Source organism: Paenarthrobacter nitroguajacolicus, from assembly GCF_029952445.1.
Lineage (GTDB): Bacteria > Actinomycetota > Actinomycetes > Actinomycetales > Micrococcaceae > Arthrobacter > Arthrobacter nitroguajacolicus_B.
Genome location: NZ_JAQPPK010000006.1, coordinates 1 through 186,539 on the forward strand (window position 1 = coordinate 1; position 186,539 = coordinate 186,539).

Annotated in this window: 170 protein-coding genes, 5 tRNA genes and 1 riboswitch; of the genes, 52 read left to right on the plus strand and 123 right to left on the minus strand. The window is 63.2% G+C overall.

Translation table 11 applies throughout. The features are described from left to right. From PJL15_RS05365 to PJL15_RS05390, 6 genes are all read left to right on the plus strand, one after another. On the plus strand, positions 1-245 hold a 245-nt coding region (locus tag PJL15_RS05365), incomplete at its 5' end, for a hypothetical protein (protein WP_281450177.1). A 183-nt stretch (positions 246-428) separates the two neighbouring features. Next, on the plus strand, positions 429-1,673 hold the full coding sequence (locus PJL15_RS05370; RefSeq protein ID WP_281450178.1) for a PucR family transcriptional regulator: 1,245 nt from the start codon (positions 429-431) through the stop codon (positions 1,671-1,673). 88 nt (positions 1,674-1,761) lie between these two features. Beyond that, positions 1,762-2,691 (plus strand): ACP S-malonyltransferase, encoded by a 930-nt coding sequence (locus PJL15_RS05375; protein WP_281450179.1) that lies wholly within the window; start codon positions 1,762-1,764, stop codon positions 2,689-2,691. Then, positions 2,688-3,749 (plus strand): beta-ketoacyl-ACP synthase III, encoded by a 1,062-nt coding sequence (locus tag PJL15_RS05380; RefSeq protein WP_281450180.1) that lies wholly within the window; start codon positions 2,688-2,690, stop codon positions 3,747-3,749. The genes PJL15_RS05375 and PJL15_RS05380 overlap by 4 nt, the downstream gene beginning before the upstream one ends. 117 nt (positions 3,750-3,866) lie before the next feature. Beyond that, positions 3,867-4,112 (plus strand): acyl carrier protein, encoded by a 246-nt coding sequence (locus PJL15_RS05385; protein ID WP_011692310.1) that lies wholly within the window; start codon positions 3,867-3,869, stop codon positions 4,110-4,112. A 131-nt stretch (positions 4,113-4,243) separates the two neighbouring features. Further along, entirely contained in the window at positions 4,244-5,479 is a 1,236-nt protein-coding gene (locus tag PJL15_RS05390) for a beta-ketoacyl-[acyl-carrier-protein] synthase family protein (protein WP_281450181.1), read from the plus strand. Positions 5,480-5,583: 104 nt separating this feature from the next. Here PJL15_RS05390 and PJL15_RS05395 read toward each other — a convergent pair whose 3' ends face one another. The 17 genes from PJL15_RS05395 to PJL15_RS05475 all read right to left on the minus strand — a co-directional run bounded on the left by PJL15_RS05395 (position 5,584) and on the right by PJL15_RS05475 (position 18,943). Beyond that, positions 5,584-6,087, minus strand: a complete 504-nt coding sequence (locus tag PJL15_RS05395; RefSeq protein WP_018776197.1) for a DUF3145 domain-containing protein — start codon at positions 6,085-6,087, stop codon at positions 5,584-5,586. Positions 6,088-6,322: 235 nt separating this feature from the next. After that, entirely contained in the window at positions 6,323-7,222 is a 900-nt protein-coding gene (locus PJL15_RS05400) for a tyrosine recombinase XerC (RefSeq protein WP_432443800.1), read from the minus strand. A 131-nt stretch (positions 7,223-7,353) separates the two neighbouring features. Continuing rightward, complete coding sequence (gene dprA / locus PJL15_RS05405) at positions 7,354-8,559, minus strand: DNA-processing protein DprA (protein ID WP_281450183.1); 1,206 nt, start codon at positions 8,557-8,559, stop codon at positions 7,354-7,356. A 37-nt stretch (positions 8,560-8,596) separates the two neighbouring features. Then, positions 8,597-10,138: a YifB family Mg chelatase-like AAA ATPase gene (locus tag PJL15_RS05410; protein ID WP_281450184.1), complete on the minus strand. Its 1,542-nt coding sequence runs from the start codon at positions 10,136-10,138 to the stop codon at positions 8,597-8,599. After that, positions 10,139-10,504: a YraN family protein gene (locus PJL15_RS05415; protein WP_281450185.1), complete on the minus strand. Its 366-nt coding sequence runs from the start codon at positions 10,502-10,504 to the stop codon at positions 10,139-10,141. Between the two features lie 112 nt (positions 10,505-10,616). Next, complete coding sequence (locus PJL15_RS05420) at positions 10,617-10,961, minus strand: DUF2469 domain-containing protein (protein ID WP_018776202.1); 345 nt, start codon at positions 10,959-10,961, stop codon at positions 10,617-10,619. A 67-nt stretch (positions 10,962-11,028) separates the two neighbouring features. Beyond that, a complete protein-coding gene (locus PJL15_RS05425; RefSeq protein ID WP_281450186.1) occupies positions 11,029-11,799 on the minus strand; it encodes a ribonuclease HII in 771 nt (256 codons plus the stop codon). Next, positions 11,799-12,593 carry a signal peptidase I gene (lepB, locus tag PJL15_RS05430; RefSeq protein WP_281450187.1) on the minus strand — a complete coding sequence of 265 codons (795 nt, stop codon included), beginning with the start codon at positions 12,591-12,593 and terminating at the stop codon, positions 11,799-11,801. Before lepB (PJL15_RS05430) ends, PJL15_RS05425 begins: the two co-directional genes overlap by 1 nt. Beyond that, on the minus strand, positions 12,594-13,271 hold the full coding sequence (gene lepB / locus PJL15_RS05435) for a signal peptidase I (protein ID WP_281450188.1): 678 nt from the start codon (positions 13,269-13,271) through the stop codon (positions 12,594-12,596). 81 nt (positions 13,272-13,352) lie between these two features. Further along, complete coding sequence (gene rplS, locus PJL15_RS05440; protein WP_144649543.1) at positions 13,353-13,706, minus strand: 50S ribosomal protein L19; 354 nt, start codon at positions 13,704-13,706, stop codon at positions 13,353-13,355. A gap of 263 nt (positions 13,707-13,969) precedes the next feature. Then, positions 13,970-14,770 (minus strand): tRNA (guanosine(37)-N1)-methyltransferase TrmD, encoded by an 801-nt coding sequence (gene trmD, locus PJL15_RS05445; RefSeq protein ID WP_281450189.1) that lies wholly within the window; start codon positions 14,768-14,770, stop codon positions 13,970-13,972. Next, positions 14,767-15,303, minus strand: a complete 537-nt coding sequence (gene rimM, locus PJL15_RS05450) for a ribosome maturation factor RimM (protein ID WP_281450190.1) — start codon at positions 15,301-15,303, stop codon at positions 14,767-14,769. The genes trmD and rimM overlap by 4 nt, the downstream gene beginning before the upstream one ends. 130 nt (positions 15,304-15,433) lie before the next feature. Further along, positions 15,434-15,676: an RNA-binding protein gene (locus PJL15_RS05455; RefSeq protein WP_011775119.1), complete on the minus strand. Its 243-nt coding sequence runs from the start codon at positions 15,674-15,676 to the stop codon at positions 15,434-15,436. A gap of 1 nt (position 15,677) precedes the next feature. After that, entirely contained in the window at positions 15,678-16,100 is a 423-nt protein-coding gene (gene rpsP / locus PJL15_RS05460) for a 30S ribosomal protein S16 (protein WP_024817151.1), read from the minus strand. Between the two features lie 237 nt (positions 16,101-16,337). Continuing rightward, positions 16,338-16,775, minus strand: coding sequence for a hypothetical protein (locus PJL15_RS05465; RefSeq protein WP_281450191.1), 438 nt, complete (start codon positions 16,773-16,775; stop codon positions 16,338-16,340). A 134-nt stretch (positions 16,776-16,909) separates the two neighbouring features. After that, positions 16,910-17,782 carry a VOC family protein gene (locus PJL15_RS05470; protein WP_281450192.1) on the minus strand — a complete coding sequence of 291 codons (873 nt, stop codon included), beginning with the start codon at positions 17,780-17,782 and terminating at the stop codon, positions 16,910-16,912. Between the two features lie 78 nt (positions 17,783-17,860). After that, entirely contained in the window at positions 17,861-18,943 is a 1,083-nt protein-coding gene (locus PJL15_RS05475) for an amidohydrolase family protein (RefSeq protein WP_281450193.1), read from the minus strand. 84 nt (positions 18,944-19,027) lie between these two features. After that, positions 19,028-19,135: riboswitch (TPP riboswitch) on the plus strand. Between PJL15_RS05475 and thiC the strand changes: the two genes are divergently transcribed. Beyond that, entirely contained in the window at positions 19,131-20,966 is a 1,836-nt protein-coding gene (gene thiC, locus PJL15_RS05480) for a phosphomethylpyrimidine synthase ThiC (protein ID WP_281450194.1), read from the plus strand. It overlaps the preceding riboswitch by 5 nt. On the opposite strand, the gene PJL15_RS05485 is transcribed toward thiC, so the two are convergent. Further along, complete coding sequence (locus tag PJL15_RS05485) at positions 20,949-21,671, minus strand: alpha/beta fold hydrolase (protein ID WP_281450195.1); 723 nt, start codon at positions 21,669-21,671, stop codon at positions 20,949-20,951. The genes thiC and PJL15_RS05485 overlap by 18 nt on opposite strands. A 64-nt stretch (positions 21,672-21,735) precedes the next feature. Then, positions 21,736-23,316: a signal recognition particle protein gene (gene ffh / locus PJL15_RS05490; protein ID WP_018776214.1), complete on the minus strand. Its 1,581-nt coding sequence runs from the start codon at positions 23,314-23,316 to the stop codon at positions 21,736-21,738. Between the two features lie 170 nt (positions 23,317-23,486). Between ffh and PJL15_RS05495 the strand changes: the two genes are divergently transcribed. Next, positions 23,487-24,887: a glucose-6-phosphate dehydrogenase gene (locus PJL15_RS05495; protein ID WP_281450196.1), complete on the plus strand. Its 1,401-nt coding sequence runs from the start codon at positions 23,487-23,489 to the stop codon at positions 24,885-24,887. 76 nt (positions 24,888-24,963) lie between these two features. Here PJL15_RS05495 and PJL15_RS05500 read toward each other — a convergent pair whose 3' ends face one another. After that, complete coding sequence (locus PJL15_RS05500) at positions 24,964-25,302, minus strand: P-II family nitrogen regulator (RefSeq protein ID WP_167262769.1); 339 nt, start codon at positions 25,300-25,302, stop codon at positions 24,964-24,966. Next, positions 25,299-26,633: an ammonium transporter gene (locus PJL15_RS05505; RefSeq protein ID WP_281450197.1), complete on the minus strand. Its 1,335-nt coding sequence runs from the start codon at positions 26,631-26,633 to the stop codon at positions 25,299-25,301. Before PJL15_RS05505 ends, PJL15_RS05500 begins: the two co-directional genes overlap by 4 nt. 264 nt (positions 26,634-26,897) lie before the next feature. Between PJL15_RS05505 and PJL15_RS05510 the strand changes: the two genes are divergently transcribed. Then, positions 26,898-28,121 carry an MFS transporter gene (locus PJL15_RS05510; RefSeq protein ID WP_281450198.1) on the plus strand — a complete coding sequence of 408 codons (1,224 nt, stop codon included), beginning with the start codon at positions 26,898-26,900 and terminating at the stop codon, positions 28,119-28,121. On the opposite strand, the gene ftsY is transcribed toward PJL15_RS05510, so the two are convergent. Both ftsY and smc read right to left on the minus strand, forming a co-directional pair. Next, positions 28,114-29,319 (minus strand): signal recognition particle-docking protein FtsY, encoded by a 1,206-nt coding sequence (gene ftsY / locus PJL15_RS05515; RefSeq protein ID WP_281450199.1) that lies wholly within the window; start codon positions 29,317-29,319, stop codon positions 28,114-28,116. The two genes, PJL15_RS05510 and ftsY, sit on opposite strands and share 8 nt — an antisense overlap. 20 nt (positions 29,320-29,339) lie before the next feature. Next, positions 29,340-32,948 carry a chromosome segregation protein SMC gene (gene smc, locus PJL15_RS05520; RefSeq protein ID WP_281450200.1) on the minus strand — a complete coding sequence of 1,203 codons (3,609 nt, stop codon included), beginning with the start codon at positions 32,946-32,948 and terminating at the stop codon, positions 29,340-29,342. 348 nt (positions 32,949-33,296) lie between these two features. On the opposite strand from smc, the gene PJL15_RS05525 reads away from it, so the two are divergent. Then, positions 33,297-38,201 (plus strand): DUF4082 domain-containing protein, encoded by a 4,905-nt coding sequence (locus PJL15_RS05525; protein WP_281450201.1) that lies wholly within the window; start codon positions 33,297-33,299, stop codon positions 38,199-38,201. A 43-nt stretch (positions 38,202-38,244) separates the two neighbouring features. Here the strand turns inward: PJL15_RS05525 and PJL15_RS05530 are convergent, their stop codons facing one another. From PJL15_RS05530 to coaD, 9 genes are all read right to left on the minus strand, one after another. Then, positions 38,245-39,285 carry a TolB family protein gene (locus tag PJL15_RS05530; RefSeq protein ID WP_281450202.1) on the minus strand — a complete coding sequence of 347 codons (1,041 nt, stop codon included), beginning with the start codon at positions 39,283-39,285 and terminating at the stop codon, positions 38,245-38,247. Next, positions 39,282-40,583 (minus strand): MFS transporter, encoded by a 1,302-nt coding sequence (locus PJL15_RS05535; protein ID WP_432443795.1) that lies wholly within the window; start codon positions 40,581-40,583, stop codon positions 39,282-39,284. Before PJL15_RS05535 ends, PJL15_RS05530 begins: the two co-directional genes overlap by 4 nt. A 7-nt stretch (positions 40,584-40,590) precedes the next feature. Continuing rightward, positions 40,591-41,310 carry a hypothetical protein gene (locus PJL15_RS05540; protein ID WP_281450203.1) on the minus strand — a complete coding sequence of 240 codons (720 nt, stop codon included), beginning with the start codon at positions 41,308-41,310 and terminating at the stop codon, positions 40,591-40,593. Beyond that, positions 41,307-41,447 carry a hypothetical protein gene (locus tag PJL15_RS05545; protein ID WP_281450204.1) on the minus strand — a complete coding sequence of 47 codons (141 nt, stop codon included), beginning with the start codon at positions 41,445-41,447 and terminating at the stop codon, positions 41,307-41,309. The genes PJL15_RS05540 and PJL15_RS05545 overlap by 4 nt, the downstream gene beginning before the upstream one ends. A 46-nt stretch (positions 41,448-41,493) precedes the next feature. After that, positions 41,494-42,447, minus strand: coding sequence for a bifunctional DNA-formamidopyrimidine glycosylase/DNA-(apurinic or apyrimidinic site) lyase (gene mutM, locus PJL15_RS05550; protein WP_281450205.1), 954 nt, complete (start codon positions 42,445-42,447; stop codon positions 41,494-41,496). A 6-nt stretch (positions 42,448-42,453) separates the two neighbouring features. Next, positions 42,454-43,164 (minus strand): ribonuclease III, encoded by a 711-nt coding sequence (rnc, locus tag PJL15_RS05555; RefSeq protein ID WP_281450206.1) that lies wholly within the window; start codon positions 43,162-43,164, stop codon positions 42,454-42,456. A gap of 22 nt (positions 43,165-43,186) precedes the next feature. Then, entirely contained in the window at positions 43,187-43,390 is a 204-nt protein-coding gene (gene rpmF / locus PJL15_RS05560) for a 50S ribosomal protein L32 (protein ID WP_011775139.1), read from the minus strand. Between the two features lie 33 nt (positions 43,391-43,423). Then, a complete protein-coding gene (locus PJL15_RS05565) occupies positions 43,424-43,951 on the minus strand; it encodes a YceD family protein (protein ID WP_079582429.1) in 528 nt (175 codons plus the stop codon). 166 nt (positions 43,952-44,117) lie between these two features. Beyond that, complete coding sequence (gene coaD / locus PJL15_RS05570; protein ID WP_281450207.1) at positions 44,118-44,618, minus strand: pantetheine-phosphate adenylyltransferase; 501 nt, start codon at positions 44,616-44,618, stop codon at positions 44,118-44,120. Between the two features lie 35 nt (positions 44,619-44,653). On the opposite strand from coaD, the gene PJL15_RS05575 reads away from it, so the two are divergent. Beyond that, entirely contained in the window at positions 44,654-45,907 is a 1,254-nt protein-coding gene (locus PJL15_RS05575; RefSeq protein ID WP_432443796.1) for an aminotransferase class I/II-fold pyridoxal phosphate-dependent enzyme, read from the plus strand. Then, complete coding sequence (locus tag PJL15_RS05580) at positions 45,904-46,692, plus strand: spermidine synthase (RefSeq protein ID WP_281450209.1); 789 nt, start codon at positions 45,904-45,906, stop codon at positions 46,690-46,692. Before PJL15_RS05575 ends, PJL15_RS05580 begins: the two co-directional genes overlap by 4 nt. Positions 46,693-46,713: 21 nt before the next feature. Here the strand turns inward: PJL15_RS05580 and rsmD are convergent, their stop codons facing one another. From rsmD to thiL, 4 genes are read right to left on the minus strand one after another with little or no spacing between them, the layout of a single operon-like run. Beyond that, complete coding sequence (gene rsmD / locus PJL15_RS05585; RefSeq protein ID WP_281450210.1) at positions 46,714-47,280, minus strand: 16S rRNA (guanine(966)-N(2))-methyltransferase RsmD; 567 nt, start codon at positions 47,278-47,280, stop codon at positions 46,714-46,716. A 33-nt stretch (positions 47,281-47,313) separates the two neighbouring features. Continuing rightward, entirely contained in the window at positions 47,314-49,569 is a 2,256-nt protein-coding gene (locus tag PJL15_RS05590; RefSeq protein ID WP_281450211.1) for an ATP-dependent DNA helicase RecG, read from the minus strand. Then, the gene (locus tag PJL15_RS05595; protein ID WP_281450212.1) at positions 49,559-50,566 is read right to left on the minus strand and encodes a DAK2 domain-containing protein; all 1,008 of its coding nucleotides are present in this window, start codon (positions 50,564-50,566) and stop codon (positions 49,559-49,561) included. Before PJL15_RS05595 ends, PJL15_RS05590 begins: the two co-directional genes overlap by 11 nt. A 22-nt stretch (positions 50,567-50,588) precedes the next feature. Then, entirely contained in the window at positions 50,589-51,602 is a 1,014-nt protein-coding gene (gene thiL / locus PJL15_RS05600; RefSeq protein ID WP_281450213.1) for a thiamine-phosphate kinase, read from the minus strand. Positions 51,603-51,724: 122 nt separating this feature from the next. On the opposite strand from thiL, the gene PJL15_RS05605 reads away from it, so the two are divergent. Then, on the plus strand, positions 51,725-52,234 hold the full coding sequence (locus tag PJL15_RS05605) for a DUF3515 family protein (RefSeq protein ID WP_281450214.1): 510 nt from the start codon (positions 51,725-51,727) through the stop codon (positions 52,232-52,234). A 36-nt stretch (positions 52,235-52,270) separates the two neighbouring features. On the opposite strand, the gene PJL15_RS05610 is transcribed toward PJL15_RS05605, so the two are convergent. The 6 genes from PJL15_RS05610 to leuC all read right to left on the minus strand — a co-directional run bounded on the left by PJL15_RS05610 (position 52,271) and on the right by leuC (position 58,843). Continuing rightward, positions 52,271-53,407, minus strand: coding sequence for a D-alanine--D-alanine ligase family protein (locus tag PJL15_RS05610; RefSeq protein ID WP_281450215.1), 1,137 nt, complete (start codon positions 53,405-53,407; stop codon positions 52,271-52,273). Then, positions 53,407-54,459 carry an NAD(P)H-dependent glycerol-3-phosphate dehydrogenase gene (locus tag PJL15_RS05615; protein ID WP_281450216.1) on the minus strand — a complete coding sequence of 351 codons (1,053 nt, stop codon included), beginning with the start codon at positions 54,457-54,459 and terminating at the stop codon, positions 53,407-53,409. Before PJL15_RS05615 ends, PJL15_RS05610 begins: the two co-directional genes overlap by 1 nt. Then, the gene (locus PJL15_RS05620) at positions 54,456-55,229 is read right to left on the minus strand and encodes a lysophospholipid acyltransferase family protein (RefSeq protein WP_281450217.1); all 774 of its coding nucleotides are present in this window, start codon (positions 55,227-55,229) and stop codon (positions 54,456-54,458) included. The genes PJL15_RS05615 and PJL15_RS05620 overlap by 4 nt, the downstream gene beginning before the upstream one ends. Positions 55,230-55,240: 11 nt before the next feature. Next, a complete protein-coding gene (gene murA / locus PJL15_RS05625; RefSeq protein WP_281450218.1) occupies positions 55,241-56,566 on the minus strand; it encodes a UDP-N-acetylglucosamine 1-carboxyvinyltransferase in 1,326 nt (441 codons plus the stop codon). A 207-nt stretch (positions 56,567-56,773) separates the two neighbouring features. Further along, on the minus strand, positions 56,774-57,382 hold the full coding sequence (gene leuD / locus PJL15_RS05630) for a 3-isopropylmalate dehydratase small subunit (RefSeq protein WP_281450219.1): 609 nt from the start codon (positions 57,380-57,382) through the stop codon (positions 56,774-56,776). A gap of 9 nt (positions 57,383-57,391) precedes the next feature. After that, the gene (gene leuC / locus PJL15_RS05635; protein ID WP_281450220.1) at positions 57,392-58,843 is read right to left on the minus strand and encodes a 3-isopropylmalate dehydratase large subunit; all 1,452 of its coding nucleotides are present in this window, start codon (positions 58,841-58,843) and stop codon (positions 57,392-57,394) included. 145 nt (positions 58,844-58,988) lie between these two features. On the opposite strand from leuC, the gene PJL15_RS05640 reads away from it, so the two are divergent. After that, a complete protein-coding gene (locus PJL15_RS05640) occupies positions 58,989-59,708 on the plus strand; it encodes an IclR family transcriptional regulator (RefSeq protein ID WP_014922101.1) in 720 nt (239 codons plus the stop codon). Between the two features lie 2 nt (positions 59,709-59,710). Beyond that, on the plus strand, positions 59,711-60,247 hold the full coding sequence (locus tag PJL15_RS05645; protein WP_281450221.1) for a DUF1697 domain-containing protein: 537 nt from the start codon (positions 59,711-59,713) through the stop codon (positions 60,245-60,247). Positions 60,248-60,277: 30 nt separating this feature from the next. Here PJL15_RS05645 and PJL15_RS05650 read toward each other — a convergent pair whose 3' ends face one another. The 10 genes from PJL15_RS05650 to PJL15_RS05695 all read right to left on the minus strand — a co-directional run bounded on the left by PJL15_RS05650 (position 60,278) and on the right by PJL15_RS05695 (position 70,943). Beyond that, the gene (locus PJL15_RS05650; protein WP_281450222.1) at positions 60,278-61,897 is read right to left on the minus strand and encodes a GTPase; all 1,620 of its coding nucleotides are present in this window, start codon (positions 61,895-61,897) and stop codon (positions 60,278-60,280) included. Continuing rightward, positions 61,894-63,687: a dynamin family protein gene (locus PJL15_RS05655; RefSeq protein WP_432443797.1), complete on the minus strand. Its 1,794-nt coding sequence runs from the start codon at positions 63,685-63,687 to the stop codon at positions 61,894-61,896. Before PJL15_RS05655 ends, PJL15_RS05650 begins: the two co-directional genes overlap by 4 nt. Positions 63,688-63,785: 98 nt before the next feature. Then, a tRNA-Glu gene (locus PJL15_RS05660) sits at positions 63,786-63,858 on the minus strand. A 128-nt stretch (positions 63,859-63,986) separates the two neighbouring features. Next, positions 63,987-64,058: transfer RNA gene (locus PJL15_RS05665), tRNA-Gln, on the minus strand. Positions 64,059-64,196: 138 nt separating this feature from the next. Beyond that, positions 64,197-64,925, minus strand: a complete 729-nt coding sequence (locus tag PJL15_RS05670; RefSeq protein WP_281450223.1) for an HAD family hydrolase — start codon at positions 64,923-64,925, stop codon at positions 64,197-64,199. Positions 64,926-64,939: 14 nt separating this feature from the next. Continuing rightward, the gene (gltX, locus tag PJL15_RS05675) at positions 64,940-66,460 is read right to left on the minus strand and encodes a glutamate--tRNA ligase (protein WP_281450224.1); all 1,521 of its coding nucleotides are present in this window, start codon (positions 66,458-66,460) and stop codon (positions 64,940-64,942) included. 122 nt (positions 66,461-66,582) lie between these two features. Then, the gene (locus tag PJL15_RS05680) at positions 66,583-67,359 is read right to left on the minus strand and encodes a fumarylacetoacetate hydrolase family protein (protein WP_281450225.1); all 777 of its coding nucleotides are present in this window, start codon (positions 67,357-67,359) and stop codon (positions 66,583-66,585) included. Between the two features lie 23 nt (positions 67,360-67,382). Next, entirely contained in the window at positions 67,383-68,177 is a 795-nt protein-coding gene (locus PJL15_RS05685; protein ID WP_281450323.1) for an MBL fold metallo-hydrolase, read from the minus strand. 479 nt (positions 68,178-68,656) lie between these two features. Then, complete coding sequence (locus PJL15_RS05690) at positions 68,657-69,769, minus strand: branched-chain amino acid aminotransferase (protein WP_281450226.1); 1,113 nt, start codon at positions 69,767-69,769, stop codon at positions 68,657-68,659. Between the two features lie 121 nt (positions 69,770-69,890). After that, positions 69,891-70,943, minus strand: a complete 1,053-nt coding sequence (locus PJL15_RS05695; protein WP_281450227.1) for a 3-isopropylmalate dehydrogenase — start codon at positions 70,941-70,943, stop codon at positions 69,891-69,893. 123 nt (positions 70,944-71,066) lie between these two features. Here PJL15_RS05695 and PJL15_RS05700 point away from each other — a divergent pair, with 123 nt between their 5' ends. The 4 genes from PJL15_RS05700 to PJL15_RS05715 all read left to right on the plus strand — a co-directional run bounded on the left by PJL15_RS05700 (position 71,067) and on the right by PJL15_RS05715 (position 76,318). Next, positions 71,067-72,251 (plus strand): sensor histidine kinase, encoded by a 1,185-nt coding sequence (locus tag PJL15_RS05700; protein ID WP_281450228.1) that lies wholly within the window; start codon positions 71,067-71,069, stop codon positions 72,249-72,251. Positions 72,252-72,255: 4 nt separating this feature from the next. Beyond that, positions 72,256-72,969 (plus strand): response regulator, encoded by a 714-nt coding sequence (locus PJL15_RS05705; RefSeq protein WP_281450229.1) that lies wholly within the window; start codon positions 72,256-72,258, stop codon positions 72,967-72,969. Positions 72,970-73,060: 91 nt separating this feature from the next. Continuing rightward, positions 73,061-73,855 (plus strand): ABC transporter ATP-binding protein, encoded by a 795-nt coding sequence (locus PJL15_RS05710; protein ID WP_281450230.1) that lies wholly within the window; start codon positions 73,061-73,063, stop codon positions 73,853-73,855. A 3-nt stretch (positions 73,856-73,858) separates the two neighbouring features. Next, a complete protein-coding gene (locus PJL15_RS05715) occupies positions 73,859-76,318 on the plus strand; it encodes an ABC transporter permease (RefSeq protein ID WP_281450231.1) in 2,460 nt (819 codons plus the stop codon). 119 nt (positions 76,319-76,437) lie between these two features. Here the strand turns inward: PJL15_RS05715 and metG are convergent, their stop codons facing one another. The 8 genes from metG to ilvD all read right to left on the minus strand — a co-directional run bounded on the left by metG (position 76,438) and on the right by ilvD (position 89,226). Beyond that, positions 76,438-77,997, minus strand: coding sequence for a methionine--tRNA ligase (gene metG / locus PJL15_RS05720; RefSeq protein WP_281450232.1), 1,560 nt, complete (start codon positions 77,995-77,997; stop codon positions 76,438-76,440). A 34-nt stretch (positions 77,998-78,031) separates the two neighbouring features. Further along, positions 78,032-78,787 (minus strand): ABC transporter ATP-binding protein, encoded by a 756-nt coding sequence (locus PJL15_RS05725; protein ID WP_281450233.1) that lies wholly within the window; start codon positions 78,785-78,787, stop codon positions 78,032-78,034. Then, positions 78,784-81,594: an FtsX-like permease family protein gene (locus PJL15_RS05730; RefSeq protein ID WP_281450234.1), complete on the minus strand. Its 2,811-nt coding sequence runs from the start codon at positions 81,592-81,594 to the stop codon at positions 78,784-78,786. Before PJL15_RS05730 ends, PJL15_RS05725 begins: the two co-directional genes overlap by 4 nt. Positions 81,595-81,806: 212 nt before the next feature. Beyond that, positions 81,807-83,402 (minus strand): phosphoglycerate dehydrogenase, encoded by a 1,596-nt coding sequence (serA, locus tag PJL15_RS05735; protein WP_281450235.1) that lies wholly within the window; start codon positions 83,400-83,402, stop codon positions 81,807-81,809. 290 nt (positions 83,403-83,692) lie between these two features. Next, the gene (ilvC, locus tag PJL15_RS05740) at positions 83,693-84,718 is read right to left on the minus strand and encodes a ketol-acid reductoisomerase (RefSeq protein WP_281450236.1); all 1,026 of its coding nucleotides are present in this window, start codon (positions 84,716-84,718) and stop codon (positions 83,693-83,695) included. Between the two features lie 81 nt (positions 84,719-84,799). Continuing rightward, positions 84,800-85,312: an acetolactate synthase small subunit gene (gene ilvN / locus PJL15_RS05745; RefSeq protein WP_021470923.1), complete on the minus strand. Its 513-nt coding sequence runs from the start codon at positions 85,310-85,312 to the stop codon at positions 84,800-84,802. Positions 85,313-85,314: 2 nt separating this feature from the next. Beyond that, positions 85,315-87,219, minus strand: a complete 1,905-nt coding sequence (locus tag PJL15_RS05750; protein WP_281450237.1) for an acetolactate synthase large subunit — start codon at positions 87,217-87,219, stop codon at positions 85,315-85,317. A 288-nt stretch (positions 87,220-87,507) separates the two neighbouring features. Next, positions 87,508-89,226, minus strand: coding sequence for a dihydroxy-acid dehydratase (gene ilvD / locus PJL15_RS05755; RefSeq protein ID WP_281450238.1), 1,719 nt, complete (start codon positions 89,224-89,226; stop codon positions 87,508-87,510). 281 nt (positions 89,227-89,507) lie between these two features. Between ilvD and PJL15_RS05760 the strand changes: the two genes are divergently transcribed. The 4 genes from PJL15_RS05760 to PJL15_RS05775 all read left to right on the plus strand — a co-directional run bounded on the left by PJL15_RS05760 (position 89,508) and on the right by PJL15_RS05775 (position 91,995). Beyond that, positions 89,508-90,404 (plus strand): sunset domain-containing protein, encoded by an 897-nt coding sequence (locus PJL15_RS05760; RefSeq protein WP_281450239.1) that lies wholly within the window; start codon positions 89,508-89,510, stop codon positions 90,402-90,404. Then, entirely contained in the window at positions 90,298-91,533 is a 1,236-nt protein-coding gene (locus PJL15_RS05765) for a PQQ-dependent sugar dehydrogenase (protein ID WP_348651473.1), read from the plus strand. Before PJL15_RS05760 ends, PJL15_RS05765 begins: the two co-directional genes overlap by 107 nt. 128 nt (positions 91,534-91,661) lie before the next feature. Then, positions 91,662-91,737: transfer RNA gene (locus PJL15_RS05770), tRNA-Lys, on the plus strand. Between the two features lie 182 nt (positions 91,738-91,919). Next, a tRNA-Lys gene (locus PJL15_RS05775) sits at positions 91,920-91,995 on the plus strand. A 92-nt stretch (positions 91,996-92,087) separates the two neighbouring features. Here PJL15_RS05775 and PJL15_RS05780 read toward each other — a convergent pair. Beyond that, entirely contained in the window at positions 92,088-92,555 is a 468-nt protein-coding gene (locus PJL15_RS05780; RefSeq protein ID WP_281450240.1) for a MarR family winged helix-turn-helix transcriptional regulator, read from the minus strand. Between the two features lie 85 nt (positions 92,556-92,640). Between PJL15_RS05780 and bcp the strand changes: the two genes are divergently transcribed. The 7 genes from bcp to PJL15_RS05815 all read left to right on the plus strand — a co-directional run bounded on the left by bcp (position 92,641) and on the right by PJL15_RS05815 (position 101,743). Next, positions 92,641-93,114 (plus strand): thioredoxin-dependent thiol peroxidase, encoded by a 474-nt coding sequence (gene bcp / locus PJL15_RS05785; protein ID WP_281450241.1) that lies wholly within the window; start codon positions 92,641-92,643, stop codon positions 93,112-93,114. Between the two features lie 63 nt (positions 93,115-93,177). Continuing rightward, positions 93,178-93,259 (plus strand) — tRNA-Leu (locus PJL15_RS05790). 220 nt (positions 93,260-93,479) lie between these two features. Beyond that, on the plus strand, positions 93,480-95,141 hold the full coding sequence (locus PJL15_RS05795) for an ABC transporter substrate-binding protein (protein ID WP_281450325.1): 1,662 nt from the start codon (positions 93,480-93,482) through the stop codon (positions 95,139-95,141). A 79-nt stretch (positions 95,142-95,220) separates the two neighbouring features. Then, the gene (locus PJL15_RS05800; protein WP_281450242.1) at positions 95,221-96,726 is read left to right on the plus strand and encodes a malate:quinone oxidoreductase; all 1,506 of its coding nucleotides are present in this window, start codon (positions 95,221-95,223) and stop codon (positions 96,724-96,726) included. A gap of 67 nt (positions 96,727-96,793) precedes the next feature. Further along, positions 96,794-100,012: an efflux RND transporter permease subunit gene (locus PJL15_RS05805; protein WP_281450243.1), complete on the plus strand. Its 3,219-nt coding sequence runs from the start codon at positions 96,794-96,796 to the stop codon at positions 100,010-100,012. Between the two features lie 139 nt (positions 100,013-100,151). Next, positions 100,152-101,276: an LLM class flavin-dependent oxidoreductase gene (locus tag PJL15_RS05810; protein ID WP_281450244.1), complete on the plus strand. Its 1,125-nt coding sequence runs from the start codon at positions 100,152-100,154 to the stop codon at positions 101,274-101,276. Then, a complete protein-coding gene (locus PJL15_RS05815) occupies positions 101,276-101,743 on the plus strand; it encodes a MarR family winged helix-turn-helix transcriptional regulator (protein ID WP_281450245.1) in 468 nt (155 codons plus the stop codon). Before PJL15_RS05810 ends, PJL15_RS05815 begins: the two co-directional genes overlap by 1 nt. Here PJL15_RS05815 and PJL15_RS05820 read toward each other — a convergent pair. Continuing rightward, the gene (locus PJL15_RS05820; RefSeq protein ID WP_281450246.1) at positions 101,740-102,546 is read right to left on the minus strand and encodes a transglutaminase-like domain-containing protein; all 807 of its coding nucleotides are present in this window, start codon (positions 102,544-102,546) and stop codon (positions 101,740-101,742) included. The genes PJL15_RS05815 and PJL15_RS05820 overlap by 4 nt on opposite strands. A 70-nt stretch (positions 102,547-102,616) precedes the next feature. Next, positions 102,617-103,477 carry a hypothetical protein gene (locus PJL15_RS05825; RefSeq protein WP_281450247.1) on the minus strand — a complete coding sequence of 287 codons (861 nt, stop codon included), beginning with the start codon at positions 103,475-103,477 and terminating at the stop codon, positions 102,617-102,619. Between the two features lie 54 nt (positions 103,478-103,531). Here PJL15_RS05825 and PJL15_RS05830 point away from each other — a divergent pair, with 54 nt between their 5' ends. Next, on the plus strand, positions 103,532-104,206 hold the full coding sequence (locus PJL15_RS05830) for a DUF1684 domain-containing protein (protein WP_281450248.1): 675 nt from the start codon (positions 103,532-103,534) through the stop codon (positions 104,204-104,206). On the opposite strand, the gene PJL15_RS05835 is transcribed toward PJL15_RS05830, so the two are convergent. After that, positions 104,203-105,396, minus strand: coding sequence for an SLC13 family permease (locus PJL15_RS05835; RefSeq protein ID WP_281450249.1), 1,194 nt, complete (start codon positions 105,394-105,396; stop codon positions 104,203-104,205). The genes PJL15_RS05830 and PJL15_RS05835 overlap by 4 nt on opposite strands. 116 nt (positions 105,397-105,512) lie before the next feature. On the opposite strand from PJL15_RS05835, the gene PJL15_RS05840 reads away from it, so the two are divergent. The 3 genes from PJL15_RS05840 to PJL15_RS05850 all read left to right on the plus strand — a co-directional run bounded on the left by PJL15_RS05840 (position 105,513) and on the right by PJL15_RS05850 (position 107,527). Beyond that, the gene (locus PJL15_RS05840) at positions 105,513-106,085 is read left to right on the plus strand and encodes a DM13 domain-containing protein (protein ID WP_281450250.1); all 573 of its coding nucleotides are present in this window, start codon (positions 105,513-105,515) and stop codon (positions 106,083-106,085) included. A gap of 89 nt (positions 106,086-106,174) precedes the next feature. After that, on the plus strand, positions 106,175-107,023 hold the full coding sequence (locus tag PJL15_RS05845) for a fumarylacetoacetate hydrolase family protein (protein ID WP_281450251.1): 849 nt from the start codon (positions 106,175-106,177) through the stop codon (positions 107,021-107,023). An 18-nt stretch (positions 107,024-107,041) separates the two neighbouring features. Continuing rightward, positions 107,042-107,527, plus strand: coding sequence for a GtrA family protein (locus tag PJL15_RS05850; RefSeq protein ID WP_281450252.1), 486 nt, complete (start codon positions 107,042-107,044; stop codon positions 107,525-107,527). An 11-nt stretch (positions 107,528-107,538) separates the two neighbouring features. Here PJL15_RS05850 and PJL15_RS05855 read toward each other — a convergent pair whose 3' ends face one another. The 6 genes from PJL15_RS05855 to PJL15_RS05880 form a co-directional block, all read right to left on the minus strand. Beyond that, complete coding sequence (locus tag PJL15_RS05855) at positions 107,539-108,705, minus strand: cysteine desulfurase family protein (protein ID WP_281450253.1); 1,167 nt, start codon at positions 108,703-108,705, stop codon at positions 107,539-107,541. Between the two features lie 15 nt (positions 108,706-108,720). Further along, positions 108,721-109,617, minus strand: coding sequence for a carboxylating nicotinate-nucleotide diphosphorylase (gene nadC / locus PJL15_RS05860; protein WP_281450254.1), 897 nt, complete (start codon positions 109,615-109,617; stop codon positions 108,721-108,723). Then, positions 109,610-111,367 (minus strand): L-aspartate oxidase, encoded by a 1,758-nt coding sequence (gene nadB / locus PJL15_RS05865; RefSeq protein WP_281450255.1) that lies wholly within the window; start codon positions 111,365-111,367, stop codon positions 109,610-109,612. Before nadB ends, nadC begins: the two co-directional genes overlap by 8 nt. Positions 111,368-111,404: 37 nt before the next feature. Further along, positions 111,405-112,712, minus strand: a complete 1,308-nt coding sequence (gene nadA / locus PJL15_RS05870) for a quinolinate synthase NadA (protein WP_281450256.1) — start codon at positions 112,710-112,712, stop codon at positions 111,405-111,407. Beyond that, a complete protein-coding gene (locus tag PJL15_RS05875) occupies positions 112,709-113,428 on the minus strand; it encodes an NUDIX hydrolase (protein WP_281450257.1) in 720 nt (239 codons plus the stop codon). The genes nadA and PJL15_RS05875 overlap by 4 nt, the downstream gene beginning before the upstream one ends. Before the next feature lie 112 nt (positions 113,429-113,540). Further along, complete coding sequence (locus PJL15_RS05880) at positions 113,541-114,014, minus strand: Lrp/AsnC family transcriptional regulator (protein WP_281450258.1); 474 nt, start codon at positions 114,012-114,014, stop codon at positions 113,541-113,543. Positions 114,015-114,188: 174 nt separating this feature from the next. Between PJL15_RS05880 and PJL15_RS05885 the strand changes: the two genes are divergently transcribed. The 5 genes from PJL15_RS05885 (at position 114,189) to PJL15_RS05905 (ending at position 118,976) form a co-directional block, all read left to right on the plus strand. Further along, positions 114,189-115,574: an amino acid permease gene (locus tag PJL15_RS05885; protein ID WP_281450259.1), complete on the plus strand. Its 1,386-nt coding sequence runs from the start codon at positions 114,189-114,191 to the stop codon at positions 115,572-115,574. A gap of 138 nt (positions 115,575-115,712) precedes the next feature. Further along, positions 115,713-116,762 (plus strand): thiamine pyrophosphate-dependent enzyme, encoded by a 1,050-nt coding sequence (locus PJL15_RS05890; protein ID WP_281450260.1) that lies wholly within the window; start codon positions 115,713-115,715, stop codon positions 116,760-116,762. Next, positions 116,755-117,825, plus strand: a complete 1,071-nt coding sequence (locus tag PJL15_RS05895) for an alpha-ketoacid dehydrogenase subunit beta (protein ID WP_281450261.1) — start codon at positions 116,755-116,757, stop codon at positions 117,823-117,825. The genes PJL15_RS05890 and PJL15_RS05895 overlap by 8 nt, the downstream gene beginning before the upstream one ends. Beyond that, the gene (locus PJL15_RS05900) at positions 117,818-118,147 is read left to right on the plus strand and encodes a biotin/lipoyl-containing protein (protein ID WP_018776287.1); all 330 of its coding nucleotides are present in this window, start codon (positions 117,818-117,820) and stop codon (positions 118,145-118,147) included. Before PJL15_RS05895 ends, PJL15_RS05900 begins: the two co-directional genes overlap by 8 nt. 1 nt (position 118,148) lies before the next feature. Beyond that, positions 118,149-118,976 (plus strand): alpha/beta fold hydrolase, encoded by an 828-nt coding sequence (locus PJL15_RS05905; RefSeq protein ID WP_281450262.1) that lies wholly within the window; start codon positions 118,149-118,151, stop codon positions 118,974-118,976. A 51-nt stretch (positions 118,977-119,027) separates the two neighbouring features. Here the strand turns inward: PJL15_RS05905 and PJL15_RS05910 are convergent, their stop codons facing one another. Beyond that, positions 119,028-119,441, minus strand: coding sequence for a MarR family transcriptional regulator (locus tag PJL15_RS05910; protein WP_281450263.1), 414 nt, complete (start codon positions 119,439-119,441; stop codon positions 119,028-119,030). Positions 119,442-119,512: 71 nt separating this feature from the next. On the opposite strand from PJL15_RS05910, the gene PJL15_RS05915 reads away from it, so the two are divergent. Beyond that, positions 119,513-120,196 carry a phosphoribosyltransferase gene (locus PJL15_RS05915; protein WP_281450264.1) on the plus strand — a complete coding sequence of 228 codons (684 nt, stop codon included), beginning with the start codon at positions 119,513-119,515 and terminating at the stop codon, positions 120,194-120,196. Positions 120,197-120,284: 88 nt separating this feature from the next. On the opposite strand, the gene PJL15_RS05920 is transcribed toward PJL15_RS05915, so the two are convergent. Then, on the minus strand, positions 120,285-121,619 hold the full coding sequence (locus tag PJL15_RS05920; protein ID WP_281450265.1) for an MFS transporter: 1,335 nt from the start codon (positions 121,617-121,619) through the stop codon (positions 120,285-120,287). Positions 121,620-121,742: 123 nt separating this feature from the next. Between PJL15_RS05920 and PJL15_RS05925 the strand changes: the two genes are divergently transcribed. Together PJL15_RS05925 and PJL15_RS05930 are read left to right on the plus strand one after the other, a co-directional pair. Then, positions 121,743-122,489 (plus strand): IclR family transcriptional regulator, encoded by a 747-nt coding sequence (locus PJL15_RS05925; RefSeq protein ID WP_432443798.1) that lies wholly within the window; start codon positions 121,743-121,745, stop codon positions 122,487-122,489. 121 nt (positions 122,490-122,610) lie between these two features. After that, entirely contained in the window at positions 122,611-123,411 is an 801-nt protein-coding gene (locus tag PJL15_RS05930) for a MoaF C-terminal domain-containing protein (protein WP_281450267.1), read from the plus strand. Between the two features lie 71 nt (positions 123,412-123,482). Here PJL15_RS05930 and PJL15_RS05935 read toward each other — a convergent pair whose 3' ends face one another. Beyond that, a complete protein-coding gene (locus tag PJL15_RS05935) occupies positions 123,483-124,958 on the minus strand; it encodes an APC family permease (protein WP_281450268.1) in 1,476 nt (491 codons plus the stop codon). Positions 124,959-125,137: 179 nt separating this feature from the next. Here PJL15_RS05935 and PJL15_RS05940 point away from each other — a divergent pair, with 179 nt between their 5' ends. After that, on the plus strand, positions 125,138-126,097 hold the full coding sequence (locus PJL15_RS05940; RefSeq protein ID WP_281450269.1) for a helix-turn-helix domain-containing protein: 960 nt from the start codon (positions 125,138-125,140) through the stop codon (positions 126,095-126,097). 58 nt (positions 126,098-126,155) lie between these two features. Here the strand turns inward: PJL15_RS05940 and PJL15_RS05945 are convergent, their stop codons facing one another. The 6 genes from PJL15_RS05945 to PJL15_RS05970 are packed head-to-tail and all read right to left on the minus strand — an operon-like array spanning position 126,156 to position 132,930. Further along, positions 126,156-127,760 carry a sulfatase family protein gene (locus tag PJL15_RS05945; protein WP_281450270.1) on the minus strand — a complete coding sequence of 535 codons (1,605 nt, stop codon included), beginning with the start codon at positions 127,758-127,760 and terminating at the stop codon, positions 126,156-126,158. Next, positions 127,757-128,611, minus strand: a complete 855-nt coding sequence (locus tag PJL15_RS05950) for an ABC transporter ATP-binding protein (protein ID WP_281450271.1) — start codon at positions 128,609-128,611, stop codon at positions 127,757-127,759. The genes PJL15_RS05945 and PJL15_RS05950 overlap by 4 nt, the downstream gene beginning before the upstream one ends. After that, on the minus strand, positions 128,608-129,387 hold the full coding sequence (locus tag PJL15_RS05955) for an ABC transporter permease (protein WP_281450272.1): 780 nt from the start codon (positions 129,385-129,387) through the stop codon (positions 128,608-128,610). Before PJL15_RS05955 ends, PJL15_RS05950 begins: the two co-directional genes overlap by 4 nt. Further along, complete coding sequence (locus PJL15_RS05960) at positions 129,384-130,160, minus strand: ABC transporter permease (RefSeq protein WP_281450273.1); 777 nt, start codon at positions 130,158-130,160, stop codon at positions 129,384-129,386. Before PJL15_RS05960 ends, PJL15_RS05955 begins: the two co-directional genes overlap by 4 nt. 27 nt (positions 130,161-130,187) lie before the next feature. Continuing rightward, the gene (locus tag PJL15_RS05965; protein ID WP_281450274.1) at positions 130,188-131,180 is read right to left on the minus strand and encodes an ABC transporter substrate-binding protein; all 993 of its coding nucleotides are present in this window, start codon (positions 131,178-131,180) and stop codon (positions 130,188-130,190) included. A gap of 46 nt (positions 131,181-131,226) precedes the next feature. After that, positions 131,227-132,930 (minus strand): amidohydrolase, encoded by a 1,704-nt coding sequence (locus PJL15_RS05970; protein ID WP_281450275.1) that lies wholly within the window; start codon positions 132,928-132,930, stop codon positions 131,227-131,229. 234 nt (positions 132,931-133,164) lie between these two features. Between PJL15_RS05970 and PJL15_RS05975 the strand changes: the two genes are divergently transcribed. Next, the gene (locus PJL15_RS05975; protein ID WP_281450276.1) at positions 133,165-133,776 is read left to right on the plus strand and encodes a TetR/AcrR family transcriptional regulator; all 612 of its coding nucleotides are present in this window, start codon (positions 133,165-133,167) and stop codon (positions 133,774-133,776) included. Here the strand turns inward: PJL15_RS05975 and PJL15_RS05980 are convergent. The 6 genes from PJL15_RS05980 to PJL15_RS06005 all read right to left on the minus strand — a co-directional run bounded on the left by PJL15_RS05980 (position 133,767) and on the right by PJL15_RS06005 (position 141,321). Further along, positions 133,767-135,122: an MFS transporter gene (locus tag PJL15_RS05980; protein WP_281450277.1), complete on the minus strand. Its 1,356-nt coding sequence runs from the start codon at positions 135,120-135,122 to the stop codon at positions 133,767-133,769. The two genes, PJL15_RS05975 and PJL15_RS05980, sit on opposite strands and share 10 nt — an antisense overlap. Before the next feature lie 86 nt (positions 135,123-135,208). Next, on the minus strand, positions 135,209-138,229 hold the full coding sequence (locus tag PJL15_RS05985) for an SMC family ATPase (protein WP_281450278.1): 3,021 nt from the start codon (positions 138,227-138,229) through the stop codon (positions 135,209-135,211). Further along, positions 138,226-139,401, minus strand: coding sequence for an exonuclease SbcCD subunit D (locus PJL15_RS05990; RefSeq protein WP_281450279.1), 1,176 nt, complete (start codon positions 139,399-139,401; stop codon positions 138,226-138,228). Before PJL15_RS05990 ends, PJL15_RS05985 begins: the two co-directional genes overlap by 4 nt. A 71-nt stretch (positions 139,402-139,472) precedes the next feature. Beyond that, the gene (locus PJL15_RS05995) at positions 139,473-140,384 is read right to left on the minus strand and encodes an MIP/aquaporin family protein (protein WP_281450280.1); all 912 of its coding nucleotides are present in this window, start codon (positions 140,382-140,384) and stop codon (positions 139,473-139,475) included. A 204-nt stretch (positions 140,385-140,588) separates the two neighbouring features. Beyond that, positions 140,589-140,951, minus strand: a complete 363-nt coding sequence (locus PJL15_RS06000) for a DUF202 domain-containing protein (RefSeq protein WP_281450281.1) — start codon at positions 140,949-140,951, stop codon at positions 140,589-140,591. Positions 140,952-140,964: 13 nt separating this feature from the next. After that, entirely contained in the window at positions 140,965-141,321 is a 357-nt protein-coding gene (locus PJL15_RS06005) for a YidH family protein (protein WP_348651474.1), read from the minus strand. Between the two features lie 81 nt (positions 141,322-141,402). On the opposite strand from PJL15_RS06005, the gene PJL15_RS06010 reads away from it, so the two are divergent. Continuing rightward, positions 141,403-142,473: an ADP-ribosylglycohydrolase family protein gene (locus PJL15_RS06010; RefSeq protein ID WP_281450283.1), complete on the plus strand. Its 1,071-nt coding sequence runs from the start codon at positions 141,403-141,405 to the stop codon at positions 142,471-142,473. 6 nt (positions 142,474-142,479) lie between these two features. Here the strand turns inward: PJL15_RS06010 and PJL15_RS06015 are convergent, their stop codons facing one another. Together PJL15_RS06015 and PJL15_RS06020 are read right to left on the minus strand one after the other, a co-directional pair. Next, entirely contained in the window at positions 142,480-143,031 is a 552-nt protein-coding gene (locus PJL15_RS06015; protein ID WP_281450284.1) for a DUF4395 domain-containing protein, read from the minus strand. Positions 143,032-143,097: 66 nt separating this feature from the next. Next, positions 143,098-144,108: an exonuclease domain-containing protein gene (locus PJL15_RS06020; RefSeq protein ID WP_281450285.1), complete on the minus strand. Its 1,011-nt coding sequence runs from the start codon at positions 144,106-144,108 to the stop codon at positions 143,098-143,100. Positions 144,109-144,285: 177 nt separating this feature from the next. Here PJL15_RS06020 and PJL15_RS06025 point away from each other — a divergent pair, with 177 nt between their 5' ends. Further along, entirely contained in the window at positions 144,286-145,050 is a 765-nt protein-coding gene (locus PJL15_RS06025; RefSeq protein WP_281450326.1) for a DedA family protein, read from the plus strand. Positions 145,051-145,153: 103 nt separating this feature from the next. On the opposite strand, the gene rdgB is transcribed toward PJL15_RS06025, so the two are convergent. From rdgB to clpS, 6 genes are all read right to left on the minus strand, one after another. After that, positions 145,154-145,822, minus strand: coding sequence for an RdgB/HAM1 family non-canonical purine NTP pyrophosphatase (rdgB, locus tag PJL15_RS06030; RefSeq protein ID WP_281450286.1), 669 nt, complete (start codon positions 145,820-145,822; stop codon positions 145,154-145,156). Beyond that, a complete protein-coding gene (rph, locus tag PJL15_RS06035; protein WP_281450287.1) occupies positions 145,819-146,577 on the minus strand; it encodes a ribonuclease PH in 759 nt (252 codons plus the stop codon). The genes rdgB and rph overlap by 4 nt, the downstream gene beginning before the upstream one ends. Positions 146,578-146,623: 46 nt before the next feature. Next, positions 146,624-147,421, minus strand: a complete 798-nt coding sequence (locus tag PJL15_RS06040; protein ID WP_281450288.1) for an MBL fold metallo-hydrolase — start codon at positions 147,419-147,421, stop codon at positions 146,624-146,626. Continuing rightward, positions 147,418-148,437 carry a glutamate racemase gene (murI, locus tag PJL15_RS06045; protein WP_432443799.1) on the minus strand — a complete coding sequence of 340 codons (1,020 nt, stop codon included), beginning with the start codon at positions 148,435-148,437 and terminating at the stop codon, positions 147,418-147,420. Before murI ends, PJL15_RS06040 begins: the two co-directional genes overlap by 4 nt. Before the next feature lie 139 nt (positions 148,438-148,576). Then, positions 148,577-149,143 (minus strand): DUF2017 domain-containing protein, encoded by a 567-nt coding sequence (locus PJL15_RS06050; RefSeq protein WP_281450290.1) that lies wholly within the window; start codon positions 149,141-149,143, stop codon positions 148,577-148,579. After that, positions 149,136-149,498: an ATP-dependent Clp protease adapter ClpS gene (clpS, locus tag PJL15_RS06055; protein ID WP_018776321.1), complete on the minus strand. Its 363-nt coding sequence runs from the start codon at positions 149,496-149,498 to the stop codon at positions 149,136-149,138. Before clpS ends, PJL15_RS06050 begins: the two co-directional genes overlap by 8 nt. Before the next feature lie 37 nt (positions 149,499-149,535). Here clpS and PJL15_RS06060 point away from each other — a divergent pair, with 37 nt between their 5' ends. Together PJL15_RS06060 and PJL15_RS06065 are read left to right on the plus strand one after the other, a co-directional pair. Beyond that, positions 149,536-150,864 (plus strand): nicotinate phosphoribosyltransferase, encoded by a 1,329-nt coding sequence (locus tag PJL15_RS06060; protein ID WP_281450291.1) that lies wholly within the window; start codon positions 149,536-149,538, stop codon positions 150,862-150,864. After that, positions 150,864-151,490 carry an isochorismatase family protein gene (locus tag PJL15_RS06065; protein WP_281450292.1) on the plus strand — a complete coding sequence of 209 codons (627 nt, stop codon included), beginning with the start codon at positions 150,864-150,866 and terminating at the stop codon, positions 151,488-151,490. Before PJL15_RS06060 ends, PJL15_RS06065 begins: the two co-directional genes overlap by 1 nt. A 95-nt stretch (positions 151,491-151,585) precedes the next feature. On the opposite strand, the gene PJL15_RS06070 is transcribed toward PJL15_RS06065, so the two are convergent. The 8 genes from PJL15_RS06070 to PJL15_RS06105 form a co-directional block, all read right to left on the minus strand. Next, positions 151,586-153,361, minus strand: a complete 1,776-nt coding sequence (locus PJL15_RS06070) for a DEAD/DEAH box helicase (RefSeq protein ID WP_281450293.1) — start codon at positions 153,359-153,361, stop codon at positions 151,586-151,588. Between the two features lie 112 nt (positions 153,362-153,473). Then, on the minus strand, positions 153,474-153,812 hold the full coding sequence (locus PJL15_RS06075; RefSeq protein ID WP_281450294.1) for a DUF3039 domain-containing protein: 339 nt from the start codon (positions 153,810-153,812) through the stop codon (positions 153,474-153,476). An 8-nt stretch (positions 153,813-153,820) separates the two neighbouring features. Beyond that, the gene (nagB, locus tag PJL15_RS06080; protein ID WP_281450295.1) at positions 153,821-154,603 is read right to left on the minus strand and encodes a glucosamine-6-phosphate deaminase; all 783 of its coding nucleotides are present in this window, start codon (positions 154,601-154,603) and stop codon (positions 153,821-153,823) included. Positions 154,604-154,696: 93 nt separating this feature from the next. Then, entirely contained in the window at positions 154,697-156,268 is a 1,572-nt protein-coding gene (locus PJL15_RS06085) for a transporter (protein WP_281450296.1), read from the minus strand. Beyond that, the gene (locus PJL15_RS06090) at positions 156,250-157,179 is read right to left on the minus strand and encodes an ABC transporter ATP-binding protein (RefSeq protein WP_281450297.1); all 930 of its coding nucleotides are present in this window, start codon (positions 157,177-157,179) and stop codon (positions 156,250-156,252) included. Before PJL15_RS06090 ends, PJL15_RS06085 begins: the two co-directional genes overlap by 19 nt. Positions 157,180-157,217: 38 nt before the next feature. Then, positions 157,218-158,318: an NADH:flavin oxidoreductase/NADH oxidase gene (locus PJL15_RS06095; RefSeq protein WP_281450298.1), complete on the minus strand. Its 1,101-nt coding sequence runs from the start codon at positions 158,316-158,318 to the stop codon at positions 157,218-157,220. After that, entirely contained in the window at positions 158,318-159,301 is a 984-nt protein-coding gene (locus PJL15_RS06100) for a tetratricopeptide repeat protein (protein WP_281450299.1), read from the minus strand. Before PJL15_RS06100 ends, PJL15_RS06095 begins: the two co-directional genes overlap by 1 nt. A 37-nt stretch (positions 159,302-159,338) precedes the next feature. Continuing rightward, the gene (locus tag PJL15_RS06105; RefSeq protein WP_281450300.1) at positions 159,339-161,096 is read right to left on the minus strand and encodes a hypothetical protein; all 1,758 of its coding nucleotides are present in this window, start codon (positions 161,094-161,096) and stop codon (positions 159,339-159,341) included. A 202-nt stretch (positions 161,097-161,298) separates the two neighbouring features. On the opposite strand from PJL15_RS06105, the gene PJL15_RS06110 reads away from it, so the two are divergent. Then, positions 161,299-162,585: an AI-2E family transporter gene (locus tag PJL15_RS06110; RefSeq protein ID WP_281450301.1), complete on the plus strand. Its 1,287-nt coding sequence runs from the start codon at positions 161,299-161,301 to the stop codon at positions 162,583-162,585. Positions 162,586-162,671: 86 nt separating this feature from the next. Here the strand turns inward: PJL15_RS06110 and PJL15_RS06115 are convergent, their stop codons facing one another. Then, complete coding sequence (locus PJL15_RS06115; protein ID WP_281450302.1) at positions 162,672-163,466, minus strand: alpha/beta hydrolase; 795 nt, start codon at positions 163,464-163,466, stop codon at positions 162,672-162,674. Positions 163,467-163,507: 41 nt separating this feature from the next. Beyond that, entirely contained in the window at positions 163,508-163,852 is a 345-nt protein-coding gene (locus PJL15_RS06120) for an ATP/GTP-binding protein (RefSeq protein WP_281450303.1), read from the minus strand. Between the two features lie 49 nt (positions 163,853-163,901). Between PJL15_RS06120 and nucS the strand changes: the two genes are divergently transcribed. From nucS to PJL15_RS06135, 3 genes are all read left to right on the plus strand, one after another. After that, positions 163,902-164,597: an endonuclease NucS gene (nucS, locus tag PJL15_RS06125; protein WP_281450304.1), complete on the plus strand. Its 696-nt coding sequence runs from the start codon at positions 163,902-163,904 to the stop codon at positions 164,595-164,597. A gap of 45 nt (positions 164,598-164,642) precedes the next feature. Then, a complete protein-coding gene (gene nagA / locus PJL15_RS06130) occupies positions 164,643-165,890 on the plus strand; it encodes an N-acetylglucosamine-6-phosphate deacetylase (RefSeq protein ID WP_281450305.1) in 1,248 nt (415 codons plus the stop codon). Between the two features lie 278 nt (positions 165,891-166,168). Next, the gene (locus PJL15_RS06135) at positions 166,169-166,372 is read left to right on the plus strand and encodes a cold-shock protein (RefSeq protein WP_018776337.1); all 204 of its coding nucleotides are present in this window, start codon (positions 166,169-166,171) and stop codon (positions 166,370-166,372) included. Positions 166,373-166,548: 176 nt separating this feature from the next. Here PJL15_RS06135 and PJL15_RS06140 read toward each other — a convergent pair whose 3' ends face one another. From PJL15_RS06140 to rho, 20 genes are all read right to left on the minus strand, one after another. Further along, positions 166,549-169,065 carry a DUF2156 domain-containing protein gene (locus tag PJL15_RS06140; protein ID WP_281450327.1) on the minus strand — a complete coding sequence of 839 codons (2,517 nt, stop codon included), beginning with the start codon at positions 169,063-169,065 and terminating at the stop codon, positions 166,549-166,551. Continuing rightward, the gene (locus PJL15_RS22625; protein ID WP_348651475.1) at positions 169,047-169,847 is read right to left on the minus strand and encodes an alpha/beta hydrolase; all 801 of its coding nucleotides are present in this window, start codon (positions 169,845-169,847) and stop codon (positions 169,047-169,049) included. Before PJL15_RS22625 ends, PJL15_RS06140 begins: the two co-directional genes overlap by 19 nt. A 502-nt stretch (positions 169,848-170,349) precedes the next feature. Continuing rightward, the gene (locus tag PJL15_RS06150) at positions 170,350-170,781 is read right to left on the minus strand and encodes a DUF2550 domain-containing protein (protein WP_281450306.1); all 432 of its coding nucleotides are present in this window, start codon (positions 170,779-170,781) and stop codon (positions 170,350-170,352) included. A 10-nt stretch (positions 170,782-170,791) separates the two neighbouring features. Beyond that, positions 170,792-171,076 carry a F0F1 ATP synthase subunit epsilon gene (locus tag PJL15_RS06155; RefSeq protein ID WP_018776341.1) on the minus strand — a complete coding sequence of 95 codons (285 nt, stop codon included), beginning with the start codon at positions 171,074-171,076 and terminating at the stop codon, positions 170,792-170,794. 1 nt (position 171,077) lies between these two features. Then, positions 171,078-172,529 carry a F0F1 ATP synthase subunit beta gene (gene atpD / locus PJL15_RS06160; protein ID WP_281450307.1) on the minus strand — a complete coding sequence of 484 codons (1,452 nt, stop codon included), beginning with the start codon at positions 172,527-172,529 and terminating at the stop codon, positions 171,078-171,080. Between the two features lie 84 nt (positions 172,530-172,613). Further along, entirely contained in the window at positions 172,614-173,504 is an 891-nt protein-coding gene (locus PJL15_RS06165) for a F0F1 ATP synthase subunit gamma (protein WP_281450308.1), read from the minus strand. Between the two features lie 76 nt (positions 173,505-173,580). Further along, on the minus strand, positions 173,581-175,218 hold the full coding sequence (gene atpA / locus PJL15_RS06170) for a F0F1 ATP synthase subunit alpha (protein ID WP_281450328.1): 1,638 nt from the start codon (positions 175,216-175,218) through the stop codon (positions 173,581-173,583). Between the two features lie 85 nt (positions 175,219-175,303). After that, entirely contained in the window at positions 175,304-176,131 is an 828-nt protein-coding gene (locus PJL15_RS06175) for a F0F1 ATP synthase subunit delta (protein WP_281450309.1), read from the minus strand. Next, positions 176,131-176,688, minus strand: coding sequence for a F0F1 ATP synthase subunit B (locus PJL15_RS06180; RefSeq protein WP_281450310.1), 558 nt, complete (start codon positions 176,686-176,688; stop codon positions 176,131-176,133). The genes PJL15_RS06175 and PJL15_RS06180 overlap by 1 nt, the downstream gene beginning before the upstream one ends. Before the next feature lie 49 nt (positions 176,689-176,737). Further along, positions 176,738-176,956 (minus strand): ATP synthase F0 subunit C, encoded by a 219-nt coding sequence (gene atpE / locus PJL15_RS06185; protein ID WP_011775261.1) that lies wholly within the window; start codon positions 176,954-176,956, stop codon positions 176,738-176,740. An 81-nt stretch (positions 176,957-177,037) separates the two neighbouring features. Further along, complete coding sequence (gene atpB / locus PJL15_RS06190) at positions 177,038-177,838, minus strand: F0F1 ATP synthase subunit A (RefSeq protein ID WP_281450311.1); 801 nt, start codon at positions 177,836-177,838, stop codon at positions 177,038-177,040. Between the two features lie 81 nt (positions 177,839-177,919). Continuing rightward, positions 177,920-178,255, minus strand: coding sequence for a hypothetical protein (locus PJL15_RS06195; protein WP_281450312.1), 336 nt, complete (start codon positions 178,253-178,255; stop codon positions 177,920-177,922). Beyond that, positions 178,242-178,733, minus strand: a complete 492-nt coding sequence (locus tag PJL15_RS06200; protein WP_281450313.1) for a hypothetical protein — start codon at positions 178,731-178,733, stop codon at positions 178,242-178,244. The genes PJL15_RS06195 and PJL15_RS06200 overlap by 14 nt, the downstream gene beginning before the upstream one ends. Before the next feature lie 118 nt (positions 178,734-178,851). Beyond that, a complete protein-coding gene (locus tag PJL15_RS06205; protein ID WP_281450314.1) occupies positions 178,852-179,967 on the minus strand; it encodes an MraY family glycosyltransferase in 1,116 nt (371 codons plus the stop codon). A gap of 233 nt (positions 179,968-180,200) precedes the next feature. Next, a complete protein-coding gene (locus tag PJL15_RS06210; protein ID WP_281450315.1) occupies positions 180,201-181,157 on the minus strand; it encodes a glycosyltransferase in 957 nt (318 codons plus the stop codon). Further along, positions 181,158-181,943 carry a WecB/TagA/CpsF family glycosyltransferase gene (locus PJL15_RS06215; protein ID WP_281450316.1) on the minus strand — a complete coding sequence of 262 codons (786 nt, stop codon included), beginning with the start codon at positions 181,941-181,943 and terminating at the stop codon, positions 181,158-181,160. Then, positions 181,940-182,794 (minus strand): L-threonylcarbamoyladenylate synthase, encoded by an 855-nt coding sequence (locus PJL15_RS06220; protein WP_281450317.1) that lies wholly within the window; start codon positions 182,792-182,794, stop codon positions 181,940-181,942. The genes PJL15_RS06215 and PJL15_RS06220 overlap by 4 nt, the downstream gene beginning before the upstream one ends. A gap of 12 nt (positions 182,795-182,806) precedes the next feature. Continuing rightward, positions 182,807-183,679, minus strand: coding sequence for a peptide chain release factor N(5)-glutamine methyltransferase (gene prmC / locus PJL15_RS06225; protein WP_281450318.1), 873 nt, complete (start codon positions 183,677-183,679; stop codon positions 182,807-182,809). Between the two features lie 43 nt (positions 183,680-183,722). Then, the gene (prfA, locus tag PJL15_RS06230; protein ID WP_281450319.1) at positions 183,723-184,796 is read right to left on the minus strand and encodes a peptide chain release factor 1; all 1,074 of its coding nucleotides are present in this window, start codon (positions 184,794-184,796) and stop codon (positions 183,723-183,725) included. 192 nt (positions 184,797-184,988) lie between these two features. After that, positions 184,989-186,539, minus strand: a 1,551-nt coding sequence (gene rho, locus PJL15_RS06235) for a transcription termination factor Rho (protein ID WP_281450320.1), incomplete at its 5' end; no start/stop codon positions are given.

Genomic DNA, 186,539 nt, shown 5'->3' on the forward strand with positions numbered 1-186,539 from the left:
AAATCCGCCAATTCATCCCCAACGACTTCGCCTCCCTCGGAGCAGACGGCTTCGGCTTCTCCGACACCCGCCAAGCCGCACGCCGCTACTTCAAAAACGACACCCACTCCATCGTCGCCAAAACCCTCCAACTCCTCGCTGCCAAGGGAGAAGTCGAAGAAGGTGCCCTGGAAAAGGCGATCGAGAAGTACCGGCTCCTGGATGTCAACGCCGGCACCACCGGCGGAGCAGGCGGAGACGCCTAAGTCCCTTCCGGGACGTCCCGCGCCACCAGCAATATCCGCGACGGCGGCTTCCACCAGAAGGTGGGGGCCGCCGTCGGGCTTTAATCTGTCCGCGGGAGGCTGCGCGCAACGTGACGGGCAACAAGGCCAGTTGTAGCCTTCTCACAAATGGAGCTTCCCCGGGCTGGGCCGTATGCTCATTCCATGGCAGAGCCCACCAAAACAACTTCAAAGCGCAAGGCAGCAACCCAGGCGTTGTCCCCGGAAAAGGCGGAAACCCTGCGGCAGCTTCGCGCCAACGTGGGGCAACTGTCCACCAGCACCATGCGCAAGCTGGAGAAGTCACTCCCCTGGTACAGCCGGCTGAGCTCCGATGAGCGTTCAGCACTGGGCTTGGTGGCACAGAATGGAATCGCTGCCTTCGTGACCTGGTACGAGCGTCCCAGTTCGCCGTCCTGGATCCTTACCGATGTCTTTGGCAATGCCCCCACTGAGCTCACCCGCTCCATCAGCCTGCAAAAGGCCCTGCAACTGATCCGCATCGTGGTGGAAGTGGTGGAGGACCAGGTGCCTGTGATCGCTCCGGAGTCCGACCAGCCTTCGCTGCGTGAAGCCGTCCTGCGCTATTCGCGCGAAGTGGCCTTTGCGGCCGCCGATGTCTACGCTCGCGCCGCCGAGTCACGGGGTTCCTGGGACACCCGGCTGGAAGCCTTGATTGTTGATGCGATCCTTCGCGGCGAGAACACAGATGCCTTGCGATCCCGGATCGCAGCCCTGGGCTGGAAAGCGCAGGAGCGCTTCACTGTGATGGTGGGCAATTCCCCGTCCGAACCGAGTGCAAGCTACGTCAGCGAGCTGCGCCGCACGGCGGGACGCTTCGCTGAGGATGCGCTGGTGGGAATCCAAGGCGACCGCCTCATCCTGATCCTTGGTGGGGTGCAGGACAGGGACACCGCGTACCTCAAGCTCAGCGAACTTTTCGCTCCCGGCGCCGTAGTTTACGGTCCGGAGGCAGGGTCTTTGCTCGAAGCCAGCAGCTCCGCCCAGGCCGCCTTCGCCGGCCTCACCGCTGCCCGCGCGTGGCCCTCCGCGCCGCGTCCCGTAGCCGCTGACGATCTCCTCCCGGAGCGCGTGGTTTCCGGGGATGACGCTGCCCGGCGGTCCCTGATCAAAAACATCTACAGGCCGCTTCTTGCAGCTTCGAACGGCCTCGTGGAGACCCTGGGGACGTACCTTGAACTGGGGCATTCCCTGGAAGCAACCGCCCGGGAATTGTTCGTCCATGCCAACACAGTGCGCTACCGTTTGAAGCGTGTCTGCGACGTGACAGGCTGGGATCCACTCCTTCCAAGGGAGGCGTTCGTGCTTCAAACAGCCTTGGTGGTCGGCCGGCTTTCGGCCCCTCCCAAAGCCGTTCCCGAACGTCACGCGTCGCGTTCGCAGAACTGAACCGTTGTAGACTTCCTACAAACTGACCCAGTGAGCTTGGTGTACCAAAACACCAGTGGATCACGTGGCAATTTGGAAAGCTGGATACGTGCTTGCAATCGTCTGCCCTGGACAGGGCTCCCAGACCCCCGGATTTTTGGCCCCTTGGCTGGAACTCCCCTCCGTCGAAGGCCAGTTGGCCGCCCTGAGCGAGATCGCAGGCATTGACCTCAAGGCCCACGGCACCACCTCGGATGAAGAGACCATCAAGGACACTGCAGTTGCGCAGCCCCTGATCGTCGCCGCCGGCCTCGTGGCCGCGCAGTCCTTGTTCGACGTCGAGCTGAGCACCTTGCCGGTTGTTCTCGCCGGCCACTCCGTCGGGGAAATCACCGCCTCCGCCCTCGCCGGCGTCCTCACTGAGGCCGAAGCCATGACCTTCGTCCGCGAACGTGCCAACAGCATGGCTGCAGCAGCCGCGGTGACCCCCACGGGCATGAGTGCAGTGGTGGGAGGCGATCCCGCCGACGTCCTGGCAGCAATCGAAGCTTCCGGCGCCACGGCGGCAAACGTCAACGGCGCCGGCCAGACCGTAGCCGCAGGCACCTTCGAGCAGCTGAAGGCTTTGTCGGACAACCCGCCCGCGAAGGCACGCGTGATTCCGCTCAAGGTCGCTGGCGCCTTCCACACCTCGCACATGGCTCCTGCAGTCAGCGCCCTTGAAGCCCTCAAGCCGTCGTTGTCCCCGCAAAGCCCGACTGTCCCGCTGTTGTCCAACTACGACGGCAAGGAAGTCACGGCAGGACCAGCCGCCGTCGAAAGCCTCATCGCCCAGGTATCCCGGCCGGTCCGCTGGGACCTGTGCATGGAAACGCTGGTGGCGCGCGGCGTCAGCGGCGTCATTGAACTTGCTCCCGCCGGGACCCTCGCGGGGCTGGCCAAACGCGGCATGCCCGGCGTCAAGACCGTTGCAGTCAAAACCCCGGATGACCTGTCCGCGGCTCTCGCACTCTTTGCTGAACTGGAGGGACAGGCATGAGCACACCGGTACTCAACAAAGCCACCGTCAACGAGAATGCCCGGATCCTGGGCATCGGCGCGTACCGCCCCGACGTCATCGTCACCAACGAAGACGTTTGCCAGTGGATCGATTCCTCGGATGAATGGATCCGACAGCGTACCGGCATCATCACCCGTCACCGCGCAGCCGCCGACGTCAGCGTCATCGACATGGCCGAAGGCGCAGCACGGGAAGCAATCCAACAGGCAGGCATCGAGCCGTCCCAGCTCGGAGCTGTCATCGTCTCCACCGTCACCCACCCTTATGCGACGCCGTCGGCCGCCGCCGCGCTCACCGAGCGTTTGGGCGCGACGCCGGCACCGGCCTTTGATATCTCTGCCGCCTGTGCAGGGTACTGCTACGGCGTGGCCCAGGCTGACGCGCTGGTCCGCTCAGGCGCTGCCAAGTACGTTCTGGTTGTTGGCGCCGAAAAGCTCTCGGATGTCATCGACAACCACGAGCGCACTATCTCCTTCCTCCTCGGTGACGGGGCGGGCGCAGTAGTAGTGGGCCCGTCGGAGACACCCGGCATCGGCCCCTCCGTGTGGGGCTCCGACGGCAGCAAATGGGATGCCATCGGCATGACCCACTCACTCGAAGACGTCAAGAAGCTCGGCGAGTCGGCCAGGCACTCGGACGAAATTGACGACCCCGCCATCCTTTCCGCGACCCAGGATGTGTGGCCAACCCTGCGCCAGGACGGCCAGACCGTCTTCCGCTGGGCCGTTTGGGAAATGGCCAAGGTAGCCCAGCAGGCATTGGATGCTGCCGGCATCGAAGCCACTGACCTCGCTGCGTTCGTTCCCCACCAGGCGAACATGCGCATCATTGACGAGATGGTGAAGAAGCTGAAGCTTCCCGAGTCTGTTGTGATCGGCCGCGATATTGCACAGGCCGGGAACACCTCTGCCGCCTCCATCCCCCTTGCAACGCATCGCTTGCTCCAGGAGAACCCTGGCCTGAGCGGTGGCCTTGCCCTGCAGATCGGCTTCGGCGCCGGCTTGGTCTTTGGCGCCCAGGTTGTGGTCCTGCCGTAAGACCTGGACCGGCCACCGCGGCCTCCAGCCAACTGAATACGACTTACAAACCCAAACCGTAACCGCGGTTTGCCCCCTTTCCGGCAGCAGCCGGTACAACAAGAAAAGGAGCCAACAATGGCTAGCAACGAAGAGATCCTGGCCGGCCTGGCTGAAATCGTTAACGAAGAGACGGGCCTCGCCACCGAAGCCGTCGAGCTCGACAAGTCCTTCACCGAGGACCTCGACATCGACTCCATCTCCATGATGACCATCGTTGTCAACGCTGAAGAGAAGTTCGGCGTCCGCATTCCCGACGAAGAGGTCAAGAACCTCAAGACCGTCGGCGACGCCGTCAGCTTCATCGCCAACGCACAGGCCTAGTCCTGACACCAGCTGTGCCGGGCCGGGGCGATAACTCCCTGCGCCCGGCACAGCCGCAATAACGCCCAAAGTTTTTCCTGCCGCCCCCGCTGACCGCGACCGGGACGGCTGATCCGACAGAGAGTGATCGCATGGCACGCAAAGTAGTCATAACCGGTCTGGGGGCCACCACTCCCATCGGCGGCGACGTACCCACAATGTGGCAGAACGCGCTGAAAGGGGTCTCCGGTGCCCGCACGCTCGAAGACGAGTGGGTCTCCAAGTACGACCTCCCCGTCCACTTTGCTGCCAGGTGCTCCACGCCGGCCCTGGAGGTCCTGAGCCGGGTTGAGGCCAAGCGCATGGACCCCTCCACGCAGTTTGGCGTCATCGCCGCCCGTGAAGCCTGGGCAGACTCCGGAATAGGCGAGATCGACCACGACCGCTTGGCCGTAGCGTTTGCTACCGGTATCGGCGGCGTCTGGACTCTTCTGGATGCTTGGGACACGCTCCGCGACAAGGGCCCCCGCAGGGTCCTTCCCATGACCGTGCCCATGCTCATGCCCAACGGCGTGGCTGCCGCTGTCAGCCTTGACCTGGGTGCACGCGCCGGAGCCCACACTCCGGTTTCAGCCTGTGCATCAGGCACAGAAGCCATGCACCTTGGTTTGGACCTGATCCGGTCCGGCAAGGCCGATGTTGTGGTCTGCGGTGGCGCTGAAGCTGCGATCCACCCGATGCCGCTGGCTGCGTTCTCCTCCATGCAGGCACTGTCCCGCCGCAACGACGAGCCCGAGCGCGCTTCCCGCCCGTACGACCGCGACCGTGATGGCTTTGTCATGGGTGAAGGTGCCGGAGCACTTGTCCTTGAAGCTGAAGAGCACGCAATCGCCCGCGGAGCACGCATCTATGCCGAGCTCGCAGGTACTTCAGTGACCGCGGACGCCTACCACATCACCGCACCGGACCCCGAGGGCCTGGGTGCCACGCGCGCATTGAAGGCCGCAATGTTCGATGGCCGGATCCAGGCCGAGGACGTCGTTCACGTCAATGCGCACGCTACCTCTACCCCGGTGGGCGACAAGCCCGAGTACACGGCCCTCCGCGCGGCCCTGGGGACGCACGTGGACAATGTGGCGGTCTCTGCCACCAAGTCCCAGATGGGCCACCTCCTGGGCGCTTCAGGCGCCGTGGAGGCCGTACTGACGGTGCTGGCAGTCTATGAGCGCAAGGCCCCGGTCACCATCAACCTCGAGAACCAGGATCCGGAGATCCCCCTCGACGTCGTAACCTCCGTGCGCGACCTGCCCGCCGGCGACATCGTGGCGCTGAGCAACTCGTTCGGCTTCGGCGGCCACAACGCCGTCATTGCGGTGCGGAACGTCTAAACCCGTTTCCTGGCAAACATGAAGAGGGCCCCACCGGCTGGTGGGGCCCTCTTCATTGCTATGGGTGTCTGCTTAGGCAGGCTGTCAGCCGACTTACCGGGCTGTCAGCCAACCTGGTGCAGCCAGCGCACGGGGGCGCCTTCTGCTGCGTGCCGGAAGGGTTCGAGTTCCTCGTCCCAGGCCTCGCCGAGGGCCAGCGACAGTTCGTGGTAGACGGCAGAGGGATCCCCGGCACCTGATTCGTAGGCGTAGCGGATACGGTCCTCGGTCACCATGATGTTGCCGTGCACATCCGTGACGGCATGGAAAATTCCGAGCTCCGGTGTGTGCGACCAGCGGGCTCCATCCACACCTTGGCTTGGCTCTTCGGTGACCTCGTAGCGCAAATGGGCCCAGCCCCTCAGCGCGGACGCCAATTGGGCCCCCGTGCCGGGGGCACCCGTCCACGACAACTCCGCCCTGAACATTCCAGGCGCAGCAGGCTGAGGGGTCCACTCAAGATCGGTCCGCTTATCCACGACCGATCCGATGGCCCACTCAACGTGCGGGCAAAGCGCCGTAGGGGCCGAGTGCACGAACAAGACACCGCGGGTTGTTGCAACAGACATTCCATCCTCCATAGCTGTAGGTACGTCTTCCCCAACGACCTCTGCCTGGATGTTGCTGTTGCTGCCGGATGCCATGAAACTCATGCGGGCCCTGACAGGCTATTCACTTGTGCAGTACTTGTAACGATATTGGCACAGAAGTAACCCTCAACCGTGCATTGAAGGTTTCCCCGTGGTGCTTTCATTTTGCCGTACGCCGCCGCTTTCCGCCAGTGCGGCTTTTGCCTGGCAGGTTTCAGGCACGCGGATGGGCCTGCTGGTAACTTTTCCGGAGCCGGTCAACGGAGACATGGGTATAGATCTGCGTGGTAGCCAGGCTGCTGTGCCCCAGGATCTCCTGGACAGCACGCAGGTCCGCGCCTCCGTCCAGCAAGTGCGTTGCGGCGCTGTGCCGGAGCGCGTGGGGTCCTGTGGCCGAGGTATCGCCGAGAGCCTGCAGCAAGTCACTCACAACGGCACGGATCTGCCGAGGATCCACGCGGTTGCCCCTGACGCCCAAAAACAAGGCAGGGCCGCTGCCGGCGGTCACGACGGCGGGGCGGCCACGCCTGAGCCAGTCATCCACTGCCACGGCAGCTGGAACCCCGAACGGCACCGTGCGTTCCTTGTTCCCTTTGCCCAGCACACGCAGTGTCCTTCGGTCCGGATCCAGATCATCGACGTCGAGTCCGGCAAGTTCGCCGACCCGTACTCCCGTGGCGTAAAGAAGCTCCACCATGGCCCGGTTGCGGATAGCCATCGGGCCGCCCTCCGCCGCGGCGATATTCAAGTCATCGACCATCCGGGTGACTTGCTGTTGCTGCAGCACCCCGGGGAGTGACTTGCTGCGTTTGGGAGCTTGGAGGCGGACCGCCGGGTCCACCGGGATCAATTCTTCCCGAAGGGCCCAGCCGGTGAATGACCTGGCCGTTGCCGCCCGCCGCGCCAGCGTTGCACGGGACATTCCAGCCTCACTCTGCGCACCGAGCCAACGTCGAAGCGATCCCAACTCAAGCTGGCCGAGCTCTTCCACTCCCTCCTGCACGGCAAAACCCAGGAGGCTCTCAACATCAGCGATGTAGGCGCGGACGGTGTGGGCAGAGCGCGCCCGTTCACCTTGGAGGTAGCGGCGGAAACCCTCGACTGCGCCGGCCATGGCTGCTGGTAGTGATTGTGCGTCCACCCTTCAACTGTGCCAGCAGTCTTCGCCCGGCGCTTGCATCAACATGCTGTTTTGGGCCGGGCCAATGCAACGCCTGGCCAATAGAACAACGGGTCTGTTATCAGCTAGGCATTCTTTTGGCGCTTCCATGCCCCGCGCTCCGAAACTGCCAACCCCAACAGCCCCAGCCGGCCAAGGCCCGCCCGAACGGCGTCAGGACTCAAACCTGCCACGACCGTAAGTTTCTCCACGGAGCTGGTGGATCGAAGCGGCAACGCATCCAGGAGAATCAGATCCTCCAACGACAAACCGTCGTGCGCCGCGGAACGCTGTACCTTCTCACCGCTTTCCTTGTCCCCGCTGCCGACCTCACCGATGGCCCCTGCAAGTTCAACGATCTCGCCAACGTCCGTGACGCATACGGCTCCCCCGTCCCGGAGCAGGCGATGGCAACCAGCCGAGTTTGCACTATGGATGGATCCGGGAACCGTGGCAACCGCACGGCCAATGGTCTCAGCATGATGAGCGGTATTCAGCGCTCCGGATCGCCACCGCGCCTCCACCACCACGGTGACCGAAGCAAGGGCCGCAATGAGCCGGTTCCTTTGCAGGAACCTGTAACGGGTAGGCGCAGACCCCGGAGGAACCTCCGAAATCACAGCGCCCTGGGTGCACACCGCCCTCAGGAGGTCCTCATTGCCCGAGGGATAGAAGCGGTCGACTCCCCCGGCCATGACTGCGATGGTCGGCAGGCCGGCAACCCCTCCATTCAGCGCTCCACGGTGTGCATGTGCGTCGATGCCGTAGGCACCGCCGGAGACCACGCTGAAGCCTCGCTGGGCCAGTCCGTAGGCGAAGTCTCCTGTGACGGACGCACCGTAGCTTGTACTGTCCCTTGAACCCACCAAGGCTATAGCGTGGCGCGCCGATGGCAACTTCTGCTCATGTCCCCGCCACCACAGGCACAACGGTTCCTGCAGGCCCAGATCCGACAATTGTTCCGGCCACAGGTCATCGCCTGGAACGATCAACCGGCCACCCAGCCTCCGCATGGTCTCCAGGTCGCGGTCAGGGGCCAAATCGGCAACACGCGGAGCCCATCGTTTGAGGCTGTCTTTCAGGCCTGCCCACGTTGCGGGCCCTCCCCCGTCACTGAGCACGGTAGAGATTTCCTGTTCCAGGGCGGCGCTGGTACCCAGCTCCCCCGTAGCCACTCCCAGTGCGTCAACAGCCCCGGCGACGTGGACCAATGCCAGCCCCACCGAGTCCTGCGGCTCCATGAGCCGGGCCAAGGCGGCCCGGGCAATCCTTTCCTTGTCCTGAACGCTCATTCCTGCCACTCCTGCTTTCCCTTCACGTTGATAGTGCTCATATCGCAGCCGCGGCCTGCCTCAAGCCGAGCGCTTGCCCGATGTGGTCGATGTCCGGTCTGTCACTGCGATCAAGATCGGCGAGAGTCCAGGCGAGCCGAAGGACGCGGTCGTAGCCCCGGGCTGTCAGGATGCCCCGCTCCAGCGCGGTGTCCAGGATCCGCGTTGTCCCCGGAGGCAACCGCAGTTCACCACGCAGGGTCCGTCCAGGCACTTGGGAATTGGTTTCAAGGCCGAAGTCCCACAAGCGGGCTTGCTGCCGATCCCTTGCCGCCAGCACCCGGGCCGCCACCGTGCAGGTATCCTCCTCCTGCCCGGCGTTTCCGAAATCCGCCAACGACACCCGCTCCACTTGCAGCTGGATATCCACACGATCCAGGAGGGGGCCCGACATCCTTCCGAAGTAGCGGCGCCGCATTACCGGTGTGCAGGTGCAGTCCATGCCCTTGCCTGACGCTTTGCCACAGGGACAGGGATTGGCTGCCAAGACAAGCTGAAAGCGGGCCGGGTACGCAGCCGTTCCTGCCGATCGGTGGATCACCAGCTCGCCGCTCTCAAGGGGCTGGCGAAGGGCGTCCAGGACGCGTCGCTCGTATTCGGGAGCCTCGTCCAGGAAGAGCACGCCGCGATGCGCACGTGATGCCGCACCGGGACGCGGAAGTCCCGAACCACCACCAATGATGGCCGCCGCCGTTGCGCTGTGGTGGGGATTCTCAAAAGGTGGCCTGCGCATCAACCGCACGGCGGACGCCTGGACAGCAGCCAGTGAATGGATGGCAGTCACTTCCATGGCGGCCGTGTCCACCAAATCCGGGAGCAAGCCGGGCAGCCTCTCCGCCAGCATGGTCTTACCGGCTCCAGGCGGACCGGTCAGCAACATATGGTGTCCGCCTGCCGCGGATACTTCCAAAGCACGGCGCGCCTCTCCTTGCCCGGAGACATCGCAAAGATCCGGTGTGAAGGGCTCGGTGTCCGGGTCGAGCCCGGGAGTTTCCTCGTCCAACGGATCAAAGTCCAATGCGAGGTCTTTCGGGTCCGCGCCAAGGTCGTAGGCCAGCCGTGCAAGGGTCTTATAGCCGCGGACATTTGCGCCCGGAACCAGGGCGGCCTCCGCAACATTCGCCTCGGCCACCACGATGTCCGGATAACCGGCTTGGACTGCAGCCATGACGGCGGGCAGCATTCCACGGACCGGCCTCAACCTGCCGTCCAAGCCAAGTTCAGCGATAAACACTGTTCCGTCGATGGATCTGATGTCCTCGGCGGCCCGGAGAACTGCCATGGTGATGGCGAGATCGAACCCCGAACCACGCTTGGGGAGGGACGCAGGAATCAGGTTCGCGGTGATCTTCCTGCGGCTCAGGGGTATACCGGAGTTCTGCGCGGCGGATCGAATGCGTTCCTTGGCCTCATTCAAGGCAGCATCAGGCAGGCCAAGAATCACGAAATTGGGAAGAGTCTGGCCGATGTCGGCCTCCACCTCCACGATGTAGCCGTTCAGGCCCACCAGGGCAACACAGTAGCTACGTCCCACCGCCATCTATCCAACACCCCGAAGGTGTTCCAGCACTGGGTGGCCGACGCCGCTGTCAAGCACCGACACCACATCAACACGCTTACGCGGCGCCCTGAACTCGTGGGCGCGGCACCAGGACGAGACGAGCCGATGGAGTCGGGCCAGTTTGGCCGCCCCCACGGCCTCAAACGGATGCCCGTAGTCCAGGCTCCGCCGTGTCTTGACTTCGGCCACCACCAGGGTGTCCCCGTCAAGGGCAACAATGTCGATTTCCCCGTCGGCACACCGCCAGTTGCGATCAATGATCCGCATTCCCTGTTCGGTCAGGAAATCCGCTGCCAATGCCTCACCGTTTTGGCCCAGCAGGTCTTTTGCTCTCATGGCCATCACCTCCACTGACCAGCATTCCGGCTGGTCGGTGGAGCGTCATAGGGCGGCCAGCTGCTATGTGCGTAAACCGGCCGGAATCCTTGCTGTGGAGGAGTAGTGTCCCCCCAAAGGGCTAGTTGCCGAGGTCTCCCAAGTCTCCCAGGCCGCCGTCTTTGGGCAGGGCGAGGTCTTCGCTGCGGGGCAGTTCTTCGACGTTGACGTCCTTGAAAGTAATCACGCGAACGTTCTTGACGAAGCGGGCCGACCTGTAGACATCCCAGACCCAGGCATCCTGAAGGGTCAGGTCGAAGTAAACTTCACCGTCCGCGCTGCGGGCTTGAAGGTCGACGTGGTTGGCCAGATAGAACCGCCGCTCCGTCTCGACAACGTAGCTGAACAGACCGACTACATCCCGGTACTCACGGTAGAGCTGCAGCTCCATGTCGGTTTCATAGTTCTCAAGGTCCTCGGCACTCATGGTTCCATCTTGCACCATCTGCCCGTCGGCATGCGCCAGGCGGTCTGCGGCATGGACCGGATTACGGTTACTCTTGGTCCGGTCCGGTCAGGTGCCAGCTGGTCCGGTGGTATGCGCTGGGGCCCTGAAGGCGGATGACGTCCCTGTGTGCGGCGGTGGCATAGCCCTTGTTGACATTCCATCCATACGCGGGCAGCTCGGAGTGGAGGTCTACCATGATGCGGTCACGTGCCACTTTGGCCAGGACACTGGCCGCGGCAACACTCAAGCAGCTCATGTCCGCCTTCACCCGGGTGTGGACAGGTGCCTCGCAGCTGGGTCCTTCGGGCGCAGCATCAAACAGGGATGCCTGGACGTCCGGGGAGAGCCAGTTGTGGCTGCCATCCAACAAGACCAAGTCAGGTGTGACGCCGCCGTCGAGGATCTCACACCACGCCCGCGTACCGGCCAGGCGCAAGGCCGCAATAATGCCGATCTCATCAATTTCCTGCGATGACGCGTGCCCGACTGCTGATGCCAGTGCCCACTCACGCACCAAGGGTTCCAGCCGGTCCCGGTCCTCGGGTTTGAGCAGTTTGCTGTCGCGGACGTCCGCAAGAAGGTCATGAGCGGCAAGGTCGACCACGGTGATTCCCACGCTGACTGGACCAGCCAAGGCGCCGCGTCCAACCTCGTCCACGCCTGCGAGCAAGCGCACACCGGAGGGCAGGAAGGATCTTTCCACGTCCAGCGTGGGGAAACCGACCGGGTTCTTTGCCTTCGCCTTGGACTGTGGTTTGGGCTTGCCCGTGGCCGATGGCTTGGTCTTGACCTTGGGAGCAGCAGCTGTCGTTGCCATTACTTTGCCGGGGTGCCTTCGGGGACATTACGGAACACGTCCGGATAGTTGTCCAGGACGGTCCAGCGGTTAATCGGCCATGCGATGACGGTGGCCTTTCCCTCTACGTCCTCGATGTTCACGAATCCGCCGTTGATTTCCTGGTGGGCCCGCGAGTCTGCCGAGTGGTTGCGGTTATCGCCCATGACCCAAACCTTACCTTCCGGAACAACGACGTCGAAGGCCTGGGGAGAGGGGATTTCCGCAGGGTTAATGTACGTTTCGTTGAGCGCCACACCGTTGACGCTGACCCGGCCCTGCGCATCACAGCAAGTGACGTGGTCGCCCGGCAGCCCGATGACGCGCTTGACCAGATGCTGCTCGCTGGCGTCCGGGGCCAAGCCCACGAACTCAAGGGTGTCTCCTACCCAGTCCATGGGGCCTGCCGGCTTCTGGGCGACAGGTGGCAGCCAGGCCTGGGTGTCCTTGAAGACCACAACGTCCCCGCGGGAGAGGTCAAACGGTCCGGGAACCAGAAGGTTGATGAAGATGCGGTCGTAAACGTCCAGGGTGTTTTCCATGGACTCGGAAGGGATGTAGAAGGCCTTGAAGAGGAACGTTTTCAGCAGGAAGGACAAGACCAGCGCGATCGCCACGACCGTGGCGATCTCCTTGACCCAAACCAAGACGGGGTTCTTGCGCGGCTTCCCTGTTTCCTTACGGGACTCAGCAGCGTCGTCGGCGGTGGCCGTCCCGTCCGAGAGCCGCGCGTCGTCGTCGTACCGCTCGGGGGTCCCAGGAGCTTTGTCCGGCATCTACTGTCCGTTCTTCATTGATGTTTCGGCCTGCGTGGAGCGAGGCATCCCTGCAAATCTATCAAGTGGCCAGATGATCTGGACCGGCCGGCCAATTACCCTGTCCATGGGCACCATACCTCCGCCCGGCGCTCCCAAGAGGCCCCGGGAGTCGGCGGATCGCGAACGATGGTCACCCATCAGCCACAGACGATCGCGGGGAACCACGACGTCGAACTTCTGCGTGCTGGGTTCATCACCCGGGTACAGATAGGGTTCCTCAAGTACCTGACCGTTCACTGTGAGATGCCCGGAGGCATCACAACACTGGACGTGGTCCCCGGGAACCCCGATGACCCTTTTTACGTAAGTGGTGTCGCTGCCCGTCAATCCGAACCATTGCGACGCGGCAGAGACGGCGTCAACGAAAGGGCCCCGTCCGCTGCTCAACGGCGCGAAGGAACCCCGTCCGTCGAAGACCACGACATCGCCCCGACGGATCGGCTCGACACTGAAGTCGGTGCGCGAGACCAATATCCTGTCACCGGTCACCAGGAGTGGCTCCATGGATTCGGAGGGGATGTAGTAGACGTCGATCCAGAGGGAACGGACCACGCCGCTGATGGCGATCGCGAGGACCAGCGCCAGCAAAACAAAACGCCAGCCCTGTCTCCGGGGCTGGCGTTCTGATGTGTCCATGACTCGTATCCTGTGTTGCGTTGCGGATTGCTCCGGAACTACCGGGCACGAATCCTGGACCCGTTGCGTAAGTCGCAGGACCTACTTGGCGAAGTCGCGCTTTTCCTTGATCTTCGCAGCCTTACCGCGCAGTGCGCGCATGTAGTAAAGCTTGGCGCGGCGGACGTCACCCTTGGTGACGACCTCGATCTTTTCGATGATCGGGGAGTGTACCGGGAAGGTACGCTCTACGCCGACACCGAAGGAAACCTTGCGTACGGTGAAGGTTTCGCGAACGCCGTCACCCTGGCGGCCCAGGACGAAGCCCTGGAATACCTGGACACGGGAGTTCTTGCCTTCGATGATGTTGACGTGAACCTTGAGGGTGTCACCCGCGCGGAACTCAGGAACATCGTTACGCAGCGAGGCTGCATCTACGCTATCGAGGATATGCATTAATCCACTCCTGGTGAACGCCACAGGTCATTCACTTTGGGTTACGGCGGACAAGCCCGCAGCCCGAAGGCCGATAGGAAATCTCCGCCGAAGTTTCTTGGTGTCCGGCTCCGCCACTGATTGGCGTCACCGGGTTGTCGGACTGTTGGCTGAACTCCCCCTGTGGCAGGTGTCAGCCCAGCAGACACAAGGGTTAATTCTGCCATAAGCGCAGCCATCCAGCCAACTGACCCTGGAGGCAACGCTCGACGGCGGCAGCAGCCTTAGTTGGCGGCGTCGCCACCGGGCCGGGCGCGCAGACGGCCGTCCACAACCTCGTAGCCGAGGTCAGCGAGTGCGTTGCGGTCGGCGCGGCTCAACGCACCGGCGTCGAAATCCGCCAAGAGGTCGGGCCTGCGCTCGGCGGTGCGGCGGAACTGCTCGTGGCGCCGCCACTGGGCGATCTTTCCGTGATTGCCGCTGAGCAGGATCTCCGGGACCTCGTGGTCCCGCCATGATGATGGCTTGGTGTACACCGGGTACTCCAGGAGCCCGTCCGAGTGGGACTCCTCGATCAAGGACTCAGGGTTGCCAACAACGCCTGGAAGAAGGCGGCCGATTGCTTCGACCATGGCCAGGACAGCAACCTCGCCGCCGTTGAGCACGTAGTCACCCAGGCTGACGGGACGAACCGTGAAGTGATCGCGGGCCCAGTCCATGACGCGTTCGTCGATGCCTTCGTAGCGGCCACAGGCGAACACCAGCTGCTTTTCCTCAGCGAGCTCGTAGGCCAACGCCTGGTTGAACCGCTCCCCGGCAGGTGACGGGACGATCAGTACGGGCTTGGTGCCGTCATGCCCTTCGGCGATGGACTCCAGGGCCTGCGCCCACGGTTCAGGCTTCATCACCATTCCGGCGCCACCGCCGTAGGGGGTGTCATCCACCGTCCGGTGCTTGTCCGTGGTGAAGGTGCGCAGATCGTGGACGTTGAGCTCCAGCAATCCGTCCTGCCGGGCCTTGCCTATGAGGGAGAGCTCAAGCGGTGCAAGGTATTCGGGGAAGATACTGACAACATCGATCCTCATTCAGCAGGCTCCCCGGCGCCTTCGTCGTTGAGCTCGAACAAGCCCGCCGGTGGAGTGATCAGGATGTAGCCTTCCTCGATGTTAACCTCCGGTACGATCTCATCGACGAAGGGAATGAGGATCTCCTTGCCCTCCGAAGTGGTCACTGTCAGCAGGTCCTGCACTGGCAAGGTGGTCAGCGCCGCGACTTTGCCCACAACCTGCGAACCAACGCGGGCCTCGAGCCCCACGAGCTCGTGCTCATACCAGCCCTCGTCGTCGTCTTCGTCGTCGAGTTCTTCGGTTTCGATGTAGAGCTTCGCGCCACGGATGGCCTCGGCGGCGTTGCGGTCGGCAATTTCTTCAAAGCCGAGCAGCAGGATGTCCTTGTTCCACCTGGCACTGCGGACAGTCAGTGGTCCAGCGGAAGCCGGCTCCACGACGAACTCGGTTCCGGCGACGAAGCGCTCTGCGGGTGCGTCGGTGAGTACCTGTACCGTTACCTCGCCGCGAATGCCATGGGGTTTGCCGATCCGGGCCACCTGGAGCTGCATGGGTTCCTCTGAATTCCTGTTGTTCCGCGCCGCCGGGCAGCCACGAAAATGAAGTAATGGACAAAGCAATCCGGCCCCTCCACCATATTCGGTGAAGGGGCCGGACCTAAGACAAGCAGTGCTGAGCGCGTTACCGGCGGCGGTCGGTGTCGACGACGTCGACCCTGACCTGCTCGCCACCAGCCAAAGCCGCAACCACAGTACGCAGTGCGCGTGCAGTGCGACCCTGACGGCCGATCACCCGTCCGAGGTCCTCTTGGTGAACGCGCACCTCGAGGGATTCCCCGCGGCGGTTGTTCTTGGCACTGACCTTGACATCCTCAGGGCTGTCAACGATCCCACGGACCAAGTGCTCGAGCGCTTCTGCCAGCAACTTACTCAGCCTCGGTGGTCTCTGCTTCAGCCTCGGCCGGGGCCTCAGCGGCCTCGTCCTTCTTGGCCTTCTTGGTGATGGCTTCCGGGATGATGACGGAACCCTTCTCCGGAGCTACGAAAGCTTCCTTCGGAGCTTTGGTCTTCAGGGTGCCTTCCTGGCCCGGCAGGCCCTTGAACTTCTGCCAGTCACCGGTGATCTTGAGGATCGCGGCAACCTGCTCGGTCGGCTGGGCGCCAACGGAGAGCCAGTACTGGGCGCGCTCGGAAGCGACCTCGATGTACGACGGCTCTTCGGTGGGGTGGTACTTGCCGATTTCTTCAATGGCACGGCCATCGCGCTTGGCGCGGGCATCCATGACGACAATGCGGTAGTACGGTGCGCGCATCTTACCGAAGCGCTTAAGGCGAATCTTTACGGCCACTTTTGTGGTCACTCCTGTTTCTGAAACGGGGTTGAACCCGACGTTTTGCACCCGTGGGGCGGGCCATACTAGACGGTTCGAAGGACAAGATACGAGCACGGAGAGAGGGGCCGCACCGATCGAGTACCTGTCTATTGTGCCAGATGCCCGGGGCAATTACGACTTACGCCGCCCGGGGCGTTGAGTTCTTGGTCACACTAAAGGATGGGATGGTCCCCGGATCCTGACGCGTGTCAGTTATTCGGACCACACGTAAAGGCCGGCGCGCTCTGTTTTTTCCACGTCCGTAGCGAGGGCAGCCAACTGTTGGACGTATTGGCGGGACTGTGCGGCATCGAAGGGCATGTCTTCCTGGCCGGCCCAGGCGGCGGCGACGTCGTCAAGGACATTGGCTTCACCCTCGCTCTCGTACGTGAGCAATTCAGCGAGTGCCCTCACCATCGCCTCGGGAACTCCGAGCAGTGCATCACTGGTGACGTCCACCAGTGCGAGTTCGTAGTCGGCACCCGCTGCGTGGACTGCCTGACCGGCAAGATCACCCAACTGCTCCACCTCGAAGTCCGTGATGCCATCGATCCGGACTGCAGGGCCGGAAGCCTCGGCACCTTTACCCAGGGCGGCCGCCCGCTTGAGTGCTTCGTCGTGGGTGGCTACAAAAATTTCGGCAAAGCCCATGGAAAGTACTCTCAATCCTTCGTGCTGACGGGAGGTGAGGCGCAGGACCAATGGCCCTGAACCGTCATGCCCAGCCTAGTGCAGTCGAACCTGTGCAGCGCAGCGTAGTTGCGGGGCGCCCTTCCAGGCGCCTGCTAGCGAACCGCCACCCGCAGCTTGTTCCGCCACGGATCCTCGAACTGCAGTTCAGCACCGGTGTGGTGGTTCTGAACCCCGGCGATCCGCAAACGATCCGCGAGGGCACCGACATCCTCGCCTGAGGGCACCTCAATGAGCACTTCACCCAGTCCGAGCGTGTCCTTGCGGGGACCCGCGCCACGGCTGTTCCAGACATTCATGGCCATGTGATGGTGGTAGCCGCCCGCGGAAACAAACAGTGCCTGGCCATGCCAGCCTGCGGTCTTCTCGAAACCAAGGGTCCCGACATAAAAGTCGTGGGCCGTGGCGACATCGCCGACCTGCAGGTGGATATGGCCGACGCCGGCAGCGGCCTGGTGCTGGCCGCTGACCGCCGCTTCACTCAGGTGCTGCTGCAGGAAGCGCTGCGGCGGAAGCGCCACATTGTCCATCACGACGTTCTTGCCGTCCCACCGCCAGGAATCGCGGGGCTTGTCGTAGTAGAGCTCGATGCCATTGCCCTCGGGGTCGGTGAAGTAGAACGCTTCACTGACCAGGTGGTCTGCGCTGCCAACAAAAGCCCGGGGTTCATACTGGGCTGCCGTGGCGATGGTGGCTGCCAGCGATGGCTGGTCCGAAAAGAGGATGGCGGTGTGGAACAGGCCCGCCTCTCCCCGCCCCGGGATCTGCAGTCCGGCGGCGGGCGCAAGGTGGACCACCGGCTTGCCAATCCGACCCAGATAAAGTCCGCCATCCTGTTCGGCCACGACCTCCAGGCCCAGGGCGCGCTGATAGTAGTCACTCATCACCTTCATGTCACCAACCTTGAGCATGACGGTTCCCATGGTGAGGTCGGCAGGAAGAAGGTCCTGTACGGAGGATGCGGACATGTGAAGCTCCCGTTTGTTGAGGCGGCCGCCTTTCGGCACGTTCTACCTATCTAAATTACTTGAAGCTTCAATTTATTCCTAGCGGATAATGTGACCGCGCAGGACAACATGCTCAAGCGCGGAAACCGCGCTGAGCTCACGCCTCGGATCCTCCCGGCAGATGACGACGTCGGCACTGGCCCCTTCGCTGATGGACTCGGCGCCCAGCCACTTCCGGGCGCCCCACGCAGCGGCGTCAAGGACCGCAGAAGGCGGCAGGCCGGCGTCGTGCAGTTCTTTCATTTCCTCCGCAATCCGGCCGTGCCTGATCACGCTCCCGGCGTCCGTGCCCGCATAAATGGCGACTCCGGCTTCGTAGGCCTCCAACACCCGTTCGCGCCGGCGCTCCCACAAGCGCGTCATGTGGTCCGCATATTCGGGGAACTTCGGAGCCGCCTGGGCAGCGATGTCCGGGAAGGTCGCGATGTTCACCAGGGTAGGAACGATCGGAACGGCCTGCTCCACCAGCCGGGGCACGTGGCGCGGCAACAGCCCGGTTGCGTGTTCGATGCAGTCAATTCCGGCGTCCAGCATGTCGTCGATGGTGTCCTCCGCGAAGCAATGCGCGGTCACCCGGGCACCCTCATCGTGCGCTGCGGAGATGGCATCCTTCACGGTCTTCGCCGGGAAGGAGGCCGCGAGGTCGCCAACGCCGCGATCGATCCAGTCGCCCACCAACTTCACCCAACCGTCCCCGTCACGGGCTTCTTTGCGAACCGTCTCCACCAACTGATCCGGTTCAATCTCATGGCCCAATCCGCGGAGGTACCTGCGGCTTCGGGCAATGTGCCGGCCTGACCTGACAAGGCGCGGCAAATCCTCCCGATGCTGCACCCACCGTGTGTCGCTGGGAGATCCGCAGTCCCGGATCAACAAAGTTCCTGCGTTCAGGTCAGCCTGTGCCTGGGCGAGGGTGGTGGCCTCGTCCACCGCGCCACCGGCGCCAAGCCCGATGTGGCAGTGGGCATCGACGAACCCGGGAAGCACCCAGCCATCAAGAACCGTATCGGGAGGCCCCGATGGCCGCTCGAACGTCAGCACTCCCCCAACGGACCACATTCCGCGCCGTTCCTGATCCGGCGCTACAAGTACAGGTCCGCTGAATTCGATGATGTTGGCCATGGCAAAAGCCTAATCCGCGGAAGCGTTCAGGCAGCTGCGGAATTCATGTGACTGGGCGCCCAGGGGGAGCTGTGGTAGCTTCGTCTACGACCACACGGGGGCCCTTGCAGGGGCTGAGATCGGGCTGAGGCAGCCTGCGACCGTTGAACCTGTCCGGGTAATGCCGGCGAAGGAAGTGAGTAATCCTTTGAGCACCACCAAAACACAGCACAGCCCTGCCCAAAACAGCTCTACGCAAACCAGTCCTGTCCCAAATGAGGTAGTGACCCAGTCACTGAAGTCCCACTCGTTGGCGTACCTCGAAGACCATGAGGCCGGAATCCGGGTGCCGGTCACGGAAATAGCGCTGGAGCCCTCCCCCAACGGCCAGGCCAATGCCCCACTGAGGGTGTACCGGACGGCTGGTCCGGGGAGCGATCCGGTGGTGGGACTGGAGCCGTTCCGCGCGGAGTGGATCGAATCGCGCGGCGACACGGAGCCTTACACCGGTCGTGAACGGAACCTGCTCGACGACGGCAAGTCGGCGGTCCGCCGCGGCGCCGCCTCAGCGGAGTGGAAGGGGGCACAACCGGTGCCCCGCCGCGCCGTCGAGGGTAAGACCGTCACGCAGATGCATTACGCCAGGCAGGGCCTGGTGACCCCGGAAATGCGCTTTGTCGCGCTGCGGGAAAACTGCGACGTTGAACTGGTCCGCAGCGAGGTTGCCGCTGGGCGCGCCATCATTCCCAACAACATCAACCACCCGGAATCCGAGCCAATGATCATCGGCAAGGCCTTCCTGGTAAAGATCAACGCCAACATCGGAAACTCCGCCGTTACCAGTTCCATTGCCGAGGAAGTGGACAAATTGCAGTGGGCAACGCAATGGGGCGCGGACACCGTCATGGACCTCTCCACGGGCGATGACATCCACACCACCCGCGAATGGTTGATCCGGAACTCTCCCGTTCCGATTGGCACAGTTCCCATCTACCAGGCCCTGGAGAAGGTCAACGGAGAAGCCAACAAGCTCACCTGGGAGATCTTCCGCGACACCGTGATCGAACAGTGTGAGCAGGGCGTGGACTACATGACCATCCACGCAGGTGTGCTGTTGAGGTACGTGCCGCTGACAGCCAACCGCGTCACCGGCATCGTCTCACGAGGCGGTTCCATCATGGCCGGATGGTGCCTGGCGCATCACCAGGAGAACTTCCTCTACACGCACTTCGATGAGCTCTGCGAAATCTTCGCCAAGTACGACGTCGCATTTTCCCTCGGCGACGGCCTGCGTCCAGGCGCCACCGCCGACGCCAACGACGCCGCGCAATTCGCGGAACTGGACACCCTGGCCGAGCTCACGCAACGGGCCTGGGAGTTCGACGTGCAGGTCATGGTGGAAGGACCCGGGCACATCCCGTTCCACCTGGTCCGGGAGAACGTGGAACGCCAGCAGGAACTCTGCAAGGGCGCGCCCTTCTACACCTTGGGCCCGCTGGTTACCGATGTCGCTCCGGGCTACGACCACATCACTTCAGCCATCGGCGCCACGGAGATCGCCCGCTACGGCACGGCCATGCTCTGCTACGTCACGCCCAAGGAACATCTGGGCCTGCCCAACAAAGACGACGTAAAAACGGGCGTGATCACATACAAGATTGCTGCCCACGCGGCTGACCTGGCCAAGGGGCACCCCGGTGCCCACGAGCGGGACGATGCTCTTTCCAAGGCCCGTTTCGAGTTCCGGTGGCGGGACCAGTTTGCCCTGTCCCTGGACCCGGTGACGGCGGAGTCCTTCCACGATGAAACGCTCCCGGCAGAGCCAGCCAAGACGGCGCACTTCTGTTCCATGTGCGGACCCAAGTTCTGCTCCATGCGCATCAGCCAGGACATCCGCGACGAGTACGGATCAGCCGAAGCCCAGGCCGCTATCGCGGACATGTACAGCGGCATGCAGGAGAAGAGCGCGGAATTCCTGGCCTCTGGTGGAAAGGTCTACCTGCCTGAGCTTGAAGTACCGGCGAACTCAGGACGCCTGGGCTGACATTGCCCGTCCCACATCCGCGACGAATGATCGGATGATGTGGTCGCCGTCGACCGAATCCTGGGGCCGGTGCCCGCCCGCTGCCACGCGGCGGAGGGCGCCGGTTTCCTGGAGGTAGGCTGCAATTTCCTCGTACAGTGGTTCCCAACCACCCGTAAGAACCAAAGTGGGGACGCCGGGAACGATCTGCAGTGGCGCCTCCCAGGGCGGGGCCTGCAGCCTCAACCGACGAGCGGCGCGCTGTGCCTCCAAGGTTTCCAGTCCGCCGGTTTCGGCAGAAAAGGCGCGCAGGTAATACTCACGTTGGTAATCGGCGTCGTTCAGCTGGCTCCGCACCTCAAACAGCGGTTCCATCAGGGCGCGATACGAAGCGGTGGCGGGAAGTTCGGCAGTCAACGACAGGCAGGCGGGCTCCACCAGGGACAGCGAGTAAACAAGGTCCGGCCGCTCGACGGCCGCCAGCATGGCCGCGATGGCACCTTGCTCGTGAGCCACCACGTGGCCGCCCCCTGAATCGGCCAGCGCGTCCATCACAATGGCGACGTCGGCCGCGACGTTGGATTCCACCGGCTCGGCAACGGGATCAAAACCGTGCCTCCGGAGAAACAGGGCGTCGTAGGCAAGCGCCATGCCGTGCTGCTTGGGCCATGCCGCAGCACCGAAACTGCCCAGGCCGTGAAGGAAGACTACGCGCTGCTTCTGCATTGGTTCAGCCTATTCGACGGCTCTGACATCCCGGCCCCGACGCAGAGCCGGGACGCCGGCGCGGTTATTTGCCGAGGAACTTGTCGAAGCCCTTGGGGAGGTTGAGCGAGGACGGATCGAAGTCCGCTGCGCCCTGGCCAAAAGCCGCACCTGTTGGTGCTGCCGAGGCTGCGTTGGCCCGCTTGGCCTCCGCGTCGCGCAATTCCTGGGCCGCCTTGGCCGGGTTCCCCGAGCGCGCCTTCTTCTTGGGAGCGTTCTTCCCGTTCTTGCGTCCGCCGCCCGGGCCACCGAGGCCAGGCATTCCGGGCATGCCCGGCATGCCGCCACCCTGGGCCAGCTTCTTCATCATCTTCTGAGCCTGGGCGAAGCGCTCCAGGAGGCCGTTGACCTCGGAAACATGGACACCGGAACCCTTGGCGATACGCGCGCGGCGGGAACCATTGATGATCTTGGGAGCGACCCGCTCATGGGGCGTCATGGAGCGGACGATCGCCTCGACGCGGTCGATTTCCTTTTCGTCGAAGTTTTCCAGCTGCTGGCGGATGTTCTGCGCACCCGGCATCATCATGAGCATCTTCTTCATGGAGCCCATGTTGCGGATCTGCTGCATCTGGGCCAGGAAGTCGTCCAGGGTGAAGTCTTCCTGGTCGGCGAACTTCTTCGCCATCCTGGCTGCTTCGTCCTTGTCCCATGCCTTCTCGGCCTGTTCGATCAGGGTTAGGACGTCACCCATGTCCAGGATGCGCGAAGCCATGCGGTCCGGGTGGAAGAGTTCGAAGTCATCCAGGCCTTCACCGGTGGAGGCGAACATGACCGGCTTACCGGTGACCGACGCAACGGACAGCGCGGCACCGCCGCGGGCGTCGCCGTCGAGCTTGGATAGCACGATGCCCGTGAAGTTGACGCCTTCATCGAAGGCCATCGCCGTGTTGACGGCATCCTGGCCGATCATGGAGTCGATCACGAAGAGGACTTCGTTGGGGATGATGGCCTGGCGGATCCGGCGGGCCTGGTCCATCATCTCGGCGTCAACGCCGAGGCGGCCTGCGGTGTCCACGATCACGACGTCGTGCAGCTTCTGGCGCGCTTCCTCGACGCCGGCCTTGGCTACGGCAACCGGGTCACCGGCAGGGTGCTCAAGCTCGGAGGTAGCGCCGGGGTGCGGAGCGAAAACCGGGACCCCTGCGCGCTGTCCAACTACCTGCAGCTGCGTTACTGCATTGGGGCGCTGAAGGTCGCACGCCACCAGCATGGGGCTGTGGCCCTGGGCCTTAAGCCACTTGGACAACTTGCCGGCCAGGGTGGTCTTGCCTGCACCCTGAAGGCCGGCCAGCATGATGATGGTGGGACCGGTTTTCGCCAGGCGGATGCGGCGGGTCTCGCCACCGAGGATCTCCTTGAGTTCCTCGTTGACGATCTTCACGATCTGCTGGCTCGGGTTCAGCGCTCCCGAGACCTCGGCGCCCAGGGCACGTTCACGGATGCGGCCAGTGAACTCGCGGACCACGGACACGGCAACGTCCGCATCCAAAAGGGCACGGCGGATCTCCCGGACGGTGGCATCGACGTCGGCCTCGGTGAGGCGGCCTTTGCCACGAAGGTTCTTGAAGGTTGCTGTCAACCGGTCAGAGAGTGAATTGAACACGCGCCGCGCACTTCTTTCGATGGTCTACGGATGGTGGCCGGTCCGGCACACCAGGGTCTTGCTGATGCCTGCCCCGGCAAACTTGTCTCAACCACAACAAATCTGCGATAACCACGGGACTCGACTATCTAGGGTACCAAGTCACGCTGGCAAGGTGGCATGCTGGCACAGTGACCAGTAAAACAACTGTAAAAACGTTGCTCATCCTCGGCGCGTCCGGGGACCTGACAGGCAGGCTGCTCCTGCCCGGACTTGCCGGGCTGTTGGCGGCCGGGCGCGCGCCCGGGCTGAGGCTGGTGGGGGCCGGTTCGGACCCATGGTCGCCGGAGCAATGGCAGGAACGGGTCAAGGGCGCTTTCGAAGCGGCGTCGAAATCAGCGGATGCTGCCGGAAGCGCGGCGCTGGCCGCCGTCGCCGAAAGCACCGCCTACCACCAGCTTGATGTGACAGCGGATGGCCCCTTGGCCGAACTGCTGGCACAACTGGAGGGCCCCATCGCCGTGTACTTCGCGCTGCCTCCCCACATCAGCCAGAAGGCCTGCGAAGTCCTGAAGCGGGACCAGGTACCAGCCGGCACCCGCCTCGTGATGGAGAAGCCCTTCGGTTCCGGGACTGAATCAGCCCACGAACTGAACAAGACACTGGCAGCGTTGGTGCCAGAGGACCACATCCACCGCGTTGACCACTTCCTTGGCAAAGCCACAGTGCTGAACATCCTGGGCCTTCGCTTCGCCAACAGATTCCTGGAACCCGTGTGGAACCGGGACCACATCGAGAAGGTGGAGGTCATCTTCGACGAGGACCTGGCACTTGAGGGCCGGGCACGCTACTACGACACCGCAGGCGCCTTGAGGGACATGATCCAAAGCCACCTCCTGCACATCATGGCGTTCCTGGCCATCGACGCCCCGGCCACCATCGAGGAACGCGACCTCCGTGATGCCGTGGCCACCGTCCTGCGGGCCAGCAGCATCAAGGCCCCCTTCCCGGAAACCACGCGGCGCGCCAGATACACGGCGGGAACCCTTGGCGAACGAACGGTGCCAGATTACGCAGCTGAGCAGGGCGTGGATCCCGGCCGAAACACCGAGACCCTGGCCGAGGTCCAGGTGGAGATCAACAACTGGCGCTGGGCCGGTGTTCCGTTCATTCTTCGCTCCGGCAAGGCATTGGGACGGCGCCGCAAGGAAGCCGTCATCACCTTCCGTCCCGTCCCGCACCTGCCCACCGGGTTCGCGGGTGTGGACTCCCCCAACCAACTCCGCATTGGATTCGGCCCGGATGTCCTGCGGCTCGACGTCGATGTCAACGGTCCGGGCGACATCTTCACCTTGGACCGCGCCAGCCTGGTGGCTGAGCTCAACGCGGCAGAACTGCTGCCCTACGGTGAAGTACTTGAGGGAATCCTCAACGGCGACCCCCTGCTGTCCGTACGCGGAGATACCGCCGAGGACTGCTGGCGGATCATCGAGCCGGTCCTCCGGGCCTGGGAGAGCGGCGAGGTTCCCCTGGAAGAATACGACGCCGGCAGCGCCGGACCCGCAGCCTGGCCCACCGCCGTCGAGGACTAAAGCCAGCGATAACGCAGAGCGGGCCGGGTACCTGAATGGGTACCCGGCCCGCTTTTGCCTGTCGGTGGTTTCAGTCCTAGATTGCGGCTGCGCCGCGTTCCCCGGTGCGAACCCGGACAGCTTCATAAACATCCATTGTCCACACCTTGCCGTCACCAGCACGGCCGGTGTTCGAACTGGCGATGAGGACATCAAGGATGTCGTCTGCCTGCTCGTCCGTTGCGAGAACCTCGATACGGATCTTGGGAAGCAAATCCACGTTGTATTCAGCTCCGCGGTACACCTCGGTATATCCGCGTTGCCGGCCATAACCGCTGGCCGCGCTGACCGTCAGGCCCTGGACTCCGTAGGCTTCGAGGCCTTCACGGACCGCTTCAAGCTTTTCGGGACGAACGATCGCCGTGATGAGCTTCATGCCTGGACACTCTCCTTGCCTTCTGCGGATGCCTTGGTTGCTGCGCTGTCTGATTTACCGGTCATGGCCTCGTGCAGCGGCTGGAAGCTGCCACCGTGGCCGTTGACGCCGAACTCGTAAGCGGTCTCAGCGTGGAGGCTGAGGTCGACACCGACGTTCTCCTGTTCCGTGGAGACCCGGAAGCCCATGGTCTTGTGGATTGCCAGGGCGATGATGGCCGTCATCACGGCCGAGAAGACAATCGCTACACCGGCTGCTGCGAGCTGTGCCCAGAGCTGGGTGAAGCCACCACCGTAGAACAGGCCGCCGGGCGTGGTGCCCTCGGTCGGCACTGCGATGAAGCCTATTGCCACCGTGCCGATGATGCCGGACACGAGGTGAACACCCACAACGTCCAGGGAGTCGTCGAAGCCCCATCGGAACTTCAGGCCGACTGCCAAGGCCGAGGCCACACCGGCTACGACGCCGAGACCGAGAGCACCCACGGGGCTGACATCTGCGCAAGCAGGGGTAATGGCGACAAGGCCAGCGACCACACCGGATGCGGCGCCGAGCGAGGTCGGGTGGCCGTCACGGATTCGTTCGGTAATGAGCCAGCCGATCATGGCCGCAGCGGGAGCGGCGAGGGTGTTGATCCAGATGAGGCCAGCCTGTTCGGCGGTGGCTGCTGCACCGCCGTTGAAGCCGAACCAGCCGAACCACAGGATGGCCGCACCCAACATGACGAACGGGATGTTGTGCGGGCGGTGGTTCGGGTCCTTGCCGAAGCCGCGGCGGTTGCCAATGATGAGGACCAGGACGAGCGCCGCCACACCGGCGTTGATGTGCACCACGGTGCCACCGGCGAAGTCGATCGCGTGGCCGAGCGCCTTACCGATCACTCCCTCAGTACCAAACAGCCCCCCGCCCCAGACCATGTATGCCAGGGGAGCGTAGACGAGCGTGACCCATACAGGAACGAAAATGCTCCATGCACCGAACTTGGCGCGGTCAGCAATCGCACCGCTGATGAGGGCTACCGTGATGATGGCGAAGGTTGCGGCGTAGCCGACCTTGATGAGTCCATCCGGAGTGGCGTTGACACCTTCAAGGCCGAAAGTGGCGAACGGGTTGCCAACGATCTCCAGGAAACCCTCGCCGGAGCTCATGGACGAACCCCACAGCACCCAGACGACGCCGACGATACCGATGGAGATGAAGCTCATCATCATCATGTTCAGGGCTGCTTTGGCGCGCGTCATGCCGCCGTAGAAAAATGCCAGACCAGGTGTCATGAACAGCACAAGCGCCGCCGCCACCATGACCCATACGTGACCTGCGGTAAGTTCCATGGTGCACGTTCCTCTCTTGCTAGATCTGCGGTTCAACCGCTGTCCTGACGCCTTTTGCGTCCTGCTTAAGAGTTTTGTGCCGCCGTGTTTCACCTGCGCAGGTTTTATATTGCGGGCCGGTTACAACAACCTCCCCAACGTAAATGGTGCATATCTCCGATGTTACGGATATGTTTCAGGCGTCAGACTTCACTGGAAATGCCCAGCTCCACGCCCTGTGCGGCCGCAGGGCTGCCACAACACACTACGAAGGACCAGCACCGAATGACCCAGTCGCCCCGATCCATCAGAGCTCCAAGGATCCGGCAGGAGAAGGCCCCGTTACCGCGGGACGTTAAGGTGATGTTGGCGGCTGCGTTCCTGATTGCCTTGGGCTTCGGGCTCGTGGCTCCTGTCTTGCCGCAATTCGCCACCACTTTCGGCGTCGATGCCATGGCCGCAGGGGTGATCGTGAGCATCTTCGCGTTCATGAGGCTGGTGTTTGCCCCCGCCGGCGGTGTCTTGATCGGACGATTCGGGGAACGGAACGTGTATGTTTCGGGCCTTCTGATCGTTGCCGTTTCCACAGCCGCCTGCGCTTTCGCCCAGGATTACTGGCAGTTGCTGGTCTTCCGTGGCCTGGGCGGAGCGGGATCTGTGATGTTTACCGTGGCAGCCATGGGTTTGCTCATCCGGCTTGCTCCCCCGGAACGGCGAGGCCGGGTTTCAGGTGCCTACGCTTCAGCGTTCCTGATCGGCAGCGTCCTGGGACCGGTGGTCGGCGGCCTGCTGGCCGGATTCGGTCTTCGGGTTCCTTTCCTGGCCTACGCCGGCGCCCTTCTTGTTGCTGCCCTGGTGGTCCGGACCATGCTCAGTGGCGACGGAGGCACCACCCAGGATGCCGAACATGCGCCTGCCATGGCCCTCAAGGATGCGCTGAAGGACTCGGCCTACCGGGCTGCTGTCTTCTCAAGCTTCGGCAATGGCTGGGTGACCTTCGGGGTCCGCATGGCCACCATCCCGCTGTTCGCGGTGGTGGTCCTTGATTCACGGCCCGAAACAGCCGCTTGGGCGCTGGCCGTCTTCGCCGTCGGCAATGCCCTGGCCCTGACGTTCTCCGGCCGTCTGGCCGATGCCTGGGGGCGCAAGCTCATGCTCATCCCGGGCCTCGTTGTTACCGGCCTTGCCACTGGCCTCATAGGCCTGACAACGGACCTCACGGCGTTCTTCATAGCCTCAGCCATTGCGGGATTCGGCTCCGGCTTGCTGGGCCCGGCGCAGCAGGCCGCCGTCGCCGATGTCATTGGACGGGGACGCTCGGGCGGCAAGGTGCTGGCAGTCTTCCAGATGGCTGCCGACACCGGCGCCATCATCGGTCCTGTCGTCGCGGGCCTGTTGGCCGATCGCCTGGGTTATGGATGGGCTTTCGGCATCACAGGAAGCGTACTGCTGCTAACGGCCGCGGGCTGGTTGATGGCCCGCGAGCCGTTGGCAGCCCGTACTAGTTGAGCAGTGCGTCGACGAAGCCCTCGGCTTCGAAGGGCGCGAGATCGTCCGGCCCTTCACCCAGGCCAATAAGCTTGACCGGAACACCGAGTGACCTCTGGATGGCTACAACGATTCCGCCCTTGGCCGTACCGTCCAGCTTGGTCAGCACGATGCCCGTGATGTTGACCACCTCAGCGAAGACCCGCGCCTGGTTGAGGCCGTTCTGGCCGGTGGTGGCGTCCAGGACCAGCAGGACCTCGTCTACCTCTGCCAGCTTTTCAATAACTCGCTTGACCTTGCCGAGCTCGTCCATCAGGCCGGTCTTGTTCTGCAAGCGGCCCGCTGTGTCCACCATGACCACGTCGACTTCCTGGTCGATGCCTGCCTTCACGGCCTCGTAGGCAACAGAGGCGGGGTCGGCGCCGTCGATGTCCGACTTCACTGTGGGAACGCCCACACGCTGGCCCCATGTGGCCAATTGTTCAGCCGCAGCGGCGCGGAAGGTATCGGCGGCGCCCAGCAGGACGTCCTTGTCTTCGGCCACCAGGACGCGGGCCAGCTTGCCCACGGTGGTTGTCTTGCCAACACCGTTCACACCGACAACAAGCACGACGGCGGGACGGTCGGCCTTGCGGTCGACGTTCAGGGAGCGATCCATGCCGGGATCAACGAGCTTGATGAGCTCCTCGCGGAGCATGGCTTTGACGTCTTCGGGGCTTCGGGTGCCCAGGACCTTGACCCGCTCGCGCAGGGCATCCACCAGCTGCATGGTGGGCTCAGTACCGAGATCGGCGAGGAGGAGGGTTTCCTCCACTTCGTCCCAGACGTTCTCATCGATTTTGTCGCCGGACAGCAGGGCCAGCAGGCCCTTGCCGAGGATGTTGTTGGACTTGACCAGGCGGGCGCGCAGGCGGGTCAGCCGCCCTTCCACCGGTGCCGGGGTGTCGATGGCGATGGTTTCGAGCCCAGCGGCGTCATCCGGGACCCCGGCGCCGTCGACTGTTCCGTCAAAGGTGGGTGCGGGTGCCTTCACCGCCTCCGGGCGGTCCTCCACAAGAGTTCCGCCGCTGGCTGCCGAAGACTGCAGGGGATCGTTCGCGTCCCGTGTTCCGGGGTACTTTGCGCCCGACTTGCGGGCTTTCATCAGTACCGGCACGAGTCCGCCGACCACTACGAGCGCAGCGACAATGGACAGAATTATGGGTAGGAAATCGTTCACTCCCCTACCTTCTCATAAAGCTATGCCCCGGCACCGAGCCTCTGGCTGATGACGGTGGACACCCCGTCTCCCCGCATGGTGACGCCATAGAGTGCGTCGGCAACTTCCATGGTTCGTTTTTGGTGTGTGATCACGATGAGCTGGCTGGACTCCCGGAGTTCTTCGAAGATGGTGATCAGCCGGCCCAGGTTGGTGTCGTCCAGGGCGGCTTCAACTTCGTCCATGACGTAGAACGGTGACGGCCGTGCCTTGAAAATGGCAACCAGGAGTGCGACGGCGGTCAGCGAGCGTTCACCGCCCGACAACAGTGACAGCCTCTTGATCTTCTTGCCCGCAGGTCGCGCTTCCACCTCAATGCCGGTGGTCAGCATGTCATCAGGATCCGTGAGCACCAACTTGCCTTCCCCACCGGGGAAGAGCCGGGCAAAAACGTGGTCGAATTGGGCCGAAGTGTCAGCGAAGGCCTCCGTGAAGACTTGCTGTACCCGGTTGTCGACTTCCTTGATGATGTCCAGCAGGTCCTTGCGGCTGGACTTGAGGTCCTCCAATTGGGAGCTCAGGAATTGGTGCCGTTCCTCAAGGGCGGCGAACTCTTCGAGCGCCAGCGGGTTGACCTTGCCCAGCGCGGCCAACTCGCGCTCGGCCTTCTTCAGCCGTTTCTCCTGCTCTGCCCGTACGAACGGGACCCCTTCAAGCACCGGTTCGCCATTCTCGTCCACTGGCGCCCGCAGTTCAGCCCACTTATCCGTGGTGGATCCCGCGGGAAGCGGAACCGGCTGGTCCGGACCGTAGTCCGCAATGAGCTGTTCCGCGGAAAGCCCCAGCTCATCGATGGCCCGGGTTTCCAGGGCTTCGATCCGCAGCCGCTGCTGTGTTCGTGCCATCTCATCCCGGTGCACGGAATCGGTCAGCTCGGCAAGCTCGCGTGCCAGAGCCTCGTTGCCGGAGCGGACTTCTGAAAGTTCTTTTTCCAGGAACTCCCGTGTTTGCTCTGCCTGGTCCCTTTGCTGGGCAGCCAGGTCAACAGAAACATCAAGGTATCGGAGGGTCTGCTCCACCGCCGAAACCACTGCGGCAGCACGTTGCGCCTGGGCCCTGCGTCGCTGGGCTCTTCTGGCGGCCTCCTCGCGCGCCCGGCGTTCCGTTGCCGCAGCCCGTTCCAGGGACGCCGCACGGTTGCTGATGGCTCCCAGCTGTTCTTCTGCGGTGCGAAGGGCCAGCCGGGCTTCTGTCTCAAGTGCGCGGGCCGTCCTTGCTTCAGCGGCGAGTTCATCCCGCTGGTCGGTCGACGGCTCCTCGTCCGGGATCTCCTGGGCAGCGGCAAGGCGCTCTGCGGCAACTTCCAAATCCAACTGCGCTTCGGCGATGTTCGCTTCCGCCTTGGCCATGGACGCGGCGAGACGATCACTTTCGCCCACTGCGCTGCGAAGAACTGAGTTCAAATGGCCCAGTCGCTCGGCGACCGCAGCAAGGCGGGCATCGGATTCGTGCAGTCTTTCCAAGGCGGCATCGGCCCGGTCCTGCGCTTCGGCGCGGCGGGACTGGGCCCCGGCCAGGGCAAAGCGGCCCCGCTCCAGACGCGCAGTGACCTCCTGAAGGCGTGCTCCGGCGTCGTCCACTGCCGCTTGTACCTCAAGCAGCGAGGGCGCACTGGCCGAGCCGCCCAGCACGGTCACGGCGGTAAAGACATCGCCTTCAGTCGTGACAGCCTTGATGCCGGTGTGGTCCGCCACCAGGGCGGCTGCCGCCCGGACATCTTCCACGACGACGGTACCAGCCAGGAGCTGCAGCGCACCGTGCCCTGCAGGGTCGGCGATCTTCACGACATCGGCAGCCCACCGGCACCCGGCGGGCAGTTCGCCAATGCCCGATCCGCCCATGCCTGATCCGCCGGGGCCTGATGCTGCGTCGTCGTCGGCAAAACCATCTGCCAGGAGCAACGCTGCCCTACCGGCGTCGTCCTTTTTCAGCAGCTTGACGGCAGCGACTGCGGCGTCGGCGTCGGCCACCACCAAGGCATCCGATGCACTGCCCAATGCTGCGGCAATGGCGGCCTCATAACCGGGTTCGATGCTGACCAAGCCCGTCAGTGGTCCGAGCACGCCAACGGCTGAGAGAAGATGGCCGGAGCCGTCCTTGCGGTTGAGCCCCAGCTGAAGGGCATCGCGCCGGGCAGTCAGGGCGTCCCGCTCACGGACGGCTTCCCGCTCGGAAGCCTTGAGATCTTCAATCTCTGCGAGCACTGCGTCCAGGGCCGCTGTGGCTTCCTCGTATTCGGCGTCCAGGCTCTCTTCGCCGTCCTCGACGCCGGCCACTTGCGTTTCGAGGGCGGCGAACTCGCTTTGTGCCTTGCGGCGCCGCTCATCGCCCGCACCCAGGGATTCCCTCAGCCGGCCACGCTCCGCCTCAGCGGCCTCGGCACGGGAGCGTGCTGCTGCCAGCTGTCCGGCGAGCCGGGCGAGTCCCTCCCGACGGTCCGCTGCGGCACGCAACATGCCTGTGAGGCGTTTATCCTCTGCCGCTGCGAGCGCCTCGGCTGCGTCCTTGGCAACGGTGGCTTCCATGAGGGCCGCCTGTTTGGCCAGGATGTCGTGTTCCAAGGCAGCCTGTTCTTCCCGGACCCGCGCGGCCTGGCGCTCAAGGTGCTCCGGATCGCGCCCCGAGTCAGCGGCCACCTCCGAGGAACCCAGAAGCCGTTTGCGTTCTGCGGCAAGGGATCCCAGGGAACGCAACCGTTCCCTTCCGGCGGAGAGCTGGTACCAGTTATCGCGTGCGGCGTTAAGGCGGGGGGTTGCCTCGGCGGCTTGCTGTTCCAGGCCCGCCTGGCGGCGTCGTCCGACGTCGAGCCCGGCTTCGACAACCAGGCGCCGCTCCTTGAGGGCAGCTTCGTCGGCGACGTCCTGTTCAAGGGTGGTTGTCAGTTGCACGAGGTCATCGGCCAGGAGGCGGGCGCGGGCGTCACGGACGTCGAACTGGACGGATTGTGCGCGGCGGGCGATTTCTGCCTGCTTGCCCAAGGGAGTCAGTTGGCGTCGGATTTCGGCGGTGAGATCACCAAGGCGTGCAAGGTTGGCCTGCATGGCCTCCAGCTTGCGCACTGTTTTCTCTTTGCGCCGCCGGTGTTTGAGGATGCCTGCGGCCTCTTCGATGAAACCCCGGCGGTCCTCGGGCGTTGCATGCAGGACCCTGTCCAACTGGCCTTGGCCGACGATGACGTGCATTTCCCTGCCGAGCCCCGAATCGGAGAGGAGTTCCTGGATGTCCAGGAGCCGGCATGGCGCGCCGTTGATGGCGTATTCGGAACCGCCCGTGCGGAAGAGGGTCCGGGAGATGGTTACTTCGCTGTACTCGATGGGAAGGGCGTTGTCAGCGTTGTCGATGGTCAGCGAGACGTGGGCCCGGCCAAGGGGCGGGCGGCCCGAGGTGCCAGCGAAGATGACGTCTTCCATTTTCCCGCCGCGCAGTGTTTTGGCGCCTTGCTCGCCCATGACCCAGGCCAGCGCGTCCACTACGTTGGATTTGCCGGAACCGTTGGGACCGACGACGGCAGTGACGCCGGGCTCGAAGTCGAACGTCGTGGCCGACGCAAACGACTTGAATCCGCGGACGGTCAAACTTTTCAAATGCAAGGCGCTTCGGTTCTCCTGGGTGGCCCGGGTGTTTGTGTCCCCCTAAATCTACTGCCGTTTACGTGAAATCCACGGATCTGAAGCGGGAAAGCCTTGCGGCAGCCATGCCACACCCCTACACTCCTGCCAAGGGTTACTTGGTGGATTCGTTCCGGTGATCCGGCTCCGGCTTGAACTTGTGTTCGGCCTTGGCTGGATCCGGTCCCGTAGTAGGAACGCCTGTCCACAGGGCACCGTGTTTTGCATAACTGAAGATCTTGGTTTGACCCTGGCTGGGGAGCGGCAAGCAGGGGCTGCGCATGGGCGCAGGCCCGTCATGGCAATTGGCGTACCACTCCAGGAGTTCTCATGCCCGGTCCTTCAGCAACCCCACCGCAGCGGGCCCTCAAGGGTTTCCTCGTCCCTTTGGTGTTGGCAATGGTGGCAGCTCTGCTTCCGTTGACCGCGCCGGCAGCCGTGGCGGTAGGTCCATGCGATCCCATAGTGAACGCTGTGGCTTGCGAAAATTCGAAACCGGGCAGCCCTCCCTCGGAATGGGACATCACAGGCGCCGGGGATGACACCATCCAGGGATTCTCCACCGACATCAGTGTCAACGCGGGGCAACCCATCCGCTTCAAGATCGACACGAAAGCTCCCAGCTACACCATCGCGATCTACCGCACAGGCTGGTACGGGGGCAACGGTGCCCGCAAGATCGCCGATGTCACGCCGTCGGTACTGCGCCAGACCCAGCCTGCCTGCAAGAGCGATGTCACCACTGAACTGTATGACTGCGGTACGTGGGCGGTCTCAGCGACCTGGCAGGTTCCCGCTACAGCCGTATCCGGGGTGTACATCGCGCTGCTGACCCGGCCGGACACGGGCGGGCAAAGCCATATCACCTTCATCGTCCGCAATGACGGCAACCGGTCATCAATTGTTTTCCAGACTGCCGACCAAACCTGGCAGGCGTACAACACCTACGGCGGCGCCGACTTCTACCAGGGAGCCGTCAACGGCCGGGCATACAAGGTCAGCTACAACCGTCCCGTAAACACGCGCGATGGCATCGGGGGACGCGACTTCTACTTCGCCAACGAATACCCCATGGTGCGGTTCCTGGAGCAAAACGGCTACGACGTCAGCTACGTCAGCGGCCTTGACGCTGACCGCAGCGGCGCGGAACTGCTGAACCACAAAGTCTTCCTATCCGTCGGACACGACGAATACTGGTCCGGCCCGCAGAGGGCCAACGTAACTGCGGCCCGCGACGCGGGCGTCAACCTCCAGTTCCTCTCGGGCAACGAGATGTACTGGCGTACACGGTTTGAGCCCTCCTCCGTGGACGGCGCCGCCGGCCGCACTTTGACGTGCTACAAGGAAACCTGGAGCAACGGCAAGATCGACCCCACGAGCCAATGGACCGGTACCTGGCGCGATCCACGGTACGCTTCCCAGGCAAATGGTGGAGGGCTGCCGGAAAACGGGCTGACGGGCACGGCCTATATGTCCAACTTCACGGACCTGCCGGTGACTGTTTCAGCCGCTGAAGGAAAGTCGCGGCTGTGGCGGAATACCTCGCTGGCTACCCTGGCCGCAGGTTCCACGGCGGCCTTGGCACCACACACAGTAGGCTACGAATCCGACGAGGACCTTGATAACGGATTCCGCCCATCGGGTTTGATCCAGCTTTCCACGACTGTGGGCAGTGTCAGCGAGTATCTCCAGGATTACGGGAATACGGTCAAGCCCGGAACCACCACCCACCACGTCACCATGTACCGTGCGCCCAGCGGGGCCCTGGTCTTCTCGGCAGGCAGCGTCCAGTGGACTTGGGGCCTGGACCAGGAACACGACGGCGACGGCGCCGCGGCCGATGCGCGCATGCGGCAGGCGCAAGTGAACCTGCTTGCAGATATGGGCGCGCAGCCGGCAACCCGCGCAGCAGGACTTGTTGCTGCGAGCGCGAGCAGTGACCTGACCGGCCCCACCGTGACCATCTCCGCCCCCGCCAACGGCGCCACCATCGCGCACGGCAATAGTGTGACAGTTACCGGAACGGCGACGGACAGCGGCGGCGTAGTGGCCGGCGTCGAGGTTTCAACCGACGGCGGTACCACGTGGCATCCTGCCCAGGGCAAGGCGAGCTGGACGTACACCTACATCCAGAAGGGCCTGGACACCGCCGCGATCCAGGTTCGGGCCGTCGATGACAGCGCCAATATCGGAGCTGTGGCCACCAGGAACCTGACCCTCACAGGGCCGTACAGCGTCTTCGGCCAAACGGTACCTGCCACAGTGGATTCCGGAGACGGCGGTGCCTACGAGATGGGCATGCAGTTCACCCCGTCGGTGAATGGCTTCATCACGGGCGTCCGCTTCTACAAGAGCACGGCGAACACTGGAACGCACATTGGTTCCTTGTGGAGCTCCACCGGCACTCGCCTGGCGACCGCTACGTTTGCCAACGAGACCGCATCGGGCTGGCAGAGCGTGCTTTTCAGCCAGCCGGTAGCGGTGTCCGCAGGTCAAAAGTACACGGTCTCCTACTGGGCTCCCAAGGGGCATTACGCCACCAAGGACTACCAGTGGGCAAGTTTTGGGTCCAATGATCCGCCGCTGAAGGTTGCCGGTGGGTTCGGCGCCGAACCTGCGGGCGTCTACAACACCTCTCAAGGCTTCCCGACCACGAGTTTCAATGGCGGCAACTACTTTGTTGATGCCGTGTTCAGCACTGTGGATACGTCCCCGCTGACAGTGAACGGGCAGTCCCCCATCCCGTCGTCGTCCAGCGTCGCCGTGACCACCAAGGTCAGCGCTTCCTTCTCCAAGACCGTGACAGCGGCCAGCGTGCAGCTGTCCTTGAAGTCTTCGGCCGGGACCGTTGCGGGCAGTACAAGCTACGACGCCACCACGCGGAAAGCAACGTTTACTCCGACTTCCCAGCTGGCCTACAGCACCGTTTACACAGCAACGTTGTCAGGCACTGACAGCACGGGCGGCCAGGTCACTTCGGGCGGTACGTGGACCTTCACCACTGCTGCTACGGCTTCAGTCCCGGGTTCTTGCCCGTGCAGTCTTTATGACGACACCGTCACACCCGGCATCGCTGAAATCCAGGACGGTGTACCTCTGACCCTGGGCGTGCGGTTCACCAGTGTCTCCGCCGGGCAGGTCAACGGCGTCCGCTTCTACAAGTCCGCCGGCAACACCGGGACGCACACAGGTGCCCTCTACACAGCCGGCGGCCAGCAGCTGGCCACGGTAACCTTCGCCAATGAGAGCAGCTCCGGCTGGCAGACGGCCATCTTCAGCCAACCGGTCCAGATGGCTGCCAACACTGAGTACATCGCCAGCTACAAGTCACTCACGGGCGCCTATTCGGCAACCACCAATGGCTTTGGCTCAGGCATGAGCGTAGGACCACTGAGGACGGTTTCGGATGCGGGAGCCTACACTTACAGCGGGGACTTCCCTGCTTCTCGGTCCACGAGCAGCTACCTGGTAGACGTGGTTGTCACTATCACCGCTCCCCCGTTCACAGTCGGCGGCCAATCGCCCATTCCGAACGCTTCGAGTGTCCCTCTGAACACAACTGTCAGCGCGGTCCTTTCCGAAGCAGCGGTTGCCTCGAGCGTCGCGCTGTCCCTTAAGACCGCCGCCGGCGTTGCGGTGGCCGGAACCACCGCCTACGACACAACCACCCGCAAGGTCACCTTCACGCCGTCGGCTGCCTTGGCGGCAGCAACGTCGTACACGGCCACAGTGACTGCGACGGCGACCTCGGGACAACCGATGTCGTCCGGCGGTACGTGGCAATTCACCACAGTCCAGGCCGCGGGCACGCCCGGTTCGTGCCCGTGCACCCTGTACGAGGACACGGTGACCCCCACGACCCTCGAAGTCGATGATGGTGTGCCGTTGACCTTGGGTGTGAGGTTCACCAGTGACACGGCCGGCCAGGTAACCGGCGTGCGCTTCTACAAGTCCTCCGGCAACACTGGAACCCACACCGGGTACCTTTACACGGTTGGTGGCCAGGTCCTTGCGACGGTGACATTCACGAACGAGTCCAGCGCCGGTTGGCAGACGGCAACGTTCAGCCAGCCCGTGAACATCCAGGCCGACACCGAGTATGTAGCTGCGTACAAGACGCCCACCGGCAAGTACTCCTACACCTCCGGAGGCTTCGGCGATGGCTTCACGCGGGGTCCGCTGAAGACCCAGCCGGATTCCGGGGCCTACTCGTACAGCAGCGACTTCCCGAGTACGGCCTCGACGGCCAGCTACCTAGTGGACCTGGTCTTCACCGTAGCCACACCGCCGCTGACGGTCAGTGCGCAGGTGCCCGCTCCCGGGGCGACTGCCATCCCCACGGACGTGAAACCATCCATCACGTTCTCTACCGCCATCAATCCGGGTGCCACGTTCACCTTGACCGCGAACGGCTCGTCCGTGGCGGGAACGGCGGCGTTGTCAGCTGACGCGCGCACCATCACGTTTACGCCGACGGCAGCCCTTCCCGCCAACACCCAGATAACCGCCAACGTCTCGGCAGTGGCCACCCCCCAAGGCCAGACCTTGCCCCCGACCACCTGGCAGTTCACCACGGCGGCGGCAGCCCTCCAGCAATCCACGATCTTCGGTTCGCTGCTTCCACAGGTTGCCGCCAACTCCGACTCCCTTTCAGTGGAGCTGGGCACTGCCTTCACAGTGTCCCAGACCGGCAATGTGACTGGGATCCGTTTCTACAAGGGGACCGGCAACACGGGAACCCACGTTGGTTCGCTATGGAACGCCGCGGGCACGCGGCTGGCACAGGTGACGTTTACCAATGAAACGAGCACCGGCTGGCAGACCGCCACGTTGGCCACCCCGGTAGCGTTGTCCACGGGTCAAACCTACGTGGTGTCCTACCGTGCACCGAACGGCCACTACTCCACCACACAAGGGTTCTTCAACCAGACGTGGACCAGCGGAGTCTTCACCGCTTCAGGACCAAACAACGGACGTTACCGGTACGGCTCCGGCGGCGTGATGCCCACCAACTCCTGGAACGCAACGAACTACTTCGTGGACGTGGTCTACGCCACCGCCGCTCCAGCCCAGCAGTTGGCTGCGCCATCACCGTCAGCCACGGCAACGGCTAGTCCGACGCCAACAGCAACACCAACGGCAACCCCTACTGCGACACCGACACCGACACCGAGTCCGACTCCCAGCCCGACACAGTCAGGCGGACTGGTGTGCGGTTTGCTTCGGATCTGCTAAGTCCGCTTCAACGGACAACGCTGCTTCAACGGACAACAGGGCTTCAATGGACAACGCTGGGCGACCAAGCATGGGCGATAAACATGCTTGGTTGCTCGGCGGGATCCGTTCCCAGCTTCCAGATGTTGCTGTCCCCATCGGTGGTTTCGTCCGGCAGCCCATAGAGAAGGTTCTTCCCATCCAGCCATTCGACTTGGTCGTCCACGCTGCGCTTTTCGGCAAGGACGGTTTCTTGTCCGGTGGCGAGGTCAAGAACCGCGACGTTCCAATGTGCCGCCAGCGCACCGCCGTCGTTCTTCTTGTACGCGATCCTGGTCCCGTCCGGGGAAATCGAAGGGCACTCCACGTTGTCATGGATAGCTGTCAGGGTTCTCGCTGACAAGCTCCCGCGTACCAGCCAAATGCGCCCGGAAGCGGCCGCTGTGGCATAGAAGACGTCAGCTTGCCCCGGGGCGAAGGTCACGCCCCAGATGTTCCGGTCCGTGACTTGGAGGCGCTCGCCGTTGACGAGCAGGGCAAAGTCCTCAAGGTTGCCGGAAGTTCCGCCGGGGACGCTGATCTCGGTGGCGGTCGAAAATCCTGCAGTGGCGTAGGAGTGGCCGGTGACGAACACGGTAGTGGAGATCATGGAACCATCGGGACTGATCCGGGTCCTGCTGGGTATTCCGGGCAGCGGCCAGGATCTTTGTTGCTCCCAGTTGCGGTTGAACACTGCGGCTTCGAAGGAGGTCACCAGCCCACGGTTGGTGCGCAGGCACACGACGCTGTCCAGGGAACCGTAGACCCGGTCGCAATCCTGCCCGCTGATGGCCCGGGTGCCGCCGGGGTCGGACAACGGTACTGTTGCGGCATTTCCGTAGCCCTGGCCCGACGCAGTGTTCCGGAACAGTACGAATGGAGCCGCAGGAATCTGCCCACCTGCTGAAGTTCCAACGGACGAAGCTGCCGTCCGGCTCTCTTCAAAACGCTGATACGCTCCCACCGCGTAGATTCCGGCGGTGACCAACACCAGTACCGTTACCACCAGGAGCGCGCCCCACCGCACCCTTCCTCCGGCGACCCCTTGGGCGGCCTGATCCTTCATGCGCCGTCACTGACGTCGGCTGTTTGCGCCCGTTTGGCACCACGGAGGATGAAGAACACAGCAATAACGGCGCAGGCCAACAACGCCGCGGCCACCAGCATCGCAGCGGAAGCGCCAACCGCGTACCACAGCACACCAAACCCGGCCGATGCTGTCATACGGCTAAGGGCCACCACAGTCTGGGCGGATGCGATTCCCGTGGCGAGTTTCCCCGAAGGTGTCAGCTGGCTGGCCAAGGCGGCCAGGACGCCGTCGGTACCTGCGTAGAACGCTCCCAACAGGATCAGGCAACCCACTGTCGCCCACAAACCTCCAAAGGGTGCCGCGGCCAGCAGGTAGGTGGCCAGCAGCGCGACGTGCCCGCCTATGAAAACCGGTATCTTTCCAACCCTGTCCGCCAGCCTTCCCAGCGGAATGGCCAACGCCAGAAACACCACGTTGGTGCCTACGAACAACAAGGGAAACCACTGGACAGCAAAGGAATCCCTGTCCTGCAGCACCAGATAGATGAAACCATCGCCCATGGTCACCAGGCCCAAAAGCCCGGCTGCGATCAGCAGCTTGCCCAAGCCCGGTTCCCTAAGGTGGCTCCAGGAGAAGGCGAAAAGACGCCTCTCCTGCCGGGCCTGCGCACCTTTGAGCGCGCGGGCCTGGACGTCGGGCACCACCAGGCCAAGGACAGCGACACCAATCACAGCGAAGGCCAACGACACCACGAACACGGTGCTGAACCCGTTGGGAATGACCAAAAGCACAAAGAAGGCGATCAAGGGCCCCGCCGCTGCACCAATGTTGTCCAACATTCGGTGCACCCCGAAGGACCTTGCCAGATGTTCGGGTTGCGCGGATACGGAAATAAGCGCGTCACGGGGAGCCGTGCGGATGCCTTTGCCGATGCGGTCACCGGTGACAATCGCCGCAATGGCCCAAAAACCCCCGGCAAAGAGGAAACCGATCCTGGCCAGCATGGACAGTCCGTAACCGGCCAAAGCTATCCGCTTTGGGTGGCCGGTGCGGTCGGCAGCCCAGCCGGCGGCAATCCGGACTATGGCGCTGGCACCTTGGTTGATGCCGTCGATGAAGCCGAAGGCGATAGTGGAAAGGCCAAGGAATCCGGTCACGTACAAGGGCAGGATCGCCGAAACCGATTCCGAGGACACGTCCGTCACCATGCTGACTATGCCCAGCCACAGGATAACCGGGGACAAGCGGAACGGCACCTCGCCCAACAGTGCCGTTCCCGTGTCCTGCGACTTATCCCGTTTACCGCCGCTGCGGTCCGAAAGGGAAATGTACATGGATGCCTCAGCCCGTCGTCGTGTGCAGGCTGCCCAATAGCTGGAAGCGTGAGCTGCCTGTGCCTGTAGTCGACACCGAAACAGTGACCGTGTCCGTGCCGCGCACGAACCGGGAAGCCATGGCGCCATCTGCGGCGGGCGCTTCTTCCGACCAGAATCCATGGGCCACCAGGGAGTCACGGAAGGAACCAAGCACCTCTGCCTGCGGCTTGTCCACAATGCCGTCAGCGGCAACTTGGAGGGTGTTTCCGGAGGTCGAGACCGAGGTGGAACCGACAGTGGTTCCGGCCGGAAGGGTAAGGACTCCCGCCGGCCACCCGTCCACCACTTCGCCCGCTGCGGTTCCCGGCGCCGGCAAGGCACCGGTGATGAGCGGAGCGGGAGCAGTCGGCGCCGGCAGGCCGGTGGGGGTTGCGGTGACAGGAGGCAGGACTTCCAGCGCCTGGCCACCTGAGGGCGAAGAGCCGCCGTCGCCACCGTTTCCAGCAGTGCCGCCCCCCGAAGTGCCCGACGGCGTACTGCCGGAGGTGGGTGCCTCGGCGCCCTGCGAGCCGGTGCCGCCGGAGGTCGTCGACCCGGGGCCCGTCAGTCCCGGGCTTGGAGAGGATGAGGCCGTAGCCTGAGCCGACGGCCCCGACTTCACAGCCAGCTGGTCAAAGACAATTGCGACGGCGGCGATCAGCACAGCGAGGCAAATACCCGCGATGACCAGCCGCCGCGCCATCATGGCGTTCCCGCAAGGACGTGCGTGCCCGTAAGGGCCTTGAATGCCGTGGATGCGATGGCGGCGGGTAGAACTGACGCCACCCTCGATGGGGTGGCGTTCGGCCGTGCGATGGCGATGTGCCGCGCCAAGCGTTTCATGGGGACAGTCTGCCACCCACGCCCGTTTTCCGGAACAGTTTTGGCGCTACCAACGACCATTGCGTGGACGTGGCTGGCAGACCGGGCAGGTGTAGGAGGAACGGTTCATGAATTGTTCCCGTTTGATCATGCTCTGGAGGCCCTTGGCAGCACAGCGTCCGCAGTATTCACCGGCGCGCCCGTAGGCATTGAGCGAGCGTGCAAAGTAGCCCGAATCTCCGTTGACGTTGACATACAGGGAGTCGAAGCTGGTTCCACCGGCAGCCAAAGCGGCGTTCATGACATCCTTCACAGCGCTGATGAGCCGCTCCGCATCTCCCCGCCGCAAAGTATCGGTGGCCCGTGCGTAATGCAGTTGTGACTGCCACAGGGCTTCATCCGCGTAGATGTTTCCGATACCGGAAATGACCCCTTGGTCCAGGAGGGCGCGTTTGAGGCCCGTCTTCCGGTTCTTGATTTTCCGGTAGAACGCGTCGAAGGAGAAGAAAGGGTCCAAGGGGTCCCGGGCTATGTGCGAGGCTTCTTCGGCGATCTCTGGCAGGGGCGTCTCGCCCAGTCCGCCGGGTCCGGAGTCCGCAGTGGGTACCAACGACGTGACGAAGAGTCCACCGAAGATCCTCTGGTCCACGAACCGCAACTGCTCCGGCATGCCTTCCACCGGGCTCAGGGTAATCCTGACCTTGAGATGTTTCTCGTCCGGAACGTCAGGGTCCTGCATCAGCAGCTGCCCGCTCATTCCCAAGTGCGCCATCAGCGCCACCTTCGGGAGTGTGCCCTCGCCTGGGTAACCGTCCATGGACAGTGGCATCCAGAGAAACTTTCCGCGGCGCACGACGTCGAGGACTACAGCGTGCTCAAGATTTCCCACGAAGTCTTCGGTGCCCAGCACGTGGCGCCGTATGGAGCGCGGGTCCAGTACTTCGACGGCGGTGATGGTCCGGCCCCGGACCCACTTGGCCAGGCCGCGACGCACCACTTCTACTTCGGGAAGCTCAGGCATGGGCTCTCAAGCCGAGGCGGGACCGGCAGGGGTTGCATCCAGGGCAGTCAGGGCACGCCAGGCATCGGCCGCAGCTTCCTGCTCGGCTTCCTTTTTGGAGTGTCCGGAACCGCGCCCGTAGGGAGTCCCGCCAATGTTCAGCACAGCTTCGAAGGTCCGTGCATGGTCAGGACCAGAGCCTTCCACGGCGTAGTGGATGGCACCCAGTTGCCGGCTTGCGGTGAGCTCCTGGATGCTCGTCTTCCAGTCAGTCCCGGCCCCGAGGGCGCCTGCGTCCTTCAGGAGCGGTCCCACCAGGCGCATGACCAACTGGCGTGCAGTTTCCATGTCGTTGGACAGGTACGTGGCACCGATCAACGCCTCCATGGTGTCAGCCAGGATGGAGGCCTTGTTCTTGCCATCGGTTAGTTTTTCGCCTTGACCGAGGTAGATGAACTCGCCCACGCCGATCTCACGGCCGATTCCGGCCAGCGCGCGCGTACTGACGACGGCGGAGCGTCGCTTGGCGAGCTCGCCTTCGGGCAGCGTGGGGTTCTCACGGTAAAGGGAATCGGTCACGGAGAAGCCCAGGATGGAGTCGCCGAGGAACTCGAGGCGCTCGTTGGTGGGGATCCCGCCGTTCTCATACGCGTATGAGCGATGTGTGAGAGCAAGACGAAGCGTCTCGGTGTCAATGGAGACACCGAGACGCTTCAGAAGCTCTTCAGTTGAAGACATCCTAGTCAGCCTCTACGGCAGATTAGGCGTCTGCGACCTTGCGGCCCTTGTATTCAAGGAACAGCGCGGTGCCGGCAGAGTCAGTAACGACCTTTGCCTGGTGCGGCAGGCTGTAGGTAACCTGACCGTTTTCGATGGTCTTGACCAAGTTGGGGGCAGTTGCCTTCCACTGGGCACGGCGGGCGCGTGTATTTGCGCGAGACATTTTCCGCTTGGGAACAGCCACGGCTATCTCATTTCTCTCTTAGACGAACACTTACTAATCGGTTTGCCGGTCAGTCTTAGCCAGATCAGCTAGGGCAGCCCAGCGAGGGTCAATGACCTCGTGGTGGTGCCCCGGCTCGTCTTCCAGACGCGCTCCACATTCGGAGCACAGGCCCTGGCAGTCTTCCCGGCACACCGGCTGGAACGGCAGCATAGTGACAACTGCGTCCCGCAACACCGGCTCAAGATCGATTAGATCGTACTCGACTCGACGTTGCTCTTCATCGTCTTCTTCGGCCGAAAGCTCAGCACCTTCGTAGAAGAAAAGTTCTTGCACATTGACCTCAAGGTCATACGCAAGGGGATCCAGGCATCGCCCGCATTCGCCGGTTACTTCGACAATCGCGGATCCAGATACCAGAATTCCTTCGTGTACGGCCTCAAGACGAAGATCCAGCTCGATATCCGAGCCTTCCTTTACGCCAATGAGCGCCACACCAAGGTCACTTGGCGCAGGTACATGCTCGTTGAGTGTCCGCATGGTCCCTGGACTGCGTCCAAGGTCCTTGACTACCAGCGCCAAGGGCGAACTTGCATCTCGCTTAATGAGAACTCCTGTAGAACATATGACCGACGTACCATCTTAGCCTGATCACGCTTGAGGACTCAAACTGACGCCGGGCGCGCGCAGAAGCGCACTGGATTCAGCTTGAGGGAACTCTGCATGAGGGCGCAGGTACCCCACAAGCCTACCCCTTGCGTGGAAGGTCAGTGGGCGGCTCGCCAGCAAGAAGCCGCTTCAACACCGATTTCGGCACGAAATCCGAGATGTCGCCACCCAGGACATTGACTTCCTTGATCAAGGTGGAGGACAGATGCACGTAATGCGCCTCGGCGGGCAGAAAGACTGTTTCGACGCCGGCCAACTGGCGGTTCATGGTGGCCATCGGCAACTCGTAATCGAAGTCCGAGGATGAGCGCAGGCCCTTGACAATGGCCGAGATGCCCCTGTGCCGGCAATACTCGGCGAGCAAGCCTTCACCCATGGGTTCGACGATGATGCCACGCAGGGAAGCGAGCGTTTCACGCGCCATCTCCATGCGGTCCTCGAGGCTGAACCGGTACTTCTTGGCGTAGTTGGTGGACACGGCCACGATGACTTCATCGAACAGGCCGGCGGCCCGGGCAATGACTTCGAGATGTCCATTGTGGATAGGGTCAAAGGATCCAGGGCATACCGCGCGTCTCATGAGACGAACCTACCCCATGGCTTTGCCGGGATACCATGGCTGCCATGGCATCAGCAGGCAGCAGCACCCCGTTCACTGGAACTTCCGCCGGCACTCAGGCACCTTGGAAACGGGCCGCTGTTGGAGCCAACCTGCTATCCCCTTCCGGGGACCTGGGAGTCACCATCTTCGAAGAGATGACCACTTTGGCGGTATCAACCGGTGCCATAAACCTGGGGCAAGGATTTCCCGACGAGGACGGCCCCGCCGAGATCAAAGCTGCTGCACAGGCTGCCATCGCAGCCGGTGCCAACCAGTACGCGCCCGGCAAGGGTGTCGCCGCGTTGCGGGAAGCGGTCTCAGCGCACCAGCAGCGCTTCTACGGCCTTGCCCCCGATCCCGAAAATGAAGTGCTGGTCACCACGGGGGCAACCGAAGCCATCGCAGCCGCGCTGCTGGCTTTTGTCCAGCCCGGTGACGAAGTCCTGACTTTCGAGCCGTTCTACGACTCGTACGGAGCAGTCATCGGCTTGGCAGGTGCCACGCATGTCACCGCTCCCCTGTTGGCACCCGATTTCATGCCCGACCTCGCCACGTTGGAAGAGTCCTTCAGCAGCAGAACGAAGATTGTCCTCCTGAACAACCCGCACAATCCCACGGGTGCTGTCTTTCCGGAAAGCGTGCTGAGCAGGATCGTGGAGTTGGCCGCCAAATACGGGGCCATCATCCTCAGCGACGAAGTCTACGAACACCTCACCTTCGGAGTACCGCACATCCCCGTGACCACCCTCCCGGGCGCCGCCGAACGGACCATCACCATCTCCTCGGCCGGCAAGACCTTCTCTTTCACAGGCTGGAAGATCGGCTGGCTCAGCGGCCCCGCAGATCTGGTGGCTTCGGTGCGTACCGTGAAGCAATTCCTGACCTACAGTTCCGGCACGCCCTTCCAGGGTGCCATCGCCGTGGGACTTGGCCTGCCCGATCAGTTCTACACCGGCATAGCCGAGACCCTTCGCCACAAGCGCGACATCCTCGCAGAAGGCCTCCGAGCCGCAGGTTTCAGCGTTTACAACCCGAGTGGCACCTATTTCATCAACGTCGATACCTCGCCCTTGGGCATCCGGGACTCCGTAGACCTGGCAAGGCGCCTGCCCGGCCTCGTGGGGGTGGCCGCCATCCCCGTCCCCGTCTTCTGCCATGCCGACGGCGCCGAACGAACCCGGAGCCTGCTGCGTTTCGCCTTCTGCAAGAAGGTCGACGTCCTGGAAGAAGCGGCCGGACGGCTTGCCACGCTCAAGGACCGGCTGTGAAGCCGCACGACTCCGGCCACGCTGCGCGTTTCCTCCGAACAACGGGCCAACACGCCAGCATTGAACAGGACGAATTGGTAGGGGGCAGCTTCATCCTCAGCATCGGCGGCGCCGAGCAATCACACGTCAATCTCGCCGATCCGGCTGAGATCTTCTACGAATACCTCCGCAGGATCGGGCATGTGGTGGACTTGGCCGCCGGGTCCGACCAGCCTATCCGGGCCCTGCATTTGGGGGCCGGAGCGCTCACGCTGGCCCGCTACATCCAAGCCACCCGGCCCGGCTCCGAACAGCATGCCGTTGAACTGGAACGCGAACTTCTTGATTTCGTCCTTCAGAAACTGCCCATGCCTGAAGGCACAAAACTGACCACCCACATCGGCGATGCCCGCGATGCCCTGGCCGGGCTGAGCTCCGAAGCCGCCTTCGACGTCGTCATCCTTGATATCTTCTCCGGCCCCGAGGCGCCTGCCCATATCGCCTGCAGGGAGTTCTATGAAGAAGCGGCTGCGCTGCTGACTTCCGACGGCGTGCTGATAGTCAATGTGGGCGACGAGCCTGCGCTCACGCTGGTCCGCAGCCAGGTATTGGCACTGCGCGAGGCCATGACGGATGTCGCTGCCTTCGCGGAGGCCGGGATGTTTGAGGGCCGCTATCCGGGCAACATCATCCTGGTTGGCACCCGCAGGCCATGGCCCGCGGAATGGACAGCTGAACTCCTTGCCCGCGGCCCCCACCCGGCCGCGGTCCTTCACGGGGTGGACCTGGACCGGATCAGCGGCTAACTGGACCGGATCAGCAAGTAGCTAGGCAGGTTCGGCGAACCACAGCTTCGTCTCGCCGTACTTCTTGTGGGCGAAACACTCCATGGCTTCAGGCCACGCCGGCTCCGGGCTGCGGGAACTGCGCTCCACCACCACCACGGCTGCCTCATCCAGGTGTGAGGCCAACTTTGCGAGCACCGCGCCCAAGGCAGGCTCGTCCAAGGGGTAGGGCGGGTCAAGGAAGACCAAGTCCCACACCGAGGCATCTCCGGCGCGCTCCAGGAAAGACTCCACCTTTGAGCGGTGCACGGAGACCTTCTTGGTTCCAACGCTCTGGTTGACCAAGTCAGCGTTACGCTGGCAAACATCGCTGGCCCTGGCATCGAATTCCACCAGGTCCACGCTGCGGGCTCCCCTGCTGGCGCTCTCAACACCCAGGGAACCCGAACCCGCGTAGAGGTCAAGGACCCTGGCATCGTCAATGACCGCCAGTGATTCCAAGCGCGAGAACAAGGCTTCCTTGACGCGGTCCGTAGTGGGTCGCGTGGCGGTCCCCGGGACGCTGGCCAAGGGATTTCCGCCGGCGACACCAGCGATGATCCGGCTCATTGCCGCACTCCCTGTGGACGCTGCCTCGGGCTTCTAACCGCGTTCAAGGAACGCCTCCTTCTCGGGATTCAAATACTGATCGATTGCAGCGGCAAGGGCAGGCTGGTCCTGCAGCGCAGGATCCTGCCCCACCAAGGCCTGGGCGTCGGCGCGTGCGCGGGCAATGATGTCCTCGTGCTCAAGGACGCGGAGCAACTTCAACGTCGACCGTCCCCCGGACTGCGATGCACCCAGGATGTCGCCTTCCCGGCGCAGCTTCAGGTCTTCCTGCGACAACTCAAAACCGTCAGTGGTGGACGCAACGGCTTCCAGCCGGCGACGACTCGGATGTCCCGGTTCCAGGGTGGTCACCAGGAGGCACGTGCCAGGCAGCCCGCCCCGGCCCACCCGTCCGCGCAACTGGTGGAGCTGCGAAATGCCAAAACGGTCAGCGTCCAGGATCACCATCAAGGTGGCATTGTGGACATCCACGCCCACCTCAATGACGGTTGTGGACACCAGCACTTTGGTCTGGTTGGACGCAAAGGAGGCCATGGTTTCAGACTTCACCTGGGGATCCTGCCGGCCGTGAAGCGGGGCGACCGGAACACCGGCCAGGGCTGGTTCCTGCAGGAGGCTTTCGACGACGGCAGTCACCGACGCGAGCTCCCTCGCCGGCCCCTCGTCCGAGAGTGCAGCGTCGCTTGGCTCCGCTTCCCCCGGACTGAAGTCGCCGTCGTCGTCCGATCCGATCTTGGGGCACACCACATAGACCTGGTGACCCGACTCGACCTCCTCCCGGGACCGTTTCCAGATGCGGTCCGCCCAGCCGGGGTTTTCGGAAAGGCCCACCACATGGGTGGAAATTGGTGCTCGGCCTGCGGGAAGTTCATCCAGGATGGAGGTTTCGAGGTCGCCGAAAACTGTCATCGCCACAGTGCGCGGGATGGGGGTTGCGGTCATCACGAGCAAGTGCGGAGGCCGCTGCGCTTTTGCCCGGAGCGCATCACGCTGTTCCACTCCGAAGCGGTGCTGCTCGTCAACGACGATCAAGCCGAGGTCCTGGAAACTGGTTTTGTCGCTCAGCAAGGCATGCGTACCGATCACGATTCCGGCATTTCCCGAAGCTGCGTCCAGCATTGCCTGTTTCCGTGCGGCAGTGGGCATGGAACCGGTCAGCAAGGTTACTTGCACGGCTTGCTGCGACGAGTCGCCTCCGAGCATGCCCGCCCCACCAAACATGTGGTCCCGGGCCAGCGGGCCAAGTGTTCGCCGAATGGAGTCAAAGTGTTGGGCCGCAAGGACTTCCGTTGGCGCAAGAAGGGCAGCCTGCCCTCCGGCATCCACCACCTGGAGCATGGCCCGCAGGGCGACGATGGTCTTGCCGGAACCCACCTCACCCTGCAGAAGCCTGTTCATGGGCGTGTCCCGGGCCAGTTCTTCGGCAACCGTTTTTCCGACGGCGGACTGGCCGGCGGTCAGCGTAAAGGGCAGGTTCTGATCGAATTTGCTGAGCAGTCCACCCGCCAATGGCCGCCTGGCCGTCGCTTCCTCAGCCGCGAGCTGGGCCCGCCTCCGGGCCAACGCAGTCTGCAGGACCAAGGCTTCCTGGTAGCGGAAACGCTCCTGCGCCCTCTGCCAGTCCTTCGGAGTCTCGGGTGAATGGATCAGTCGGTACGCATCCGCGACGCTGAGGAAGCCGTCCCTGCCGGCAATATGCGCAGGGATGGGGTCCTCCAGCGCATCAAGGTCCATGGTCTGAAGCAGGGCAGTAATGACCTTATGGATGGACCAGCTGGTCAGCTTCGCCGTAGCCGGGTACACCGGAATGGGCATGGCCGCGAGTTTCGCAGGGTCCGCCGCGCCCTCGGCATCCGGGTCCTCGTCCAGCAAAAGGAAATCCGGATTGGTCAGGCCCAGAGCCCCGCCATAGCGGGTGACCTTCCCCGAAAACATGGCCCGGCGACCAGCCAGAAGCTCCGCCTTGGCCCGGAACCCGTTGAAGAAACTCACCTTCAGCGTTCCGGGAACGCCACTTCCTCCGGCTTCGTCGGTGACCACTACGTCCGTGATGGAGCCACGCCGCGCCCGCATCTGCCGGGAGCTGTTGGAGAGGACACGGGCTATGAGCGTGACTTCCTCGTCCAGCGGAAGATTGCTGATGGGAGTCAGCTCCCCACGGCTGAGGTAACGCCGAGGGAAATAGTTCAGCAGGGCACCGGATGTTTTCAGGCCAAGATGTTTGTCAATAACGGCTGCTGACCGCTTGCCGATCCTGCGTTCAAGAGGCAGGTCCAGTTCAGTAGTCATGCCGTGGCTGGTCTGAATCATGCCGGGGCAGGGCAAGCTGGCTAACGGCGATATCGCTCGGTTCCCCGAGCGACCTGATCAATTCGACGGCGGGCTCCGGGTCCGGGACGTGTACGTGGACACGCCAACGGTAGCTGGCTTCGACGGTGGATTCCTCGTCGTCGTCGTCGCTGGCCTGCGTGCCGCCAACCTGGCTCATGATGACCGAGTCCCCCATCTCATCCAGTCTTTGACGCAGGATGGCCGCATTGAGCGGGGAAAGACTGATGGTGCACATGACCTCCACTCCGTCGTCGGCCGGCATGTGCTCATGGATGTGGGGATCCTGCAGTTTGTACCCATGAAGGTCGTCCAGGATCTCGTCCTGCAACTCTTCGCCCAGGACCGCAGAACGAAGGCAGTCCAGCACCAGCAGCATGCCCACGCCGCCGGCATCGACCACGTGTGCCGCCTGCAACTGTGCCAGCTCCCCCTCCGTGCGCAGAACGGCCTGATAGGCAGCTTCCACCACGGCATCCAGCGACAGGCCAAGGGCATGGTTGCTGTCGTCGCCGTCCTGCTCAGCGTCAACTCGCTGCGCTGCGTGCGCTGCGGCTTCCAGCACGGAGAGCATGGTTCCGGCCACAGGCTCACTGAGCGCAGACCAGGCGCGGATTTGTGCCCTGTTCAACGCGGTGGCGAGAAGCGGGGCGCTAAGGCGCGTTTTGCCGGCCAAAGGTTCGGCCGCGGCGCACAAAAACACGGCGAACAGCGTTCCCGAGTTGCCCCGTGCCTGCTCCATGGCTGCCTGGCCGGCTTTGGACAACACGGCGCCAACATCGTGGCCGGATTCGGACGAATCAGGTGCGGCTTCATCCAAGGCGGAAGCGGCGGCCCGTACCGTGAGATAGAGGTTTGTGCCTGTGTCACCGTCGGCAACGGGGAAGATGTTGATCGCATTGAGGCGGTCGCTGTGGTTGCCAAGGACCACTTCCGCCTTGCTGAGCCAACGTTTCATGGCGTGTGCATTCGCGGCGATCTTAGTCTGCAAAGTGATCCCATCCAACGGTGTCAGCAGCAAGCCCGGCAATCCGGACGCCGCTGCCTGGCGGCTCGACAACGGCTTGAACTGAGCCTATCGCAGTGAAGCCGTGCGGCAGCTGAATTCCTGCTGGGAACGTGGCCAGCAGCCCGTGGTCTTCTCCCCCGCCCAGAACCCACTGCATTGCTTCCTTGCCCAGCAAAGCGGCGGCCGGTTCCAACACGGCGGCATATTTTTTCAACGCGAGGGGGTCGAAATCCAGCACCGCGTCACTGGCAGTGGCCAGCCGGCCGCCGTCGCGCAGCAAGCCGTCCGAGATGTCCAGCATGGCCGTGGCGGCCGCCCTTGCAGCGAGCGGGCCGGCCTCCAACGGCGGGAAAGGCCTGCATTGGCTGTCCACGAAGCCCCTCAACTCATCGCTGAGTTTCCCGATCGGGATATCGCTCTCGAGCAACGCCCAGCCGGCGGCCGCCCGTCCCAGCGTCCCGGCCACCGCAACAATGTCTCCGGCACGCGCGCCGGAGCGCAGCACCGGCGCCACCCCGGCAAGAGTTCCGACGACGGCCACGGTCACCGCGATCTCGCGGCCGCGGCCGAGGTCACCGCCTGCAACTGAGCAGTCCGGGGCGCCCAAGGCCACTATGGCCGCTGTCAGGCCGTCTGCAAAAGCTTCCACCCAGTCGACCGGAGTTGACGGAGGCATGGTCAGGCTCACCACCAGGGAAGTAGCACTGCCACCCATGGCGTTGATGTCACTGAGGTTTTGCGCCGCAGCTTTCCAACCGACGTCGTATCCGCTGGTCCTGTAGCCGTTGTTCCACTGGAGCCTGAAGTCCTGGTCCTGGGTTTGGGTGTCGATGGAGATCAGGGTGCGGCCATCCGGCGCAGCGACCAGGGCTGCATCATCCCCGGGTCCCAACAGGATGCCGGGGCTGCTGTTCAGCCGGGGGAAGATCCTGGCAAGGAGCTCGGACTCCGAGAGGTCCTGGACTGTCAATTGTTCTGCTGGCACGGCTCTACGCTATCGCGATCCACCGACAGGATAACGACGCAGGGGTTCGCGACTGGCTCCGCGGCTTTGTGACCGGGGCTACTCCCGGCCGGCCGGCCGTGCTTGCGGGATAGGCTAAAGGGATGCACCGAAAGACCCTCCGCCGGACTGCCATGGCCATTTCGCTGGCTTCAGCATCCGTCCTCGCCTTGTCTGCCTGTTCTCCAGCTGTCGACGTTACCGCTGCCGCGGACGCCGCCAACCCTGCCTGTGCCCCGATGATGGTTGCGCTGCCTGACAAGATCGGCGATGCCGCCCTCCGCAACACCAACAGCCAGGCGACAGCGGCCTGGGGAGATCCTTCGCAGGTCATCCTGCGTTGCGGCGTCAATGTTCCCGGCCCAACAACGGACCGCTGTGTCAGCGTCAACGACATCGACTGGGTCATCAAAGAAGGAGATCCGGTGTACACGCTCACCACGTTTGGTCGTGAGCCGGCCACGGAAATCCTGATCGATCCGGTCAAATTGGAAGCCGCCAACATCAGCTCCGCAACCGTCCTGACCGAACTCGCAGCCGCCGTCGGAAAAATCAAGGCGACCGGCAAGTGCGTTGGCCAGGAGGACCTGCAGAACCTGCCCACAAACAAGTAAGTCAGCGCAGGAAGTACGTCAGGGCGGGCAAGTTCGTTAGCGCAGGCCCGTTTTCCGGGTCAGCGCCAAGTGGATGAGTTCATCGATCAGCTCGCCGTAAGCCAATCCGGAAGCGGCCCACATCTGCGGGTACATGCTCTTGGGAGTGAAGCCCGGCATCGTGTTGATCTCATTGATGATCAGTTCACCGGCGGGAGTGTAGAAGAAATCCACCCGGCTGAGTCCCTCGGCACCGACGGCGTCGAAGGCGACCGCTGCCAGTTCCCTTACCCGGGCGATGGCTTCATCAGGCATGTCGGCAGGGCAGCTGAGGGCTGCAGCCCCGTCCTCCACGTATTTGGCAGCGAAGTCGTAGAACTGGTGTTCCCCGGCAGCCACGGCGATTTCTCCGGGCATCGACGTGCGGGGCGCATCGGTGCCACGCCCCTGCAGAACGGCGCACTCGATTTCACGTCCCACGATTCCGGCTTCGATAACCAGTTTCAGGTCGTGGCGGCGCGCTTCCTCGACGGCGGCATCCAGGTCCTCCAGCGAGTCCACTTTGGATATTCCCATGGAGGAACCCGCACGGGCGGGCTTGACGAAGACCGGGAATCCGAGCTTGTCCACACGCTTGCGGACGGCCTCGGCGTCGGTCACCCAGTCGCGGTCCGTCACGGCGATGTACGGCCCCACCTTCAGGCCGGCGGATTCAAACACCACTTTCATGAAGTGCTTATCCATTCCCACGGCGGAGGCCAACACTCCGGCCCCCACGTAGCGGGTGTCGGACAGTTCAAGGAGGCCTTGGATGGTCCCGTCCTCGCCCCAGGGCCCGTGCAGCAGCGGGAAGACGACGTCCACGGATCCCAGTACCTGCGGAACCGCATTGGGTTCGGTCACGATCAGCTGGTGCGACCCGCCAATCTCGGCCAATGTCACGGTCTTACCGGAGGTCGCCACCTCGGGAAGGGCCGTGGAACTGAGGGACCACTGGCTGGTGTCGCCGGAGGCCAAGACCCACTGACCCGACTTCGCGATGCCGATGGGGATGACGTCGTACTTGTTGGTATCAATGGCCCCCATGACACCGGCCGCCGTGACACAGCTGACAGCGTGTTCGCTTGAGCGGCCGCCAAAGAGGATCGCCACGCGGGGCTTGGCCTTCAAGGGTGTGGATTCTTCATTCACCATCAGTAGTCGCCTTCGGACTTCAGTGCCCGGGCCAACAGTCGCGGCCCAAGGTCATCAACGGACATTCTGCCTTCAAGCACGGCGACTACGGCCGCGGTGATGGGCATTTCGACGTTCAGTTTTCCAGCCAGTTCGTGCACGGCAGGGCCGGATTTGATGCCTTCAGCGGTCTGCGTCATCTTTTCTGCCACCTGCTCCAGGCTGAACCCCTCACCGAGCAAGCGTCCGGCGGTGTGGTTCCGGGAAAGCGCTGAGGAGCAGGTGGCAACGAGGTCGCCGAGACCTGCGAGGCCTGCCATCGTGTGTGCTTCGCCGCCCAACGCCAGGGCTAGCCGCGACGTCTCCGCGAGGCCACGCGTAATCACCGAGGCCTTGGTGTTGTCCCCCATTTGCCGCCCTTCGCAGATCCCCACGGCGAGGGCAATCACGTTCTTGACGATTCCGCCGATCTCCACACCTACAACGTCCGTACTGGTGTACGGACGGAAATAGGGAGCTGTGCAGCACAAGGCAATCGCCGCAGCCGTGTCCGCGTCGCTGCAGGCCACCACTGAGGCGGTGGGCTGCTCCCGGGCGATTTCCATTGCCAGGTTGGGTCCGGATACCACGGCCACACGCGTGTCCGAGAGACCAAGTTCCTGGGCAATGACTTCGCTCATACGGGCGTCGGTGCCCAATTCCAGGCCCTTCATGAGGGACACCACCACGGCCTCAGAGGACACCAGTGGCTTCCAGTCTCCCAACTGCGGCCTCAGTGATTGGGCCGGCACGGCGAGGACCACCAAGGTGGCGTCCTTCAGGACCTCCGCTACATCCGTGGAAGCGATGATGGATGCAGGCAGCTCGATGTCCTTCAAATACTGCTTATTGCGGTGAAGTGAATTGATCTGCTCCACGACTTCCGGCCGCCGCCCCCAGATGCGGATGCTGCGTTCAATACCCGCAGCAGCTGCCGCGTCTGCCAGGATCTTCGCAAACGTGGTGCCCCAGGACCCCGCTCCCAGAACCGCTACGGTACTGGGAACGAAGCCGGCGCTTTCGATGAGCGTCATTTGCCGGCCTCCGGGTCCTGGTCCTCGGAGGGAGCTCCCTCGACCAGACGGCCGTGCTTGCTTTGTTTGTGGAGCGATGGGTCCCAGCGTTCAGCCGGCGCGGATTCGCCACGAAGCGTTTCGAGGAGGGCCGTAATGGCGTCCATGATCACGTCGGTGGCTTCGGTGAGGGTAGCCCGGTCAAGGGGCCTGTCCGCGAAGGAACTCAGATCCACCGGTTCGCCCACCAGGACGCGGACAGTCTTGCGGGGAAAGACGTGGAACCGCTTGGCGTAGCGCGGGAAGACCTCCTGGGCACCCCAGTGCGCGACAGGAACTACGGGCGCCCCCGTTTGCAAGGCAAGGCGGGCAGCCCCGGTGTGGCCTTTCATCGGCCAAAGGTTGGGATCCCGGGTCAGGGTGCCTTCCGGATAGATGATGATGGCGCCACCGGCGTCCACCACCTCCTTGGCGAGCTGCAGCGAGCGGTTCGCTCCCGCCGTCGAGCGTTCAACGGGAATCTGCTTCGCGGCGCGCAGCAAGCTGCCCAGCACAGGCACCTTGAAAAGGCCCGATTTCGCCAGGAAGTGGGGTGGCCGCTTCTGGTTGTACACCATGTGCCCCACCACAATGGGATCAATCTCAGTGCAGTGGTTCGGCACCGCAATGAAACCACCCGCAGGAAGGTTCTCAAGGCCCTCCCACTTCTTTGCCATCAACATATTCATCGCCGGACGTGCGAGGCCCGCCAGCAATATGAACATGGCACGGCTCGTGGCCGATTCCTTCAAGGGATCCCCCGCTACTTGATGGTGGTGATGTCGAAATCGGCGCCCAGGGCGGCCAGCTTCTCAGTGAAGCGCTCGTAACCGCGGTTGATGATATCGATCCCGGTGACTTTTGACGTACCTGTTGCTGCCAGTGCCGCAATGAGGTGGCTGAAGCCGCCGCGGAGATCCGGGATGTCGATGTCGGTGCCACGAAGGGGTGTGGGGCCGGAAATCACTGCCGAGTGGAGGAAGTTCCGCTGGCCGAAACGGCACGGCACACTGCCAAGGCACTCGCGGTGCACCTGGATGTTCGCTCCCATCCGGGCCAAAGCCTCGGTGAAGCCGAAGCGGTTCTCGTAGACGGTCTCGTGGACAATCGATACACCCTCCGCCTGGGTCAGTGCGACCACCAGGGGCTGCTGCCAGTCGGTCATGAAGCCGGGGTGCACGTCCGTCTCCAGTACCAGCGGGGTGAGCTTTCCGCCTTGGTGGTAGAAACGGATGCCGTCATCGCCGATATCCATGCCGCCGCCCACCTTGCGGTAGGTGTTCAGGAACGTCATCATGTCGCGCTGGGAGGCGCCTTCAACGAAAATGTCGCCGCGGGTTACCAGGGCAGCGGAGGCCCAGGAAGCGGACTCGTTGCGGTCCGGGAGTGCGCGGTGGTTGTACCCGCGGAGGTCCTTGACGCCTTCGATGCGGATGGTGCGGTCAGTCTGGACGCTGATGATGGCACCCATCTTCTGGAGGACAGCGATGAGGTCGATGATCTCAGGCTCGGTCGCCGCGCCGATGAGCTCCGTGATGCCTTCGGCGCGTGTTGCGCTGAGCAGAACCTGCTCCGTAGCTCCGACCGACGGGTAGGGAAGGGAAATCTTGGCACCGTGCAGGCCATGCGGGGCTGAAATGTGGATGCCGCCTGGGCGCTTTTCGACCACTGCACCAAACTGCCTCAACACGTTGAGGTGGTAATCGATGGGGCGGTCGCCGATCTTGCATCCGCCGAGATCGGGAATGAAGGCCTCGCCGATCGCGTGGATCAGCGGCCCGCACAGCAGGATGGGAATGCGGGAGTCCCCTGCGTGGGCGTCAATAGCAGTGCTGGAGGCCGTCTTGGCTTCTGTGGGATCCAGGGTGAGGTCACCCGACACCGGATCCTTCACCACAGTCACTCCGTGGAGCTGCAGAAGGCTGGTGACAACCTCTACATCCTTGATTTCCGGCACGTTCCTCAGCACCGATGGTTCACTGCCCAGCAACGCGGCCACCATGGCCTTGGGCACAAGGTTCTTGGCACCGCGAACGGTCACTCGTCCGGTTAATGGGACGCCACCGCGGATTGTCAGAACACTACTCATCTATACCGGTTTCCTCACGACTACTCGCCCCCCAAACTTACAAAGGCTCCAGCTAAGCATAGAAGCTCGCGTTACCGAACCGAAATGGACCCGCCCCGCGCCGCGAGGTTGCTACTCCGGCGAGACGGACGCAAAAAAGGACCGCCGGGTCCCTGACGCGGGCTCCGGCGGTCCTCTATGAGCGCAATTTTCGTTGACCGGTCAGAGTCAGCTGGCCTCAACCTTCGCCGGGATCGTCTTGGGCTTGAAGGAGGGCCGGGTTGCTTCGTACGCGGTGATGTCTTCCTCGTGCTGGAGGGTCAGGCCGATGTCATCCAGCCCCTCCAGGAGGCGCCAGCGGGTGTAGTCGTCGATGTCAAAGGTCGCCACCACGTTGCCGCACTCCACCGTCTTGCTGACCAGGTCCACCTTCACCTCGGTGCCGGGAGCGTTCTCCAGCACCTTCCAGATCAGTTCGATGTCATCCTGGGCCACCTGCGCGGCCAGGAGTCCCTGCTTGCCGGAGTTGCCGCGGAAAATATCGGCAAAACGGGAAGAGAGGACGGCTTTGAATCCGTAGTCCTTGAGCGCCCAGACCGCGTGCTCACGCGATGATCCGGTACCAAAATCAGGTCCGGCAACCAGCACGGAACCGGCGTTGAACGGAGCCTGGTTCAAGATGAAGGACTCGTCCTTGCGCCAAGCGGCGAACAGTGCGTCCTCGAAACCGGTGCGGGTGATCCGCTTGAGGTAGACGGCGGGGATGATCTGGTCGGTGTCCACATTGCTCTGGCGAAGCGGGACCCCGATGCCGGTGTGGGTTGTGAAAGCTTCCATGGGATCCTCCTAGACTGCGATTCCGGTCAAAGTGCCTGTGCTGGCGGACTCGAGGTCCGAGGGCGAGCTCAGCGTGCCGCGGACGGCCGTAGCTGCTGCCACCACGGGAGAGACCAGGTGTGTGCGGCCACCCTTGCCCTGGCGGCCCTCAAAGTTGCGGTTGGACGTCGAGGCGCAACGCTCCCCCGGTTCCAGCTGGTCCGGGTTCATGCCCAGGCACATTGAGCAGCCGGCGAAGCGCCATTCGGCACCGAATTCCTTGAAGACCTTGTCCAGGCCCTCAGCTTCGGCTTCGAGGCGGACGCGGGCGGATCCGGGAACAACCAGCATCCGGACCTTCGGGTCCTTCTCCCGGCCGCGGATGATGTCCGCTGCCGCGCGCAGGTCCTCGATGCGTGAGTTGGTGCAGGAACCCAGGAAGACAGTGTCCACGCGGATGTCCTTCATGGGTGTTCCTGCTTCGAGGCCCATGTAGCTCAGGGCGCGTTCTGCGGCGGCCTTGGCGTTCTCGTCGCCGAAATCTTCCGGGGACGGGACCTTGGCCGAAAGGGAAACGCCCTGGCCCGGGTTGGTTCCCCAGGTCACGAACGGCTCAAGGGTGTCGGCATCCAGGTCCACCTCGACGTCGAACGTGGCGTCCTCATCGGTGTGCAGCGTGTTCCAGTACTCGACGGCGGCATCCCAGTCAGCGCCTTCGGGCGCATGCGGCCTGCCTTGCATGTAGTCGTAGGTCGTCTGGTCGGGGGCGACCATACCGGCACGTGCGCCGGCTTCGATGGACATGTTGCAAATGGTCATGCGTGCATCCATGGACAGGGCCCGGATAGCAGAACCTCGGTATTCCAGGACGTAGCCCTGCCCGCCGCCCGTGCCGATCTTCGCGATGACCGCCAGGATGATGTCCTTGGCAGTGACTCCTGGACGCAGCGTGCCTTCAACGTTGATGGCCATGGTCTTGAACGGCTTCAAGGACAGCGTCTGTGTGGCCATGACGTGCTCGACTTCGGAGGTGCCGATGCCCATGGCAAGCGCCCCGAACGCGCCGTGGGTGGAAGTGTGGGAGTCGCCGCACACCACGGTCATGCCGGGTTGGGTGAGGCCCAACTGCGGCCCTACGACGTGGACGATGCCCTGTTCCTTGTCGCCAAGGGAGTGCAGGCGGACACCGAACTCCCTGCAGTTGGCGCGCAGGGTTTCGATCTGCGTACGGCTGGTGAGATCGGCGATCGGCTTGTCGATATCCAGCGTGGGAGTGTTGTGGTCCTCCGTGGCGATGGTCAAGTCCACCCGGCGGAGCTTGCGGCCGGCCAGGCGCAGGCCCTCGAAGGCCTGCGGCGACGTCACTTCGTGGACGAGGTGCAGGTCGATGAAGAGAAGATCGGGCTGGGCGTTGGCTCCTTCGCCTTCACCCTTGCGCACAACGTGCGCGTCCCAGACTTTCTCGGCCAGTGTCTTTCCCACGGCCTTGCTCCCTTCACTGCGGTTGGCTTATTGCTTTTGTTCTGCGTCCACTGACACGTGGTCTTGTTCCACTGAAGCAGCACCGCTGCGAAATAGGCCAGCGAAACAACTTGCATCTCAGATATTGAGACGGCAATATCATTACATGGACAATTCTAGTGGAGTCGGTGTCATAGATAAAGCGGCCCAAGTGCTCGACGCCCTTGAGGCAGGGCCAACGACACTTGCCCAACTCGTAGCAGCCACCGGACTGGCACGGCCCACGGTTCACCGGCTCGCCCTGGCGCTGGTCCACCACCGGCTTGTCAGCCGGGACATCCAAGGGCGCTTTGTCCTTGGCAGCAGGCTTGTCGAGCTTGCCTCCGCTGCCGGCGAAGACAGGTTGATTGCCTCCGCCGGTCCGGTCCTCATCCAACTACGCGACGCCACCGGCGAAAGCGCCCAGATTTTCCGCCGCCAAGGCGACTGGCGCGTATGCGTGGCCTCAGCCGAGCGTCCCATCGGCCTTCGGGACACCATTCCGGTAGGCACCCAATTGTCCATGAAGGCCGGCTCCGCCGCACAGGTACTGCTGGCATGGGAAGACCACGACCGCCTTCTGGAAGGACTGCAGAACGCCCGGTTCACGCCCACGGTCCTGGCAGGAGTACGACGCCGGGGCTGGGGTCAGAGCCTCGGCGAACGCGAGCCTGGGGTCGCCTCTGTTTCGGCGCCGGTGCGCGGACCGTCCGGCAGGGTCATCGCCGCGGTATCCATCTCCGGTCCAATCGAACGCCTGACACGCCAGCCCGGCCGCCTCCACGCCGAAGTCGTTTGCAATGCCGCGCGGGTCCTCACTGAAGCCTTGCGGAAGAACAACGACTAGCCATGGAAAGCTACGCCGTTTTCCTGCGCGGGATCAATGTAGGCGGCATCAATATCAAGATGGCCGATCTCAAGGCAGCACTCCAGGACTACCCGTTCTCCAAGGTCAAGACTCTCTTGGCCAGTGGAAACGTTGTGCTCCAAAGCGACCTCAGCCCCAAAGAAGTTAAGGCACAGTTCGAGAAGTGCCTCCGGGACTCCTTCGGTTACGACGCCTGGGTGGTGGTTTTGACCTCGAAGCGCGTCGCCGAACTTGTGGATGCCTGCCCTTATCCGGCCGATGACAAGTCGACGCACAGCTACATAACCCTGGCCTCCGATTCCGCCTTGCTCGATGAGCTCTTCGCTGCGGGCGACGCCCTGGACGGCGTGGAGCAGATACGCCTGGGCCCCGAAGCCTCCGCCTGGCTGGCCCCTGCCGGCGGGACTTTGGACAGTCCGTTCAGCAAGCTCTCCGCCAAGCCACGCTACAAGGCAAGCACCACCACAAGGAACCTCCGCACCCTGATCAAAGTCAGGGATGCTGCCGCCGCCCTCTAACCAGGGCAGCTCTGCAACCAGGGCATCCATCTAGTCTTGGCGGGCAGCTTTCAGCGCAGCGTTGAAAGCCTTCAGCCGCGTGATTTCCACATCCACGGGTTCCACGATCCGTTGCTCAGCCACCACTGCCACGGCCGCCTTCAGGCGCTTCGCCGCTCCGGATGCCCTGATCCGGGCCGCCCAACCACCCAGGATGCGCCCGGCGATGGCCAACAGCACTCCCAAGGCCACGCCTCCAGCCACCATCAGCGTGGGCCACGGCCATCCTTCCGTGCGTGGAACCTCCGGCACTGGCATTTGGAAATAGCCCAAAGCCGCCAGGACCCCGAGCCATCCGAGGCCGCCGACTGCCAGCAGGAGTGCGAGCCACTGCAAGGTGTTGAACAGCGGCCACCACAGCGGGCGTTTGGAGGTCTTCAGGTCCGCGCCTGCAATTGCCTGGTCCAGCGCGTCCGGCAATTGGTCACGCCCCTCCCGTGCAGCTGCCCGGATGGTCGCACGCCATGGACCGGGCGCGCCTGCCGATGCCTCATCCGCAAACTCCCTGACGGCGGCATCAGTGCGCGCACGCTCAGGCGCACCGGCCGGTGGCAAGGATGTTCGGCTCAGTTCAGGCCTGGTGTCGCTGCGGCCGAGGTTCAGTCGCCGGAGGGGATCAGGACGGAAGCGCAACAACCAGCGCGTTACCGGCCAGCCAGTCCTGCGGGCAGACTCCTTCCGGAAGGACCGCTCGACCGCATCCACCACGACAGGTACGTTGGCCGCCGTCGCCAATTCCGAGGCAAGGCGGGTCCTCGCGCTTCCCTTGATGCCCCGCGCTTCGCCCTCTCCGGAAGCTTCGGACAGCCCCGCAGCGGCCTTGGCGACGTCGGCGGCCAAGCGCTGCGTCGTGGCCGCCCGCTGGACAACGACGTTCCTGATGGCCCCACGGACGGCCGCGACGCCGTCGCCCGTCAACGCGGACGCGCCCACCACGCGAACCATGCCCAGACCGTCCCGGGCCAGGATTCCTTCCAGGGATTCGATGACCGCGGCAGCATCCGGGGCGCTGAGCCGGTCTACCTGATTCAGGACAACCAAGGTGACGGCACCATGGGAGGCCATGGGCCTCAGGAACTCGTTGTGCACCGCAGCGTCGGCATATTTCTGCGGATCCATGACCCACACGAGGACATCGACCATGCCCACCATCCGCTGGACAATATCGCGGTTTTCCAATCGGGTGGAATCGAAATCCGGCAAATCCAGGAGCACCAGTCCGGCATCTGCTTCAGCAAAACCAGGAACCGGTGGCAGGACGTGGCGCTCCTTTACCTCCAGCCAGTCGAGCAGGGGGCCACTGCCCTCTTCGCCCCAAATGCCGGCCAACGGCTCTGACGTAGTGGGCCGGCGCGCGGCGGCAGTAGCCAGTCCGCTCCCGGAAACCGCGTTGAACAACGAGGACTTGCCACTGCCGGTAGCACCGAAGAAGCCCACCACGGTATGCCCTGCCGATAATGAACGACGGGACGCCGCACGCTCCAGGACGTCATAGACGGACTGCAGTTCCTGATCCGGAAGGACACCCTCGGCGAGTTCCCGGGCAGTATTGAGTGCTTCAAGCCTGCGCTGCAATTGGGACGACTCCCGGACAAGTCCGTGGCGGCTCATGCGGCTCCTGCCAGCCGGCGCAGAGCCTTGGCGTGCAGCAAAAGATCCTTGCCTGAACCTGCAGGGGTGGCCTCAAGCCGGCTTAGGAAGCGTTTTCGTTCCTCATCCAGAAGTCGCTGGCACTGCGTGTGCAGGTCTTGACGGGCCTGCTGGGCAAGGCGACGGACGGCGTCCTCGCCGAACACCGCTTCCAGCAGCTTCTGTCCGACCACAGCTGTCCCACCTGCGATGCCGATCTCCAAACCGCTCAGTCCCGCCGTCATGGAAAACACCACCACCATGAGCGCAGCACCCAAACCGTTGACCCCGAAGGACAGCCACCGGGCCTGGGTTCGTTTGCCCTGGCCCTGCGTGCGGATCATCTCCATGAGGCCTTCCTGCCAAGTGCGAATGGCCGCGGCTGCCTTGGCGTCGAACCCCTCACTGGTTCCCGAGAGGTCATCGGGGCCCAGAAGTTGACGGCCTGCCGGGTCCGAGCGCCAGCGCCTGTCCACGTTCTCCGCGGCGTTGGCGGCTTCATCCAGGATCACGGCCTGCAGCCCTGTCTCGATCGCGGTCTCCACCTTCACCGCCGGAGCTGGTTCACCGCGGAAAAAGGCGCCCATCCGGTCCCTCATGCGGCCGATGTTCTGTTCCAGGGTCCGGAAGAACTCTCCCGTTCCCACAAAGTCCTGCCAGCGCGCCAATACTTCACCGCGCAGGAGCGACCCGTCTTTGGTGGCGTCCAGGATGCGGGCCAGGGCCTGCCCATATTCCTCTGCGCACGAGCTCTCCAGGTCGCGGGCGGCAGCTTCCTGTGCCGCTGCGGCAGCCGCTACGCCCTCCAAACGGAGGCTGACGGCCCTAATGGCACCGTTGAGGGTCCGACGGGCAACCTCGGCCCGGCCGGACGCATTGGCTGCCAACGCTCCCAGCCACCGGCGCAGGGGATCTACAGCTTCATCCGGCAGCATTCCCAACCCGTCCAAGGCACTCTCGGGCACGACAAAGAGATTCGCTTCCCCGAGTCCCTGGCGGTCAAGCATCGCCTCCAGATCGGCCCTGACTTCCTCCTCGGCCGCCGGCGGCACCCGGTCCAGGACCACGGCTACGGTGATGTCCCGCGAAGCCGCGTCCAGAAGCAGCCGCCAAGGTACGGCGTCGGCGTAGCGGTTTGCTGTAGTGACAAAGATCCAAAGATCGGCAGCGGCCAGCAATTGGGCGGCAAGCCTGCGGTTTTCGTCGGATATGGAGTCCACATCGGGGGCGTCCAGAAGTGCAATGCCCTGGGGAACTGTGTCATGCCCCGCCAGCACCAGCGAGGTGACTACCTGCGCGTCGGGCGCCACGCCGGCCTGGTTGGCCGGCACCGGAACCGCCGACACCGTTCCGCGGATCCGCTGCAGGCCCGGGAGGATCCGTTGCCCTTCAAACCATTCAGCGTCCTTGGGGTGGTGCAGGAGGATCGGCTGGCGGGTCGTAGGCCTGATGGCCCCCGCACGGGTCACAGGGAAGCCAACCAGGGCATTGACCAGCGTGGACTTGCCCGCTCCCGTTGAACCGCCGACGACGGCCAGCAGCGGGGCGTCCAGGCTTCGGTAGCGGGGAATGATGTAGTCATCGAGCTGCGCCAAGCACTCCCGGATCCATTGCCGGCCTTCCTGCGCTTCGGGAACGGCCAGGGGAAGAGTCGTGGCCGCAAGTCCGGCACGCGCAGCTTCGAGGGTATCGACGGCGGCCGCCGCCCCTTGGGGCAAGCGAGGCACTGCCGGGCTGGCCCGGGATGCTGACGGGTCTACGTGTTCGGTCACAGCATCATCATGCCAGTCCGTTTCCGGTCAGGGACGCTGGGCAGGCGGATTGGGAAAAAAGAAATCCCCCGGAACATATGTTCCGGGGGATTCATTTGTGACCCCAGCGGGATTCGAACCCGCGTTACCGCCGTGAGAGGGCGGCGTACTAGGCCGCTATACGATGGGGCCTTGCACTTTTTTGTCACCGTTTCCGGCGATCAAGCTGAATGAGTATTTCATACTTTCAGCTTCGCTCCAAATCGCTTTCACGACTTGAGGTTTCCGAATTTCCTGCGGATTTACGCGGAATTTCAGAGCTGGGATACCAGGACTCGAACCTAGAATGACGGTACCAGAAACCGTAGTGTTGCCAATTACACCATATCCCAAAGTGACTTTTGGACCGGAGTTCCGCGCCCCGGTTTCCCTTGGCTTTTCCCTCCGTGCCCCTCAGCACGAGTAATGACTCTACCGGAGTCTTGCCACCTGCACAAATCGGCAAGCCGTTACCTGCATCACATAAGTCCTCAGGCGGCCGTTGGAGCTTTGGACAGTAATTGCGCCAGCGAATCTACCTGCCTGCCCGTGAACTCCTCCACCACCTCGCCTGTCCTGTTGAGCCAAACGCCCACCAGTCCTGCCGCAGTGGCACCGTCAGCATCGAGCAGCCGGTTGTCGCCCACATAGAGGGTCTCTCCAGGCTCGGTGCCCAGAAGCCGCACACCCTCAAGATAGATCGCTGGATCAGGTTTGGCGACACCCACAGTGTCGGTGCCCACGAGGATACGGATCCTTGAGAGGCCGGCGCCGTCGAGCTTGGCGCGCTGGTAGTCGTGCACGTTGTTGCTGACCGCCCCGTAGGGAACACCTGCGGCGTCGAGGGAGTCCAGAACCCCTGCCACGTCACCAAAGGCCTGCACGTACGCCGTTTGCCGTTGGTGGTATTCAGCCACCCACGCCTGCGATTCCTCGCCGTCTTCGAGCTCCACGCCGAAGTGGCCCAAAGCAGCACGGCCCCGGAGCAGCCTCTGTTCGTTGAACGTCAGTTCACCGGCGAGGTAACGGTCGTAGAAATGGGTGGTTTCATGCGTGAAGATCCGGCCGAACTTCACCCACCCGGCCTGGTCAAGGCCGGGCAGGAGATGTTCACTGACGTCACGCAACGCCGTCGTCATGGCGTATTCAAGGTCCACCAGGGTGTCGTCGATGTCGAACAGGACACCGCGGATAGCGCCGAAAGAAGTTGCAATCGCCATGACCGGTACCGCCCTTAGCCGCGGAAAGCGCGAACGCGGGCCAACGATGAATCCTTGCCCAGAATCACCATCGACTCGAACAGCGGCGGGGAGATGCGGCGGCCGGAAATAGCCGTGCGTACGGGTCCGAAGGCTGCCCGGGGCTTGATGCCCAGGTCCTCCACCAGCGCCTGCTTGAGCGCGGTCTGGATGTTCTCCGCCGTCCACTCTTCGATGGGTTCCAGGGCGGCCAGGGCGGCGTCCAGAACCTCCTCCAGGTTGGCTGGGAGACCCTTGCGGGCATCGTCTGCAACATCGATGGCGTCGTCGGCTTTGAACAGGAAGGCAAGCATTTCCGGCGCCTCGCCCAGGAGGGTGATGCGTTCCTGGACCAGCGGGGCGGCCTCGGCCAGGATCTCTTCCTGCCGGGGAGTAAGGATCTCGCCCACGAAACCGGCGGCGCGCAGGTACGGCACCAGGCGCTGCTTGAAGTCCTCGGGAGCAAGCATCCGGACATGGGTTCCGTTGATGGCCTCGGCCTTTTTGATGTCAAAGCGGGCCGGGTTGCCCAGGACATCGTGGATGTCGAAGTTGGCCACGAGCTGCTCAACGGTGAATATGTCTTCGTCCGCGCTCAGCGACCAGCCGAGCAGCGACAGGTAGTTGAGGAGGCCCTCCGGGATGAAGCCACGTTCGCGGTGCAGGAACAGGCTGGACTCGGGGTCGCGCTTGGACAGCTTCTTGTTGCCCTGGCCCATGACGTACGGGAGATGCCCGAACTCCGGCATGTATTCGGCAACACCGATGGCGTGCAGGGCACGGTAGAGCGCAATCTGGCGAGGGGTGGAGCTCAGGAGGTCCTCGCCGCGCAGGACATGGGTGATTCCCATGAGGGCGTCGTCCACCGGGTTGACCAAGGTGTACAGCGGGGCGCCATTGGCACGGACAACTGCGAAGTCCGGAACAGAACCGGCCTTGAAGGTGATCTCACCACGCACGAGGTCGTTGAAGGTCAGGTCCTCGTCGGGCATGCGGAGGCGCAGGACGGCCTCACGGCCCTCAGCCTTGAACTGTGCAAGCTGCTCTTCGGTGAGGTGGCGGTCAAAGCCGTCGTAGCCCAGCTTGGGGTCGCGGCCTGCAGCCTTGTGGCGTGCTTCGATCTCGTCCGGGGTGGAGTACGACTCGTAGACGTGTCCCCCGGCCTTGAGCTTGGCGATGACGTCCTGGTAGATCTCGCCGCGCTGCGACTGGCGGTAAGGCTCGTGCGGTCCGCCGACCTCTACGCCTTCATCCCAGTTGATGCCGAGCCACTTCAGCGCGTCCAGCAGCTGGTGGTAGCTCTCTTCGCTGTCGCGGGCAGAGTCCGTGTCCTCGATGCGGAAGATCAACTTGCCGCCGGTGTGGCGCGCGTACGCCCAGTTGAACAGGGCGGTGCGGATCAGGCCAACGTGCGGCGTACCCGTAGGTGACGGGCAGAAACGGACGCGGACCGGGGTCTCGGCGTTGACGGCGGGGATGGCGCTGGAGGCAGCGTTGGACGCAGAAGCAGTAGTCATAGTAGTTCCAACTTTACCGCTTGGCACCGCTCCGGTTTCCCGGGCGGAGGCTCACGACGGCGGTAGTGACCTTTCGTCCGAAAGGCGACTGCCGCCGTCGTGCTTTGCTTTGGCTGGCGGCCCTAGCGGCGCACCACCGGGTTGGACAGGCGGCCGATGCCTTCGATCTCCACCTCAAAGCGGTCGCCTTCGGAGACGAGGCCGACGCCGGCCGGGGTTCCGGTCATGATGACGTCACCCGGAAGCAGGGTGAACGCCTGCGAGACGATTGAGACGAGTTCGCGCACGCCGCGGATCATCTGGTTCGTGTTGCCATCCTGGCGAACCTCACCATTGAGACGGCCCTGGATAGTGAGGTCCTCGTGGTCAAGTTCGGTCTCGATCCACGGTCCGAGGGGTGCAGAGGTGTCGAATCCCTTGGCGCGGGCCCACTGGAGGTCTGTCTTCTGGACATCGCGGGCCGTGAGGTCATTACCGCAGGTGTAGCCGAAGATGACATCGTCCACGCGGTCCTCGGGGACGTCCTTGCAGATGCGGCCAATCACTACGCACAGCTCGGCCTCGAAGGAAACCTCCTCCGAGAACGAAGGAAGGACGATGGGATCGTTCGGGCCGATCACCGACGTGTTCGGCTTGAGGAAAAGCAATGGCTGCTGCGGGACTTCATTGCCAAGCTCCGCAGCGTGCTCGGCGAAGTTCCGGCCGACGCCAATGACCTTGCTGCGCGGAATGATCGGGGCCAGGAGCCGAACGTCCTCCAGCTTGTGCTTCACATGGGTACGTTCGACGCCATTGAAGAAGGGGTCGCCGTTGATGACAGTGATTTCCTCACTGCCGGGCTCGCCTTCGACAACGCCGTAAAGGGGATCAGAATCAACTACAAACCGGGCGATACGCATGGGCTCAAGCCTACAGTCACGCCCTAGCTTCGGAGGTAATCCAACTGTGCCGCGACGGACGTCTCAGCCGCCCACCTGACTGAAGGATCGACGTCGGCGTACACCACGTCCGTCACTTGGGCGATGGTGGCATCATTGCCCACCTGCGCGAGGGCTGAACGGATCTGTTCCAGGCGTTGCTTGCGGTGCTCACGGTACTCGCGGCACTTTGCGTCAACGGCAGGAAGAACAGGCCCGTGTGCCGGGAGCAGTGTTGCCGTGCCGAGTGCTTCGAGCTTGTCCAGACTGTCAAGGTAGTCCCCCAGCCGGCCATCCGGGTAGTCCAGCACGGTAGTGCCCCTGCCCAGGATGGTATCGCCGGTGAGGACCGACCCGTGCGCCCCGTCGCCAGGAAGATGGAAGCATACTGAATCCGAGGTGTGGCCGGGGGTTGCCAGAACGCGGATTTCAACGCCGCCCGCGGTGATGACTTCACCGCCCTGGAGCGGCTCGCCCCCGTGGCAGTACTCGCTCAGGGCCGCCCGGACAGGCGCGCCTGTCAGTGCGTGGAAGCGCGCGGAGGCTTCGGTGTGGTCGGCGTGACGATGGGTGATGAGGACCAGCTCCACTGTGCCCGCAGCAGCCAGTTCCGCCAGGTGTTGTTCATCAGCAGGGCCCGGGTCAACAACAACCGTGCTGCCGGAATTCGGTGCACTGATGATGTATGAGTTGGTGCCGTCAAGGCTCATCGGGCCCGGGTTGGGGGCAAGCCTGAAGCGTGTCAGTTCGCTGCTGCGCTGCAGGGAGGAGCTTGTGGGTGCGCTATCCGGAGTCGCCATTGGTTCAGAAGTCACAGTCCCATCTTGGCACCTCTACCGACCCTCTATCACCTACCCGCCCCTTCCGCCTGACCCTCTATCACCTACCCACCCCTCCCACCCGACCCTCTATCACCTACCCACCCCCTCCACCCGACCCTCAATCACCAAACCGCCCCTCCCACCCGACCCTCAATCACCCGATGGTCTTCGGTGAGAGAGGGTTCGCGGGAAAGGGGCGGTTACGTGAGAGACGGTTCGCGGGAAACGGGGGTTACGTGAGAGACGGTTCGCGGGAAACGGGGGTTACGTGAGAGACGGTTCGCGGGAAAGGGGGTTACGTGAGAGACGGTTCGCGGGAAAGGGGCGGTTACGTGAAAGAGCGATGGGGGACGACGGCGGCCGGTCACCTTGATATCAAGGTAACCGGCCGCCGTCGTTAAGTGTGGTCGTTCAGTTGGACCGTTCAGTGGGGCCGTCCGGTTGGACCGAGCCGCAGATCAGACCAGTCGCGTGAGCCAGCCGTGGGTGTCCTCGACAACTCCGGTCTGGATTCCGAGGAGCTTCTCGCGGATGGCCATGGTGGTTTCGCCGGCCTTGGCATCTTCCGCGCCGATGAACTCGGTTGCGTCCTTGAGAACACCAATCGGAGTGATCACAGCCGCAGTACCGCAGGCAAAAACTTCCGTGATCTCACCGGAGGCAACGCCGTCGCGCCACTCATCGAGGGTGATCTTGCGCTCGGAAACCTCGCGGCCCATGTCCTTGGCCACCTGGATGACCGACATGCGGGTGACGCCCGCGAGGATGGTGCCGCTGAGGGCAGGCGTGACCAACGAGCCGTCCTTCATCACGAAGAAGACGTTCATGCCGCCAAGTTCCTCAACGGCGTCGTCGTTGAAGTGGTCCAGGAAGAGGACCTGCTTGCAGCCGTTGGCTTCGGCTTCCTGCTGGGCGATCAGAGAGGCGGCGTAGTTGCCGCCGCACTTGGCCGCACCGGTACCACCACGGCCAGCGCGGGCGTACTCGCGGGAGATCCAGATGGAGACCGGCTTGAGCTCGCCACCGAAGTAGTTGCCGGCCGGGGAAGCGATGACCCGGAAGGACACCTCACGCGCAGCACGGACACCCAGGAAGGCCTCCGTAGCGATCATGAACGGACGCAGGTAGAGGGCTTCGCCGTCGCCGGACGGAACCCATTCCTGGTCTGCCTGCACGAGTTCGCGGATGGCACCGATGAAGTACTCTTCGGGCAGTTCCGGGAGTGCCAGTCGGCGAGCCGACTTGTTCAGGCGGGCTGCGTTGGCTTCGGGCCGGAAGGTCCACACGGAACCATCGGCATGGCGATACGCTTTCAGGCCCTCAAAAATCTCCTGGCCGTAGTGCAGGACGGCGGCCGAAGGGTCAAGCGAGATGGGTCCATACGGCTCGATACGGGCATTCTGCCAACCGCCAGTGCCATCGGCGTCGACCTTGTAATCGACGACGGCGGTGTGGTCGGTGAAGTAGTCGCCAAAGCCCGGGTTCGCCAGGACGGCTGCACGCTCCCCAGCAGACTTCGGGTTTTCCGAGAGCTGCTGGCTGAATTCGACGCCATGGGCAGTCTGAGTCATGTTTCCTCCACAGTCAGCTACCTGGCATGGCGAACCGGTTTCCCGAAAAAAGGGGTGGTTCAGCGATGGACCAGGGAAGCAGATAAATAATTCAAGACAAGCTTACGCCTGGGTAATGGGCCTAAAGTGCGGCCGCGATGGCATCGCCAATGGCAGCTGTGCTGCGCGGCTTGCCATCACGGTTTTCGACGTCGGCAACTACTGCCGCTTCGATCTTCCGGGCCGCCGTGGTGTAGCCAAGGTGGTCCAAAAGCAGCACTGCGGAGAGGATGGCCGCGGTGGGGTCGGCTTTCTGCTGGCCGGCGATGTCCGGAGCAGAGCCGTGGACGGGTTCGAACATGGACGGTGCGGTGCGGTCCATGTTGATGTTCCCCGATGCGGCCAGGCCGATGCCGCCCGTGACGGCAGCAGCGAGGTCGGTGAGGATGTCGCCAAAGAGGTTGTCCGTGACGATCACATCGAAGCGCGAGGGATCAGTGACCATGAAGATGGTGGCCGCGTCGATGTGCAGGTAATCATGGGTGACGTCCGGGAATTCCTGGGCCACTGCCTCAACCGTGCGCTTCCACAGGTGTCCGGCGAATACCAGGACGTTGTGCTTGTGGACGAGGGTCACATGCTTGCGCGGACGCTCGCTTGCGCGCCGGAAGGCATCGCGGACAACGCGCTCCACGCCGTGGGCCGTGTTCAGGGAGACCTCCGTGGCTACCTCGTGCGGCGTGCCGCCGCGCAAGGTGCCACCGTTTCCAACGTAAGGGCCCTCCGTGCCTTCGCGGACCACGATGAAGTCGATCGTCCCGGGATCAGCCAAGGGACTGCCGACAGTTCCGTACAACCGGGAAGGGCGCAGGTTCACGAAGTGGTCCAGGCTGAAGCGGAGCTTGAGGAGCATCTCGCGCTCGATGATGCCCGAAGGAATGCGGGTGTCTCCAGGTGCTGCACCAACGGCGCCGAAGAGGATGGCATCGCGGGTGCAGAGGTCTGCAAGAACCTCGTCCGGAAGGGTCTCGCCTGTCTCAAGCCAGTGCTGGGCACCAAGCTTATAGTGGGTCTGCTCAAGGGTGACGCCCTCGGCGGCAACAGCCTTTTCGAGGACCTTGACAGCTTCGGCAATGACCTCCGGGCCAATGCCATCGCCGGGGATGACAGCGAGATTGATGGACGATGCACTCATACGTCTATCTAGCCAAGCAATCCACATGCTGGTCAAAATCGTCTCACTCTTCGAACACTCGGGCGGGAGGAGTCAGACCACGGCATGATGCCTACGGCCGGACCCAGCGCATAGAGTCGTAGCGTGGACAGAAGGCATGCAGTATATGAATGGTTCCGGATCAACCGCTTCAAAGTGGACTTGACGGCAACCTGCCTCCTCATCCTGTTGTTCGGCCCCGTCTACCTCCTGGCCGACCGCCCCTGGCTGTTCCTCCTGTCCTGCAGCCTCCTGTTGCCCCTCGCATGGCGACGGACCCGTCCGGCGGTAGCGGCCGGCGTCGTAATCCTTGTGTGCCTTATCCAATGGACGGCAGGCGCCGAACCGGTGGCGGGCCAAATCGCTGTTCCTTTGGTCATCTACGCCACTGCCGCCTATGGCCCGGCGTGGGCAAGCCGCACAGTCCTTGTTGCCGGCCTGGTAGGGGGCGTCATGCTCACTACACGCGAATACGCGGGAGGCGTGGAGTCGGGCATCATGGGCCTCACCATCGGTGCGCTGTACACAGTGTTGATCTGGATGCTTGTCCTGGTGAGCTGGACCCTGGGCGATCTGACCCGAGTACGCCGGCTCCAGCTCCAAGCCCTCGAGGACCGTACACGCCGGATGGAAGTGGAGCAGCTGCAGGAACGGAAACTGGCCGCTGCCGACGAACGTTCGCACATCGCCCGGGAGATGCACGACATCGTGGCCCATTCCCTTTCCGTCATCATCACCCAGGCTGATGGTGCCCGATACGCCGCAGCCGCTAAACCGGAACTTGCCACCGAAGCCCTGGCCACCATCGCAGCGACGGGCAGGGATTCGCTGGGTGAGATGCGCAGGCTCCTTGGCGTCCTGCGCTCTGACGGCGACTCCCCCACGCGTCCGCAACCCCGGCTTTCGGACCTGGACGAACTGCTCCTGGGTTTCCGCGCAGCCACCCTCCAAGTCGGGTTCCAGCAGGTGGGCACTCCGCGGAGGCCCCTCCCTGCCGGTGCGGAACTCACGGCGTATCGCATCATCCAGGAGTCGCTCACCAACGTCATGAAGCATGCCGGGCCCAAAGCCACCGCCAACGTGACGCTGACGTGGCAGGGCCGCGGCCTTCAGCTGGACATCGTCGACGACGGCCGGGGCGCCGCTGCCGATCCTCCTGCGGCGGGAGGGGGCAATGGCCTGCGCGGAATGGGCGAGCGCGTCTCGCTCTACGATGGGTCATTGACGGCCGGCCCCGAACAGGGCGGCGGTTTCCGTGTGTCCGCTTTCATTCCCTATTCGGAGGCCTGAAGTAATGCCTGAACTCCCCGCGCCCATCCGGGTTGCACTCGTTGACGACCAACAGCTGGTCCGTTCGGGCCTTGGCATGCTGATCAATTCACAGCCGGACCTCGATGTGGTGGCTGAAGCGGGCAACGGGATCGAAGCCATCCAAGCCCTCAGCGCCACCGCCGCGGACGTGGTCCTCATGGATGTCCGCATGCCCGGTATGGACGGCATCGAAGCCACCCGCCGCATCCTGGAGCAGGCAGCAGCACAGCCGGCCGGTTCCCAACGCGCGGAAGTCAAGATCGTGGTCCTCACCACTTTCGACCTTGATGAGTACGCTTTGGCAGCCATCCAGGCCGGCGCCAGCGGGTTCCTCCTGAAGGATGCACCGCCGGAAGAACTCCTTGAAGCCATCCGGACTGTCTACCGCGGGGATGCGGTCATAGCGCCGTCCACCACCCGCCGCCTACTGGACCATGTAGCGCCCCTGCTCAGGACCCAGTCACCGGAGCAGAGTGAACACGCTGCCGCCGTCGAAACCCTGACGAACCGCGAGCGCGAAGTGTTCCAGCTCATCGCACAGGGACAGTCGAATCCGGAGATCGCTGCTGGACTTTTCCTTTCCGAAGCAACGGTGAAAACCCACGTGGGGCATATCCTGGCCAAGCTCGGGGCACGGGACCGTGTGCAAGTGGTAGTGATCGCCTACGAAACCGGTGTGGTGGCTCCGGGGGTTTAGTCCGGCTCAGACCACGGTATGAGCACCTGCCGGCACCAAATGGGACCATGGCCCGATCCGGCGGGCATGCGGCCGACCATAGCGTGGAAACATGACGACATTCACGCCTCTCCCCCACCCTCCCGGAACCGGCCGCCCGGCTGGATCCGACGCCGCCCAAGCCCGTCCCGCCGTCGAGGCCTTCAACCTGACCAAGAGCTACGGACGCGCCGATACCAGCGTGACCGCCTTGAACGAGGTCTCGGTAAGCTTCGAGGCCGGAAAGTTCACGGCCATCATGGGCCCATCGGGCTCGGGCAAGTCCACGCTGATGCATTGCCTCGCGGGACTGGATACCGCCGACTCGGGCCGGATCGTCCTCGGTGGCACGGACCTCACCGGGCTTAACGACCGCCAGCTCACCGCGCTTCGCCGGGAGCGGATCGGCTTCGTGTTCCAGGCCTTCAACCTGGTACCAACCTTGACGGCGGAGCAGAACATCACGCTTCCGCTCGCCTTGGCAGGAACCACGGCCGACGCCGGGTGGATGGAAACCGTCGTTAACACCCTTGGGCTGAAGGACAGGTTGAAGCACCGTCCGCACGAGTTGTCCGGCGGCCAGCAGCAGCGCGTGGCAGTAGCCCGGGCACTCTTGACGCGTCCCGACGTCGTGTTTGGTGACGAACCAACAGGCAACCTGGATTCGAAGGCCGGCGGAGAAGTGCTGGCCCTGCTGCGCCGGAGCAGCCAGGAAATGGGCCAGACCATCATCATGGTCACCCACGATCCTGTGGCAGCCAGCTACGCCGACCGGGTGGTGTTGATGAGCGACGGCGGCCTGGTGGGCGAGATCCACCAGCCCACCGCTGATTCCGTCCTGACAGCCCTCGGCAAGCTGGGGGCCTGAGGCATGCTGCGCGTTGCCCTTTCCCAGTTGACGACGCATTTCCGGCGGTTCATAGCCATCGGGCTTGCCGTCTTGCTGTCCGTCATGTTCCTTTCCTCGACGCTCATGGTCGGAGCCAGTACCAATGCCTCGTTGGGCGCGAGCATTGGCGAGGCCTATCGCAACGCCGATCTCGTGGCGACGTCCAAGAACGGCGAGCCCTTCACCCAGGCCGCGGTTGATGCGGCCGCCTCATCACCGGCCGTTGAAGCCACCTACGCGGAGCGCTCAACGTACGTGACCTTCGAAGCCGGTGGGGGCGAGCAATACGGGCGGCTGCGAAATGCCGCACCAGCGTCCTTGGAAGGTTCCATCCTCTCCTCCGGTTCCATGCCCGCCAACGCCCTGGAAGCTGCCATCGACGCCAAGACTGCTGAGCATCTGGGCCTGGCTGTTGGCAGCACGTTGGAATTGCACGGCGGGGGTCCGGTCAAGATCGCGAAGGTCACTATCTCGGGCTTGATCCGAGCCACCAATGACCCCTTCTCTTCCTCAGCGGCACAGATTGTTGCCTCCGAGCCTGTCCTGAACGCCGTCCAGGACGCTGGAGCGGGGTTCTCCGGGTTGCAGTTCGCCCTGAAACCGGGTGAAGACGTTGCTTCGGCCAAGGACTACATCGCCCACAGGATGGAAGCTGCCGGCGCGTCGGGCCCGGTGCTGGAGACTGCACAGGAAAAGGTGACGTCGACGGTGGCCATGCTGAGCGCCGGCCAGGACCAGTTGACGATTGTCCTGTTGGCCTTCGCCGGCATTGCCATCCTGGTCTCTACCTTGGTGGTGGCCAATACCTTCTCCGTCCTGGTGGCCCAGCGGACCAGGGAGCTGGCACTTTTGCGTTGCCTTGGCGCCGGACGAGGACAGATCCGGGGCTCGGTCATGTTGGAGGCCCTTGTAGTTGGCTTCGTTTCCTCAGTGCTGGGCGTACTCGCGGCGACTGGCCTCATGACGGGCTTGATTGCCTGGGCCAGGGCGCAGCCCGAACAGGCGTTCGCGACGTTGGCCGTGCCGCCGTCGGCCATCATCGCAGGCCTGGTGGCTGGAACCCTGCTGACTGTTGTCGCGGCGCTGGTGCCCGCGAAGGCAGCCACCGCCGTCGCGCCTCTTGCAGCCTTGCGCCCGGCGGACGACGCCTCCGTACGGAACCGACGCGGCAGGGTCAGGCTTTTCCTGGGCCTGGCAGCTCTGGTGGGTGGAGCTGCGCTTCTGGTGTACGGCAGCATCAACGTGATGCTCGCGGTTGCCTTGCTGGGCGGTGCGGCCTCGTTCGTGGGCATCCTGCTGTGCTCAACCTTGTTCATCCCCACAGTGGTTGCCCTGGCTGGCCGTTTGGCGGCGCCGGCAGGGGTCCCGGGCAAGCTCGCTGCAGTGAACGCCACCCGCAACCCTGCCCGCACTTCTGCCACTGCGGCGGCATTGCTGATCGGTGTCACTCTGGTGTCACTCATGATGACCGGGGCTGCGACGTCCCGGCAGGCCTTCAACGACACCCTGGCGGAGAACTATCCGGTGGACCTGTCGGCGCAGACCGCCGCTTCCGGCGACCCTTCCGGGGCGCTCACCAGGATCAAAGGGCTCGACGGCGTCAGCGCGGCTGTCCTGCTGAAGCCCGTAGGCACTATCCATGACGAAACGATCGGTGGCACCACCACTGTTTATGGCCTATCTGCTGCAGAGGCGGCATCAGTGCTTCGTGACAACCACCTGAAGCCAAGTCCCGGAACCGTCTACTTGCCCGAAGACTCTCCGAAGGGTGCGGCGAACATATCGACGGCGGGCGGCACTGTTACCCTCGACGCCACGGTCCTCCGGACCCGGCACGTCCCGGCGTTCGTGGAGTCCTCCAGCATCACCTCCGGTCCCCTCCCGGAAGCACCGGGGATGGTGTGGGTGAAACTCGATGATTCGGTATCCGGCGACCGCGTCCAGGCGATCCAGAAGGACATCGCAGCAGCTTTGGGTGTCCACGAGCGGACAGTCAGCGGCGCAGCCATTGAACGCGTGACCTTCAACAGCATCATCGACGTCCTGTTGTTGGTGGTGACGGGGCTCCTGGGAGTCGCCGTGGTGATCGCGTTGATCGGCGTGGCCAACACGCTGTCCCTGTCCGTGCTGGAACGGACGCGCGAGAATTCGCTCCTCCGGGCGCTGGGGCTGACCACGGGTCAACTGCGCGGGATGTTGGCGATTGAGGCTGTGCTGGTTGCCGGTGTGGCCGCCATCATGGGCGCGGGCTTGGGCGTCGTGTATGGATGGCTCGGTGCGCAGGCAACCCTTGGAGGCTTGGCGAGCGTTGTTCCGACCGTTCCCTGGCTGCAGTTGGCAGCGGTGTTCGGCGTGGCCGTCGTGGCAGGACTGTTGGCATCGGTCATCCCGGCACGGCGGGCGGCCCGCTTGTCGCCGGTGGAGGGACTGGCCACGGCCTAGGGCACGGACGCTCTCTCATTTATGCACCCCTAACGCCGAACGCTCTCTCACTTCCCGCCAGCAGGCCGGCCGGATGTGAGAGAGCGTTTCGGGTTAGAGGCTGTTATGTGAGAGAGGGTCTATGCGTCGACGGGCTCTTCGTAACGCGGGAACACAGGAGCCGGAGCGGGCAGTTCGGTCCCCGCCCCGAGCGGCGTGGCGATCGCAGCGAACAGCCGCGCATCACCTTCCGGTTGGCCCAGGACGTCAAGGAGCTTCGCGGACGACGACGGCATGACGGGCTGCGCGAGGATCGCCACGATCCGGACAACCTCCAACGTGACGTACAGGACCGTGTTCATGCGCTCGATGTCGGTCTTGCGGAGCACCCACGGAGCCTGCTCGGCGAAGTAGGCGTTGGTGTCGCCCAGCACCGTCCAAATGGCTTCGAGGGCACGGCTGAACTCCTGCTTTTCGAAAGCACTCCTGGCCGTCTCCAGCAGTGCACCAGCCTGGCCCAGGAGGGCTTCGTCCTCAGGGGTGAAGGCACCGGGCTGAGGAACCTTGCCCTCGCAGTTCTTCGCCACCATGGACAAGGACCGCTGGGCAAGGTTGCCGAAGTTGTTCGCGAGGTCCGCATTCATACGGCCCACGATTGCTTCGTGGTTGTAGTTGCCATCGGCGCCAAAGGGAACTTCGCGGAGGAAGAAGTACCGGCACTGGTCCAGGCCGTACTGTGCCACGAAGTCCTGGGGAGCAACAACGTTGCCCAGGGACTTGGACATCTTCACACCATTGTTGGTGAGGAAGCCATGGATCATGACGCGCTCGGGCAATTCCAGTCCGGCACTCATCAGGAAGGCAGGCCAGTAGATCGCGTGGAAGCGCGAAATGTCCTTGCCGATCACGTGTACATCGGCCGGCCAGAACTTCTGGAAGGACTCAGACTCCACGTCGGGGTAGCCGACGCCGGTCAGGTAGTTGGTCAGGGCGTCAACCCAGACGTACATGACGTGCTTTTCATCGCCCGGGACCGGAACGCCCCAGTCGAAGGTGGTGCGGCTGATGGACAGGTCTTCCAGGCCGCGCTTTACAAAGCTGATGACCTCGTTGAACCGGGACTGCGGGGCACCGAACTCAGGCTGGGCCTCGTAGAGCGCCAGGAGCTTTTCCTGGTAGTTCGAGAGCCGGAAGAAGTAGCTTTCCTCGGCGGTCCAGGTGACCAAGGTGTCTGTTTCCTTGGAGTACCGCAGACCGTCCTCCTTCACCACGGTGTCGTCCTCGACGTAATAGGCCTCGTCGCGGACCGAGTACCAGCCTTCGTACTTGGAAAGGTAGATGTCGCCGTTGGCTTCCATCTTTTTCCAGATGGCCTGCGAGGCCGCGTAGTGGTCCTGGTCCGTGGTGCGGATGAATCGGTCGTAGGAGATCCCCAGGTCCTGGCTCATCTGCTTGAACGCTGCGGAGTTGCGGTCCGCAAGCTGCTTGGCAGTAATGCCTTCCTTCTCCGCGGACTGCTGCATCTTCAGTCCGTGCTCGTCCGTTCCGGTCATGAAGAAGACTTCATGGCCGTCGAGGCGCTTGAAACGCGCCATGGCATCAGTCGCAATGACCTCATAGGCGTGGCCGATGTGGGGCACGCCGTTGGGGTAGCTGATCGCGGTGGTGATGTAGAACGGGGATTTCTCTGGAGACGTCACTCTAAGAAGTTACCTTTTTTTCGGATGAAATAGCTTAGTTAAGTTCGGTCAGCGTATCGCTGAGCCGAACCAGCTCGTGGTCGTGGGAGGCCACCAGCACGGCGATGCCATCACTGGTGGTGTCCTTCAGGATGCCGATGATGCGGTTTGCGGCCGCACGGTCCAGGCTTGCCGTAGGCTCGTCCACCACCAGTACGCGGGTACCCAGGATCAACGCACGGGCGATCGCCACACGCTGGCGCTCACCACCGGAGAGTTGGGCGGGACGGTGGCGCATACGACGTCCCAGGCCCACCAGGTCAAGGAGGTCCTTGGCCATTTCCGTGCGCTGTTCAACCTCGCCATCCGGGACTGCGGGCAGCAGTACGTTCTCCAAGGCACTCATGCCATCGATCAAGGCACCACCCTGGTCCACATAGCCGATCAGTGCGCGGCGGCGGTCGGCGATCTCGTCGTCGCCCATGGCGTCCAGCGGCTGGCCCTCCCAGAAGACCTTGCCCGACGTCGGCAGCGTCAGTCCGGCGCTGACGGTCAGGATGCTGGTCTTGCCGGAGCCGCTTCGGCCGGCAACACAGTGCATCTCACCGGCGTGGAGGGTCAGGTTGAAGTCGTCGACGACGTCGACTTCCTCGGCGCCGCCCTTGTCGCCACCGTAGTGGATGGTGACCCGGCTGAGCTCCAGTGGTGTTGCGTGGTCAGTGGCCCTCACGATGGTGTTGGCGCGGGTCTGCAGCGACTCTTCCGTGGATTCCGGGGTGGCCGCCAGCTCGGGGTTGAGGTTGTCAGTCATTTGACTACTTTCGTTGCAATGGGAATCCAGCAAATTACGGCCAGCAGACCGGCGAGTCCGGCCCACAAAGCTGCATAGGGGGCCAGGAGCAACCCAAGCCCCAGGGCACCGAGGACACCCAGGGGAAGTGCCACAGTGCCTACAAGCGCGTTTTCGAAGAACCGGACCTGGCCCAGCATGTCCGGGTTCCAGCCCATGGCCCGCAAGGTACCAAGGTATTCCCGCTTGGCGTGCAGCTCGAACCTGCCGGTGACCAGCGTCAGCAACAGGCCAACCACGACGCCGAAGACAGCGAGGATGACGCTTGGCAAGGCAATGCTGGCAGCCGCCAGGCCACTGAGGGCGCTGGCACCTGCGGCGCGTGGAATGTCGATCAGCAGCGCGATCAGTGCGCCCACAGCGGCGCCGAACACGCCCACGGCCACAGCCAGGGAGATGGAGTTGAACCGGTTGGTGGTCAGCTGCCTGTTGGCAAATGTCAGCGGTGAGTCCACAGTGACCAGCCGTTCGTCGTGCTGCGGTTCCTGGTCGATCACCACGCGGTGCCGCAACTGCTGGGCTGCCAGCAGGGCCGCGGCACTGTAAATGACGAGCATGGTCACGGAAACGATCACGGTGGCGATGTTCCAGCTCAGGAGGCTGAGGATGACACCTGCGGCAGCCAGGGCGGCTGCGCCGACGGCGAACTCTTCCAGTACCCAGGACCGGATGCGTTTTTGCGTCCAGCCCATGGCGCGCAGAATGCCGGCTTCGCTTCTACGCTGGCGGATGTAGCTGACGGTGGATGCTCCCGTGAGCAGTGTGGCGCCCAGCAGCGTCAGGAACAGAAGCGTGATGTTGGTTCCTGTCAGGGAGCCGGACACGGCGTCAGCCGCATTCTGCCGGACCCACGACTGCTGGACGGTCCCCAGCGCAGACTCCTTGCCGGCGTCGTCCTTGCTGTACCCGGGCACGAAGATGTTGGCGTCTTCACGCGCGGAGCCAGCCACGACGGTGGCTTCCAAACCGAGGTCACGGATCTGTGCGGCCAGCTTCTCGACCTCGGGCTGGGCAGTCTTCCAGTTGCCGGTTGCGGCAGCGCGGACCCGCACTGCGTCAATGACGTTGGCGTTGGCGTCGTAGCCGCGGGCCGCTGCAAGGCCGTAGTAGTCGGTGATGGCGCCGGCGGACTGGCTGACGAGGCCAGTTGCGCTCAGCGAGGGCTTCAGTTCCGCAGTCGCGACGTCCTTGCCCTCGGCATCCTTGGTCAAAGTCATCGGCGTGGGGTCGTAACCGCCCAGGGGAAGCTTGTTGACGTCACCTGCGGCAGCCTGGACCGCGGCGGGGTCGAAGGTGCCGTACACCATGGGCAGCGGCGCCGCCGGCTTCTTGCCTGTTTCAAGGTCTTCACGGTACGAACGCTCGTCCACGGGCTTCCGCTGGGTCTGGTCCACAGCCGCCCCGAAGGAGGACTTCTCGGGCAAGCGGTTGACCGTTACCCAATCCCCCGGCGTCGCGCTCTTGTCGGACGCACCGTTGGCGGCTTCGTCGCCGTCCTTGTATTTCGGTGCAGCAGCGAACGCGGCGCTCCACGTGGCGGGGTCATAAAGGCCCTGGCCAAAGGCGGCGGTGCTGCCCAGCAGCTGGCTGTGGTCCGTGGACCCAGGCCACTGAAGGGCGAACGGGGACTTCGATACGAACGGCAGGTAGTCCTTATCGAGGGACCGGGTCACGGTTCCAACGTCCTTGACCACCTTGCCGCTGGCGTCCAGTTCCTCGATTTTCACCGAGTACTTCAGGTCCAGGGAGGTGCCCGTGCGCACAATCAGCGGAATGGCTTTGGAGTCAGCGGTCAACAGGCCGTCACGCTTGGCCTGCTGGTACTGCGTCATGAGGGGCGCCCAGTATTTGAGCTTCACGCCAAGGAAATCCGGGCCCTCTTCCAGTTGCTGCATGCTCAGGCCAGTGGTGAAGAGGCTTTCGAAGTGACGGCCGATCGCGCCGGCGTCACGCGCGTCTGCCGGCGGAGCCTTCTCCAGCGGCGCAAGGAAGTCACCAGCAGAACCCAGCAACGCCCTTTCGGCGGCGGGATCGACGGCGACGACGGATTCAGTCACCTCGGGCGCCAGGGGAAGCGCCACGGAGAGGTTGAAAAGGTTGTGCTCGGAGCCGAGGGCTGGAGCCGGGAACTTGATGCCGGTCTCCCCATCCGGGCCGGCAATCCGGACGTTGCTGCCACCGGCTGCCTGCTCCTGGACGAGGCGGCCCTTGCCCAGGGTTCCTTCGGCGCTGGTCTTGAAGAGTGTTTGCTCCTTGACGCCGTCCGAGCTGGTGGCAGAGGCGGTCAAGCGATACTTCTTGGGCGAATCCGAGAAGACCGACTCCGCGGCAGGCCACTTGCTGGAGTCCATGGCGGAGGGGTCCCCCGCCGTGATTCCGCCGGCCAGGCCTGCGTTGTAGCCGAGGTAGTCCATGGCGTTCAGGCGCGGGGCTTCAAGATTCTGGGAGACGCGGGAGACCAGGCTGATGGGCGCTGCCACGGCGGTCTGGCCCATTCCACGGATTTTCTCCAACTGGTCAAAGCTGATTCCGCCTTGGCCGTTGGCGATTTCCGGCTGGATCAATGCACCGCCATCGCCATTTTGTGATTGGTCCGGCTTTGCCTGGACCAGGATGTCGTAGAGTCCCCGCGAGTTCTCGTCCACTGTCCGGTTCAGAGCCGCCTGCGACTGGCTCTGGACGAGGACGGACAAGCACATCGCGACGATCAAAATGGCCGCGGTCAGCAGCAGCACACGGCTTCTGATGAACCTTTGGACGGCGTTCATTGGGCTCCCTGAGACCTTGATTGCGGGCGCGCACACGTGGTCCGGGATTCCCTAAAAAACACAGCGGAATACCGGGCTGAATGTGCTGAAAGTTGTGGCCGGCCTGCTGCCGGGTCCGAATCGGCGGACCCAGCCATTGTAAGCAGACCGGCCACTTCTGCGTGCCAAAGGTGTGTCGCCGGCACGCGAACTTCAACGGATGGGAGTCAGTCCTAGTCCTCCAGGTCCACTTCGCGAACCATGTCGGCACCGATACCGGCCTTGATGGCCTCCAGTACCTGCTGCGGAACGGAGCTGTCGATGGTCAACAGGGCAAGAACCTGTCCGCCTTCGGTCTGGCGGGCCACCTGCATGCCGCCGATGTTGATATTGTTCATGCCCAGGATGTGGCCGATGGTGCCGATCACGCCGGGGCGGTCTGCGTAGGCCACCACAACCAGGTGCTCGCTGATGGGGATTTCCACGTCATAGCCGTTGACGCCCACCAGCTTCTCAACCTGCTTGGGACCTGTCAGGGTGCCGGCGACGGAAATCTGCGAACCGTCGCTGAGCGCGCCGCGGATGGTCAGGACGTTGCGGTAGTCCTCCGCGTCCGGGGTGGTGATGAGACGGGTGTTGATACCGCGCTGCTCGGCGATGACCGGGGCGTTCACGTAGGAAACCTGCTCCGTGACGACGTCGGCGAACACGCCCTTCAGCGCTGCGAGTTCGAGCACCTTGACATCCAGCGCGGCGATCTCGCCGGCAACTTCGACGTCGATCTGGGTCAGCGAGGCGTGGGTCAGCGCGGTGAAGATCCGGCCAAGCTTTTCGATCAGCGGGATGCCCGGACGGATGTCGGGGGCGATAACGCCACCGGCCACGTTCACGGCATCGGGCACAAGCTCGCCGGCCAGGGCCAGGCGGACTGACTTTGCCACGGAGACACCGGCCTTCTCCTGGGCCTCGTCGGTGGACGCGCCGAGGTGGGGAGTCACAATGACGTTGTCGAGTTCGAAGAACGGCAGGTCAGTGCTGGGCTCCTTGACGAAGACGTCCACTCCGGCGCCCGCGATCTGGTTTTCCTTCAACGCGATGTACAGCGCTTCTTCGTCCACCAGGCCACCGCGTGCAACGTTGATCACATAAGCGGATTCCTTCATCTTGCGGAAGGCGTCGGCGCCCAGCATGCCCACCGTCTCCGGGGTCTTGGGCATGTGGATGGTGATGAAGTCGGAGTTTTCCAGAAGTTCATCCAGGGTTACCAGCTTGACGCCCAGTTGCGCTGCGCGGGCAGAGGTGATGTAGGGGTCGTAGGCGAGGATTTCGGTTTCGAAGCCCTGGAGACGTGCTGCCACCAAGGCACCAATGCGGCCCAGGCCGATGATGCCGATCTTCTTCTCGAAGAGTTCAATGCCGGTGTACTTGGACCGCTTCCATTCGCCATTCTTCAGCGCGGAGCTGGCTTGCGGAATGTGGCGGGCAAGGCTGAGGATGTGGCCCACGGTGAGTTCGGCAGCCGAGACGATGTTCGACGTCGGAGCGTTGACGACCATGACGCCGGCCTGCGTGGCTGACTTGATGTCCACGTTGTCCAGGCCCACGCCAGCACGGGCAATGACCTTCAGGTTCTTGGCCGCGGCGATTGCCTCGGCATCCACCTGGGTGGCGGAGCGTACCAGGATGGCATCGACGTCGGCGATGGCAGACAGCAGCTGGGAACGGTCGGCGCCGTCGGTCTGGCGGATTTCAAAATCCGGGCCCAGCGCCTCGACTGTTGCGGGCGAAAGTTCCTCAGCGAGGAGGACAACGGGTTTGCTGGCTGACACGGGGTGGCACCTTACTTTGGACAACTTGGGACAGAACTGGACAAGGAGCGGATGCGTGGCCCGGGGCACGGCGCCGGGACCAGCCCAGAATATCGAATCCGGGCGGCGTTTCCGGTGCCGGCGGGGGATGTTACGGCCGGACCGGAGGCGATGTGAAGAACTTCACAGCATCACCGGGAGGGCAATTCGGTGGAGAAACAGGGCGGAAACGGCGGCGCCCGCCCGGCTGTAATTCGCCGGACGGGCGTCGCTGCTTAGTGCTGGTGCATTGCTGCTGCCAAGCGGGGCAATCAGCGGGCTGCGGAGCCTTCGACGTAGTCGGCGTCCTGCTGCTGCCAGGAGAACAGTGAGCGCAGCTCGCGGCCGACCTCTTCGATCGGGTGCTTCTCAGCCTTGGCGCGGAGTTCCTTGAACTCTGCTCCGCCGTTGTCCTGGTCGTCGATGAAGCGCTTTGCGAAAGCACCATTCTGGATGTCCGCGAGGACAGCCTTCATGTTTTCCTTCACCTCAGGGGTGATGACGCGCGGGCCGGAGACGTAGTCACCGTACTCAGCGGTATCGGAAACGCTCCAGCGCTGCTTGGCGATGCCACCTTCCCACATGAGGTCAACGATGAGCTTGAGCTCGTGGAGGACCTCGAAGTAGGCGATCTGCGGCTGGTAGCCGGCTTCGGTGAGGGTTTCGAAGCCGTACTGGACCAGCTGGGAAACACCGCCACAGAGAACGGACTGCTCGCCGAAGAGGTCGGTTTCGGTCTCTTCGGTGAAGGTGGTCTTGATGACGCCTGCACGGGTGCCGCCAATGGCCTTGGCGTAGGACTTGGCCAGGTCCCAAGCGGAGCCCGAAGCGTCCTGCTCCACAGCGATGATGTCCGGAATGCCACGGCCTGCTTCGAATTCGCGGCGGACGGTGTGGCCCGGAGCCTTCGGAGCGATCAGGATGACGTCAACGCCGGCAGGGGCTTCGATGTAGCCGAAGCGGATGTTGAAGCCGTGTGCGAACGCAAGTGCCTTGCCCTCGGTGAGCTTGTCCTTGATGGAGTCGTTGTAGATCGAGCGCTGGTGCTGGTCCGGTGCCAGGATCATGATGACGTCGGCCCATTCGGCGGCGTCTGCGACGTTCTTGACCGTGAAGCCTGCGTCCTCGGCCTTGGCGGCCGACTTGGAGCCGTCCTTGAGTGCAATGACAACCTCGACGCCGGAATCGCGCAGGTTCAGCGCGTGGGCGTGGCCCTGGGAGCCGTAGCCAACGATGGCTACCTTGCGGCCCTGGATGATCGACAGGTCTGCGTCGTCGTCGTAGAACATTTCAGTCACTTGCGTAACTCCTCTTGAGTGGTTTTTCGTAGATATTGATGGTGGTGCTGCGGTACTGGGCACTGCTCACGTGGCCGAAGCTCACGCGGAGCGAAGCGCCCTGTCACTCATGGAGCGGGATCCCCGTCCAACGGCCAAGGTGCCGGACTGCACGATTTCACGGATGCCGAACGGCTCGAGCACTGACAAGAGCGCTGCGAGCTTCTCGGGGGTACCGGTTGCCTCAATCACCAACGAGTCTGTGGACACGTCGACGACGGCGGCACGGAACAGGTCTGCAGCCTGGGTAACCTGCAGGCGTGTCGCGGCATCCGCACGTACTTTGACCAGGATGTGGTCACGTTGTACGGAAGATTCGGAAGTCAGTTCAACAATCTTGATCACGTTGACCAACTTGTTGAGCTGCTTGGTGACTTGCTCGATGAGGTCGCCGTCGGCGTCGACGACAACCGTCATCCGGGACATCCCCGGAACCTCGGTGGGTCCTACGGCAAGTGAATTGATGTTGAACGCGCGCCGGGCGAAGAGGCTGGCCACGCGGGTCAGCACGCCGGGCTTGTCTTCGACCAGAACGGACAGTGTGTGACGGGTCATGGCTAGTCCTCCTCTTCCCATTCCGGGGTCATGTTGCGGGCAACCTGGATCTGGTCATTGCTGACGCCCGAAGGCACCATCGGCCATACCATCGAGTTCGGGCTGACGACGAAGTCGATGACCACCGGGCGGTCGTTGATCTCAAGCGCCTTCTGGATGGTGGCGTCGATGTCCTCGTCCCGCTCGCAACGCAAAGCTGCGCAACCGTAGGCATCGGCGAGCTTGACGAAGTCCGGGATCCGGACAGTGTCATGGCCCGTGTTCAGGTCCGTGTTCGAGTAGCGGCCCTCGTAGAACAGGGTCTGCCATTGGCGGACCATGCCCAGCGAGGAGTTGTTGATGATGGCGACCTTGATCGGGATGTTGTTGATGGCGCAGGTGGCCAATTCCTGATTGGTCATCTGGAAGCAGCCGTCGCCGTCAATGGCCCAGACCACGCGGTCCGGCTCACCAACCTTGGCGCCCATGGCTGCCGGAACCGAGTATCCCATGGTTCCGGCACCACCGGAGTTGAGCCAGGCGTGGGGGCGCTCGTACTTGATGAACTGCGCGGCCCACATCTGGTGCTGGCCTACACCGGCAACGTAGATGCCTTCGGGACCGGTGAGTTCACCGATGCGCTTGATCACGCGCTGCGGTGCACTCAGGCCGTCTTCGGGCTCGGTCCATCCCAGGGGGTAGGTGTCGCGAAGGTTGCCCAGGAAAGCCCACCATGAGTCGAGGTCCGGAGTGCCGCTCAACTCGAACTGAGTCTTTACGGCTTCGGTGAGTTCCGGAATGATTTCCTTGACCGAGCCGACGATGGGGACATCGGCCGTGCGGTTCTTGGAAATTTCCGCGGGATCGATGTCGGCGTGGATGACCTTGGCGAACGGGGCGAAGGTCTTCAGGATGCCCGTGACGCGGTCATCGAACCGGGCACCGAGCGTGATCAGCAGGTCTGCTTGCTGGAGGGCGGTGACTGCGGAGACGGAGCCGTGCATGCCGGGCATGCCGACGTGCTGCGGGTGCGAGTCCGGGAAGGCGCCGCGGGCCATGAGGGTGGTGACCACGGGGGCGCCTGTTGCCAGCGCAAGCTCCATCAGTTCGGCCGAAGCGTGGCCCTTGACCACGCCACCGCCCACGTACAGAACGGGCTTGCTGGACGCTGCGATCAGCTTGGCGGCTTCGCGGACCTGCTTGTTGTGCCCGCGGACCACCGGACGGTACCCGGGCAGGTCCACCTTCGGGGGCCAGGAGAAGGTCATCTGGCCCACCTGGGCATCCTTGGCGATGTCCACCAGGACCGGACCGGGCCGGCCGGTCGATGCCAGGTGGAAAGCTTCGGCCATGACATGCGGAATGTCGTTGGGGTCGGTCACCAGGAAGGAGTGCTTGGTGATGGGCATCGTGATTCCCACGATGTCCGCTTCCTGGAAGGCATCGGTGCCGATGACTCCGCTGGCGACCTGGCCGGTGATGGCCACCATCGGCACGGAGTCCATGTGGGCATCCATGATGGCGGTAACGAGGTTGGTGGCACCGGGACCCGAGGTGGCGATGCAAACGCCAACCCGACCGGTAACCATGGCGTAGCCTTGCGCGGCGTGGCCGGCTCCCTGTTCGTGACGGACCAGGATGTGATTCATGCTGGAGGCCATCAAGGGGTCATAGGTGGGCAGGATCGCGCCACCGGGCAAACCGAAAATATCGTCCACGCCGAGTTCTTCGAGCGAACGGACAATTGCTTGCGAGCCGGTCATCACCGTCGGGGGTACGACGGTGTTCGGCCCAAGTACAGGAGAGAGAGGTGCAGCAGAATCGACGACGACGGACTCCGTCGATCGTTCGACCTTTTCCGGAGCTTTGTGGGCTCCAGCGGACTTTGCAGCCATCAGCGAGGGGCTGATCGGCGATCCTTTGCTCATCGGACTCTTCCTTAGTGGATCTTCAATGGGTGGGACTTGGGAATAAAAAAACCCCTCAGCCTTGCGGCTCTTCGAGGGGTTTGCGCGTGACGGTTCGTTACCAGTCGGGCTAAGCCACGCGCTTGGTAAGGACGACGACGCCGACGGTAACGAATGTGATCATGCGTTCAGTGTTCCCTCAAAGTGAGATACGTGTCAATTGAGCACTATCGTATCTCACTATTTGGACAGCAATGTCCGCCTGCCGGACTCCACCCCCGAAGCAGGAGCGGAGCCGCCGGCAGGAACTTAACCGCAGTAGGCTCCCGTGGAAGCACTGTGGACGAGCTTGGCGTACTTGGCCAGCACACCCTTGGTGAACTTGGCCGGAAGCGGCTCCCAGCCTTCCTTGCGGGCTTCGAGTTCCGCTTCGTCGACCAGGAGGTCGAAGGATCGGGCAGCGATGTCGACACGGATCCTGTCGCCGTCGCGCACGAAGGCGATCGGACCGCCGTCGACGGCTTCAGGCGCAACGTGGCCGATGCACAAGCCGGTAGTGCCCCCTGAGAAGCGTCCGTCGGTCAGCAGAAGCACGTCCTTGCCCAGGCCGGCGCCCTTGATGGCCCCGGTGATGGCCAGCATTTCGCGCATTCCCGGACCGCCCTTGGGGCCTTCGTATCGAATGACCACCACATCACCCTTGTGGATCTCCCCGTTGTCCAGGGCATTGAGTGCACCTTGCTCGCGTTCGAAGACGCGGGCCGTTCCTTCAAAGACGTCGGCGTCGAAGCCCGCGCTCTTGACCACTGCGCCTTCAGGGGCCATGGAGCCGTGGAGGATCGTAATGCCGCCGGTCTTGTGGATCGGGTTGTCCAGGGCCCGGAGGATCTTGCCATCCAGGTCCGGCGGGTTGATGGAGGCGAGGTTTTCGGCGAGGGTCTTGCCAGTAACGGTGAGGCAGTCGCCGTGCAGCAGGCCGGCGTCGAGAAGTGCCTTCATGATGACCGGCACACCGCCGATCTTGTCCACGTCAGTCATGACGTAACGACCGAAGGGCTTCAAATCGCCCAGGTGCGGAATCTTGTCCCCGATGCGGTTGAAGTCCTTGAGGGTCAGTTCCACCTCTGCCTCGCGGGCGATCGCCAGGAGGTGCAGGACGGCGTTGGTTGACCCGCCAAACGCCATGGTCACGGCGATGGCGTTCTCGAAGGCCTTCTTGGTCATGATGTCGCGGGCGGTGATGCCCAGGCGCAGCAGGTTGACCACCGCTTCGCCGGATTTGCGTGCGAAGTCATCACGACGGCGGTCTGCCGACGGCGGCGCTGCGGACCCAGGCAGTGACATGCCAAGGGCCTCGCCGATGCATGCCATGGTGTTGGCCGTGTACATACCGCCGCAGGCGCCTTCGCCCGGGCAGATGGCCTTTTCGATGCGGGTGAGGTCCTCCATGCTCATCTTGCCGGCCGCGCAGGCACCCACCGCTTCGAAAGCGTCGATAAGGGTGACTTCCTTCTCCGAACCGTCCTCGAGCTTGACCCAACCGGGCATGATCGAGCCGGCATAGAGGAATACGGAAGCGAGGTCCAGGCGGGCAGCTGCCATGAGCATCCCGGGAAGCGACTTGTCGCAGCCGGCCAGCAAAACCGAGCCGTCAATGCGCTCGGCCTGCATTACGGTTTCCACGGAGTCTGCGATGACTTCACGGGAAACCAGGGAGAAGTGCATGCCCTCGTGGCCCATGGAAATTCCGTCGGACACCGATATCGTGCCGAACTGCATCGGGAAGCCACCGCCGGCATGCACGCCTTCTTTGGCGCCCTGTGCAAGGCGGTTAAGCGAGAGATTGCAGGGAGTAATTTCGTTCCACGAACTCGCGACACCAATTTGTGGTTTGGCAAAGTCGTCGTCGCCCATGCCTACCGCACGGAACATGCCGCGGGCAGGAGCCGCGTGAATGCCATCGGTGACGACCCGGCTGCGAGGTTTGATATCCGGCGTGTTGTCTGTAGCCATGTTGGTGTCGGTCATGATCCAAAGTCTATGTGCACCTGGTGCCCGCAGGGCCTGATCACCGCCGGGTTAAGCAGCAACCGGCAAATATTGCGGAAACGTCGCGAAGTGTTCCTCCGGCTTCAGCGGGCGGCCCTCCCAACCGCTGGGAGCAATTCCCGCCCCGGCAATTTCCCGCTCTTACTAAGGAGTCTGACAAATACGGCAACCGGCGGGGCAAATGCTGGACAGCCCATTAGCTGCCACGTAACGTCGGAAATACCACGTACTGCACCCCTGTGAGCAGAAGGGCATCCGCCATGGATTGGTTAATTTGGGTCATTGTCATTGTTTTGGTCGTAGCGATTGTTTGGTGGCTCATGAGCCGCAACAAAGCAGCAAATTCGGCCGGAGGCCAGGCTCCCGCGGCAATGGAGCCCGCCAATACCGGGTCGGTGCCGGATCCGGGCGCGGTAACTGCGGGGGTAGCCGGACTGGCCGGGGTGAGCAATCTGGGCAAGGCGGCCGCCGAAGGCAGCGGACCGACCGGCGATGAGCCAGTCAGGGTCGAGCCCCCCATGGACGAACCTGCCAGGGATGAACCAGTCCGGGATGAAAACCCGGCCCCCGTCGAGCCGGCAGTGGCAGAACCAGCCAATCCTGAGGTCGCCCCAACTCCCGGGCTGACCGTCGAGGAACCGGTCATTGCCGCACCGGTAGTTGAGGAACCGGTAGTCGCTGAACCAGTAGTGGATACCGATGCCAAATTGCACTCGGCCGACGCCGGCGACGTGGACGACTGGGAGGCGGCGCCCGCGGCCGAAGTCACCGCCGATGACGTCACCCGGGCAGATGACGCGGCCGACAAAGCCGAATGGGAATCATCATGGACGGACGCCGCAGGCACACCGGTCCATCATCATGAGTACACGGACCCGCACTCCCCCACGCTTCCCGGCGCCGAGAGCGCGGCCGCCGAGAGTGCAGCCGCTGAAGAGCCAGCCGCGTCCGGACACCTCGCGGCAGAAGAGCCCTATGGAACCGGCTCTTCCAGCACCCCGCGTGATGGCCACCCGGTCAAGGCGATCGCGGCGACCATGACCTACCACGATGAAGACGCCGCTGATTACGACGACGTCGAAGCGGATGTATGGTTCGAATCGGCAGCCCACGCTGAAGCAGCCGGATTCCGTCCACCAAGGCGCAGCAGGCACTGAATCCGCGTTGAAGAAACTCGGAGCCATCCTCGCGCTTGCCTTGACGCTGACAATTTCGGCATGCACGGGAAGCACCTCCTCGCCAGGGACCGCAGCTACCCCAAACCCGGTCAGTAGTTCCGGGTCTCCCAATCCTGGAACCAGTCCAGCCACCCGGGCTGCACCCGCGACGCTCGAAGTCCACGAAAAGCTCGACGTCGGGTTGCAGCTGCCATGGTCCGTCGTCTTCCTGCCGGACGGCACGGCCCTGGTTTCGGAGCGCGATTCGGCGAAGGTCATGGCAATCAAGGACGGGCGGGCAACACCGGTAGGTGAGGTGTCCGGCGTCGTACCCGGTGGAGAAGGCGGGCTGCTGGGGCTGGCGTTGTCGCCATCATCGGCCGCGGATCGCTGGCTGTACGCCTACTTCACCTCGGCAAGCGACAACCGGATTGCCCGCATGGAGCTCCGGGAGGACGCGGCAGGCGCGATGGGACTCGGGGCGCCGGAAGTCATCTTTTCCGGCATTCCGAAGGCATCGACGCATAACGGTGGACGTATCCGCTTCGGTCCCGACGGAATGCTGTATGCAGGCACCGGCGACTCCCAGCGCAGGGAGCAGCCCCAGGACAAGAATGCCTTGGGCGGAAAAATCCTGCGACTGACCCCGGAGGGACGGCCCGCGCCGGGCAATCCGTTCGGGGACAACCCCGTCTACAGCTACGGACACCGGAACGTGCAGGGCCTGGCATGGGATGCCGCCGGCAGGCTGTGGGCAAGCGAATTTGGTCCGGATGTGGACGATGAACTGAACCTGATCACGCCAGGCGGCAATTACGGATGGCCGTTGGTGACCGGCGCTCCCAACAGGAGCGGCCTGATCGATGCAAAAGTCGTCTGGCCCTCAACCGCCGAAGCATCACCGAGTGGATTGGAAATTGTGGACGGGGTGGCCTACACGGGAGCCCTTCGCGGCCAACGGCTCTGGGCCGTTCCACTGAAAGACGAAACAGCAGGCACCCCTGTGGCTTACTTCACAGGCGAATACGGCCGGTTGCGGGACGTGGCCCGCGCCCCGAACGGGGATCTATGGGTGCTCAGCAACAACAAAAACCCCGACTTTGCGCTGATTTTGAGAGGCAAACCCTGAGGCAAACCCGAGGCAAACCAGGGTCACCGCGTCGATTTCACACTTCGGGCCAAGTCGTGTAGAGTTACATGTCGTTGCGGAGATCGCCGGGGAAACAAACACCCTGGGGTTGATCGAAATCAACAGCTGCACCTCTAGCTCAACTGGCAGAGCAATTGACTCTTAATCAATGGGTTCCGGGTTCGAGTCCCGGGGGGTGCACCAAGAAAAGGTCCTGGAGTGATGTCACTCCAGGACCTTTTGTTTTCCCTCCGGAATGCAATCGCATGAAGTGAGCAGTGCAACATTGCATGTGGTTTTGAACCAGCGAATTGTGGTGTAGAGTTATTTGTCGTTGCGGAGGTCAACGGGGAATGCAAATTCCTTCCAAGACCCAAACAATAGCTGCACCTCTAGCTCAACTGGCAGAGCAATTGACTCTTAATCAATGGGTTCCGGGTTCGAGTCCCGGGGGGTGCACCAACGTAAAAGGCTCCGGATCGTTCACACGATCCGGAGCCTTTACTTTTCCCTGGCAGGAATTCCCTTGCGGGAATCCTGCCTGGGCTTTTGAATCACACTTGCGGCACGTCGGTTTCGACCTCGTGGGACTCCTTCTCCGGAGCCGGCAGGCCCGCGAGTCCCCGGACAACAATCCTGAGTTCCTCCCGCAGCCTGGCGGTGTCCACGGCGACGGGCGACAACACTTCCTGCTCAAGCTTCACGGCTTCCGCAAGGGCCGCAGTGCCCGCCTCCGTCAGGGTAACCACGTGGCTTCTGCGATCGGAATCGCTGCGTTGACGGGTAACGTGCCCATGCAGCTCAAGCCTCGCAAGGGTGGTCCCCATGGTCTGGGCCTTGACACGCGCCACCTCGGCCAATGCCGCCTGGGTAATTGCACCCTTGGCTGCAAGTACTTGCATGGCAATGACACCGGCGTGGGTAAGGCCGATGGACTTCAATTTTTCGTTCCACGAGATTTCCACCAGGCGCGCAGCTGTCGAAAGCAATCGGGTGGTGGGCCATCTCTCCATATCTGGCATGCCGACAGTATATGCGCGCAAGAGCCGGGGACGCGGCTTCTGCGGTCTAAACTGGTAAATCGCGATCGAAAGCAAGGAGCATATTTTGGCTGAACGACTTATCCCGGGCGACGACGCACCGGCCTTCACCCTGCAGGACGCCACGGGCAAAAGCGTCAGCTTGTCCGACTTCCGCGGCCGTAAAACGATCGTCTATTTTTACCCGGCAGCTTCTACTCCCGGATGCACCAAGGAGGCCTGCGACTTCCGGGACACCCTGGGTTCACTGCAGGCGGCCGGCTATGAAGTTATCGGCGTATCCCCCGATCCCGTATCAGCCCTGGCCAAGTTCGCATCCGAAGAACAACTCACCTTTCCGTTGCTCTCCGACGAGGACCACGCCGTTGCTGATGCCTACGGAGCCTGGGGCGAAAAGAAGAACTACGGCCGGAGCTACCTGGGGCTGATCCGCTCCACCGTTGTGGTTGACCCGGATGGCAAGGTCTCCCTGGCCCAGTACAACGTCCGTGCAACCGGCCACGTGGCCAAGCTGCGCCGGGACCTCAAGCTGGACGCGTAGCGGGTACACTGGAGGCCGGATACGGCATTTGGGCACCCGCACGGGCGATCCAGATGCCAACCAGCGCGAGTGGTGAAATTGGCAGACACGCAGGATTTAGGTTCCTGTGCCTTCGGGCGTGGGGGTTCAAGTCCCCCCTTGCGCACATCAGTAGAGAAGTATCGTGGCTTTGAAGCACGCGGAGCACCCCCGGTTGCAGAAAAGACTGCAGAACCGGGGGTTTTTTCCTCAAGCAGCGGGGACAGCTTCCTGAAAAAGCGCTGGGAAGCGCACTCAGGACGTTCAACTAGACTGGAACGCGGTCTGGCCTAAGCCGGCCACGGCATTCCAACCGGCTTGAGGGGACAAGAGTGGCAAGCAGCAAAATGCGGAGCCTGACCGTGCAATTGCTCAGGGTGGGCTCTGTCTTTGCAGTATTGGGGCTCGCGGCGTGTACCGGAGCGCCTGGCCCTTCGCCGTCGTCGTCGGCCAACAACTCCACTCCGGCAGAGCCCACTGCCACCTTCAACTTCGGCACAGGCTCCATGCCTTTGGGGCTTGACCCAGCCATGACGGCCGACTCCGAGTCTTACCGGGTCACCCGCCAGGTCCTCGAAGGACTGGTTGGCGTTGACGGATCAACAGGTGAAACTACCCCCCTGCTGGCCACGGAGTGGAAAGACAGCAACAACGGACTGACGTACGACTTCACTCTCCGCTCCAAAGTGACCTTCCACGACGGGACCCCCTTCGACTCCGCCGCGGTTTGTGCCAACTTCAACCGATGGTTCACCTTCCCTGCCGACCTTCGGAAGCAAGCACCCGGGATTTCCTTCCAGGGCGTCTTCAAGGCGTACTCGGACGAACCCGTGTTTTCCATCTTCAAGGACTGCAAGGTGGTTTCACCCACTGACGTGCAGATCAACCTGACCCGGCCTTTCACCGGATTCCTGCAGGCCCTGACACTCCCGGCCTTCGCCATCTCCTCACCGGCGGCCCTGGAATCGCAACGCGCCAACGTTCTGGACCAGGCCCGGAACGGCCAGGCTGTCTCCGCCTATGCGGGCCACCCTGTGGGTACCGGACCGTACCAGTTCGGAACCTGGGACGAGAACAAGATCACCCTCCAAAGCTACAAAGGGTATTGGGGCAACCGGGGCCAGATAGCCACCATCAACTTCATTCCCTATGACCGTGCCGAGACTCGCCAACAGGCGCTGCTTGACGGCAAGATCGATGCCTACGACCTCGTGACGCCCTCAACCTTCGACCAACTGGTCAAGAAGGGTGTCCAGATCATCCAGCGGGATCCGTTCTCCGTGATGTACCTGGGTATCAACCAGGCAGTAGCACCCTTGGACAAGCTCGAGGTCCGCCAGGCCATAGAGATGGCAGTGGACAAAGAATCCTTGATCCGGAAGTTCTTCATCGACAACACTGCCCAGGCATCCCAGTTCGTGCCGCCGAAACTGAGCGGCTTCAACAACAATGCCCCCTCGCTGGGCTACAACCCCGAAAAGGCTAAACAACTCCTTGAGAAGGCCGGCTACAAGGGCGAGGAACTGAAGTTCTACTACCCCCTGAACGCTACCCGGGCCTACATGCCTACGCCCGAGAAGATCTACGCCGAAATCAGCCGCCAATTGGTGGCTGTGGGCTTCAACATCAAACCAGTCCCTGTCGACTGGGAAAACGGCTATCTCCAAAAGGTCCAGTCCGCCGGGGACCGCGGCCTTCACCTGCTTGGATGGAACGGCTCATATGCCGATGCCGACAACTTCCTGGGGCCGCTGTTCGGCGAGACCCGCGCGGAGTTTGGCTACACGGACTCGGAGGTCTTCCACAAGATCGAACGGGCACGCGCCCTGCCCGACGGCGATGAACGCAACGCCCAGTACCAAGCCATCAATGCCGAGATCGCAGCGTCCGTGCCGGCTGTTCCCATTGCGTTCCCCATCTCGGCCCTCGCGTTGTCCAACAAGGTGGAAAGCTACCCGGCTTCACCGGTCCTCAACGAAGTTTTCACGAACGTCCGCTTAAAGCCTTGACGATTCCCCACAATTTCAGTATTGGGTCTGCGCGGGGATATTCTGTGACAGCCAGTGCCGCCGCTAACGGAGATTGATCGTGACCTTCATTTCCAAGACTCAACATGCCGACGTCGTCCTTATTGGCGGCGGAATCATGAGTGCCACCCTTGGTGCGTTCATCAAGCAACTTGAACCCACCTGGACCATCTCCCTGTTCGAACGGCTCGACGAAGCGGGGCTCGAGAGCTCCGGACCGTGGAACAACGCCGGCACCGGACACGCTGCCCTGTGTGAGCTTAACTACTCCCCTGCAGCAAAAGACGGTTCCGTGGATCCCTCCAAGGCTCTCCACATCAACGAACAGTTCCAGCTTTCACGCCAGTTCTGGTCCCACTTGGTGGACAGCAATGTGATCGGATCCCCCAAGGGCTTCATCAACACCGTTCCGCACATGAGCTTCGTTATTGGCGATGACCACGCGAAGTTCCTCAAGACCCGGTATGAGGCCCTCAAGCCCAACACGCTGTTCCGCAGCATGGAATACACCGAGGACCAGGACCAGATCGCCAAGTGGGCACCGTTGATCGTCAAGGGCCGTGACCGCAAGCAGCGCGTCGCCGCCACCCGCGCGGCGGAAGGCACCGACGTCGACTTCGGCGCCCTGACCCGTGAGCTGACCGGCTATCTGCAGGGCAGCGGTGCCGAGGTTAATTACGGACACGATGTCACCAACATCAGCCGCGCAGCTGGCGGCGGCTGGGACCTGTCCATCAAGCACCCCAAGTCCGGCGAGCATGGCCGTATCCACGCCAAGTTCGTTTTCGTTGGCGCCGGTGGCGGCGCGCTCCACCTCCTGCAGGCCTCCGGCATCCCGGAAAGCAAGGGTTATGGCGGGTTCCCGGTCTCGGGACAGTTCTTCCGCTGCACCGACGACGCCATCACCTCCCAGCACAGCGCCAAGGTCTACGGACAGGCCTCGGTTGGCGCCCCTCCCATGTCAGTCCCCCATCTGGACACCCGGTTCGTTGACGGAAAGCGTTCGCTGCTGTTCGGCCCGTACGCCGGTTTCTCCACCAACTTCCTGAAGACCTCCAGCTACCTTGACCTCCCGCTGTCCATCCGCCCGGGGAACATCATCCCCATGCTGGCAGTGGCCAAGGACAACATGGACCTCACCGCCTACCTCATCAAGGAGGTCGCCAAGCGGCATGAGGCCAAGGTGGAGTCGCTGCGCGAGTACTACCCCGAGGCCGTCGGCGGCAACTGGGAGCTGATCACCGCCGGCCAGCGCGTGCAGATCATCAAGAAGGACGCCAAGAAGGGTGGCATCCTGCAGTTCGGCACAGAAGTCATCGCGTCCCGCGACGGCTCCATCGGTGCCCTCCTTGGTGCTTCCCCCGGCGCATCGACGGCCGTGCCGATCATGATCGAACTCCTGCAGAAGTCCTTCCCCAAGAACTTCAAGGGTTGGCAGTCCAAGCTCAAGGACATGATGCCGGGCTACGGCGTCAAGCTCAACGAGAACCCGGACCTCGCCGCCGAACTGGAAGCCAGCACGGCCAGGTCCCTGCAACTGGAAGTGGCCAACGCCATCCAAGGTTAGGCCACACCCGGGGCTGCGGCCGGTTCCCGTCAGACGAATCGTTTCGTAGACCACAGGAGTCGATGCAATGTTCCGCCTGGCCAAACTTTCACTGGGCAACCGGGCCCTGATCGCGCTGATCACCGTCTTTGCGGCGGTGTTCGGCGTGATCACCATGGGGTCTTTGAAGCAGGAACTCATTCCTTCCATCGAGTTTCCGCAGATTACGGTTGTCACCTCCATGCCAGGCGCCTCCCCCGAGGTAGTGGACAAGCAGCTCAGCCAGCCCCTTGAGACTGCCCTGAACAGCGTTGAAGGACTTGAGTCAACCTCGTCCACCTCACGCAACGGCGTTTCGCAGATCACCATGGTGTTCACCTATGGTTCCAACCTCGACCGGGCACGCAACCAGATCGACCGGGCCATTTCCAACGCGAAGCGGGCTTTGCCCGCCAATGTGGAACCCCAGGCCATCGCAGGCAACATCAGTGACTTCCCGATCGTCTTCCTGGCTGTCTCTTCGGACAAGCCACTGAGCGAACTCAACGCGGACCTCCTGCGGCTCAGCGTGCCCCGGCTCCAGAAGATCGACGGCGTCCGTGGCGCCGATGTGACCGGCGGCGCCACCCAACACATCCTCATCCAGCCCCGCCAGGCAGACCTCGCCGGGACGGGGGCCTCAGTACAGTCCATCAGCAGTGCGCTGAAGAACAACGGAACACTGGTTCCTGTCGGCACCATCGAGGACCAAGGCAAAACGTTGTCCCTCCAGCTTGGCAGTCCAGTTGACTCCCTGGAGATCATCAAGGGACTTCCGCTGGCAGGTACCAGCAAAGCCACCACCATCGGAGCCGTGGCGGACGTCAGCATCAAGGACGATGCCCCCACGTCCATCACGCGCACCAATGGCAAGCCCACGCTGGCCCTGTCTGTCACCAAGAAGCCCGAGGGCGACACCGTGGCGATCTCACATGCCGTCCGCGACGCGATCGGGCCCATGGAGGAAGAACTGGGCAACAACGCCAGTTTCACGCCTGTTTTCGACCAAGCCCCGTTCATCGAAAAATCCATCAAGGACCTCACCACCGAAGGCCTCCTTGGCCTTGGGTTCGCCGTGGCAGTCATCCTGGTGTTCCTGATGTCCGTCCGCTCCACTTTGGTCACGGCGGTGTCCATTCCGCTCTCACTGCTGATAACGTTCATCGGCATCTCGGCCACAGGGTATTCACTGAACATCCTCACCCTGGGTGCCCTCACCATTGCGATCGGGCGCGTGGTGGACGACTCGATCGTGGTCATCGAGAACATCAAACGCCACTTGAGCTACGGAGAACACAAGCTCACGGCAATCCTGACGTCCATCCGCGAAGTGGCAGGGGCCATCACGGCCTCGACGCTGACCACAGTTGCGGTGTTCCTGCCAATTGCCTTCGTGGGCGACCTCGCCGGTGAGTTGTTCCGGCCCTTTGCACTGACCGTCACCATCGCGCTGTTGTCTTCGCTCCTGGTGTCCCTGACGATCGTTCCTGTGCTGGCCTACTGGTTCCTTTCTTCCCCCAGGAAGGGCGCGGAAGCGGCTGCCGCTACCAAGGAGGCGGCGGAGAAAGCCCGTGAAGCCGAGCAGCGGAGCAGGCTCCAGCGCGGCTACCTGCCCATCCTGACGAAGACACAGAAGCACCCGGTCATCACCTTGTCCGCGGCTGCCCTGATCCTGGTGGCTACCATCGCCGTGTCACCGCTGCTGGCCACGGACCTGCTGGGCCGCTCGGGCGAGAACAGCATGACGGTCCGCCAGGTGCTTCCGGCCGGGACCAGCCTGCAGGCCACCAGCGAGGAGGCAACGAAGGTCGAGGACTCGCTGAAGGGCATCCAGGGCATCAAGGATGTGCAGGTAACCTCCGGCAATGCCCAGACCGGCTTCGCCGCCCTGACATCCACGGGTTCCTCGAACTCCACCTTCACGATTGTCACCGATGAGAAGGTCAACCAGGCCAAGCTGCAGGACGAAGTCCGCAGCAAGCTGGCAGGGGCTGCTGGCAAGATCACTGTTGGTTCCCAGCAGGGCGGGTTCGGCACATCCTCAACCGTGGACGTCACCATCAAGGCCGCCAACTCCGCAGACTTGAAGACCGCAAGCGATGCCGTGGTCAAGGCCATGGATGGCGTTCCCGGCAGTACTGAGGTTGCCACCAACCTGGCGTCCACCCAGTCGGCGGTCCAGGTCCGGGTTGACCGCGCCAAGGCCGTGGCTGCCGGATTGACAGAGGATCAGGTGGGAGCTTTCCTGGCTTCCACAGTCAGCCCCATCCCTGCCGGCACTGTGCGGATCGACACCGACGACTACCCCGTTCAGATCGGCGAAGGAACCCGCTTTACCAGCATTGCCGCCGTTCGGGCGCTCCAGCTCCCAACTGCCCGCGGCGGCGTCGCGCTTGAGACCATCGCCGCCGTCGAACAAGTGGATACGCCGGTGTCCATCACCAGCAGCAACGGCCAGCGGACAGCGCGCGTGACCGTCACGCCGTCGGGCTCCAACCTGGGCAGCGTCAGCACCGCGGTGCAGGAGCGCCTGGCAAAAATCGACCTTCCGGCCGGCGTCACCGCAAACATCGGCGGCGCTACAACCCAGCAGGCCGAGTCCTTCCGCCAATTGGGCCTGGCGCTTCTGGCAGCGATCGCGATCGTATACGTAATCATGGTGGCAGCCTTCAAGTCCCTCATCCAACCGCTGATCCTGCTGGTTTCCGTGCCCTTCGCCGCCACCGGCGCAGTGGGACTGCTGTTGCTGACCGGTGTCCCGCTGGGCCTGCCGTCGCTGATCGGCATGCTGATGCTGGTGGGGATCGTCGTCACCAACGCCATTGTCCTGATCGACCTCATCAACCAATACCGGAAACCACATGACGGCCGCCCGGGCATGAGCGTAGCTGACGCCATTACCCACGGCGCCCGGCAACGTCTCCGCCCCATCCTGATGACGGCCCTGGCAACGGTGTTCGCGCTGACGCCCATGGCCTTGGGCCTGACGGGCGGAGGCGGCTTTATTTCCCAGCCCCTGGCCATCGTGGTCATTGGCGGGCTTGTCTCGTCCACAGCCTTGACCCTTGTGCTGGTTCCCGTGCTCTACAAGCTGGTGGAGGGGCGCCGGGAAAAGAAGCAGTTGCTGCGGGACCTGCAGGAAAAACCAACCCCCGACCCAGGAAGCAACGGCGAGGGCGGCAGTGGCGCTGAGGACTTCCAGGACTGGACAACAGGCATGATCCCGCGGGTGAAGGGTCGCCGCGCGGCCCATAATCCCGGGGAATAGCTTCCCCGCAAAACCTTGAGCAGGGCCGGGAACAATTCCCGGCCCTGTCCTGTTACAGGCACTGATACATGCAAATGCATCTAGTTTGAGGTACACTGTAGACAGAGCCCGGGACCACGGGCAGGGAGAAAGGCACATCATGCAGATCGGCGTGTTCAGCGTCAGCGACATCACGACTGACCCCACCACGGGCCGCACGCCCACCGAGAACGAGCGCATCAAGGCCTCCGTTGCCATCGCCCGCAAGGTCGAAGAAATCGGCATGGATGTCTACGCCCTCGGCGAGCACCACAACAGGCCCTTCTTCTCCTCCTCCCCCACCACCACGCTGGCTTACATCGCCGCGCAGACAGAGCGCATCACGCTCTCTACTGCAACCACGCTGATCACCACCAACGACCCCGTCAAGATCGCCGAAGACTTCGCCATGCTTCAGCACCTCTCCGAAGGCCGCGTTGACCTGGTGCTCGGACGCGGCAACACGGCCCCCGTGTACCCGTGGTTCGGCAAGAACATCCAGGACGGAATCGAACTCGCGATCGAAAACTACAGCCTGCTCCGCAAGCTGTGGGATGAGGACACCGTCAACTGGTCCGGCAAGTTCCGCACGCCGCTGCAGAACTTTACGTCCACACCGCGCCCGCTCGACGGCGTCGCGCCCTTCGTGTGGCACGGTTCCATCCGGACTCCCCAAATCGCCGAGGTGGCTGCGTACTACGGCGATGGCTTCTTCGCCAACAACATCTTCTGGCCGAAGGAGCACTACCAGCAGCTGATCGGCCTGTACCGTGAGCGCTACGAACACTACGGCCACGGCAAGGCAGATCAGGCGATCGTGGGCCTCGGTGGCCAGTTCTTCATGAGGAAGAACTCCCAGGACGCCGTGAAGGAGTTCCGCCCGTACTTCGACAACGCCCCCGTATACGGCCACGGCCCGTCACTGGAGGATTTCACGTCGCAGACGCCACTGACCGTAGGCAGCCCGCAGGAAGTCATCGAGAAGACACTGACGTTCCGTGAAGCCTTTGGCGACTACCAGCGGCAGTTGTTCCTGATCGACCACGCCGGCCTTCCCCTGAAGACCGTCCTGGAGCAGCTGGACCTCTTTGGCGAGGAAGTACTGCCGGTCCTGCGCAAGGAATATGCCGCCATGAAGCCCGCCCACGTGCCGGACGCCCCCACCCACGCTTCACGGGTGGCAGCGGCACTGGAGACCAAGGTCACCGAGTCGGCAACGGCCGGTGCAGCGGGGCAGGACGCCTGATGTCCGGTCCAGCAGGCACTGCTTCCTCTGCAGTCCGCCTCGCCGCCGAAACCTGGGAGTCTTTGTTCCGCTCCCAGGTGGCGGTGATGCGCAAGCTCCAGTCCGGACCGGCCTTCAAGACACTGCCCGTCAAGGAGTACGACGTCCTGTTCACTCTGTCCCGGTGCCCTTCGGGCCAGCTCCGCCTCAACGAAATCAACGACAAAGTGCTGCTGAGCCAGTCGAGCCTGAGCCGCTTGGTTGACCGCTTGGAGAAGCGCGGCCTGGTGGAGCGGACAACCGCACCCGACGACGGCCGTGGCGTCCTGCTCGCCCTCACCGAAGCCGGCAGCGAACTCCAAAAGAGCATTGGACGCGAACACGTGCGCGACATCGCAACTTTGGTGGCGCCCGCGCTCACGGCCGACGAGCAGCGTGAACTGTTGCGGTTGACGGAGAAGCTCCGCGCTTCAGTGGCAGGCCACTAGCGCAGGCTGACGAGCTCCCGGTGGTTCTCCACCGGGAGCTCTCCGTTAACCGATGCACTGACCTTGAGGGTCTTCAGCGAAAGGCTTCCGCCCACCGTGGAGAGGAAGGCCGTGTCCGAAGAGTCCCGCCCCGCCGTGATGCGAAGCATTGACTCTCGCGGAGCCAGGCCTGTGGGGTCGATGATCCGCCAGGCACCGTCCACGTATGCTTCAGCCACCGCATGGAAATCCATGGGACTCAGTCCGGGCGCATAGACAGCAGCGAGGCGGGCAGGCACGTCTTTGGACCTCAGCAGGGCAATAGCCAGGTGCGCAAAGTCCCTGCACACTCCCTTGCGGTGCAAGAGCGTTTCAACAGCGCCGTCGGTTCCCCGGGAAGAACCGCTGACGTAGCGGAGTTCCGCGTGGACCCAGTCACGGACGGCATGGAGCAATTCGGCACCCTGCAGGGCGCCGAACTCGGCATAAGAGGTGGGCAGCAGCCTGTCCGACTCCGCATAACGGCTTGGCCTGACGTAACGGATGAGTTCCATGGGCGAGGAAGTATCCGGTTCGGCGAAGCCCATGACGGTGGCCCGGTAATCCACCGTTACCTCGCTGGGCTCGGCAAACTCCAGGTAGTGGAAGCGCCCGCCATGATGGTCGCTGAATTCGGCTACGGGAAGTTCCCCGCCGCCAGCAGTGATCGACAGGTTTTCAGTCACTGCGTCATAGCCAGGGTTGTTGGCCACGGCAATGGCCATGGCCACTTTGGTGTTGGCTGCGGTCTTGAAAACGAGCGTGGCAGCAACGTTGCGTTCCATTAATCTCCGACAGTGGGTTGCGGCAGGCAGCCCCCATCGCCGCCGAATGTGTAAGTCAGCCAGTCCAGGACTACAGATTGACCTTCAGAGACAGTAGCATCCGCTGGACATTGGCGAATTCAGAATCGTGGGCCACGTACTTTGCGGCAAGGTCCAGCGTGTCGAAAGACTTTGCGGGGGCCACTTTCTCTTCGGCAGCGAAGGCATGGACCGCTGGGACGTCCCCGAAGGAGAAGTCGCCCTTGCCAGCCGGCCCCAGCACGCGGTTTACCAGTTCACACGACTGGCCATCCGCGCCCGCCACCACGTTGGTGATGCCATAGGAACCAAAGAACTTGTAGCCCTGGATGACGCGGAACACCACCCGGGGATCGATCGTGGCTGGTCCGTCGGAGTGCGGGACATTCAACGGCGTGCTGCTGATCACCACATAGGGCTTCCCTTGTCCGGCCGGGCAAGCTGCAGGATTGGTAGGGGGCAATCCCGTTTGAAGAGTGGCGATGTATTTGCCTGACCCGTCCTTGACCTCCACTTTAACCGCGCCGGACAAAGAACCTGCATCCGGCGTTGCCGACTGGGCGATCCAGTCTTTGGGGAGCTCAAAACTGACGCTCTTTGCCGGATCCGTATAGGTTTTCCATGACAGGGCCGTAGGCACCGGATCCGGGCCGGCAGTTGCCGTACCAGAGGATGATTCCGTCCCTTCGGGAGAAGCTGAGGGTTGGCTGCTATCAGTGGCGGGGCCCGACGTCGTGCTTTCCGCGGAACCGGTGCCTGATTCGGAACTGTTGGGCCGCGACGTTGCCGTGGAGGTGACCTGCGGCCCCTTGTTTTCAGTTGAGCAGGCTGCCGTTCCCGCCACCAAGAAGCCGGCCAGCACCAGCGCAGCAAGTTTCGGCGCAATGTGGCCCGGATTCCTCATGCCAGTCATGAGCACAGCCTAGCTGCGGGGATGCCACGACACGCACAGGACTAGGCTGAAGGTATGGCCCCAACCCAGCACGACGAATTCGAGGACACCGCCCCCACGATGTCCGCACTAGACATAGCTGACTGGCGTCTGAAAACCTTCGCCCTCTATGACAAGGTGCGGCAACTGGCCGCTACCAATCCCTTTGACGCGCATGTCTATTGGCGCCAGGAACGGGACCTGATGTTTGCCACGCATCCTGCGTCGGCCCTGACGCCGGAGATGAAGGCTTCCTTTTCCGGCCTCCGGACGGCCGGTTACGACCCCGCCTACCGCCTGCACGCCGAACTCCTGCCGGACGGTGCAGGACAGGAAATGAATGTCCAGACCGGCACCGACGGCGTCGTGCCCTTCACGCGGATCGGCACCTTTGAACTGCCCGGACTCGGCTCCCTGGCCGTCTGGCGGCTAAGAAGCTACGGGGGCGGGATCTTTGTGCCGTTCCGTGATGCGACGGCGGGAAAGCCGGGCGGGAGCTACGGGGCAGGCCGGTACTTGCTGGACACTGTCAAAGGCTCGTTCCATGGAACCCGGGGAACCGATGACGGCACAGGACAAGAGTTCATCCTCGACTTCAACTTTGCCTACAACCCATCCTGCGCCTACAACGAAGCATGGGCCTGTCCGCTTGCCGGCCCAGCCAACAGGCTGGCCGCCGAAGTTCCTGTTGGGGAGCTCTACGCGGGTTAGCCGAACAACCCGCCCGGCCCAACAGCTGCGAGCGCTGCAATGGCTGCGATGATGGTCAGCGGTGCCACCAGCAAGCCCATCAGTGCGTACCCCTGCCACTTGACCAGCACGTTCATGCGCATCAGCCGGTCGTGCCACAACAACGTCGCCAGTGACGCCCACGGTGCAATCAATGGACCCGCGTTGACTCCCACCAGCAGGGCCGCCATCCTTTCCGGAGTCCCCGCGAGAGGTTCGGCCAGGAGATAGGCCGGCAGGTTGTTGACGACGTTGGAACCGAGGGCGCCCGTCATGGCAAGCCTCAGGAGCTCCACGAAGCCATCGCCCTGGCCCGCCACCTGCCCCAGCATGGCCGAGGCGCCCATATATTGGGTGGCCTCGACAACCAGGAAGAGCCCACAGGTGAACAGCAGAAGCGACCAGGGAATGAGCGTGATCTTCAGGACCGTCGGCCGACGGACGATGAACAGGACCGCAAGGACCGCTGCTGCCACCGAGGCCGGGATCCAGATGGCGACTCCCGACACCAAGGCCGGCAGCAGCAGCACGAGGACCACGGCACTGCCCGCCAGCAGAAGCCGGTCGGGTGCCTTCGCCGTGGAAGCAACAACAGGGCGGGAAGCATCCAAGGCATATCTTTTTCGCAGTTCGCGCCTGAAAACCAAGGCGATGAACGCCAGTGGCACCACGACGGCGGCCAGCGAGGGCGCCCACATCAAGTGGGCGAATTGGGCAGGGCTTATCCCGCCAAGATTGTGCTGCGCCAGAAGATTGGTCAGGTTGGAGATCGGCAGCAGCAAACTCGCCGTGTTCGCCAGCCATACGGTGGTCAACGCAAAGGGCAGCACCGGGAGGCCTGCCTGGCGGGCCACGGTGACCACCACTGGGGTGAGGAGAACCGCCGTCGTATCCAGGGAAAGGAAGATGGTGCTCAAGGTGGCAAAAAGCGCCAGCAGCAACCACAGCAGGACACTGCGCCCCCGACCCCAACGGCGCAGGCGACGGGCGATCCATTGGAAGGTGCCTGCTTCGCTGACGAGCTCGGTGACCACTGTCATGGCGACGACGAAGGCCAGGATAGGAGCCACGCGGTCCACGAGGACCATGACTTCGTGCCACGGCAGGATACCCGTGGCCACCGTTACCCCGCCCGCTACGAGCAGTACCAAACCAATAATCGCCAGACGCATGAGACGGATTCTAAGCCCCGGGCCTGAGGGGTTCGGTCCGCAGCGCGGGAACAGGCGTCACGGTATCGTAAGCAATGAAGCCCCCACCGCCGTGCCTCAATGCCTAGCCTTGAACCATGAACAGATTGCGGAGGTTGGTCCGGACCCATGGCCTGCTCGCTGCCGCTGCAGGGGTAGTGGTCCTCTGCTTCATTGTTGCCGGGGCGTTCCTGTTCCAACCGTGGCGGCTCTTCACCAGCAGCAGCCTGGACGAAGCACTGCCGGTTGCCACGCCGTCGGGGGTCACCACGCCGGGCCAAGCATCACCCGATGCCACCGCGCCAAGCAGCGGACCCACGGTTGCCAGCGGGCCGACGGTAGTGGGGACGGGAATGTTCCAATCGCAGGAACATCAGACCACCGGCACAGCACAGCTGCTCGAGCTCCCGGATGGGGGCCACGTGCTCCGCTTGGAAAACCTGGCCAGCAGCGACGGACCCGACGTCAAAGTGTGGCTTAGCAGCTTGGACGCGGGAGGCGATTGGTTCAAGTACCGTTCGGGACGCTATGTGGATCTGGGCGCCGTCAAGGCTACGCACGGCAACCAGAATTACGTCGTACCGCCCGGGACCGACATCACGGGCTTGACGTCGGTGGTCCTCTGGTGTGATCGCTTCAGCGTTGCGTTCGGTTCTGCACCGCTCGCCTGAAAGGTTGTGGGGCCTGCCCTGCGCACCAAGGGCGGGCCATGGGACGTAAAACGGGCCCGGCAACGCAAAGCAGGACGTAGGATGTCATCATGACTTTGCCCCTCCCCCGCCGCATTGCCCGCGTCCGTCCCCTCCGTCCCGCCTCCATCGACGAGCACTTCTTCGTAGCGAACGACGCCGTGGACTTTACATCGGATGAGGGGAAAGTGTGGTCAGTCATTGACTCCCCGTTTCCGTCGTCCCGGGCAAATGCCGCCAGTCCGGAGCGTGAGGGTTGGCAGCGTGGCTCGGAGGTTACCGAAGATGAGTTCACCTTCCTTGCACCCTCAGTGCCCGTCAATGTCCTCGGCATGGCCCACAACACCGGACAGCCCGGGCGCGACCTGCCTCCCCAGGCTTTCCACAAGGCGGCTTCGAGCGTGATCGGTCCGGGTGAGGCGATCCAGCTCAGCCGAACGATCGGCCATGTAGACCCCGAAGCTGAACTGACCATCGTCCTGGGCAGGGCTGCGCGCGGACTGACCTTGGAAACCGCGAGGTCGGCGATCCTGGGATTCACCATCGGCAACGACGTCTCCGCCCGCGAACTGCAGAAATCCGATGAACTGTGGATCAGCGCCAAGAGCCAGGACACGTTTACCCCCGCTGGCCCGTGGATGGTTACCGATGTGGACCACTCCCGGCTGGGCATCGGGATCGTCCATAACGGAAATGCTTTGAAGACCGCCGGCACCTGGGACCTCGGCTGGAACGTCGAAGAGATCCTCGTCTACCTCACCTCGTTCATGACCCTTCAGCCGGGCGATCTGATCCTCACGGGTTTCCCTGCCGAAACCGCACGCATCACCCCCGGCGACACCGTGACGTGCCGCGTGGAGGGAATCGGCGAGCTCACCAACCCCGTGTCCGGCGCTTCCTGGGAGGACCTGCCCGGATAGTGTGTCAGGCTTAAGCCCATGGAGATAGCTGCGGACGCCACTGGGCTACGGCCATCTCCCCCTCAAAAACCGCCCCGTAAACGGCATCGCGGCATCCTCAAGTATCCGGTGGTGCGGCAGTTGATCCGCTTCACCGGTGTCGGCATCGTCTGCACGGGAAGCTCACTGGCCATCTACGCGCTGCTGCGCCCTGTCATGGATCCACAACTCGCGAACGCTGTGGCGCTGATCCTGACGTCCTTGATGAACACGGCCCTGAACCGGCGCCTGACCTTCAAGATCACCGGCAAGAAGAAGCGTGCCCGTGACCACTTGAGCGGGGTGATCGTGATTGGCATAGCGTTGCTGATCACCGGCGGCAGCCTGGGGGTACTGCATCTGTTCAATCCGGAAGCCAGCGTCACCGAGGAACTGTGGACCACCACATTGTCCGGGTTCGTGGCCACCGGTGTCCGCTTCACGTTGCTGCGCCACTGGATTTTCCGCCGGGCGCGGCACGTCTAGGACCGCTTCCGTCAGCCTGCTTGTGGGGCGGCAAGGTTCCTGACACGCCCGACGGCGGTTTCCACGGCGACGGCGGCCGCGTCCAGGTCGGCGTCGGAGATTGTGGACGTGAAGCTGAACCGAACCGCGGTCTGCGCCGTTTCGGGGGCGATGCCCAAAGCCACCAATACCGGCGACGGTGCATCGGAACCGGCAGCACAAGCCGAACCGCTGGAGCACACCACTCCCAGGCGCTCCAGTTCGAGGAGCACGGATTCGCCGCTGGTCCCAGGGAAGCAGAAGGACGCTACCGATGGCAGGCGTTGACCCCTATGTCCTGTCAGCCGGGCGTCCGGCACGGTGTCGAGGATCCGCGCAATGAAGCGCTCCCGCAAGCGGGCAACGCGGGGCGCCTGTTCAGGCTGTTCGGCATGGGAGAGCGTCAAAGCCGTGGACAAAGCGACGGCTCCGGCCACATTCTCGGTTCCTGAACGCTTGCCCCGTTCCTGCCCACCGCCGTGCATGAGGGGCTCCAGCCGCAGCCGTCCTTTCGCGAACAGGGCACCGGAGCCTTTTGGCGCTCCCAGTTTGTGCGCTGAAATGCTCATGGCGTCAACACCGAGATCCTTGACGTCCAACGGACACCATCCGGCGGCCTGTACGGCGTCGGTATGGAAGGGAACTCCCGCAGCGTGTGCCGCGTCAGCGAGCGCCGCGATGGGTTGGACGGTCCCGATCTCGTTGTTCGCGTACATGATGCTCACGAGTGCTGTTTCCGGCCGAAGGAGGCTCCGCAGGGCGTCCACAGTGACCAGACCGTCCGTGTCCACCGGGACGACGTCCACCAAAAAATCGTGGATCCTTTCCAGGTAGCGCGCCGATTCCTCCACGGCGGGGTGCTCTACGGCGCTGATCACCACCCGGTTCAATGCCGGATCCGCGGCCCGGCGGGCCAGCGCGATGCCCTTGACGGCCAGATTGTCCGCCTCCGTGCCACCCGAGGTGAACGTGACCTCGCCGGGGCGGCAGTTGAATACCTTCGCGACGCCGGAACGCGCCTCCGCGAGCGCTGCCGCCGCCGCTTCGCCCAGGGTGTGATGGCTTGAGGGGTTGCCGAACTCGCCACTGAGGTAGGGCCACATGGCCTCGAGTACTTCGCGGCGGACCGGCGTGGTGGCAGCGGCGTCAAGGAAGATCATGGAGGCAGGTGGCTTTCAGTTCCGGCCCTGGGTGAGTTCGATGTCGAGGCCCAGTTCGATGTCAAGGCCCAAGTCCAGGGCGTTCACACTGTGGGTCAGGCCGCCGATGGAGATGACATCCACCCCTGCCGCGGCAATGCCGGTGACGGTGTCGATCGTGACATTTCCGCTGGCTTCCACGATGGCCCGGCCGTCAACCTGCTTGACGCCGGCACGGAGTTCCTCAAGGGTGAAGTTGTCCAACATGATGGTGTCCACACCTGCGGCCAGCACCGGTTCGATCTGGTCCGCGCTGTCCACTTCGACTTCGAAGTGCGTGGTGTGGCCAAGCTGCGCTTTGGCGGCCATGAGCAGTTCAGTCAGTTTGGTGGAGTCGCCGCCTGTCATGACTGCCAGGTGGTTGTCCTTGGCCAGCACGGCGTCGGAGAGGCTGTACCTGTGGTTTGCTCCCCCTCCGCATCGGACGGCGTAGCGTTCCAGCACCCGCAGCCCGGGAGTCGTCTTACGCGTGTCGGTGATGCGGGCGCGGGTGCCTTCCACCAGCCGGACGAATTCGGCGGTCTTGGTGGCAATCGCGCTCATGCGCTGCACCAGGTTCAGGGCTACCCGTTCGGCCAGAAGGACCGAACGTGCACTGCCGCTGACGCGGGCGAGGTGCGTTCCGGCGTCGAAAGTCTCCCCGTCGGCGAGCAGCAATTCCACCTCAGTGTCCGGGTCCACGGTCTTCATGGCGTCGCGGAACACGGTCCCGCCACTGAAGACACCCGGAACGCGCGCGTTCAGGACGGCAATAGCCTGTGCCTCCGCCGGGATGAGGAGCTGGGAAGTAATGTCCCCGCTGGGCGCGTCCTCGGCGAAGGCCCGTTCCAGGATCTCCCGCACAGGTGCTGCGGGGAGGGTCAGGTTAGTCATGGACGAGGCTCACTTTCCGGCTCAGGGTGTAACGCTTGTCAAAATCGTCGACGGCGGTGGGTTCGGTCACGCTGTCGCTGCGGTAATGCGCCCCCAAGGAGGCACGGCGCTCCCGCGCCGCACGCACAAGCAACTGCGCAGCCAACAACAGATTGGCATCCTCATGCACGCGCACCTCAAGGGAATCAGGAACATCCAAGGGCAGAACATCGCCCTCCCACTCGATAAGTTCCTCTGCGGCCTCAGCCAGCAACACCCCGCTGCGAAGCACCCCGGCCTTGGCGGTCATCAGCCGCTGCAATGCGGCCCTTGAGAACCCGCTGGGAGGTGCTGCCGAGAGTGCAGGACCTTCGCGCAGTTCCAGAGTCCCCGACAGCGCCGCGCTGGCGACGGGGACGCCCTGCCCGCCTGGCGGTGTCCCGGCAGCGTGCGTAAAAGCGAGGCCGCTCGCGGCCGAGTTAGCACGCAGAGGGAGGCCGCCTGGCGTACCCAGGAACGCCTCAACAGCCCGGCGCCCGAACACGAGCCCCTCAAGCAAAGAGTTACTGGCCAAGCGGTTGGCCCCCTGAACGCCCGTGCAGGCCACCTCGCCTGCGGCCAACAGTCCGGGCACAGACGTCCGGCCGAAGAGATCCGTCACCGCCCCACCCATCCAGTAGTGCGCGGCCGGAGCCACGGGGACCAGTTCCCTGGTCCAGTCGACGCCGGCCTGGCGGGTGAAGGCGCTGAGGGTCGGGAAGCGCTTCTGCAGGAAGCCCGCACCGCGCAGTTCCTCAATAATGGTGGCGTCAAGGAACACATGGCCGTTGGGATCGCCCAGCGCGGCCAGGTGGAGGGCGATGCTGCGGGAGACTACGTCCCGCGGTGCGAGTTCGGCGTCGGGGTGGTAGTGAGGCATGAAGCGATAACCGTTGGCGTCAACGAGAATTGCGCCTTCGCCACGGACGGCCTCGGAGATGAGCAGCGGGTGGGTATCGCCTTCTGCTTCGCGTGCGGCTCCGCCGGGAACCATGCACGTGGGGTGGAACTGGAAGAATTCGAGGTCTGCCACTGCAGCGCCGGCCCGCCACGCGAGGGCCAGCCCGTCAGCCGTAGCCACTGCGGGGTTGGTGGTTTGGGCGAACAGCTGCCCGGCCCCTCCGGTAGCAAGCAGGACGGCGTCGCCGTGGACACCCAGCGCACGTCCTTCGTGGAGGAAGCTGACCCCCACCACTTTGCCCGCGTCGTGGGCAAGCGCAGTGACCTGGGCATGCCCGATCACTTGGATCCTGCCCTGTGTTTGGAAGTCCAGCACGGACTTAATCAGGGCCGTTGCGACTCCTGCACCGGTAGCGTCCCCGCCCGCGTGCAGTATCCGGGGAGCCGAATGCGCGGCTTCGAGCCCAAGTGCCGGGTCGCCGTCGTCGTCAAGATCGAACCGCACACCGAACCGCACAAGACCGGCGATGTCCCGCCGCGCTTCGGTGCAAAGAACGCGCACCGCTTCTTCGTTGCAGTGCCCCGCCCCGGCCCGCAGGGTGTCGGCGATGTGGGCAGCCACGGTGTCACCGGGAGCAGGTTCGTCCAGCACAGCGGAGATGCCGCCCTGCGCGTAATAGGTGTTGCTGTCAGCGAGCGCACCCTTGGTCAGCAGCACCACCTCAGCACCGGCCTCCGCAGCCAAGAGGGCCGAGTACAACCCGGCGATGCCGCTTCCGACGACGATCAACCGCCCGCGTGCGGACCCTCCGGCCAGGCTCTCTGTAGTCATGTGGGACTCGATTCGGCTAGGTGTGGTGCCTGATGGGCTAGGCCGGCTTGGCGGCCAGCATGCGTTCCAGGGCAATCTTGGCGTTGTCCTGTACGGCGTCGTCCACAGTGATGCGGTTGACGATGCGGCCCTGGACCAGTTCCTCAAGCACCCAGGCCAGGTAGCCGGGGTGGATGCGGTACATGGTGGAGCACGGGCAGATGACGGGGTCCAGGCAGAAAATGGTGTGCTGCGGGTTTTCGGCTGCGAGGCGGTTCACCATGTTGATTTCGGTGCCGATGGCGAAGGTGGTGGGCTCGGTGGCCGCCGCAATCGCCTTCTTGATGAAATCGGTGGAACCTGCCGAGTCGGCTGCGTCCACAACCTCCATGGGGCACTCTGGGTGCACGATGACTTTGACGCCGGGGAAGTCCTGGCGGGCTTTCTCGATCTGGCCTACGTTGAAGCGCTTGTGGACAGAGCAGAAGCCGTGCCAAAGGATGACGCGGGAGTCCATCAGCGTCTGTTCGTCATTGCCGCCGAATTCCTTGCGCGGGTTCCACATCGGCATCTGTTCCAGCGGAACCCCCAGTGCCTTGGCGGTATTGCGGCCCAGGTGCTGGTCGGGGAAGAACAGGACGCGCTGGCCACGTTCGAAGGCCCATTCCAGGACGACTTTGGCGTTCGATGACGTGCAGACAATCCCGCCGTTGCGCCCGCAGAAGGCCTTGAGCGCTGCAGAAGAGTTCATGTAGGTCACGGGGATAACCGGAACGCGGCCCGATTCATCAGGTTCGGTGCCGAAGATCTCCTCAAGCTGCTCCCAGCACTCTTCCACGGAGTCTTCGTCCGCCATGTCCGCCATCGAACAGCCCGCCGCGAGGTTCGGCAGGATCACCGCTTGCTCCGGGGTTGAGAGGATGTCGGCAGTTTCGGCCATGAAGTGCACGCCGCAGAAGATGATCGCTTCAGCGTCCGGCTTGGTGAGGGCTGCATTGGCCAACTGGAAAGAGTCGCCCACGAAATCCGCGTACTGGATGACCTCGTCGCGCTGGTAGAAGTGGCCCAAAATGACGGCCCTGTCCCCGAGTGTTGCTTTGGCGGCGCGGATGCGGGCGTCGAGTTCGGCGTCGCTGGCTTTTTTGTACTCCTCCGGCAGTTGGCCCTGGCGCGGCGTCGCCTTGGGCGCGACGTCGCTGCTGGAGGCGCCCGGGCCGTAGGCGGGTGCACCGGAGAGGGCTTCGGCGAGGTCGTACTCCCAGGGGCCCTTGGCCAAAGCCGGGCTGCAGGTTGATCCCGCGCCGGAGAGGCCCTTCTCGGCTTCCTCACGAGTGATCAGCTGGACGGCTGTGTTGACGCTGCTCATGGTGTACTCCTGTTATCTGGCCCGAGGCCGGGTGTGCCGGTAAAGCGGTAGAGGCGTGGGGGACGGTGTTTGCCGCCCTGGAGATATTCACCGGTTTCTTCGATTTCCGGTGTGGCTTTGATGTGTCTGCGGAAGTTCGCGGGATCGAGCTGGCGATCCAGGACGGCTTCGTAGACTTCCCGGACCTGGGCGAGGGTGAAGTACTCCCCCAGCAGGTGGTAGGCGATGGATCCGTAGGCCATCTTGTTGCGCAACCGCCACAGGGCGTACTCCACAATCGCCTTGTGGTCGAAAGCGAGCTCGTCCACCCGGTCGGCGCGGAACCACCGCACGTTCTCGGATTCATCGGCGAGCGCGGCCTCGGTGGGTTGGACCAAAGCCCAGTACACGATGGAAACCACGCGCTGCGTAGGTGAGCGGTGGAGGCCACCAAAGGCGTAGAGCTGCTCCAGGTAGTGCGGCGTGAGGCCAGTGGTCTCACGGAGGTTGCGTGATGCGGCATCCTGCAGCGACTCGTCATGGGCCAAAGGGCCACCCGGGAGCGCCCACATGTCCTTGTACGGTTCGCGGATCCTCCGGACCAAGGGCAGCCAGAGGGTGGGGCGCCCGGATTTCTCGCTGGGACGCAGTGCGAAGATCACCGTGGAAATAGCCAACGACGGCGGTGCGAGCCGCCTTTCGGCAACGTTGGCGGAGCTTGGATTCACGGCGTTCACCTCGCTTCATCGCCGCTTTGAGCAGTTCTTGCCATAAGGACTGCGTTAGTTAAAGTCATGTTGACTAGAACTAATGGTACGACTCTGTGGCCGCTTGGCAAAATGCCTTGCGTCACACTTGCTTGGCGGCAGCCTCCATCAGGGGCAGGGTCCGGCCCTGGATATGGCTGTTGAGCACTATCACGGAGGAACAGCGGACTACGGATTTGGTGGCGATCATGGCATCCAGGACCCGCTGCATGTCCGGATTGGACCGAGCGGCAATCCGGACCATCAGATCAGAATTTCCTGTCACCGTGTGGACTTCGATGATCTCCGGGATGGCGCTCAGGCTCTCGATGATGGCGTCATGGCCAATCTCCTGGGTGATGGTGACGGAGCAGAACGCCACCACGGGGAACCCGAAATTCGCCGGATCCGGCTGCGGAACCCAGGAACCGATCACCCCGTTCTCGATCATCCGGTCGATCCGGGACTGGACGGTCGCCCGCGCAACCCTGAGTACACGGGACGCCTCCAGCACGGAAGATCGCGGAGAATCCGTGAAGAAACGTACAATTTTTGCATCAAGCGCATCGACCAGCATCAAAGTTCCTGTCCCCGGGGATCCCTACCCATCACATCGCCTAAGCAAAAAGTGATGTATCTTACAAACTGCGAGAATTATTCCACGGCTCTTGCTGCGTCGTCGACGCCCGCTTGCCCAGCCCATGAGGCCGGCACGCCAAACCAGCATGCAATCCATAGAAGGTAGACACGTATGACAACGAAGTCCATCGCGGCTCCTGCGCCCACCTCCGGCCTCGGCCATTCGCTCAAACCGCGGCAATTGACCATGATGGGGCTCGGCAGCGCAATCGGCGCCGGCCTCTTCCTGGGCTCCGGCGCCGGCGTCCAGGCCGCAGGGCCGGCAGTGCTCATTTCCTACCTCATTGCCGGGACGCTGATCATCCTGGTGATGTGGGCCCTGGGTGAGATGGCCGCAGCCAACCCCAACAGCGGCGCCTTTTCCGTCTACGCGGAGAAAGCCGTGGGCAAGACCGCCGGAGGCACCATCGGCTGGCTCTGGTGGCTCCAACTGGTGGTAGTCATTGCCGCCGAAGCATTGGGCGCCGCCGGCCTGCTCTTCTCGGTCTGGCCTGTCATCCCGGTATGGGTACTGGCACTGGTCTTCATGGTTGTTTTCACCGGCATCAACCTGGTGGGCGTGCGCAACTTCGGCGAATTCGAGTTCTGGTTCGCCATTCTCAAGGTCGCCGCGATCGTCATCTTCCTGCTCATTGGCGCCGCCCTTCTCTTCGGCTGGCTTCCAAACGTTCCCTCCCCCGGGTTCTCCGCCTTTGGCGACTTCGCACCCAACGGCATCGGCGGAATGGCCGCGGCCCTGTTCGTCGTGATCTTCGCCTTCGGCGGAACGGAGATCGTCAGCGTGGCGGCGGCCGAAACCGAGAACCCGGCGCACAGCGTGGGCAAGGCCATACGCACCGTGGTCTGGCGCATCCTGGTCTTCTACATCGGTTCTGTCTTTGTTATCGCCGCCATCCTTCCGGTGGGCTCGGACGGCTTGAAGTCCCCCTTCGCCGGAGTACTGGACCTCGCGGGTATTCCCGGCGCCGGAACAGCCATCACCCTGGTGGCCGTGGTGGCACTGCTCTCCGCCCTGAACGCCAACCTGTACGGCGCATCGCGCATGATCTTCTCCCTCTCCGAGCGGGGTGAGGCACCCCGCCTGCTCTCGAAGCTGAGCGGCGCCAAGGTGCCCGTAGCCGCCGTCGGAATCTCTGTAGCGTTCGGCTTCATCGCCACCATCCTGGAGCTGCTCTTCCCGGAGAAGATCCTGCCCGCGCTCCTGAACCTGGTGGGCTCAACCTGCCTGGTGGTCTGGGGCACCGCCCTGGTTTCACAGTTCATCCTGCGCCGCCGGGCAGACCGCGAAGGCGTCGAACTCCCTTTGCGCATGAAGGGCTTCCCCTACCTCACCATCGTGGGTTTGGTCCTGCTGGGCATCATCTTCGTGGTGGGCTTCGCCAACCCGGAGAGCGCGGGACAACTGATCGGGACCTTCATCCTTATCCTCGTGATTGCCGCCGGCTGCTTCCTCAACGCCAAGGCAAAAGCAGGCAAGGAATCGCACCGCGCGAGCTAACGGCCTGTCAATGACATTTGAGAAGCCCTGCACAGTTTGTACTGTGCAGGGCTTCTTTGTTTATCCAACTTGTACAAAGTGTTCCGTTGTCACTGTGCTTATTGCGAAGACACTTCTTCGGTGACTAGGGTCACAACCATGACGACCAAACCAGCGCTGGCCGCCGTCGATGACGACGCCGCCCCGCTCACCGATCATCAACTACGCGAGCTGTACACGCTGATGGCAGCGGTCCGGCATCTGGACACCTCAGCGGTGGCGTGGCAACGCCAGGGCATCATTCCAGGCTACGCACCGGAGCTCGGGCAGGAAGCAGCCCAGGTGGGCAGCGGCTATGCCGTGGACCGCTCCCGGGACTTCGTGTTCCCCACCTACCGGGAAATGGGTGTCGCCCGGGCCATGGGCTTGGACATGGTGGGTTACATGTCCACGCACAAGGCCACCTGGCATGGCGGAATGTACAACCCCCTGGAATCCAGGTTCGCGCCCATCCAGGCAGTGGTGGCCGGCTCAGTCCTGCACGCTGTCGGCTGGGCCCATGGCCAAAAACTTGCCAATCCCGACGGGGAGACAGGCGTAGCCATGACCTACTTTGGCGATGGCGCTTCCTCGCAGGGAGACGTGCACGAGGCCATGAACTTCGCCGCAGTCATGAAAGCACCCGTGGTGTTCTTCATCCAGAACAATGGCTGGGCCATTTCCGTCCCCACAGAACGCCAGGTGGCGGGAGGATCCGTTGCCGCGAGGGCGGCCGGCTACGGCATCCCGGCCCTGCAGGTGGACGGCAACGATGTAGTGGCCGTTTACGAAGCCACCCGCTCCGCGTTCGCCCACTGCCGCAATGGCAACGGGCCCGTGGTGATCGAAGCCATGACGTATCGTCGCGGACCACACTCCACCGCCGATGACCCCGGCCGTTACCGGACCCTCGAGGAGGAGCGCCTGGACGCCGGTGAGGATCCGCTGGAGCGGTTCAAGCAGCAGCTGCTGGCCGACGGCGTAGCTGACAATGACTTCTTTGCCGAAGCCCAGCGCAAGGCAGCCGAAGAAGTCGAAACCATCCGGACCGGCATCCAGGACCTCGGACCCCGCCCCGGCGCCGAAATGTTCAGCCTGGTCTTCCAGGAGCCAACTCCTTCCCTTCAATCCCAGGCCACAGCGTGGCGCGAGGAGTCCGAACATGTCTGAGACCATTACCGCGGCGCCCTCCGCAAAAACTGAAGCAGCCGGCGTCCAACAACTGTCCATGCAGCAAGCACTCAACCGCGCACTTGACGAGGTACTGGCCGCGAACCCCAAGGCTGTCATCTTCGGCGAGGACTGTGGCCGCCTGGGTGGCGTCTTCCGCATCACCGACGGCCTCCAGGCCAAGCACGGCGAGGACCGCGTCTTCGATACCCCCCTTGCCGAATCGGGCATCCTCGGTATGTCCGTTGGCCTGGCGATGGCCGGTTTCCACCCCATCCCCGAAGTCCAGTTCGACGGTTTCGCTTATCCGGCCATCAACCAGGTCGTTTGCCAGATTGCCCGGATGAACTACCGCAGCCGCGGCACCCTGCCCATGCCGATCACCCTCCGCGTCCCCAGCTTCGGCGGCATCCGCGCCCCCGAGCACCACGGAGAGAGCCTCGAAGCCCTATTTGCCCACGTACCAGGCCTCAAGGTCGTCTCCCCTTCCAACCCTCACGACGCCTACCACCTGCTCAAGTACGCAGCCACGCGACCGGACCCAGTGATCTTCATGGAACCAAAATCGCGCTATTGGCAGAAGGGACCGGTGGACTTCACCACGACGGACCACAATCCAACGTCCGACGCCGGAACTGCGGACAGCGGGCACCTCACCGGGGCCCGCGTAGCCAGGGAAGGGCGGCACCTGACGTTGGTGGCCTGGGGCGCGATGGTCTCGCGCTGCCTCCAGGTGGCCGAGCTGGCTGCCGAAGACGGCATCGATATCGAAGTCCTGGACCTGCGCTGGCTGAAGCCTATCGATGCCGCGGCCTTGGCGAGGTCCGTGGGAAAGACGCGGCGCGCCGTCATCGTGCATGAAGCGCCGCTGACCTCGGGCCTTGGCGCGGAAGTGGCCCAGCTCATCACGCAAAGCTGTTTCGCAACACTGAAGGCACCGGTGGAGAGGGTGACCGGCTTCGACGTGCCCTACCCGTCCGGGGACCTCGAGGACGAATACATCCCCAACATCGACCGCATCCTCTTTGGGATCCAACGAGTACTGGAGTACCGCCGTGGCTGAAATTTCCTTCCCGCTCCCCGATTTGGGCGAAGGCCTCATCGAGGCCACCGTGCTGGACTGGCTGGTGGAACCGGGCCAACAGGTCGAACGCAACCAACCCATCGTTGAGCTGGAAACCAGCAAGTCCGCCCTCGAATTGCCCAGCCCGCAGGCGGGTAAAGTGGTGCGTATTCACGGAGCGCCGGGTGAGACCATCAACGTCGGCGCACCGCTGATCGTGTTCGAGGTTCCGGATGACACCGCTGGAATCGTCGGCACTGTTCCGAAGGACGAAGCACCCAAGCGCCGGGTCCGCCTGAGCGCCGTACTCGATGAGGACTGACATGATGACCGGCAGGCACACCGTGGAACAGCGACACACCGTCGAAGGGACAGATCCCGGGCTGTTCGTCGAAGTTCATGAGCCCGCCGCCGACGCCGGACTTCGGCCCGTCCTGCTGATCCACGGCTTCTCCTCGTCCAGCAAGCTGAACTGGGCGGACAGTGGCTGGATCACCACGCTCCAGGACGCCGGGCGACGGGTCATCACCGTGGATTTACCCGGCCACGGCCGGAGCCACTCCCCCGAAGACCTGGACTCCTACACGCCCAGCAGGATCCGTGCGGACCTCCTGCAGATAGTGACCGACGCCGGAGCCCGGCCCTTGCGCGACGGGGACCCTTCAACGGGCCTGGACGTCATCGGCTACTCACTCGGATCACGGCTCGCGTGGGAGTTTGGTGCTACTCAGCCGGACCTGGTCCACAGGATCGTCCTGGGTGGTCCAAGTTCGGCAGATCCGTTGGCCGCCTTCGACCTCGCGGCCGCGCAACGGCACCTCGCCGATGGCACGCCCATCGACGACGAATCGACGAACGGGCTGCTGAAAATGGCCCAACTGCTGCCGAGCAACAATCTGTTCGCCATGTTGTCGCTCATCGAGGCCATCAAGGGTGAACCGTTCGATCCTGCCGAGGCGGCCCCGCACATGCCCCTGCTGTTGGTGGCGGGCGAAAAGGACGAACGGGCAGCAACCATGCCGGACCTGGCATCCATGGCAGCCAAACGCGGCGGATTGGTGGAAACCTTGGTCGTACCGGGCCGCACGCACACCAATGTGATCACAAGCCGGGCCTTCAAGGACGCTGCCATCGAATTCCTTGGGGTGTAAGCCTCTTTTTGCTGAACGGCTGGCTGCTTTGTGCCTGCTTTCTGCTTTGCCCTACCGGGCAAGCCGTTCAGCGTTGAGGCTCATGCGCTCCAGGACGCTGACGGCCATGGCGTACTCGTCCATGCCGATACCCATGGAGAGATCCTGCCTGGCATCTTCCACCAGTTGCTGCGCTTCGTGGTACTTTGTCCGTCCACGTTCGCTCAGTGCCAGGCGGTCGTCAATCATGGTGATCATTCCACGACCCACCAGGGCCGCGAGTTCGCGCTCACGCAAGCGGACGTCGCCACCCCACAAAGGCTGCAAGGCCTCCTCAAGCTGGTCCGGGAGCATGGAACCCTCCGCCAATGTTGCAAGGGTCTGCCACTGCCGGCGCGTGAGCTTGATCCGCGCCAACGTTCGATCGAACTGAACCTCCAGCGCAGCGTCCAGCCGTTTGATCCAATATCCGATGGGCTTATTCACAAGACCATGCTTTCAGCGCAGACCCCGCCGGGCAAGGCGCGGACGGTAGGCTTGGAAGGGCAACGAAATACGTGGAAGTGGAGCAGATGGGCATGCGTTTCAAGGACCGGGCGGAAGCCGGTCGACGCCTGGCTGAGGTACTCCCGCAGCTCAGGGAGCGTCCGGACACCATCGTCCTGGGCCTGGCCCGGGGAGGTATCCCGGTGGCCGCCGCCGCAGCTGCGGAACTCTACCTGCCCTTCGGCGCTGTCCTGGTGCGAAAGCTCGGTATCCCAGGCAGGGATGAAACTGCTTTCGGGGCTTTGGCCTGGTCGCAGGGTGATGTCCTCCGGATCCTCAACAGACCACTGCGGGACCTCATTCTTTCCCGTGGCATCTCCCAGGCGGCTCTTGACGCCGTGGAAGCCCAGGAACGTGCCGAGCTGCTCCGCCGGTCCAGGGAGTACCCGGGCACGGACCACGATCTCCGCGGGAAGACCGTTGTCCTGGTGGATGACGGGCTTGCTACCGGAGCTACCATGCGTGCCGCCGTGGAGGCCGTCCGGGCAGGAGGAGCGGTCACAGTGGTGGCAGCTGTCCCCGTTGCGTCTTTGGAAGCATCGACGTCCCTCGCGCGGGTTTGCGACGTCCTCATGGCCCTGCATACTCCCGGCAAATTCCATGCGGTCGGGGCGTTCTACCAACACTTTGAGCAACTCTCCGACGCCGATGTGGTGAGCCAACTCGAAGGCGCCGGAGTACGCGGGAGCCAGTAGCCGCCGTCGGACGTCTTTGAAGCAGCCGTTAAACGCAGCGGGTGCGGTCCATCCGGACCGCACCCGCTGCCTTCATACTGCTTTGGTTTTAGTGGTGGGCGCTGTAGCCCAGCGGACGTCCCCGGGTTTCCTTGGCAAGAATCACGCCGACGGCGGAGATGATGCACAGTCCCATGATGTAGAGGCCCACGGAACCGGACCACTTGGTGGCGTCCAGGAGAGCCTGGGCGATCAGCGGCGCAAAAGCACCGCCCAAAATGGCGCCCAGGGCATAGCCGATCGAGATGCCCGAGTAGCGGACCTGGGCCGGGAACATCTCGGCGTACATGGCCGACATCGGGCCATAGGACAGGCCCAAGCCAATGGTCAGGACGAACAGGGCCGTTCCGTAAAGCAGGATGTCTTTGGAATCGATCAGCGCAAACATCGGAATCATCCAGGCAAAGACCATGCCATAGCCGATCAGGAACGTCTTAACCCTGCCGATCTTGTCCGAAAGCCAACCGCCCACCATCGTGAAGATGAGCCAACCGAAGGATGCGATGGTGGTAGCCAGGAGAACCTGCGGAGTGGGCATCTTCAGGGCCTTGGTGGCGTAGGAGATAAAGAAGGCGATCAGGAGGTAGCCGGCGGCATTGTTGGCGATGAAGATCAGCGCAGCGAGGACAACTTCCTTCTTGTTCCTGCGGAAGAGTTCGCCCAAGGGCGCATTGCTCTCAGCCTTGCGCTGGGCAAGTTCCTTGAAAACGGGGCTCTCGCCCACTGCGCGACGGATCAGGTAACCCACCACGATCAGGACAACGGACAGCAGGAAGGGCACGCGCCAACCCCACGCGGCAAAGTCCTCTTTCGACATGCCGGACTGCAGGAAGAACAGCAGCCCCGTGGCCAGGATCATGCCGATGGGAACGCCAATCTGCGGGTAGGCGCCAAAGAGCCCCCGCTTCTTGATGGGCGCGTGTTCCACGGCCATGAGCGCAGCGCCGCCCCACTCGCCACCAGCGGAGAAACCCTGGACGACGCGAAGGAAGATCAGCAGCACAGGCGCCCAGAGGCCGATGGTCTCGTAGGTGGGGAGGACGCCAATCAGGGCGGTGGCTGCTCCCATCATGACCAGTGTCATGACGAGGACCGCCTTGCGTCCCAGCTTGTCTCCGAGGTGTCCTGCCACGAAGGCACCGAGGGGACGGAAAAGGAAGCTGATGCCGATGGTGGCGAACGACAGGAGTTGGGCAATCCCCGGATTGGACTTTTCCAGGGGTGAAAGGAACAACGGCGCCAGCAGCGTGGCTGTGAGCTGGGCGAAGATGAAGAAGTCGTACCACTCGATAGTGGTGCCCACCAAGGTCCCGGCCAGAACGCGGCGCTCTTCGCGCTTGCTGCTCGGGCCCGACGGCGAGTCGACAGTGGAAGTTGCGGTCATTGAAACTCCATGGGGTGAAAGTGCGATGCGAGACGTGCATAAACCGACAGAACGGTCAGTTAGGAAAGAATACTACAGCTTGTGACCCAAGGCACAGCCCCTGCGCCACGCCGCCAACATAGGATGGTTCGCATGAATCCACGCAGCGGCGTCAAGGGCCAGCAGGAACCGGGAACGCAAGTCCCGCCGTCGCAAACTCTTTCGCGGGGAATCCGTGCCCTGGAAATCCTTGCCGCAGCCGACCGGCCGCTCAGCATCGGAGAACTCACCGAGGCCCTGGGCGTACACCGCTCCGTGGCCTACCGCATCCTCCGGACACTGGAGGACCATTCCCTCCTGGTCCGCGACGATTCCGGCCGCGTCCAGCCAGGTCCCGGGCTATCGGTCCTGGCCAGCGGAGTTTCCAGGAACCTGCAAACGGCGGCCCTCCCCGAACTCACGCAACTGGCGAACACCCTGCACATGACGGCGTTCATTGCCGTGTGGGACCACCAGGAATGCGTCACGCTGGTCACCGTCGAACCTCGCCACACCGGCGCGGCGCTGGCCCAGCATCCCGGGAGCCGGCACCCCGTCAGTACGGGTGCTCCGGGCATCGCCATCCAATCCACCATGACCGAAGAGCGGTGGCAGCAGGTTGGCGCCGGCAACCCCTACCGGCCCGAGGCCCATGAAGCCCGGCGCATCGGCTACGCCACCAGCCACGACGAAGTTGTCGCTGGCCTGTCCTCCATCGCCGCCCCCGTCAAGGTGCCGGGCGGACGGCCGGCCGCGATCGCCGTCGTCTACATCCGCCTGGACCAGGATGCCGACGCCGTTGGCCAAGCGCTGGCCGCCAGTGCCGCACGCATTGAAAGCCAGCTGGCCTGAACCTTTCCTTCCCGATCAAGCGGTGTGCCCCACAGCACAAGACTGCAGAGCAGGCGCACCGAATACTCGAAGCAGGACCGGACACTCCGTCCGGCCCGCTTCCGAGCACGAGAAGGAACCCATGAGCCTGAATCTTCTTGACACCGCCAACTGGCTGCCGCTGGACGGCCTGGCCCCTGGCTTCGACGCCAACAAAGCCCCCGCCGTGCACGACCTGGCGGGACAACAATTCCAAATCCGCGGCGAGGGCGGACCCATGACATTCAGCTTCGACGACGAAGAAGTGCAATGGGCCGCGGCCGGCCACGCCGGAACTTCCGTCTATGAGGCCTTCCTTGTAGCCGAGGACCTCTACTACTGCCAATGGCAGAGCCCCCTGGAACCGGGGCTTGCCGTTTCGCTGGTCCTGGACCTCGCCCACGGCCGGGCGCTCTATGTCGGCGCCACATTGGGCAACGCCACCCCTTCCAGCCTCGCCGTGGACCACCACTTCCGTGCCGGCACTATTGACGGGTTCCGCTCCACTGGCGAGGCCATTTCGGAAAGCACCGCCCTCATAGGCCGGCGCGTCGAGTGGGTCTACAGCGAATCACACGCCTACGAGCACATCTATCTCAGCCCCACCTGGTACACCTGGCAGTGCCTCGCCGGTCCGGAGCGCGGATTGGCGGACACCGACTCCAATACGGTTTTCCAGGTTCGTCCCGGGATCTTCGTTTTCACCTGGCGGGAAAAAGTCATTCCGTGTGGCTCGGTCACGGTGGCCGACCACCGCGATCCCGGCGCCATCCGATCCCATGGCAGCCTCTTCGGCTGGAACGAAGCAGGCACGGAACCCGTGCATTTCACCTTTGGTGCGCACGGACGCTTGATCAGCATTACCCAGCACAGCCCTGAACTGAATCCGGCCAACGCGATCTAGCACGGCAGGGTGGAACGAAGGGAGCCCCGGCACGTACTCCGTGCCGGGGCTCTTTCGCGGGACTAAGAGGGTCAGTCCTCCGAGCCGTGCCCGATCCGGGCGTACAGCGCCGGCTGCGAGCGCCGCAGCCGCAAACCCCAGATAACGCCTGCCGCTCCGGGCAGCAGGACCAGCAGTGGGAAGACAAACGTTGCGGCGGTGGACTCGGTCTGCCCCAGCAGCACATTGAAGTTGGCCACGATGAGCACGAGGACAATGGCGAGGAGCACGAAACCCAGAGCCGGAGCCACCACCCTCACCCAAAGGCTCGCGCCATGCCGGTTCTTGCGGAAGAAACCAATCACTGCCGCGGACACCACCGTCATCAGCAGCACCAGGCCCATGGCGCCACTGTTGGTCAGCCACGTGAACATGGTCAGGACGGGGTACAGTTCGCCGAGTTCGGAGCCGGATCCCGCGATGGCAAAGGCGATGGTCACGACGACGGCGATCACCGTCTGCGTCAGCGAACCGGCGAACGGGGCCCCGCTGCCCGTCCGGACCTTGGCCAGCGCCGAAGGCAGGACGCGTTCACGGCCAAGGGAGAAGAAGTACCGCGCTACGGCGTTGTGGAAGCTGACGAGTGCGGCGAAGAGGCTCGTGACGAAGAGAATCTGGGCGATGTCGCTGAGCAAGACGCCCCCGTTGGTCCCAAGGAAGGCGAAGATCATGTCCGGGCCACTGGTTGCGGCCGTTTCGATGACTGCCGACGGACCCGCCCCTACGGTCATGGCCCAGGCGGACACCGCATAGAACACGGCGATGATACCCACTGCGGCGAACGTAGCCCGGGCAACAGTGCGCTTGGGATCCTTTGACTCTTCGCCGTAGATTGCTGCGGATTCAAAGCCCATGAAGGCCGCGATGCCAAAGGACAGGACCGCGCCGATGCCGGGAACGAACAGGCTTTCCGGGCTGAAAGCCACCGTGCTGACGCCCTCGGGGGCTACTGCGAGGCTGATGACGTCGTACACAATGACCACCAGGAATTCGAGGGCCACCAGGACACCAAGGACCTTGGCGGACAGGTCTACGCGGTTCACCCCCAGCCACCCCACGATCGCTATGCACACCAGCACGGGGATCCACCAGGGGACGCTGACGCCCAACCGTGCGGACAGGAGCGATGAAACCGTGAAGCCGAACAGCCCATAGATGCCCACCTGCATCAGGTTGTAGGCCATGAGGGCAATCAGGGATGCGCCCACGCCAGCGGGCCTGGAGATGCCTTGTGCGATGTAGGCGTAGAAGGCGCCGGCGTTGGTGACGTAGCGGCTCATGGCGGCGTAGCCCACCGCGAAGAGCGCCAGGATCGCGCCCAGCACCAGGAAGGACAGCGGCACGCCCGTCACACCAGTTACGGCGAACGTGGTGGTCACTCCACCTGCCAGAACAGTCAGCGGCGCCGAGGCCGCGATAATCATGAAGGTCACTGCCGGTGCGCCCAGCCTCCGCTTGGTGCTGACGGTCCCGGCGGTCCTGCCCTTGACGGGGTTGTCCACGCTCATAGTGTGCTCCTGCCTCGATGCCACGGGAGATTGCGTGGCACATAGTGTTTCCGCAATCTTCCACCGCCGGATCATCGCGTGACTTGTCTCACACGGCAGGGTTTTTGTCAGTGCACGCACGCCCCTTCCGATGCATGGGAGCGGTGTAGAATCGTGGGCAAGCTCACGAAGGGAGTCCGATGACCGTCGCAGCGCACACGGACCCCGCAACAGTCCAGACAATCGTGGCGGAGTCATTCCAGGAGTGGAGCCGGGCCATCTCCGCGTCCTTCGTTCCCCTCGCAGCAACGGGGCCCAGGAACGCAACATTCCACGGCGTCATGCGTGCCCGCGTATTGGGCCAGATCTCAGTGGTGGAAGTTACGGCCGGACCCCATACAGTCCTCCGCACGCCGGAACTGATTGCCGGATCCACGGGTCGATTTTTCAAACTCAGCATCCAGCTCACGGGATCCGGACGACTGGTCCAGGACGATCGGGAAGCCGTACTTCGCCCGGGCGATCTCTCCATCTACGACACCTCCCGCCCCTATCAGCTGACTTTCGACGACGACTTCCGCACTTTGGTGCTGATGTTCCCGCATGTGTTGCTCGATTTGCCGGCGGAGGCCATGGGACACGTGACCGCGCTCCGGATACCGGGCGACGAGGGCCTGGGAGAACTCATCAGCCCCTTCCTGGTGAAGCTGGCGGACAACCTCGAAGCCCTCTCCGGCACCAATGGCCTGCGGCTGGTCCACAATGCACTGGACCTGGTCACAACACTGTTCAATGGCGAACTCGACCAGCTCATTGAAACCGGCCGGGACCCGCATCTTCTCCTGCTGGGCCGCATTCATGACTACATCGAAGCCAACCTCGGCGACCCGGAACTCTCCCCTGGGACCATCGCCGCAGCCCATTACATCTCCACCCGCCACCTGCATGACCTTTTCCAGGAAATCGGCACCACCGTGGCATCTTCCATCAGGCAGCGCCGCCTTGAGCGGTGTCGGCGCGACCTGAGGGACCCGGTGCTGGCGGACCGTCCAGTCACGGCCATCGCCGCACGGTGGGGATTTACCGATGCCGCCCACTTCAGCAGGATCTTCCGGGCCGCTTTCGGCAACTCCCCCACCGGCTACCGCAACAGCCACTAACGGGTCCCCTGCTCCGGAACCCGGGGGCCGCCGTCGGGCCGGTGTTCCAGGCAGTTGACTACGCTGCCGCCGTCGGGGCTGTCCCTTCATCCGTCAAAGCGGCCATCTCCTCCAGCATGGTTCGCAGCAGGCGGTCCTCCAACTCAGCGAAAGCGGGATCGCCGGCGCGGTTGGTCAACTCACCGGGATCGGTGCGGTGATCGTACAGCTCGGCAATGTCAGTGCCGAAGTACCTGGTCAACCTCCCCTCAGGCGTGATGACCGTCCGCATGCGAACCGGTCCCGGCAAACCCGGCAAACCGAACGGCTGCTCCTCCTCCACCAACAGCGCGTCCCGGTGCTGTTCCGTAGCCCCTTCCAACAAAGGCACCAGCGAGCGTCCTTGGATTCCGCGGTAGCCCCGGGAACCAGTGAGCTCCAGCAGCGTCGGAGCCACGTCCGCGCTCGAAACCAACGCTTCCGTCCGCCTTGGCGCGCTTCCTGGAAGGTGGACCACCAACGGGACGTTCGTGACGGCGCGGTAATGGACAAAGTGTTTGAGCATCAGGCCGTGATCGCCGAACAGGTCACCGTGGTCGCTGGTAAACACCACAATGGTGTCCTCCGCCAGCCCTTGCCGGTCCAGCTCATCGAGTATCCGGCCAATGTGCTCGTCCATCATGGTGATCAGGCCGAACTGCGCTGCGGCCGCATTCCTGTACTGCTCCTGGGTCGCGGCCCACGTCATGGTGGGGTCCGGATTGGGCTCACCACGGTGTTCAATCATGTGCCTCACGTGTGCCGGCGATGCTTCGTGGTCCTGGTCAAAGCCGAGCGGGAGTGGCATGGCCGCCGGATCATAGAGTTCCGAGTAGCCGGCCGGCGGGGAGAACGGGTGGTGGGGGTCCGGAAAGGACACGAACATGAAGAATGGCTGATCCTGGCCCGCAGCATCCTTCAGGTGCTCTATGGCTTTCTCGCTCACGTAGCTGGTGGGGTGCACCTCGGCCGGAATGGCTGTCTGGTACACCTGGTCCCACCCACCGTACCTGCTCGACGAGTTACCGGGACCGCCCAAGGTTTCCGGGTCGACGCCCCGTTCCCTGGCCCAGTGCACGTAGTGGCCGCCGGGCCGGTCGCCGTGTCCAATCACCAGGTCGACATGGTGGTAGCCGTAGTAGTCCGACGGCAGCGCAATGAACCGGTCATCGTGTGCTTCGCGGTTTTCCCACTGGTCCCACCCGGCTGGAAGAGCATGACGGCGGGCGTCCCCGGCCGCCACGTCCAAAAGCATGGGATCGGTGGCCCGGATCTCTTCGGCCTGGTGGGGCTCAAATTCCCAACCCATGTTCTGGTGGTGCAATTTTCCGACCCCCACTGTCCGGTAGCCGCCTGCTGCCAAGGAGCCCGGAACCGTCTGCGTCAGGGGATCCAACGTGATGCCGTTGCACCGTGTTCCATGCGCCGACGGCCACCGTCCTGTCATGAGGCTGGCACGGTTGGGCATGCACGTGGGATTGGCTACTGTCGCATTGCCGAAAACAGTGCTCTTGGCTGCGAGTGCATCCAGGTGCGGGGTTTTGACCGTACCGTTTCCCCCGAATCCCAGGTGGTCCGCCCGGAGCTGGTCGGCGATGATGAACAGGACGTTGGGCCGGCGGTTTTCGCTGCCTTGCCCTGTCATGCGGGCCTCTTGATGAGCGACAGCACCTCGGTGCGTTGCCGGGCAAATTCGGGCAGCGAGCGCGTGGTGATCTGGTCGCGGGGAGCGGGCAGGTCCACGTCCACCACCTTGAGCACGCGCGCGGGCCGTGACCCGAGGACCACCACCCGGTCCGCAAGGTAGACGGCCTCGTCGATGTCGTGCGTTACCACCAGGATGGTCATGTTGAAGTCCCGCCGGATCTTCAGGCACAGGTCCTCCAGGTCGAAGCGCGTCTGCGCATCCACTGACGCGAAAGGTTCGTCCATGATCAGGATCTCGGGCCGGTAGGCCAACGCCCGGGCGATCGCCACACGTTGCTGCATGCCGCCGGACAGCTGCCAGGGATACTGGTTGTCGGCGTGGGAGAGGCCGACGGCGGCAAGCGCGCCTTCACAGCGTTCCTTCAGTTCCGCTGCGGACAACTTGAGGTGCCGCAAGGGCAGGACCAGGTTCTTCCTGACCGTGAGCCATGGCATCAGCGACCGGTTGTAGTCCTGGAAGACCAAGGCCATTTCAGGAGGCGGGCCACTTATGGTCCGCCCGTCGATGGCGGCCCGTCCGCTGGTCGCCGGCTGGAGTCCGGCCAGGCATTTGAGCAGTGTCGTCTTGCCGACGCCGGATGGACCCACGATGCAGACAACCTCGCCGGCATCCACCGTGAAGGTCAGGTCTTCGATGACCGTACGTGCATTTCCTCCGCTGCCGTAGGTCTTGGCGAGGTGCGCCACGTCCAACCGGGGCGTGGAGGCGCTGACTCGTGTTTCTGGTTGCTGTGCCATGGTGGACTTTCTGTTTCGGGTGGGAAGAGTCGGTGCCGCACGGTTGCTCATGATGCACGCGCCAGGCGACGGGATCCGATGTACCAGGACAGGACTTTGCGACGAAGGAGGCTGAACAGGATGTTGACCAGGAAGCCGATGACGCCAAGGAGCAGGATTCCCGCCCACATGTCCGCCGTCATGAAACTCTGTTGGGCCAGCAACGTCATGGCTCCGATCCCCTGGGAACTGCCCAGCATCTCGCTGGCGATCATCACGATGAATGCCACCTGCAGGCTCACCTGAAGTCCGGAGAAAATCTGCGGGGTCGCCGCCGGAAGGAGTACCTTCAGCACACGTTCCTTGCGGGTCAGGCGGTAGACCCTGGAGACGTCCATGAGGTCGTTGCTGACGCTGCGGATGCCGTCCACCGTGGCAATCATGGTGGGAAACAGCGCCGCCAGGGCGATACTGGTGACGCGCATCTGGGTGCCGAAGCCTATGAGCGAGATGAAGATCGGCACCAGCGCTACCGGGGGTATTCCGCGGAGGAAATGGATCAACAGGTCAAGCATCCACCGGACAGGAGCAACCAAGGCCGTGATGAACCCCAGTACGATCCCGGCCCCAGCAGCGATGACGAAACCGAAGAACAGGTTTCCCAGGCTGAGCAGGACGTCGGACTGGAAGTGTTCAAAGAGCCACAATTCCTGGAAACGGACAAGGATGGTTTGAAGCGGGGGAAAGAAAGGATCAGTGGAGTCCGCGGAAAGGAACCACCACGCCACCAGCAGAAGCACAGGGGCGGCGACGCCGATGACCCAGTTACGCATGGTGATGTTTCTCATCGCGGCACCGCCTCCCGGTAGGACTCGTGCCAGTGCAGGACCCGGCGCTCAGCCAGCCGCGTGGCACCTTGGAACAGGAGGCCCAGGACTCCGAGGACGATCACCAAACCGTAGAGGCCGGCGTAGTCACCCGCAGCCTGGGCCTGGTAGATGTTTTGGCCGAGGCCCGGGCCGCCGCCGAGGAGTCCGGCCACCACGGTAACCACCAAGGCTGCGGGAGCTGCCACACGCATCGCTGTTCCTATGTAAGGCATGGCGCTGGGAAGCACCACACGGGCCAGGATTTCGCCCTCTCCCATGCCATAGGAACGGGCGGTATCGCGTGCCACGGGGTCGGTGCCCTGAACGCCATCCACGGTTTGCATGACGATGGGAAGCAAGCAGCCGAATACTACGAGGAACAGCGACATCTCTGCTGTTGGGCCGAGGACCAGCACGGCAAGGGGCAGGATGACGATCGGCGGGACCGGCTTGAGGAACTCCAACACAGCCAAGGTGGCGTACTTGACGGACTCGAAACTGCCCACGAGCAGCCCAATGGCAACGCCGGTTGCGGCAGACAGCGCCAAAGCGAGCAATGCGATACCGATGGTGACCCCCAGCGAGGACCAGAACGTTCCGGTTCCCAGAATGGTCGTGAGGGTGGCGAACACAGTCGTGGCCGGCGGCAGGGCATTTCCTGCCACCTTGGCCTCTGCGAGAACCTGCCAGATGACCAGGGCTCCCGCGACGCCCATAATGCTGAAGGCGTGGGGGCGGACGGATGCTTTCATGATGAATCTCCCATGTCGCGCTCCTGGCTACTTGCCGAAGACGATGTCGGCCGGCAGTTTCACGGGCGCATTCAGGAAGCCGAGGTCAGCGAGATTGTTGTTGGCCCGCTCAATGTCTTCCACACGGACCTCATCGGGCCAGTAGTTGACGGCCCCGGACTTGACCACGTCAAGCGGGGTCTTGGTGATCTCCGCACTGAGCTGCTGCGCTTCATCGATATGGCCGTTGGCGTAGGCGTTCGCCTTGTAGATGGCGGCTTTGAACCCTGCCAAGGCCTTTTCCTTGGACTTCGCCGTGTTAGCCCCGGAGACCCACAGGCCAATGGCTCCCTGCTCAAAGAACTCGACGCCGGGGGACGCCAGCAGGTGGTTCCCCTCTGACACCGCTTTGGAGGTAAACGGAGCTACCAGGGACGCCGCGTCCACGCGCCCGGAATTCAACGACTGCAGGGCCGATGACGGGTCCAGGACCATCCAGTTCACTTTGGCCGGATCTCCCCCGTCATCCTTGACCAGTTTGCTGACCGTCACCTCCAGTTGTGCTTTCCTTGCCGGAACGCTGACGTTCTTTCCCTCGAGGTCCTTCGGACGGGTGATGGATGAATCCTTCCGGACGAGGAGGCCGGTATCGTCCACGCGGTTGAGGTCGCTGGATGTTCCTGCCCCGTCCTTGTATCCGTCAGCTGCGGCAACGATCTTGAGCGGCACATTCTGGCTCAAGGCATTCAGGAGCGGAATGGAAGGTGTATAGGTGAGGTCGATCTGACCGCTCTGGGCGGCTGCAATTCCTGCGGGAGGGTTGGCGATGACAGAGATCTCGACGTTGAGGCCCTGTTCCTTGAAGTAGCCCTTGTCGGCCGCGAGCCGGATGCCGGCGTCGGACCCTATGCCGATGGTTCCCACTTTAAGGGTGGTGGTCCCATCGGCGGCCGGGACGGCAGCCGGGCCGGAGCCGCCGCCACAGGCTGCAAGTGCCATGGACAGTGCAGCGGCCACGGCCAAAGGAATAATGCGTCGCATGTGTTGCTCCTTGAATGACGAATGATTGGAACGGAAGAAAATGGTTCTAGCTGGTGGATGGGTAGACTTCACGGCCACCGCTGATAGTGAGCCGGATGTCCGTGTCGAGGAGCTTCTCGATCTCCTCGTCGGCCGGCCAAGGGGTGGATAACAGGCACAGATCTGCTGTCCTGCCGGGTAGCAGGGAGCCCTTGGAATGCTCCGCGTGATCCTGCCAGGCAGCTTCAAGGGTCATGGCAGCCAGCGCTTGCTGGCCGGTGATCCGCTCGGGGTCCCTCGGCGCACCGGGGGTGGTCCGGGTGGCACGCCGGACGGCGGCCACCACCGTGCGCCGCCAATCCGGGCTGGTCACAGGTGCGTCGGAAGCAATGTTGAAGCGTACGCCCGCTTCCACGGCTGAACGCAGGGGCTGGTGGCGGGAGAAGCGGTCCTCGCCGAGGACCTGGCGCATGATGTCCCCGGCTTCCTGGCGAATCAGGGGGTTGGTGCTGTAACCGATGCCCCGGGCAGCCATGGTCTGCAGGGTGGTTGTGTCGCTGAAGGCTCCGTGGATGATGTAGTGGCGGTTGTGGTGATTCCCTTTGGAGGCAGGACTCCCGCCTGGAGAAGTGGCTTCGATGATCGCCTCCACGGCTGCGGCGGTGGCCGCATCTCCCGTGGCGTGGACACCGGCCTGCAGTCCGGCATCGTTGATGAGTCGCAGAATCCTGTGGAGTTCAGCAACCCGTTCTCCATCGCTGGCTCCCTGGATCACCAGGCTGCCGTGCGTACAGGCCGTGCCATACGGCTCGCTCATCCAGGCGGTGCCGCTGCGTGGGATCCCGTCCGCGAAGACTTTGACGCCCGCGATCCGCAATTGCTCCGGATCGATGCCGCGGTTCCTGCAGCTTTCTGCCAGCCCGCTTCGCAGGCCGTCCTCAACGGCCCGGGCATTGGCTCCCCCGGTTCCGGCGAAGAGCATCAGGACATTGATCCGCAACGTCAGTTCGCCTGACAAGGCGAGGTCGCCCAGCAACCCGAGCGCCGCCGTCGAACCCGCTCCGTCCATGAGTCCGGCGCTGGCCGGCCCCAATCCGGGCTCCGTGAGGGAGGTGATCCCCAGCGAGTGCAGGTACTCCTGGAAGCGAAGCAGCGCCGGGCGGAGCGTTGCGGCCGGAACGGGTGGCATGGCCCGGGAGATCAATTCCATGGCCCCGTCCTGGAACAGGCCGGAGGGGGTGCCGTCGTCTCCCTTGACGATCACGCCTCCGTGGGTATCAGGGGTCGTGGCGCTGATGCGGGCGCGCTTGAGCGCTTCCCGGTTGGCCAGGAGCTGGTGGCCGGTGGCGTCGAACGCCACGAGGGGCGCGTCGGAGCGGCAATCCAACAGGCTCTTGGCCGGTCCCAGTATCGACTCGTCCCAGCCGTGGGCGCGGATCCAGCCATCGGGGCCCACCGGTGCTGCCATCAGCACATCGACGACGGCTGCCCAGTCCGGGGCGACGTCCGGGTCCAGCCGCACATAGCCGAAGGCGGCCATCGCCGCCGAGACGAAGTGCAAGTGGGCATCATTGATGCCGGGGATGACAGCCCCTCCTGCGGCGTCGACAACCCGTGTAACCGGGCCAATCAGCCGGCTCACATCGTGGTGGCCAAGCCCTGCGACGCAGCCGTCCTTGACGGCGACGGCATCAGTCATGCGGTGTGGTTGCGCCGGGTCCATGGTGTGGACCGAGGCATTCATGATCACCAGATCAGCGAAATCTTGCATCGGTTCTCCTCAAGTCACCGCATCCGAATGTGATGCAGACAACGTTCCTGAAAGAAGTATGTCGCTTGACTGGGTCACTTGACTAGGTTTTGACGTAAAATTTCTTACAGAGGACTTTTCCGCCTCCACGGCACGGCCACGAGGCCGTCACGGCGGAGAGCGCCTACGATCGATGAGACCGCTGGGTTGGTGGATCCGATCACGCGCGGCAAGAAGCATGAGGAAGGTAAACGGATGGCAAGGGTTCCCGCCGAAGAAAGGCGCCTGCAGTTCGTCGAAGCGGCAGCCAGGGTGATTGCACAGGATGGGTTGGCCTCGGCTACGACACGTCGGATCGCCAGTGAGGCCGACGCCCCCCTCGCGGCATTGCACTACTGTTTCCGCAGCAAGGACGAACTCCTCGAAGAGGTCTATAACTTCCTCAGCAGGGACTACGCCAAGGCGCTGGACCCTGTAGCAGACCCCGGTCTGGGCCTGCGCCACATGGTGGGCGCCCACGCCCGGCGCATCTGGAGCCGGATGCTTGAAAACCCCCACGAGCAAGTCACCACGTTCGAACTGCTGCTCCGACGCTTCCGTGTCGAAGCCGACGACCAGCCGCAAGCGCTGCTGATGAACCGCTCCATGTACGACGGGTGGGTGAGCTCAACGCTGGAGTTGTTCCGCGGAGCCGCTGAAGCCGCCGGCGAGCCCGTCCCCGCCAACCTGGAGGACATCACCCGCTTGTTCATCTCGGGGATCGACGGCATCAGCATGCAGCACCTGGCCGACCCCGACGAGGAACGGTCCAAGCGCCTGGTGGAACTCATGGCCCGCTCCCTGTCCGGAGCGCTTGACTACGCCTGAGGCTGGCGCTTCATCACCAAGGACGTCACCACACCCAGCAGCAGAAGACCCGCCGCGGCGGCCATGGACACCACGAAAGCTGCGCCCGGGCCCTGCGTCTCGGCGAGCTGACCGGCCAGGTAGGAGCCTAGCGCCGTCCCGGCCACAATTCCGCTGGCCAAGGCAGTCATGACAGTCGCCATCCGGCCGGACGGTGCGACGACGCCGCCGATGCTGAAGACCGTGACCATGACCGGACCCACCGGGATGCCAAGGAGAAGCAGCACCGCGACCATCGGCCAGATTCCGGCCGGGAGGATCAACAACACGGACAACGCGGTCATTGCCAGCGCGGCAGCCACCCACCGGGATGCCAGGCTGAAACGTTGCGGCCAAAAAGCCACAGACAATGCTGCCACAGCAGAACTCAGGCCCATCACGGCATACAGCAGTCCTGCGATCTCGGCAGTTGCGTACTGGGCGGAATAGGCACTGAGCGCATTCTGGGTGGCGCCAAAGAAGGTACCCATGCACACCATCGCCACCACCGGCACAGCCACCACGGCCACAGCCCACCGGCTGCGTCGCTGGGGACGTTCGGCTTCCGTACCGGAAGCGTCGACGCCGGAGCCCGCGTTCCGGGGCGCAGGCACCACGGCTTGCTGGCTGGGGTGGACGGCGAAAGCAGGGACCAGGGTGATGGTCATGACGGCGGCAAGCGCGAGGGGCAGCCATGGGGCTACCATGCTGGCCAGCACACCCACCAGCGCCGGACCGAGCACGAACGTCACCTCGTCAGCTGTGCCTTCGTAAGACAGTGCCGTATCGAGATCAGCCCGGCTGGCGGCCACGCTTCTTTTGCCGCCGGTTGCGCCGGGAGAAAGATTGCGGGTGGTCAGGGCCATCCAGCGCACGCGGGCCATGGGGCCCACCTGGGGGCAACTCGCACCGGCAAGGAAGGCCGCAATCAGGACGCCCGCGGCATCTGCCACCTCCCCGTAGCCGGGAGTGATGTAGGCGGCGGCCAAGAGCCCGGCAACAGCCAAAGTATTGATAACAGCAGCAACGAGCAGGACGATGCGTTGCCCCGCACGATCAGCCAAGGCGCCCAGGACAGGTGCGCCCAGGGCGGAGCCGATACCGACCGCGCCCGCAGCCATGCCGCCGATTGCATATGAATGGCTGACTGCAGTGACCAGGGTCAGGGTGCCAACGGTCAACATGGCAAGGGGAAGCCGGGCGAAGAGGCCCAGCGGCAGGAAACCTGGTCCAGCAAGTTCGGGCAGTCGCGCAAAACGGCCAGGCAGACGGGAGGTCCGTGCGGGTGCTGATGACAAGGGCTGGGAGGCCACAGAAGTTTTTTCCATTGATCCGGGTTCGCTAAAGATTGCGCATCGTCCCTCCTCCCGATGCGCGCGACCCGGTGTAACGGGTTAAGTCTATCGGATACCTGTCATACCGGAACAGCTTCGGCAATCCGCACTGTGGAACCATGCCGGCCTTTGACCACTTGAAGCTGGTTGGTGATGCGTTGCTTCATCTCCGCCACGTGGCTGACCAAACCAACCACCCTGCCGCCGTCGCGAAGTCCCTCCAAGGCGTCCATGACCTGTTCCAGCGCCTGCTCATCAAGGCTCCCAAAGCCTTCGTCCACGAACAGTGTTTCGATGTCAACGCCGCCGGCTTCCTGCTGGACGACATCCGCCAACCCCAGCGCCAACGACAACGACGCCATGAAGGACTCGCCCCCGGAGAGCGTGGACGTGTCACGACGCTGTCCGGTCCACTCGTCCACGACTTCCAGGCCGAGGCCCGACTTCGCACCCCGGGCAGCCTTGGCGTCAGTATGTTGCAGGGTATAACGGCCATCGCTCATGGCAACGAGCCGCTCGGAGGCAGCAATGGCTACTTGCTCCAATCGAGCAGCCAGGACATAGGTGTTCAGGCTCATCCGGTAACCGTTATCGCCTGCCCCCCTGGCGGTATCGGCCAGTTCGGCGAGCATCCGGGCACGCATCCGGGGTCCATTTCCGGCCTGGGCCAGGGCTTCGTAGTCCGAACGTAGTCGTCGGACCGTCTCCGCCGACTTTTGCGCCAGACCCGCTGCAAGCGCTGTGGCCCGGGCGTCGTCCGCGGCCACGGCTGCAAGCCGTTCGGCCTCGGCAAGTTCGGCTTCGGGCAGGGGAAGTTCACCGATGCTGACTTCCTTGGCTGCCAGGACGAGGTCTTCATTGGCGAACAATTCGTCCAGCCGGGCCGTCTCGGCGTCAAAATCCGCAAGATCCGTCTCAAGACCCACCACATCGGCAGGTGCAAGGATGTCGTTGCGGGCTTCGGTGGCCGAGGAGAATCCCGATGCCAGGAGGGCTTTCTCCAACGACGCTGAGGCTTCCTGTTGTGCTTCTTCGGCTCGCACCAGCCCGGACCCGGCGTCGGCGGCAGCTTGAAGAAGCGCGCAGTCCTCGGTCACAGCCTCCAAACGGTCCCGCAGCCTCGGATAACCGGCACGCAACGTCGATAATGCTTCTTCGAGGACAGCGTGCTGTTCCTGGAGCAGCACTGCAGTCGATAGAGCCTGCCCCTCGGCCTGCAAGCACCCTGCGTGCTCCTCTTGCACGGTGAGCAAACGCTGGGCGAGCTTCTCCTGGCGGCCACGGAGCTGTTCCAACAAATCTGCGGCCTCCTTGGCGGCAGCTGCTGCTGAGCGGGCTTCAGCCAAGCGGGCATCGGCTTCCGCAGCATCCGTCGCGCCGCCCTGGGCCTCCAATCCAGCGACAACCTGGGCCGCAGAGGAGAGTTGGTCAGCCAGCTGCCCAACGGTCTTTTCGCTGTCTTCGAAGCGGACCCTCGCTTCCTCTTCTTCCTGGGCCAAGGAAAGGGCAGTGCGGACTGCTGCCGCAGGGTTCGGGTGCTCCTTGCTGCCGCAAACAGCGCAGGGCTCTCCAATCTCCAACGCGGCGGCGAGTTCGCCGGCTGCATTGGCGAGCCGCAGCTCCCGGACATCGAGCCATTGCTGCCTGAGATCCTGGGAGGCCGTCCGGGCTTCCAGATGCCCCGCAGTGAGGAGGTTCAACTCTCCAGCCGCGGACGAGTAGCGGGACACAATGCCTACCAGCTCAGCAGCTGCCTTAGCCGCGCGTTCCGTCTCAGCCATTTGGGCGGCCACGGGCACCAAGGGCTCCATGCGGGTTTCCACAAGGGTGGCATCCTCGCGCAATTGCTTCAGCGCAGCTGCTGCCGCTTCGGCCGCCGTTCGCTGGCGGGCTGCGTCCCTTTGCTGTACGGCCAGGCGGGCGGCCAGTTCCTCGAGGCGCTGTTCATCGGGAAGCCGGGCCTCCAGTATGGCAATTGAGGCCTTGACGCTTTCCAAGGCAGCATCGGGATTTTCCGCTTCCAGGCTTGCTGCGGCCAGCTTCCCGCGGAGCTGGGCCATCCGGGCTTCAGCTTCCTGGTACTTGCGCGCGGCCGCGTCAACGGCGTCGAGTTGACCGCTGAGGACAGCAGCGCGCCGGTGCTTTGCAAGCAGTTCCCTGTTCTCCAGGGCCCTTGGAGCAGCCAATTCAAGCAGGACACTTCTTTGTGTGGCTGCACGAAGCCGTCCGTGCCGCAGTGTTTTCTCCTGGTCCTCCCGCAGTGCCCCGCTCAAACGGATGGATACGGAGTCAGCCTGGTTGGCTTGTTCCTCACGTCGCTTCCATTCGGCGCCCACTTGCGCTTCCACGTCAGCGAGCCAGAGGCCGGGGTCGGTCACGGTGCCCGACGCAGCATTATCGGTCTCTGTTCCAGCCTCCGTTAGACCGAGCTGCCCATGCTCGGAGGCCACCTTGTCCAGGAGCATTTTGAGCTCGGAAGCATTCTCCTCCACAGCCTTTGCAGCGTCTGCGGCCTGACGGGCGAGCTGCCGTTCCACCGCTTCGAAACGTTGGGTGCCAAAGAGCTTCTGCAACAGCTCCAGCCGGTCACTCGCTTTGGACCGCAGGAAGGCCGCGAAATCGCCCTGCGGCAACATCACCACCCGGGTGAACTGATCCCTGTCCATGCCAAGGACATCGGAGAGCTCAGCACCGACTTCGTCATTCCTTGATGATTTTTCTTCCCAACCGCCTGCCACCCGCTCCCGGAGGAGGGTCTTGGCCTGCTGGGTGGTGAACCCTTTCCTGCCCCGTGCACTCGGGCGTTCCCAGGCAGGCGAGCGTGTCACTTCGAAGCGCCGTCCGCGTGCCGAAAATTCGCACACTACGCGTGGTTCGGCAGAAGGTGCAGCGTGATCGCTGCGGAGGCGTTTTCCTTCCTGGCGTGCGCCGGGCACGGCCCCGTACAAGGCAAAGCAGATGGCATCAAGGATGCTGGTCTTGCCGGCCCCGGTGGCACCGTTGAGGAGGAAGAGTCCTTGCGCTCCCAACTGATCGAAGTCGATGTGTTGGGCTGTGGCGAAAGGGCCGAAGGCTTCTATTTCCAGGCGGTGGATTCTCATAGTTCCGCCTCTTCCAGGCGCACAGCCTCAAGGGCCTCGCGCAATGCGGCTGCCTCGGTCTCAGACGGTCCCCGGTCCCGGACATGCTCCAGGAAGCCGCAGCAAACCTCCAGGTCATTTTCCGCTTCGGCCAGGCGACTGCTGTAACTTGTCTTCGTTTTAGGCCCGACACCCTCCGGATCAAACGCCAGGACCAACGTTTCCGGGAAACGCGTGCGTAATTTCTCCATGGCCTGGGGTGGACGTTCGGCATCAGTCAGGGTCACTTGGCAGTATGCGGTCCTGGCCCAGGCGTACTCTTCCGAGGTCAGCAAGTCATCCAGCTTCCCGCGAAGGATGGCCAGCGCCTTGGGCGCCTCCCACCGGACCTCCTGAACGCGTGCTGCACCATCGGCCTCGATATCGACCAACCACGCGCCCTTGTGGTGCTTGGCCTCGGAGAAGGAATAGGCCAGGGGCGAACCGGAATACCGGACATTGGGAGCCAGCTCCTGGCGTCCGTGCAGGTGCCCCAAAGCGGTGTACGTAAAGTCCTCGAAGAGGTCCAGGGGTACTGCGCCAAGGCCCCCGATGCTGATGTCCCGCTCGCTTTCGGAGGTGATGCCTCCACTGGCAAAGGTATGGGCCAGGACAACGGGATGGACAAGGCCGGATTCCCGTCGGCGCTCAACGTCGCGCCGCACCCGCTCGACGGCTTCCTTGGTGACGTCAAAGTGGTTTGCGGCGTCCACACCCAACCGCTCCGCCACGAGCCTGGGCTCGAGGTAGGGAATTCCGTAGATCGCCACCTCGGCAGGCGAATCCCCCTCGCGCCCCAAAGGCAAGACGACCGGGACGTCCAATTCCTCCACGCGGGTCCGGAGATGGACTCCCCCACGTTCCAGCAGCCTGGACGCGAATCCCAACCTTATGGCGGAATCGTGGTTGCCGCTGGTCAAAACTACGGTGGCACCGGCCTCGGTAAGACGGACCAGAGCGTCATCAAGCAGCTTTACAACGTCCAGGCCCGGCAACGCACGGTCATAGACGTCGCCTGCTATCAGCACCACATCCACTGATTCGGACGCGACGAAAGCCACCAACTGGTCCACGAAACTGCGTTGGGCATCAAGCATGCCCACGCCGTGGAACGACCGGCCCAAATGCCAGTCCGAGGTATGGAGTAACCGCATATTTCCAAGCTAACCGGGGGCACCGACAAAAAAGCGCAGGCAAGCCGTCCGCCGTCGGGCCTTAAGGTTACCTAGCCCTTCTTGCCGTCGAAGAAGTCGCGGGCGTCGTCATTGGCCGGCGTTGCCGGAAGCGGCTGAGCAGCCGTCTCGGTTGCGGAGTCCGGAGCGTCAGCAGGAATCCCGGCTTCGGCATCGAAGTCGTCATTGATGGCATCCGAGCCGCCCGGGCGTTCGGCAACCGTGGCCGATCCCAGCGACAATCCCTGCATTCCCCGGAATGCCAACCCTGCCAGTGCCGCGCCCATCAGCGGGGCCACCCAGAAGAGCCACAGTCCCTCAAGGGCCCATGACGGGCTGAAGAAGGCCTGGGCGGTTGCGCGCGCCGGGTTGAACGGGAGGTTGCCGAGCACCTGGCCGAACTGCAGCAACACAGCGACGGTGAGTCCCACCGCGAACGGTGCCATGGACGGGAGGGCGCGTCGGCCGGCTGTCGCACCGAGGAAGACAGCGACAAGCAGCGCAGCGCCAACAACTTCAACCAGCAGCACGCCGGCCATCTGGGTTTGCGCCACTGCGTGTTCTCCGAAGCCCGCTGCTGCGGACCCGAAAGCTGCCCGCGCATCCGTAAGTACGGGCACCATTGTCACGACGATGAACACCAGCGCCGCGCCGATCACGCTGCCGATGATCTGAGCTGCGACGTAAGCGAGCGCCGCCACGGCCCTGATGCGTCCGGCAATGAGGTTGCCCAGGGTGATCACCGGGTTGAAATGCCCGCCGGATACGTGGCCGAAAGCCAGCATGACCACGGTAACTGTCAGTCCTGTGGCGAGGGCTGCAGGAAGCGGAGCCCCTGATGGGTTCGAGAAAATCGCTACGCCCGCCGCGACCAGGACGACGAACAACGATCCCAGGGCTTCGGCCGACAACCTGGCCAGGAGTCCCGGTTGGGGATCGGAAGCGGCCTGCACAGAAGAGGTCATGGGGAACGGGTCCTTACGGTCGGGGTGGAAGCTTGGGTGTCGGTGGGCACCGCGTGGCAATGCGGATCGCGGTCGGGCAAGCCCTTGGACCTGCCCGGGGCCCTTGGGCATTTTGCCATCCGAATCTGGACAGTTGCTGGATCGGATCGAAGGTGGTGGATCTGAACAGTGGCTGGGCTTAGGGGGTTGGGTGCCACTTCGAGCTTATCCGCCCAAGGTGATGGCCGCGATTGCGGCGGCGCCCAAGCCCATCACGGCAAGAGTACTGGCCAGCATCAGCGGCGCTGAGGGAGCGGCGAAGCCGGCCTGAAGTTGCCGTGAGCGCACCCACACCACGGACGCCAGGACAACGGTTGCCGCCGCGGCCACCAAGGCGCAGATCCCTTGATAGTCCAGGCCGGGCAAGCCAATGATGATGGTGCCCGTGGAGGGCTCGGACGTCAGCCAACTCCGCCAGATGAACAGGTCCACCACCACCAGGGAGATGAGCGTCCTGCGCCACGCCAAGGTGGTGCGTTCGGGCTGCAGACCGGGATCCCGGGCCACTTCGGAGGAGGCGTTGTTCACTGTTCAGCCCGGATCAACGGGCCACCAGGATAAGGACCGCGAAGGCGAAAGCTGCCACAGCCACCACGATGGTCATGAACAACATCACACGGGAGAACGGGAGGGCCCGGTCATTGCGCATCGCAGCTTCCATCTGGCCCCAGCGCCTGTAGGACAGGGCCGCCAAGCCCGCTCCGACCAACGCCAGCAGGACGCACAACACCAAGCGGACCGGCGTCGGCGCGATATTGGGGGCCAATTGGTCCACGGCCACAGCGCCGGCAAGCAGTGCAAGCGATGTGCGGATCCAGGCAAGGAAAGTACGTTCGTTGGCCAGCGAAAACCTGTAGTCCGGAGTCTTTCCTGTTCGTCGCCAAGCAGGTTCACGCACGTTATCTCTCCAAGTTTTCGCAGTGCCAGGCAGCGTCCCCACCATATCAGCGGCGCATCACGGACACGGTAAGTTACTGGCATGAGTGTTGAAGATACCTACCCTGCCGCGCCTTCCTTCAATTCCCGGGTCTACGGCACCCTTCTGGGCGGTGCCTTGGGCGATTCGCTGGGGTACGCCGTCGAGTTCGATTCCATCGCGGCTATTGAGGCACGCTACGGTTCGGCCGGTCTCACCGCCTTCGAACAGCTCGAGGGCGGCAGCCACTTTTCGGACGACACCCAGATGACGCTTTACACGGTGGATGGCCTGGTGGAGGCACTCGAATGGGCAAACGATGGGGTGGCCGCCGATGAGATCGCCTGCCTGTGGCTTGCCTATCTGCGGTGGCTCGACACGCAGGACGTGGCTGTTTCCTCCTCTGCTCCGGTCCCCCAGCCGCGATGGATCGACGCGCAGGAGGTGCTCCGGCACCGCCGCGCGCCGGGCAACGCCTGCCTGAGCGGGCTCGCCTCCGGCGAAATGGGAACGGTGGCAAGGCCCGTCAATCCAGAGTCCAAGGGATGCGGCACGGTAATGCGTTCTGCACCATTCGGCCTCATCCCGCATATTTCGCGGGAGGCGGTCTACAAACTCAGCTCCGACGCGGCCTCGCTGACGCACGGGCACCCATCGGCTCGCCTTAGTGCCGCAGCTTTCAGCCTGCTGATCCACAACATCGTCGCCGGCAGCGATATCCGGGAGGCTGCCCAGGAGGCGCTGGCCTATGTCGACGCCGTTCCTACCAAAGCGCCCGAGCTGCCCGAACGTCTCCAGGCGGCACTGCAGTTGTCCACCGTGCACACTGTAATGAGTCCGGAAGAGCTGACCGCAGCGCTCGGAGAGGGGTGGGTCGCTGAGGAGGCACTCGCCGTCGGGCTTTACGCCGTTTTGTCCACCACCGGGGAGGACCCCGCCGAGCATTTCCGCAAAGCCATAGCGGTAGCCATCAACCACAGCGGCGACAGCGACTCCACCGGATCCATCGCGGGAAACATCCTGGGCGCCTTCTACGGCGAAGAATGCCTGCCCTCGGACTGGATGGAAGCCTTGGAGTCGCCCGAGGTCATTCGCGGCATGGCGGATCGGCTGCTCGCCGTCACCACCGGCTGACGGGTGCTATGCCCTGCGCAGCGTGATGTTGTTGCAGGCCTCGCAAATTTCGGCCGGAATGAATCCGCGGCGCTGCAGGAATCCAAAAATGGCGCAGCCCAGGCAGAAACCGGCGAACGCTTCCAGCGAAGCAGCCACTATGAGCAACGCCAGAAGTATCCACGCTGCCGGCTGGACGCCGGTGAAAAACAGTACGACGGCGGCACTGGACAATGCGGCCCCCATCCCTTGGGCGAAGCGCTTGGGAGGACCGGCAACAAGCTTGGCCCGGCCGATCCTGGGCGCCAGCACCTTGACGGACAACACGGCCAACGGCGAAATCCGGGGACCAAACAAGACGCGGAGCCAGAAGCCGGTAGCCAAGGCAACCAGCCCCCAACCCCACCCCGACACCAGGGTTGCGACCGCCAGCACCACAACCATGCCGGCAGTAATCCGGGCGGCGTACTCGTTCACCGGGTTCGGGAAAGCGAAGACGGTCCGCCACGCAACCCCACGGGCCTCAGGCGCATCGGCAGAATCACGAGGCGGCGCTGTGGGAAGGGGCTGTTTGGTCATGCACCAAGGCTAGGAGCGTTCGCCGAGAGTCGGGAAGCATTGTTGCGCACTATGACCCGGACCTTCCTAGGTACCGCCTACCATCTGCAGGAATTCGCCCTCGGAGACAACCTCGATTTGCTGGCCTTTGGCGTGGAGTTCCAAAACCCGCTTTGCCTTGCCGGTGAGTCGTCCCGCGCGGAGGTCTCCGGCAACGAAGCCATCGCCCACAATCAACACAGTGGTCCGGGCAGTAACCCGGCTCTCGGGTCGTGCGCCCATGTCGGCAGCCCGCGATTTCGCTTCCGGGCGGGTGATGGCGAGGTCGCCGGTGAACACCACAGTCTGCCCGTAGAGGGGATGGCCCGGCTCCGCTGCTGGGTTTGGCAGGGGGTTTGGTCCCTCTTCCGGCCAAGCCGACCAACCGCTCGGCGCGTCCACAGTCCCTGTCGACGTCGATGTCGACAGGGCTCCGGTCCTGGCCGCGAGCGCGGACATGGTGGCCTTTGACAATCCGTAGGCGGGATCAAAAGCCGGCTGCTTGGGCACGCTCAAGCCAAGCGAAAGATACAGTTCGGAAATGCTGTTGGCATTGTTCCGCCTGGCGATGTCCACCAGGATTCCGGCGCAGGCGCGGGCGTCCTCTGCCGCGTCGTGATGGTTCACCAGCGGCACGCCGGCTTCCTCGGCCGCGTAGGGCAACGAGTTCGAGACCAGTGAGTAGCAGCGGCGCGAAAGCATCACGGTGCAGACGTAGTCGTAGGCCGGCCCGGCCAGGCCAGAGACTTCCAAGCCGGACCTGATGACTCCGAGGTCGAAGGCAGCGTTGTGGGCTGCGAGGATGTCGTTCCCGATGAAGGCCCCAATTTCGGGAAACAGCTCCCCAAACCTGGGTTGTCCTGCGACGTCTTCAGCCCGGATGCCGTGGATGCGGGTGTTGTGGTATTCAAAGTGGTCGTGGTTCTCCGGTGGGCGCATCAGCCACGATGCCTCTTCCACCACGACTCCCCCGCGGACCTTGCTCAGGCCTACCGAGCACGGTGACCCCCTGAAGCCGTTGGCTGTTTCAAAGTCGATCGCCGTAAAGTCCAATGCCACTGGACAAGGTTACAGCCGGAAAAGTCCGCCCCCGCCGATTTCGACAGCGGGGCGGGCCTTCCGGCCCGCATTGTGGGCAACGCTACACGTTCGACCTCACGGCGTGGCCCTCCGCAAGGTGGCACAGGATTTACGACGACGGCCGTCAAGTAGGCTTGATAGGTGATCTTTTCTGCGATGAGCGACCTTGCCGTATCCACTTTTGGGGGTGCAGGACCGGTTCAGCCCTCCATGGCTTCGTTCCTGCCTGACTGGCTTAACCCCCAGATCTTCCTGGCCGACCCCGCCCTGGCACCTTGGGTAGTGCTCCTGGTGTGTGGCATTGTCTTTGCGGAAACGGGCCTGCTGGTGGGCTTTTTCCTCCCGGGCGATTCCATGCTTTTCACGGCCGGACTCCTGGTGGCAACAGACACCATCAAGTTCAACATCTGGGCCCTGGCCGGCCTGATCATCGTCTCCGCCATCATCGGCAACCAGACGGGTTACCTCATCGGCTCGAAGGCCGGCCCGGCCATCTTCAACCGTCCTGACTCCCGGCTCTTCAAAAAGGAAAACGTCGAGAGCGCGCACGCATTCTTCGAAAAGCACGGCGGCAAGGCCCTGATCCTTGCACGGTTTGTGCCCATCATCCGCACCTTTGTCCCGGTCATCGTAGGCGTGGCCCAGATGGACAAGCGGAAATTCTTCATCTTCAACGTGATCGGCGCAGTCCTCTGGGGCGGCGGCGTTACCTTCCTGGGCTATATCCTCGGGGACCGAATCCCGTGGGTCAGCAAGAACCTGGACATCATCTTCATCGTTATCGTGCTGATCTCCGTCATCCCTGTCATCATCGAGGTCATCCGAGGGGTCCTGGCGAAGCGCAAAGCCGCCGCCGAAGGTACTGACCCGGTGGAGGAATTCATCGAAGAGCACGACGGCGGCAATCACAGCGAGCGCTGAGGCTCCCGCAACACAAGGCCGGAAAAGCCACAGCAAAGCAAGAGGCACCCCGCATTGCGGGGTGCCTCTTGCTTTGCCACAGCCTGGTCAGCGGAAGGCTGGTTCAGGCATTGCCGGAACCGTCTTCGGAAAGGGCCGAGACGATGGCAGGAAGCAAAGCCCGGAAAGCCTGGCCCCGGTGGCTGATGGCGTTCTTCTCCATCGAACTGAGTTCGGCACAGCTGCGGTCCATCCCTGCGGGCTGCAGCACGGGGTCGTAACCGAAACCGCCTTCGCCACGGGGTTCACGCAGAAGTGTCCCCTCCAGCTGGCCGTACTCCACAGTTTCGTGCGCAACGCCGTCGGGCCCCGGTACAGCCAACGCGGCGGCACAAACAAATGCAGCTCCACGGAACGCGTCCGGAACATCGGAAAGTTGCGCCAACAGCAAGGTCAAGTTGGCGTCGTCGTCCCCATGCCTACCGGACCAGCGGGCAGAGAAGATGCCCGGAGCGCCGCCGAGGACATCCACGGCCAGTCCGGAATCGTCGGCGATGGCCACCAACCCGGTCGCCTGTGCCACGGCCCGGGCCTTGAGGAGCGAATTCTCGGCAAAGGTGACGCCGGTTTCTGCAACGTCCGGGGCACCTGCCGCAGCAGCGTCCACTACTTGGGTATCGACGTCGAGACCTGGCACCTGGCCCCGCAGCAGTTCGCGGAGCTCCTTCAACTTGCCCTTGTTATGCGTGGCCAGGACGAGGCGGGGCCCTGCGACGCCTGAAGCGGCGCTCACGGAGCTTCTGCCAGCGTCTCGCGCTGGATGGCGGCGAGCTGGGTTGTGCCAAGCAGGGCGAGGTCCAGCAGGGCGTTCAGTTCGTCACGGTCAAACGGAGCACCTTCAGCGGTGCCTTGAACCTCAACGAATTTGCCCGACCCCGTCACTACCACGTTCATGTCCGTCTCCGCGCGAACGTCTTCAACGTACGGCAAATCCAGCATGGGAACGCCGTCAATGATGCCAACGGAGACCGCCGCGATGGTATCCACCAAGGGCTGGGCGTTGCGGGCAATGAGTTTGTTTTCCCTGGCAAATCGAATGGCCTCGGCGAGCGCCACGTAGGCCCCGGTGATTGCGGCCGTGCGTGTGCCGCCGTCGGCTTGGAGGACGTCGCAATCGAGGACGATGGTGTTTTCGCCCAGCGCCTTGGTATCGATGATGGACCGCAGCGAACGGCCGATGAGGCGCGAAATTTCGTGCGTACGTCCGCCGATCTTGCCCTTGACGGACTCGCGGTCCGAGCGGGTGTTCGTCGCACGGGGAAGCATGGCGTATTCGGCCGTCACCCAGCCCCGGCCTTCGCCCTTGAGCCACCGGGGCACACCCTCGGTCAGGGAAGCGGTGCACAGAACCCGGGTGTTGCCGAACTCGATCAGCGCCGAGCCCTCAGCCTGCTTGGACCAGCCGCGGGTGATGCTGATGGGTCGCAGTTGGTCGGGAGTCCGGCCATCGGCACGGAAGACGGGTGTTGCTGTAGCTTCAGAAGTCATGCTCCAAGCTTAGCCACGATGGCCGCGCTACCTGCGCCGGTGCCCGCTAGATGGTGTAGTGAACTCCGGCCACTGCCACCGCGACGTCGCCCGCGAATACTGGCTTGGCCTCGGACAATACTTTGGTTTGGGAAGTCCAGACGGGAATGTGTGTAAGCAGCAGGCGCTTGGCGCCGGCGTTTGTCGCGGCTTCGCCTGCACGCTTGCCGGTGAGGTGGACGTCCTTGATGGCATCGTCCCGGCCCTCTTCGAACGCGGCCTCGCACAAGAAAAGGTCGGACCCCCTGGCGGCGTCTTCCAATCCCTGGCAGGAGTCGGTGTCCCCCGAATAGGTCAGTGTTTTGGTGACCGCAACGCCGTCTTTGCCCGTCTCGGTAGCTGTCACGCGCAATGCGTAGGCCTCTTCCACCGGGTGGTTGACGGCAAATGGCGTCACCGTAAACGGACCAACGCTCACGGGCTTGAGTTCGGTCCAGTTGGTGAAGTCGAATTCCTCATGCATCCCCGGGTCCAGGTCCAACCCGTAGGCGGTAGCCATCCTGTCTGCTGTGGCCGCAGGGCCCCATACAGGGAGGCGGTCCCGCCCCCAGCCGCCCGGCTTCCAACGGACAGCCACGTGGAGGCCACAGAGATCCATGCAGTGGTCCGGGTGCAGGTGCGTGAGGAAGATCGCGTCGATGTCTTCCAGGTCGGTGTACCGCTGGATGGCGCCCAAAGCTCCGCTTCCCAGGTCCATGACGATCTTCCACTCGCGTTCGCCGTCGTGCGCTGTCACCAGGTAGCACGACGCCGGCGAGCCCGGTCCCGGGAAGGAACCGGTGCATCCAACTATGGTCAGCTTCACAGGCCACGCCCCATGGCCGCATCGGCACTATGTGCGGGGTTCACGAAATATGAGCGGCGGGCAAGGCCTGCGCCCGATTTCGCTGCTTCGAGCATTTCGGGGGTGATCCGGGCAAGGCTGCCGGTTGGATACTGCGCTGCCACGTGGTCAACATGCTTCACGGAGAGAACCTCGGGCCCCAGGAAACGGCGCGCCAGCGTCTCGAACTGCGCGGCGTCCCCAGTGGCGATGAATTCGTGGCTGGGTGCAGTCGCGTCGGTGCGCTGGATGCCGTGCGTTGCCAGCGCCCGGTAGACGTCCTTGGCAGTTTCTTCCGCACTGGAAACCAAGGTGACATCCTCACCCATGACAAAGGAGATGACTCCGGTCAGAAGGGGGTAGTGCGTGCATCCGAGGACCACGGTGTCCACGCCGGCCTGCTTGAGCGGTGCCAGGTATTCGTTGGCGGCCGCCAGGAGCTCGGGACCGGTAGTGACGCCGGCCTCGACGAAGCTGACAAAAGCCGGGCAGGCCACCGAGGTGATGGTGAGGTCCGGGGCGGCAGCGAAGGTGTCTTCATAGGCCCGCGAACCGACGGTGGCGGAGGTACCGATGACGCCGATCTTGCCGGAGCGGGTTGCAGAGACCGCACGGCGGACGGCCGGTTGGATGACCTCGATAACCGGGATGCCGTACCGGGCCGTGTACCTCTCCCTGGCGTCCCGCAGCACAGCGGCCGACGCCGAATTGCAGGCGATGGTCAGAAGTTTCACTCCGGAGTCCACCAGTTCGTCCATGACTCCAAGAGCGTTGGCACGGACCTCTGCGATGGGGAGCGGACCGTAGGGGCCGTTGGCGGTATCGCCCACGTACAGGATCGACTCGTTGGGCAACTGGTCGATGATGGACCGGGCCACCGTCAACCCGCCCACACCGGAGTCGAAAATGCCGATCGGGCGCGTTCCCACGATTTCCCCTGTGGTGATGGGGGCGCCACTGCCCGGAGCGCCGCTTGGTGAACCCGATGCTGAAGTCATGATTATTCGAGAATAAGGCTTCCCGTGGGGTGCGGCCATCAGGTGTGGCCTCCGCCTCGTGTCTTATGTGTCACAGACGTCTTATGTGTCACAGCCGTCTTATGTGTCACAAGGCAGGAGCCGCGCCGGGACCCCGGGATCAGGATTTCGCCTGCCTGGCTGACATCATGGCCTGCACCAGTGACTCCTGCAGCCAGGTGGTGAAGTTGTACACCAAAGCCAAGTAGCTCTCCACGTCCTCCGCCTGGCTCCAGTCCTGCATGCTGTGGACGTGCTCGGCATCCGCTTCGTCGCGGATGTCCAGGCGTTCGGAGAGAACCAGCCTCACATCATTAAGCGCCATCGACCAGCGCGTGGCCTCTTCAGGCGTGAGGACCAGGTCTTCTTTGTCCAAGCCCATGGCCGTAGCCCGAAGTGCCCCGATCTTGTTCTCCCGGACAGAGCGTTCGGTGAGTTGGCGGAACTCAAGCGACCCGCCGTCGTCGTCCTTCAAGACGTTTGGCAGGAGCCGCAGGAGGGCCCTGTCACTTGGTTGCTTGACGTCCATATCCAGGCCGATGAGGGCCGCAAGCGGGTCTTCGTTCTCCCGGACTTCCGGGTCCAGCATGGAGATGACGTCGTCCAGCAAGCCGCGGAGGAGATCACGCTCGGCCGGTTCGAGGAAACCCGTAATGCCCTTGAGTCCGTACTTGAATGCCTTAGCCACGCTGGCGGCCGCCCTTCCCGGGTGTCTCGTTGCCGCTGGCGGCTTTCTCCACCGTGGCCCACAGGCCGAAACCGTGCATCGCCACGGCGTGCTGCTCCACTTGTTCCTTGCTTCCGAAGGCAACAATTGAGCGTCCCTTCTTGTGGACCTCCATCATCAACTTGTGTGCTTTGGACTCGGAGTAGCCGAAGTAGCTCTGGAAAACGTAGCTCACATAGCTCATCAGGTTGACGGGATCGTTCCAGATCACCAGGTTCCAAGGGACATCAGGGGCTGTCAGGACATCGGTGGACGTTTGCTCTGCAGCTTCCGTCCGCTCATCGATGTCCGTGCCAAACGCAACGCTAGGGCTCATCTGTCCATTCTATGGCGGCTCGCACTAGAGTGAATTCGTGAGTAGAGCCGCGTCGTGGGACCACCCCGCAACATCCTTGTACACAGACCACTACGAACTGACGATGCTTCAGGCCGCCCTGCACTCGGGAGCCGCCCATCGCCGTTCAGTGTTTGAAGCCTTCGCCCGCCGGTTGCCGGACGGCCGCCGCTATGGCGTTGTGGGCGGCACGGGACGCTTGCTGGAAGGCATCGCGGACTTCAGGTTCGGCGAGGCTGAACTGGCCTTCCTGGAGCAGAACAAGGTGGTGAACCGGGAGACCCTGGATTACCTTGCCGACTACAAATTCAGCGGCGACATCTGGGGCTACGCGGAAGGGGATGCCTACTTCCCCAACTCCCCCATCCTCATTGTGGAGTCCACCTTTGCTGAAGCCTGCATCCTTGAGACGTTCATCCTCTCGGTCCTCAACCACGACAGCGCCATAGCCTCAGCTGCCTCACGGATGACCTCCGCGGCCGGAAACCGCCCCTGCATCGAGATGGGCTCCCGGCGCACCCAGGAGGAATCGGCGACGGCGGCGGCCCGCGCCGCTGTCATCGCCGGCTTCGCCAGCACCTCCAACCTTGAGGCAGGCCGGCGCTACGGGATCAGGACCGTCGGCACCGCGGCCCACTCCTTCACCCTTTTGCACGATACCGAGCGCGAAGCCTTCGAGGCCCAGATTGCGGCATTCGGTCCGGGAACGTCGCTGCTGGTGGATACCTACGACGTCGAGGCAGCGGTGCGGACCGCCGTCGAACTCGCCGGCGACAAGCTGGGCGCCGTGCGCCTGGACTCCGGTGACCTGGTGGCCCAGGCCCAGTGGGTCCGGCAGATGCTCGATGACCTCGGCAACGTGAATACGCGCATCGTAGTGACCTCGGACCTGGACGAATACGCCATCGCGGCGCTGCAGTCCGCGCCGGTGGACTCCTATGGCGTGGGCACTTCGCTGGTAACGGGCTCCGGCGCACCGACAGCCAGCATGGTCTACAAGCTGGTCAGTCGAACCAACGACGCCGGCGAGTTCATTTCGGTTGCCAAGGCCGCCAAGAACAAGGCGAGCGTGGGTGGACGCAAGTACGCCCTCCGAAAGCTCAACGAGCGTGGGCGGGCCACCCAGGAAGTAGTGGGCATTGGCCACCGCCCGGAGGATGACGGCAACGATCGTCCCCTGCTGCACCAATTCGTCAAGAACGGCGAGGTCCTGCCCGGCTGGACGGGACCGGAAGGTGTCATCCGGGCCAAGGAACGGCATGCCGCAACCATGGCCGAACTTCCCCCCGTGGTGAACCGCCTGCAACGTGGCGAGCCCGCCATTCCCACCATTTACGAGGAGAACTGATGTCCAGGGCCCTGATCATCGTTGATGTCCAGAACGATTTCTGTGAGGGTGGCACCCTGGCTGTCGAAGGGGGCGCGGACGTAGCCGGTGCCATCACCGAATATGTGGATGCCAACCAGCAACACTTCGACCACATTGTCGCGACCCAGGATTGGCACATCGAGCCCGGCGACCATTTCTCGGAAGAGCCGGACATGATTGACTCCTGGCCGCCCCATTGCCGGGCCCGCACCAAGGGAGCCGAATTGCATGAGGACCTGGATCCCGAGTACATCCAGGCGTACTTCCGCAAGGGACAGTACACGGCCGCCTACTCCGGCTTCGAAGGTGTCCTGGCGCCGGAGGACGATGTTCCCACGGGCGACCTGAAGGCCGGTGCCACCGTAACGGAGGTCCTTGACGAGGATGCGATAGGTCTCGATGCCTGGCTGCAAAGCCATGACGTCGAAGACGTGGTTATCGTAGGCTTGGCTACCGACTATTGCGTCAAGGCCACGGCCATGGACGCGGTCCAGGCCGGCTACAACACCACCGTCATAGCAGAGCTCACGGCGGGAATCGCCGAGGACCTCAGTGACGCCTTCGACGAAATGGAAGCGGCCGGCGTCGAGGTTGAGCGCAGCTGATTCAGGGTTCCGCACGTACCCAATAAGCCATAAGGAAAGGGCGCCGCGTGAAGCGGCGCCCTTTCTTTTTGGTCGTTCCGGCTCCAGCGTTGGCGCTATTTCCGGCCGATGAACCAATCCTGAAGCTTACGGAGACGTGCCTGCAGCTGTTCCTCGTTGGCTTGCGCCACGGCCGGACCTCCGCAGACCTCCCGCAGCTTGGTGTGGACCACACCGTGCGGGGTTCCGGTCCGGGCAGCCCACGCGGCGACGTTCTTGGCCAGTTCGTTCCGCAGGTCCATGAGCATACGGTGGTCCGGAATCGCCGGTGACGCCGCAGCGGCCAACGGTGACTGGCGCTTCTTGCGCGACTGCTGCTCGTGCTGGCGCTGCCGAAGCAACGTTCCCACCTGCTCGGCATCAAGAAGTCCGGGAATTCCAAGGAAGTCCAGCTCCTCGTCGGAGCCGATGTCTGCCCCCGTACCGAACTCACCGCCGTCGAACAGGACGCGGTCGAACGACGCCTGGGAGTCCAACGCTTCAAACTTGCCCTTGGTGAGCTCGTCGGACGCTTTGTCTTCCCGGTTTGCCTCGGCCATCAGGTTTTCTTCGGGGCTGAAGAGTCCGTCGTCGTCCTTTTCCGGGCGGTCAAGCGCATGGTCGCGCTCGGCCTCCATGGTGTTGGCCAGGATCATCAACGGGGGTACCGATGGCAGGAAGACCGACGCCGTTTCGCCCCTTTTGCGCGCACGCACAAAACGGCCGACGGCCTGGGCGAAGAACAACGGAGTCGAGGTGGAGGTGGCGTAGACACCCACCGAAAGGCGGGGCACGTCCACACCTTCGGACACCATGCGCACGGCCACCATCCAGCGTTTGTCTCCGGCAGAGAACTCCTCGATCTTGCTGGACGCTTTTGAGTCGTCGGAGAGAATCACCGTGGGCGATTGGCCCGTGATTTTCTTCAATTGGCCAGCGTAGGCACGGGCGTCATCGTGATCCGTGGCGATGACCAGGCCACCGGCATCCGGCACAGTCCTCCGCACCTCGCCCAGGCGCTTGTCCGCCGCAGCCAGCACGGCGGGAATCCATTCGCCCGTGGGGTTCAACGCCGTGCGCCAGGCCTGCGAGGTGATGTCCTTGGTCACTGCGGCCTCGCCAAGGGATGCCGCCATCTCGTCACCGGCACTGGTCCGCCACCGCATCTGGCCGGAGTAGGCCATGAACAGCACAGGCCTGACCACGTGGTCGCGCAGTGCGTTGCCGTAACCGTAGGTGTAGTCGGCTTTGGACCTGCGGATGCCATCCCGATCCTCGGCGTACTCAACGAAGGGAATCGGTGAAGTGTCGGAGCGGAACGGCGTACCGGTCAGGGACAGGCGACGCGCAGCAGGATCGAAAGCCTCACGGAGGCCGTCGCCCCAGGACAACGCCTCACCACCGTGGTGGATCTCATCAAGGATCACCAAGGTGCGGGCGGCTTCGGTCTTGGCGCGGTGCAGCATGGGTTTGCTGGCCACCTGCGCATAAGTGACGGCGACGCCGACAAAGCCCCTGCCGTGCTGGCCGTCGGAGTTCTTGAAGTTGGGATCGATAGCGATACCGACCTTGGCGGCAGCATCGGCCCACTGCCTCTTGAGGTGGTCCGTCGGCGCCACGATGGTGATGCGGTTGACCACCCCAGTGTCCAGCAGCGTGGTGGCAATCCGCAGGGCGAAGGTGGTCTTACCGGCACCGGGCGTAGCCACGGCGAGGAAGTCCTTCGGATTACGGGTCATGTAGAGGTCAAGTGCCTCCTGCTGCCAGGCGCGCAGCTTGGGGGCAGTACCCCAAGCCGCGCGTTCCGGATAAGCAGGAGGCAGTGAAGGACCGCCGAAAAGTGTTTCTGTCATGCTGACTCCCCCGGCCTGATGGCAGTTACGGTTGCCTCATGCTTTGCGGGCACGCCGAAGCGGACCGCAAAGCGGTGATGTTCAGAGGGGGCCTGTGTTTTCTTCCCACCCACTACTTGGAGTTGCCCGGGCCGCCGTTGTTTCCACCGTCATTGCCGGGGCGGAGGCCATCATAGATTTCCTTGCATTCCGGGCAGACCGGGAACTTCTGCGGATCGCGTCCAGGGGTCCAGACTTTTCCGCACAAGGCAATCACGGGCTCGCCCGTCAGAGCCGACTCCATGATCTTTTCCTTGCGGACGTAGTGTGAAAACCGCTCGCGGTCGCCGGGTTCCACTTCCTGGCGTGTTTCTTCACGCTCGATGGTGGAGGTGGACGTTCCGGCTCCGGAAAGCTCGCGCATGGGGTCGTTTTCGAATGGATCCGGAGGAAGCGTAGTCATGCCAAACATCTTACCGTCTACAGGCCCTGCCACTCCGGCTTGTTGTCGTAGGTGTGCCGATAGTAGTCCGCCAGTTTCAGCGACGACGCCGCGGCCTCGTCCACCAGGATGGTGGCATGGGGGTGCATCTGGAGGACGGACGCAGCGCAGATGGCCGCCACCGGTCCCTCCACGAAATCCCGGACGGCCTGCGCCTTCTGGGCACCTGTAGCCACCAGCACCACATGCTTGGCGTCCATGATGGTCCCCAGGCCCTGGGTCACCACGTGGTGGGGAACGTCGTCAATGCTCTCGAAGAAACGGGCGTTGTCTTTGCGCGTCTGCTCAATCAACGTCTTGATCCGGGTCCTGGAGGCCAAGGATGAACCCGGCTCGTTGAAGCCGATATGACCATCAGTGCCAACGCCCAGGATCTGGAGGTCCACCCCGCCTACGGCCTTGATGGCGTCCTCGTAAGCCTGGCATGCTGCCTCGAGGTCTTCAGCTGCACCATCCGGACCATGGACGTTCTCGGGTTTGATGTTGACCCGATTGGTGAATTCTCGCCTGATCACTTCGCGGTAGGACTCCGGGTGCCCGGTTTCCAGGCCCACGTACTCGTCCAGGGCGAAGCCGTGGGCCTGGCTGAAGTCCAGGCCCCCGGCTTCGTAGCGGCTGGCCAATTCGTCGTAGATGGGCAGAGGAGAGGATCCGGTGGCGAGGCCCAGCACGGCATTCGGCTTGCGGCGCACCAATGCCTCGATGGCATCTGCGGCCAGCGCACCGATCTGTTTGGTGCCAGGGAGAATGACAACTTCCATCGTCACGGCCTTTCTTGTCTGAGGGTCATCTACTGTCACTGAGGTTATCCCATGTCCCACCTATAGGCCATGGTTGCCATGGTTATTACGGCACTAGCGGTTCACGCTGAGTTGGGCGAACATCTCCGGTCCACGAGCGTCCAACCACTTTCCCCCCAGACGAACGCCCACAATGAAGAGGGCCGAGCCGAGCAAAGGACCTACCGCAAGATTGATCCAGCCTGCTTCGGGACCGCCGCTGAACGCCTGCACAGCCACCAGGACAAGCTCCGGAACCAGGAGCAGCGCCAGGACAGCCATGCCGACTCCCTGCACTGCGAGCGTCTGGGCAACATTTCCCGGCGGTTTTTTGAAGGGGCTGTCGCCGGGCAAAGGTACGGCAATGTTATACCGGGCCGAGATCACTGAGGAAAGCCCCAATCCGGTGAGGAGCGTTCCGAGTGACAACCCCAGGAGGCTGGGCAGCCACTGCCACTCTCCTGTGATGAACAACGGCCCCACCGTAAAGAGCAACACCACGGGAAGGGACAACACCAGACAGGCCAGGGCACGACCCAAACGGTCATCAATACCCCGGACGCCTGCCGCGAGGTGCAGGGCAAAAGCAGTGTTGTCGTAGGAAACGTCAGCACAGATGGACCACGCCATGACGAAGGCGGTCAGCGGCCCAAGGATCATGAACAGCCCGTAGCTGCCACTCTGGGAACTGCTGAAGAAGAAGAGGACCGGGAACAGCGGGACAATTACCAACGATGCCGCATACCGTGGATCCTTCATCCAATAGATCAGCGCACGTGCCATCACCGCTCCGGCAGGCGTCCCGGGCAGGCGGGCGAAGAGGCCGAGTTTCCCACCCTTCCTGGCTGAACCCCCGGAGTACTTGGGCGTCACCAGGGCACGCCGAAGGAGCAGGTGCCAGCACAGCAGGAGCGCGCCAATGGTGGCGGCCGCGATCAGGAATTTGAGACCGGCGGCGGCCACGTCCCCGGATTCCAGATCCCCACCGAGCGACCACGCCGCACCGAGGGGTGTCCAGGACAAGGTACGTGCCAGTCCGGGCAGGTAATCGGTACTGTTGCGGACCCCGTCCACAATGCCCGCCATGATCGGACCCAACAGGACCAGCGGGATGAACACGATGATGCTGCTGACGTCCTTGAACCGTCGCGAGGCGGCAAGGCCGGCAGTCGCCGTCGTTACCACTTTGGACACAACGATGCATGTAAGCGCCCCCAGGAGGGCACCCAGCAACGCGCCGACGCCGGACGGAACACTCCGCCACCAGGTACCCACCGTTCCCAAAGCCGCAATCAGCGTGGCCAGGCCCGGTATGCCGATGAATCCGGCAAGAGCCAGGCCCGTCAGGAGTTGCTTCGGCGGAATCGCGAAAGTGGTGAACCGCGCGGGATCCAATGTCATGTCTGCCGCGGACGTTATCAACGGGATGATCGCCCAACCCAGGACAGTGGCCACTCCACCCAATACCACCACGGTGTGGGCGATCCCGGGATCAGCCCACCGCAGTGCTATGAGGCCTCCAACCAGGAGGACCAAAATTCCCAAGGCGTAAAGCAAGCCCAACGCCATACCTACCAACTGCCACGGGCTGCGCTTGAACCCGTTAAGAAGCAGTTGCCACTTCAGGCCTAGAAGGTGCGCAACCATTCCAGGCCCTCCGTCCGGTGTCCGCCGCCCACCAACTGGACGAAGCGGTCTTCCAGGGTTGAACCATCGCGGACCTCGTCCACGGAACCTGCGGCAAGGACGCGGCCGCCTGCTACCACCGCGACGTGGCTGCACATGCGTTGCACGAGGTCCATGACGTGGCTGGACACAATGACCGTGCCACCGGAAGCCACGTAGCTTTCCAGGATGCCCCGGATGTTGGCCGCTGACACCGGGTCCACCGATTCGAAGGGTTCATCCAAAACCAGGAGCCGCGGCGCATGGATCAGCGCCGACGCCAGGGCAATCTTCTTGGTCATGCCGGCTGAGTAATCGACCACCAGGGAACCGGCATCGGCTTCGAGGTCGAGGGCAGCCAACAGCTCGGACACGCGCGTACCCACAACGTCCCTGTCCATGCCGCGCAAAAGCCCGGAGTAGGTGACCAGTTGTTCGCCAGTGAGCCGGTCGAACAGGCGGACCCCATCAGGCAGGACGCCCATGAGTTTCTTGGCCGCAAGTGGCTGGGCCCAGACATCGACGCCGTGGATCAGGGCAGTTCCGAAGTCAGGACGCAGCAGGCCCGTGGCCATGGACAACGTCGTGGTCTTGCCGGCGCCGTTGGGACCAACCATCCCGTAGAACGAACCGGCTGGTACCTCCAGGCTGATTCCGTCCACCGCAATCTTCTCGCCAAAGCGCTTGGCAAGGCCCCGGATGGACAGCGCCGACAACGGCGCTTCTGCCGGCGGTTGTGTTGGCGGTTGTGTTGTCAGTTGTGTTGTCAGTCCTGGTTGTGTTGTCGGTCCTGGCTGGGATGTGGCCGCAGCATTCGTGGCAGCCGCCGGTGGCGACTCGGAAGCTCCTGAGGACATTGATAAGGGCAAGGATTCATGGCGTGGTTCCGTCATGTGACCAGCCTAGCCTCGCTGGGGACGGCGGGCGGGTTCTAGAAACCGTGGCGGGGCACAGCACGTTGGTACTGCGGAACCCACGGCAGACTGACGCCAAGCTCGTAGGCCGCACGCAACCACCAATGCGGATCACGAAGGGCGGCACGGGCCATGAAAACCGCATCAGCGCGGCCGTTGGCGACAATGTCCTCAACCTGGGTTGGACTGGTCAGCAGCCCCACCGCGGCGGTGGGGACACCGGCGTCGCGCTTTACCTGCTCGGCGAACCCTGCCTGATAGCCGGGCACCGCGTTGATCTTTTGGTGGGCTACCGCACCTCCGCTGGAGACATCCACGAGATCGACCCCACGTGCGGCGGCGGCACGGGCCAATCTGGTCGACGCGTCTGAGTCCACGCCGCCATCGGCCCAGTCGGAAGCGGAGATCCTCAGCAGAAGAGGCATGGAATCAGGGATGACCTCCCGAACGGCCTCAACCACCGCAAGCATGAGCCGGTTCCGGCCTTCCTCGCTTCCACCCCACCGGTCAGTGCGGGTGTTGATGAGCGGGCTTTGGAACTGGTGCAGGAGATAGCCGTGGGCACCGTGGATTTCCACAGTATCGAAGCCCACGGACACAGCCCGGGCGGCAGCGGCGGCAAAGTCGGCCACGACGCCCTGAATGTCCTCTTCGCTCATGGCCGAAGGAGCTGCATAGCCGTCATAGGCCTCGTTCGTCGGACCAACAGTGGGCCAACCGCCGTCGGCCTCTTTCACCGAACCTGTTCGGTCCGCGAACGGCCAGTAGGTGGAGGCCTTCCGGCCCGCGTGGGCCAGCTGGGCGCCGATCCTGCAGTCCACAGCACCGTGCCGGTGCACGAAGTGCACAATGCGTTCCCAGCCCGCGGCCTGCTCATCGGAATAGAGGCCGGCGTCCAGTGGGCTGATCCTGCCCGCCGGGTTTACGGCCGCTGCCTCGCTCATGATCAGCGCGGCACCTCCAGCCGCGAACGAACCCAAGTGCATCAGGTGCCAGTCGTTCGGAACGCCCTCGCCCGTTTCCGGGTGGCAGCTGTACTGGCACATGGGCGAGACCCAACCGCGGTGCGCAATATCGAGCGAACGCAGCGAAATTGGGGAAAACAGCGTCGATGCCACTAGAAGAGAACCTTGGCCAGACCCTGCCTGGCTTTGGCCACCCGCTCGTCCTTGATCCCCACACCCTCGAAGAGTTCGAGGAGCCGTACGCGGGCAGTCTCCCGTTCAGGACCGAAATTCCGGCCGATGAAGGCGATGATCCGGTTGAAGCCGTCCTCGATGTGGCCACCTGCGATGTCGAGATCGGCCACTCCCAACTGGGCTTCGACATCATCGGGGTCATTGGCGGCCCGTCCGCGGAGGGCTTCTGCCTCGGGTGCCGTGAGTTTTTCAAGCCTGGCCATCAGTTCAACCTGGGCAAGACCGGCCTTTGCCTCGGCGTCTGCCGGCTGCTCCAGGAGCGCCTGCTTGTAGGCGGCCACCGCGGCGTCGTAGTCTCCGGCCTCAATGGCATCCACGGCGGCCTGGTGCAGCGGCGGCAGCGGGGCTGGCTCGGCGTCTTCAGCCTGTCCGGCATCGCCGATGCTTCCAGTGACACCATTTGCGGCAGCCACCTTGAGGAGTTCCTCGATGAGGTTTCGAATTTGTTCGTCATCAGCCGGGCCCTGGAACAACGGCACTGGCTGGCCCTTGATCACGGCGACGGCAGTGGGGACCGCCTCTACCTGGAAGGCCTGGGCCAATTGCGGGAAGGCGTCAACGTCCGCGGCGGCAAGCACCAGGCGGCCGCCGTAGCTTTCAACCACGCGCTGGGCGGCATCAAGCACTCCGGGTGATTCGGCGGCGTACCGGGACCAGAGGAGGAAAAGGACGGGAATCTGGGCGGACAACTGCACCAGATCCTGGAAGTTTGTTTCCGTGGCATCCACGCGAAGCGGAGCCTGGCCGGCGTCGCCCCCTTGGGGCGCACCGCCGTCGGCGGCTGCAGGAGCCGGAGGGCCCTGCGGCGGAGCAGGGCGGCGCAACGACGAGAGGTCGACGGCGCCGCGAAGGTTGAGCTGGCTGGCAGCGGCTGGAGTGGGTCGGTATCCGGGCGAACTCATAACTTCCACTCTAGCCGCTGCCTACCTACTGCTTGGGCTACTTGAAGCTGGCTCCTACGAGCCCGCGGGTGGCCGCTACCAGCTTCATGGGATCGGACGATCCCGCTGGCGGGATGTACACAGCCACTGACTCGGCGAAGTTCAAGACCATGCCCGTGGTTGTTTCCTTGCCGCCGGCAAAGACAGCGGAGTCGTCCTCGAGCAGGAGCTTGTCGCCTGCTGCCTTGGGCGTTCCCTCGAAGGAGAAGTCCAGGCGTCCCACTACCAAAGCTCCGCCGTCGGCGGTCTTCAACACAACGGTCTGGCTTGTTGCCGGAGTATGCGTGAATTTGAAGTTGGCGCTGGTTCCGTTCTTCACGGTATCCGCCTGGTAGGAAAGAGCCCCTGCGATGTACGGGGACGACTGGCCGTCAGCCAGTTTGCTGCGGTTGGGCGAATCCGGGTTGGTCAGCATTTCGCTCAGGATTTCCAGTGCCTGGTTACCGCTGTAGGCCAAGCCTGTGCTGTCACTGGCAGGCACAGGTGAGGTGCCCTTGCGCGGGACCGGGAAGGACGGGAAATTCGTACCCGGCTGGAGCGGGGCGGTACCCCATAGCTTGTAGTTCTCGCGGGGCGAGAGCTGAACCAGCGTCAGGACCTGCGGAACAACGTTCCCATCACCCTGGGTCAAGGCATATACGGTCCTTGGCCAGTCCTTCTTGGTGCTGATGACACTGCTTTGAAGCTTGGTGGCACGAACCGGCATGCGGGGCTCGTACGCCGAGACAGTCGACCGGATCTTGTAGTTCTGCGTCCGGATCTGGAGTTCCATCTTGTCTACGCGCGGAGCAAGCTTGGCTGCGTCCTTCGCGGCATCGGCTGCGTCCACGGTGCTGGCTACCTGCTCCAGGATGCGCTGCAGCTGGGATTCGAGCATGACCGGCGTTCCGGCGTCGCCCTCTGCAGGTGCCGAGGCCGAAGAGCTGGAGGTGGCATCCGGCGACGTCGTCGCTTGGGCTGCCACTGCGGACCCACCCACCATGACGGCCGCCAGTGCGGCAGCTAAGGCTGTAACACGCAACGCGGGACCCTCGGCTCCCCCGGTACGACGACGGCCCTCATCGCCGGCGGGCGACTGTACAGGCAGCGCGGTGGTTGCCCCGCCGTCGTGCGGTCCGTCTCCTTCGCCGCCCTTGCGGCGGCTGCCAAGTGCTTTGGCGATGAACGGCAGGGCCGCTCCGACGAGGATGATGATGATGCCCAGCACGATCAGCGGCACAGCCCACGGTGTGGTGGCCTTGTTCGGGAAGGTCATGGAGATCGCGGACGGCGCCGGCTTGGTTCCGTCAGAGGCCACCAGGAGGGACCACTCACCGTCAGCGGGAGGGTTCCAGGTGTATTCGAATTCTCCGTTTGCGTCCTCGGTGCTGACCCATAGATCGGATCCGGCCGGGGACGGCGCCTTCGCGTCACCATCGGCAGAGGTCACTTCGAGGGACTTCTGGTCTGCCGAGACACCGGTCAACGTGGTGTGGGCTGTTTTCCCCACCCAAGCGTTGACATCGTCCGGGCGGCCAGTGGAAATGGTGTAGTCGCCTTCACCCTGGATCTTGATCTTCACCGGCCCGTCGTGGAGGGCAATCAATTTTTGATCGATCACGGTCAGCGGGGCGGCCTTGGTATCGCCGGGAACCGAAGCCGTCACGGTTTCAGCAGGGGCCCAGAAAGTCAGCTGGCCAATGCCGGCCAGCATCGTCAGCAGGCCCAGCAGCACCAGCAAGGCTGCAGTCTTCAAACGCACAGGATCACCTATCATCAGCGGTCGTTGAACTTCAAGGGTAACCGTTTTGTTATCAAGGAGTCAGATCGGGGTGATCCCTGCGACACCCGTAAAAGCCTGCAGTGGCGCTGCTGCGGCCCGATTCCGTGGTCCTGATAGTGTGGCGATGATCATGATATCCGGGCCGTTTCAAGCCTGAATTGACTCTGCACCACCAATGAAAAGGCTGTAAAACCGCGTGAAAGACCACATGGAGTCCCGTCCCGTCGATGAGCCCGGGCCGGCCGCGGTCGATGCGTCGTCGGACGGGTCGGCCGCCGCAATTCCTGTCCGGACCGGACGCCTTGCCGCCATCAGCCGCCGGCTCAGGCAACCCATTCCAGGCGCCCGCAACCGCGTTCGCTTTGAGATGCCACCGGAAGACGAAAGCGACCGCGAAGGGTTCCGGCCGGAAGACGACCACGGCTTCGGCGCCCCCGGTCCGCGGATGTCATCGCAGCACCCCCTCTACGTCGGATTCATGGGAACCGCCGGCGTAGGAGTGGCCCTTGCAGTGTTCTACATCGCCAGCAACACCACCCAACTCATCCTGTGGATCGTGGCCGCCCTCTTCATTGCCCTGGGACTTGATCCGGTGGTCCGCTGGCTCGAGGCCCACAAGGTGCCGCGACCCGCAGGCATCCTGATCTCCGTGTCTGCTTTGGTGCTTGCCGTGGCGGGCTTTTTCGCAACACTGATTCCCACCATCGTTGAACAGGTTTCGGAGATCGTACGGCAAGCCCCGGACTGGATCCGCGGTTTCCTCGACTCGGACTTCTTCCGCAACGTGGACAGCCAATTCGGCGTGCGCGACCGCATCACCACCGAGCTGGATAAGTTCGTCAAGGATCCCGAGACGATGGGTGGCATCTTTGGCGGCGTTGTTGGATTCGGGTCCACTGTGGCCAACGGACTGTTCGGCTCGCTGATCGTCCTGGTCCTCAGCCTCTACTTCCTCGCAGCCCTTCCGTCCATGAAGAAGTGGGCCTACCGGCTGGCTCCGCGTTCCCGTCGGCCCAGGGTTGAGGCCTTGTCAGAGGCCATCACCGACTCCGTGGGCAACTACGTGATCGGCCAGGCCTGCGTTGCCCTCCTGAATGCCGTTTTCGCCTTCATCGTCATGACCATCCTGGGCGTTCCGTTCAGCGTCCTGCTTGCGTTCGTCGTGGCACTGCTGGCCTTCATCCCCCTGGTGGGCGGAATGATCGCGGCCGTCGTCGTCATCCTTGTGGCCCTCACGGCAGGCTGGCAGACAGCAGTGATTTACGCGATCGCCTACTTCGCCTACCTGCAGTTCGAGGCCTACTTCATCTCGCCGCGCATCATGCAGCGCGCTGTAGCCGTACCGGGGGCGGTGGCAGTCATCTCAGTCATTGCCGGTGGCAGCCTGCTGGGCGTCCTTGGTGCTCTGATCGCCATCCCCACCGCGGCGGCCATCATGCTGCTGATCAAGGAAGTCTTCATCGTCCGGCAAGACAGGCACTGACCTTCGCTCCCACCTCAGGCACTCGCGACCGGTCAGGCACTGGCGACCGGTCAGGCACCCGTGACCGGTCAGGCACTGGCGACCGGTCAGGCACTCGCGACCGGCCCCGCCCACTCTCGTGGCAGGCCGTCCACGCCTGCACCCGCCGGAGTAACGTCGTCGACAATTTCATCCAGGACGCGCGCCGCATACTTCTCGCCCACCCAAAGGTGCTTGGCGCCGTCGACGCCGACAACCCGAGCCTGCGGTACCAGGCCGAACCGCCGGGCTGCTTCTGCCGGTTGGAGATAGTCATCATGTTCTGGCACCAAAACGGTCAGCGGCTTGCCGGACGCGGCCCATTCCTTGAGGTGGACATCCGTGGCCCGGTGCAGCGGCGGGGACAACAGCACGGCTCCTTCGACGCTGCTGGCCACCGGCTCCACAGCGCCGTACATCAGGGCAAGTTCGGTCCCAAAGGACCATCCCACCAGCCAGCGGTTAGGCAGGCCGCGTTCAACAGCGAAGCGCACGGCGGCCTCGACGTCATACCGCTCCCCCAGGCCTTCTTCGAACTGCCCTTCGCTTGTCCCGCGCGGCGATGACGTACCGCGGGTGTTGAAGCGAAGAACCGCTACGCCGGCCAAGGCAGGGAGCCTGTACGAGGCCTTGCGGTAGACATGGGAGTCCATGAAGCCGCCGTGGGTGGGCAGCGGGTGGAGGGTGATCAAGGTGGCCGTGATTTCCCCTGATTCCGGCAGCGCGAGCTCGCCCAGCAAAATCTTGCCGTCCTCGGTTGTGAACTCCACATTCTCGCGTTTCGCGGGGAGCACTGTTGAAGCACGGATCTCCGAGGGCGCGTCCTGTGGGGTGAAAACGAACGATGCGGGGTCGAAAGTCATGCTTTCAAGCCTAAACGCATCTGCGGTAGCGGTCAGTCCGCTCAGCGGTAGCGGTACGTCCGCGAAGTCCAGCAATTGGTGTGCCAGTGGCGGCGTTCAGCCAATCCGGCCGCCTGCCCAAAGAGATGGTTGTCGGACCACACCACCAAATGGGCGATGCCAGGCAGGATAGCCGTGGAGCAGCCCGGGCAGATGTATTCCTTTTCGGCCTTCTTGGCCGTCATGGTCCGGACCATCCAGTCGCCGTCCGGAGCACTCTCCCGCCGGGCGATCCCCGCCCGGGCCCGCTCCAGGTCAAGCTCGGGCACCGGTTCGGTCCATTTGCCTCCAGCGTTGCCGGAGCGTGTGCTGGACGCGTTGCGACGAGGACGGTTGGAGCGGGGCATACCTCCATTCTGCCCCAGAGACCCGGGTGCAGGCGGTAATGTGGGGCGGGTGCGACTCGTGATAGCCCGTTGTTCTGTTGATTATGTCGGCCGCCTCAAGGCCCACCTCCCCCTCGCCACCAGGCTCCTGCTGGTCAAGGCGGACGGTTCGGTGTTGGTGCACTCCGACGGCGGCTCCTACAAGCCGCTGAACTGGATGAGCCCGCCCGCGACGCTCCGCGTTACCTCCCCGGAGGAGACCGAAGTGGAAGAAGGCGTAGTGGAGCAGTGGACGGTTCAGTCGGCCAAAACCGACGACCGGCTCATCATCAACATCTACGAACAGATCCATGACACCTCCCACGATCTCGGCATCGATCCCGGCCTGATCAAGGATGGCGTGGAAGCGGATCTCCAGCGCCTTCTGGCAGAGCAGATCGAGACCCTGGGAGCCGGCTACTCGCTGATCCGCCGCGAGTATTTCACGGCCATCGGCCCGGTGGACATCCTCGCCCGCGACGCCAGTGGCGCCACAGTCGCCGTCGAACTCAAGCGCCGTGGCGACATCGACGGCGTCGAACAGCTCACCCGTTACCTGGAGCTGCTTAACCGGGACCCGCTGCTGGCGCCGGTACGGGGAATCTTTGCCGCTCAGCAGATCAAGCCCCAGGCCAAAGTCCTGGCCAATGATCGGGGCATCGATTGCGTCACCCTGGATTATGACGCCATGCGCGGAGTGGATGACAGCGAGTCCCGACTCTTCTGAGGCCTTCCCGGGGCGGGTGTGCCACAGGCCACTAGAATCAGAACCATGACTGCCCCCACCCGCTTTGCTTCCTCGTCCGCGCCAAGCCATCAGATCATCAAAGGAACGCTTGTCAGCGACGGCGAGGTGGTGGAAGACGGCCTGGTGGCCATCGAAGGTGACCGGATAGCCTACGCCGGTCCCGCCGACGGCTTCGACGCCGAAGCCTTCGAGGGCTTCGAGGGGGCGATCCGTCTGGGGGTGCCAAGCGGGAGCTACCTCATCCCCGGCCTGGTCGATGTCCACTGCCACGGCGGTAACGGCGGCGATTTCCCGGGCGGGGAAGAAGCCTCCGCCCGCAGGGCCGTCGATTTCCTGCATCGTTCCGGAACCACAACCTTCCTGGCGAGCATGGTCACTGCTCCCCGTGAAGACCTCCTCCGAGGCATACAGCTGTACGTGAAGTTGGTGGAGGAAGGGCTCGTAGCTGGAATCCACCTGGAGGGTCCGTTCCTTTCCCATGCACGCTGCGGGGCGCAGAATCCTGATTACCTGCTGGATCCCGACCTGGAGCTCATGAACGAGCTGGTGGGTGCCGCGGCCGGGAAACTCGCCACCATGACGTATGCACCGGAACTCCCGGGCGCCGCAGGCCTCGTGGACCTCATGACCTCGCACGGCGTCACACCCTCTCTTGGCCACACCGACTGCGACGACGCCACGGCGACGGCGTCCCTGGCGGCCGCCCGCGAAGGGCTGGAGTCAGCAGGGTTCGACGGCGTGAGCTCGCTTCCCACCGTCACCCACCTTTTCAATGGGATGCCTCCGATGCACCACCGCTCACCGGGCCCTGTTGCCGCCTGCCTTCGCATGGCCCAGGAGGGCAAGGCGGTCGTGGAACTGATCGCGGACGGAACCCATCTGGCTCCCAGCACAGTTGCCACCGTCTTCCAACTGGTGGGAGCAAGCAACATCGTCCTCGTCACTGACTCCATGGCCGCGGCCGGCCTGTCTGACGGCAGCTACATGCTGGGGCCATCCCCGGTGACCGTCAGCAATGGCGTGGCCACCCTAGACGCCACAGGTTCCATAGCAGGGGGCACCGACACCCTCCTGGACGTCGTCCGCAAAACGGTGGCTGCCGGCGTCGCACTTCCGGACGTCATTTGTTCCGCGACGGCGGTACCGGCAGCGGTCCTGGGCCTGTCCGACGAGATAGGCGGGCTGCGACGCGGACTGCGCGCCGACGTCGTTGTCACCAATGAGGATCTCGAACTCACAGGCGTGATGCGAAACGGACAATGGTTGTCCTAGCCAAGCCCTGCACGTGAATTGCACCCAGCGCCGCGTTACCTTCTTTTTACCTAAATTTTTCCCGAATTACCCAAAACACCGTTGACCTCCGGCAGGGCACATGAAAGTGTTGTAGCAGTCTTTGTGTAGGTGGTTTTCATGCTCGCAAGACGAGTTGCGAGCGTGAAGCTCCTGCGAATCCAGCCAGGCCCGCCTGGAAAGGAATTCAGGTCTTCTCGCGGAGTAACAAGGCCGGTACGAAGTGTATCGGACTGAAGTTCCATAATGAGGAGAAATACATGGCACTGGGAACCGTCAAGTGGTTCAACGCTGAAAAGGGCTTCGGCTTCATCACCCCGGATGACTCGGATGGGGACGTTTTCGTTCACTACTCCGAGATCCAGACCGGTGGATTCAAGACCCTCGATGAGAACCAGCGCGTTCAGTTCGAGATCGGCCAGGGCGCCAAGGGCCCGCAGGCCACCGGCGTTACCGTCGTCTAGTCTTACCCGTTGATTTCTGCTTCCCGCAGAAGCGACAAACGCGTTGACCCCGGCTTTCGAGCCGGGGTCAACGTGTTTAAGCACGGCAATACCTCAGCCCCTGACCCTATTACGACAGTGGGTGTTACTAATCATGAAGAAAGACAACAACGCGTCAGGATAAAAGGATTGAAAATTCAACCAACCAAAGTCCGCAGCAGCCTTGCAGAATGACGAACGGACAAGCCCGGTAGGTATGCCCGGCTCAGTGCGCGTCCCATTGCCGGCAAGTGGAGCGGGTCCTGGTAATACATGTACAAGGTCCTGTACTCAGGTTGGAATCGTGACTTAAAGGACGCCAGCGACCTAAACCCATAAACGGGTTCCAAGGCTTGCCCGACAACGTCCAGCAAACCGGCCAAGCCTTTGGCCTGTTGTTCAATCTCGCCCTTCTCCCGGGCCAGCGGCGAGCCCGACAAAGAAATCACTTCCACCGATTCGCGCAAGTGGAGAACAGCCGAGGCAATCAGGAACTCCATCACGCCGGGAAAGGCATCGCCGCGCCGACGCATGAAGTCCAGGGTCCAGCTGACCACCTTCCCGTCCTCAAAGACCGGCAGCCAACTGGTCACACCGTAGACGAAGCCGGCTTCGTCCACCGCCACCCCACACAACACCTCGTCATCCTCGAGTTCATCCAGGCCACCCAAGGTGAAGCCCATCTCGGGAATCTTCTTCTGGGCTGCCCATTCCTCCGAGACCTCACTGATCTGGGCGCGCATCCCGTGCGGCAGTTCGGAGAATCGGCTCCATCGTGCAGTGATGCCCAACTTGGAAGCACGGTTCAGGGAGGTTCTGACGTTTTGCCATTCTTTGCCCCGGAATTCCAAGTCCCGGATCCGTAACCGCGTTTCCTGCGCGACGGCCACCCGGCGGAAGCCGCGCGCCTGCAGCATGGGCCATAGCTCGTCGGTACAGGAGTACAAGCACGGGATCAGGGCATGCTGTGAGCAGTACCCCAGGAAACCGGTAGCTGTCGCCGTATGATTCCGGGCCGGTCCGAGCGGACCCGCCAATGTCAACGCCACATGCCCGTGCTGCTGGTAGGCCACTCCCCCGGTACGGTCCGGAGTGAACCAATACTTGTTCGGTTCCCACAGCGCCATCCACGACAAAGAATCGCCACCGGCCTTTACCAGGCTGCGGGCTTGCTCGCGCGCTTGGTGACTACGTCCTCCGGTGTGGTGCCCGCGGACGAAAAGTATCCATACCCCCACCAAAGCGACCAGCCAGAACACCGTGCCGGAATAAGAGAAGAGGAAGACTTCAAGGACGTCACGCTCGGCAAAGACCTTCCGGTAAACCCCGGGAAGGGGAACGGGAAGGTACTGCCTGGCGAGCTCCGCTGCCAGACCGAGCAGTCCTCCGTCCCTGGACATTCCGCCCGAGGAAAGCCACACGATGCTGTAGGCCAGGCCAAGCCCCACCCCTGTCAGGCCAACGAACCAGAACACCCTTCGCCGGAGACGCTCCGAGGAGACAACCCGGAAATGACCCCGGCAAGCGAACAGGAGCACCGCGAGAATTAGAGGAACCAGCACCAGCGGAATGAGGTGGACTACCGCCGAGTTCATCATCCCCACGTGGGAGCGGCCCTGCGGCCTCGGGATGGTGGCAAAAAGACCAAGGTAGACAGTCGACAACGCCACCACTACCAATTGCACACCGATAGCTATCCCCAGGGCCAGCCGTCGTCCCCTCCGCATTCCGTCAGCGCAGATCAGGAGCAGCACCACGGGCACGACTGCCAAGGCCAGGCCAAAGGGGCCAGTGTAGCCTTGCCGGACAGCTTCCAGGCAGGAAGCATCGATGCTTCCCCCGCAGTTGCTCTCAAGCTGGCCCAACGTAGGTATGGGATTGAGAATGACGTCCCGGAGCAAAGCCAGCGGACCTGACGGGCTCTTGGCCGCAGCGGTCACAATGGGTCCGACGGCAAAAATTGCCATCGTCAAAGACAACAGGTTCCGTACTTCCCTGCCTGTGGACCTGTGCAGGTGTAGATGACCTTGATTGCTTTGCGTCCACCAACCGGCCGCAAGACCAATCAGCGCTCCCAGGAAGCCCACCACGGTTTCCGCGTGGCCCACGTACAGCAGCAGGAGCAAGGAGATGGAGAGAACCACCGTCCGCAGTCGCCGTTGCCAGAGCATGGGAAGCAGCGCGCTGGCGGCCAAACTCGTGGCCAGGATGGCGGCATACGGTCCAATCAGGCGGGTTTCAGCCATTCGGGCCAGCCAGCCGTCGTCCGAAGACCGGGCCACTTGGGTGACCAACAAGAACGCAGACACACTGGCAAACTGGCTGCCAAAGAACACAGCCGCCGTTTTCAGCGATCCCAACCGTCGTTCTGCGAGGCCCAGGAGGAACAGGATCATCAGGACAGCGGTGACATAGGCCAACGGGTTGGTGGTAAAGAACAGCGAAGTCCAGATGGACCACCATTCGCCGGCTTTCAGACCGTTCAGGCTTACCCCTGCCACGCTTAGCCAGGAGTCGGGTGGCCCACTGACAAAACTGCCGGAAGCGATGGACACGGCCACGAACAGCCCGAGAACACCCACTGTGAAGGGAGTTCCCCGCACATGCTTTCCAGCCTGGTTCAAGGCCGGAAGGATGACACCCTTTACCGCAAGGCTCACTTCTGCAGCCCCCAGCGGATGGCCAGGAACTCAAGGCCCTCCGGCATCCCCCGGACCACGGCATCCCAGGAATGGCCCGCATTCCGGATCGTGTGTTCTTCGGTGTGCATGCCTGCGCTCTTGGCGGCTTCGGCAAGTTCGTGCATGTAGTTGGTGAATTCGTTGTCGGTGGCGCCTGCCGCAAAGTACACGCCACTGCCTGCGAAGTTGCGTTCCCGCATCAACACCAAAGGCGTCCTTGATTCGAAAGCCGCCACATCGCCGTCGAACGAGTCTGCGATTGTCTTGTTCCTGTCCTTGGCCAAGGCGGGTTCCCGTTCTGCGGAGAAGGCCAGCACCGAGGGAAAAATTTCAGGGTGTTCCGTTCCCATCTGCATGGCACATGTTCCGCCAAAGGAGAATCCGCCCACGGCCCACTGTTTATGATCGGTGGAAACGTCCAGGGTTTGCGAAATCCAGGCGGTGACATCCTGGGAAAGGTACGTGTCCGCAGGGGCTATCCGGCTGTCCATGCACATGGTGTTGGCGCTGCTGGATCCATTCGGATCAACTACTACGGTGACCGGGGCGATACCTCCGTGGGCCTCGGCAAATCGGTCAAGTTGGGCCCGCAACTGCCCGCCGGTCAACCAGTCTGCGGGACCGCCTGGTTGTCCTGCGAAGAGCACCAGCACGGGCAGGATTGGACGGGGCGAGGCCTGATACGCCGGTGGCAGATAGACGAAAGCGTCCCGCGCGCTGAATCCGGACACTGTCCCGGGGATGGCGGCTTTGCGCAGGATGCCATTTGCGGGCATTGAGTCCGGGGCTTTCCACGCGGACGGCAGGGGCCCGGGGCGGTGTTGGCGGAGCGTTTGAGGCCCTGTTCAAGGGGCTGGATGCGCGCGACGGACGTACCTAAAAGGTCGGCCACCGTGTTGTTCAAACCGAAGTAGAGGTTCACCTGGACCACACTCAGCAAAATAACGCCCAGCATGGCCAGCACACTGAGCACGCGGCCCCGCCCGGAATTATGGGCAAACCGGGCAACACCAAGCAGAATGGCCGCCACGGCCGGCACGGACCACGCCACCGTTTCGAACGGAAGGTTTTCCGAGAACACCGCCATAAGGTCCACCAGGATCCAGTGCACCAGGGTCACCAAACCGATGGCGACCAGCAAGGAGCCCACGACCACCAGGATCCAGGACCGCCGACGTCGCCAGAGGAGGTAGGCTCCCCCAACCACTCCGCAGGCGATACTGATCCACAGGAAGGGCCCAGCTACAAGGCTGACGTCCAAAAGGAAGTCCATAACGCCTAACGCCAGGTACCGACGCCGATGACCGGCCCGGCCTCCAGCCAAGAGGAGAGTCCGGCATAAGCGTCGAAGTTCATGGCCAGCATGAACTTCTTGCCCTCGTACTGCAGTTCAACCACCACGACGCCGGGCTGCACCCTGACGAGCTCGTCCTCCGTCGGTTGGCGGCGGCCCAGGAGCTCCAGCGAGCTGCGTTTGAACTTGTGTTTGGGAACAACGCTCAAGGACATCAAGCGGAACCACTCAAGATCATTGTCCTGATAACGACAAACCCCCATCTGCCAGCTGTTTCCAGCCGTGCAAATGGAGGCGTCGATCGTGCCGAGGGCGCGCCGCAGATTGAAGCGGCGCACCCCCAGGAGGCACAGTGAAATGATCAGCAACGTGAACGCTGTTGCCAAGGCGATGAACGGAATAAGGGAATCGTCCATCAAGGTCGTGCTATCGGATCCCCGCTGTAGCCGCTTCGCCCAGTTTGGCGTTGTCAGCAACAATGACCACGCGATCGTTGTCCACGGAGAAGAATCCACCGTCAACAACTACTGCAATCCGGTCACCGGAAACCGGCTGGATTGCCAGCTCACCCTCGGCCATGATGGCCAGAAGGGGCGAGTGGCCCGGCAGGATTCCGATTTCACCATCGCTGGTGCGGGCCTTCACCATCTTGGCCGCTCCGGACCACACGAAGTGGTCCGCCGCGACAATCTCAACCTCGAGCTCAGCCATACTACTTGGTCTGTTCCTGGATCTTGGCCCAGTTGCGCTCGACGTCATCCAGGCCGCCGACGTTGAAGAACGCCTGCTCTGCGATGTGGTCCAGCTCGCCGTCGCAAATAGCGGTGAAGCCTTCAACGGTGTCCTTGATGGACACAGTGGAGCCTTCGACGCCGGTGAACTGCTTGGCGGTGTAGGTGTTCTGGGAGAGGAACTGCTGGATACGACGTGCGCGCGACACGACGATCTTGTCCTCTTCAGAAAGTTCGTCAACACCGAGGATGGCGATGATGTCCTGGAGTTCCTTGTTCTTCTGCAGGATCTGCTTGACACGTACAGCCGTGTTGTAGTGATCCTTGCCGATGTACTGGGGGTCCAGAATACGGGAAGTCGACGTCAGCGGGTCAACGGCCGGGTACAGACCACGGGAGGCGATTTCACGGGAAAGTTCCGTGGTCGCGTCGAGGTGTGCGAAGGTCGTGGCCGGAGCCGGGTCGGTGTAGTCATCAGCCGGCACGTAGATGGCCTGCATCGACGTGATGGAGTGACCCTTGGTGGAGGTGATGCGCTCCTGGAGCAGACCCATCTCATCAGCAAGGTTCGGCTGGTAGCCCACGGCGGACGGCATGCGGCCGAGCAGCGTGGAAACTTCCGAGCCTGCCTGCGTGAAGCGGAAGATGTTGTCGATGAAGAGCAGCACGTCCTGGTTCTGGACATCGCGGAAGTACTCCGCCATGGTCAGTGCGGACAGGGCCACGCGAAGACGCGTTCCCGGCGGCTCATCCATCTGGCCGAACACAAGGGCGGTGTCCTTGAGAACGCCTGCCTCTTCCATTTCAACCCAGAGGTCGTTACCTTCACGGGTACGCTCGCCAACACCGGCGAACACGGAAGTACCACCGAAGTTGCGGGCAACACGGGTGATCATTTCCTGGATCAGAACGGTCTTGCCAACGCCGGCGCCGCCGAAGAGGCCGATCTTTCCACCCTTGATGTAAGGGGTGAGAAGGTCGATGACCTTGATGCCGGTCTCGAGCATCTCCGTGGAGCCCTCGAGGGAAGCAAAGTTCGGCGCCTTGCGGTGGATCGGCCAGTAGGCGTCGGCCTTGATCTCGGACTCTTCGACGTCCAGCGGCTTGCCGAGGACGTTGAAGATGTGGCCCTTGACGCCGTCGCCGACGGGCACGGAGATCGGAGCGCCGGAGTCCTGCACGGTGGTGCCGCGGACGAGTCCGTCGGTTGCCTGCAGGGAGATGGCGCGGACGAGGTTGTCACCCAGGTGCTGGGAGGTCTCGAACGTGATGGTCTTGGTCTGACCGTTGAGAGTGATCTCAGTGGTCAGAGCGTTGTAAATCGAGGGGATTGCGTCAGCCGGGAATTCGACGTCGACAACCGGACCAATAACACGGGCAATGCGGCCGGTGGCACCGGCCGTTGCTACGTGTTCGGTAGCAGTGGCAGTCATCTCTCTCACTTCACTCAGTAGATGGCGTGGGGTTAAGTTTATCTGTTTGTTGCAGGTAGGGCTTGGAACCGAATCCGGTGCAGGCTAGGACGCGAGTGCGTCGGCGCCGGCAACGATTTCGGAAAGCTCCTGCGTAATCTCGGCCTGGCGGGCCGTGTTGCGAAGGCGCGTGTACTTCTTGATCAGTTCCGTAGCGTTGTCACCAGCCGACTTCATGGCACGCTGGCGGGCTGCGAGCTCGGAAGCAGCGGCCTGCAGCATGGCTGCGAAGATGCGGGACTCGATGTAACGCGGAAGCAGGGCGTCAAGCACCTGTTCCGTTTCCGGTTCGAATTCGTACAACGGCAGCAGCTCGGTTTCCGAGGCTGCTTCCTCTTCGACGACCTCCAGCGGGAGCAAACGGATCACCGTGGGCTCCTGCGTCACCATGGACTTGAAACGGGTGTAAACGACGTGGATTTCGTCCACTCCACCCTCTTCAAAGTCGGTGGAGAAGTCTTCGAGAAGAGCAGCTCCGACTTCCTGCGCGGTTTCGAATTCCGGTGCGTCCGTGCCGCCGGTCCATACGCGGGCGTAGGAACGGTTGCGGAAATCGAAGTACGCCTGCGCCTTGCGGCCAACGAGGTACGCCTTGACTTCCTTGCCTTCTGCGTGAAGAAGCTCTGTGAGACCTTCAGCCTGCTTGAGCACGCTTGCGGAGTAGGATCCTGCAAGGCCGCGGTCCGATGTGATGATCAGGACGGCGGCGCGGCGGATCTGCTCCGGCTCGGTGGTCAGCGGGTGGTCGATTTCGCTCTGAGTTGCGACAGCAGAAACGGCGCGGGTAATCGCGTTTGCGTAGGGCAGTGAAGCTGCTACGCGGGCGCGGGCCTTACCAATGCGCGAGGTAGCGATCAGTTCCATCGCCTTGAAGATCTTGCGCATCGACGTCGTCGAGCTGATCTTCTGACGGTAGACCCGAATCTGGGCTCCCATACTTATCCTTTCCTAAGTTCCCGATGTGCTGCCCTGCCGGGGTCCTTGCGGACCCCGGCAGGGCAGGTTTTCGGAACTAGCGCTTCTGCTTGACGATCTTTTCCTGGTCGACGTCGCCGCCGGAGATCGCTGCGTGCTCTTCGTGGCCGGCGCCAACCAGGTGGTTGTCGCCCTCGCCGAAGAAGCCCTTCTTGAAGGAAACAATGGCTTCCTTCAGAGCTGCAGCGGTGTCGTCATCCAAAACGTTGGTCTGAGCCAGCGTGGTCAGGATGGAGGACTTGTGCGCCAGGTGCTCCAGGAACTCGGACTCGAAGCGGCTGATGTCCTCAACCGGAACGTCGTCCAGGTAACCGTTGGTACCGGCCCAGATGGATACGACCTGGTTCTCCACCGGGAACGGCGAGTACTGGCCCTGCTTCAGCAGTTCCATCAGGCGTGCGCCACGGGTCAGCTGCTGACGGGAAGCAGCATCCAGGTCAGAGGCGAACATGGCGAATGCCTGCATGTCGCGGTACTGTGCCAGGTCCAGCTTCAAGGTACCGGAGACCTTCTTCATGGACTTGACCTGTGCAGCACCACCAACGCGGGAGACAGACACACCAACGTCAACAGCGGGACGCTGGTTGGCGTTGAAGAGGTCCGACTGCAGGAAGATCTGGCCATCGGTGATGGAGATCACGTTGGTCGGGATGTAGGCGGAGACGTCGTTTGCCTTGGTCTCAACGATCGGCAGACCGGTCATCGAACCTGCACCAAGCTCGTCGGAGAGCTTTGCGCAACGCTCCAGCAGGCGGGAGTGCAAGTAGAAGACGTCACCCGGGTAGGCTTCGCGTCCCGGCGGACGACGCAGCAGCAGGGAGACGGCACGGTAGGCTTCGGCCTGCTTGGACAGGTCATCGAAGATCACCAGAACGTGCTTGCCGCCGTACATCCAGTGCTGGCCGATGGCCGAGCCTGCGTACGGTGCCAGGTACTTGAAGCCAGCGGGGTCCGAAGCCGGAGACGCCACAATGGTGGTGTACTCCAGTGCGCCGTGGTCCTCAAGGGTCTGGCGGACGGCTGCGATGGTGGAAGCCTTCTGGCCGACACCAACGTAGACGCAACGAACCTGCTTGGTGACATCACCGGAAGCCCAGTTGGCCTTCTGGTTGATGATGGTGTCGACGGCGATTGCCGTCTTGCCGGTCTGACGGTCACCAATGATCAGCTGACGCTGGCCACGGCCGATCGGGATCATGGCGTCGATAGCCTTGAGGCCGGTCTGCATCGGTTCGTGAACCGACTTGCGCTCGGTAACACCCGGAGCCTGGAGTTCCAGTGCACGGGTGGCTTCGGCCTTGATCTCGCCGAGGTCGTCGATGGGCTGGCCCAGCGGGTCGACAACGCGACCCAGGAAGGCGTCGCCCACCGGAACGGACAGGATTTCACCGGTACGGTGAACTTCCTGGCCTTCTTCAATACCGGTGAAGTCACCGAGGATAATGACACCGATCTCGCGGACGTCAAGGTTCTGGGCCAGGCCCAGCGTGCCATCTTCGAAGCGAAGCAGCTCGTTCGCCATGACCGAGGGAAGACCCTCAACACGGGCGATGCCGTCACTTGCGGTGGTCACACGACCAACCTCTACGCGCTCTGCGTTACCGGGTTCGTAGGACGCCGCGAACTCGTTCAACGCATTACGGACGTCGTCGGCGTTGATGGTCAATTCGGCCATCTGCAGTCCCTGCTCTCCTGTTTTCGTGATCATCGTTGCTCACGATGACCGGGTTTTATATCAGTTAAGTTGTGCTTTGTCTTTGCTAGCCAGCGAGCTGACGGCGGAGTTCGGTCAGGCGGGCAATAACCGAAGCATCAAGTACTTCGTCACCTACCTGGACACGGATTCCACCGATCAGTGCGGGGTCAACGTTGACGTTGACCTTCAGTTCGCGACCGTACAGGGCATCAAGCCCGGCCTGCAGACGGCTGGCCTGCGTTTCCGTCAACGGACGGGTAACGCTGACAGTTGCAATCCAGCGCTGCTGGCGCTTGGCTGCAAGCTTGGCGAATGACTCGACGAGCTTGCTCGGCTTGACACCGCGCGGCTGCGTCACTGCCTGGCTGATGAGAACCTTTGCTTCCTCGCTGCTGCCAGGAACAAGTTTCTCGGCCAGTGCAATCTTCGCCGCAGGCGATGCCTGCGGCTCGGACAGAGCACGTTGTACTTCGTGGCTGGAGGCGACGGCCTGGTTGAAGGCAAACAGATCGTTTTCCAGCTCTTCCAGCCCCGTGATACCGGAGGCAGAAACGGCCGACTTGTTTTCAGCTACGGCAATGACCACCGTGGCGGCAAGGGTCTCGAGTGCATCGCCGATATCGCGTGCCGATGCCCAGCGTGAACTGGCCAATCCGCCTGCGATTTCAGCTGCATCAGCGGAGACTTTCCCGCCAACCAGCTGCTTGACCAACGCCGACTTCTCGTCTCCGGTGCGGGACGGGTCAGTCAGGGCGCGGCGCAAGCCAGCCGAGCTGTCCACCGTTCCCAGGATTCCGAAGAGGTCCTTAGCCAACTGCAGCGAGGCGAAGGGAAGCTTGGCTTCCAGCTGCGCCAGTGCTGTGGTCAGCGATTCGCTCGATATACCTGCCATTACTTAGCTGCACCTGCGCTCTGGGTCTCCAGATCTGCCAGGAAGCGGTCAACAACGCGGGCGGCGCGCTGGTCGTCGGTGAGTGCTTCACCAACAATGCGTCCGGCAAGCGTCGTGGCCAGGGTGCCGACCTCGGAGCGGAGCGAGACAACAGCTGCCTGGCGCTCCGATTCGATGGCTGCGTGTGCCTGCTCGGTGATGCGTGCAGACTCTGCAGCAGCCTTGGCCTTCAGGTCCGCGAGGATCTGTGCGCCTTCGGCGCGTGCTTCTTCGCGGATGCGGTTGGCTTCGGCACGGGCATCAGTGAGCTGCTGCTTGTACTCTTCCAGAGCTGCAGAGGCTTCTGCCTGAGCCGCTTCGGCCTTTGCAATGCCACCTTCGATTGCTTCGGCACGCTCTGCGAACGTCTTCTCGAACATCGGGACAACAAACTTGACCACGATGTACATGAGGACCGCAAAGCCGACGAGGACAACGCCCATTTCCCAGACATTGGGAATAAGCGGGTTGCCCTTGGCCTCGCCTTCAGTGGCGGCTGAGATGATCAGCTGATTCATATTTCACCCGTCCTATCTACTCGTGCTTGGATTCGCTTGGTTCTTAGGACTAGGAAAGAACGAAAGCGAAGACCAGGCCGAGGATGGCAAGAGCTTCAGTCAGTGCCAGGCCGAGGAACGCGATCGGCTGCAGCACACGCTGAGCTTCCGGCTGACGTGCAACACCGTTGATGTACGCGGCGAACACGAGACCCACACCGATACCACCGCCGATGGCCGAAAGACCGTAGCCGATGAGGTTGAGGGAGCCGTTGATGGTGCCTTCCATTTTTTCTTCCTTTCAAGATGCCGCCCGTGCGGCAGGTTGTTTGGGTTGCTTCATCCCCGCAAGGGGAAGTGTTTGGGAGCCTTAGTGGCTGTCGGCGTGCAGGGCGCCTTCGATGTAGATCGCAGTCAGCAGGGTGAATACGTAGGCCTGCAGTGCCATGATCAATGCCTCAAGCATGTACATGGCGATGGCACCTACGAGGACCAGGACCGATGCGCCCTTGAGCAGCACGTTCTCCTGCATGACCAGGAACTCGATGCCTGAACCGGCGAGCATCACGATCAAGTGGCCAGCCAGCATGGTCGCGAACAGACGGAGGCTGTGCGTGACAGGGCGGACCAGGAAGTTGGAGATGATTTCGATCGGAACAACGATCGGGAGGATGTACCACGGCACGCCGGACGGAACCGTAGCGAGCTTGAAGTACTTGAGTCCGTTCTTCTTCAGGCCGATCGCGATCCAGGTGACGTACACGATGCCGGCCATCACGTAGGCGCCGCCAACGTGGGAGAAGCTCGGGAGCTGGATCACCGGGATGGCGCCGTAGATGTTGTTCACCAGAATGAAGAAGAACAGGCTGAACAGCAGCGGGACGTACTTGATGAAGTCCTTGCCGCCGATGATGTCCTTGGCGATGCTGTTGCGGACGAAGCCGTAGGCCATCTCGCCTGCGAACTGCAGCTTGCCGGGAACCAGCTGCTGCTTACGTGCAGCGAGGATGAAGAATGTAGCGATAATGACGACCGAAAGAATCACCAGCAGCATCTGCTTGGAGAATCCGTCGTGCGCACCCCAAGGCAGGATTGCCGGCAGGTGCATTTCGTCGATTCCGGGTGGGGTGAAGGACCCCGAATCCTGGGCGGGGAGCGCAAGCGCGATCAACGCGTTTCCTCTCTGCTGTGTCCATCATTGGGCATTGGTTGGAATCCGGAAGCGTTGCACGCATCCATTTTCCATGTGAAATTATTTGGCATTACTGTCCCCGTCCGTGGACGGACCGCTGTCTGCGTTGCTCTCGCCAGAAGAGGAGCTTTGCCTGGTGAGGCCGTGCATATGGGAAAGATAGAACCCTCCTGCGGCTCCCAGCAGAGCGCCAAGGAGCACAATCCAGCGGGTCCCCCACAGATTATCCAGACCCCAGCCTATCAAACTCCAGAGAATGATCCCGCCAATGATGTAGCTGAAGACGGCGATGCCGGCGTTGTATCCGCCATCGCTTCCGGCCTCAGCGGTTTCATTGCGGTTGGCAGGTTGCTGAGCATTCAGCGATGGTCGGGAATACCGTTTACGCGGAGACATCCGGACCACCCTTCGGCTCGGCGGGATCGTTATAGATCTGGAGTCGGGCTTTGCTGAAACCGTAGATTTCCGCGGCCTGCCAGAAGACAACGGCTACCACCGCGCCAATCAGGAACCACCGGGCGTGGAGCCAGTCCGGCGCTCCAAGCACAAACAGCACTACAGCGAATCCGACGACCTTGATGAAATACGTCGCAACAAAGAGGCCGACAGCGCCGGAAGGATTGTTCCGGCCAACGAAGTGGCCGATCAGGAGGCTGATGCCGAAGAAAAGCATGACCAGCGCGGCACCGAATGCTGCTGAGAGCGCGCCCTGGCCGCCGTTCAAGAAGGTTGCGATCACGCAGGTGACGGCAGTACCGGCGGCCGCTGAGGCTGCACTGAGAGCCAGCAGCCGAAGCCACAGCGAAGACTGGCCGCCAACAGATCCAACAGCACGTTTACCGGACGGGCGTCCGGAATCGGCGTTGGATGTCATGGGGATACCAATCCTCGTGGCACAGGTGCCATATTCTCAAAGTGGGGTTTACGGGCGAGTGACTGTCCGCAGTAAGAATTCTACATGAGATAGAACTGTGACTCTAACCGGCCGTCATCTACTGCTGCCCCGGCCGCGTCGAGTTCCTGGTGAAGTAGGGCCACGCCGTGACTGCAGCCATGACCAGCGCAGCGGCAATCACCACGATCAGCACCACCTGCCAAGGGAACACCGCGAAGGCGACGCCACCGAAGGCCAGGATGCAGGTCCACACGTACAACATCACGACGGCGGTGCGGTGCGAGTAGCCAAGGTCCACCAGCTTGTGGTGGAGGTGCCCTCGGTCGGCCGACCACGGTGACTGTCCCCTGGCGGTTCTCCGGACAACCGCCATACCCAGGTCCAGCAGGGGAAGGGAGAGGACCGCGAAGGGCAGCAGGATGGGAACGATCGTGGGGATACCGTTGGCGCGGTCGTACAGCCCCGAACCTATTTGCCCCGTGGCGACGACGCCCGCGGAGGCCATGAGCAGACCGATCAGCATGGCCCCGGAGTCGCCCATGAAGATCTTGGCGGGGAACCAGTTGTGGGGCAGGAAGCCGAGGCAGCTGCCCACGAGTATGGCCATCAGCAGTGTCGCGAGGTCCGAGTTGTCCGTGGATGGGTTGTTCCGGTGGACCCAGTAGGCAGTGAGGAAGAACGCTCCGCCACCGATGATGGCCACTCCAGCCGCCAAACCGTCCAGTCCGTCAATGAAGTTGACGGCATTCATGGTGGTGACGATCAAGCCCGCTGTGAGGACAATCTGGACCACTTCGGAGTCGAGAAATATGGGGTCGGGAATGAACGGCACCACGGACATCCGCACGCCCCAAATGGCCACGATGAAAGCAGCCGCGCCCTGCCCGAGAAGTTTGATCCACCAGCGGATGTCAAGGATGTCGTCAGCTACCCCCACGGCCACGATCACTACGGCACCGGCCAGGATCCCCCACGGCGCATCGTTGTGCCTGAAGATGTCCTTGACGAAGAACGAATTGGACGCCACCACCAGTGCGGCGAAAAAGCCTACGAAGATCCCCAGGCCACCAAGCTTGGAAATCAGGGCGGAATGCATGTCACGGCTTCGAATGGGCTGGTACAAGCGAAGCTTGTTTCCAACAACGCGGGCGCCCCAGGTCCCCGCGTAAGCCACTATGGCAGCTGTCAGTGCCATCAGCAGGTACATGATCACGGGGCGACTCCCGGATGCGCTGCAAAGAGGGGCGACTCAGGGCAGCTCGGGGTGTGGAATTCTGTCTGTGGATAAATGGAACTACTCCGTCGCCATGCCTGCACCGGCTGTGCCGAATGTTGCGGGATTTTTCGTGGACTCTAGTCACGATACTAATGCCAATGGCCGTGACCACCCTCTGACGCAGCCGCAAGGCCGCAGCTTGATTTCGCTGGGCCCGGGCTGCCTGGTTGCTACCGGACAGGCTCCCGCACATCACGCAAGGAGTAGATTCCGTCAAGTACTTGCTCGTTGGAACGCGGCGCCTTGAGGCTGTGGCGCAGGCCCTTATAGAGCCCGCCCAACAGTACTTTGCGGTTGGAAGAGGCAGCGATGGTCCGGGTCCAGTTGCGCAACGAAGCTCCGGTGAACAGGATCTTCTCCCATGGCGCCAAAGCATTGGAGCGGGTGTAGACCCAGAGCTTGTTGCGCACTTCGTAATAGAAGCGTGGGCCTGGATCCGCTCCCGCGTCGCCAAAGACCTTCGTGTGGTGGTTCGCCACGGATGCATTGGTGGTCAAGGCTGTCCCCTCGCGGGAAATCCTGGCCGTGTACTCAAGATCGTCGTTCCAGATGAAGTAGTCGGCGATGGGAAGCCCATGCTGTTTGATCTCTTCGGCACGGATCAGCACTGACACAAATGAGGCGCTCCGGATCTGCGTTGCTCCGATCCGGGCAGCTGCGCTGCGGGCGTCCTCGGTCGCGCCCATCCGGGGCCGCATCCGGTTCATGGGGTGGTCCCGGCCATCGGTCCACACAACGCGGCTCGCGATGAACGCCGGAGCCTCCCCGGTTTCCTGCCGGTAGGCCTCGGAGGCATCCAGCGCTTCACGGAGCGCAGCAGGCTGCGGCTCTGTGTCGTCATCCATGATCCACACGTGGTCGGCATGGTGGTCCAGTACGGCACGTTCCATACCCACAACAAATCCCCCGGCACCGCCCACGTTGGCGCTCAAGCGAACGACGTCGGTAGGCACCGGACCTTGGTAATCCTTCAGGAATTCGGCGGTATCGTCGGTGGAGGCGTTGTCCACGACGACGATCGCGTCGGGAACCTGCGTGCCACCCGTAATTCCTTCCAAAGTGGTCTGGAGGAGTTCACGCCGGTTGAAGGTCACTACGACAGCGACCACGACAGCTTGGGACGTCATTTAATTGCCTTTGGTCTTGGATGGTTGGAAACGGCGCCGAAGCAGCAGGCCGGCCAGCTTCCAAGGTTCAACGAAAACTCTGTAGGCGACCCTGCCGGGATGCAGCACCAGGCGCCAGGCCCATTCAAGGCCCAAGCGGCCCAACCAACGGGGGGCAAGCTTTTGGACGCCGGCAAGCTGTTCTATCGCTCCCCCGACCGCACAGTAGACCGCGGGTGGAAACTGTTCGAGTCGGCGATGCAGGACCGTTTCCTGAAGGGGCATCCCCAGCCCCAGCAAAACGAGTTGGGGCCGGAACAAGTTCAGCCAGTCCAGCACGGCAACTTCCAAGGCCTCATCCCAGGCTTCGCCTGGCATTCCCTCCACGCTTGCCCCTGGAACGATTGAAGCCAATGCGGAAACTGCCTTGGTATTGGCCTCACGGCCCGCGCCGATGACCGCAATCCTCTGCAACCCGGAAATCTTTCCGAGTTCAGGAATCCAGTCCATGGAACCGAGCCGGTAGGCCATGGTTCCCTCACCAATGGGCTGCAGTTGCCGTTTGTGGGCCAATCCCCACAGCATGGCTACAGGAGCACCATCAAGGAGGACGATCGAGCTGTTCTCATAGACCGAGCGAACATCGGACCGTGAATGCATCAAGGTGACGCTGTGGAGATTGTGTCCTACAACAGTGCTGGTGGTTCCGGCCGCGAGGAGGCCACCCATGGCGTCAAGAAGTTCCTGGACGCGCATCGGAGTGGCGTCGACGTCAAGGACGGGGACGCGTTGGCGTGCTGGAATCATTCGGGCTTGGCTTCGCTGGGGGCCTCGGGCTTCACCGTTTCGGGCAGAGCTTCCTCGTTGGGCACAGCGTCTTCGTTGGGCGCAGCGTCTTCGTTGGGCACAGCCTCGCCTGCTGGCTCTGAATCCTCGACGACGGCGGCCGCCTCTGTTGCGGCTGTCGGCTCACCCTCCGCAGCGGGCGCTTCAACACTTTCGCCAATGCCGAGGATCGAGGGGACGATCTCGCGGAGGCGTTCCAGTTCGATGGCCCCCTGGCGCACTACGCGGAAGGGCGTGGACGTAGCATCAACGATCGTGGAGGGAAGCGCCGCCGTACCCTTGACCGGGCGGAAGCCGCCTTCAAGGTAGACCTCAACCGATTCGGCCAGCTGCAGTCGGGCCTCCGAAGCTGTCTGTGCGGCTTCCTGGCCCGTACGGTTTGCCGAAGATACGGCCAGCGGGCCCGTCATGCCCAGGAGGTCCAAGGCAAGGTGGTCATCAGGCATACGGAGGGCGACGGTGCCCTTTGTGTCACCAAGATCCCAGTCAAGCGAGGGCTGGGCATGCAGGATCAACGTCAGTCCCCCAGGCCAAAAAGCCTGTGCCAAGGCGCGCGCGTCGGCGGGTACCTCGGTGGCCAGCCCGTCCAAGGCATTAATGCGGGGAATCAGGACAGGAGGAGGCATCTGCCGGCTGCGTCCCTTGGAGGCGAGCAACATGGTCACGGCCAGAGGCGAAAAGGCATCGGCAGCAATCCCATAGACGGTGTCCGTGGGCATCACGATGCACTTCTTTTCGCTGATGGCGCGCTGGGCGTGCTGAAGTCCTTCAGCACGCTGGTCCTCGGAAGTGCAGTTGTAGGTTGTGGTCACAGCGCTATTCTTTCACTCATCAGGCGCGACCCTTGCCAGTATCGCGCTGGTTGCACGTTCTTTGCCGTTCAGGTCAAAGTGTGTGGTGATCTGTTGCCAACGTCCCGCGCGTTGCAGCATACCCGCGATCCACTGTGCCTGGACCTCCGCGTGTTCCATCACGAAGTAGCCCCCGGGTTTCAGGAGCCGCGCCGCAGAGGCCGCTGCCGCCGTCGGGAGTTCCATGCCGTCCGCTCCCCCACCGTACAGCGCTTCGGGAGGATCGTGGAGCGCAACCTCAGGCTCCGTGGGAATCGCATCGGCAGGAATATAGGGCGGATTTGAGACGACGACGTCGAAGGTTCCGTTATGCTCTGGCAGCGCATCCCTGAGATCGCCCTGGACAAGCGAAACCCCCAAGGGTTCAAGGTTTCTAGCTGCCCAAGCATGCGCAAACGTGCTGTATTCCACGGCGTGGACGTGGGCTCCGGGCACCTCGTGGGCGATTGAGCCCGCAATGGCGCCGGAACCTGTGCCGAGGTCCACCACTTTGGGTTCCCGCATGCCGGCCACGTGGTCGATGACCAGCTGGACTACTGATTCAGTCTCCGGCCGGGGAATGAAGACGCCGGGGCCGACGCGTAATTCGAGGTGTCGGAAATACGCGACGCCGGTGATGTGCTGCAAGGGAACACGGCTTGCCCGTTCCTGCACCAGTTCGCCGTAACCGTCGGGAGCGGCAGCGTCGCCAAGCAGCATTGCACGGAGACGGCCAAGGCCTACTCCGAGAAGGTGGTCGGCCAGCAACTCAGCGTCCACGCGCGGACTTGGTACGCCGGCGTCGGACAAAACGGCAGTAGCCTCGCGAACTGCGTCCGCGAGGCTCTGGCCTGGGTAAAACGTCATGGATTAGCCCTGATTGCTGAAGATTGAGGTGCCCTGCGACCGGCTATTCGCCGATTGCATCCAGCCGTGCCTGCTCATCGGCTTCAATCGCGGACTGAATGACCGGCTCAAGATCCCCATTCATCACGGCATCAAGGTTGTAGGCCTTGTAACCGGTGCGGTGGTCCGCAATGCGGTTTTCCGGGAAGTTGTAGGTGCGGATACGCTCCGAACGGTCCATGGTGCGGATCTGGGACTTGCGCTGCTCCGAGTTGGCGGCGTCAATCTGCTCCTGCTGGTGTGCCAGAAGGCGGGCACGAAGAACGCGCATGCCCGCTTCACGGTTCTGCAGCTGCGACTTTTCGTTCTGCATGGCCACGACAATGCCGGTGGGCAAGTGCGTGATGCGAACGGCAGAGTCGGTGGTGTTCACGGACTGGCCGCCCGGGCCGGACGAACGGTAGACGTCGATCTTGAGATCGTTCTGGTTGATTTCCAGTTCTTCGGGCTCATCGACCTCGGGAAGCACCAGGACACCGGCTGCCGAGGTGTGGATGCGGCCCTGGGATTCAGTCACGGGAACACGCTGGACGCGGTGGACGCCGCCCTCAAACTTCAACCGCGCAAAAACTCCTTGCGCGGGGTCGTTTGAGTTGCCCTTGATGGCGACGGCAACGTCCTTGTAGCCACCAAGATCGGATTCGGTGGCGGAAATCATCTCGGTCTTCCAGCCACGGGACTCGGCGTAACGCATGTACATGCGCAGAAGATCGCCGGCGAACAAGGCAGCCTCATCGCCACCTTCCCCACCCTTCACTTCAAGGATGACGTTTCGGGCATCGTCCGGATCGCGCGGGATCAGCAGGCGGCGCAACCTCTCCTGGGCCGCAGGGATCTGTTCCTCCAACTGCTCAACCTCTGCAGCAAAGTCCGGATCCTCGTCAGCCATCTCCTTGGCCGCTTCCAGATCATCATTGAGCCCGCGCCACTTGTTGTAGGCCTCCACGATGCCCTGCAGCTGCGCGGACCGCCGCCCCAACTTCCTGGCAGCAGACTGGTCGGCATAAACGGCAGGATCACTCAACTGCGCCTGAATGGCAGCATGCTCGTCAAGCAATCCCTGTACGGACTCAAACATTTTCAAACCTCTTTCGACTTCTACAAGTCTAATAACTGCAACGCGGGGTCACTTAAGGCCCATTCACTGGGCCGACATGGGCCATATCTGACCCCGCGTTGCTGTTGGGCCAGGAATTCCGTTTAAACAACGACCGCTCAAAATATGCCGGCCACGGGTGGGGCCAGCATATTTTGAGCGGTTAGAGCACAGCTATTTGTCGTTGTCCGACTTCGCTCCGAGCGTCGTCTTCTGGACCTGCATGAGGAACTCGACGTTGCTCTGCGTCTCCCGGATCTTGTTGGTTAGCAGCTCAAGGCTCTGCTGCTGCTCCAGGCCGGAAAGGACGCGGCGCAGCTTCCACATGATCTTGACCTCTTCAGGCGAGAGCAGGTTCTCTTCGCGGCGCGTGCCGGAGGCGTTGACGTCCACAGCCGGGAAGATGCGCTTGTCCGCCAGCTGGCGGGACAGGCGGAGCTCCATGTTGCCGGTGCCCTTGAACTCTTCGAAGATGACCTCGTCCATCTTCGAGCCGGTCTCAACCAGGGCTGTTGCCAGGATGGTCAGCGAGCCACCGTTTTCGATGTTGCGGGCTGCGCCGAAGAACCGCTTGGGCGGGTACAGGGCTGCGGAGTCCACGCCACCGGAGAGGATGCGGCCCGAAGCCGGTGCTGCCAGGTTGTAGGCGCGGCCCAGGCGGGTCATCGAGTCCAGGAGGACTACAACATCCATGCCCATTTCCACGAGGCGCTTGGCGCGTTCGATGGAGAGTTCGGCAACCGTGGTGTGGTCATCGGCCGGACGGTCGAAGGTGGAAGCAATGACTTCACCCTTGACCGTGCGCTGCATGTCCGTGACTTCTTCGGGACGTTCGTCAACCAGCACCATCATGAGGTGGACCTCAGGGTTGTTGGTGGTGATTGCGTTCGCGATGGACTGCAGGATGAGCGTCTTGCCGGCCTTCGGCGGGGAGACGATCAGGCCACGCTGGCCCTTGCCGATCGGAGCCACGAGGTCGATGACACGCGGGCCAATCTTCTTGGGGTCCGTTTCCAGGCGCAGGCGCTCGGACGGGTACAAGGGAACGAGCTTTGCGAACTCGACGCGGTCCTTGAGTTCCTCCGGAGTCTTGCCGTTGACCGAAGTTACGCGAACCAGCGCGTTGAACTTCTGTCGGGCCGACTGCTGGCTGCGGTCTTCACCGTCACGCGGTGCGCGGATGGCACCAACAACGGCATCGCCCTTGCGGAGGTTGTACTTCTTGACCTGTGCCAGGGAGACATAGACGTCGTTCGCGCCGGGGAGGTAGCCGGAGGTACGGATGAACGCGTAGTTCTCCAGTACATCCAGGATGCCTGCCACGGGCAGCAGGACGTCGTCCTCGGTGACCTCGACGTCGTCAACGTCCGGTCCCTGCGCGCGGCCACGACGGCGTTCGTTGCGGTCGCGGAAACGGTCACTGCGGGTGTTGCCGTCACGGCTGTCCTGACCGCCGCGGCGGTCGCTCCGGTCGTTCTGGTCGTTGCGGTCACGACGGTTGCGGCGATTACGGCGGTTGCCGGTGTCGTCGCCGTCGTTGTTGTCTTCACGGCGTCCACGGGTGTTGTCGCGGCGTTCGCGCTGCTGGTCACCCGAGTCGGACTGCTCGCGCTGCTCACGCTGTTCCGTGCGGTCAGTGCGCTGCTCACGCTGCTCGGCGCGGTCAGTGCGCTGCTCGCGCTGCTCACGCTGTTCCGTGCGGTCAGTGCGCTGCTCACGCTGCTC

Bases quoted from the DNA above. Each gene is read 5' to 3' on its own strand.
- PJL15_RS05370 (WP_281450178.1), top strand. From the start codon at position 429: ATGGCAGAGCCCACCAAAACAACTTCAAAGCGCAAGGCAGCAACCCAG.
- PJL15_RS05380 (WP_281450180.1), top strand. From the start codon at position 2,688: ATGAGCACACCGGTACTCAACAAAGCCACCGTCAACGAGAATGCCCGG.
- PJL15_RS05385 (WP_011692310.1), top strand. From the start codon at position 3,867: ATGGCTAGCAACGAAGAGATCCTGGCCGGCCTGGCTGAAATCGTTAAC.
- PJL15_RS05390 (WP_281450181.1), top strand. From the start codon at position 4,244: ATGGCACGCAAAGTAGTCATAACCGGTCTGGGGGCCACCACTCCCATC.
- PJL15_RS05395 (WP_018776197.1), bottom strand. From the start codon at position 6,087: ATGTCTGTTGCAACAACCCGCGGTGTCTTGTTCGTGCACTCGGCCCCT.
- PJL15_RS05400 (WP_432443800.1), bottom strand. From the start codon at position 7,222: ATGGCCGGCGCAGTCGAGGGTTTCCGCCGCTACCTCCAAGGTGAACGG.
- dprA (WP_281450183.1), bottom strand. From the start codon at position 8,559: ATGAGCGTTCAGGACAAGGAAAGGATTGCCCGGGCCGCCTTGGCCCGG.
- PJL15_RS05410 (WP_281450184.1), bottom strand. From the start codon at position 10,138: ATGGCGGTGGGACGTAGCTACTGTGTTGCCCTGGTGGGCCTGAACGGC.
- PJL15_RS05420 (WP_018776202.1), bottom strand. From the start codon at position 10,961: ATGAGTGCCGAGGACCTTGAGAACTATGAAACCGACATGGAGCTGCAG.
- PJL15_RS05425 (WP_281450186.1), bottom strand. From the start codon at position 11,799: ATGGCAACGACAGCTGCTGCTCCCAAGGTCAAGACCAAGCCATCGGCC.
- lepB (WP_281450187.1), bottom strand. From the start codon at position 12,593: ATGCCGGACAAAGCTCCTGGGACCCCCGAGCGGTACGACGACGACGCG.
- lepB (WP_281450188.1), bottom strand. From the start codon at position 13,271: ATGGACACATCAGAACGCCAGCCCCGGAGACAGGGCTGGCGTTTTGTT.
- rplS (WP_144649543.1), bottom strand. From the start codon at position 13,706: ATGCATATCCTCGATAGCGTAGATGCAGCCTCGCTGCGTAACGATGTT.
- trmD (WP_281450189.1), bottom strand. From the start codon at position 14,770: ATGAGGATCGATGTTGTCAGTATCTTCCCCGAATACCTTGCACCGCTT.
- rimM (WP_281450190.1), bottom strand. From the start codon at position 15,303: ATGCAGCTCCAGGTGGCCCGGATCGGCAAACCCCATGGCATTCGCGGC.
- PJL15_RS05465 (WP_281450191.1), bottom strand. From the start codon at position 16,775: ATGGGCTTTGCCGAAATTTTTGTAGCCACCCACGACGAAGCACTCAAG.
- PJL15_RS05470 (WP_281450192.1), bottom strand. From the start codon at position 17,782: ATGTCCGCATCCTCCGTACAGGACCTTCTTCCTGCCGACCTCACCATG.
- PJL15_RS05475 (WP_281450193.1), bottom strand. From the start codon at position 18,943: ATGGCCAACATCATCGAATTCAGCGGACCTGTACTTGTAGCGCCGGAT.
- PJL15_RS05485 (WP_281450195.1), bottom strand. From the start codon at position 21,671: ATGCAGAAGCAGCGCGTAGTCTTCCTTCACGGCCTGGGCAGTTTCGGT.
- PJL15_RS05500 (WP_167262769.1), bottom strand. From the start codon at position 25,302: ATGAAGCTCATCACGGCGATCGTTCGTCCCGAAAAGCTTGAAGCGGTC.
- PJL15_RS05505 (WP_281450197.1), bottom strand. From the start codon at position 26,633: ATGGAACTTACCGCAGGTCACGTATGGGTCATGGTGGCGGCGGCGCTT.
- PJL15_RS05510 (WP_281450198.1), top strand. From the start codon at position 26,898: ATGACCCAGTCGCCCCGATCCATCAGAGCTCCAAGGATCCGGCAGGAG.
- PJL15_RS05525 (WP_281450201.1), top strand. From the start codon at position 33,297: ATGCCCGGTCCTTCAGCAACCCCACCGCAGCGGGCCCTCAAGGGTTTC.
- PJL15_RS05530 (WP_281450202.1), bottom strand. From the start codon at position 39,285: ATGAAGGATCAGGCCGCCCAAGGGGTCGCCGGAGGAAGGGTGCGGTGG.
- PJL15_RS05535 (WP_432443795.1), bottom strand. From the start codon at position 40,583: ATGTACATTTCCCTTTCGGACCGCAGCGGCGGTAAACGGGATAAGTCG.
- PJL15_RS05540 (WP_281450203.1), bottom strand. From the start codon at position 41,310: ATGATGGCGCGGCGGCTGGTCATCGCGGGTATTTGCCTCGCTGTGCTG.
- PJL15_RS05545 (WP_281450204.1), bottom strand. From the start codon at position 41,447: ATGAAACGCTTGGCGCGGCACATCGCCATCGCACGGCCGAACGCCACC.
- mutM (WP_281450205.1), bottom strand. From the start codon at position 42,447: ATGCCTGAGCTTCCCGAAGTAGAAGTGGTGCGTCGCGGCCTGGCCAAG.
- rnc (WP_281450206.1), bottom strand. From the start codon at position 43,164: ATGTCTTCAACTGAAGAGCTTCTGAAGCGTCTCGGTGTCTCCATTGAC.
- coaD (WP_281450207.1), bottom strand. From the start codon at position 44,618: ATGAGACGCGCGGTATGCCCTGGATCCTTTGACCCTATCCACAATGGA.
- PJL15_RS05575 (WP_432443796.1), top strand. From the start codon at position 44,654: ATGGCTGCCATGGCATCAGCAGGCAGCAGCACCCCGTTCACTGGAACT.
- rsmD (WP_281450210.1), bottom strand. From the start codon at position 47,280: ATGAGCCGGATCATCGCTGGTGTCGCCGGCGGAAATCCCTTGGCCAGC.
- PJL15_RS05590 (WP_281450211.1), bottom strand. From the start codon at position 49,569: ATGACTACTGAACTGGACCTGCCTCTTGAACGCAGGATCGGCAAGCGG.
- PJL15_RS05595 (WP_281450212.1), bottom strand. From the start codon at position 50,566: ATGAAACGTTGGCTCAGCAAGGCGGAAGTGGTCCTTGGCAACCACAGC.
- PJL15_RS05605 (WP_281450214.1), top strand. From the start codon at position 51,725: ATGCACCGAAAGACCCTCCGCCGGACTGCCATGGCCATTTCGCTGGCT.
- PJL15_RS05610 (WP_281450215.1), bottom strand. From the start codon at position 53,407: ATGGTGAATGAAGAATCCACACCCTTGAAGGCCAAGCCCCGCGTGGCG.
- PJL15_RS05615 (WP_281450216.1), bottom strand. From the start codon at position 54,459: ATGACGCTCATCGAAAGCGCCGGCTTCGTTCCCAGTACCGTAGCGGTT.
- murA (WP_281450218.1), bottom strand. From the start codon at position 56,566: ATGAGTAGTGTTCTGACAATCCGCGGTGGCGTCCCATTAACCGGACGA.
- leuD (WP_281450219.1), bottom strand. From the start codon at position 57,382: ATGGAAGCTTTCACAACCCACACCGGCATCGGGGTCCCGCTTCGCCAG.
- PJL15_RS05640 (WP_014922101.1), top strand. From the start codon at position 58,989: ATGGACAATTCTAGTGGAGTCGGTGTCATAGATAAAGCGGCCCAAGTG.
- PJL15_RS05645 (WP_281450221.1), top strand. From the start codon at position 59,711: ATGGAAAGCTACGCCGTTTTCCTGCGCGGGATCAATGTAGGCGGCATC.
- PJL15_RS05650 (WP_281450222.1), bottom strand. From the start codon at position 61,897: ATGAGCCGCCACGGACTTGTCCGGGAGTCGTCCCAATTGCAGCGCAGG.
- PJL15_RS05670 (WP_281450223.1), bottom strand. From the start codon at position 64,925: ATGGCGATTGCAACTTCTTTCGGCGCTATCCGCGGTGTCCTGTTCGAC.
- gltX (WP_281450224.1), bottom strand. From the start codon at position 66,460: ATGACTACTGCTTCTGCGTCCAACGCTGCCTCCAGCGCCATCCCCGCC.
- PJL15_RS05680 (WP_281450225.1), bottom strand. From the start codon at position 67,359: ATGCGTATCGCCCGGTTTGTAGTTGATTCTGATCCCCTTTACGGCGTT.
- PJL15_RS05685 (WP_281450323.1), bottom strand. From the start codon at position 68,177: ATGGCGACTCCGGATAGCGCACCCACAAGCTCCTCCCTGCAGCGCAGC.
- PJL15_RS05690 (WP_281450226.1), bottom strand. From the start codon at position 69,769: ATGACTCAGACTGCCCATGGCGTCGAATTCAGCCAGCAGCTCTCGGAA.
- PJL15_RS05695 (WP_281450227.1), bottom strand. From the start codon at position 70,943: ATGAGTGCATCGTCCATCAATCTCGCTGTCATCCCCGGCGATGGCATT.
- PJL15_RS05705 (WP_281450229.1), top strand. From the start codon at position 72,256: ATGCCTGAACTCCCCGCGCCCATCCGGGTTGCACTCGTTGACGACCAA.
- PJL15_RS05710 (WP_281450230.1), top strand. From the start codon at position 73,061: ATGACGACATTCACGCCTCTCCCCCACCCTCCCGGAACCGGCCGCCCG.
- PJL15_RS05715 (WP_281450231.1), top strand. From the start codon at position 73,859: ATGCTGCGCGTTGCCCTTTCCCAGTTGACGACGCATTTCCGGCGGTTC.
- PJL15_RS05725 (WP_281450233.1), bottom strand. From the start codon at position 78,787: ATGACTGACAACCTCAACCCCGAGCTGGCGGCCACCCCGGAATCCACG.
- PJL15_RS05730 (WP_281450234.1), bottom strand. From the start codon at position 81,594: ATGAACGCCGTCCAAAGGTTCATCAGAAGCCGTGTGCTGCTGCTGACC.
- ilvN (WP_021470923.1), bottom strand. From the start codon at position 85,312: ATGACCCGTCACACACTGTCCGTTCTGGTCGAAGACAAGCCCGGCGTG.
- PJL15_RS05750 (WP_281450237.1), bottom strand. From the start codon at position 87,219: ATGAGCAAAGGATCGCCGATCAGCCCCTCGCTGATGGCTGCAAAGTCC.
- ilvD (WP_281450238.1), bottom strand. From the start codon at position 89,226: ATGACCGACACCAACATGGCTACAGACAACACGCCGGATATCAAACCT.
- PJL15_RS05760 (WP_281450239.1), top strand. From the start codon at position 89,508: ATGGATTGGTTAATTTGGGTCATTGTCATTGTTTTGGTCGTAGCGATT.
- PJL15_RS05765 (WP_348651473.1), top strand. From the start codon at position 90,298: ATGAAGACGCCGCTGATTACGACGACGTCGAAGCGGATGTATGGTTCG.
- PJL15_RS05780 (WP_281450240.1), bottom strand. From the start codon at position 92,555: ATGCCAGATATGGAGAGATGGCCCACCACCCGATTGCTTTCGACAGCT.
- PJL15_RS05795 (WP_281450325.1), top strand. From the start codon at position 93,480: ATGCGGAGCCTGACCGTGCAATTGCTCAGGGTGGGCTCTGTCTTTGCA.
- PJL15_RS05805 (WP_281450243.1), top strand. From the start codon at position 96,794: ATGTTCCGCCTGGCCAAACTTTCACTGGGCAACCGGGCCCTGATCGCG.
- PJL15_RS05810 (WP_281450244.1), top strand. From the start codon at position 100,152: ATGCAGATCGGCGTGTTCAGCGTCAGCGACATCACGACTGACCCCACC.
- PJL15_RS05815 (WP_281450245.1), top strand. From the start codon at position 101,276: ATGTCCGGTCCAGCAGGCACTGCTTCCTCTGCAGTCCGCCTCGCCGCC.
- PJL15_RS05820 (WP_281450246.1), bottom strand. From the start codon at position 102,546: ATGGAACGCAACGTTGCTGCCACGCTCGTTTTCAAGACCGCAGCCAAC.
- PJL15_RS05825 (WP_281450247.1), bottom strand. From the start codon at position 103,477: ATGACTGGCATGAGGAATCCGGGCCACATTGCGCCGAAACTTGCTGCG.
- PJL15_RS05830 (WP_281450248.1), top strand. From the start codon at position 103,532: ATGGCCCCAACCCAGCACGACGAATTCGAGGACACCGCCCCCACGATG.
- PJL15_RS05835 (WP_281450249.1), bottom strand. From the start codon at position 105,396: ATGCGTCTGGCGATTATTGGTTTGGTACTGCTCGTAGCGGGCGGGGTA.
- PJL15_RS05840 (WP_281450250.1), top strand. From the start codon at position 105,513: ATGAACAGATTGCGGAGGTTGGTCCGGACCCATGGCCTGCTCGCTGCC.
- PJL15_RS05845 (WP_281450251.1), top strand. From the start codon at position 106,175: ATGACTTTGCCCCTCCCCCGCCGCATTGCCCGCGTCCGTCCCCTCCGT.
- PJL15_RS05850 (WP_281450252.1), top strand. From the start codon at position 107,042: ATGGAGATAGCTGCGGACGCCACTGGGCTACGGCCATCTCCCCCTCAA.
- PJL15_RS05855 (WP_281450253.1), bottom strand. From the start codon at position 108,705: ATGATCTTCCTTGACGCCGCTGCCACCACGCCGGTCCGCCGCGAAGTA.
- nadC (WP_281450254.1), bottom strand. From the start codon at position 109,617: ATGACTAACCTGACCCTCCCCGCAGCACCTGTGCGGGAGATCCTGGAA.
- nadB (WP_281450255.1), bottom strand. From the start codon at position 111,367: ATGACTACAGAGAGCCTGGCCGGAGGGTCCGCACGCGGGCGGTTGATC.
- nadA (WP_281450256.1), bottom strand. From the start codon at position 112,712: ATGAGCAGCGTCAACACAGCCGTCCAGCTGATCACTCGTGAGGAAGCC.
- PJL15_RS05880 (WP_281450258.1), bottom strand. From the start codon at position 114,014: ATGCTGGTCGATGCGCTTGATGCAAAAATTGTACGTTTCTTCACGGAT.
- PJL15_RS05885 (WP_281450259.1), top strand. From the start codon at position 114,189: ATGACAACGAAGTCCATCGCGGCTCCTGCGCCCACCTCCGGCCTCGGC.
- PJL15_RS05890 (WP_281450260.1), top strand. From the start codon at position 115,713: ATGACGACCAAACCAGCGCTGGCCGCCGTCGATGACGACGCCGCCCCG.
- PJL15_RS05895 (WP_281450261.1), top strand. From the start codon at position 116,755: ATGTCTGAGACCATTACCGCGGCGCCCTCCGCAAAAACTGAAGCAGCC.
- PJL15_RS05905 (WP_281450262.1), top strand. From the start codon at position 118,149: ATGATGACCGGCAGGCACACCGTGGAACAGCGACACACCGTCGAAGGG.
- PJL15_RS05920 (WP_281450265.1), bottom strand. From the start codon at position 121,619: ATGACCGCAACTTCCACTGTCGACTCGCCGTCGGGCCCGAGCAGCAAG.
- PJL15_RS05925 (WP_432443798.1), top strand. From the start codon at position 121,743: ATGGTTCGCATGAATCCACGCAGCGGCGTCAAGGGCCAGCAGGAACCG.
- PJL15_RS05930 (WP_281450267.1), top strand. From the start codon at position 122,611: ATGAGCCTGAATCTTCTTGACACCGCCAACTGGCTGCCGCTGGACGGC.
- PJL15_RS05935 (WP_281450268.1), bottom strand. From the start codon at position 124,958: ATGAGCGTGGACAACCCCGTCAAGGGCAGGACCGCCGGGACCGTCAGC.
- PJL15_RS05940 (WP_281450269.1), top strand. From the start codon at position 125,138: ATGACCGTCGCAGCGCACACGGACCCCGCAACAGTCCAGACAATCGTG.
- PJL15_RS05945 (WP_281450270.1), bottom strand. From the start codon at position 127,760: ATGACAGGGCAAGGCAGCGAAAACCGCCGGCCCAACGTCCTGTTCATC.
- PJL15_RS05950 (WP_281450271.1), bottom strand. From the start codon at position 128,611: ATGAGCAACCGTGCGGCACCGACTCTTCCCACCCGAAACAGAAAGTCC.
- PJL15_RS05955 (WP_281450272.1), bottom strand. From the start codon at position 129,387: ATGAGAAACATCACCATGCGTAACTGGGTCATCGGCGTCGCCGCCCCT.
- PJL15_RS05960 (WP_281450273.1), bottom strand. From the start codon at position 130,160: ATGAAAGCATCCGTCCGCCCCCACGCCTTCAGCATTATGGGCGTCGCG.
- PJL15_RS05965 (WP_281450274.1), bottom strand. From the start codon at position 131,180: ATGCGACGCATTATTCCTTTGGCCGTGGCCGCTGCACTGTCCATGGCA.
- PJL15_RS05970 (WP_281450275.1), bottom strand. From the start codon at position 132,930: ATGCAAGATTTCGCTGATCTGGTGATCATGAATGCCTCGGTCCACACC.
- PJL15_RS05975 (WP_281450276.1), top strand. From the start codon at position 133,165: ATGGCAAGGGTTCCCGCCGAAGAAAGGCGCCTGCAGTTCGTCGAAGCG.
- PJL15_RS05980 (WP_281450277.1), bottom strand. From the start codon at position 135,122: ATGGAAAAAACTTCTGTGGCCTCCCAGCCCTTGTCATCAGCACCCGCA.
- PJL15_RS05985 (WP_281450278.1), bottom strand. From the start codon at position 138,229: ATGAGAATCCACCGCCTGGAAATAGAAGCCTTCGGCCCTTTCGCCACA.
- PJL15_RS05990 (WP_281450279.1), bottom strand. From the start codon at position 139,401: ATGCGGTTACTCCATACCTCGGACTGGCATTTGGGCCGGTCGTTCCAC.
- PJL15_RS05995 (WP_281450280.1), bottom strand. From the start codon at position 140,384: ATGACCTCTTCTGTGCAGGCCGCTTCCGATCCCCAACCGGGACTCCTG.
- PJL15_RS06010 (WP_281450283.1), top strand. From the start codon at position 141,403: ATGAGTGTTGAAGATACCTACCCTGCCGCGCCTTCCTTCAATTCCCGG.
- PJL15_RS06015 (WP_281450284.1), bottom strand. From the start codon at position 143,031: ATGACCAAACAGCCCCTTCCCACAGCGCCGCCTCGTGATTCTGCCGAT.
- PJL15_RS06025 (WP_281450326.1), top strand. From the start codon at position 144,286: ATGAGCGACCTTGCCGTATCCACTTTTGGGGGTGCAGGACCGGTTCAG.
- rph (WP_281450287.1), bottom strand. From the start codon at position 146,577: ATGACTTCTGAAGCTACAGCAACACCCGTCTTCCGTGCCGATGGCCGG.
- murI (WP_432443799.1), bottom strand. From the start codon at position 148,437: ATGACTTCAGCATCGGGTTCACCAAGCGGCGCTCCGGGCAGTGGCGCC.
- clpS (WP_018776321.1), bottom strand. From the start codon at position 149,498: ATGAGCCCTAGCGTTGCGTTTGGCACGGACATCGATGAGCGGACGGAA.
- PJL15_RS06065 (WP_281450292.1), top strand. From the start codon at position 150,864: ATGTCCAGGGCCCTGATCATCGTTGATGTCCAGAACGATTTCTGTGAG.
- PJL15_RS06070 (WP_281450293.1), bottom strand. From the start codon at position 153,361: ATGACAGAAACACTTTTCGGCGGTCCTTCACTGCCTCCTGCTTATCCG.
- PJL15_RS06075 (WP_281450294.1), bottom strand. From the start codon at position 153,812: ATGTTTGGCATGACTACGCTTCCTCCGGATCCATTCGAAAACGACCCC.
- nagB (WP_281450295.1), bottom strand. From the start codon at position 154,603: ATGGAAGTTGTCATTCTCCCTGGCACCAAACAGATCGGTGCGCTGGCC.
- PJL15_RS06085 (WP_281450296.1), bottom strand. From the start codon at position 156,268: ATGGTTGCGCACCTTCTAGGCCTGAAGTGGCAACTGCTTCTTAACGGG.
- PJL15_RS06090 (WP_281450297.1), bottom strand. From the start codon at position 157,179: ATGACGGAACCACGCCATGAATCCTTGCCCTTATCAATGTCCTCAGGA.
- PJL15_RS06100 (WP_281450299.1), bottom strand. From the start codon at position 159,301: ATGAGTTCGCCCGGATACCGACCCACTCCAGCCGCTGCCAGCCAGCTC.
- PJL15_RS06105 (WP_281450300.1), bottom strand. From the start codon at position 161,096: ATGATAGGTGATCCTGTGCGTTTGAAGACTGCAGCCTTGCTGGTGCTG.
- PJL15_RS06115 (WP_281450302.1), bottom strand. From the start codon at position 163,466: ATGACTTTCGACCCCGCATCGTTCGTTTTCACCCCACAGGACGCGCCC.
- PJL15_RS06120 (WP_281450303.1), bottom strand. From the start codon at position 163,852: ATGCCCCGCTCCAACCGTCCTCGTCGCAACGCGTCCAGCACACGCTCC.
- nagA (WP_281450305.1), top strand. From the start codon at position 164,643: ATGACTGCCCCCACCCGCTTTGCTTCCTCGTCCGCGCCAAGCCATCAG.
- PJL15_RS06135 (WP_018776337.1), top strand. From the start codon at position 166,169: ATGGCACTGGGAACCGTCAAGTGGTTCAACGCTGAAAAGGGCTTCGGC.
- PJL15_RS22625 (WP_348651475.1), bottom strand. From the start codon at position 169,847: ATGCCCGCAAATGGCATCCTGCGCAAAGCCGCCATCCCCGGGACAGTG.
- PJL15_RS06150 (WP_281450306.1), bottom strand. From the start codon at position 170,781: ATGGACGATTCCCTTATTCCGTTCATCGCCTTGGCAACAGCGTTCACG.
- PJL15_RS06155 (WP_018776341.1), bottom strand. From the start codon at position 171,076: ATGGCTGAGCTCGAGGTTGAGATTGTCGCGGCGGACCACTTCGTGTGG.
- atpD (WP_281450307.1), bottom strand. From the start codon at position 172,529: ATGACTGCCACTGCTACCGAACACGTAGCAACGGCCGGTGCCACCGGC.
- PJL15_RS06165 (WP_281450308.1), bottom strand. From the start codon at position 173,504: ATGGGAGCCCAGATTCGGGTCTACCGTCAGAAGATCAGCTCGACGACG.
- atpA (WP_281450328.1), bottom strand. From the start codon at position 175,218: ATGGCCGAATTGACCATCAACGCCGACGACGTCCGTAATGCGTTGAAC.
- PJL15_RS06175 (WP_281450309.1), bottom strand. From the start codon at position 176,131: ATGGCAGGTATATCGAGCGAATCGCTGACCACAGCACTGGCGCAGCTG.
- PJL15_RS06180 (WP_281450310.1), bottom strand. From the start codon at position 176,688: ATGAATCAGCTGATCATCTCAGCCGCCACTGAAGGCGAGGCCAAGGGC.
- atpE (WP_011775261.1), bottom strand. From the start codon at position 176,956: ATGGAAGGCACCATCAACGGCTCCCTCAACCTCATCGGCTACGGTCTT.
- PJL15_RS06195 (WP_281450312.1), bottom strand. From the start codon at position 178,255: ATGTCTCCGCGTAAACGGTATTCCCGACCATCGCTGAATGCTCAGCAA.
- PJL15_RS06200 (WP_281450313.1), bottom strand. From the start codon at position 178,733: ATGACATCCAACGCCGATTCCGGACGCCCGTCCGGTAAACGTGCTGTT.
- PJL15_RS06210 (WP_281450315.1), bottom strand. From the start codon at position 181,157: ATGACGTCCCAAGCTGTCGTGGTCGCTGTCGTAGTGACCTTCAACCGG.
- PJL15_RS06215 (WP_281450316.1), bottom strand. From the start codon at position 181,943: ATGATTCCAGCACGCCAACGCGTCCCCGTCCTTGACGTCGACGCCACT.
- prmC (WP_281450318.1), bottom strand. From the start codon at position 183,679: ATGACGTTTTACCCAGGCCAGAGCCTCGCGGACGCAGTTCGCGAGGCT.
- prfA (WP_281450319.1), bottom strand. From the start codon at position 184,796: ATGTTTGAGTCCGTACAGGGATTGCTTGACGAGCATGCTGCCATTCAG.